Here is a 222,998-nt window from a genome sequence, read left to right as displayed (position 1 = left end):
GGGGGTCGCGCCGGTTTGGGGGTGGGGGGGGGGGGGGGGGGCGGCCCCCCCCCCGGGGGGGGGGGGGGGGGGGGGGGGGCGGGGGGGCCCCCCCCCCACGACGGGGGCCGGTACGGGCCTCCGGTGTCAGACGAAGACCGCGAGGCTCTTGGCCTTGCCCTTCTGCTCCTCGACGAGGACCAGGAACCGTCCGTCGGGCCCGAAGACCGCGACCGGGCCCGGCGGGTATGCCGGCATGTCGAGCCGTACGCCGTTGAGCAGCAGCTTGGCCCGCCTCTCGTCGACGTCCCAGCGGGGGAACGCCGAGTCGGCGGCCTCGGCCACCGGCATCACGACCAGTTCCTCCTGGTGCTGGTCGAGCGTCCGCGCGGCATCGAGGCCGTACGGACCGACGCGGGTGCGCCGCAGTGCCGTCAGATGCCCGCCCACGCCGAGGCCCGCGCCGAGGTCGCGCGCGATGGCCCGGATGTACGTACCGGAGGAGCAGACCACCGAGACGACCAGGTCGACCACCGGAGTGCCGTCCTCGGCGACGGCCTCACGGACGTCGTAGACGCGGAAGGACGAGATGGTCACCGGCCGGGCCGGGATCTCGAACTCCTCGCCGCCGCGCACCCGCGCGTAGGACCGCTTGCCGTCGATCTTGATGGCGCTGACCTTGGACGGCACCTGCATGATGGCGCCGGTCAGGGCGGCGACCCCCGCGTCGATGCCCTCGCGCGTCACCCCGGAGGCGTCGGTGGACGAGGTGATCTCGCCCTCCGCGTCGTCCGTGACGGTGTCCTGGCCGAGCCGGATCGTACCGAGGTACTCCTTCTCGGTCAGCGCGAGGTGGCCGAGGAGCTTGGTGGCCTTCTCGACACCGAGTACGAGTACTCCGGTCGCCATCGGGTCCAGCGTGCCGGCGTGGCCGACCCGGCGGGTCCGGGCGATGCCGCGCATCTTGGCGACGACGTCGTGCGAAGTGAAGCCGGACGGCTTGTCGACGATGACAAGGCCGTCCGGCGTTTTGTTCTGCGTCATGCGGAAGGTGAGTCCTCGTCCTCGTCCTCCGGCTTGCGGTACGGGTCGGCGTCGCCCGCGTACGTGGCGCCCGAGGACGCCTCGCGCACCTTGGCGTCCGAGGCCCGTGCCCGGTCGAGGAGGTCCTCGATCGCCTTGGCGTTCTCGGGCAGCGCGTCCGCCACGAAGGAGAGCGTGGGGGTGAACTTCGTCCCCGCCGCCGAGCCGACGGCGGAGCGCAGGATGCCCTTGGCGCTCTCCAGCCCGGCCGCCGCGCTCGCCCGCTCCTCGTCGTCGCCGTAGACCGTGTAGAAGACCGTGGCCTCCCGCAGGTCACCGGTGACGCGGGTGTCCGTGATGGTCACGTGCGTACCCAGGCGCGGGTCCTTGATTCCGCGCTGCAGTTTCTCGGCGACCACCTCCTGGATGAGGTCCGCCAGCTTCTTAGCCCGCGCGTTGTCGGCCACTGGTCCGTCTCCTTCTCGCTTTGAACGGACCGGGGACCGGGGGCGGCGTCGCCCGCCCCCGGTTCCCGGCCGGTCCTACTCAATCGTCTTCGTCGCTGTGCAGCCGCCGCCGTACGGACAGCAGCTCCACTTCCGGCCGGCCGGCGACCAACCGCTCGCACCGGTCGAGTACGTCTGTGAGGTGCCCGGTCTCCCCGGAGACCACGGCGAGGCCGATCTCGGCCCTGCGATGGAGGTCCTGACCGCCCGTCTCCGCCACGCTCACCGCGTACTTGCGCTGGAGCTCGGCAACGATCGGACGGACTATGGAGCGCTTCTCCTTGAGCGACCGTACGTCGCCGAGAAGCAGATCGAAGGACAGTGTCCCCACATACATGTGTGTCCGGATGTCCCGCCGGTTCGGGTTCGCGCCCCGCCGGTGATTGGCAGGGACACAAGAACCGTACACGGAACGGCCGGGGCCGATCGACGGAAATACGTCCCGTCGACCGGCCCCGACTGTTGAGGTACGGGTCAGCCTCGCGGCTTCTCGCGCATCTCGTACGTCGCGATGACGTCGTCGATCTTGATGTCGTTGAAGTTTCCGAGGTTGATACCGCCCTCGAAGCCTTCGCGGATCTCGGTGACGTCGTCCTTGAAGCGGCGCAGACCGGAGATGTTGAGGTTCTCCGCGATGACCTTGCCATCGCGCAGCAGGCGCGCCTTGGTGTTGCGCTTGACCTCGCCGGACCGGACCAGCACACCGGCGATGTTGCCCAGCTTGGACGAGCGGAAGATCTCGCGGATCTCCGCCGTGCCGAGCTCGACCTCTTCGTACTCCGGCTTGAGCATGCCCTTGAGGGCCGCTTCGATCTCTTCGATCGCCTGGTAGATGACCGAGTAGTACCGGACGTCCACACCTTCGCGGTCGGCCATCTGCGCGGCACGCCCTGCGGCGCGCACGTTGAAGCCGATCACGATGGCGTCGGAGCCGGTCGCCAGGTCGATGTCCGACTCGGTGACCGCACCCACACCGCGGTGCAGGACCCGGATGTCGACCTCTTCACCGACGTCGAGCTGGAGCAGCGAGGACTCGAGAGCCTCCACCGAACCGGACGCGTCGCCCTTGATGATGAGGTTGAGTTCCTGGACCAGACCGGCCTTGAGCGCCTCGTCCAGGTTCTCCAGGGAGAACCGGACACCCTTGCGGGCGAAGTTGGCGTTGCGCTCACGGGCGGCACGCTTCTCGGCGATCTGACGGGCCGTACGGTCCTCGTCGACGACCAGGAAGTTGTCGCCGGCACCCGGGACGTTGGTGAGACCCAGCACGAGGACGGGGGTCGAGGGACCCGCTTCCTCGACGTTCTCGCCCTTGTCGTCGAGCATGGCGCGCACACGGCCGTAGGCGTCGCCCACGACCATCGTGTCGCCGACGCGGAGCGTGCCTCGCTGGACGAGGACGGTCGCGACGGCACCGCGGCCGCGGTCGAGGTGGGACTCGATCGCAATACCCTGCGCGTCCTGCTCCGGGTTGGCCCGCAGGTCGAGCGAGGCGTCGGCGGTGAGGACGACGGCCTCCAGAAGAGCCTCGATGTTGAGGCCCTGCTTGGCGGAGATGTCGACGAACATCGTGTCGCCGCCGTACTCCTCGGCCACCAGACCGAACTCGGTGAGCTGACCGCGCACCTTGGTCGGGTCCGCACCCTCGACGTCGATCTTGTTGACCGCGACCACGATCGGCACGTCGGCCGCCTTGGCGTGGTTCAGCGCCTCGATCGTCTGGGGCATCACACCGTCGTTCGCCGCCACCACGAGGATCGCGATGTCGGTGGACTTCGCACCACGTGCACGCATGGCGGTGAACGCCTCGTGACCCGGGGTGTCGATGAAGGTGATGCGGCGGTCCTCGCCGTTGACCTCGGCGCCGACCTGGTACGCACCGATGTGCTGCGTGATGCCGCCGGCCTCGCCCGCAACGACGTTCGTCTTGCGGATCGCGTCCAGCAGTCGGGTCTTACCGTGGTCGACGTGACCCATGACGGTCACGACCGGCGGACGGGAGACCAGGGCCTCTTCGCCGCCCTCGTCCTCGCCGAACTCGATGTCGAAGGACTCGAGCAGCTCGCGGTCCTCCTCCTCGGGGCTGACGATCTCGAGGACGAAGTTCATCTCGTCCGCGAGGAGCTTCAGCGTCTCGTCGGAGACGGACTGCGTGGCAGTGACCATCTCGCCGAGGTTCATCATCACGCCGACGAGCGACGCCGGGTTGGCGTTGATCTTCTCGGCGAAATCGGTGAGGGAGGCACCGCGCGACAGCCGGACAGCCTGTCCGTTGCCGCGAGGCAGCATGACGCCGCCCACCGACGGGGCCTGCATGGCCTCGTACTCCTGGCGCCTCTGCCGCTTCGACTTGCGACCACGACGCGCGGGACCGCCGGGGCGGCCGAAGGCGCCCTGCGTGCCACCACGGCCACCGGGGCCGCCGGGACGTCCACCGAAACCGGGACGACCGCCGAAGCCGCCGCCACCACCGGGACGGCCTGCGCCGCCACCGCCACCGCCGCCACCGGGACGACCGGCGAAACCGCCGCCGCCGCCACCGGGACCGGCCGGACGGCCTGCGAAGCCGCCGCCACCGGGACGGCCTGCGCCGCCACCGCCGCCGGGACGACCGCCGCCGCCACCGGGACCACGGCCACCGCCGGGGCCACCACCGGGACGCGGGCCGGCAGCGGGACGCTGCGGCATCATGCCCGGGTTCGGACGGTTACCGCCGGCGCCGGGGGCGCCGCCGGGACGAGGGGACTGCGGGCGCGGCATGCCCCCCGGAGACGGACGTGCACCGCCCTGGCTCTGACCCTGCGGGCGCGGGGCGCCGCCGGGGCCGCCCTGCGGACGCGGGGCGCCGGGGCGCTCCGAGCCGCCACCGGGACGCGGGGCGCCACCGGGACGGGGCGACTGCGGACGGGCCATGCCCGTCGAGCCACCGGAGGTGAAGGGGTTGTTGCCCGGACGTGGACCGGCCGGACGGGCGCCGCTGGGGCGCGGGGCGCCCTGGCCCGCGGGGCGTGCGGGGCGCTCGGCGCCACGCTCTCCACCGCGGCCGCCGTCACGCTGACCACCGTCACGGCCACCGTCACGCTGACCGCCGGCCGGAGCCGGACGGGCAGGGCGGGGGCCCGGGGTGGCACCCGCGGGACGCGGGGCCTGCTGCTGCTGCGGCGCTGCCGGCTGGGCCGGAGCCGGAGCCGAGAACTCGGCTGCGGGCACCGGGGTGACCGGAGCGGCCTTCGGCGCGGGCTTGGGGCCCGGACGCGGGCCGGCGGACGGCGCGGAGGGTGCAGCGGGGGTGCTGCTCGCCGGTGCCTCGGCAGCGGCCGGCTTGGGAGCCGGGGCGCCGGGCTTCGGGGCAGCGGGACGTGCCGCAGCGGCCGGGGAGGGCGCTGCGGGCTTCACAGGGGCGGCCTTGCGGGGCGCGCCAGGCTTTGCAGCGGACTTGCCGGCGTTGCCGCCGGGCCCCTGCAGTGCGTCAGTCAACTTGCGTACAACCGGCGCCTCGATCGTCGAGGACGCCGAACGTACGAATTCACCGAGTTCTTGGAGCTTGGCCATGACGACCTTGCTCTCAACCCCGAACTCCTTGGCGAGTTCGTATACCCGGACCTTAGCCACTTCGCTCCTTTTAGGTCCGGGTTACCGCCGGACCGTCGCTACTTCATGGGCGTACTCATCGCGTACTCATCGAGTGCTCATCGCAATCTCGACCTACTTCCAACTCGCGAGGTACCTGACCGCACGGGGACCCGTGCCGTTCAATTTCTTACGGTGTCACCCGCTCGACGAACCGCTGCACCGCAGCGGGGTCGAACGGCCCCTTGGCCTTGAAGGCCCGGGGGAATGCCCGGCGGCGAACCGCCAGGTCCAGACAGTCGGAGACGGGGTGTACGTAGGCACCCCGGCCGGGCAGCGTACCGCGAGGATCAGGGACGCATGCGTCCTCGTCCACCACGATGCGCAGCAGCTCGCTCTTGGCCGCTCGCTCCCGGCATCCCACACAGGTTCGCTCGGGGCAAGCGCGGGCGTGCGTCCGGCCAGACACGTTTAAGTCTACCTCCCCGCACCGACCTCACCCCTTTGGGGCAAAAATCGAACGGATGTTGTCGTGATCTCAGCGGCGTGGCGACGAGATCTATTCCTTGTCATCCCCTCGGACCCCGGTCCGGACCGGGGTCCGTCGGGGCCCGTGGGGCCGTCGTCGGTCAGCGTCGCTCGGAGCGCTCCCGGGCCCGCTCGGCCCGCTCGCGGTCCGCGACGTCCCGCTCGGCGTCGGTCTCGGTGTCCGGGCGGATGTCGATGCGCCAGCCCGTCAGGCGGGCGGCCAGGCGGGCGTTCTGCCCCTCCTTGCCGATCGCCAGCGACAGTTGGTAGTCGGGCACGGTGACCCGGGCGGAGCGCGCGCCGAGGTCAACGACCTCGACTTCACTCACCCGTGCGGGTGACAGCGCGTTGGCGACCATCTCGGCCGGGTCGTCCGACCAGTCCACGATGTCGATCTTCTCGCCGTGCAGCTCGGCCATGACATTGCGCACACGGCCGCCCATCGGGCCGATGCAGGCGCCCTTGGCGTTGAGACCCGAGCGGGTGGAACGGACGGCGATCTTGGAACGGTGACCGGCCTCGCGGGCGATCGCGCAGATCTCGACGGAACCGTCCGCGATCTCCGGGACCTCCAGCGCGAAGAGCTTCTTCACCAGGTTGGGGTGGGTCCGCGACAGCGTCACCGACGGGCCGCGGACGCCCTTGGCGACGCGTACGACGTAGGTGCGCAGCCGCAGGCCGTGGGTGTACTCCTCGCCGGGCACCTGCTCCTGCACCGGCAGGATGGCTTCCAGCTTGCCGATGTCGACCAGGACGTTCTTCGGGTCCTTGCCCTGCTGGACGACGCCGGTCACGACATCGCCCTCGTGGCCCGCGTACTCGCCGAAGGTCCGGTCGTCCTCCGCGTCGCGCAGCCGCTGCAGGATGACCTGCTTGGCGGTGGTCGCGGCGATCCGGCCGAAGCCCGACGGGGTGTCGTCGAACTCCTTGGGCTCCTGGCCCTCCTCGAGGTCGGCCGGGTCCTCCTTGGCCCACACGGTCACGTGGCCGCGCTCGTCCAGCTCCACGCGCGCCCTGCGGTGGCTGCCGTCCGTGCGGTGGTACGCGATGAGGAGGGCCGACTCGATCGCCTCGACGAGCACGTCGAACGGGATCTCCTTGTCCTGCGCCAAGCCCTTCAGAAGCTTCACATCGATGTCCACGGCTACGCCTCCTCTTCCTTCTTGTCCTTGCGGTTGAATTCCAGCTCCACGCGCGCCTTGGCGATCTCGGCGAAGGCGATCCGGCGGGACGTGGGCTTGCGGCCCTTGACGCCCGGCACTTCGAGATCCAGGCCTTCTTCGTCGACCGCGAGGATGCGGGCCACCAGCTCGCCGCCCTCGCCCAACGTCAGCCGGGCCAGCCGGCCCGTGGCACGTACGTAGTGGCGGTGCTCCGTCAGCGGGCGGTCGGCACCGGGAGAGCTGACCTCCAGGACGTACTCGTCCTCGCCCATCACATCGGTCTCGTCGAGCTCGGCGGAGATCGCGCGGCTCAGATCCGCACAGGCGTCCAGCTCCACGCCCTCTTCGGAGTCCACGATGATCCGCAGCACCCGGCGACGGCCGGCCCGGGACACTTCGATCTCTTCCAGATCCAGCTGCTCGGCGCTGACGAGCGGTTCGACCAGCCCGCGCAGCCTCTCGCTCTGGGTGGTGCTCATCCGGGTGACTCCTCGGCCGCGTGTGCTGTTGTGGGGATCGTCGCGTGTCTGGTCAAAGGGTATCCGGTCCCAGAGGGTGTTGCTGTCCGTCGGCCCCCGGGGCGCGGGTACGCTCGCCAACGGTGATCACTTCCGGACAGATCCAGTCAAGACAGGTCCAGGCCCGAAGGAGAACAAGTGCGGCGCACGGGGACGACGCGCAGGGGTGCGCTGACCGCGACGGGAGCGATCGCCATGGGGGCGGTGCTGGCCGGCTGCGGCAGCGGCGACGACGAGAGCGCCGGACGCGAGGGTCCGGCACGGGCGGACGCGCGGACCGCGGCCGACCGGGCGCCGGCCGGGACGTCGCTCCGGCTGAAGGCCCGTGGTGTGAGCACGTCGCTGCTCGCCCAGTACGAGACCGTCGTCCGGACCCATCCGGCGACCGCCGCGGGGCTCACTCCCCTGCGGGACGCCGTCCGCGCCCACATCACCGCACTGGGCCCCGGCGACGCGCTCGGCCTCGTCCGCACACGGCCCGGCACCGGTGGCGCCGCGGCGGCGGTCAGGGAACTGGCCGCCGCCGAACGCCGTGCCGCGGCCTCGCACACGCAGGCGCTGGTGGAGGCCCCGCCGGAGCTCGCACGGCTGCTCGCGTCGGTCGCGGCCGCGTCCTCGGCCCACGCCTATCTGCTGACCGAACTGGCCAAGGAGACGAAGGCATGAGCGACGACGGGACCCTGAAGGCCGCACAGGCGGCGCTGGCCGCCGAACACGCGACCGTGTACGGATACGGGGTAGCGGGCGCCCGTGTCGCCGCCGACCGCCGCGCCGAGGCCACCGCGGCGCACCACGCCCACCGGGCCCGGCGCGACGCGCTGGTACGGACGGTGCACGACCTGGGCGGTGAACCGGTGGCCGCGGCCCCCGCGTACGCTCTGCCGTTCGCGGTACCGGACGCCGCCGCGGCCGTACGCCTCGCCGCCGTGCTGGAGGACCGGGTGGCGGATGTCTACTCCGACCTCGTACGGGCCTCGGAGGGGCCGTTGCGACGGTCGGCGGCGGACGCCCTGCGGGAGGCAGCGGTGCGCGCGGTCCGCTGGCGCGGCAGCGGCGTACCCTTTCCCGGGCTCGCCGAACGGGCCGCGGACGGGTCCCGCACCGACGGGACCGACGGGACCGGCACGGCGGCGAAGGCCGGACGGCCCGAGGCCGGCACCGCGCACTGAGCAAGCTCTGAAAGGGAACACGGCACGTATGGGTTTTGAACCGCCGCAGCGTCTGGTGCGAGCGCTCGGCGAGTCGTACGGGGATACGGCCGCCGGGGACTGGCTCGCGCGCCTTCCCGCACTGACCGAACGGGCGCTGGCCGCGGCCGGGCCGGGGATGACCGTGGAACGGGTCGCCGCCCCGGGCGGGCGCAGCAGCCTGGTCCTGCTGGTACGGGATGCCGGCGGCACCCCGGCGGCGTTGAAGCTCTCCCCCGCCGGGGCGGCCCCGGACCTCGAGAGGGCGGCGCTGGCGCACTGGAACGGCTGGGGCGCGGTGAACCTCATCGCGTCCGCGGAAGAGGCGCCCGCCGTGGGCGAGGCCCTGCTGCTGGAGCGGCTGCACCCCGAGGTGTCGCTGCGTTCGCTGCCGGAGGCGAAGGCCCTGCTGGAGGCGGCCGGGACGGTGCGGCGGCTCTGGGTCGAACCGCCTCCGGAGCACGGCTTCGAGACGGTCGCCGGCCGGACCGGGCTGCGGATCGAGGCGATGCTGGCCTCCGCCGCGGCCGATCCCGCCCTGGAGCCCCTGGTCTCGGCGGCCCTGGCGGCCCGCGAGGAACTGGTCGCCCACTCCCCCGAGGCCGATCTGCTGCTGCACGGCAACTTCCGGCAGAGCAAGGTCCTTTCGGGCGAGCGGGCCCCCTGGCTGACGGTCGGCCCCGAGCCGGTGGTCGGTGAGCGGGCCTACGATCTGGCGCGGCTGGTGCGGGACCGGGTCGAGGACCTGATCGCCTCACCCGGTGGCGCGGTGACCGCCCGGCGCAGGGTCAGGAAGCTCGCGGACGCGCTGGACGTGGACCGCGAGCGGCTGCACGGCTGGACGCTGTTCCGCGCGGTGGAGTCGGGCACCAGGGCACTGGCGGCGGGCCGTCACCAGGAGGGCGAAGTGACGCTGGAGTTCGCGGGCTGGCTCTGAGGGCTGTCCCGTCCGGCTCGCGGCGCCCGGCACGGCACCTCGCCGTGTCGTCGGGATCGCCCGATTACGCCCCGTACGCGGGCGCCCCTCCGCCTTGCGATGCACCGCGCGGACGACGCGAGCCCCGCCCTCACAGGGCAATACACCTCGGTGTTCCATCCACGGCGAAGGGCCCCGGCACGGAGATCCGTGCCGGGGCCCTTCGCCGTCAGCGGTGCGGTCAGCCCTGCTCGGTGAGACGGGCGATGGCCTCGTCGACCGTGAGCTCCTCGCGCTCTCCCGTACGGCGGTCCTTCAGCTCCAGGACGCCCTCGGCCGAACGACGGCCGGCGACCAGGATCTTCGGGACACCGATGAGCTCGGAGTCGGTGAACTTGACGCCGGGCGAGATGCCCGGACGGTCGTCGACCAGGACGCGCAGGCCGGCGGCGCTCAGCTTCTCGGAGACGTCGAGGGCGAGCTCCGTCTGGAGCGCCTTGCCCGCGGCGACCACGTGCACATCGGCGGGGGCGATCTCACGGGGCCAGCACAGGCCCTTGTCGTCGGCGGTCTGCTCGGCCAGAGCGGCCACCGCGCGGGAGACGCCGATGCCGTACGAGCCCATCGTGACGCGGACGGGCTTGCCCTGCTGGCCGAGGACGTCGAGCGAGAAGATGTCGGCGTACTTGCGGCCGAGCTGGAAGATGTGGCCGATCTCGATGGCACGGTCGACCTGGAGGCCGGTGCCGCACTTGGGGCAGGGGTCGCCCGCCTCGACGACGACGACGTCGAGGTAGTCGTCGACCTCGAAGTCACGGCCCGCGACGACGTTCTTCGCGTGCTTGCCCTCCTTGTTGGCACCCGTGATCCAGGCGGTGCCGGCGGCGACGCGCGGGTCGGCGATGTAGCGGACCTTCTCGAGACCCTGCGGGCCCACGTAGCCGCGCACCAGGTCGGGGCGGCCCACGAAGTCCTCGGCGGTGACGAGCTCGACCACGGCGGGTGTGAGGTGCTCACCGAGCTTGCCGAGGTCGACCTCACGGTCGCCGGGCACGCCCACGGCCACGATCTCGCCGTCGACCTTGACGAGGAGGTTCTTCAGGGTGGCGGAGGCCGGGACGCCGAGGTGGGCGGCGAGGGTCTCGATGGTCGGGGTGTCCGGGGTGTCCAGCTCCTCGACGGGGCCGGTCGCCGAGCCGTCGGCCGGGGTGGCGTTGAACGTCACGGCCTCGGTGTTGGCGGCGTAGTCGCAGTGGGGGCAGTCGACGAAGGTGTCCTCGCCGGCCGGGGCGGGCGCGAGGAACTCCTCGGACGCCGAGCCGCCCATGGCGCCGGAGACGGCGGAGACGATGCGGTGGTCGAGGCCGAGCCGCTCGAAGATCCGGATGTAGGCGCCGCGGTGCAGCTGGTACGCCTCGGCGAGACCCTCGTCGGTGGTGTCGAAGGAGTACGAGTCCTTCATCTGGAACTCACGGCCGCGCAGCACACCGGCGCGGGGACGGGCCTCGTCGCGGTACTTCGTCTGGATCTGGTAGAGGATCACGGGCAGGTCCTTGTAGGACGAGCACATGTCCTTGACGACCTGGGTGAAGACCTCTTCGTGCGTCGGGCCGAGGAGGTAGTCGGCCCCCTTGCGGTCCTTGAGCCGGAACAGCAGGTCGCCGTACTCGTCGTACCGGCCGCTCGCCTCGTACGCCTCCTTGGGGAGCAGCGCGGGAAGCAGGACCTCCTGGCCGCCGATGGCGTCCATCTCCTCGCGGACGACGCGGGTGATGTTCTCCAGGACCTTCTTGCCGAGCGGCAGCCAGGACCAGATGCCGGCCGCGGTGCGGCGTACGTAACCGGCGCGGACGAGGAGCTTGTGGTTGAGCGTCTCGGCGTCCGCCGGGTCGTCGCGCAGTGTCTTGATCATCAATCGGGACATGCGCTGGACCTGGGCCATGGTGAACTCCTGCTCGGAAGGGTGATGTGCAGGAGGTTAGCCGGGCGGCGGGGGCGGGCGGAAATCGATTGGTTCCGGACGGCCCCGGAGGTGCCCGCCCCGGAGCAGCGGGAGCGGTGCTCCCATCACCGCGTACGGTGTGGGGGCGCTGGGGAAATGCACCTGCCGGGCCAGGTCCCGGTAGCCGAGCGAGCGGTACAGACCGCGTGCCGGACTCTCCGTGTCGATCGCGGAGAGGATGGAGCGGGGCTGGGCGACGGCGTCCGTGATGGTGGTGATGAGGGTGCGGCCGATGCCGGCGTTCTGGAACTCCGGGTGGACGTGGAGCTCGGTGATCACGAAGGAGTCGTCGAGCCAGCCGGCCGAGCCGGTGGCGCGCAGATAGGGCTCGACGACGGTGGACCACCAGTGGCCGCGTTCGTTGGGCATGCCGTACACGAACCCGACGAGGCCCCCGTCCGGGGTCATGGCACCGAGCGCGCGGGCGCAGGGGTGGTCGAGATGCCTGAGGACGATGTGGCGGCGCACTTCGATCTCTTCGGGGCCGAGCCCGAAGGCGACGGCCTGCACGGCGAGCGCCTCGTCCACGCGCGCGGCAAGATCGATCGGTCCGATCCGGACGCTGGGAGTGTGGGGGCCGTCCCCGGAAGCTGCTGCCATGAGCAGACCCTACTGTCCGTGGCGGGGTACGGGGTACGGGCCGGGGCGGGCCGGCGCGATCAGAACAGCACGCTCATGAACGCGCCGGTCTCACGGAAGCCGATACGGCGGTACGCCTTGCGGGCGGGGGTGTTGTAGTCGTTCACGTACAGGCTGACGATCGGCGCGACGTCGGCCAGCGCGTACTTCAGGACGGCCGCCATGCCGGTCTCGGAGTGGCCCCGGCCACGGAACTCGGGGGCGACCCAGACCCCCTGGATCTGGCAGGCCTGCGCGGTGGTGGCGCCGATCTCCGCCTTGAAGACGACCTTGCCGTCGTCGATCCTGGCGAAGGAGCGGCCGGCGCCTACGAGCTCGGCGACGCGGGCCTGGTAGAGGAGGCCGCCGTCGCCCGCGAGCGGCGAGATGCCGACCTCTTCGGTGAACATGTCGACGCAGGCCGGCATCAGGACGTCGATCTCGTCCTTGCGGACGCGGCGGACCAGCGGGTCGGGGGCCACGTCGGCCGACGGGCTCTCGGTGACCATGAGCGGCTGGTTGGCCCGGACCTCGCGGGCCGGGCCCCAGCCCGGTTCGAGGAGCCGCCACAGCTGTGCGGTGGGCCCGGCCGGGCCCACGATCGAGGAGCAGCGGCGGCCCGCCCTGCGGGCGCGGTCGGCGAAGGCCCGGACGGCCTCGGGGGTGGCGCAGATGGGGACGAGGTTGGCGCCCGAGTAGCAGAGCGAGCGCAGGCGGCCGTCCGCGTACCAGCCCCACATCTCGCCGCCGAGGCGCCAGGGGTCGAGGCCCGCGATCTGGACCCGGGAGGTCACGAAGGCGTTGGCTACGGGTTCGCTCTCCAGCACCGCAAGGGCGGCGCCGAGGTCGCTGGGTTCGAGGACCCGGGTGGTGGTCTGCGTCAACACGAGGGGGCCTCACCATACGGTCTGCTGATTTCCGCACTGTACCCAAAGAGGCTGTGAGGCGCCGCCCGTGGCCGCGAACCGTTTCTGCGGAAGGCGGTGAGCTCGCTCACGGACAGCGCCCCGCGAGGAGTCCTCCTCCGGCGGGGCGCTGTCGTGGGTGTCATGGGATCAGCTGATGGAGACCTCGGGCTCGCCCGAGGCGACGCCGTCCTTCTCCATCTGTTCGGCGATCTTGAGCGCTTCCTCGATGAGGGTCTCGACGATCTTCGACTCGGGCACGGTCTTGATGATCTCGCCCTTGACGAAGATCTGGCCCTTGCCGTTGCCCGAGGCGACGCCCAGGTCGGCCTCGCGCGCCTCGCCGGGCCCGTTGACGACACAGCCCATCACGGCGACCCGCAGCGGGACCTCCATGCCGTCGAGCCCCGCGCTCACCTGGTCGGCGAGCTTGTACACGTCCACCTGCGCACGGCCGCACGACGGGCAGGACACGATCTCCAGCCGCCGCTGCTTCAGGTTCAGCGACTCCAGGATCTGGAGTCCGACCTTGACCTCCTCGGCGGGCGGCGCGGAGAGCGAGACCCGGATCGTGTCACCGATGCCCTCGCTGAGCAGGGCGCCGAAGGCCACGGCCGACTTGATGGTGCCCTGGAACGCCGGACCGGCCTCGGTCACGCCCAGGTGCAGCGGGTAGTCGCACTGCGCGGCGAGCTGCCGGTAGGCGTTGACCATGACGACCGGGTCGTTGTGCTTCACCGAGATCTTGATGTCCCGGAAGCCGTGCTCCTCGAAGAGGGACGCCTCCCACAGCGCCGACTCCACCAGGGCCTCGGGCGTCGCCTTGCCGTACTTCTTCAGCAGCCGCGCGTCCAGCGAGCCCGCGTTCACGCCGATCCGGATCGGCGTGCCGGCGTCGTTCGCCGCCCGCGCGATCTCCTTGACCTTGTCGTCGAACTGCTTGATGTTCCCGGGGTTCACCCGCACCGCCGCGCAGCCGGCGTCGATCGCCGCGAACACGTACTTCGGCTGGAAGTGGATGTCCGCGATCACCGGGATCTGCGACTTCGAGGCGATCGTCGCGAGCGCGTCCGCGTCGTCCTGCGTCGGGCACGCCACGCGCACGATCTGACAGCCCGAGGCCGTCAGCTCCGCGATCTGCTGCAGCGTCGCGCCGATGTCCGACGTACGCGTCGTCGTCATCGACTGCACCGAGACCGGCGCGTCCCCACCGACCGCCACCGATCCGACCTGGATCTTGCGGCTGACCCGCCGTACGGCGAGCTGGGTCGGAACGGTGGGCATTCCGAGAGAAATCGCAGTCATGCGCTGAGCATCCCCAAGGTGTGGATCGAGGTCCCGAAGTCGGCGGGCTCCGGCCTTCGAGGTTACGGCACCGAGCACGGCGTGAAGCACACCGCGTCCGGGAACCCGGGCAAAATATGGGCTCCCGGACGCACCGTGCGCATCCTCCGTCACTCGGGGTACGCATGGCCCCCGGACGGGCCGGTCAGGAGATCTTGACCGGGTTGACGACGTCGGCGACCAGGACGAGCAGGGTGAAGCAGATGAACACCCCGGCGACCACGTACGCGACCGGCATCAGCTTGGCGACGTCGAACGGGCCGGGGTCGGGGCGCTTGAAGAGCCGCGCCGCGTTCCGGCGCAGCGCCTCCCACAGCGCCCCCGCGATGTGCCCGCCGTCGAGCGGCAGCAGGGGCAGCATGTTGAAGAGGAAGAGCGACAGGTTGAAGCCGGCCAGCAGGAACAGCATCATCGCGATCTGGTTCTGCGCCGGTACGTCCAGCGTCATCACCTCGCCGCCGATCCTGGCCGCACCGACGACACCCACCGGGGAGTCCGCCGCGCGCTCGCCGTCGCTGAAGGCCGCGTCCCAGAGGGCGGGGATCTTGGACGGCAGGGCGATGATCGAATCGACGCCGTTCTCGATCATGTCGCCCATGCGGACGACGGAGTCGCCGAAGGAGAGCGGGACGATCTCCGTCTGCGCCGCGAAACCGAGGTAGCCGGCGGAGACGAACTTGCCCGGGACCACCTCGCCGTCGGAGTCCTTCTTCGCCACGGCGTTCTTCTTGAGCACGGCGTGGAGGGTCTTCTCCTGCCCGTCACGCAGAACCGTGATCGTGGCGGGGCCGATCGTGTCGCGGATCTTGTCGGAGAGTGCGGACCACTCGTCGATCTTCTGGCCGTTGAAGGCGACGATCTTGTCGCCCACCTTCAGCCCCGCGGCCTGTGCGGGCGAGACCGGGTCGGACGCCTTGCAGGTCTCCCGCTTCTCGCTCTGGGAGATCACGCACTTCTGGACGCCGGCGACGTCGGTCGTCTGCGTCTGGAATCCGAAGCTCATGGCCACACCGAGGAAGATCGCCACGGCCAGGACCAGGTTCATGAAGGGTCCGGCGAACATGACGATCACACGCTTCCACGGCTTGCGCGTGTAGAAGAGGCGCTTCTCGTCGCCCTCTTCGAGCTCCTCGAACGCGGCGGATCTGGCGTCCTCGATCATGCCGCGCCACGGCGAGGTGGACCGGGCTTCCAGCCGCCCGTCCGGGCCCGGCGGGAACATCCCGATCATGCGGATGTAGCCGCCTGCCGGAATGGCCTTGATCCCGTACTCCGTGTCGCCCTTCTTCCGCGACCAGATGGTCGGCCCGAAGCCGACCATGTACTGGGGGACGCGGATGCCGAAGAGCTTCGCGGTCGACAGGTGGCCCAGCTCGTGCCAGGCGATGGAGAACAGCAGACCGAAGGCGAAGACCGCGATGCCGAGAATGGTCAGCAGGATCGTCGTCATGCTCATGCGCGTGCCTCCGCGGTGGCCTTGGCCGAGAGTTCCCGGGCCCGGGTCCGTGCCCAGGTCTCCGCTTCAAGGACGTCCGCGACCGTGAGGGAAGTTCCCGACGCCGGCGTTCCGTGTTCTTCCACCACCGCCGTGACGGTGTCCATGATGCCGTTGAAGGCCAGCCGCCCGGCCAGGAAGGCGTCCACGCACTCCTCGTTCGCCGCGTTGAACACCGCCGGCGCGGTGCCGCCCAGCGTGCCCACGTGCCGCGCGAGCCCGACGGACGGGAAGGCCTCGGTGTCGAGGGGGTAGAACTCCCAGGTGGAGGCCTTCGTCCAGTCGAAGGCGGGGGCCGCGCCGGGGACGCGCTGCGGCCAGCCGAGGCCGATGGCGATCGGTCCGCGCATGTCGGGCGGGGTGGCCTGGGCGAGGGTGGAGCCGTCGGTGAACTCCACCATGGAGTGGACGTAGGACTGGGGATGGACCACGACCTCGATCCGGTCGAAGGGGATGTCGTAGAGGAGGTGCGCCTCGATGACCTCAAGACCCTTGTTGACCAGGGTGGCCGAATTGACCGTGATGACCGGGCCCATGGCCCAGGTCGGGTGGGCGAGCGCCTGTTCGGGCGTGACGTCCGCGAGCTCGCTCCTGGTACGCCCCCGGAACGGGCCGCCGGACGCGGTGACGACCAGCTTGCGCACATCGGAGCGCTTGCCCGCCGCGAGTGCCTGGAAGAGCGCGGCGTGCTCGGAGTCGACGGGGATGATCTGGCCCGGGGCGGCGAGCGCCTTGACCAGCGGGCCGCCGACGATCAGCGACTCCTTGTTGGCGAGCGCCAGCGTGCGTCCCGCCTTCAGTGCGGCCAGGGTCGGGGCGAGACCGATCGAGCCGGTGATCCCGTTCAGCACGGTGTGGCAGTCGCTGCCGGCCAGCTCCGTCGCGGCGTCGGGTCCGGCGAGGATCTCGGGGGGCTGCTCCCCCGCCCCGTACTCCTCGCGCAGCGCCTCACGCAGCGCCGGCACCGCCTCGGGAGAGGCGACGGCGACCGTGCGCACCCTCAGCCGGCGCGCCTGCTCGGCGAGGAGGGCGACCCGGCCGCCCGCCGCGGAGAGCGCGGTGACCCGGAAGCGGTCGGGGTTGCGCAGCACCAGGTCGATGGCCTGGGTGCCGATGGATCCGGTGGAGCCGAGGATGACGAGATCCCGGCAGCCTTCCACGGCATCGAAGACGAGGTGCGGGTCGGCGAGGGGGGCGGGGCTGTCGCTCATGCCCCCCATTGTTGCCGCATCGGCTGGGTGCGTGGACAGCGCGCCCCTCGCGCCGCGTCGTGGCTGCTCGCTCACCGGGCCCTCAGCCCTTCGCCGCACGGAACTTGGCCCACTGGGCGGCCATGACCTCGGGCGGCACCCCGCCGACGTCCTTCGTGGAGGTGATCTCCGCCCGGAAGGCGAGGGTCGTGGCTCCGGAGCGGACGACGGTGAGGTACTCGTACAGCTTCTCCTTCCCCTTCACGTCGAGGATGGTGAAGCGGTACGCCTTCGACTCGTCGGCCTCGGCGGCGAAGGCGGGGGCCTTGGCGGGTTCGACCTTCAGATACTTCGCGGACGCGACGGCCCGCTCCTCGGTGAATCCGCCGGCGCAGTCCCGGCCCGCCTTGCCCAGGGCCTTCATGACGGTGGCCGCGCCGCCCTTCGCGTAGCTGCGCAGGGTGACGTCGACGGTGAGGCCGAGCATCTCGTCCGGGACGTCGACCTTGCGCTGGACCTGGGCGGCCGGGTCCGGGTCACTGACCTCGCCGGCGAGGCTGACGAGCGGCTGGCAGCCGGCCGGGGCCGCGGTGTACGCGTCACCGAGCGGGCCGTCGAGGACGTACGCGGACGCCGTGTACGTGCCGACCTTCTCGCCGTCGGTGAAGGACGCGGCCGTCAGTCGCGCCGTGTCGGGTGCCCCGGGCGCGGAGGGCGCGGCCGAGGCCTTGCTGTCGTCGGACGCCCCGGCGGAGCCGCCCGCGCCGTCCTCGTCACCGCCGCAGGCGGATACGCCCAGCGCCATCGCGGCCGCGATCCCGATGACCGCCACCCCGCGCCGCCGTCCCCGCACGTTCCTCGCCCCGTACATGCCTGTTCCCATTCCCTGGTCCCCGATTTCGCTTCTGCTTCGCGTGCGTGACCGACGCCCGGTCGTGCGGTGTGCCGCCGCCCGGTCGCCGGTGAGCCGATCGGCTCAGAAATGCGTGGCCACCCCGAACTCCGCGCGCAGCCGGGCCATGTCGTGCAGGTCGGCCGCGCCGGGGTCGTACCCCTGGTGGAAGTCGGCCTGCCGCTCCGCCGAGATGCAGCGCACCCGTGTCCCGCCGATGGTGCCGGTGACGAAGCACTCCGCCGGGTAGCGGAACGGCTTGTCCGGGTCGAACGAGGACTGCGTCGCCGAACCGTCGGGAGCGAACTGCAGGGGATGCAGGTCGATTTCGAGTCCGGACGGGTGGCTGAGGACGAAGCGTACGGGACGCCGGTCGAGCGTTTCCCCATAGCCGGCCGCGGTCAGTGCGGCGACGAGAGCGGGCTCCTGCTCGCGGCGGTGCAGCAGGTCGAGGTCCTGGTGGCTGCGGGTCTCCTCGCCGAGCAGGGCATCGACACCCCAGCCACCGGCGATCACCACGTCCGCCCCGGCCTCGCGCACGACGGACAGCACGGACAGCACATCGGAGGCGGACATCATGCCGCGGAGCCTAGCCGTCCCGCACCGCCTCGTGCCGGGAGATTCCCCGGCCCGTCCTCCTATCCAGTCACGAGCTCCGCGAACCCGGCGAAGGCCTCGTGGAACCGGGGAAACGTCTTGCGTACGCAGCCGGGGTCGTCGTACGTGATGCCGGGAGTCCGCAGACCGGTGACGGCGAACGACATGACGATGCGGTGGTCGCCGTGGGTGGCGATCTCCGTGGGCCGGGGTGTACCCGGCCGGATCTCGATCCAGTCCGGGCCGGTGGCGACCGTGATGCCCATCCGCCGGAGGTTCTCGGCGCACGCCTCCAGCCGGTCGCACTCCTTGACCCGGGTGTTGCCGACGTCCTCGATGCGGACCGGCCCCGAAGCGAACGGGGCGATGGCGGCCAGCGTCGGCATGGTGTCGGAGATGTCGCGCATGTTGACGGTGACCCCGTGGAGCTCGCCGGCGGAGCGGACCGTGGTGGACCCGGCCGTCATGCGCACCTCCGCGCCCATGCGGCGCAGGACGTCGACGAACCGCAGATCTCCCTGAAGGGCGCCCTGTCCGAGGCCGGGAACGGTGACCTCGCCGCCTGTGAGGGCCGCCGCCGCGAAGAAGTAACTGGCGGTGGAGGCGTCCGGCTCGACCGCGTACGTGGTGGCGCGGTAGCCGCCGGGCGGCACCGTGAACACGGCGTCGCCGGGGCCGCCGCGGGCGACCTCGACGCCGAAGCTCCGCATCATCGCCAGGGTGATCTCGATGTACGGCGCCGACACCAGATCGGTGACGGTGATCGTGAGGCCTTCCGAGGTCAGCGGCCCGAGCATGAGCAGCGCGGTGAGGTACTGGCTGGACTGCCCGGCGTCCAGGGTCAGTTCGCCGCCCTTGATGCCGGCGGCCTCGATGCGCAGGGGGTGGTGGCCCTCGGCGGCCTCGTGGCGGAGGTCGACGCCGAGCGTGCGCAGCGCCTCGGTGAGCGGGGCGAGCGGTCGGCGGCGCATCTGGGCGGAGGCGTCGAAGCGGAAGCTGCCGCGGGCGCCTGCCGCGGCGAGCGTGGGCAGGAAGCGGGCGGTGGTCGCGCCGTCCCGGCAGTAGACGTCGGCGTCGGTGGCGCCCGGCCCGGACGGGCGTCCTGTGAGGTGCCAGGCATCCGCCTCCCGCGTCACCTCGTAGCCGAGGGCGGTGAGCCCCGCCGCGAAGCCTTCGGTGTCGTCCGAGCTCAGCGGACGTACGAGCGTGCTGGTGCCGTTCGCGGCGGCGGCCAGGAAGAGGGCGCGCGCGGTGACGGACTTGGAACCGGGGACATGGATGACGGTCACGTGGGCCCATCCTGCCGTGCCGGCCACGCGGCGGCGGGGCGCGTCCATCGAGTGGACGCGCCCCGCCGGTCCGGCGTCAGGGACTCAGCGGATCGGCCGGTGGACGTTGTCCCGGGCCGAGGGGCCCGGAGTGGCGTCGGCGATCCACGGGCCGTCGTCGCTCGGGTCGATGATGCCCTCCTCCAGCCAGGTGTAGGTGCCGGACAGGACGCCGTCGACCACGCGCCGGTCGAGGTCGTCGGTGTTGGACCAGAGCCGGGTGAAGAGTTCCTCGACCCGGATCCGGGACTGGCGGCAGAAGGTGTCGGCGAGCTGGTACGCCTCGCGGCCGTGGTCGTCCTCGGTGCGCAGGAGTTCGGCCCGGACGCAGGCGGCGCTCATGGCGAAGAGTTCCGCGCCGATGTCGACGATCCTGCCGAGGAAGCCCTGCTTGGTCTCCATCCGGCCCTGCCAGCGGGACATGGCGTAGAAGGTGGAGCGGGCCATTTTGCGGGAGGCCCGTTCGACGTAGCGGAGGTGCCCGGACAGGTCGGCGTGGCCGGCCGGGTGGAAGTCCCCGTAGGTGCGCGGGAGCTGTCCCGGTCCGGCGACGAGTTTCGGCAGCCACTTCGCGTAGAACCCGGCGGCGTTCGCACCCGCCCTGGCCTTGGCGGAGAGCGGCTTGTCGGGGTCGATGATGTCGCCGGCCACCTTGAGGTGGGCGTCCACGGCCTCGCGGGCGATCAGCAGATGCATGATCTCCGTCGAGCCCTCGAAGATCCGGTTGATCCGCATGTCCCGGAGCATCTGCTCGGCCGGGACGGCCCGTTCGCCGCGGGCGGCGAGGGAGTCCGCCGTCTCGAAGCCCCGGCCACCGCGGATCTGGACCAGCTCGTCGGCCATGAGGCAGCCCATCTCGGAGCCGTACAGCTTGGCGAGCGCGGCTTCGATCCGGATGTCGTTGCGGTCCTCGTCCGCCATCTGCGAGCACAGGTCGACCACGGCTTCCAGGGCGAAGGTGGTCGCGGCGATGAAGGAGATCTTCGCGCCGACGGCCTCGTGCCGGGCCACGGGGCGGCCCCACTGCTCGCGGACCGCCGACCATTCGCGGGCGATCTTCAGGCACCACTTCCCGGAGCCGACACACATGGCGGGCAGTGAGAGCCGGCCGGTGTTGAGGGTGGTCAGCGCGATCTTGAGCCCCGCGCCCTCGGGCCCGATGCGGTTCGCGGCGGGGACGCGCACCCGGTGGAAGCGGGTGACGCCGTTCTCCAGACCGCGCAGGCCCATGAAGGCATTGCGGTGTTCCACGGTGATGCCCGGGGCGTCGGCCTCGACGACGAAGGCGGTGATGCCGCCCTTGTGCCCTTCCGACTTCGGTACGCGCGCCATGACGACCAGCAGGTCGGCGACGACCCCGTTGGTCGTCCACAGCTTCACCCCGTCGAGGACGTAGTCGTCCCCGTCCCGGACCGCCGTGGTGGCGAGCCGCGCAGGGTCGGAGCCCACGTCCGGTTCGGTGAGGAGGAACGCCGAGATGTCGGTACGGGCCAGCCGCGGCAGGAAGGTGTCCTTCTGCTCCTGGCTGCCGAAGATCTTCAGCGGCTGCGGCACGCCGATGGACTGGTGGGCGGAGAGCAGGGCGCCGATCGCGGGGCTGGCGGAGCCGGCCAGGGCGAGGGCCTTGTTGTAGTAGACCTGCGTCAGTCCGAGGCCGCCGTACTTCACGTCGATCTTCATGCCCAGCGCGCCGAGTTCCTTGAGGCCGTTCACGACCTCGTCGGGGATCTTCGCCTCGCGCTCGATCAGGGCGCCGTCGATCCGGGTCTCGCAGAATTCGCGCAGCCGGGCGAGGAACTCCTCGCCGCGCCGGACGTCCTCGGCGGCGGGCAGCGGATGCGGGTGGATCAGGTCGAGCCGGAAGCGGCCCAGGAAGAGTTCCTTGGCGAAACTGGGTTTGCGCCAGTCCTGCTCGCGCGCTTCCTCGGCCACCTGTCGCGCTTCGCGTTCGGTGACCTTGGGCGGGTGCGGGGGTACGGATGTGCGTGGTTCGGATGGTGCGGACATGAGGAGCTCACCTCGCCGCTTCGTCGGGATGTCCGGCTCCGGCAGGTCCTCGCGGCGCGCGGTCGGCGGCCGCCGTACCTACAGGTTCTCCTCGTCCGTATCTACCCGAATACCGGCGCGGCCACCATCCACGGGGTGGCGTTCGGGTCATCCGCGCCGGAGGCGAGCCGGACGCGCGGCTTCCGCGGACCGGCTCCCTCCGGGCGGCGGGGCTCAGGCCCGTCCGGCCACCTTCCGGAACAGCCGGGTGAGGGCACGGGCACCGCTGCCGGATCCGGTGGCGGCGCTGTCCCGCTGAAGAGCCTTCTCCAGCTGGGCGAAGTGGTCCTTGCGGGTCCGGGCGAGGTAGGCATCCGAGACGAGCGGTTCGGCGATCCGCCACGCGCGCCGGTGGTCACCCTCGTAGTGGGCGACATAGGCCTTGGCGAGTTCGATCACGGCCTTGAACGGGATGCCGCCCGTGTGGTCCCTGTCGAGGACCTCCTGGACGTCCGTCATCAGCGCGAGCTTCTCGTCCGTGCTGAACGAGTCCTCCGCGATGGCCCGCAGCACGTCCTGCGGGATCGGCCTGACCACCTCGAAGGCCAGGGTGGAGCGGATCGGGGGACCCGCGATCTCGATGTACGGCAGCAGCAACCCGGTGCTGTAGTGCAGCCACGGCAGCCGGGGGCTGGCGAAGTCCTGGTGCAGCAGCACGGAGCCCGGCTCCAGCCGGGGCAGGAAACGTTCCGCCACGCAGCGGAAGACCCGCGCGGTCTTGGCGATGTCGACGTGGAGGAACTCGATGGGGCGGCGGTCCTCGGGGTCGGAGGTCTGCCAGATGTCCCCGGGGTGCAGCTCGACGAAGTCGATGAACGGCTTCAGCTTGTCCTTGAAGTCATCGAGGAAGGAGTTGCTGTCGTCGGGTGCGACTCCGGCCGAGAAGAACTTCTCCGAGGCGAAGGTTCCCTTGCCGACCCGGAAGAAGTCGTACGCGTGCAGCCTGTCGGTCTCGGGGTCGAAGGCAGGGTTCTGCCGCAGCCCGAGCGCGAGCGCGTAGGTCGACCCGCCACCGCCGGATCCCAGCTCCACGATCTGGCCGCGGCCGGTGAGCCGGTGACGCCCCAGCAGGAAGAGGAAGCGCAGTTCCCACGTGCTCACCTGGGAGTAGGGAATGGCGTCCGGGAGCTCGACGTCGTCCAGTCGGGAGTAGAACGTGCTGAGGGCTGCCACGGGTACCTCGCGGTCGATCGGATGTACGGACGGCGATGCTAGCTTCGGGCCCCCGTCGTCCGGCAGTGGAATCCGGCGGCGAGCAGGACGTTTGGCCGTACCGTCACGTGCGGGACATGGGGGGTTGGGCGGGTGTTCCCCTTCCGGGAGCGCCGGCGGACCGGCGGGATAGGGTTCGGCCGGGAAGAATCCGATCGGTCCACCCGGGCTCCGCCAGGCCACGCACGGTGGCCGCCCGAGGGAGAGCCGGATGCTGCAGGCACTGGGACTGGGCCCGGCCGAAGAGGCCGTCTACACCGCGCTGCTGGCCCGCCCGGCGGCATCGGCGCAGGAACTCGTCCGGCAGACCGGTCTCGACGAGGCCGAGACGCACCGTGTCCTGATCGACCTGGCGGCACGCGGCCTGGTGGCAGACGCCACGGACGCCGGGCACGGGGCAGCCGACGGTGAACCCGCGCGCTACCGGCTGACACCCCCCTCGGTGGCACTGGCTCCGTTCCTCGTCGAGCAGCGCAACGCACTGCACCGGGCGGAGACCGCGTTCTCGATGCTGACCGAGCAGTACAGCGCCACCGCCGCACACCCTGCGGGCAGCATCGTGGAGGTGGTCGTCGGCGTGGAGCAGGTCGCCCACCGGTTCCACCAGTTGCAGCGGGGCGCTCAGCGGGAACTGCTCGTCTTCCTCGTCGGCGAGACCATCGCGGTGCCGCGGGAGGACGCCGACATGTCGGAGAATTCCGCGCTGGACCGCGGAGTCGACTTCCGGGTCGTGGCCGCACGGGACTACCTCGACGGGCCCGGGCTGGTGACGGACATGAAGACGGCCATCTCGGCCGGCCTCCAGATGCGCCTGGTCGAGTCGTTGCCGCTGAAGATGGTCGTGTCGGACCGGGAACGCGCCATGGTGCCGCTGGACATGACGGACTCCGGCGGTGAGCCGAGCGCCATCGTGGTGCACCGCAGCGGGCTGCTGACGGCCCTGGTCCATCTCTTCGAGAAGGAGTGGGCCCAGGCGCGGCCGCTGCACGCCGTCCCCACGGGTGTCCGGGTGGAGACGACGACCGAGCAGCCGCCGACCGAGGGGGAACTGGAAGTCCTCGCCCTGTTGCTCGCCGGGATCTCCGACCGGCGCGCCGCCTCCCAACTCGGCCTCTCCATACGCACGGTGGAGCGGCGGACCCGCCGTCTGATGGACCTTGCCGGAGCGGACTCGCGCCTGCAGCTGGGGTGGCACGCCGCACGCGCGAACTGGCTCTGACCGCACCCCGGGCGTGAGGGCCACGGGGCATCCGCCTGCCGGCGGTCACCCGCGGCCGGTTCGGCACCCCCGCCATGCGTTCCGGTTGCGCTCCCCGGAGGTGATCGCGGTCCCGCCCGGAACCGCGGCGATCGCTGCGCCGGGGGGCGGTTGAGAGGGCCGGACCCTTCTGCCCCGCCGGGCGCGCGGCACCGGGACGGGGCCGCGTGACGGAAATCCGACATGCGGGAAACCCGTCACGCGCGACATCCCTACGTCATCCGCATGTCTGCCAGGCTGCAGCGGCACTAGGGCATTTCACACAATCAAGTGGGGAAATTCATGCGCTCCATCACGCGTATAGCCTTGGGCACGGCCACCGCCGTCGCCCTGGCCGTCACCGCGGTCACGCCGTCCGGGGCGGCGGATCCTCCGCCCGACGGTGCCGCGGGCAGGAGACCCCTCGTCGGCAGCGCCGCCGCACAGGGCGGCAAGCAGGCGACGGTCACGCTCGTCACCGGCGACAAGGTGCTGGTGACGACGGACCCGTCGGGCCGCAGCTCCGCTGCCGTGCTGCCCCGCGCGGACGGCGAGCAGCCGACGTTCCAGACCCGTCAGATGGGCAAGGACCTCTACGTCTACCCCGAGACCGCCGCCGGGGCGATCGCCGAGGGCAAGGTCGACGAGCAGTTGTTCAACGTCACCGGGCTCATCCGCCAGGGGTACGACGACGCGCACACGGACGCGCTGCCGCTCATCGCCACGTACGACAAGAGCGTGAACGTCGCCGAGAGCGCACCGGCGGCCCCCCGAGGTTCCGAGCGGGGCCTGAGCCTCCCCGCTGTGGACGGCGTCGCGCTCAAGGCGGGCAAGGACACCGCCGCCGACTTCTGGCAGGACGTCACCGGCGCCCGTTCACGTTCCGCCTCGACACTGAAGAAGCTGTGGCTGGACGGCAAGGCCGAGGCCACGCTGGACCGGTCCACCGCGCAGGTGCACGCCCCGGAGGCCTGGGCCGCCGGATACGACGGCAAGGGCACCAAGGTCGCCGTGCTGGACACGGGTGTGGACGCCGGGCACCCGGACCTGGTGGACCGGGTCGCCGCGTCCGAGAACTTCACGGACTCCAAGGACACCGACGACCGGGTGGGTCACGGCACCCACACCGCCTCCACCGTCGGCGGATCCGGAGCGGCCAGTGACGGCCGCAAGAAGGGCGTCGCCCCCGGCGCCTCGCTGCTCGTCGGCAAGGTACTCAACGACCAGGGCTACGGCCTGGACTCCTGGATCATCGCGGGCATGCAGTGGGCCGTCGACCAGAAGGCCGACGTCGTCTCCATGAGCCTCGGCAACCCCACGATCGGCGACTGCGACGACCCGATGGCCCAGGCCACGGCGGAGCTCTCGAAGAACACGCACACGCTGTTCGTCATCGCCGCCGGCAACGCAGGACCGAGCACCCAGACCGTCTCCTCGCCCGGCTGCGTGCCCGGCGTGCTGACCGTCGGAGCCGTCGACCGCGACGACACCACCGCACCGTTCTCCAGCCGCGGCCCCGTGGCCGTCACCCACACTCTCAAGCCCGAGATCGCCGCCCCCGGCGTCGACATCTCGGCGGCCAGTGCGGGCGGCCGCGGTGTCTACGCCTACCGGACGATGTCCGGAACCTCCATGGCCACCCCGCACGTCGCGGGCGCCGCGGCCGTCGTCCGCCAGGCCCACCCGGACTGGTCCGCGCAGCGGATCAAGGCCGCCCTGGTCTCCTCGGCCCGCACCGGCGGGAAGGTCGCCGGTGCCGGCGAGACCGGCGGCGGGGTCCTCGACGTGTTCGGCGCGGTGAACCAGAAGGTGTTCTCCGCACCCGCCGTCCAGGCCGGAAGCTACAACTGGCCGCAGGACTCCTCGGACCGCACCACCGTGCAGGTGCCCTTCACCAACACCACCGGCAGCGACCTCACCCTGAGCGTGAAGGCCGGCGGTGTGCACGGCAACGACGGCAGCGAGATCGGGTCCGGCATCATCGAGCCGGCGTCCGGCAGGCTGAAGGTCCCCGCGGGGGCCACCGCACAGCTTCCGGTACGGATCGACCCCACGGCCCGGCTGCGGGACGGCCAGTACGGTGCGGTCACCGGACGGATCCTGGCCACCGGCGGCGGTGCGCACGTCTCCGTGCCCGTCACGCTCTACGTCGAGCCGGAGACGGTCACGCTCCGGGTCAAGGCCATCGGCCGCGACGGCAAGCCCGCGACGGGCACGTCGTCCCTTGACCTCGTCAGCCTCGACATCAACAGGGGCGAGCGCCGCACCAACGCGGGTGCGGCCGACCAGACGTACCGCGTGCGTCCGGGCGACTACTCCCTCAGCAGCTTCGTGACGACGTACGACGCCGACAAGGCGGCCGAATCGGTCAGCTACCTGGCACGGCCGCAGCTCCGGATCACCCGTGACACCACCGTCGTCCTCGACGCCCGCAGGGCCCACCGGCTGAGCGTGCGCACCGACCGCCCCTCGACGGTGAGCAACACCACGTTCAGCTACGCCCGCACCTGGGACGACACCTGGCAGATATCCGCGTCCCTCTCGGCCGACAGCGCCGTCCACGCGTTCTACGCGGACGTCGACGGACGGGCCGGCGAGGGCACCTTCGAGTTCCGGTCCACCTGGCGTGCGACCGGTTCCGAGGGAGGCTCGCCCTACGTCTACAACCTGTCGTTCCCGACCCGGGGCCCGCTCTCCTCCGACCAGGTCTACCGGACCCGGGACTCCGGCCTGGCCCGGGTCACCGAGACCTGGAAGGCGATGGGCAAGGAGGCCGACTACGTCGACGCGCTGTTCATCCGCCCCGCCGGGGGCAGTGACGCCTACCTCCCGGTGGCCCCGATGGGTACGGTCCACGTGCCCGCCGTCCGCACCGCCTATTACACGACCGGTGACGAGGCCTGGTACCACGGCGCGATGACCAGCTTCCCGTTCGCCGCCTTCATGGGCGACCAGGAGCGCGTCTACCGGGCGGGCGAGCGGCGTAACGAGGAGTGGTACGGCGGCCCTCTGCGGCCGGCCGCACCGCGCGACGCCGACGGCAAGCCGATGCTGGCCGCCGAGCGGCAGGGTGACCTGATCGGCTTCCAGAACGCACTCTGGCTCGACGAGTCGGGCGATCACTGGACCTATGGCGGGTCGTTCGGTGACCTCGGCAAGCTGGTGCTGAAGCGCAACGGCGAGCAGATCGCCACCAGGGTCGATCCGTACGGCGTGTTCACCGTGCCGGACGAGGACTCCGCGTACGAACTCACCCAGATCCTGGAGAAGATTCCGTCCGCGGACAAGAACTGGCTGCGCTCCACCGCCGCCACCACCACGTGGAGCTTCCGCTCCCACCGGGAGCCGGACGTCTACTCCCGCGGCCTGCCGATCCTCGTCCCGAAGTACGACGTGCCGGCCGACGGCATGAACACCCTTCCGGCGAAGAGCGGTATCGGGATCGGCCTGTCGGTCGAGGGTCACGCCGGGTACACCCCGGGTGCGGTCACGGCCGCCTCGCTGTCCTACTCCCTCGACGGCGGCACCACCTGGGTCCAGGCGCCGACCGAGCGGAAGAAGGGCACGTGGACGGCGGTTCTCGACCTCACGGGGTCGACCGGCAAGCAGGTCATGACGAAGACCTCGCTCACCGACGCGAACGGCAACGCGGTCGCTCAGACCATCACCCGCGCCTACGACGTCCGGTAGCCACGCGGTACGGCCGGGCGGTCCGCCGGGCCGTCCCCTGTCCTGCATCGTGACCACCGAGACGCTGCACGTCCCGGTGCAGGACACAGCCCCGGCAAGCGGTTCGCTTGCCGGGGCTGCCGCGCGTTCGTCCCGCGCCGGTCCCCCAGGGCTGTCCGGGCGGGTGAAGGCAGGACTACAGGGCGAGGCCGGTGAGGACCAGGACGCGCTCGTAGGTGTAGTCGTCCATCGCGTAGCGGACGCCCTCGCGGCCGACGCCGGACTGCTTGGCGCCGCCGTACGGCATCTGGTCGGCGCGGTACGAGGGGACGTCGCCGATGATCACGCCGCCGACCTCCAGCGCGCGGTGCGCGCGGAAGGCGGTCTGCAGGTCATGGGTGAACACCCCTGCCTGGAGGCCGTACTTGGAGGAGTTCACGGAGGCGAAGGCCTCGGCCTCGCCGTCCACCTTCTGCACCGAGAGGACCGGCCCGAAGACCTCCTCGTGGGAGAGGGTGACGCCGTCGGGGAGTTCGGCGAGGACGGTCGGCGCGTACGTCGCCCCGTCGCGCTTGCCTCCGGCGAGCAGCTGGGCGCCGGCCTTCACGGCCTCGTCGACCCAGGACTCGACGCGCTGGGCGGCCTTCTCGTCGACGAGCGGGCCGACGTCGGTGGCTGCGTCGGACGGGTCACCGGTGACCTGGGCCTCGACGGCCGCGACGATCTTCGGCAGGAGCCGGTCGTAGACCGCGGCGTCCGCGATGACGCGCTGTACCGAGATGCAGGACTGGCCGCCCTGGTAGTTGGAGAAGGTCGCGATGCGGGTCGCGGCCCAGTCCAGGTCCTTCTCGGAGGCGTAGTCGGCGAGGACGACCGCGGCGCCGTTGCCGCCGAGCTCCAGGGTGCAGTGCTTGCGCGGCACCGAGTCCATGATCGAGTAGCCGACCGGGGCGGACCCGGTGAAGGAGATCACGGGCAGGCGCTCGTCCTGGACGAGGGCGGGCATGCGGTCGTTGGGGACCGTCAGCACGGACCAGGAGCCGGCCGGCAGGTCGGTCTCGGCCAGCAGCTCGCCCAGGATCAGGGACGAGATCGGGGTGGCCGGGGCCGGCTTCAGGATGATCGGAGCGCCGACGGCGATGGCCGGGGCGACCTTGTGCGCGCTCAGGTTCAGCGGGAAGTTGAACGGCGCGATGCCGAGGACCGTGCCGCGCGGGAAGCGGCGGGTCAGGCCGAGACGGCCGGTGCCGCCGGCGTCGGTGTCCAGGCGCTGGGCGTCACCGCTGTTGAAGCGGCGGGCCTCCTCGGAGGCGAAGCGGAACACGGAGACGGCCCGGCCGACCTCGCCGCGCGCCCACTTGATGGGCTTGCCGTTCTCGGCGGAGATCACCTGGGCGATCTCCTCGGTGCGCTCCGTCAGCCGGCGTGCCACGTGGTCGAGCGCGGCGGCGCGGACGTGGGCCGGGGTCGCGGCGAACTCGTCGCGCACGGCGTGTGCGGCGGCGACGGCCTCCTCGACCTGGGCCTCGGTGGGCACGCTGACCGTGCCGACGAGCCGGCCGTCCCAGGAGTTGGTGACGTCGAAGCTTTCCTCGCCGGTGGCCTCGCGGCCGGCCAGCCAGAAGGCGTGGGTGGAGGTCATGGAGGTTCCGGCCCTTCGATGTCGTGGGGTGTTTCCGTCCCCCACCGTAGGGCCGCGGTGTCCGCCTGGCGTTTGTCCGGGGTGGAGCACAGGCGGGCCGGGGTGCGCCGGTTTGTCGCAGGGGAGCGAGGGGCTACGGCGCCATCGGGGGGCTCGCCACCTTGAGGGCCAGCCACAGCTCCATCCGCACGTCCGGGTCGTCCAGCGAACGGCCCAGGATCTCTTCCACGCGTCGCATGCGGTAGCGCAGGGTGTGCCGGTGGACGCCCAGGTCCGCGGCGGCGGCGTCCCACTGGCCGTGGTGGGAGAGCCACGCCCGCAGAGAGGCGACGAGGTCGCCCCGCCCCTTGGCGTCGTGTTCGTACAGGGCACGGAGCATGCCGTCGGCGAAGGCCCTGACCGCGTCGTCGGCGAGCAGCGGCAGTACGGATCCGGCCGCCAGCTCCTCGTGCTCGACCAGGGCCCGGCCGCGGCGGCGGGCCACCGAGAGTGCCTGTTCGGCCTGCTTGTACGCGGCCGAGACGGCGATCGGTCCCGCCGGGGCGGAGAGGCCGACGACCACCTGACCGTCCTCCGCGGCCGGTTCGCGCGGAGGCGCGGCCTCCTGGGCCTCGGCGTAGGCGGCGCAGGCGGCGACCGCGGCCCCGCCGTCGGCGGCGAGCACGACGAGGCGTTCGCCCTCGGGCACCGTGAGCAGCGCCTCCCCGGACCGGGCGGCGGCCGTCTCCATGGCCTCGGTCAGCTGCGCCGTGGTCGAGGGTTCCGCGGCCTCGGCGATGAGCAGCCGGAAGGGCGCGTCCAGCAGCCCGCCGTACAGATCCCCGGCGACGCCGCGGGCGTGGTCGGGCTGGCCTGCCAGGAGCATGCGCAGCACCGCGGCGCCGAGCCGCTGTTCGGCGCCCTGGAGGGAACGGGAGCGGGCCGTGGTGAGGGTGAGCAGGGCGACCGCCGAGTGCACCGCGTAGCGCTCCGCGGTGCCGAGCGCCGCCCCGGTGCCCACGGCCAGTGCGCCGCGGGCCCGCCGGCCGGTGCCCAGGGACTGGAGCTCGACGCGGTCGTCGCTGTCGCCGACGACGACGCTGGCCGGCGCCGGACGCTCCCGCAGGCGTTCCACGTCGGGGGTGAGCCGGGCGGCGCGGCGGGCCGCCCAGTCGGGGGCGGCGGCGACGACGGCCCCGGAGGCGTCGTACAGCGCGGCCCAGCCGTCGACATGAGCGGCGAGCCGGGTGAGGAGTTCCGCGGGGCCGTCGCCCGCGAGGGCCGCCCGGGTGAGTTCCCGCTGTGCCTCGAAGCCCGCGGTGACGGCCCGGTACTGATCGGCGGCGATCTCCGAGGAGACGGCCTTGGCGATGGCGAGGAACGGGGTGCGGCGCGGCACTTCGAGCAGGGGCAGCCCGGCTTCCTCGGCGGCGTCGACCAGGGGCTGCGGTACGTCGTCGTAGGTGACCCCGACCGCGAATCCCAGCCCGACGACTCCGGCCCCCGCCAGCCGTCGTACGTACCGCCGCATCACGTCCGGGTCCTCCGCGTCCAGGTTGGTCGCGGTGACCAGGAGGAGCTCCCCGCCTTCCATGTAGGGGACGGGGTCGGCCAGCTCGCTGGCGTGCGCCCAGCGCACGGGCGTGTCGAGCCGGTCCGCCCCCGCACGCACCGTGAGTTTGAGCGCCGAGTGCTGGACGAGCGAGGCGAGAGTGGGGGGCATGGGGATCGGGGGACCTTTGGGAGGGGACGGGGGCATCGAGCAGGGGCCGCTCCGTGTGCCGGCACGGCTGCCACGCGGGGCGGCATTGGCCGCTGCGTATGAACGGCTCACCCCGATTCTGCCAGGACGGACAGGTCGTCCGCGCTCGGTCAGTCGCGAAGGTCCACCAGGAGCGGCGGCGCGTGCTCGCCCCGGACCGTGGTCAGGGAGAGTACGGCGTGGCCGCTGGGCACGCGGTGCGCCAGATCGGAAGCCGACCAGCGCTCACGTTCGACCTTGCGCACGGTGACCGCGTCGGTCGTCACGGCTTTCCCTGTGGCCAGCTTGCGCAACGCGTGCATGGCACGGGTGAGGGGCTGGTCGGCGAAGACCGTGTGTTTGGCGACCTCCGTGGTCTCCACCCATTCGGTCCCCCACGCCTTCGCGAAGAGCTGTCCGTCCCAGGTCGTCACCCCGGAGAACGTCATATGGCAGCCGACCGAGCCGAGCAGCGCGGTGTGCAGGCTCTCCGGCACGTCGCCGAGCGCGCGCAGCGTGAACAGGACCCCGGCGTTGGAGTTCCGCAGGCGCTGCACGGCCCGTACGGACTCGGACGTGAGGGCGTGGGTGGCGTCGTCCAGAGCCAGGAAGGCGAACAGGGAACGGTCCCTGCGGGCGGCCGCGCCCGAGGTGAACTGTGCGAGCACCAGCCTGGTGATGATGCGCGAGGCCTCGGGGTGGGCCCGCTCCGGCAGGTCGATGCGGACCCGCAGGGGGTGCTCAAGGGTGCGGAGCGAGAAGGGACGGGTCTCACCGGTCGTGTCGAAGAATCCCGCGAAGGCCGGACGGTCCAGGACGGCGATCCGGTCGGCGAGAGTGAGCCCCGGATCGCCCGGCGCTCCCGACTGTCGCGCACGGGCGTCGAGCTCGCGGATGTACGAGTGGTGCGCGTCCGTGTCCAGCCGGGCGCGCAGGTCCGCGGTCGCGGCCGACGACCCGTCGAGCAGCTCACGCAGCACCGGGATCGCCGGGAAACGCCCATGGGCCGCGCGATAGGGCCCGATGAGCTGGGCAAGAGCGGTCGCGGCCCGTTGCACGTCCACCTCGGGCACGTCACCGGCGAGGGCCTCGGCCAGCATGGCCGCCGCCTCGTCGGGGTTGTCGGTGCCGCCGTAGAGGTCGAAGTCGTGGACCGAGGCGGGGTCACCCGGCCTGACGACCACGTCGAAACCGTTGTCGTGGCCCAGCTGGGTTCCCGAGGCGCAGACCGCGACCACAGCCGCCTTGCCGGCGAGGGCCTGGAGAGCGAGTGATTCCACGACGGGCCGCACCACGTGCCGGGTCTTGCCCGAGCCGAAGGGACCGACCGCGAGCAGCGAGGAACCCAGGGAGCGCGGGTCGACGGCGGCGCCCGCGCCCCGGCGGGCCGCCGGGTTGCGTTCGAACTCCGCGTACCGGCCGAGACGCACCTGTGCGGTGAGCAGGTCGTGGGTGGCGGTACGGACCGGGAGGTCCCGGTCGCCGGACGGATGCAGACAGGCGTGTGCGCCCTGGCCGAGCACGGCGTCGGCGAACCGGCCGAGCTTCGAGGCGTCGGCCTGCACGGAGGCCCAGGCGCGCCGGATCCGTACGAAGTCGACGTCGTTCATGCGCCCGGCCCGCTCGTCCGCCATCAGACGATCCGCGACCGCCGTCTGACCGGCGGTGCGGAGCTGGGGCCAGTCGGCGGGGTTCGCGTCAGGCGTCGCCGCCTCCGGCTCCCTCTTCCCTCCGGCGAGGGACCCCCGCACGCAGGTGAGCCAGTCACCCGCCCGGGCGATGGGGAACAGGATCACGGCGGCGCCCACCAGGTGGTAGACGGTGCCGAAATGCTCCAGGCTCGCCGCGTTCTGCTCGTTCGTGCCGCCGAACAGCCACGAACGCGGCGTGAGTCCGAGGACCAGATAGTAGAAGGGCAGCAGATCGTCGGCCTTCACGAAAGCCCAGACGAGTACGGCACCGACCAGTGCGGTGCGCAGCGCCCGGCCGGGCTGGGTGGGGACGACGGCATACCGGCGGAAGACCTCGTACCAGTTGCCCAGCCGGCCGAAGCCGTAGATCACCAGACCGGCGACCAGGCTGTTGTAGATGTAGATGGCGTTCTGGGCCGCCTCAGGCCGTTCGAGACCCCACCAGTCGGTCGGCGTCACCAGCTCAAGGAGGATCCTGCTGTGCGGAATGTACCCATTGCGCCACAGCGACCAGACGAGAACGGCCGCGAGCAGCGCCACGACCGCCCCGCCGATGAGCGCACGGTCGGGCACCCGGTCCGGGTCCTGCTCGGGACGCGGGGTGTGACCCAGTCGCCACAGGCCCGGCTCGGCGGCCGCGCGCGGAGTGCTCAGCCAGTCACGGAGCGAGGGCCCCGAAGCGGGCGCGTACCCCGGACGGGGCGGGAGTCCGGACGGGGGCGGGCCGGCGGGCCTCGGCACCGGAGGGCCGGAGCGGGTACCGCGCGAGTCGTACGTGCCCTCGGTGTCCATGTGCTGTCCCTCGTCCCCTGACCAGCGCCGACCGGTAACTCCGGGCGCACGCACCCGCAGTCAACAATCTAGTGCCCCGCGCCACCCCGCCGGACGCGGTCCGTCAGGGATGTCTTCGGGGCTTGCCGGGGGCGCCACGGCCTCGGCCACGCACCCCCACTATGTCCGCGACGGACAACGCGGTCCGGCCACCACTCCCGATCGGAGCATGCCGGACCCCCGCCCCCACCCCTAGGGTCTGTACCGAGTTGCCCCACGGCGTCACGGGGCTGGGCACGCGCGCTCGCGGCGTTGCCGAAACGCCCTGGTAGCTCCGCTACCAGGGTGCTCCGGCGCCTTGCGATCGCATGCACCCAGCCCCGTTCCTTCGTCCGCGGTACAACTCGGCACAGGCCCTAGCCTGCAGAAAGAGAAGCGTCCGAAACACCCCCAGGAGCCCCGCATGACCGCAATTCCGCAGGAGCGCCGCGTTGTCACTGCCATTCCCGGCCCGAAGTCGGTGGAGCTGCAGGCCCGCCGGCTGGCGACGGTCGCCGCAGGTGTGGGCTCCACTCTGCCGGTGTTCACCGCCCGCGCCGGCGGCGGGATCATCGAGGACGTGGACGGGAACCGTCTGATCGACTTCGGTTCCGGCATCGCCGTGACGTCCGTCGGCGCCTCCGCCGAGGCCGTCGTGCGCCGCGCCTCCGCGCAGCTCGCCGACTTCACCCACACCTGCTTCATGGTCACGCCGTACGAGGGCTACGTCGAGGTCTGCGAGCAACTCGCCGCGCTCACGCCGGGCGACCACGCCAAGAAGTCCGCGCTGTTCAACTCGGGCGCCGAGGCCGTCGAGAACGCGGTGAAGATCGCCCGCGCCTACACCAAGCGCACCGCCGTCGTCGTCTTCGACCACGGCTACCACGGCAGGACCAACCTCACGATGGCGCTGACGGCGAAGAACATGCCGTACAAGCAGGGCTTCGGCCCGTTCGCGCCCGAGGTCTACCGGGTGCCGGTGGCGTACGGCTACCGCTGGCCGACCGGTGCCGAGAACGCCGGCGCGGAGGCCTCCGCCCAGGCCATCGACGAGATCACCAAGCAGATCGGCGCGGACAACGTCGCCGCGATCATCATCGAGCCGGTCCTCGGCGAGGGCGGCTTCATCGAGCCGGCGAAGGGCTTCCTGCCGGCCATCGCGCAGTTCGCGAAGGACAACGGCATCGTCTTCGTCGCCGACGAGATCCAGTCCGGCTTCTGCCGCACCGGTCAGTGGTTCGCCTGCGAGGACGAGGGCATCGTCCCGGACCTGATCACGACCGCCAAGGGCATCGCGGGCGGCCTTCCGCTCTCCGCCGTGACCGGCCGCGCCGAGATCATGGACGCGGCGCACGCCGGCGGCCTCGGCGGTACGTACGGCGGGAACCCCGTCGCCTGCGCGGGAGCGCTCGGCGCCATCGAGACGATGCGCGAGCTGGACCTGAACGGGAAGGCGAAGCGCATCGAGGAGGTCATGAAGGGCCGGCTGGCCGACATGCAGTCGAAGCTGCCCAACGGCGACCTCATCGGGGACATCCGCGGCCGCGGCGCGATGATCGCCATCGAGCTGGTGAAGGCGGGCACGAAGGACCCGAACCCGGAGGTCGCCGCGCAGCTCGCGAAGGCCTGCCACGCCGAGGGCGTTCTCGTCCTCACCTGCGGCACGTACGGAAACGTCCTCCGCTTCCTGCCGCCGCTGGTCATCGGTGAGGACCTGCTGAACGAGGGCCTCGACGTCATCGAGCAGGCGTTCGCCGGAGTCTGATCCCACGGGCGTGGTTTCCGGGGCTCCGCACGGCGTTTTCTCCGGGGATGCCCGGTGCCCAGGTGAGGGCCTGTGAAGAAGGTGTGCGGGGGCGATGGCGGGATACCGTTCGACCTGTCGGTCCCCCCATCGCCTGACGTACGGTTTCCGCAGATGAGAGATACACCCCGCCCGCAGGGGACTGCGGGCGATACCGGGTCGGAGCTTCCCCGGCACCGTCCTGGTTGTGCCTTCGCGCACGCCACTGGAGCCTCCGGCTCCGGAACTCCTCACCGATCGGATGGCCGCCCGTCCCACACCCCCCGGGGCGCGCGGCAAGCCGGTCCCACCGTCCGGCCCGGAACAACCCCCCCTGTTCCGGGCCGGACGGCCCTTTTCTTCTCCCTGGTATCGGGCCTGTCGGCCCTGTTCGCGCTCATCACCTGGCAGATCGAGGCCGACGGGCCGCTGCGCCGCCTGGACGAGCGCGCCGGCCGGGCCCTCGTCGGACACGGCCCGCAGTGGCTCACCGAATGCCTCGCCGATCTCGGCAACATGCAGGTCGCGCTCCCGGTCCTCGGCTGCGCGGTCGTCCTGACCCTGCTGCGCGGCGAGCGCCGGGCCCCCCTCGCCACCGTCCTGGCCATGGTCGCGGTGCCGCTGCTCGTCGTCCCGCTCAAGGACTGGATCGCCCGTCCGGGGCCGCTGACGGATGCCACCGGCTACTACCCCTCGGGCCATGCGGCGACAGCCGCGGTCGCCTACGGCGCCGCGGCGCTCCTGCTGGCCCCGCACGTGCGGCGCTCATGGATGATGCCCGTCGCCGCCGTCCTGATGACGGTGGCGACGGGCATCGGTCTGGTGCTCCGCGGCTACCACTGGCCGCTGGATGTGCTCGGCAGCTGGTGCCTGTGCGGGGTGATGCTGGTGGCGCTGTGGCTGGTCAGCCGCCGAAGTAGGCGTCGAAGTTCTTCGAGAACTCCCAGTTGTTGAAGCGGTCCCAGTTGATGGACCACGTCATCAGTCCGCGCAGACCCGACCACGTCCCGTGCGTGGCGTACGAGCCGCAGTCGGTCTTCTTCGTCAGGCAGTTCAGCGCCTTGGTGACCTCGGCCGGCGAGGTGTGTCCGTTGCCCGCCTGGGTGGAGGCCGGCAGGCCGATGGAGACCTGGTCGGGGCGCAGGCCGGGGAAGACCTTCGTCTGGTCGCCCGCGACGGGGAAGCCGGTCAGCAGCATGTCGGTCATCGCGATGTGGAAGTCGGCGCCGCCCATCGAGTGGTACTGGTTGTCCAGACCCATGATGGAACCCGAGTTGTAGTCCTGGACGTGCAGCAGGGTGAGGTCGTCGCGCAGGGCGTGGATCACCGGGAGGTAGGCCCCGGCGCGCGGGTCCTGACCGCCCCACGGCCCGGAGCCGTAGTACTGGTAGCCGAGCTGCACGAAGAAGGTCTCGGGGGCCATCGTGAGGACGAACTTCTCGCCGTACTTGGCCTTGAGGGTCTTCACCGCGGAGATCAGGTTGACGATGACCGGCGTGGTGGGGCTGCGGAAGTCCGTGTCGCCGGTGTTCAGCGAGAGCGAGTGGCCCTCGAAGTCGATGTCCAGGCCGTCGAGGCCGTATTCGTCGATGATCTTGCTGACCGAGGAGACGAACGTGTCACGGGCAGCGGTGGTGGCGAGCTGCACCTGGCCGTTCTGGCCCCCGATGGAGATCAGCACCTTCTTGCCGGCGGCCTGCTTGGCCTTGATGGCCGCCTTGAACTCGGCCACGGACTCGACGTTCGGGCACTCGGTGACCGGGCAGAGCGAGAAGCGGATGTCTCCGGAGGTGACGGAGGTCGGCTCGCCGAAGGCCAGGTCGATGACGTCCCAGGAGTCGGGCACGTCCGCCATGCGCGTGTAGCCGGAGCCGTTGGCGAAGCTGGAGTGCAGATAGCCGACGAGCGCGTGGGCCGGCAGGTCCGTGCCGCCCCCTCCCCCGGTGCTGCCGGTGGCCGTGGTGGCGGAGACGGCGGCGGACTTCGCGGACTCGCCCGCGGAGTTGGTGGCGCTGACCTGGAAGCTGTACGCGGTCGAGGCGGCCAGACCCGTCACCGTCGCCGAGGTGCCGCTGACCGAGAGGACCTTCGTGCCACCCCGGTAGACGTTGTAGCCGGTGGCACCCGTGGCGGCGGTCCAGGACAGCGGGACCGAGGAGGCGGTGGGCGTGCCGGCCTTGAGGCCTGCGGGGACCGCCGGAAGGGCGACCGGGTCGCCGCCGGGGCCGACGAGGGTGAGGTCGTCGGCGTAGTAGGCGGGGGTGCCGTACCAGCCGTGCGTGTACACGGTGACCGAGGTGGTCGACGGGCCCGTCTTGAACGTGGTGGTGAGCTGCTTCCAGTCCCCGGCGGACTGCGTCCACGTGGACACGTCCGTCGTGCCGGTGCCCTCCGCACCCAGGTAGACGTAGCTGCCCTGCACCCAGGCGCTCAGCGTGTACGTGGAGCCGGGCTTGACCGTCACCGCCTGGGAGCACTTGGCGTTGTCGCTGCCGGCCGGGGTCGCCTTCAGCGCCGAGGTACCCCCGTGTACGGGCGTGCTGACAGCGGCTCCGCTGCCGCCCGTACAGTTCCAGCCGGTCAGGCCGGCTTCGAAGGTGCCGTTGCGCGCCAGATCGGCGTCGGCCGCGGCGGCGCCCGGTGCCGTGGCGGCCAGCCCGCCGACAGCCAGCAGGGCAGCCGAGAAGGCGGCCAGAAGTCCGGTCATGCGGGCGGGGGGTCCCGTGCGTTCCACAACGGCCTCCGTGCAGGGGGGAATTGGGTGTGGCGCACAACATGGTCCAGACCAATCAGGTTGTCAAGACCTCTGGCACCCAGCCCTCTAATCCCTGCTTCCCGCCGCGGCTTCGTGCATCGCCAGTTCCAGCAGCGTGGCGTCGGTGAGTGTGCCGGACCCGTCCGGCGGGATCAGCCAGCGGACCCCGCCGACGGCTGCCCGCCCCGGGTGGGGGACCACGATCCAGGTGCCCCGGCCCGCGCCCCGTACGCCCGTGCCCACCCAGCGGGAGACCGTGCCCGGCGGCACGAAGAAGCCCATGCGGGCGTCACCGAAGTCGGAGAGGACCGGGCCCGGCCGGTCGATGAGGCGGGTGAGCACGTCGAGCGTCGGATAGCCCAGTTTCCCCGGGAGGATCAGCACGTCCCAGCGCCGGCCGGCGGGCAGGAGCGCGATCCCTCGCGGATTGCGCTCCCATTCCCACCGGCAGGCGTCCGGATCCGGCGCCACCGAAGCGAGCCATCCCACTGCTGCCTTGACCTCCGCGCCCGTCATGGCCGGCCTCCATTCCGTGTCGCACCGGCAGGAGTTGCCGGTGCGTTCACCCGGGAGACAGGGGTCGGGCCGATCCATTACGCGGGTTCGGCTACCAATCGGTAGTGAGCTGGGTCACGGAGGCCGCGGCGCTCGCGCCCCGTGACTCAGCTGTCGAAGCCGAGACCCACGCGGTCCATCGTCCGCAGCCACAGATTGCGGTGGCCGCCGTTGTCGTCGGCCCTGGCCAGCGACCGCTTCGTGAGTTCGATCCCGGCCCAGGCGAGCGGCTCCGGCGGGAACGGCATCGGCTTGGTCCGCACCATCTCCAGCGTGGTGCGCTCGGTCCGGGCCCCCGCGAGGAGGTCGAGCATGACATCGGCTCCGAACCGGGTGGCGCCGACGCCGAGGCCGGTGAATCCGGCGGCGTAGGCGACCCTGCCCTGATGGGCCGTACCGAAGAACGCGGAGAACCGGGAACAGGTGTCGATCGCACCTCCCCAGGCATGGCTGAATCGCACGCCGGCCAATTGCGGGAAGCACGCGAAGAACTGTCCGGCGAGTTTCAGGAACGTCTCGGGACGCTGGTCGAGTTCGGCGCTGAGCCGGCCGCCGTACGGATAGATGGCGTCGTATCCGCCCCACAGAATCCGGTTGTCGGCGGAGAGCCGGAAGTAATGGAATTGATTGGCGCTGTCGCCCAGCCCCTGCCGGTTCTTCCAGCCGATGGCGGCGAGCTGGTCCTCGGTCAGCGGTTCGGTCATCAGCGCGTAGTCGTAGACCGGGACCGTGTAGGGGCGGACCCGCTTCACGAGCGACGGGAAGATGTTCGTCCCCAGGGCCACGCGGCGGGCGAGGACCTTTCCGTACGGCGTCCGGACCGCCATTCCGGTTCCGGTTCTGGCCAGTTCCAGCCCGCGGGTGTGCTCGTAGATCCTCACCCCGAGGTCGAGACAGGCCTGCTTCAGCCCCCAGACCAGCTTGGCCGGATGCAGCATCGCGACCCCCCGCCGGTCCCAGAGACCGCCCAGGAATGTCGGTGAGTCGACTTGTTCACGCAGCTCGTCCCGGTCGAGGAACTCGGTTCCGCCGAAGCCGCGCCGCTCGGTCTCCTGATGCCATTCCCGCAGTTCTTCGAGCTGGTGGGGCTGGGTGGCGACATCGATCTCGCCGGTCCGCTCGAACTCGCAGTCGATGGAGTAGCGGGCCACGGCCGCCTCGATGGCGTCGAGGTTGCGCGCGCCCAGTTCCTCCAGCTTCCCGATCTCGTCCGGCCAGCGCTCCAGGCCGTTGGGCAGCCCGTGGGTGAGGGAGGCGGCGCAGAATCCGCCGTTGCGACCCGAGGCGGCCCAGCCCGTCTCGTGCCCCTCGATCAGTACGACATCGCGTTCCGGTTCGCGTTCCTTGGCGAGCAGCGCGGTCCACAGTCCGCTGTAGCCTCCCCCGATGACGAGGAGGTCGCAGTGCTCGTCCCCGGTGAGTGCGGGAAGCGCCTCGGGCCTGCCGGGATCGTCCAGCCAGAACGACACCGGTTTCGCGTCGGCGAGTGAATGTGCGGCAGTACGCATGGCAGCTGGGGCCATGGTTTCCAACTCCTTCGGGACTTTCAGGGTCGTGCGTTCTTCCGCCGGTTGGCGATCAGCTGGCCGGCGAGTACCACCAGTACCGCAATGATGAACATCGCCGTACCGATGACGTTGATCTGCACGGGTGTGCCGCGTTGTGCCGAGCCCCAGACGAACATGGGGAAGGTCACGGTCGAACCCGCGTTGAAATTGGTGATGACGAAATCGTCGAAGGAGAGCGCGAAGGCGAGCAGCGCTCCCGCGGCGATTCCGGGGGCGGCGATCGGCAGGGTCACCCGCACGAAGGTCTGCACCGGTCCGGCGTACAGATCGCGGGCCGCCTCCTCCAGCCTCGGGTCCATCGACATGACGCGCGCCTTGACGGCCGTCACGACGAAACTGAGGCAGAACATGATGTGGGCGATGAGGATCGTCCAGAAGCCCAGCTGCGCGCCCATGTTGAGGAAGAGCGTGAGCAGCGAAGCGGCCATGACGACCTCGGGCATCGCCATCGGCAGGAAGATCAGCGAGTTGATCGCGCCGCGCGCCCGGAACCGGTAGCGGACCAGCGCGAACGCGATCATCGTGCCGAGCACGGTCGCCCCGATGGTGGCCCAGGCGGCGATCTGCAGGGACAGCGAGAGCGAGCCGCACATGTCGGCGACGCCGCAGGGGTCCTTCCAGGCGTCCAGCGAGAAGCGCTGCCAGGAGTAGTTGAAGCGGCCGTTGGGCTTGTTGAAGGAGAACACCATCACGACGATGTTCGGCAGGATCATGTAGGCGAGGGTCAGCAGACCCGCGATGACGATCAGATGGCGTCGCAGCCAGCGCAGTACGGGCATCAGACCAGGTCCTCCGTCCCGGAGCGGCGGATGTAGACGGTGACCATGACCAGGACGACCGCCATGAGGATGAAGGAGAGCGCGGCCGCCGTCGGATAGTCGAGGACGCGCAGGAACTGGGTCTGGATGACGCTGCCGACCATCTTGGTGTCGGTCGATCCCAGCAGTTCCGCGTTGACGTAGTCACCGCTGGCCGGGATGAAGGTCAGCAGGGTCCCGGAGACGACCCCCGGCATGGAGAGCGGGAACGTCACCTTGCGGAAGGTGGTGGCTGGGGTGGCGTACAGGTCCCCGGCCGCCTCGTGCAGCCGCCCGTCGATCCGCTCCAGCGAGGTGTAGAGCGGAAGGATCATGAACGGCAGGAAGTTGTACGTGAGGCCGCAGACCACGGCCATCGGGGTGGCCAGGACCCGGTTGTTCTCGGTCCAGCCGAGCCAGCTGGTGACGTCCAGGACGTGCAGCGTGTTCAGGACGTCGACGACCGCGCCGCCGTCCGCCAGGATCGTCTTCCAGGCGAGCGTACGGATCAGGAAGCTGGTGAAGAACGGGGCGATGACCAGGACCAGCACCAGGTTGCGCCAGCGGCCGGCCTTGAACGCGATGAAGTACGCGAGCGGGTAGCCGAGGAGCAGGCACAGGACCGTCGCGGTGCCGGCGTACAGCAGGGAGCGGATGAACTGCGGGTAGTAGTCGGTCAGCGCGTCCCAGTAGGTCTGGAAGTGCCAGGTGACCTCGAACCCCTTCTCCAGGGATCCCGTCTGTACGGAGGTCGACGCCTGGTAGACGAGCGGCAGCGCGAAGAACACGACGAGCCACAGGATGCCGGGGAGCAGCAGCCAGTAGGGGACGAGGCGCTTACGGGTGGAGGGCTTGCGCAGGACCGGCTCGGTGGCGGGGGCCGGTGGTGCCTCCTTGGTGAGGCTCACGCCGCGTCCTCCACCGTCTCCACGCCGGCGTCGATGTCCTGGGCGGCGTCCAGGCCGAAGGTGTGCGCCGGGTTCCAGTGCAGGACGACCTCGGCGCCGGGGGTGAGGCCGGTGCGGGATTCGACGTTCTGCTCGTAGACGTGCAGCGCCTTGCCCGCCGGGCTCTCGACCACGTACTGCGTGGAGACGCCGATGAAACTGGAGTCCACGATCCGGCCGGTGACCCGGTTGCGCCCGTCCGCTATCGCGTCCGCGTCGTCGGCGTGGACGAGCGATATCTTCTCCGGGCGGATGCCGAGCAGCAGCTTGCCGCCGTTCTCGGTGGGCCCGGCGCACCGGTCGGCCGGCAGCCGCAGCTTCCCGCCGCCGGCCGCCACGACGAGGTCGGCGCCGCCGGAGACGACCTCGCCCTCGATGAGGTTCGAGGTGCCGAGGAAGTTGGCGACGAACGTCGTACACGGGTTCTCGTACAGGTCGGCGGGGGCGCCGAGCTGCTCGACCCGGCCCGCGTTCATCACCGCGACGGTGTCGGCCATGGTCATGGCCTCCTCCTGGTCGTGGGTGACATGGATGAACGTGATGCCGACCTCGGTCTGGATGCGCTTGAGTTCGAGCTGCATCTGACGGCGCAGCTTCAGGTCGAGGGCGCCGAGCGGTTCGTCGAGCAGCAGCACCTGGGGGTGGTTGATCAGGGCGCGGGCCACGGCGACACGCTGCTGCTGGCCACCGGAGAGCTGATGCGGCTTGCGCTTCGCGAAGTCGCCGAGCTGGACGAGCTCCAGCATGTCGTCGACCTGTTTCTTGACCGATTTGATGCCGCGCCGGCGCAGTCCGAAGGCGACGTTCTCCGTGATGTCGAGGTGCGGGAACAGCGCATAGCTCTGGAAGACCGTGTTGACGGGCCGCTTGTACGGGGGGAGGCCGGTGATGTCCCGGCCGCCGAGCGAGATGGTGCCGGTGGTGGCCTCCTCCAGGCCCGCGATCATCCGCAGGGTGGTGGTCTTGCCGCAGCCGGACGCGCCGAGCAGCGCGAAGAAGGAGCCCTGCGGGACGTTCAGATCGAGCGGTTGGACGGCGGCGAACGAGCCGTACGTCTTGCTGATCCCGGTGAGGCGGACGTCGCCGCCTGTCTGCTGCTGTGTCATGGATCGCAGTCCCAGTGGTGTCAGAGGGAGATCAGGGGGAGATCGGAGAAGGGGGCAGGAGGAGGTGCGGGAGGTCAGGCGCCGATGAGCTTGGCGAACTTCTCCTCGTACGCCGTCTCTTCCTCGGAGCTGAGGGAGCGGAAGGCGTGCGACCTGGCGGCCATCGCCTTGTCCGGGAGGATCAGCGTGTTGGCGGCCATCGCCTTGTCGATCCTGGCGAGTTCCTCGCGGACCCCGTCGACTGGGCAGACGTAGTTGATGTACGCGGCGAGCTGGGCGGCGACCGGGGGCTCGTAGTAGTAGTCCATGAGCTTCTCGGCGTTGGTCTTGTGCCGGGCCTTGGCCGGGACCAGCATGTTGTCGCTGGAGGTGATGTATCCGGCGGCCGGGATCGCGAACTTGATGTCCGGGTTTCCGGCCTGGAGCTGGATGATGTCGCCGGCCCAGGCGACGCAGGCGGCGATGTCGCCCTTGTCGAGGTCGGCGGTGTAGTCGTTGCCGGTGAAGCGGCGTATCTGGTTCTTGTCGACGCCCTTCTGGAGCCGGCCTATCGCCGCGTCGTAGTCGGCGTCGGTGAACTTCCCGGGGTCCTTGCCCATGTCGAGCAGGGTCATCCCCACGGAGTCGCGCATCTCGGAGAGGAAACCGACCCGGCCCTTGAGTGTGGGGTCGTCGAGCAGCTGCGTCACGGAGTCGACCTTGCGGCCGTCGGTCGCCTTGGCGTTGTACGCGATGACGGTCGGGATACCGGTCCACGGGTAGGAGTAGGAGCGGCCGGGGTCCCAGTCGGGGGTGCGGAACTGGGGTGAGAGGTTGGCGAACGCGTGCGGCAGGTTCGCGGGGTCGAGCTTCTGGGCCCAGCCGAGCCGGATGATGCGGGCGGCCAGCCAGTCGGTGACGATGATCAGGTCGCGGCCGGTGTCCTGACCGGCCGCGAGCTGCGGTTTGATCTTCCCGAAGAACTCGACGTTGTCGTTGATGTCCTCGGTGTACTTGACCTTGATCCCGGTGCGTTCGGTGAAGGCGTCCAGGGTGGGCCGGTGCTTCTCGTCCTCGCTGACGTCCATGTACTCGGTCCAGTTGGAGAAGTTGATCTGCTTCTCCTTGGCCGAGTGGTCGTCCGAGGCGGCCGCCGCGTCGCCCTCGCGTTTGGCGGGCGGGATGCCGCACGCGCTCAGCGTCCCCAGTCCGCCGATCGCGAGCGCGCCGAGGCCTGAGGCGCGCAGCATCGACCGGCGGGTGAGGGCTCCCCTGCCGTGGGTCAGACTCCGGCGCATCGCGGCCATCTGGGCCGCGGAAAGACGCTCGGGCTCGTAACTCTCCATACGCGTTGCCCTTTCGGGTGGGTGGCGGCCGGACCGGCCGGGTTATCGGTCCCCGAAGATCGTGCGGTGCCAGTCCTTCCGGGCGACCGCGGTGTTGTCGTACATGACGTGCTTGACCTGCGTGTACTCCTCGAAGGAGTACGACGACATGTCCTTGCCGAAGCCGCTGGCCTTGTATCCGCCGTGCGGCATCTCGCTGATGATCGGAATGTGGTCGTTGATCCACACACAGCCCGCCTTGATCTCGCGGGTGGCGCGATTGGCCCGGTACAGGTCGCGGGTCCAGGCGGAGGCCGCGAGTCCGTAGGGGGTGTCGTTGGCCAGGGCGATGCCCTCGTCGTCGGTGTCGAAGGGCAGCACGACCAGGACCGGGCCGAAGATCTCGGCCTGGACGATCTCGCTGTCCTGCGCGGCCCCGGCGACCAGGGTCGGCCGGTAGTACGCGCCGTCCGCGAGGTCGCCGCCCGGGGCCTCGCCGCCGGTGACGACGGTGGCGTAGGCACGGGCGCGCTCGACGAAGGCGGCGACCCGGTCGCGCTGGGCGTGGCTGATCAGCGGGCCGAGGTCGGTCTTCGCGTCGAACGGGTCGCCCAGCCGGACGGTCTCCATCAGTGCGGCGACGCCCTGCACGAACGCGTCGTACAGCGGGCGCTGGACGTAGGCGCGGGTGGCCGCCGTGCAGTCCTGGCCGGTGTTGATGAGGGATCCCGCGACGGCTCCGTTGACCGCGGCTTCCAGGTCCGCGTCGTCGAAGACCACGAAGGGGGCCTTGCCGCCGAGTTCGAGGTGGAGGCGCTTGACGGTGGAGGTGGCGATCTCCGCGACGCGCTTGCCGACGGCCGTGGAGCCGGTGAAGGAGGTCATCACGACGTCGGGGTGACCGACGAGGTGCTCACCCGCGTCCTTGCCCGCGCCGGTGACGATGTTGATCACACCGTCCGGGATGCCCGCCTCGGTGGCCGCCTGCGCGAACATCAGCGAGGTCAGCGGGGTGATCTCGGCGGGCTTGAGCACGATAGTGTTACCGGCCGCGATGGCCGGCAGGACCTTCCAGGCGGCCATCTGGAGCGGGTAGTTCCAGGGGGCGATGGACCCGATGACCCCGATCGCCTCGCGCCGTACGTACGAGGTGTGGTCGCCGTCGTACTCGGCGGCGGACTTGCCTTCCAGGTGCCGGGCGGCGCCGGCGAAGAAGGAGGTGTTGTCGACCGTGCCGGGGACGTCGAACTCGGTGGAGAGCTTGACCGGCTTCCCGCACTGGAGGGACTCCGCGTAGGCGAAGTCGTCGGCCTGCTCGGCGAGGACGGCGGCGAAGCGGTGCATCGCCTCGGACCGTTCGGCGGGGGTGGCGCCCGACCAGCCGGGGAACGCGTCGCGCGCGGCGGCGACGGCCGCGTCGACATCGGCGGCGCCGGCCAGCTCGTACGTGTAGACGGTTTCGCCAGTGGCCGGATTCACCACCTCGTGCCTGCGTCCTGATGTGCCGGACCGCAGCCTTCCGCCGATGTACTGCGCGCCGTCCGCGAAGCGGTCCTGCACCTGGAAGCTGTTGCCCATCACGCTCTCCTCCGCCGCTGCCCCGCAGACCGGGGGCGGCGTAGCTTCTGCTCGAATTGACTGCCGATCCTGACAGAGGGGACCGAGCCCAACAAGTGATTCCGTTGTTGCCTTTTGGTTACGCGACGGAATCTGTCGACCATGTGTCGCGTCGGCACGGAATTCCCCGTACGTAGTGTCAGTGGCGGATGCCAGACTCGCGTGTCATGAAACACATCGGGGAGGTCCGGAATGTCGGCGAGCTCGTGTCGCGGGCCGGCCGGGACGAGGGCGAGCGAGTCAAGTACCTGCTGTTCTGGGGGCACCGGCCGCGCCCGGACGGCCGGATCGGGGCGAGCTGCCTCAGTCAGTGGTGGCCCGCGCCGTTCACCGTCGGCGGGGTGACGTACGCGTCGGCCGAGCACTGGATGATGGCCGCCAAGGCGAAGCTGTTCGGCGACGCGGAGGCCGTGGAGCGGGCGGTGTCGGCGAGGACCCCGGCGGAGGCGAAGAAGGTGGGCCGGCTGGTCCGCGATTTCGACGGGACCGTCTGGGAGCGCGAGCGGTACGGCCTGGTGGTGGCGGGCAGCGTCCACAAGTTCGGCCAGAACCCTGAGCTGGGCGGGTTCCTTCTGGGCACGGGCGACCGGGTACTGGTCGAGGCGAGTCCGATGGACCGGATCTGGGGCATCGGGCTGGCGGCGGACGATCCCCGTGCCGGGGATCCGGCGACGTGGCAGGGCCTGAATCTGCTGGGGTTCGCGCTGATGGAGGCGCGCGCCACGCTGCGGAGCGCATCGGGCGGCATATGAAACGGCCCGCGGGGCGGCGGGGGTCTCCCCTGCCGCCCCGCGGGCCCGGCTCCCCGGCCGCCTGCCGGGCAGGGCCCGGGGACGTCATCGGGTGTCGGCGCCGACCGAAACCGTCATCGCGCCCGCCCGTCGGACAGCGCCCCGCCCGTTCGTCGGGCAGCGCCCCGGCCCGGCGACGTCATCGCACGACACCGACGGCACAAGCCGTCAACGCAGGACACCGACGGCACAGGCCGTCATCGTGCGTCGTCGATGACCAGTGACGTCCCGTAGGTGTCGTCGTCGTAGGTGTCGTCGTTGAACTCGTCCGCATGCGTGGCGAAGAGCCAGATGAGGCCTCCGATGATGATGATGCCGATGGCGATGCCGATGGACCCCAGGATGACCCCGGCCAGCGCCTGGCCGGAGTTGTCGGCCTCGCCGCGGGCGACCCGCTTGCGGCCGATGATGCCGAAGATCAGCGCGAGCGCGCCCAGGACGAGGCTGGGGATGCCGTAGACGCAGAAGAGGCAGATGGCCAGGATCCCCAGCACCATCGCCGCCGTGCCCATGCCGTTGGCGGGCCCGGCTCCCCAGGCGGGCTGGCCGCCGTAACCGGGGTAGCCCGGATACTGCTGGACCGGCGGGGCCGGGTAGCCGTACTGCGCCTGCTGCGGGGCCGGGTAGCCGTACTGGCCGGCGGGCGGCGGGACCGGCTGACCCGGACCGTTCGGTCCGACGGGCGGTGGCGGCACCGCACCGGGGCCCTGCCAGGGTCCGGTGGGCTGTCCCTGGTCGGGTGGGCCGAAACCGGCCGTGGGTATCGGACCCGTCCCGGGGCCCGGCATCGACGTGACCGTCTGCTGGTCGTGCACCGGGGGCGGACCGGGATTCCCGGTGACCTCGTCCTGCTGCGGGCCGGAATCCCCGGTGTTCTTCTCCAGCGGCACCCTGTTGTCCGGCGGAGCCCACGGATCTCGCGGCACGGACCCGTCAGCGGGCCGTTCTGAGCTGTCTGACATGGGCCTCCCCCATCGTAATGCCCGTCATGCTACGGGCCGCGTCGTCCTACGATGACTCCCGTCCCCTGCCCGGGCTCCGGCCATACCGGGCCCCGCGTCACCTCGATGTCCCCGGAGGATCCGATGACCGATCTGCACCCCTTCATCGCGGGGCTGCCCAAGGCCGAGCTCCATGTCCACCATGTCGGCTCGGCCTCGCCCCGCATCGTCGCCGAACTGGCCGCGCACCATCCCGACTCCAAGGTCCCCACCGCCCCCGAGGCGCTGGCCGACTACTTCTCCTTCACCGACTTCGGCCACTTCATCGACGTGTACCTCTCGGTCGTGGATCTGATCCGCACCCCGGAGGACGTCCGACTCCTGACGTTCGAGGTCGCCCGCGACATGGCGCGGCAGAACATCCGTTACGCGGAACTGACCGTCACCCCCTTCTCCTCCACTCGCCGCGGCATTCCCGAGCAGGCGTTCATGGAGGCCATAGAGGATGCCCGCAAGGCCGCGGAGTCCGAGCTCGGGGTCGTCCTGCGCTGGTGCTTCGACATTCCGGGCGAGGCCGGTCTGGAGGCGGCCGAGGAGACCACCCGGCTCGCCGTGGACCTGCGGCCCGAGGGACTCGTCTCCTTCGGTCTCGGCGGCCCCGAAATCGGAGTGGAGCGGCCACAGTTCAAGCCCTACTTCGACCGGGCGATCGCCGAGGGCCTGCACTCCGTACCGCACGCCGGTGAGACCACCGGGCCGCAGACGGTCTGGGATGCGCTGACCTCGCTGCGGGCCGAGCGCATCGGCCACGGCACCAGCTCGGTGCGCGACCCGAAGCTCCTGGACCACCTCGCCGAGCACCGCATCGCGCTGGAGGTGTGCCCCACCTCCAACATCGCGACCCGGGCGGTCGCGGACATCGAGCAGCACCCGGTCAGGGAGATGGTGGAGGCCGGTGTCCTGGTCACCATCAACAGCGACGACCCGCCCATGTTCGGTACGGACCTCAACAGCGAGTACGGCGTGGCGGCCCGCCTCCTCGGCCTCGACGAGCGGGGGCTCGCCGCGCTCGCGAAGAACGCCGTCGAGGCGTCCTTCCTCGACGCGGCCGGCAAGCGCACGCTGGCCGCCGAGATCGACACGTACACGACGGACTGGCTGCAGCACACCGGCCGGTGACCACTCGGTGGTGACAATGGCCCCATGGCCACTGTCACCCCTGTCACCCCTGTCACCGCCGTCGCGCACCGCGGCGATCCGTACCGCGTCCGGGAGAACACCCTCCCCTCGATCCGCTCCGCTCTCGACCGGGGGGCGGACGCGGTCGAGATCGACGTACGCGTCACCCGCGACGGCGTGCCGGTCCTGCTGCACGACGCCACGCTGGAGCGGCTATGGGGGCATGACCTGCGGCTGGACCGGCTCACCCATCAGGAGCTGACCGAGCTGACCGTGGGCGGGGTGCCGACGCTGCGCGAGGCCCTGCTCGCCGCCGGGGCACACCGCCTCATGATCGATCTGCCCGGCGCCTCCGAGGCTTCCGTACGGAAGACCGTCGGTGTGGTCCGGGAGTGCGGGGCCGGTGAACGCGCCTACTACTGCGCGGGACCGGAGGCGATGCTGCGGGTGCGGGCCGCCGACCCGTCCGCCGAGATCGCGATGACCTGGACGACGCTCGCACCGCCCCGGGCGGCACTGCTGGAGGCCGTGCGGCCCCGCTGGCTGAACTACCGTTTCGGGCTCGTGAGCCGGGAGCTGACGGACCGCAACCACCGGGACGGGCTGCTGGTGTCGGTGTGGACGGCGGACACCGGCCGCACCATGCGCCGGCTGATCCGTCAGGGCGTGGACTCCATCACCACCAACCGGATCGACGTCCTGCACAAGGTGATCCTCAACTCCGATAGCGACCGGGCGGCTTGACCGGTCCGGCATCATGGACGGGACCTCACCGTCCCGATGCCGGGCCCGCGCCAAGGAGCCAGACGTGACCGCCCCCCGCAGCAATTCCCTTCCTGCCCGCGTCCGTTCCGACGTCGCCCACAACGCCCGCGTCTGGAACTACTGGCTCGGCGGCAAGGACCACTTCCCGGTGGACCGGGCGGTCGGCGACCAGGTCACCGGCATGTATCCGAGCATCGGCGAAGTGGCCCGGGCGGACCGGGCGTTCCTCGGCCGGGCGGTGCGGCATCTGGCCGGTGACGCGGGCATCGGCCAGTTCCTGGACATAGGCACCGGCCTGCCCACGGCGGACAACACCCATGAGGTGGCCCAGCACACCGCGCCCGACGCCCGCGTCGTCTACGTCGACAACGACCCGATCGTCCTGGCGCACGCCCGCTCGCTGCTCACCAGTTCACCGGAGGGCGCGACCGAGTACATCGACGCGGACGCCCGCCATCCGGAACGGATCCTGCGAGCCGCGCAGCCCACCCTGGACCTGGAGCGCCCCGTGGCGGTCATGCTGCTGGGCATCCTGAACTTCGTGCTCGACACGGACGAGGCGCTGCGGATCGTCCGGCAGCTGATGGCCGCGGTGCCGTCCGGCAGCTACCTGGTCGTCACCCACCCCACGCTGGAGCTGGGCGGCGAGGGCAACGAGGCCGCGATGCGGTTCTGGAACGAGAACGCCACTCCCCCGATCACCGCCCGCGGCCGTTTCGAGTTCGCCGCGTTCCTGGACGGGCTGGACATCGTCGATCCGGGCATCGTCTCGTGCGCGCGCTGGCGCCCCGGTCCCGGCCCGGCCGGGGCCGAGGTCGCCCAGTTCGGCGCGGTGGCCCGGAAGCGCTGACGGCAGCGGTCCGATGCACATACGGGACATCACGGCGCGGGCGCGGCGGGCCGGCCCCCGCACAGTCGACCTCCTCATCGCGCTGCTGGTCCAGGCCGCCATGACGATGCCGTTCGTCGTCCCACGCGCCCCGGAGCTGCCCGAAGCGACGTGGACGGCGTACGGGCTGACCTCCCTGACGGTGCTGCCGCTGGTCGCCCGCCGCCGGGCGCCGGTCGCGGTCCTCGTCGCCGTGCTCGCGGCCTCCGGCCTGTACAAGTTCGCCGTCGACGGTCCGGGCCAGCCGCTCCCGTACACCGGCCTCGTGGCGTGCTACACGGTGGCCGAGCTCTCCTCGCCGCCGAAGCGGATCGGCGTCGCGGTCCTCACGGCGCTGGGGATACTGGTATCGGTCGGCCTCGACGGCGAGGCGCTCAGGGAGCTGCTGTTCTCCCTGTTCGTGTTCGCCGCGGCGTACGCCTTCGGCCGGCTCGCCGTGACGCGCAAGGCCTACCTGCGCGCGGTGGAGGACCGGGCCCGTCAGCTGGAACTCACCCACCGCATCGAGGCGGAACAGGCGGCGGCCCGCGAACGGGCGCGGATCGCCCGGGAGATGCACGACATCCTGTCCCATGCGGTGAGCCTGATGATCGTGCAGGCGGAAGCCGGCCCGGTGGCCGTGCGTACGGCACCGGAGCGTGCCGAGGGCGCCTTCGACGCGATCTCGGCGGCCGGCCGGGACGCGATGGCGCAACTGCGCACCATGCTCGGCGTGCTGCGCGAGAACGAGGGCGCACCGGACGCTCCCCGCGAACCGCAACCCGCGCTGTCCGGACTGCCCGGTCTGGTGGAGCGGGTGCGGGCGACGGGTCCGGCGGTCTCCTACGAGGTCACGGGCCATGCCCGCCCGCCGGGCCTGGCGGTGGAGGCCACCGTCTACCGGATCGTGCAGGAGGCCCTGACGAACGTGGTCAGGCATGCGGACGCGACCGCGGTCCGGGTGCGACTGGATCACGGGCCCGACGCGCTGACGCTCACGGTCACCGACGACGGCCGCGGCCCCGGCGGTGGAGCGGGGCTGGGGCTGACCGGCATCCGGGAGCGCGCCACCGCTCACGGTGGCACGGCCCGCACCGGCCCGGGACCGGACGGCCGGGGCTTCCGGGTCGGGGTGACGATCCCGCGCGCGGCGCCGGAAACGCAGGCAGGACGACGGACAGGAGCAGGGCAGTGACGATCCGCGTAGTGGTGGCCGACGACCAGGAACTGGTGCGCAGCGGCTTCGCGATGATCCTGGACGCGCAGCCGGACATCGAGGTGGTGGCCGAGGTGGGTGACGGCGCCGCTGCGGTCGACGCGGTGCGGCGGCTGGCTCCCGAGGTGGCGCTGCTCGACATCCGCATGCCCGGCACGGACGGCATCGAGGCCTGCCGCGCCATCGCTGCCGGGACCGGCTGCCGGACGGTCATGCTGACGACGTTCGACTCGGACGAGTACGTCTACGAGGCACTGCACGCGGGTGCGAGCGGCTTCCTGCTCAAGGACGTCCGCCGGGACGATCTGGTGCACGCGGTACGGGTGGTGGCGGCCGGGGAGTCGCTGCTGGCGCCCTCGGTGGCCCGTCGGCTGGTCGCCGCGTACACCTCGCGGCCGGCGGATTCGGCGGCCCCGTCGGCGTCGGTGGCGTCGGTGGCGTCGGTGGCGTCGGCGGCCCAGTCGGCGTCGGTGGCGGAGCCTTCCGCGCGCCTGGACGTGCTGACCACACGGGAACACGAGACGCTGCTCCATCTGGCGCGCGGACTGTCGAACGCGGAGATCGCGGCCGCGCTGGTCGTCAGCGAGCACACGGTGAAGACGCATGTCGGCAATGTGCTGTCCAAGCTGGGCCTGCGTGACCGGATCCAGGCGGTGATCTGCGCCTACGAATGCGGTGTCGTCTCTCCCTCCGCGGAGGGAGAGACCGAAGGCTTCTCCCCCGTGCAGGGGAGGAGGTCTCCCTCCCGGAAACCCCCGCACGGGTGATCCGCCGGGCGGTCCGGATCAACAGGATGGATTCCGACAGCAGTTGAGGAATCCACCGGATCCCACGCCCAGGAGGCACCGACATGAACGCCCGTACGTCCCGCACCATCATCGCAGCCGCCCTGCTCCTCGGCCTCGCCGCGGGCCCGGCCGCCTCACCTGCCCTCGCGGCGGCTTCCCCGGCGGCGGGCCCGGCCACCCGGCTGCCATCGCCTGTCGGGGCATCGCACGTCGGGACATCGGACGCGCAGGCGCTGCGGGCCGCGATCAGCGGGCTCCCGTCGGACGACGCCACGGCCGCGCTGGTGCGCGTGTCGGGCAGCCGGGGTGTCTGGCGGGGCAGCGCCGGCGTCCACGACCTGACGTCCGGGCGGCCGGCGGATCCGGCCGGGCGCTTCCGGGCCGGTTCGGTCACCAAGGTCTTCACGGCCGCCGTGGTCCTCCAGTTGGCCGCGGAGGGCAGGATCGGCCTGGACCGCCCGGTCCGGCACTACCTGCCCGACCTGATCCCGGCGACGTACGGGCAGGTCACGGTGCGCCAGCTGCTGAACCACACGAGCGGCCTCCCGTCCGTCGACCCGGACAACGGCGACACGCTGGAGGACTGGTACGAGCACCGATTCGACCTGGTCGACCCGGCGGACGTGGTGCGTGAAACCACCGCACACCGGCCGGATTTCGCGCCCGGCACCCAGCAGCACTACGCCAACATCGGCTACACGGTGGCGGGCCTGCTGATCGAGCGGGTCACGGGCGACACGTACGCCTCCCAGGTGTCGCGCCGCGTGCTGGAGCCACTGCGCCTCGTGGACACCTACTTCCCCGGCACCGACCCGGCGATACGCGGACGGCACAACCACGGCTACCAGATATTCGGTACGCAGGGCGCGCTGCGTGATGTGACGGTGTGGGGGGCGAGCGACGCCTGGGCGGCCGGCGACCTGATATCGACCACCGCCGATCTGGAGAAGTTCACCCGGGCACTTTTCGGCGGGCAGGTGGTGCGCGGACCGCTGCTGGAGGAGATGTTCACGTTGCCCGACGCCTCGGTGCGGGAGTACGGCACGGGCGGGCCCGCCGCGTACAGCGCCGGTCTCTCCGTGATGACACTGGGCGGCCGCCAGGTCTGGGGCAAGACGGGTGGCCGCTGGGGGTACAACACGGCCATCGCCGCCACCCGCGACCTCTCGCGGACTCTCGTCTACAGCGTCAACTCGACGGACGCGAAGGGCTTGGACATGAACGCCACGGCACTGGACGTCGTGGTGGCGGCTTTCGGCGCCCCGTCCGCCGAGTGACTCAGACCGCTGGAACGGACCCGCCCGCGGGCACCGGCTGCGGTGTCCGTTCCATGGCCTCCAATCGCTTGATCATGCGGCGCACGATCAGCAGCGGGATGACCCCGAAGACACCGAAGGACATGTCGATGACCGACCACCAGAAGGGGATGCCGCGGATCGGTCCGCAGATCAGGGCGAGCGGGATGATCCCGGCGCAGGCGATCATGCCGAACTCGACGACCCAGATGTTGCGGACCGGGTCGCGATAGGGGCCGTAGAAGGCGACCGCGATCACCAGATGGGCAAAGGCCAGCCAGTCCGTGCCGTAGAGCACGAAGGGGTACGTGGCATCGGCATCGTCCAGGCCGGCGCGGACGCGGGTGATCCACTCCATCAGGGCCGGGAAGTGTTCGGGGACGGGCGAGGCCGAGGAGCTCAGCAGGTCCTCGGCCCAGCGCAGTTCGTGAACGAGCGGAAACGCGGTGAGCCCGCTCAGAACCAGACAGACGATGAAGACGACCAACCACACGCGTATACGCCTCCGAAGGGCGCGTCGCTCGCTCATGTCCGCAGCGTACGCCCGGGTTTACGAGCTCTTTACGCCCCCCGGGGCTTCACAGGCCGACGATGGAGTTCCACTTCTTGGCGAACTCGGTGCGCTCCTCGGAGGTGATGTCGCGAGCGATGGCGAGCCGCTTGCGCATGGCGTCGTCGGGGAAGATCAGCGGGTCCTCGGCCAGTGCGGCCGTCTCCTCGTCCTTGGAGGAGGCGAGCACCTCCCGTGCGGCCGGCACCGGGCAGACGTAATTGACCCAGGTGGCGAGTTCGGCGGCGACCTCGGGCTCGTAGTAGTAGTCGATCAGCTTCTCCGCGTTGCGCTTGTGGCGGGCGAGGTTGGGAATCATGAGCGATTCCGCCCAGAGCTCGGCGCCTTCCTCGGGCACCACGAACTCGATCTCGGGGTTGTCCGCCTGGAGCTGGATGACGTCGCCGGAGTAGGCCTGGCAGGCGAGCACGTCCCCGGTGGAGAGGTCCTTGATGTAGTCGTTGCCGGTGAAGCGGCGGATGTGCTTCGACTTCACCAGCTTCTCCACCTGGTCGCAGATGTCGTAGAAGTCGTCGCGCTTCCAACGGGTGATGTCGACGCCATTGCCCTGCATCAGCAGCGCGAAGGACTCGTCGAGTCCCGACAGCAGCGTCACCTTGCCGCGCAGATCGTCCGCCCACAGGTCGCTCGTGTGCTTGATCTCCCGGCCCAGCCTCTTGCGGTTGTACGCGATGCCGGTGATCCCGGACTGCCAGGGGACGCTGTGCGTCCGGCCCTTGTCGAAGGCGGGCGAGCGCAGTTGCGGGTCGAGATACTTCGTCACGTTGGGCTGCTTCGCCCGGTCCATCTCCTGGACCCAGCCGAGCCTGACGAACCGCGCGGCCATCCAGTCGCTGATGACGATCAGGTCGCGGCCGGTCTGCTGGTGGTTCATCAGGGCCGGGCTGATCTTGCCGAAGAACTCGTCGTTGTCGTTGATCTCCTCGGTGTACGTGACGGAGATCCCGGTCCGCTTGCTGAACGCGTCGAGGGTGGGCCGCTTCGACTCGTCCTCGTCGTCGGTGTCGATGTAGAGGGGCCAGTTGGCGAAGTGCAGGGTGTGGTCGCCGGCGGAGTAGTCGTGTCCGGCACGGTCGCCCGGCTCCACATAGGCGGCGGGAACTCCGCAGCCGGCCAGCGTGACGCCGGCCGCTCCCGCCCCGAAGGCGCGGAGCAGGGACCGGCGGGACATGGGGTGGTTCGGGATCGCTCGCACCTGCGCAGGATGCCGGTCCGCCGGCGCGGCGGGCAATGGACCAACCGTCCAGCGGTGCCCGCCCGCCGCGCACACCCTGTCGAGGGCGGACGGGCCCCGGCGGTACGGATCCGGCCCCCGGGCACTCGCACAGTGCGCCCGGGGGCCGGATCCGTACCCGTACCTCGACGGTCAGCCGTCGAGCGAGGTCATGACGTGCTTGATGCGGGTGTAGTCCTCGAAACCGTAGGCGGAGAGGTCCTTGCCGTAGCCGGACTTCTTGAACCCGCCGTGCGGCATCTCGGCGACGAGCGGGATGTGGGTGTTGATCCACACGCAGCCGAAGTCGAGGTTCTTGGACATCCGCATGGCACGCGCGTGGTCCTTGGTCCACACGGAGGAGGCCAGCGCGTAATCGACGCCGTTCGCCCATTCCAGGGCCTGGGCCTCGTCCGCGAACGACTGGACGGTGATGACCGGGCCGAAGACCTCGTTCTGGATGATCTCGTCGTCCTGCTTGAGCCCCGAGACGACGGTCGGGGCGTAGAAGTAGCCCTTGTCGCCGACCCGGTGGCCGCCGGCCTCGACCTTGGCGTGCGCGGGGAGCCGCTCGATGAAGCCGCTGACCTGGGCGAGCTGGTTGGCGTTGTTGAGCGGGCCGTAGAGCACGTCCTCGTCGTCCGGCTGCCCGGTCTTCGTGTCCGCGGCGGCCTTGGCCAGCGCGGTGACGAACTCGTCGTGGATCGACTCGTGGACGAGCACGCGGGTCGCGGCGGTGCAGTCCTGGCCGGCGTTGAAGTAGCCCGCGACCGAGATGTCCTCGACGGCCTTCGCCAGGTCGGTGTCCTCGAAGACGACGACGGGCGCCTTGCCGCCGAGCTCCAGGTGGACCCGCTTGACGTCCTTGGCGGCGGACTCGGCGACCTGCATGCCGGCCCGGACCGAACCGGTGATGGAGGCCATCGCCGGGGTCCGGTGCTCGACCATCGCCCGTCCGGTGTCGCGGTCGCCGCAGATGACGTTGAAGACGCCCTTGGGCAGGATCTGCCCGATGATCTCGGCGATCAGCACGGTGGACGCCGGTGTGGTGTCGGACGGCTTGATGACGACGGTGTTGCCCGCGGCGAGGGCCGGGGCGAACTTCCAGACGGCCATCATCATCGGGTAGTTCCACGGCGCGACCTGCGCACAGACACCGACCGGCTCGCGGCGGACGATGGAGGTCAGACCCTCCATGTACTCGCCGGCCGAGCGGCCCTCCAGCAGCCGGGCGGCACCCGCGAAGAAGCGGATCTGGTCCACCATCGGCGGAATCTCTTCGGTGCGGGTGAGCCCGATCGGCTTGCCGGTGTTCTCGGACTCGGCCGCGATGAGGTCCTCGGCGCGCTCCTCGAAGGCGTCCGCGATCTTCAGCAGGGCGCGCTGGCGCTCGGCGGGCGTGGCGTCGCGCCACGCGGGGAAGGCGGCTGCGGCTGCTTCCATGGCGGCATCGACGTCGGCCTCGCCGGACAGCGGGGAGGTCGCGTAGACCTCCTCCGTCACCGGGTTGACCACATCGATGGTCCGCCCGTCGGCGGCGTCCCGGAACTCTCCGTTGATGTAGTTGCGCAGACGGCGCACCTCGGTGGTCACAACCACTCCTCCTGTCGACACGTCCAATGGGTGAGACGTCCAGCCTAGTCGCATGGGTAACGGTTTCGACATACCCAACCGCCGCCAACTTCGGATTCCGCGAGATACGAGCCCCTCAACAACGAATTTCATCGATTGAGGGTTGCGAGACAGACGAGTCCCGGTGCAGAGTGGCTCCGTGGCCAGTCGCAGCGCAGACTCCAGGACAGGGAACGGATCGTCCCCAGCGGTCGATGCCGTGTCCCTCGCAATCATCGAGCAGCTCCAGGAGGACGGGCGCCGTCCGTACGCCGCGATCGGCAAGGCCGTGGGCCTCTCCGAGGCGGCCGTGCGGCAGCGCGTCCAGAAGCTGCTCGACCAGGGCGTGATGCAGATCGTCGCCGTCACCGACCCGCTCACCGTGGGGTTCCGGCGACAGGCCATGGTCGGGATCAATGTCGAGGGCGACCTCGACCCCGTCGCGGAAGCCCTGTCGGCCATGGCCGAGTGCGAGTACGTGGTGATGACCGCGGGCTCCTTCGACCTGATGGTGGAGATCGTCTGCGAGGACGACGACCACCTGCTGGAGACGATCAACAAACGCATCCGGGCCATACCCGGCGTGCGCTCCACCGAGAGCTTCGTCTACCTCAAGCTCAAGAAGCAGACCTATATGTGGGGAACCCGATAGCCGTGAGCAAGGACCTCAGCCGGACCGCGTACGACCACCTGTGGATGCACTTCACCCGCATGTCGGACTACGAGAACGCGCCCGTTCCCACCATCGTGCGTGGCGAGGGCACCTACATCTACGACGACCAGGGCAAGCGCTACCTCGACGGCCTGTCCGGCCTGTTCGTGGTCAACGCCGGCCACGGCCGCCACGAGCTCGCCGAGGCCGCGTACAAGCAGGCCCAGGAGCTCTCCTTCTTCCCGGTGTGGTCCTACGCCCACCCGAAGGCCGTCGAGCTGGCCGAGCGCCTCGCCGACTACGCCCCGGGCGACCTCAACAAGGTCTTCTTCACCACCGGTGGCGGCGAGGCCGTCGAGACCGCCTGGAAGCTGGCCAAGCAGTACTTCAAGCTCCAGGGCAAGCCGACCAAGTACAAGGTCATCTCGCGTGCGGTCGCCTACCACGGCACCCCGCAGGGCGCCCTGTCCATCACCGGTCTGCCGGCCCTCAAGGCCCCCTTCGAGCCGCTGGTCCCCGGCGCGCACAAGGTGCCGAACACCAACATCTACCGCGCCCCGAGCCACGCTCACGCCGACGATCCTGTGGCCTTCGGCCGCTGGGCCGCCGACCAGATCGAGCAGGAGATCCTCTTCGAGGGCGCGGACACCGTCGCCGCCGTCTTCCTGGAGCCCGTACAGAACGCGGGCGGCTGCTTCCCGCCCCCGCCCGGCTACTTCCAGCGCGTCCGCGAGATCTGCGACAAGTACGACGTGCTGCTCGTCTCCGACGAGGTCATCTGCGCCTTCGGCCGCCTCGGCACGATGTTCGCCTGTGACAAGTTCGGCTACGTGCCGGACATGATCACCTGCGCCAAGGGCATGACCTCGGGCTACTCGCCGATCGGCGCCTGCATCGTCTCGGACAAGCTCGCCGCGCCGTTCTACGAGGGCGACAACACCTTCCTGCACGGCTACACCTTCGGCGGTCACCCCGTCTCCGCCGCGGTCGGCCTCGCCAACCTCGACATCTTCGAGCGCGAGGGCCTCAACCAGCACGTCCTCGACAACGAGAACGCCTTCTTCACGACGCTGCAGAAGCTGCACGACCTGCCGATCGTCGGCGACGTCCGCGGCAACGGCTTCTTCTACGGCATCGAGCTGGTGAAGGACAAGGTCACCAAGGAGACCTTCACCGACGAGGAGACCGAGCGCGTCCTGTACGGCTTCCTCTCCAAGGCGCTGTACGAGAACGGCCTGTACTGCCGGGCCGACGACCGCGGCGACCCGGTCGTCCAGCTCGCCCCGCCGCTGATCTCCGACCAGTCCACGTTCGACGAGATCGAGGGCATCCTGCGGTCCGTCCTGACGGAGGCCTGGACGAAGCTCTGACCGATAGCCCGGACGGCCCAGCGGCCGGCACCGGCTTGACCACCGCTTGACCGTCCCACGACGGCCCTCCAGCGGTCATTTCATACGGTCCACGCGGCCCGGATGCGCCCATTCGAGTGGGAAGAAGCGCACCCGGGCCGCGTGCTGTGCGCACACCGCGGTCCGAATCCCTACGGTGCCGAGTGACCGATCGGCCCCGCCTTCGTTCCCCCGTACGGGGGAACGGGATATCTGATCTGAACCGAGGTGTACGCCATGGTGGCCCCGCCGGACAACGACGTGATCTGGGCGCGTTCCCTGCAGCACTCCCACAACGGCTCACCCGCGCTCGGCGGCGTCTCCCTGGGGATCCGCGACGGCGAGATCCTCGCGGTGACCGGCCCGCGCGGCAGCGGCAAGACGACCCTGTTGCACTGCCTCTCCGGCCAGCTCGTGCCCCAGCAGGGCGAGGTGTGGTTCAACAGCGTCCCCGTCCACACCATGGGCCCGCGGCTGCGCGAGCGGCTGCGCCGCGACAAGTTCGGCTGGATCGCCCCGGAACCCCAGCTCGTCCCGGAGCTGAACACCTGGGAGAACACCGCCCTGCCGCTGCTGCTGCGCGGCGCCTCGCACCGCGAGGCCAAGAAGGCCGCCATGGAGTGGCTGGAGCGCCTCGACATCGGCATGTGCGCGCGGAAGCGGCCGCACGCCCTCCAGCAGGCCCAACGGCAGCGGATCGCGGTGGCCCGCGCCCTGGCCGCCGCGCCCTCGGTGATCTTCGCCGACGAGCCGACCGCCACCCTGCACCGCACCGACCGCGCCCACGTCCTGCGCACGCTCACGAGCGCGGCCCGTTCGCACGGCATCACGGTGGTGCTCGCCACGCACGACGTGGAGATCGCCGCGCTCGCCGACCGGGTGGTGCCGCTCCTGGACGGACGCCGGGTCGCCACGGTCGCCCTGCCCGCCGTGACCGACACGGAGGGCCGCGCGGCGTGCTCGCTCTCCGTCTAGCCCGCGGTTCCCATCCACTGGTCCTGATGCGGCGACTGCTCGTCGCGGCCGCATCCGCCGGGGTCGGCTTCCTCCTCCTGTGCACGCTCGGCTACGCCTCGGGGCACCCGGCGCACTCCGCCGGCTCCGTGCTGCGGCTGCTGTGGTGCTTCGTACCGCTGGCCGCCACGGTGCAGTTCGCCGTCGCGGTCGCGCGTACGGACCCGAGCACCCGGCCACGCGCCGGACTGTCGGCCGTGGGTCTCGGCCCGGTGCGGCTCAGCGTGCTCGCCGCGGTCTCCACCGCCGTCTCGTGCACCCTCGGCTCGATGGTGGCGCTGCTCTTCTTCCTCCACCTGCGCGGCGACCTGTCCGGGCTGCCGTTCGACGGGGCCGCTGCCGGGCTGCTCAACGCCGAGGCTCCGCTCCCACCGGCCGCCGTCCTGGTCCTGCTGGCCCTGGTGCCCGCCGCCGCGGCGACGGCCAGCGCGCTGGCGCTGCGCACGCGGCCGGTACGGGCCTCCGGCGCGCCGGAGGACACCGAGGACCTGGTACCCGAGGAGCGCATCCCGGCCCCGGCCGCGCCGCCGACCGGGCTGCCGTGGGGCGTGGCGCTGACGGCCGCCGGTCTGGCGGTCGAGGCGTACGCGAGCCGTGGCGCGCCCGGCAGCCCCTTCCCGCTGCCCGGCAAGCTCGACTCCACGCCGGCCTGGGTCCTCGTGGGATGGACCCTGACCGCGATCGGCCTGGCCACGGCCGGCCCGGGGCTGACGTATCTGTGCGGCCGGCTGCTCCAGATGGCGCGCCCCGGCGCCGTACGCCTCTTGGCGGGGCGGGTCCTGATGGACGAGGCACGCCGGATCGGCCGCCCGCTGGGGGTCGTCTGCGCGGTCCTCTCCGCGGTCATCGCCGTGTTCGCGCTCTACGGGACGGGGCCGCGGCCCTTCGGTCCGCTCACCGCCCTCGGCGCGGTGCTCGTCATCGGCTGCACCACGGCGACGCTCCTGACGTCGGCGCTGGAGGCGAGGCAGGCCCGCGCCGAGACGGCCCGGGCGCTGCTGCGGCTCGGCGCACCGGCCTCGGCGCTGCGCGCGGCGACGGCGCTGCGCGCGGCCGCCCTGCTGCTCGTCTTCGCCCCTCTGACCTGGGCGATCGCCGAGCTGGCCGCACTGCCGCTGACCGCCTGAACGGACCGGCCGGGGGTGTGCCCCGGCCGGTCCGTAGCATGACGGTGTGGAGAATCCGCCAGAGAGCATCCCCGCACCGGGCGCCGAGATCGAGTCGCTCGCCGAATTCGACGCGGTGGTGGCCGCCGGTCCGCTGGCCGGACACCGCGTCCAGTCCGTCGACCTGACGGACCGCAGCGCGGCCCTGCTGGCCACCGACACCTCCGGCGCCGTCTTCCTCGGCTGCCGGATGGAAGCCGGCGCCGCCGAGAAGGCAAGGGCCGAGGGCGCGGTCGTCTTCCCTCCGGTGCCGGGGCTCCCCTTCGACCCGTACCGAGGTCTGCTCTACTCCCCCGACGCGCTCTACGACGGGCTGAGGCGGAGCGGTTACGAGGCCACGCCCGACGCCCGCGCCTACCGCTGGTTCCAGCAGACACGGACGAACGGCGACGCGTTCGCGTCGATGCTGCGCGCGCTCCACGACGACGCGGTCTCCGACGCGCTGGACGAGGTCCTCGTCGGCGCCCGGGTCGTCGGCGTGATGGGCGGCCACGCGACGCCGCGCGGCAGCGCCCCGTACGCTGCCGCCGCCCGTCTCGGCAGGACCCTGGCCCGCAGCGGCCTGACGGTGGCGACCGGCGGCGGACCCGGCGCGATGGAGGCGGCGAACCTCGGCGCCTACGCGGCCCCGCACCCCGACCCGATGCTGGACAAGGCCTGCGAACTCCTCGGCGCGACAGCCTCGTTCACCCCGTCGGTGACCGACTGGGCGCTGGCGGCGTTCGCCGTACGGGAGCAATGGCCGGACGGCGGCGGCTCCGTGTCGATTCCCACCTGGTTCTACGGCCACGAGCCGCCGAACCCGTTCGCCGACCACATCGCCAAGTACTTCGCCAACGCCCTGCGCGAGGACGGCTTGCTGGCCCGCTCGACCGCAGGCGTGATCTTCCTCCCCGGCGCGGCCGGTACCGTCCAGGAGATCTTCGACAGCACCACCCCGAACTACTACGAGTCACGCGGTGAGCCGTCGCCGATGGTGCTGGTGGGGCGGGACCACTGGACGCGGGAGCTGCCCGCGTGGCCGCTGCTCCGCGCCCTCGCCGCGGGCCGGCCGATGGAGTCGCGCATCGCCCTCGTCGACACGGTGGAGGAAGCGGCCGAGGCGCTCGCGGGGCTGTCGGCGAAGTAGGCCGCGGCCGGTCAGAACACGGCGGGCAGCACGACGCTCTGCGCCGCGGCAAAGGTCACACCGACCTGCGCGCCCTCGTCCGGCGTGCCGGTCAGCGGGCACTCCGCGTCCAGGACCGGACCGTGCTCGGGATGCAGCTTCACCGCGACGTGGTTGCCGCGGAAGGTGCGGGCACCCACGGTGCAGCGCAATCCGTCCTGCGGGGCGCCGACCAGCACCCCGGCCGGACGCACCAGCAGATCGCAGGCCCCCTGCGGTGATCCGGCGGGCACGGGCACCTTGCCCCAGTCCGTATCGGCGGCCTCGCCGGTGACCGTCGCCTCCACCACGTTGTCGAAGCCGAGGAATCGGGCGACGAAGGCGGAGGCGGGGCGCTGCCAGACCTCCAGCGGGGTGCCTGCCTGGGCGATGCGTCCGTCGCGCATCACGATGACGCGGTCGGCCAGCGCGAAGGCCTCACCCTGGTCGTGGGTGACGGCGAGCACCGTCGTGCCCAAGCCGGCGAACAGCGTGCGCAGTTCGACGACGAGGCGTTCGCGCAGACTGCGGTCCAGCTGTCCGAGGGGTTCGTCCAGCATCAGCAGCTTGGGCCGGGGCGCGAGCGCGCGTGCCAGGGCGACGCGCTGCTGTTCACCGCCCGAGAGCGCGGCCACGGCGCGGCGTCCCGCGCCGGGGAGCCCCACCAGGTCCAGGAGTTCGGCGACCCTGCGCTGCTGTTCGCTCCGGCTCACGCCGTGCATCCGCAGCCCGAAGGCGACGTTGGCACCGACGTCGCGGTGCGGGAACAGCTGGTGGTCCTGGAACATCAGGCCGAGTCCGCGTCGGTGGACCGGCACTCCGTCCTGGTCCGCGCCGTCGAGCAGGACCCGCCCGCCGTCCAGGTGCTGGAGTCCGGCGACCACCCGCAGCAGTGTCGACTTCCCGCTGCCGCTCGGCCCCAGCACACAGACGATCTCGTGTTCGGCGACCTCCAGGTCCACCTTGTCCAGTGCCGCCCGCTCTCCGAAGCGGACGGTGGCCGATTCGAGTGTCAGCATCCCTAGAACTCCCCGGATCGGTCGGTGCGGATACGTTCGAGCAGCAGCAGCGAGACCGCGCACACGAGCATCAGAATGGTGCTGAGGGCCATCGCCTGGCCGTAGTTGAGCTCCCCGGACCGTCCGAGCAGCCGCGCCACGGCGACCGGGAGCGTCGGGTTGTCGGGCCGTGCGATGAACACCGTGGCGCCGAACTCGCCGAGCGACACGGCGAACGCGAAGCCCGCCGCGACCAGCAGCGCCCGGCGAACCAGCGGCAGGTCCACCTCGCGCCAGGCCCGCAGCGGCGAAGCGCCGAGCACCGCGGCCGCCTCACGCAGCCGGCCGTCGACCGCTCTGAGGACCGGGAGCATGGTGCGTACGACGAAGGGCACCCCGACCAGGGCCTGGGCGAGCGGCACCAGGATCCAGGAGGTCCGCAGATCCAGCGGCGGCCGGTCGAGGGTGATCAGGAAGCCGAAGCCGACGGTGACCGCGGAGACCCCGAGCGGCAGCATCAGCAGAGCGTCGAAACCCCGCACGAGCCGGCCCGCCTTCCGGGTCAGGGCCGCCGCGGCCAGCCCCCCGACCACCAGCGCGATGAGGGTCGCGACCACGGCGTAGCGCAGCGAGTTCCCGATCGCCTCGATGGGCGCGGCCAGGAACGTACCGCTGTTGGCCTCCGTCGATCCGAGCGCACGGTAGAACGCGAAGCCGTGGCCGCCCGGCACATCGAGCGACCGCTCCACCAGGACGGCGAGCGGCAGCAGGATCAGCACCAGCACGGTCAGCAGGACGCCGCCGAGCAGGGCCCACTGGCCCGCGCCACGCGGCCTGCGGGCGGTCTGCGCCGGGTCGACCAGCTTCAGTGCGGTCTCCCTGCGCCGTACGGTCCAGGCGTGCACGGCCAGGATGGCGCCCACCGCGGCGAACTGCACCAGGGTCAGCACGGCGGCCGTGGGCAGGGCCAGCAGCTGCGCGGTCTGCCGGTAGATCTCCACCTCCAGGGTGGAGAAGCCGGGGCCGCCGAGGATCTGCACGACGCCGAAGGACGTGAAGGTGAAGAGGAAGACCATCAGCGCGGCGGCGGCCACGGCGGGTCCGAGCGCGGGGAGTGTGACCCGGCGCCAGGCGGCGAACCGTCCGGCGCCGAGGACCCGTGCGGCCTCCTCCTGCCGGGGGTCGAGCTGCGACCAGAGTCCGCCGACGGTGCGCACGACGACCGCGTAGTTGAAGAAGACATGGGCGAGCAGGATCGCCCACACCGTGGTGTCGAGCCGTACGCCCCACAGCTCGTCGAGGAACCCGCCCCGGCCCAGCAGCGCGAGGAACGCGGTGCCCACGACGACGGTCGGCAGGACGAACGGCACCGTGACGGCAGCCCGCAGCAGTTGCTTGCCGGGAAAGTCGAAGCGGGCGAAGACGTACGCGCCCGGCAGGGCGATCAGCAGGGTCAACACGGTCGAGGCGAGGGCCTGCCAGAGCGTGAACCAGAGGACGTGCTGGATGTCCGGCCGGCTCAGCACCTCGCCGATCCGCCCGAACTGCCAGACGCCGTCGGCCTTGAGCCCGCGTCCGACGATCGCCACGACGGGATAGGCGAAGAACACGGCGAAGAACGCCACGGGCACGGCCATCAGACCGAGCCGCACCGCGCCCCCGCGCAGCGTCCGGGCGCGCGCGGACTTCCCGCGCGCGCCCGGACCGCGTACGGGAGTCTTCGCTACTTCACTACGAGCGAGGACCATGACTGGACCCACTGCTCACGGTTCTTGGCGATCGTGTCCGGGGCGACGGTCGTCGGCTTGTCGACCGTGGCACCGAACTTCGTGAAGAGGTCCGGCACCTTCGCGCCCTCGGTGACCGGGCTGACGAACATGTTGAGCGGCATGTCCTCCTGGAACTTCTTGCTGATCAGGAAGTCCAGCAGGGCCTTGCCGCCGGCCTCGTTCTTCGCGCCGTCGAGCAGGCCCGCGAACTCGATCTGACGGAAGCACGTCCCCGTGGCGACGCCGGTCGGGGCGGTCTTCGGCTGCGGGTCCGCGTACAGCACCTCGACGGGCGGGCTGGAGGCGTAACTGACGACGAGCGGCCGGTCGGCCTTGGCCTTCTTGCCACCCGCGGAGCCGGAGAACTCCTCGTTGTACGCCTGCTCCCAGCCGTCGACGACCTTGACGCCGTTGTCCTTCAGCTTCTTCCAGTAGTCCTGGTAGCCGTCCTCGCCGTAGGTGGCGACGGTACCGAGGAGGAAGCCGAGGCCGGGCGAGGAGGTCGCCGCGTTCTCGGTGACGAGCAGGTTCTTGTACGCGGGCTTCGCCAGGTCGTCGAACGTCTTCGGCGGCGCGAGCTTCTTGTCGGCGAAGTACTTCTTGTCGTAGTTGATGCAGATGTCACCGGTGTCGACGGGGGTCACCCGGTGCTTCTCGGCATCCAGCTGCACGTCGGCGGCGACCTGGTCGATGCCCTTGGCGGCGTACGGCGTGAACAGGCCGTTGTCGAGGGCGCGCGAGAGCAGGGTGTTGTCGACGCCGAAGAACACGTCACCGCGGGGCGAACCCTTGGTGAGGATCTCCTGGTTGAGGGCGGCGCCGGCGTCCCCGCTCTTCAGCACCTTGACGGTGTAGCCGGTCTGCCGGGTGAACTCCTTCAGCACGTCCTTGGACGCGTTGAAGGAGTCATGGCTGACGAGGGTGACGGTCTTGGAGCCTGAGCCCTTGGTACCGCCGCTGCCGGCGGCCGAGTCGTCGGAGCTTCCGCAGCCCGCCAGCGCGGTCGCGCCGAGCGCCGCGGCGACGGCCGTCACCGCGATCTTCTTGGTGGTGCTCATGTGATTCCTCCTGGGGTGACCAGGAAGAGACGCGGCCCTGCCCGCGCCGGTGGAAACCGGAAGCGGGCAGGGCGCAACAGCTTGAGTAAGGTCCGAACTTCCTACCCGGAATGACCCGGGCGAGGTTCAGAGGGTCTGCGGCCAACCTGTCCTCGGTGCCGCACTCTCAGCGCTGTGGCGCTCCCCTGTCGGAATATGAAGTTGATTTCGAGCCCAGGCTACACGCCCGGTTTCGGCCTCACCGCTCGGATGCCGCCAGCTGTCCGCAGGCCCCGTCGATCTCCTGCCCACGGGTGTCCCGGACGGTCACCGGCACCCCGTGGGCGGCGATCGCCTCGACGAACGCCTTCTCGTCCTCGGGCCGCGAGGCGGTCCACTTCGAGCCGGGGGTGGGGTTCAGCGGGATCAGGTTGACGTGGACCCGCTTGCCCTTGAGGAGCCGGCCGAGCCGGTCGCCCCGCCAGGCCTGGTCGTTGATGTCGCGGATCAGCGCGTACTCGATGGAGATGCGGCGGCCGGACTTCTCCGCGTACTCCCACGCGGCGTCCAGCACCTCGCGCACCTTCCACCGGGTGTTGACCGGCACGAGGGTGTCGCGCAGCTCGTCGTCCGGGGCGTGCAGCGAGACAGCGAGACGGCACTTGAAGCCCTCGTCGGCGAAGCGGAGCATCGCGGGGACGAGGCCGACGGTGGAGACCGTGATCCCGCGCTGCGAGAGCCCGAGGCCGTCGGGCTCGGGGTCGGTCAGCCGGCGGATCGCTCCGACCACGCGGTTGTAGTTGGCGAGCGGCTCGCCCATACCCATGAAGACGATGTTGGAGAGCCGGGCCGGGCCGCCCGGGACCTCACCGTCGCGCAGCGCGCGCATGCCGTCCACGATCTGGTGGACGATCTCCGCGGTGGACAGGTTGCGGTCGAGACCGGCCTGCCCGGTGGCGCAGAACGGGCAGTTCATGCCGCAGCCGGCCTGCGAGGAGATACACATCGTGACGCGCTCGGGGTACCGCATCAGGACGGACTCGACCAGCGTCCCGTCGTGCAGCTTCCACAGCGTCTTACGGGTGGTGTCGTCGTCGCAGCTGATATGCCGGACCACGGACATCAGATCGGGGAACAGCGCCTCGGCGAGCTTGTCCCGCGATCCGGCGGGGATGTTGGTCCACTCCGACGGGTCGTGCGCGTACCGCGCGAAGTAGTGCTGCGAGAGCTGCTGCGCGCGGAAGGGCTTCTCGCCCGTCGCGGCGACGGCTTCCTTGCGCTCGGCGGGCGTGAGGTCGGCGAGGTGCCGCGGCGGCTTCTTGGCTCCGCGGGGCGCGACGAAAGTGAGTTCTCCGGGCTTAGGCATGGTTCTTCCAGTGTCGCAGACAGAACAGTGAGGGCCCGCCGCCCTGTGGACAACGGACCCTCACTCGTAAAAATGCAGGTCAGAAGGGGTGACCTGAGAACTTCTCAGCCGGAGCCGACGAAAATCACCATCAGCAGCCAGACGACCGGCGCCGTCGGCAGCAGGGAGTCCAGCCGGTCCATGATTCCGCCGTGCCCGGGCAGCAGCGTGCCCATGTCCTTGATGCCGAGGTCCCGCTTGATCATGGACTCGCCCAGGTCACCCAGGGTGGCGCTGGCGGCGACCGCGAGGCCGAGCAGCAGGCCCTGCCACCACGTGCCGTCGTCGATCAGGAACTGCATGCACAGCGCACCGGCCACCATCGCGAAGGCCACGGCTCCGAAGAGGCCCTCGCGGGTCTTCCCGGGGCTGATGCGCGGTGCAAGCTTGTGCTTGCCGAAGCGCCAGCCGACGGCGTACGCCCCCGTGTCGCTGACCACGGTCAGCAGCAGGAAGGTCAGAACCCGCTGCGGCCCGTCGTCGGCGGTCAGGAGCATGGCCACGAAGGTCGCCAGGAACGGCACGTAGAACGCGGCGAAGACGCCGGCCGTGACGTCCCTGAGGTAGTCCTCCGGTGGCTCGGTCATCCGCCAGACCAGTACCGCCAGAGCGGTCAGGGCCATGGCGATCCAGGCACCCTCCGCACCCCGCGCGTAACCGGCCACGACCATGGCCGCGCCACCGATCGCGAGCGGTACGAGGGGCGCCTTGATGCCCTTGCGCTCCTCCAGCCGGGAGGTGAGCTCCCACAGGCCCACGACGACGGCGACGACGATCACGCCGACGAAGACGGCCTGGACGATGAAGAGCGAGGCGACGACGACGGCACCGAGCCCTACGCCGACCCCTATGGCGGCTCCCAGATCACGGCCCGCACGCTTCTTCTGCGGGGGTGGCGGCGCGGTGGACATGGGCTCCTGCGGCTTCTCGTCGCGGAACAGGGGGCCGCCGCTCAGGCGTCCGGCCCCCTGGTCCCGGTCATCACGGTCGTCAGCGTCTCTACCTGCGTCGGGAACGTCCGGCACGATGGGCATGGGCCGAGTCTGCTGGGCGTCATGCACATCGTGTGCAGGACCCGCCGGAGCGGCCCGCATCTCGGGCGCAGCCCGATGGCCGGCGCCCTGCGGGACGCCCCAGGAAGAGTCGTTCATCAGACTTCGAGCAGCTCGGCTTCCTTGTGCTTCAGCAGCTCGTCCACCTGCGCGACGTACTTCGCGGTGGTGTCGTCGAGCTCCTTCTCGGCGCGGCGGACCTCGTCCTCGCCGGACTCCTTGTCCTTGACCAGCTTGTCGAGCGTCTCCTTGGCCTTGCGGCGGACAGCCCGGATCGAGATCTTGGAGTCCTCGGCCTTGGTCTTCGCGACCTTGATGTAGTCGCGACGGCGCTCTTCGGTGAGGTCGGGGAAGGTCACCCGGATGATGTTTCCGTCGTTGCTCGGGTTGACGCCGAGGTCCGAGTCGCGGATGGCCTGCTCGATGTTGCGCAGCGCGGTCTTGTCGAACGGCGTCACAACCGCCATGCGGGGCTCGGGCACCGAGAACGAAGCCAGCTGGTTGATCGGGGTCAGCGCGCCGTAGTAGTCGGCGACGATCTTGTTGAACATCGCCGGGTGCGCACGGCCGGTGCGGATCGCGGCGAAGTCCTCTTTCGCGACCACGACGGCCTTCTCCATCTTCTCCTCGGCCTCGAGGAGGGTTTCTTCGATCACCACGTGCTCCTGCGTGTCTTGAGTGGGCCCGGCGTGCTCGGGCCCGGCGGGTCCTGCGTCGCGTCCTCACCTGCACGGTGTCCGACCGGCAGGCCGTTGTCCATCTTTCGGGGCCGTCCCGTGGGCCCCCGGGACATCACCGGGTCGCCCCGGCGAAGTCCCCCGGTTGTCAGGCCCGGGTGCCCTGGTCACTCACGAGCGTGCCGATCTTCTCACTCTTGACGGCGCGGGCGATATTGCCCGCGGTCGTCAGCTCGAAGACGAGGATCGGCAGCTGGTTGTCGCGGCAGAGCGTGATGGCGGTGGCGTCGGCGACCTTGAGATCGCGGGCGAGCACCTCGCTGTACTCCAGCGCGTCGAACTTCACGGCACCGGGGTTGGTCTTCGGGTCGGAGTCGTAGACCCCGTCCACGCCGTTCTTCCCCATCAGCAGCGCCTCGGCGTCGATCTCCAGGGCGCGCTGTGCCGCGGTGGTGTCGGTGGAGAAGTACGGCATGCCCATGCCCGCGCCGAAGATGACGACGCGCCCCTTCTCCAGGTGCCGTACGGCACGCAGCGGAATGTACGGCTCCGCGACCTGGCCCATGGTGATGGCCGTCTGGACACGGGAGTCGATGCCCTCCTTCTCCAGGAAGTCCTGGAGCGCGAGGCAGTTCATGACGGTGCCGAGCATGCCCATGTAGTCGGACCGGGCCCGGTCCATGCCGCGCTGCTGGAGCTCGGCACCGCGGAAGAAGTTGCCGCCACCGATGACGATCGCGATTTCCGCCCCGTCGCGGACGACTGCCGCGATCTCGCGGGCGATGGCGTGCACGACGTCGGGGTCGACGCCGAGACCCCCGCCGCCGGCGAACGCCTCTCCGGACAGCTTCAGCATGAAGCGTCCGCGCACCTTGCCGTCGTCGCGCTTGTGGTCACCTGTTGCGGCGTCCGCGCCCTTGTTCATGGAGATTCTCCTCGTGCACATACGAAGAAGGCCATTGCCGGTGGGTCTGGTGTCCCTCAGCGGCAATGGCCTCCTCGTCAGATCTGCGGTCGTACGGCGGTGTGCGGCCGTCGACTGCACCAGACCCTATCGGGGTCCACCGTTTTTCGCGGACGGACTCAGATGCCGACCTTGATGCGCGAGAAGCGCTTCAGGGTGACACCGGCCTCGTCCAGGACCTTCTGGACGGACTTCTTGTTGTCCAGCGCGTACGGCTGGCCGAGGAGGGTGGCCTCCTTGAAGAAGCCGTTGACGCGACCCTCGACGATCTTCGGGAGCGCGGCCTCGGGCTTGCCCTCGGCGCGCGTGGTCTCCTCGGCGACGCGGCGCTCGGCCTCGACGACCTCGGCCGGGACGTCCTCGCGGGACAGGTACTTCGGCGCGAAGGCGGCGATGTGCTGGGCGATGCCCTTCGCCAGGTCGGCGTCGGCCTTGTCCAGCTCGACCAGGACACCGATCTGCGGCGGCAGGTCGGGCATGGTGCGGTGCATGTACACGGAGACGAAGGCACCCTGGAACTGCGCGAAGCGGTCCAGGACGATCTTCTCGCCGAGGTTGGCGTTGGCCTCGTCCACGTACGCCTGGACGGTCTTGCCGGGCTCGATCTCGGAGGCGAGGAGCGCCTCGATGTCGGCCGGGGAAGTCGCGGCGACGTGAGCGGCGAGCGTGTTGGCGACGGCCTGGAACTTGTCACCCTTGGCGACGAAGTCGGTCTCGCACTTCAGCTCGAGCAGGACGCCGGACGTCTTGTCCTCGGAGACGACGGAGACGACCGCGCCGTTCTCGGCAGAACGGCCTTCGCGCTTGGCGACGCCCTTCTGACCCTTGATACGGAGGGCTTCGACAGCTCCGTCGACGTTGCCGTCGGCCTCGTCGAGCGCCTTCTTGCAGTCCATCATGCCGGCGCCGGTGAGCTCACGGAGCTTCTTGACGTCAGCGGCGGTGTAGTTCGCCATGAGTCTGTATTTCTCTCTCGAAGTCTGAAAGATCTACGGGTGAACGGCGGGGGCGGTGCTTGTGGCACCGGCCCCCGCCGTCTTCAGCCGTGACGGGTGTCAGGCCTGCTCGGCGTCCGCGGCCGGAGCCTCGGCAGCGGGGGCCTCGGCAGCAGCCTCGGCGGGGGCCTCAGCGGCCTCGGCGTCCGCGACCTTCTCGGTCTCGGCGGAGGTCTGGACCTCGGCGTCGGCCTTCTTGTCGCCCTCGAGCAGGTCGCGCTCCCACTCGGCGAGCGGCTCGCCGGCGGCCTTCTCGCCCGGCTTCGAGTCGCCGGTCGCGGCGCCGGAGCGGGCGATGAGGCCCTCGGCGACGGCGTCGGCGATCACGCGGGTGAGCAGGGTGACGGAGCGGATCGCGTCGTCGTTGCCCGGGATCTTGTAGTCGACCTCGTCGGGGTCGCAGTTGGTGTCGAGGATCGCGACGACCGGGATGTGGAGCTTGCGCGCCTCACCGACGGCGATGTGCTCCTTCTTGGTGTCGACGATCCAGACGGCGCTCGGCACCTTCTGCATCTCGCGGATACCACCGAGGGTCTTCTCCAGCTTGGCCTTCTCGCGGGAGAGAACCAGGAGCTCCTTCTTGGTGAGGCCGGAGGCGGCCACGTCCTCGAAGTCGATGAGCTCGAGCTCCTTCAGGCGCTGAAGGCGCTTGTACACGGTGGAGAAGTTGGTGAGCATGCCACCGAGCCAACGCTGGTTGACGTACGGCATGCCGACGCGCGTCGCCTGCTCGGCGATGGCCTCCTGGGCCTGCTTCTTCGTACCCACGAACATGATGGAGCCGCCGTGGGCGACGGTCTCCTTGACGAACTCGTAGGCGCGGTCGATGTACGACAGCGACTGGAGCAGGTCGATGATGTAGATGCCGTTGCGCTCGGTGAAGATGAAGCGCTTCATCTTCGGGTTCCAGCGACGGGTCTGGTGACCGAAGTGGACGCCGCTTTCCAGCAGCTCCCGCATCGTGACGACGGCCATGGCCGTACTCCTTGAGGTGCTCGGTTATCGCGACCGCAGGATTGCGGTCACGCCTGACGCCCCGACGCGCCGTGCCACGAAGGACCGAGGAGCGCGGCCACCTTCCCTGAGGGAGGTGGCGGGGCGTGCGAAGTCGACCCGGTGACCCGGATCGCCAAAAGAAGTGTACGGGACCCGCCGGGTGCCGGGTGACGGCGCTGTCCACAACCGGTCGGTAGTCCACAGATCCGGTTCATGATCCCCGCGGATCCGCCGGGCGGGGGACGGTGGCGGCATGCGTTTCACATCTGAACGGGACGGTTCCCGGATCCACTCCACCCGCACGGCCGCCCGTCGCGGCGCGCCGGTCGGAGCGACCGGATGGCGCGCCGGCAGGGCGACGGTGGCTGTCACGGGGTTACTGCTCATGGGGCTGCTCGCGGGTGGATGCGGCGGGCCGTACGCCCTGGCGGCGGAAGGGCCACCTCCGAGCGCGGCCGGGGGTCGGGGCGGGGGTGCGGGTACGGGTACGGGTACGGGTTCCAGTGGGGCTGGGGCTTCGGGTCGGGGTGCAGGTACGGGTGAGGCTGGGGCTGGGGCCGGCGCTTCCGGGACAGGTGGGGCTGGGGCTTCGGGGGCTGCTCGTGGGGCCGGTGAGCCGGGTGCTTCAGCCAGCGCGCCGCCCGATGCGGCGGCCGGCGATCCACCCGGGCCGGCGGTTCCGGGCGGTGAACGGGTCTGGCCGCTGGAAGGGCGGCCCCCGGTCCTGCGGGGGTGGGAGCCTCCGGCCACGGAGTACGGGCGGGGGCATCGCGGGGTGGACCTCGGTGCCGGGCCGGGTGCGCAGGTGCTCGCGGCCGCTGCGGGGCGGGTTTCCTTCGCGGGCGGCGTGGCGGGGCGCGGCGTGGTCGTCATCGAGCTGGCGGGGACGGGCGATCCGCCGCTGCGGACCACCTACGAGCCGGTGCGCCCGCTGGTCGCGAAGGGCGACGAGGTCGCGGCGGGGCAGGTGGTGGCGGTCATGTCGGCCGGGCCGTCCCACTGCGCGTCCGGCTGTCTGCACTGGGGCCTGCGGCGCGCGGATGCGTATCTGGACCCGCTGTCACTGCTGCCGACGTCACTGCTGCGGCGCGGACCCTCACGGCTGCTGCCGGTGTCAGGTGTGCCCGTACCCCGCACCGCTGTTCGTAGCTTCCGGTCGCCACGGCAAGCAGCCGGGCGGGGTGCCTCGCGAGAGGGTCAGCCGTGGTCGCCGCGGATGCCCCGGACGCCGTTCAGCACCATGGCGACGGCGGTGTCCGCGATCACTCCGGGCTCCTCCGCCACGCTCAGCTCGATACGGCGGACCGCCGCGTCCACGGAGCCTTGGAGCAGCATGGCCGCGAGCCGGGGCTGATCGTGCCCGAGGTCACCGAGTGCCTCCACGATCATGGCGATGAGGCCGCCGTGCGCCGCCCGGATCTTCTCGCGGGCTCCCGCGTCCAGCTCGCTCGCCGAGATCGCGACGACGGCTCGGTGCCGGCGGTCGCCGACGAGGTCGAGCTGCCGCCGGACGTACGCCTCGATCTTCTCCTCGGGTGTCCCCGCCCGCTCCATCGCACTCTCGACCTCGGCCGCCCATACGGGGAAGTCGACGGCGCAGAGCTCCTCGACCACGGCGGCACGGGAGCGGAAGTACTCGTAGACGGAGGACCGGGCGAGGCCCGTGCGCTCGGCGAGAGCGGGGAAGGTCAGCGCCTCCGTGCCCCCCTCGGACAGCAGGGAGCGCGCTGCGTCCAGGAGGGCGCCGCGCTGCATGGTCCGGTGCTCGGCCACGGAGGCCGCTCGAATCCTGGGCACGCCACCACTCTACGGCGGCCGGTGTTCACGAGGGGGGCGGGCGGCCGGGTTCGTTGACCGAAGCGCTCCAGCCGGGAGGCTACCCGGGTCCGCCCGGCCTCCCCCGGCCGTCTCAACGTCCGGCGTCGGCCAGCTTCGCGCGCAGTTGCAGCACCGACTTGGTGTGAATCTGGCTGACCCGGCTCTCGGTGACCCCGAGGACGTTGCCGATCTCGGCGAGGGTGAGGCCCTCGTAGTAGTAGAGCGTGACGACCGTCTTCTCGCGGTCCGGGAGGGTGTTGATCGCGCGGGCGAGGAGCCGTCTGAGCTCATGGTCCTCGGCCACCTCCACCGGGTTGTCGGCAGCAGTGTCCTCCAGCGTGTCCATCAGGCTCAGACGGTCGCCCCCCTCACCGCCCACATGGAGCAGCTCCTCCAGCGCGACGACGTTGGCGAGCGACAACTGGCTGAAGACCGCGTGCAGTTCCTCCAGCGCGATGCCCATCTCGGCTGCGACCTCCGTCTCCGAGGGTGTGCGTCGCAGTTGCGCCTCCAGGGTGGCGTAGGCCCGCTCCACCGCCCGCGCCTTCTGGCGCACGGAGCGGGGGATCCAGTCCAGCGCCCGCAGTTCGTCGATCATCGCCCCCCGGATGCGGGTGATCGCGTACGTCTCGAACTTGATGGCGCGCTCGATGTCGAACTTCTCGATCGCGTCGATCAGCCCGAAGACTCCGGAGGAGACGAAGTCCGCCTGCTCGACGTTGGACGGCAGGCCCACACTCACCCGGCCGGCGACGTACTTCACCAGGGGCGAGTAGTGCAGGATCAGCTGTTCCCGCAACCGCCCGTCGCCCGTGGTCTTGTACGAGCGCCACAACTCGTCGAGCGAGGAGGGGGCGGGCGGGCGCACAGTGCCACGCGCAGCCGGTGGCGCTGCCGCGCGGTCAGACCCGGAGGTGTGCTGGGGCATGTGGTGCCTTGAGCCGTTCTGCCGTGAAGTGCTGGGGGACTTGTATCTGGGCCGGAATCCTCGTGAGCGTAGCGTGACTGACGTGTCGCGGTCCGCGCAGGATAAGGGATCGGTGCTGTGCGCTTCCCGGCGAACGGACGTGGAGCGTGACGCGGCGGCGGACACGATTGCGCACCTGAGCGAGGACATGACGGATGTCCGGGGCCGTCGCCTCACGCGTCGGCCCCGGAGGCGTCACTGACGGATCCACCGAGGTCATCGGCATCACCTTTTCACCCGAATGCCCCAGGTCAAGAACCGCCTCGCCGCGCGTCGCCATTGCATGTCGGCCGCTTCGTCAACCTCCATCCATCGCCTTCGCGTTCGACGAACCCCAGTGAGTGCAGTTCGTACAGCTTGCCGAGCGCCTCGTCGGCACTCGTGGCCGCGGCGCGCGCGACCTCTCGTCCGTTGACGCAACCATGGGCCGGCAGGGCGTCGAGCACCCTGCCGCAGACGGGGTCCAGGTGGTCGCGGGGCAGCATCGGCCCGCGCCTCGGCGGAGCCAGATCCCCGATGTCCCCGACCAGTTCGGCCACTTCCGCAGCGTCCGTCACCAGCACCCCTTCGCCGCGCAGGAGTTCGTGCACGCCGGCCGACAGACCGCTGGTGGCGGGGCCCGGTACGCCCATGGTGTAGCGGCCGAGCCGTTGGGCGGAGCGCGCGGTGACGAGGGAACCGCTGCGGTACTCGGCCTCGACGACGACCGTTCCACGCGTCAACGCGGCGTTCTCTGGGGGGTCAGCAGGGGTGGTGTGTCGTTGCGGAGGGCCTCTCGTAGGGTCCTTCTGCAACAGGTCTCAGGGGGTGTGGCTCTGCGGCAGATCGTTGCATCAAGCCGTGGAGGCAAAGTGGAAGTGCGGGCATTTCGTGTGGTGCTGCCGTCGGGCACCCAGTACTGGACCGTGGTTGACGATGATTTCGAGGTGATCAGGGAGGCCGACCAGTTCCTGCGAGAGACCCGCTTGGCCAGGGGACGAGCGGAGACAACCACCAAGGCGTACGCCGAGGGAGTCGTCCTGTATTTCCGCTGGTGCTTGGCCACGGGGCGGGACTGGAGAACCGCAGCCCGGGAGATGGGGCTGTTCATGCTCTGGCTGAAGTGGACGCCAGGCCGCGGCGCCAACGCACCGGTGGTCGTGCCAGGGCCGGGATCGAAGCCTGTCCGGGCCGAGATCCGGGTCAACAAGGTCCTCACCGCGGTGCGGATGTTCCTGCTCTACGCCGTGACGAACAAGCTGGTGGCGGGCTCGGTGCTGGAGCAGATCTACGAGGTTGGCGACACCCGCGATCTGCCCGAGGAGGCCCAGGGCGAGAGCGGTGGCATGCGTTTGCGGCTGCGTGCTCGCCATCGGGTCGATGAGCCGGAGACGGGCATCGACCGCGCCAGCGACGAGGAAGTCGTGGCGATGTTCCTGGCCTGTCGTTCCGCGCGGGACCGGTTGACGCTGCTGCTTCTCTCGCGTGTCGGCCTGCGTCCGGGGCAAGTTGCGGGCCTGCGCCGGAGCGACTCGCATTTGCTGATGGACTCCAGGCCGCTGGGGTGTGACATCGAGGGCGCCCACGTCCACGTCGCCCGCCGGCAGAACGAGAACGGCGCCTGGTCTAAGTCGAAGAAGGCATGGGCGATGCCGGTGGACTTCCTCGTGGTTCAGGCATTCGATCAGTACGCGCTTGAACGCCATGAGAATCTCCCCGCTGGCGACAGTGACTTCCTGCTGGTCAATCTCTTCCGGCCGCCATACGGCAAGCCGGTGAGTACGGACGCGATCGGCGAGCTCTGCGAGTCCTTGTCCCGCCGGGCCAACCTGGGCCGGATGATCACGCCGCGGATGTGTCGCCACGCAATGGCCAGCAACGTCGCGGACGCCGGGGGCAGTCTGGACGAGGTCCAGGCTCTGCTCGGCCAGAAGAATCCTCACTCGCCAAGCCCCTATCTCCACCCGTCCCGCACCCGGCTGCGGGACGCCATCGAGCGGGTCCCCTCTCCTCGCCTGCAGTTCGGGGGCACCGACCGATGAGCACCCTTCGCGCCGTCGCCTCGACCGCCAGCTCCACTACAGATGAGATCGCCAGCCCTCTGCACGAAGCCGTCAACCCCGAGTTTCTGCAGCTCATGAGCTGGGATCCACAGATCAAGTTGCTGATCATCCCTCGCGACCATCCACAGTTCAGCGCGCCGGACTGCTTGGTCACGGGCTGCGACAAGATGGTCTACTACGCGTTTCAGCACGGCCTCTGCGTCGGTTGCATGAGGCGGTGGGAGAAGAGCGGACAGAGCATCGAGGAGTTCACCGGAACCGCAAAGCGGGTCTGGCGGGCCATAGGTGAGGTTCCCTGCAAGGTCCCTGAGTGCGCCCGGCCGAGCAACGGCCTGTCCACTCCCCTCTGCTCCGCTCACCTTCATCAACAGAAGCGGATCTACAAGATCCCGGTCGAAGAGTTCGTACAGCATCCCGATGTCGTCCCTCTGGAGGCTTTCGGCCCCTGTCACGTCGCCGCGTGCTATCGGCAACGTCAGAGTCCGACCGGCTACTGCCCCGCACACGCTCAACGCCGCAGGGCCGCGATCCGCAAGGGAACTCTGGGCGACGAGGACCACTGGCGCCGGACCACGAACGCGGTCTCCGAGCATGGCGTCATCAGCCTGCGTGGACTACCCGACCGAGTGGTCCACGAGGTCCTCTACGGCCTGCAGGAACGTGTCCGCGAGGGCGTGATGCAGAAGGACTACATCCTGCGACCGCTCTGCGATCTGATCCGTTCACAGCAGGTGACAACGCTCACCGAGCTCGACCTGGGCAACGTCAACCACACGACGGCCGGCGCGGCCAAGGGCTTCCTCAAACACCTCGGCCGCTTCGGTCTCACCCCCGAGACCGAGCGGCACAAGGACATCTGGTCCGGCTACGCGTTTGGCCTGGACGGCTACATCCACTTCGACAAGATCAGTCAATTCTGGCTGCGAGAGGCCACGAAGGCCTGGGCCCTGGACGACATTCCGCAACGGCGGGGCAAGGGCCGAACGGTCGTCCAGTCGCACATCAACGCAATCGTCCAGCTCTCGGACAGCCTTCGGCTGAACCGGCCCGACCACGGCGAGGACGTTCGCACTGTCGCACGCGATGACCTGACGATCTTCCTGAACCGCCTGCTGTTCCTGAAAGAGCAAGGCGAGATCAGCGGATACACACACGTCCGCCTGGTCCGGTATGCCCGGCGCCTGCTGAGCCGAATGCGGACCCTGGGCCTGACCAAACGCGATCAGCCCCTGCACGGGATCTGCGAGACCTTCGGCCTGCGGGCCGAGGACGTGCCGGACGACCCCGAGGACAGCGAGGCCGGCCGCGATCTGCCAGCCGAGGTGATGACACAGCTCTGCCAACACCTCGACAGCCTCGAAACCACGGGAGCCCCCGAGATCCGCACGGCCGTGGAATTGGTCATCGACACCGGCCGACGGCCCACGGAGATCTGCCGGCTTCCCTACGACTGCCTTGAGCGCGACGAGGACGGCAAGCTGACGCTGGTCTACGACAACCACAAGGCGGCGCGGAAAGCCCGTCGCCTGCCCATCAGCGGCGAGACAGGCGCCGTGATCACCGCTCAGCAGGAACGAGTACGGGCACGGTTTCCGAACACCCCCACCAGCGAGCTCAAGCTGCTGCCCACCGTCCTGACCAACGCGATGGGCACCAAGCCGATCTCCGCAGAATGGCTGTCCGCCCGCCACCGAACCTGGGTGGATTCACTACCCGAGTTCCTGGTCCCCACCGTGGTCACAGTCAAGGGCCGCCAGGTCACTCAGATGCTGCCGTTCGACAAGGCGAAGATCTTTCCCTACGCCTACCGACACACCTACGCTCAACGGCACGCTGACGCCGGCGTCGCTCCCGATGCCCTGCAGTCACTCATGGACCATCGTCAACTGACGACCACCCAGCAGTACTACCGGGTCGGCGAGAAACGCAAGCGTGAGGCGGTGGAACGGGTCACCGCGATGCAGTTCGACCGGAACGGCAACCGCGTCTGGCGCAAGGCACAGGCCCTGCTCGACTCCGAGCATGCCCGCCGGGCCATCGGGGAGGTCCAGGTGCCTTATGGACTCTGCACCGAACCCACCAACGTGCAGGCCGGTGGACACGACTGCCCCGTCCGATTCCGCTGCGTCGGCTGCGACCACTTCCGCACCGACGTCTCCTACCTTCCCGACCTGGAGGCCTACCTCGCCGATCTCCTCCGCGGCCGCGAACGCCTCGCCGCATTCGCAGCCGATTCCTGGGCGAAGGCCGATGCCATGCCTTCCGACGAGGAGATCACGCGGGTCCGCCGCCTGATCAAACGCGTCCGGGAGGACCTGGACGACCTCACCGAGGAGGACCAGATTCAGATCAAGGAAGCCGTCACTGTGGTCCGCCGCACCCGCCGCGTCGTCTCACTCGGCCTGCCCCGCGTTGGGCCACCCGAAGACCTCCGCCCCGAAAGGCCCACAGGATGACCAACCCCATGATCGACGGAAAGCGCGCGGACTCGACCCGCCGCCGCGAACGCGTCCTCAAAGCCATCGACGCTGCCGCCAAGAACGGCGGAGACATCACCGTCTCGGGTCTCGCCAGAGCCGCCAGAGTCGATCGCACCTTCCTCTATCGCCACCGCGACCTACTCGAACGCGTCCACGCCGCCGCCAACACCCCTGCCGAGGAAGGAAGGGTTGCCGCAGTCAGCCGGGCCTCACTGCAGACCGATCTCGCGAACGCGCTGGAACGCAACAAGCGCCTCACAGCGCGGGTCCGGCAGCTGGAGAACCGCCTGTCCTCCCAGCTCGGCGACGCCGTCTGGGCCGAATCCGGCCTCGGCGCACCCGTCGACATCGACCAACTCCAGCGACGCATCACCCTCCTCGAACAAGAAGTCGCCGCGAAGCAGGACGAGCTCGACGAGCGGACCGAGGAGTTGGAGGCGGCGCGAGCAGCGAACCGGGAACTGACTCGGTCGCTCAACCAACGCGCGTGATCAGCTCTGACCGAGGCAACGTCGACACACGCACGCTCCCAAACCGAGAAGCAGCAAAACCCCAGGTCAGAGGCGCTATGAAGTAACCGAAATCTATTGGCAGTGACGCTCTCGCTGCTATACTGGTGTCGCAGGTGACCAGCGAACCTGGCACCCGTCCAGCCTTAGGCCCCGCCGAGCGCGGGGCCTTCGTGCGTCTACGGAAACCAGGTCCGCACGCTCACGATCTTCGGCTGGATACGTTCGTAGAGTCGTGCGTTGGCCCTCTTCGCCCTCGGATCCTTGTCGTTCCCGGACTCGATCCGGTGGTGGAGGAAAGCGATGAGATCGGCCGCTTGGACCAGCCGCGACGCCTCTGAGGAGGCGAAGTGCATCGTGTCAACGACCGTCGTGATCTTCCTAGGCTTATAGCCCCAGGTTCCCTCGGAGCGATAGCGGCGCAGATCGCGACGATAGTCGTCCTGCCCATCACATTCGTCAGAGATAATCAGGGCCAGCTCGCCGCGAGGCTTCGCATACTCGTCGATACGTTCCAGCAAGTGGGAGAGGACGATCGAGTGCGCCGGCTCCGCGTTGCGGCCATACCGCTGCTTGAGCCGGACGAGATCCACTCCGGAAATGATGACCTTGACGTCATGCTCGGCGATCGCCTGCAAGGCATCGCCATAGACAGCGATGCGTGCCCTGGGCTTGTCGCTCAGCTCTGACCAAGCCTGCTTGCCCTGAAAGATGTCGTATCCGTGAAGCTCGGTCTCGGGCGCGAGCTTCCCATGAGCGCGTCCGGCCTTGAGGATCACCTGATCCAGGGCGTCCGACAGGGAGTTCGCCTCCGTGTCTGGACAGAGCAACGCAACGAGGAAGTACAACCCTCGCGAGTGACTCTCATCAACATAGGTCAAGAACACTCGGCAATATTACGCGCCGTCACCGGACAAGTGGCACCTGAATATGCCCCAGATTTCAACTGCCCCGCGCAGCCCCCTCAACGGCAGGCGCCAGACGCTGCCCGGGCACTCACCACTACGAGCGCTTGCACCACAGGTGTTGCAGTTACTAGTGTCTAATCCACGTGCGCTGAGCTGCGCAAACTGGGTCAACGACGCTCCACCACACGCGCCTCCCCCAGAGAATCGACGATCACCCTGTTCCGCAGAATGAATCTGCTGCGGGTGGGATGCTCGGCCGGTGGCAGTTCACCGAGGACGAGCCCCTGTTCGACCACACGTCCGATCAGCTCGGTATGGCCGCGCGGGTAGGCGACGTCCACCCCGCAGGCCAGTACCGCCATCGTCGCGCCACCGGCCGCCAGGGCGCCGCGATGAGCAGCCCCGTCGACCCCGAAGGTTCTTCCGCTAGTTCAGTCGGCTGGCGGCCCTCTACACCTTCCCCTGGACTCTAGGGGCTGAGCAGGCGAAATCATCGCTGGGCGTTGAGTAAGGAATGCAACAGAGATGTTGCATGGCGTATCCCGCCGAGGATCACGCTTCACCGCCCTTCCGTTCCTTCCGGTCACCGCGCTGACGAGGTGAAGATGCCAGCGAGGTGGAGTCCTGTGAGATAGATGGTGGCGGTCGTGTCGTATCGGGTGCCCCCACCGCCGCTTCAGGGTGAAGCAGCGCCTCCGCGTCGGCGGCCGCGTCACTGACCGCCGGGCGGTGACCGCCTCCACGATGGGATACCGGCTGCTGGGCTGAGCCGCGACATGCACCTGAGGTCGGAGCTATGCCATGCGCGCGCGTTGGGTTCGGATGCGGTTTAGGCGGGGTTGTCAGGGTGTTGGCTGATCCAGTCCAGACCCGTGGGGTCCAGGTGGTGGCGAGCACGTGTTACGGCTACGTATGCCAGGCGAGCCTCTGCCTCGTCGACAGGCCGGGGAACGGGACGGCCCTGGGCATCAACTTCGTCGCTGTCGTTGGGCGGGGTGAAGTCGGATGCGATGCGCACCCGGGACCATTCCCGCCCCTTGGCTTTGTGGGCGGTGGACACGGTGATCTTGGCTGCAGCCTCGGGGACGAGGCGGTCGACGGCCTGGAGGATGGTGTCTGGGCCGTGCTCGTCGATGAGGTTGGCGAAGGGCTGCAGGTCGCTGCCAGCCGGGTCGTGTTCAGCGTAGTCGCGCAGCGCGTTCCAGGTGGTGAAGAGCACGAGCTCGGGATGGTGGGTGGGCCGTCCCTGGATGAGGTCGCGGGCGGCTGATGCCAGAGCGCGCAGTGATTCGCCGCCACCGACCAGTGCGGTGGCGGCACCGGAGGCAATGAGAGTGAGGACCTCGGCCATCGCTCCGATGTTGGTCCGGCATAGGACCACGTCAGGGCGGCCCGTGCGGGATCCGACAGTGGTGAGGATGTCGGGTGTGCCGGAGAGCCGGATGGGGGCGCCTGCGAGGGCGAGCCAGCGGTTGGCCTCGACGGCGAGCGCCGGGCCGAAGCGGAAGGAGCGGGTGAGGGTGAGGTGCTGGCCGGCGAACCGGGCCATCACGTCGCGGGCGCCGCGCCAGCCATAGATGGCCTGCGCCGAGTCGCCGACCATGACGATCTGGGAGCGCTCGCTGTGTGCCAGGACGATCTGCTCGAGGACAGGGTTGGTGTCCTGCGCCTCGTCCAGCAGCAGGAAGTCGCCGGGTAGGGCGGGCTCGGTCAGCGCCCACATCTTGAGGTAGTGGTCGTGTTCGAAACGCACTGTGCCGCCGTGTGGGTCGTGCAGGTCGGCCCACGCCTTGAGTGCGTACGGCAGGATCAGCTCGGCCAGCTCCGCATGATCGTCGGAGTCGTCGATGCCGCGCAGATGCGGAACGTGGTGGTAGGCCAGTTCCGCATCGGCCGACTGGCAGAAACGGGTCACCGTGCGCAGCACCGCGTTGGACAGAGTGGCCGGCATCAGGCCCAGCCGGCCGATCTTGGCCGGGGTGTTCAGGCCCAAGTCCTGGCCGATCCGCCAGCCGGGCCTTCGAGGGCTGTTGAGACGGCCGCGGTAGAGGTGGCCGAGCGCGGCGTAGGCCAGAGAGTGGGCGGTCTTGCACTGCACCGTCGGCGGAAAACGGGCGGCGGCATCCAGGGCGATGGCTCGGTTGAAGGCGACGTAGCGCCCACGACGCTTGGGCATCTGTGCGGCGAGGAATTCGAGGGTGGACGTCTTGCCGGTACCGGCGCCGGCCTGAATGGCGAGATGGCCGCCGCTTCGGAAAGCCTCCAGAGCGGCGGCCTGTTCGTCGGTCGGGGAAAAGGGCATGGGACAGATCTCTCCGGAAGCTCGAGGGCCCACGTCCGCTGCGCACGAGCACCGCGAAATAGGCTGCACCTGGGGCAGGTGCTGGAGGAAACGTGCCAATGAACCCGCCGCTCATCTGCGTACGCGCCGCCCGGTCCCCTCGATACGGTGACGATGGGGAAACGAGAGTGCGAATCCGGCACGGATGAGCGAGAGTGCTGTCCCGTTCGGGTGGCCGCCGGGCGGCTGGGCTCAGCCTTCGGAGCGTGGAGGTTCGTGGCCCTGGCACAGCGGGCCAAGCAGCTCGCCCAGCGGAAGCGAGAAGGCATGGGCGAGCGCATGCCAGGTGGCCAACGTGCCGATCGTGCGGCCCTGTTCAATCTCGATCAGGGTGCGGCGAGACAGGCCGCTGCGGGAGGCGAGCTCGTCGTAGCTCCACCCGTGCTGCGCACGCAGGTACGAGAGGGAGAGCCGTAGTGCCGTCGGATTGGGCTCCGGCGGCGGCAAGATCGTCACCCATCCATCACATGGTGCAGACCCCTGCCCTGGCAGTGCAGACCTCTGCCCTATTTGTGGCGATGCGGAAGCGCCATCGATAGGGCAGAGGTCTGCACTATGGTGGCGGCTCCCGGAGTCGCCCGGAACCAGGGTCGGCGACTGACCGATCACGGTTTGGAGGGACCGATACCCATGGCCCTGTCCGCGCGCGCCTGGACCGTCACGATCAGCAGCCCGGCGGGGCGCCCTACGCTCCTCTGCAGCGGGTGCGCACTCCCCGTCCCCGCGGTGGGGGCTGTCGCAGTCGCGCAGATCCGTCAGCATCTCGCAGGCCACCTCATGGCGTCCCGGCTGCCGCCGCATCTGCGCACCTGCCAGTGCCGCGAGAAGTCCTGCGCGTGGCACCGGCGGCAGGGTTCCTGTTCGGGGCCGCTGCGACTCCTGCTCATCCGGGCGGACTGTGGCCGGACCTGGCACCTCGCCGACGCTTGCACTGCATGCGCCGGTGCCATCCCGCACGCCGCAGCCGTCCCGGAACCCCCCGAGAAAACGGCCGTGCCGCGCAGGCGCGTGCCCGCGGGTGAGACGCCGGTGGATCTCACCCCTGAGCCCGGCGAGTGGGTGGAAGCGCTGTGAAGCGGAGTGACTGTGCCGCTGGCCGGTCGGCGGCCGTCGCCAGCGCTCCCTCACCGACGCCGCACGCGGTCAGAGGGTTGGGCTGCAGGCGACCGGATCGCACGTGTCGGCCGACCAGGACGCGATTAGGTCAGATCCCCCGTTGCCACCGCCCCTGTCAGACCCACCCCATAGCCTTGGCCGCTGATCATCACACCGCCGCCGGGGGCCATCCTCGGGGGGGCGGCAGGGAAGGGGAGCACTGCCATGGACGGGGGACGCGGAGCGGCGCGGGGGTATCACTACCAATACCTGCGCACACTGGAGCAGCTGGTCGCGCTGATCGACGAGCCGGAGGTCGCCTGCGTGCGGGTCGAAGGCCCGCCGGCCGGCGACGGATCGGTGGACAAGGTCGACTTCGACGTGGTGGACATGGACGGCTCCGTGCGCACCGCCGTTCAGGTCAAGAGCCGGGTCGCTGGTGGATCCATGAGCGGCGCCATGGCACTGGGCGTCCTGCTGGGAATGCTCAACAGCGGCCAGGAGGCAGAGAGTTACTGGCTGCTGACCAACGCCCGGCCCGGCGTCAAGGGGGACCGGCTCGACGAAGTCCTGTCCGCCGACATCGAGCCGCAGGTCCTTCGCGACACCCTGATGGAACTCTTCCATGACGCACCGCAACGCCGCGACCAGTTGCAGAGCCTGGACGCCGACGGTCTCGCCCGGCTGGCCCGCTGCCACATCGCGTTCGATGCGCGCGATGACGACGAAATCCGCGAAGAGCTCCGCAACTCCCTGCGCGTCATCCGAAATCGAACCAATCAAGGCCTCGGTCACCAGTCTGCAGGGCTCCTCACCGGATACCTCCTCGCCGAGATCCTGGACCGCGCCGCCGATGTGAGCGGCGGTCGGGCCGCCTTCTCCCTGGACGAGCTGCGCAAGCTCGTCCTTGTCGATGCGCAGACGCTGGCACAGTCGATTGGAACTCGCGACTGGGGCACCATCGCGGGACAGCTCCCGGCCGTCCCCGACGTACGCCGACCAGGGCTCATCGATCCGCTCCTGGCCGCCTTCCCCGCCACCAAGGCCCGCCAGACACGCCGGGCCACCCTCGTTGGCCCCTCCGGCATCGGGAAGTCCAGCACCGCGGCTCTCTACATCGCGGAGCGGGCTGACGCTTACGACTTCATCGGGTGGATCGACTGCGAGACGCCATCCTCAACCCTTGCGTCGTTCCTCCGGGTGCTGGACGCACTGGATCCGAACGCCACCAGCGGCCAAGAAGCCCGGCCCGACCAGACGCAACAGGCAGTGCAGCGGCTCCTCGGCCAGCTGTCCGGCCGCTGGCTGATCATCTTCGATAATGTCGCCGCGACACGGCAGGCAGAGCCCTGGGTACCCAAGGCGGGCCGCGGCGATGTCATCCTCACCACCCTGAACGCTGCCACCCACCTGGGCACCGGCGAGGTGGTGCAGGTCTCCGCGATGGAGCGCAACGAATCCGTCCAGCTGCTGACCCGGCGCCTTCACCTCAGCGATCCGGAGGAGGCGTCCTGGACTCACGCACTGGACCGGCTGGCCAGCGAACTCGGCGACTGGCCCTTGGCTTTGGAGCTCGGAGCCGGCTACCTCTACACCTGCGGAATGGGACTCGACCAAGTCGACCACTACCTGAGCGCGCTGAAACTCCGGTCCCTCTCCGATGAGGAGATGGTGCCGCATGGCTATCCCTGCACGCTCATAGCCGCCCACAGCATGTGCATCGACAAACTCCAGGAGCGGATCCATCCGGGCACCGACCTCGACGTCGCCAATGTCGGACTGCATATGTTCTACGCGGCCGCCTACCTGGCCTCCCACCAGATACCCGCGCATCTCCTGCTCGCCGCGGCGATCAGCCGGGTCGAGGACCTCGATCCCGAGCATCGCGGCCCGGTGCTCATTCCCCCGGACGTCGTCAACATCGGGGAGGCGCTGCGCGAGCTGGCCCGCTTCTCGCTGATCAAGAACGATCTGCCGCTGCCCCCTACGCACGGGGAGACACTGCCCGGGGCGGACCGCTCCCTGTCCATCAACACGGTCAGCCAGGAACTGATGCGCGAACGCCTCGCCAGATACTCGGCATCTGCGACGGCGATCGACCAGCTGGCCGGGCATGTGGAGCGTTGGCTCACCGGGCCGTCGCAGCTCGGCGAGCTGGAGCGCGTGCGGATCATGCAGTCGCACGCCGAGATGCTCCTGGCGCACATCGAAGCCATGGACCTGCCCAGTGAGCGGGCCGCCCTCATCTGCGGCAATCTCGCCGCCCCGTACTACTCGCAGGGCGACGTCGTACGGGCCGAGGAGCTCTACCTGCGCGAGCTCGACTACCTGGCGCGAGCCGACGCGGACAACGAAGCCCTCGTCGTCCAGACACGCTTCGCCCTGGCCGCGATACACATCCAGGTACAAGAACTCGGCAGCGAACGGCGGCCGACGCTGAGGACCACCCTGGATGAGGCGGTAGGCCATCTGGAATTCGTGCTCAGCCAGGCGAGGTCATGGGTGTTCGACTACCCCAAGGCCGCCATGAAACTGGCCGTCGACTCGCGCATCCTGATCCAGGGATCACATATCCCGGGGGACACGTCGAAAAGGCTTGCGCTGCTCGCCGACGCCTTCACCGACCTGCAGTCGCGAATCGAGCCGACCACCTACGCCGCGAACTACAGACTCCTGGAGCAGGCCGAGGACTGCCTGCGCACTCACCGATACGCCGAGGCGGAAACGCACTGCCGGGCACTGCTGGACCAAGGGGTATCCGGACCGCTCGAAGCGGAAACCCGCCGCCGCCTCGTCGAAGCCCTGGCCGGGCAGGCGAAGTGGGACGCGGCCATCGAAGAAGTCAACTACTGGCAAGCCGATCCGGCAGCCCCACGCCTCTTCCGGCACGCCATCGTCGACCTGATCCGCAACGTCTGCGTCAGCTGCGCCGCTGCGCTCACCGAAGGCGACGCCGGCTCACTGCGACTATTGGATCAAGTCGTCGACTGGCCCGACCTTGATGAGTTCATCGCGATGGGCACCGATGACGACCAGGCCGCGATCACCAGCGCCCGCGCGCTGCGCGAGGTGATCCAAAAGGCACGGCGGAGATAAGCCGACCGCGGCGCCCCTGGCCATGGTGGTCCGGGGCGCTTAGGGCGGGCCGTCGCTTGCACCGGTGGTGCGGTGCCGCTGGCATCGGCCCGCACGGCGCCAGCCCCGCGCTAGCTCGGACCTCCCCCAACGTCGCCGCCAGGCGGCCTTCAGTTGGTGAACCGCTTGAGCTGGAGGTGGATCTCGGGTCCTTCGCCAGCTGGTGGGGCTTACTGGCGTACTTTTCGACCGTGTCGAGCAGATCGCGGTCCCGCCGGCCGGTGAGCTTGTTCTCGATCAGCGCGATCAGTTCGCTCCACTGCTGCTGGGGAAGCTCTTACTGCAGCTTGCTACTCGGCGGCCACGCAACGCATCGCAGAGCGTTCAGGCGACTTGGACGCTCTCGAAGCCCAGCTCCCCAGGCGGGCCACAATGGCCGAATGCTCGCCCGCGTTGGCATCTCGTAGGCCGACCTCGGGCTGAGCGAACAGGACGGCATCTTCGGCGAAGAACTTCGCCGAGGCATGGAGTAAGACGGCGCCGTGAACCCTGCTCGGCAACGGAGGCGGCCTGGGGCATGCGCCCCGTTTGGTGACCAGATGATTCCAACGCCCAGCCGTTGAACGGGAAATGGAGCATCCGAGTCACCGCCCAGCACCGTAGTGTTCTCACCTCACGAGCGAGGAGCGAGCGGTGGCATACGCAGCGAAGCCGGACTTCGAACAGAATCTCGCAGATTTCGGATCGGCAAGGTTCACTGAGCTTCGGCCTGGTCAGCGCCAAGTCCTAGCGACATACGCGGAGCAGCACCTCGACACTAGAGACCTGGCCATTGAAATGCCCACCGGCGAGGGCAAGACACTGCTGGCGTTGCTGGTCGCCGATCATGCCCTCTCACGCGGGTGGTCAGTGGCCTACCTGACCGGCACCCGTCAACTCGCCGAGCGGGTTGAAGAGGAAGCCGAAGTACTGGGACTGGATGTCGTCCGCTTTGCCTCAAGGGATTACGGCGGCGCCAAACTCGACGACTACCACCAGGCCCAGGCCGTCGGCGTGATGAACTACTGGGTCTACTTCAACAGCAGCCCCATCCCGAAGCCCGCTGACCTGGTCATCTTCGATGACGCCCATCTCGCCGAACAGCCCCTCAGCGGGCTGCAGACCTTGCGCATCCCCGACAAGCTTGGTCCCGCTCGCCAGCTCTACCAGACGATCTGCGAGCTGGTGGTGGCGCACACCGACGCATATCCCGGCCTGCGGGCGATGCTCGACGGCACTGCCCAGCCCGGCACTCCACCCGAACTGCTGTCCTTCCGGGACTGGGACGCGATCGCAGGTCCGACACGTGACGCAATTGAGGCATCACCACTCGTCACGGAACACGAGCGCAAGGACGAGGTGCGGTACGTCTGGCCCACCGTCCGCGACCACCTCACCCAATGCGGCATCCTCATCGGCCCCTCTGGCATCGAGATCCGCCCGTACCATCCTCCGACTGCCCTCAACGCCCAGTACAGCCGGGCCAAGCAGCGCATCTACCTGTCGGCCACGCTTGGCTCGATGGACGACCTCCAACGGCGAGTCGGTGGCGAGCCGATCACCCGCCTGACTACCGCTACGCCGCTGCCGTCTGGCGCGACGGGCGAGCGACTGTTGGTACTCAACCCAAGCGCCGAGCACCCCTTCAGCCCGAACGTCCTCGGCTGGGCCCTCGCCCAAGCCCATGCGGCCGACGGCCGAGCAGCCTGGTTGTGTGCCAGCCACGCGGAGGCCGACACCCTTCAGGAGACCCTCAGCGCCTCCGGGCAGCAGGTCTACCGGCTTCGTCCCGGCGATGACTCGATGGTCGAGACCTGGAGCGGCGTCGCAAGCGGCCACCTGATCACTGCAGGCCGGTACGACGGGCTCGACCTCGCGGGCGACCTCTGCAGGTTGGTCATCATCACCACGGTCCCGCAGGCCAGCAGCGAGTTCGAACGGTTTGTCGTTGCCTACCTTGGCGACGCCAGCTTCATGCGCCACCGCGTCGGCCAACGAGTCACCCAGGCACTGGGCCGCGCCAACCGCGACCAGACTGACCGCTCCCTCTACCTCGGACTGGACCCGAGCTTCGCCCAGATGCTTGCCGACCCGGCAGTCCGTAAGTCGATTCCCGCAGGCACCGAACCCACCGTCCGCGCTGCCCTGGAGATCTATGATCAAGGCTGGGAGGGCTCCCTGCGGGCCTGCGCCAGCTTCTGGCAACCAGCAGCCCAGCCCTCCGCAGTTGGCGAAGCCGCCGCCCAAACGGGTCCTCGTCGCAGGCCCCGGCCTGGCCGTAACGCCGGCGGGAACAGCGACGTCTCCAGCGCCGACGCCGAGGTCTCCGCAGCGACCGACCTCTGGCTCGGCGACCACGCGAGAGCGGCCCAGAAAGCGGGCGAAGCAGCCACCCAACTCGCCATCGCCGGAGAAACCGAGCACGCAGCGTTCTGGCGCTACGTGGAGGCCCACGCCCACTTCGACCGAGGACGCCCCCAAGACCGAGTCGCCGCGCGCAAAGCTCTGGAGGACGCCATCGCCGGTGGACCCCGGACCACCTGGTTCCGCCGCCTGGCACGCACCGTCGCCGACCTTGAAGGCTACAAACACACTGCTGATGACACCGACCGGTTCTTCCTCGTGTGGGACGAGTGGCGGCGTGAAGCAGGTGTTCGACTCGACCGTGTCCTGACCGAAGGGCGCGCCCTGCTCAACGGTAGCCATGATCAGCAATGCGAAGGATTGACCAGACTTGCCCGCCTCGTAGGTGCCATCGGCGAACGCCCTCCGAGGAAGGAACAGAGTGCTACGGACTGTCGCTGGACATGGTCCACGGTCAAGCGGGCCGAGCGCCGCGTTTGGGAGGTCAAGACCGCCCCAGAGGGTGAGCCCCATCCGCTCAACCGCGGCGACGTGAACCAGCTGCTCGGGCAAATCGAGGTCGAGACCAGGCGCTCTGCGAAGACCCGCATCTTCGGCTGCTTGCTCACCCCGGCGACCACCACCCAGGTCGACGCAGCCGAAGCGGCCCACGACAAGATCGTGCTGGTCAACCACGGCGCGGCGGTGAGACTCTACGATGTGCTGGCCGACCGGCTCCGCCAGTACGACGCACTCTGCGGTGGCAACGACGCTGAAGCGCGTGGTGCAGCCCGTACGAAGATCGAATCGCTCTTGCCGCAAGAAGACCGCTGGCTGGGCAAGCTGCTCGCTCCCTCGCGTGGGCGCCTCATCACTGCAGATGACGTAGGCGCCCTCTTCCCGTCGACGTGAAGTTCTCCCCGCGAGTCGGACAGCGGGTGTTTACGCTGCCGGGCGAGGTTCTGCCTGAGCAAGGATCTCGTTTCGAGCGGGGTGACATATCCGTGGTCGGGGTGCCGGCGGAGCCGGCTGCGGTTGCATTCGACCTCGATATACCAGAAGACGTCGGCCCGGGCGGCCTGGCGGGTCTCCCAGACGGTCGTCCCGATCTCCGCCTTGAACAGAACGAACCAGCTTTCCGCGTCGGCATTATCGTAACAAGAACCGACACGTCCCATCGATTGCCGCATCCCTGACCGGTGTATCTCAGTGCGGAATGCGTCACTCGTGCACGCGGGGGCCGCCCTCGCGGCCCGCTTCCGTGGGGGGAGATGCAGCGCGGCCGACGATCCTCTTCCAATCCCGGTTAGCCGGGAGGTACTCACCCCACCAATGAGCGGGGGAGATCGGGCCGTCGACCGCGAGTTCAGGCTCCCGGCCTTCCCGGATCGCATCCGAGTAGGGCAGGAGGTAGTAAGCCTCGTCGTCGAGGGTGGGGCCGTGGCCACCGACTCGGCGTTCAGCCGAGGGGCGAGCGCCGCCGTTACTGCCGAGGTTCGCTACCGGGGTTTTCAGGGGTCGGGATACAGAACCACCGGTCACGGAGGTGAGGCATCACCTTCCGACGGCGCCCGAAGGGAGACGGCGAACCGAGACAGCGTCGAAGGAGCAGAGCCGCCCGGAGATCGGCACAGAAGGCTTCCGGGAAGACGTACAGACGTACTTCGCCTGGCGAGCGCGGGCGATGTCGGCTGATTGCCTGACAGGTGGGGGGATGCGTCCGGTAGATGTGTTGGCGTGACTGACTCCACGCCCGAGGACGACGAGCCCACCTCCTTCGGTCAGAAGACGAAGAACTGGTACGAGAAGAACAGGCCGACGATCCGCGCCGTGGGTGGCGCAGTCGGCGCCGTGGCCGCATTCTTCGCAGTCGCAGTCGTCGCGTACACCACTAGCCCGGACGACGCCGAGGACACCGGCTCGGCCGCTGACGCTGCGGACGAAAGTGAGCTGCGGAACTCGCCCGTCAGGCACACCGTCACTCCGCACACGAGGCGGCTCTCTGACGGCCGCGAGATCGATGTGTCGGGGTACGAGCGGGGCGGCTCCTCGGAAGATGAGGACGAAGACCCCGGCGAAGCCGCAGCCTGAGCGCCTCGCATTCCTGAGCAGTGCCGGCGGATGCTCTGCCGAACGCAGTCAAGGCCGACTGTCAGCGCCCCTCCTTACGATGTCGTCGAACTGTGCGACAAAGGGGTGGATGTGGCAGTAGCCAAGCAGGAAGTGCTGAGTAGGGACAGGGGGAACCAGCCGCTCTGGGTGTGGATCATGGTTCTAACCGCCCATGGTGGTCACTGCGTGTACTGCGCCGAGAGGCCATCGCAAACCCTGGAGCACGAGGCACCGCTGGCGAGCGGAGCAGGACGAGACATCTGGTGGAACCTTGTCCCCGCCTGTGACCGGTGCAACGGCTGGAAGCACAAGAAGAGTGCAACCGAGTGGGCGTTCGACATGAAGATGCATCACGCCCATCCGAAGGCCGGCTTCGCCCGCAACGCACTTCCGCTTCACGTCGTCGAAGGGATCAAGGAACGCATAGTCCAGGTACAGCGCGAGATACAGGACGCCGCTCGACGTAAGTGGTTCGAGCGCCACTACGGCGACAAAAAGACACCGCGGCTTCGATCCGAGAAGCATGAGGAAGTCGAGCGCTGCACGAAGGTACTGGCGCGCTACCCTTACCCGCCGTGGGAGTCGACGGAGGCCGGGGCGTCAGAGACGGTCTGTATGCGCATCCTTTGCTGCGGATACCACCAGAAGGACTCCAACGTGGAGTTCGTTACGTTGCCCAAGGCTGATCGCGAGGACCTGAAGCGGATGGCATACGCGAGAGGGCTATGGACCGGAGACCTGATCGGCGCTCTCCTGAAGCCGGCGCTCGAAAAGTGGCGCCAGTCTCAACCGGCCGATGATGGCAAAGCTGCCTAGCCTCGCGCTTTCGCGATAGCAGACGGCCGGTTGACGGGGGATCATCAGTCTACCGAAGTTCGAGGGTAGAGACTGTGAGTCACAGGGGGCGAGGATGGGCAGCTTTCCGCAACAGGGGCAGTCACCGGCGCGGCGTAGAGGGAATCGGCCGGACCTTGAGTTCCGGCCCGTCCGCAACGGGATGGACTACCTCCTCAGCGCAGTACAGCACCTGACGGAGGGGCAGCAGCCTCCCGCCGACCGGGACCTGAAGTACGCGGTCCTGCACTTGCACGCTGCGACCGAGGTGCTACTCAAAGCACGCCTCGTCCGTGACCACTGGAGTCTTGTGATCACCGACCTGCGCAAAGCGACCGAGGCGAAGTTCCATGCGGGTGACTTCGGCAGCGTGACCGTGGAAGCGGCCATGGACCGACTTCGTGACATCGTTGGGCTCGACATCGGCCAGGCAAACCGCACGGCCATCAAAAACCTGACCGGGACGCGAAACGCGTTGACTCACTACGGGCACACGGCGCCGGCATACGCAGTCGAGACCCAGATCACGCGGGTGCTCAGCTTCCTCCTCGATTTCATCCCGGCGCACCTCTACGACCCACAGTCGACCAGCCAGTTCGGAACCGAGTACCTCACCACCATGGGAGCGATCCGGGAAAGGCTGGGCCGCATCGACTCGTTGGTCAAGGATCGGATGGGTGACGTTCGGGCCGCACTTAAGGGCATGGAGAGGAACACCGTTCTGTGCCCGCACTGCCAGCAGTACGCCGTTACCATCCCGCCAGACGGCCAGAAGCTAGGTGAGTGGGGTCTTATCCCTGAGGTTGAGCTGAACTGTCGATTCTGCACTGCGCGGTGGCCAGCAGCGGAACTGGCGGATTTGTACCTGCGCGAGCACGAGCTCGCCGGGTACCTGACTCAGTGCCCGTGTAGTGACTCAGCGACCTCGTTGTTCCACACCAACACGGTGGTGCTGGGTGCTTCAACCCTCGCAGAGCCGGAAGCCTCCATGAGCATCTGCTTCCGGTGCGGAGCCAGGGCGTACGCCTCTCTACCGACGGGCCCTTGCGGTTTGTAGGCCTGGAGCCCGGCCGCCCGTACTGGAACGTCGCCCAGATCTATCCACGAGCATCCAGGATCACGCGGTCGTGGCCTTGTCCCAGCAGGTGCCGCAAGGATCCGTCCGAACCGCAGATGGTGTCGCATGCACAAAGTGACGTGTAGTGCCCCGCCAATGATGATCCTTTTCCGGTCTTGCCCCCGAAGGCTGGCCTGGATCGATCAGCACGCCGACAACCCTACGAGGCATTGCCCATGAGGACACCGATCCCCATGGCCCGCGCTGCCGCGGCCGGCGCGGGGATGTGCTCGTCAGGGAACGATGGATAGGCTGCGCGTCGCAGTGGCTGTAGCCTGCCGACCCTCGCCTTCGAAGGTCGTGAGGGTGAGTCCGAACATGAGTCGGTTCATCTCTTCACTGGTGAGCCCGAGGTCGGCCGCAACAGATCCAGGGCGAACGTGCTTCGAACGCAGGGCGGTGAAGACCTTCGTCAACACCTGCGACGTTTCTCGCTGGCTCATGCCCTGGGGCTCGCCAGAGCGGTATCCCAACCGGCTTAGCTCGGCGCAGGTAGAGCGGTATTGCCAGTCGGAGAGCAGCCCCAGGTCGTGCATACGGTAGGTCAGAGCCATGGCCGAGACGTTCCAGATCCGCTTGCCGCGAAGGATCTGATCGACGTGTGCGCCTGAGGGCATGTGTCCCAGAACGCTGGCCCGAGGCATCAGGAACGCGGAGGCAAAGTCGTTCGCTTGCCGTTCGGCCTCGGGGCCTGAGCAGGCGTGCTCGCTACCGTGCATGACGAGGTGCCCCAGTTCATGGGCCGCGTCGAAGCGCCCTCGCTCGGCGGACTTCAGTGTGTTGAGGAATACGAACGGAACGCCGTCGCGCCACACCGCGAAGGCGTCGACCTCTGCGTGGTCGGGATCGAGTGAGAACACCCGAACTCCGTGTGCTTCCAGAAGGTGCACCATGTTGGGCGCTGGCGCTTCCGCTAGACCCCAGCGGGTGCGAACCATGCCAGCAGCTGTTTCCGGGTCAGGTTTGCCCAGTGAAGGCACATTCGCTGCCGGTAGGCGGAACCTTTCGTCGATCCACTCGTACAGCATCGCGCCCAGCGTGCCTGCGGCTCGCGCGGCTTCGAGGACCCTGGCCGATGTCTTGCTGCGCGCCCGCCACGAGATGCCCTCGGCAGGGAGTTCGTCCAGCGCAGGGCCTTCGAAGAAGGCAGTAGGAAAGTCGAGTGCTGAGGCGATCTTGGCGATAGTGTCGGGGCGAGGTGCAGTGCGTCCTGTTTCGTAGTTTGACAGGCTTTGCAGTGACACCCCAGCCCGGTCCGACAGCTCGGCAAGAGTAAGGCCCCTGCGCTTGCGGGCCAGTGTGATGCGGGACGGGGTCACCATGGGGGCTGCCTCAGTTATTGGTGGTGCACGGTGGGACGCCTGACTTCGCCGCCCCACCAACGGCCTCAGCGGAAATCGACGGCGATGTCGATCTCTTCAGGCCCATCATCGTTCGTAAGTTCGATTCCGTCCATCGCGAGGGCTGGAAGCGGAATCCGCTCACCCCATTCGCTCACGAAGCCGTCCCGGAAGCCCTTCGGCTGCGACAGCTCGCAGTCGATCCTCACCGTGTCACCGATCTTGGTGCGACAGGACAGCAGAAACCACGTCTTCAGGGCGAAGGCCTCTTCTTCGCTCAACGCAACCCCCTGAGGGCCGGCGCCAGCCACGAACAGAGCTGTCTGCACGGACGAGGTGGCATCGCCGGCATTGGCACGAGTGACCATTTCAGTGGCGGCTCCGCGGCGCCGTGCGTTCTTCGGGAACAGGCTTGCCTGCCCTGTGGCGGCGTTGCCCGCCATCACGCCCATCGCAACCGATCGATCCGGATTGCAGACAAGTTCGAGCCGACCGTGGACGAGCCGCGCCCACCTCTCCTTCTCGATGTGCAGCTCGCGGATGGTCCGCACATGCGCCTCATAGGCCCGTCGGCCCGCCGTTCCCGTCGGATCGTTGCGGACAGCGGTGCGCCTTGCAACCTCGCCCGCGCGCAACACTCCGTGCAAGAGCTCCAGCCTGGTCCCCACGCCACCCAACTTGACCCGAACCTCATCAGGTTCAGGGGAAGGCTTCACAAGGGACAGGGTCAAGGGAACCTCCGGGAGTCGACAGTAGGCTTATAAAGACTCTACCTCAAATGAGGGTCGAGTTTTATAAGGATCGCCAACGTGGGTGTACTGCTTCCTGGTCGCGAACACCCGGCGCTCGCATGCGCGTGCTGCACGCGCTGGGGCCTTCATCCTTACGCCGCTGCCGGTACGGGGCCCGCCAACCCAGCGGGCCCGATCCGCAAGGTGACGGAGCCCCCAGCCAGGGGGCGGGACGGGTCCGCCGGGACGGATGCAGGGGTCAGTGCTCGGTGAGGTCCCGGACGTCCCAGCCTGCGTCGATCATGGCCGCCGCGTACCGCTTGCCGCGGGCGCGGTGGGCGGCCAGCACCAGGAGGTGGGTGGGGCGCGTCGCTCCGACGAAAACGAGCTGCACAGCGGCCTGGACGCTCTTCAGCTCCCGCTGGGGGTCTCTTTCCTCAGCGATCATGCGGAGCGCCTCGGTCACGTCGAACTTCTTGCCGTTCTTCTCAAGGCATTCCAGGATCAGCGTCGCCGCATGGGTTTCGCCCTTGGCGCTTTGGATGGTCCCGGGTACGGCCCGCACCGCTGGAATTGCGGCGGAGGGCCTGGTGACGCCGCCCGCTGCTGCGGCCGGTCCGGCTGCGGGGGTGAACTCCAGGCCGACGGCCTTCAGCGGCCGCTCGGCGAGCAGTTTCATCTGGAGGGTCAGCTGCTCGGTGATCATGCGCCAGCCCGCCTCGTCGAACCCGACTCCGTGGACGAGGAGTTCGCGCAGCAGGATCCGCACCCTGCCGCCGGGGGTCCCCGCAGACCTCTCCAGGCGGCCGAGCGCCGGCAGCCCGTCGCCGGTCAGGGGCGTGAAGGACGCGCGCAGGGCGTTCCACAACTCGGTGGCCGCTTCGTGGCTGTCCGCGCCGGACCTCCACTGGGTCGCTGCCGCGCGGGCCGCGTCGATCAGGGCGAGATGGGCCGTCGGGCGGCCGGGTGGGGTGTAGCCGGGCACGTAGCAGGAGATCGACTGCGGGTAGGCCTGGGAGCCTCCCCGGCCCTGCCGCGCGCCCAGCACCCGCGGCGGACGACTGAGGAGGATGTCCTCGGGGACGATCGCGGCGGCCATGCGTTCGAAGGTCGGCACGACGTCGGTCGCTGTGGCCTCGTCGAACAGCAGGACCGCCACCTGGCCGTCCGGACCGGCTCCATGGACCTGCTGGGGGCGCCGGACGGCCAGGCGGCTGGCCACTGCTGCGATCTGCGGTCCGAAGCGGCGGCTGACCGGCAGCTCTGCGGCGCCGGCCAGCGGGAACGCCGACGCAAGCCCGTCCACGGTGCTGGCGTCACTGTAGATGCCCTGGTTGGTGTCACCCACCCGCTGCACCACGGTGGGCGAGGAGGCGAAGACGAGGTCCAGCAGTTCGTGCTGGGTGGCGCTGGTGTCCTGCATCTCGTCGAGGAGAACGAACGGGAAACGCGCGGAGACAGCCGGGACGATGCCGGGACGCTCAGCAAGGTACTGCTGGGCGATGGCGTACATGTCCTGGTAGCGGAAGACACCGCGGCGGGCCAGAGTCCGCTTGAGGCTGGACAACTGTTTGCCGCTGGTCGTCTCGGCGCGAAAGGGGAGTTCTCTGGTCGCTCCGGTGACCACGAGTCCGCCGTCCCTGTAGGCGAACGTCGCCTTGGTGACGATGCTGGTGCCGTCGCGCTGGCGTTCCACGAAGCTGCGCAGGGTGAAGTAGTCGGGGTGTTGCAGGAGCCGGATCGCTGCGGTCTCGAAGGCAGCATCGTCGACGGACCGGACCTCGACGCCCTTGGCCCGTACGGCCGGCAGCGCGAGGAAGGTGTGCACGAAGGACTGGATGGTGCCGATGAAGTGCGGGTAGCGCAGCAGGTTCCGCCCCGCGGCGAGGGACGCCACCCGATCGGTGATCTCGTTCTTGGCGGTGTTGGTGTGGGACAGCACGCACACCCCACGTGTCATGGAGGTCCATGCGTCGGCCATGAGCGTGAGCTTGAGCCCGATCAGGGTGGTCTTGCCCGACCCCGGGGCGGCCTGGAGGTCCTGTGTGGTCTCGCTCTGCAGGAAGTCCCACTGCTCGGCGTCGAGCGGGTCGAGTCCCAGGAGCTTCACCATGGCCTCCACTTTGTGCGTGGCGAAGGCATCGGGCAGGTGGGTGCCGGTCACGGGGCCACCTCGCCACACAGGTGCTTGAAGGCGTCGAGCAGGTAGGGCGGGACGTCGCTCTCCGTCAGCGGGGTGGAGGTGAGGAGTTGGGCGGCGAACTGCGCAGTGATCGACTTGCTGGCGCTGTTGAGTTTGAGCGGTCTGTAGATATTCAGGGCAGCCTGTTCCAGAGCGAGGTCCTGGCCCTCCCACTCGTCGACATCCTTGTCGGCCCGGGCGATGACCTGCTCGGTCTTGGCAGCGTCCGGCCAGGACCGTTCTGCAACGGATGCCAGCTTGACCGCGCGGTGCATCAGCCTGGCCATGGTCCAGGAGGTGGCGGCGAGGTCGTACTCCAGCGTCCACCAGGTCGACACGAAGGTCTTCACCGGCCCGTCGTCGCCGCTGCCGAGGTCCGTGACGTGCGTGGCGATTTGCTGCTCCGTCATCTCGTCCCAGCACTTCAGTTCGCCGCGCATCTTCTCCGGGGTGCCGACGGGGACGAGATCGCGGTCGCGGATGCAGGCGACGGGTACGGGTATCTGCTCGCCGGAGCGCTGGAAGACGCGGCTGTAGCGGAACAGGCCGACGTGGCCGACGTTGACTACGCTGACGCCGCGCTCGTTGAAGGGCATGTCCAGGGCGGCGGCGAGGGCGGGCAGGAAGATTGCCTCGGCGTCGCCCTCGACCATCGCCAGGCCCCGGGCGAAGAACATATTGGCCTTGGTGACGTCCAGAAACCGGGTCAGGAACGCGTAGTCCTCGCCGGTCAGACGCGTGATGCCGCGCCGCAGCGGGAAGGTGCGGCCCTTGACGACAAGGGTCAGGCACTCGACGGGCGTCGACGAAGCGAGTTGGGGGCTGTGGGTGGTCAGGATGACCTGGACCGGGGCCCTGCCGCCCTCCTGCGGCCCTTGGGCCTTGTCGCGGAGCAGGTCCATGATCCGGGTCTGGAGCTGGGGGTGGAGGTGCGCCTCGGGCTCCTCGATCAGCAGCAGGGGTGCCAGTTCGCTCTTGCCCAGCAGGAGGAGCTCCGCGGCCATGAACAAGGCGTTGTTGTAGCCGAGCCCGCGGCGCGTCCAATCGTCAGACTCAGCGAAGAGATTCAGTTCGAGCCGCTCCAAAGCGCGGGCCAGCGTCGCGTCGGTGGCGACGCTGATCTTGGCGCGTAGGACGTCGTCTCCGATGGCGAACCGCTGCAGGTAAGCCGAGTTGATGTCCTGACTCACATCAGAGACGGCATCGTTACTGCGGATGTCGTGCTCGGCGCGGCGCAGGATCCCCACCAGTGTGGACGGAGGGTCGTCCCCCTCTGGGTCGTAGTCATCGACACCCTGGTCCTTCATCGCCGGGTAGCCTGCGAGAATCTGCGACAGCCGTGATCCGCGGCCCGAGCGCAGTTCCGCCTCCGCGTCGCGCAGGGGGCGCAGGTAGGTGGCGCGCAGGAGTTCGCGTGCGGCGCCGTCCAGAGCGGGGCCGTTGCCGTCCGGTCCGGTCCGAGTGGTGACCGAGACCCGGTTCCGGACCGGGTCCATCCGCTGGGCCTTGAACGTCACGCAGAGCCAGGCAGCGCCGCCGCGGTCGTGGGTCAGCAGTTCCAGGAAGACCGCCTGCTCCTCGGTCGACAGGGCGGTGAACCCGCACACGATGGTGAAGGTCTCCGCCCGCCCGTCATGCCCGAGGTGGAAGTCGTCCTGCGAGACCCGGTAGTAGTCCGTCGCCGCGGTCTGCAGGCACAGTCGGATCGCATCGATGATGGCTGTCTTCCCGCTGTCGTTCTCACCGACGAGCACGTTCGTCCCGGCCGTGAACGACAGGTCCAGCGACGCGTCCGTCTCGCCTTCGCTCTGAGCCGCGGCTCCGAAGACCCGGAAATTCTCGACCCGAAGTTGCGCCAAGTACACAGATTCCCCCGCCGACGGGGCCGCGGTGCCCTTTTCTCCGGGAAGGAGTCCCCCGGGCTGCACGGCCCATGATCGATATTTTCGGAATCTTATGCTCTCCGGAGTCGCCGCCCGGGGGAATTCGGCAGATTGCGGGAGACAAGGGTCCCGGGCGCCTCGTCGGCCCGGACGGCCGTACTCCTGCGGGCCCTTCTGCTTGCGTCGAGCAGGCCCTCAAGCATCCGTGGCATGCGGCAGTATGCACTGACGCGAGTGGCGGCCCGCGACCGTCAGTACGGATCTTCCTAAGGGCTGTCCCGCAATTCCTGGCGGGCGCACGACGACAGCTACGGCACCTCGCCGCGTTGTCGAAACACCCGAATACATCCAGTATGCGGGCGCCTCTCCGCCTTGCGATGCACCGCATCTGACGCCGTGCGCTGATCCACCAGGAATTGCGGGACAGCCCTTAGGGCTGTGAAACAGAGGCGTTCGGACGATCAAGGACTGGACAGACGTCTCCGCGGCAGCGTCCGAATCTTGGCAGCGTCGGCATCGCGTCCCGACATAGCTGCATGTTCCAGCGCGAGCTGGTTGAGGGCCGTCGCGTAGATCTGCAGGCGGCTCTCAAGATGACGGCAGTGCTGGCGGAGCTCAGCGTTCTCCCGCTTCAGTTTCTCTAGGTCGTCTCCAGTCTGGGCAGATTTCGTGCGCTTGGCTTCCTCCTGGGCGGCCTCTGCCTGGAACCGGTCCTTGAGGTCGGTGTGCTGGTGAGTGAGATACCAGCGCTTGACGTCGGCCTCGACTGCCAGCTGAGTGACGTTGAGACGACCATTCGACCGGTGTGGGGTGCCGGCGAGCAGACGGTTGATGGCGGCGATGATGTCGCGGCGGACGGGGTCCTGCTCGCCGTCGAGCGGGAGGACAGTCATGGTCGGGATTTGGGCTGGTGGTGCTCAATGATCGCGAGGAGCCGGTTCAGTTCTCGCTTCTCGCGCGCGTGACGGATCGGTGGGGCGAGGGTGTCGTTGACGATTCCGGCGAGTTCAGCGGCGCGCACTTTGTTGATCTCGATATCCCGGTCGGTGTGGACGAGGCACTGGCAGTTGGGGCGGCAGTCGTCGGTGTCCGGAGTGACCATGGGATCGTCAACCGAGCCTCGTAGTTGGCAGGCCGCGAGGGCTGGGGTGAGGACACAGGTCATGCCCTCGCCGTGGTGGATCTGCAGGAGCGGGTTGCCGAGCACGTCCCGGGCATGACGCTCACTGTTCAGGACACGGCCAGCGAACTCGCGGCCGGCCGCTTGGACGCGGTAACGGTAGGCGTCTGCGGCGGGCCCGCTCACGTGCTCGCCTGCGAGAAGACGGCGTTCGTCCTCGGCGATGCCCTCGATGCGGAAGAGCCAGTCCTCGAACGCGTAATCGTCCAGGAATCCGGCCTCGTAGGAGCCCGCATACCCCTGAAGCATTTGTGTGTGTGCATGTCCATATTGGATAGAAGCGGCAATCAATCCACGAGGCTTGCGCCTGATAAACCAGGCCAGCGTGCGCCGGAAGCGGCTGGGGGCGATAGATCCGCCAGCGTCGACGGGGATGTGGTCCTTGCGCCCCAGTTGCCGGCAACGCTCGTTGACCCAGCCGATGAACTTGGTGATGTCGTCAGCGATGATTTGATCGGCGCGGGCCTCACCACGGCGTTTCGTCTCCATGCCGGGCGTCGTCTTGATCGGCTTGAGCCTGTTCGGGAAGAGCAGGTGGCTGTCGTGCAGCTGCTCCAGCATGGCAACCGCCTTGGCTGCGATATCGATGATCACCCAGGGGTCTTCGCGGACTGTGCCTTCGGGGATCTTGTTGCCTTCTTCGTCCTCGGCGCCTTTGAAGTAGAGCCCCTCCATCAACCACAGCCCCAGGACCTTGTCGTGGCTGACGCATCCGCGCCGCAGGTTGAGAATCTCGCCGACGCGGGCGCCCGAGAGGTAGGCGACGATGATGAAGCAGGCCGTGCTCAGCAGGCGGGCAAGCCGCGGGGCCTCGTGGAACGGGATCCGCGGATGCCAGGGTTGACCATCCAGGTCCGCGGTGACCGGGGTGTCGAGGTAGCAGTCATCAGCGACGGGCAGGCCCGATTCCAAGATCAGACGACCCGACCCGGTGTTCTCGATCGAGGCCGAGCAGTTCAGGAGCGACGCGATATGGCGCCATGCCGGCCCTAGCGTGCCGTCATTGCGCCGACTGCCCGGCAGCCCCTCGCCCCGGCTGCGGAGTTCGCTGAGAAAGGCCGTGATGTCGGCCTGCAGCTCTCCGGATTTCCGCCCGCGCCGCTGGCCCCGACGGTGTTCCGGACGCCGGGACTGCAGCATCCTGTACTCATCCCAGGCTGCCACGATGTCCTCGCTGAGATCCTCCAGGAAACGGATAGCCCACCGCAGCAGGGGCTGCATCGACTGCTCACTAATTCGCTTGGTGCGGTTCTCCCGGCCACCGCGGGTAGTCTCCAGCAGATCCTTGGTGTCTTCGCCGTCCCAGGGAGGTGCCTCGGGAAGCCGCAGAAAGAACGGCAGAATGTCGCGGTGGATCCACAGCCGTCGCACTTCGGTGATGCGGCGATAGCGTTTGTGGATGGCGACGCCGTCCTCGTCGAGTGCGTCCAGGAAGTCCCAGAGCATGTCGTTCGTGACCTGGCAGAACTCGCTGATCCCCCGGCCTGCGAACCACTTCAGGACGGGCTGCAGAGAGCCGTAGAAGAAGATTTCGACCGTGTGCAGGGCCACCCGGTTCGTCGCCGAGCGCCGCAGGGTGCGGGCTTTGGGGTGGTTGATGAGCTGCCAGATGTAGAACTTCGTGGCCAGTCTCAGCGGCTCGGGGATGATCTCGAAGTTCAGGGTCTGGGACCGTGCGTGTCCCTCGAAGATCCCGGGGTTGAGGTCCCAGCGGTCGTCCGTGAAGCGGGACAGCCGGGCGGGGTCAGTGTCGCTCCTGATCTGCCGGTTCATCAGCACGATCGTGTCCGGGCCCGGCCAGACGGTGCCGTCCGGTAGCCCGTCGGGACGTGTGTCCGGCTCGTCGAGAAGGATCGGGGCGGGTGAGGTCATCGGATATCGAGCTCCCTGTTCAGCAGGCGGTCCGCGAGTTTGCGTTCGTCCGGCCCGGCAGCCTTGCGGACGTCCTCAACGGCTGCCTCGTCGGCCTGGTCGAGCAGGTCGGCCAGCTGGGCGTGCGGGCCGGCGAAGCGTTCGGCCCACTCAAGTGAGCCCATCTGTTCGTGGCGCTCGGCGAGCCGGTCGTGGACGGCGACCTGCACTGGAAGGTGCCGGGGCAGCGCTCTGGCGCATTCGCAGCTCAGGCAGAGCAGGAACGAGGCCCTGCAGGGCTCCCCCGGGTTGTAGGACCCGTTGTTGTTGTCGGTGCAGGCCCCGAGCACCGTGTCGAGTTCTCCCGCGATCATCCGCTTGAGGACGGCCGACTCCAGGCCCATCTCGGCGGCGACCTCGTCGACATTCTCCTGGGCATAAGCCACCTGTTCGGCTGTCATCGTGGTGATCTTCGAGCGGGCCCGCGCCTTGGAGACCTCGGCGGTCAGTGCCTGAGCGACGACCGTCCGGTATTCGTTGATGTTGCCGCGGTTGCGGACCAGATAGCGGGTGGCCGTCCGACGGGTATGGGCGACAGGCTTCTGGTGCAGTTCGATGTAGGTCATCCGCAGCGTCTCCAACCGCAGCGGCCGCAGCGGCAGCGAATTGCCCTTCTTATCTGTCTCGTCCGAGGGTAAGTTCCAGTCCCGGCCCACCTTGCTGATCAGGGCTCCGTCCGTCCGCATCGGGCGCCATCCCCTGCCTTTGGCGGTGCCGGGGCCACCTCCGCTGGCCATGTAAGTGACCAGGAGACGGTTGCCGCCGGCAAGCTGCCGGGCCCGGGCGGTCAGTTCGTGGACCAGGACGTAGAGGCCGAAGGGTGTGTGCAGGATGTCCCGGGTTGCCATCTGATCGGGTTGGTCCGGGATACTGATCCAGTCCGGGACCTCCGACAACGCCAGATCCATGTAGGCCCGGCTCTGGCGGCGTGGTTTGCACAGGCCGACGATGGCTGTGCCGGGGCCGACGCCGCCGTCCGCCCGGTGGTGAGCCGCGGTCATCTTCACGATCGGCTCCGGGTTCTGCCCGGTCATCACGCCGAACAGCACCGCCGCGGCGGCGATCTCCTCCGGCGTCAGGTAGAGCCATCCGACGACCTCCCTGACCTTGCCCCTCGACGTCACCCAGGTCTCGGGGGCGTTCTGCATCAGTCCCGCGGTGTTGCGCATCCGGCGCGGAACGTCACCGGCGCGGTCCAGGTGATCGAGGATCTGCAGGCGGCGCCGCAGATCCGTATCGCGACTGGCATCGATCTCCCCGGCCCGGAACTTCTCCAGCAACTCACGGTTGGAACGGATGCGTTTCTCTGCAGTTCGTAACATCGTCCGCGCGGCCTGCGCGATCCTCTTCAGCTCGTTGCGGCTATAGCTGTGCGCGGGCTCGCCCTCAGGCCGGGCTGGCAGGGCCCCGGCGAGCCGGCCCGCAAGAGCATCGTTGAGGCCCTTCGCCAAGATCAACACCAACCGCAGATCGGCCAGTTCATTCGACGCGGTCTTAATGCCGGCGGCCTTGCGGTGCTTGTAAAACTCGTCGAAATGGTCCGGAGTGAGCTCGGATGCGCTCTGCGGAACGATGTCCAGGCCCGTGAGGTAGCGGGTGAAGTTCACCAGTGCCCGGTAGGCCTTGTTCATCGTCTCCACCGAGGTCAGCCCCTTGCCGGGCGTGGTACGAAGGACCAAGGCCGCGGTCAGCGACGCGTGCAGGGCCTCGGGCAGTGCCAGTACCGACACGTCCAGATCGACGCGATCCTCGCCGTCCTGGCTGTAGCACCGGACGATCTGGCGGCCGCCCTCTGTGGTCATCAGCCCGTGCCGCGTCCGACGCCCGGCGGGCAGCGCCGCCGGCCGTCCCCGGCTCACCGCGCCACCGCCAGCGGGTCGGTACGGACCCAGGGATGCTCAGCGAACACATCGGCCATAAACGACGCGACCGGGAAGCCGTCGGCATGCGCCAGCAGAGCTTCCACCTCCAGTGTGAGGAAGGGCTCCAGGTAGACGCTCTTGGTCGTCTCGACGCTCCGGTGTCCGAGCATCGTCTGGACTAGGTGCCAGGTGTCGCCGATCTCTTCGCGGAAGTCGCGCTGTTCGTCGTCCGTCAGATGCCCCAACCGCGAGTACTTGATCAGCTTGCCGACCGCGTACCACCTCAGCGCGAAGCTGTGCCGCAGCATGTGAGCGGTGCAGGTGAAGTTCTCCAGCCCGAGCGAGGCGATCCGCTCGTTGGCGACGTCGAAGGTGTGCTCCCAGCCGCCAGTGTCGCGCGGCAGGCCGTCCTCGTTCAACCACAAGGCCACCGGCTCCAGGCCCTGGGCGGTCTGGCGGAACAGCAGCATCCGGATCTGCGGCCCGATGTCGTTCCACTCCTCCTTCTGCGAGCTGCCATCGGCCTTCGACATGGTCACCGAGTGCGTCCCGTGCGTGGCCAGCACGATGCGCCGGCCACTGATCCGCTCGTAGCGGCCAGCGGCCTGAGCTCGCCGGACCGCGGCCGCCCGGGCACCTTCGATGTAGGCCAGCACCCCACGTAGGGCCGACCTGGGCGTCCAGTACTTGTGGCCGTAGCCGCCCTTCGCGCAGGCGTCGGCAAGCACGCAGGTGAAGAATCCCCGCCGCCGGTCATAGGAGGGCAGCTCAGGCAGCACCACACTGGCCCACTCCGAAACCCGCAGGCCATTGCCGTAGAGACCGTCGCAGAATGCTCGGTCGCGCTGGTCGTTGCGACCCTTCCACCACGGATCCGGCCGACCGTGGAGATCAAAGCCCCGAATCCCGAGGTCTACCCATCGGGCGTATCCGCCGGGATCGAGCCACTTGACGTCCGCGTGCCGAACGATGGCAGGGGGGTCCATATCAGCGAACGGGTCGGCGATTCCGAAGCGCGCGGCCAGCGAGTAGAACTTCTTCAACCCGGCAAAGTCCCCGGCGAACGTCCCCGCCTCCACCGAGCCCTCGTTCTCGGGGTCCGTGACGCGCCAGAACAGAAAGTCCGACGCCACATCGTCGTCGGCCTCCCACCAGTTCACACCGATCGTGAGCAGGTAGTTCAGCCACACCATGAGCGAACACGCGTAGTCACGCTGCGTACGCCATGCCAGCCCCCGCCACTTCGGCGACCCCAGGCAGTAGTTCACCCGCAGATCGGGCCGACCGTCAGGCCCGAGGACAAACCGTTGCCCGGCGTGTAAGCCACCGAGCTCCGCACGCGCCGTGCGGCCCTGCAGGACCTCCCCGAGCAACTCGGCCACGGCATCCGCCGTACGGCTCGGCGCGTGCCGATGCATTTGCCAACACTGTGCGCTCAACTCCACCACACGAGTGACAACGAACCCCACCAACAACGGTTACTGGACAAAGAACCGCCGCCGCACCCGATACGACCACCCACCCCCGCTCCGCGAGACCGGCGCCGAGCGCTGTCGCCATGTGGGCCCCGTACGGTGTGCAGGCACGGGCTCCCACCACAGCGACCGAGCGCAGCGCCCAGAGCCGCAGATCAGGCTTTCCCCTCACCCAGAGCCCTGTCGGCCTGGCGTCGCCCAGGTCATCGAGCTGACTCGGCCATTCCCGGTCACCGGGGCAGACGAAGCGCCCGCCCGCCGAGGCCACCGCCGCCAGATCCCGCTCGGGCTCCACGGTCCGGGCCCGCAGCCGGTAGCCGGCCAGACGCTTCGCTGTCATCCCGCTCAGCTGCTCGGCGGATCCGTCCCGGGTGGTGATCCGCCGCATGAGCTCCGCGCCACCGTGCTCGCGCAGCCAGCGCCCGCCTCGCATGTCCCCCGGCTCCATGACCCGGGTCAGTGCCGCCCGCGCCAGCCGCTCCCGGTCACTCACCCCACCGGAAGGGCCGGTCCCGCCGTGCGAGCCAATCCCGCCGGGGTCGTCTGTCCCGCCGGAGGAGCCGGTCCCACCGGGTGTCCGCCGCTCGTCGGCCGCCTGCCCGTACGACGCGACCGTCCGCCCCGCTCCCCCGGCTGCGTCCGCGCAGTCCTCGGTCCGCTGCCCGGTCATGACGCCCCCGCCGTCATCGAGACCCCACGCGGAATCCCGGTCCGCAGCTCCAGGGCCACCCCGATGTCCGAGGCGTCCGGACGGTCGGCCCCGCGCAGATCGGCGACCGTCCACGCCACCCTCAGCACCCGGTCCAGTCCGCGCGCCGTGAGCATGCCCCGCTCCATGTCCCGCTCGGCCGCCATCAGCGCTCCCGGTGCCGCGACCAGCCGGGTCCGCAGCTCATGCCCGGGCACCTCGCTGTTGGTCGTCCACGGGGTCCCCAGCAGCCTCTCCGCGGCCCGCGCCCTCGCCCGGAGCACCCGGGCGGCCACCGTCTCGGTCGACTCGCCCCGGCCGCCCCCGCCCATCAGGTCCTCACGCCTGACGGGGTCCACGGTCACCCGCAGGTCCACCCGGTCGAGCAGCGGCCCGGAAAGCCTGGCCTGGTACCGGCGGACAGCCGAGGGCGGGCAGTCGCACCCCGCCCCGCTCAGGGTGTGCCGCCCGCAGGGACAAGGGTTGGCGGCGAGCATCATCAGGAAGCGGGCAGGCAGCCGCACCACTCCGGCGCTGCGTGCCACCACCACATGCCCCGACTCCAGCGGCTGGCGCAGCGCGTCCAGCGCCCGTACGGAGAATTCCGGAGCCTCGTCCAGAAAAAGAATCCCGCGATGCGCCAGCGAGACCGCGCCGGGCCGGGGCAGCCCGTTTCCCCCGCCGACCAGCGACTGCATGGTCGCGGAGTGGTGCGGTGCGCAGTAGGGCGGGCGGGAGACCAGGGGTTCGCCCGGCGGCAGGATGCCCGCCACCGAGTGCACCGCGGTCACCTCGAGGGATTCCTGCCTGGTGAGCGGCGGCAGGATGGCGGGCAGCCGTTCGGCCAGCATGGTCTTGCCCGCGCCCGGCGGTCCTGACAGCAGGAGGTGGTGTCCGCCCGCCGCCGCGACCTCCAGGGCCTTGCGCGGCCGCTCCTGACCTGCGACGTCCGCCAGGTCCGGCCGGTTGCCCTCGCCCTGCGCCGCACCCCTGGCGAGCCCGGTGCCCATACCGGCACCGGGCATCATCAGCCCGGCCAGCATGGTGTCGGGGCGCCCCTGGTCATGGGCCTCAGCCTCGTCGGGCACCGGCTCGTCGCACAGTACGGCGATCAGCTGCCGCAGGCTCCGGACCCCGAGCACGGAGATCCCGGGCACCAGAGCCGCCTCACCCGCGGTCTGCTCGGGTACCACGACCTGCCGGTACCCGGCCTCCGCCGCGGCCAGGACGGCGGGCAGAACCCCCCGCACCGGCCGGACCCTGCCGTCCAGCCCCAGCTCCCCGATCATCACCACGTCGGCGATCGAAGCGGGATCGATCCGCTCGGCCGCGCCGAGCACGGCACAGGCGACGGCCAGATCGAATCCCGACCCGCCCTTGGGCACCGAGGCCGGGGACAGCCCCACGGTGAGCTTCTTCTGCGGCCACTCCGCCCCGGAATTGACCACGGCGGCCCTGACCCGGTCCCGGCTCTCCACCAGGCTCTTGTCCGGCAGACCGACCAGGGTGAACGCGGCGACCCCGGCTTCCAGGTCCGCCTGGACCTCCACCACCACGCCCTCGACCCCGACCAGGGCCACCGCACAGGCACGCGCGAACGCCATCAGGCCACCCCCCGCGCATGCTCGGCCAGGGGCGCGCCACGTCGGGGCAGCACCACACCGATCAGGTCGATCCGCACCCCGCCGGGCGGCGAACCGCCGTGGCCGGCCAGCCAGAGCCCGGCCAGCCGGCGCAGACGGTCCGCCTTGGCCGGGGTGACCCCGGCCATCGGGTGCTCGAAAGCCCCCGCCCTGCGGGTCTTCACCTCGCAGATGACGAGAGCGTCACCGTCCTTCGCGACGATGTCGATCTCGCCGGCGCGACAGCGCCAGTTCCGTTCGAGTACGGACATGCCGGCATCGGTCAGCAGCCGTGCCGCCAGATCCTCGCCGTACCGCCCGAGTGCCCCCCGTGCGTTCATATCGGCACCACCTCCGGCACCGACTGTGACGCGTCCGCCCCCAACTAGTGGATCTTGGTGGACAACTCAGCCGTTGTGGACAACTCAGCCACCCGGAAGTTCGAGATCGCTCTTGTTGAGCTCCTCGATGTTGACGTCCTTGAACGTCAGAACCCGTACCTGCTTGACGAACCGTGCGGGCCGGTACATGTCCCAGACCCAGGCATCCGCCATGGACACCTCGAAGAAAACCTCGCCCTGGACCGAGTGCACCTGCATCTCGTAGTCGTTGGTGAGGTAGAAGCGCCGTTCGGTCTCGATCACATATTTGAACAGACCGACGACATCGCGGTACTCCCGGTAGAGCTTCAGCTCCATCTCGGTCTCGTACTTCTCGAGGTCCTCGGCGCTCATTGGCATGTTCCCCTTCAGCCGTGCGTTCCCCCATTGTGCGCCAGGGCCCGGCTCCTTGGTCGCTCAGGCGATTTCGGGGGCGAGAACCAGCGGCGTACGCGGAGGACCGTCGTCGAGCAGCGTGCGCAGCAGCTCGGCGAGTCTGGTCGGGTACACCGTCTCACGCGCCGCCGACAGTTCGGCGGAGGTCCACCACCTCAGACCCGCGACACTGCGGCGTTCCAGCCCGGTCTGCCCACTGGTGTCCGTCGTGGTCTGCGCCGTGCGGGCCAGGAAGTACCACTCGTCCTGGTCCCAGCGCCGGCCGTCGAACGGAAAGGAGCACATCCGCTGCCAGAGGAGCGGGCCCAGCTCGACGTCCGTGATCCCGGTTTCCTCGGCCAGCTCCCGCAGGGCGGCCTGCTCCCGGGTCTCGTCGCCCTCGAGTCCGCCGCCGGGGGTGAACCACCAGGTGCTCGCGGGGTCCTCCGGTTCGAACCCGTGCATCAGCAGAATGCGGTCGTCCGGATCGAGGAGCACCAGGCGGGCAACCTTGCGCGTCTCAGCGGGCACCGGCGGTCGCCTTCTCCTGCTTGTTCCGCTTCGACCGGGCGGACCGCGCCGCGACCGGCCCGTACACAGCACCGCCCAGGATGAGCACCACCCCTGCGGCCAGGGCGGTGAGCTGAAGCTTCAGCGGCCCCTGGGACGACACCCCGCCGGGCAGTGCGGCAAAGGCCTGCGGACGTCCGATCATGCCGCCCAGCGGCCAGGCGACGGCGTCCACCCGGGCCTGCACGGCGCTGCGCGGCACCGAACCCTGCCCGCCCTCCTCCAGATGGACCCGGGAGTCCAGCGAGACCCTGCGGTCGTCTCCCAGGAGGAAGAGCTTGCCCTTCGGTACCTCGGCCGTGAAATCGACCGCCGAGGCCGGATCGCCCGCCTGGAGATACGTTTCCGCCACGGGTATGCCGTTGACCGTGAGCCGGCCGTCCTTCTCGCAGCAGGCGACCTTGTCGCCGCCGATGCCGACGACCCGCTTCACCATCGGCATGTCACCCCACGTCTGATCGGTGAACACCACCACGTCGCCCCGGCGGACCTCGCTGCCGTCCACCCGCTGCGCGAGGACCCGGTCGCCCGCGTTCACCGTCGGGGTCATCGACTCGGTCGGCACGGTGTACGGCCGGTACACCACGGCCGCCCACGCGAAGCCGCCGAGGAAGAGCACACAGCCGACGGCCACGGCCAGCCCCGACAGCATGCTGCCGAGCCGGCCGTTGCCGTCACCCGTACGTCCTGTTGCACTCATCGCAGCGTCCCCCATCGGAGATCGACAATCGCTGATCCGAGTCGGCACCCTACCCGGCGGTACGCCCGCTGGTCAGCCTCCTGCGGCGCCACAGCACGAGAGGCAGCGCGCCCGCGACTCCCAATGCCCCCGGGGCGAGCCCCGCCGCCGCGTTGATCCCCGGCTGGTCGAAGGTGTCCGGGACCGACAGCAGCGCCCAGCGATTGATCGGCCACGCCACCACCACGGCCCGTCCCACGACGTCCTTGACGGGCACGAAACCCTTGGTCGCTTCCTCGGTGTGATAGCGCGAGTCCCAGGAGTTCTGCCGGTGGTCGCCCATCACCCAGATCTTCCCGTCGGGCACGGTGAACGGCCCGAAGGGCTTGTCGTCGCACGCCGAGTCGCCGGGGAAGATGTACGGCTCGTCGAGCGCCTTCCCGTTGACCTTGACGGGACCGCCCTTCGCGCATTCCACGGTGTCACCGCCGACCGCGATCGTCCGCTTGATCAGGTCCTTCTCCTGGGCCGAGGGCATCAGGCCGATGAAGCTCAGGAAGTCCTGCACCACGTTCGACTGTGGGGTCGGTTCCCCGGCCAGCCAGTTGTCCGGGTCGTGGAACACCACCACCTCACCGCGCTCGGGCTCGGAGCCGAACCACGGCGTCAGCTTGTCCACCAGCACCCGGTCGCCCCGCTGCAGCGTGTCCTGCATCGAGTCCGAGGGAATCGAGAACGCCTGCACCAGGAACGTCTTGATCAGCAACGCGAGAACGAGCGCGACGCCGATGAGGAGGGGCAGCTCCTTCCAGAAGGGACGCGGCTTCCGCGCCTTCTTCCCCTCCCCGGCCCCGTCCTCGCCGCCGTCCCCGGCACCGGACCCATCCGCAGCGCCCGTCTCCGCACGGGGGTCCGGAACGGGAGTCTCGGCAGGGGCGTCCTGAACGGACCTCTCGGCGGGGACGTCCTGAACCGATGTCCTGGCCGGCGCGTCCGCAACCGGAGTCTCCTCAGGTGGATCGGAGGAAGCGTCGGCGGGCTGGTCACGCAACTTCGCGGGATCGCCATGTCCAGGTCGTGCACCAGCAGCCATGTCACTCACGTTCCAGTCCTCACTCTGCGGCCCACACCTGCTCCAGGGGTCACTGTCCGAGCCCACTGCCACGGACAACGAACGGGAGTTCCGCAGGGACAGCATGTCCCCGGCCGCCCTGTCGTCAGCGGGCCACCGGGCACCCCACCACCGAAAACCGCCCTCAGGCTGCTCAACATGCTCGCAGAGCAGCCTGAGGGCGGTTCAACCGTGCTGTCCGATGCCAGCCCACAGCGCGGGCATCGGCGTCCTTCCTCACACACCGTACGGCCTCGGCCGTGCGGTCCGGCTCCGGCCGACGGAGACCTGTCAGGTCGCTGCACACACGCCGGCGCGACGGAGAAACCGTCCGGCATGTCCCTGAGATACGGCGTTCCGAGAAATATGTGCCGGGTCTTCCCGCTGCGCAGGTGTGCGACGTCGGTCGACATGACGTACGAAGAACGCTCGGCGGCCGGCCGGTATGTACTCGGTCTTGCCGATGCCTTGATCGCAACGACATCTCGGCGTCCCGACGAACCGGCACACTTCAGTGGATCATGACGAGTCACCCACTACGACCGACCGGAATCACGTCCGGCCCGCCTGCGTCGCCAGAGGACGAGCGGCACGGCGCCGGCGATGCCGATCGCACCGGGCGCCGCACCCATCGCGGCGTTCAGCCCCGGCTGGTCGAAGGTCTTCGGCACCGGCAGGGTCGCCCAACGGTTGACCGGCCATGCGATGACCACGGCCCGGCCGACCACCTCGTCGGTGGAGACGGTGCCGCCGCCCGGCAGCTCCTGGTGGTAGCGCGAGTCGAGGGAGTCCTGGCGGTGGTCGCCCATCACCCAGATACGGTCCTTGGGGATCTTGATCGGCCCGAACGGCTTGTCGTTGCAGGGAGTGTTGCCCTCGAAGATGAACGACTTGTCGTCCAGCGCCTTGCCGTTGACCGTGACGGGCCCGTCCTTCTTGCACTCCACCGTGTCACCGCCGATGGCGATGACACGCTTGATCAGGTCCTTCTCCTCGGCCGACGGCATCAGACCGATGAAGCTCAGGAACTTCTGCACCACGTTCGGGTCGGGTGCCGCCGTGTCCTCCAGCCAGCCGCCCGGGTCGTGGAAGACGACCACCTCACCGCGCTCGGGCTCGGAGCCGAACCACGGCGTCAGCTTGTCCACCAGCACCCGGTCGCCCCGCTGCAGCGTGTTCTGCATCGAGTCCGAGGGAATCGAGAAGGCCTGCACCAGGAACGTCTTGATCAGCAACGCGAGAATGAGCGCGATGCCGATGAGGAGGGGCAGCTCCTTCCAGAAGGAGCGGGGCTTCTTCTGTGCCGTGCTGCCACTGCTCGGGGTGTCTCCGTCACTCCCCGTCGAGTCCGCCGTCGCCTCGGCGTTCCCCGGATTGTCCGGCCGGTCCTCGGGTTCGTCGTGTCCGGATCGTGCGCCGACCGCCAAATCCCCCACATCCACTCCTTATTCCGTGCCACCGCCTGCGCCCTAGCCGGTGCAGGCCCACCACTCCCATAACGAGCGGGAGTTCCGCAGGGGTCGGGAGCCGGATCAATCCGTTGGGATCCGGGGACACACTATTCGACGGTCCGGGGGCAGCCGCGGTCCCGGCACGCGCGTCCGGGACCGAGGAGAACGTCGAACGTTCCTCCAGTTCGTGCCAGTGCCCGAAGGGCCAGGCGATCACCACGGCCCGCCCCACGACCGCGTCCTCGGAAACCGTGCCGTTGCCCGTCTTGTCCAGGTGGAAGCGTGAGTCGGCCGAATTGGAGCGGTGGTCCCCCATCACGAAGATTCTTCCGGCTGGAACCTTTACCTCGAATTTGATCGTGGAGGGCGAATCACCGGGATAGATGTAGGGCTCGTCGACCGCTGTCCCGTTGACGGTGAGCCTGCCGTCCTTGTCGCAGCACTTCACCGTGTCGCCGCCGACGGCGACCACCCGCTTGATCAGATCCTGCTCGTCGTCGGAGGGCAGCAGACCGATGAAGGTCAGTACCTGCTTCACCTGTTTGATGACGACGGGCGACTCCTTGGACTCTCCCACCGGGTTCGGCGGTGGCCAGTCCGAAGGGTTCTTGAACACGACGACGTCGCCGCGCTGCGGCTTGGACCCGAACCAGGGCGTGAGCTTGTCCACGAGCACCCGGTCACCGATCCGGATGGTCTGTTCCATCGACCCCGACGGGATGACGAAGGCCTGCACCAGAAAGGTCTTGAGGACCAGCGCGATCAGCAGGGCGACGGTGATGAGGAGGGGTATCTCCTTCACCGCCGATCTGCGCCGCTTCCGCTTCACCTTGCGGGCCAGCTTGCGCCGCTCCGCGCGCGTGGGCAACGGGCGCGCGGCCGTCGGCCGGGTGCCGGTGGGCAGCGGGGTCTCCGGATCCGCGGCGCCGTGCCTCCGACCGCGGTTACCCATGCGCCGAACCCGGCGCCGGCACCGCGTCGAAGGCGGTGGTGTCCGGAACGGATCCCAGCCGGCCCAGCGGCCAGCCGAACCAGTCGGCCCGGCCGATCACCTTATCGACCGGCACCATGCCACCGCCGGGTTCACCCAGGTGGTCGCGGGAGTCGCGGGAATTGCTCCGGTGGTCGCCCATCATCCACAGCGTGCCGTCAGGCACGACGATGTCGAAGGGCACCCGGGACGGCACATCACCCGCGAACAGGTAGTCCTCGTCCACGGCCCGGCCGTTCACCTCGACCCTTCCCCGCTTGTCGCAGCAGACCACCCGGTCACCCCCCACACCCACCACTCGCTTCACGAAGTCGGTCTCGGCGGGCTCCGCGAACCCGAGGGAAGCCGCCGCGCCGCGCAGCAGCCCGGTCACGGGGTTCTCCGGCGACGTCTCCCGGACGAAGGAACCGGTGCCGTCAAAGACCACCACGTCGCCGCGCTGGGGTACGGAGCCGAAACGGTACGCCAGTTTGTTGACGAGCACCCGGTCCCCGACCTGCAGCGTGGACTCCATCGAGCCGCTCGGGATCAGGAAGGGCTGCACCACGAAGTTGCTGAAGAGCAGCACGCCGACCGAGCAGACAGCACCGAGCGCGAGGGTGCGCCGCCATGACATCGAGGTGGCCCACCGGCTCGGGATACGCGAGAAGCGCGACCCCTCCTCCGATCCCGTTGCGGGTGCGGAGGAGCGGTCGCGCTCCTGGGGCTTTGCTTCCGTGTCCATCGGGGCCAGAGCTTATCCGGCCGTCCTGTGGACCAGGGAGTCAGCTCAGCGGTCGCGCTTCTCCTTGATCTTCGCGGCCTTGCCGCGCAGCTCACGGAGGAAGTACAGCTTGGCGCGACGGACGTCACCGCGGGTGATCAGCTCGATCTTCTCGAAGATCGGGCTGTGCACCGGGAAGGTGCGCTCGACGCCGACCTGGAAGGAGACCTTGCGGACCGTGAAGGTCTCGCTGACGCCCGCGCCCTGGCGGCGGATGACGATGCCCTTGAACTGCTGGATACGGGAGCGGTTGCCCTCGATCACGCGCACGTGGACGTTGACGGTGTCGCCGGGGCGGAACGCCGGGACGTCGGTGCGCACCGAAGCGGCGTTGACGTCATCGAGCAGGGAAGCCATGGTGTCTGCTTTCTTCGCCGATGCCACAGGTCATCGACGGGAGAGTGGTGAGTTCAGGGTGCTGATCGCGTCGGACGGGCGTCGGGACCATCCCCTGCGAGGGGGAACAGACTGGCCGCTTTCCCCCTGTGGCAGGGGCGCACGCGGACGTACAGCAGCGGCCTATTCTTCCACGGCTTGGGGCCTGCGCCAAAATCGGCCGCCGGGGTCCGGTGACCAGCCGAGGATGGAGAGCATCTCGCGGTCCTTCTTGTCGAAGGCCGTCGCCTCGCAGCGCTCGATCAGATCGGGCCGGTTGAGTGCGGTGCGGCGGAAGGCCTCGTCCCGGCGCCAGCGCGCGATCCGCCCGTGGTGGCCGCTGAGCAGCACGTCCGGGATCTCCCGGCCACGCCACTCGGGCGGCTTGGTGTAGACGGGCCCCTCCAGCAGGTTCGCCATCGCTCCGGGCGCGAAGGAGTCGTCCCGGTGCGACTCGGCGTTGCCGAGCACGCCGGGCAGCAGCCGGGCCACCGCCTCCGTGATCACCAGCACCGCGGCTTCGCCGCCGGCCAGTACGTAGTCGCCGATGGACACCTCGACGACCGGGATCCGGGTGGCGTACTCCTCCGTCACCCGCCGGTCGATGCCCTCGTAGCGGGCCGGGGTGAAGATCAGCCACGGCCGCTCGGAGAGCTCGACGGCCAGCTCCTGGGTGAAGGGCCGGCCGCTCGGCGTGGGCACCACCAGCACCGGGGACCGCGCCCCCGCCTCGTACCCGTCCGCCAGGGTCTCGTCCAGCGCTTCGCCCCACGGCTCGGTCTTCATGACCATGCCGGGGCCGCCGCCGTACGGGGTGTCGTCGACCGTGTTGTGGCGGTCGTACGTCCACTCCCGCAGATCATGCACATGCACGTCGAGGCGCCCGCGTGTGCGGGCCTTGCCGACGAGCGAGACGTTCAGCGGTTCCAGGTACTCGGGGAAGATCGTGACGACGTCGAGGCGCATCAGGCGTCTTTCCCGGGTTCGGCGGAATCCTTGTCGGAAGCCCCGGCCGCGGACTCGGCCGCCGTCTCCTCGTCGCGCGTGGACACGACGATCGCCTCGCTGTCGTCGATCAGACCGGGCGGCGGCGTGATCACCGCACGCTGCTCCTCCAGGTCGATCTCGGCGACGATCTCCTCGACGAACGGGATCATCACCTCGGTGCCGTCGGGACGCTCCACGATGAAGAGGTCCTGGGACGGCAGGTGCGTGATCTCGGTGATCCGGCCGATCTCGGTACCGTCGGCGAGGACCACGTCCAGGTCCATCAGCTGATGGTCGTAGAACTCCTCGGGGTCCTCCGGGAGCTCCGCCGGGTCGACGTCGGCGATCAGCAGCGTGTTACGCAGCGCCTCGGCGGCCGTACGGTCCCGTACGCCCTCGAAGCGCAGCAGCAGCCTGCCGCTGTGCACCCGGCCGGTCTCGATCGTCAGCGGCCCCGTCGAGGCCGGCTCGGTGGCCAGTACGGCGCCGGGCCCGAGCCGGAGCTCCGGCTCGTCCGTGCGCACCTCGACGGTGACCTCGCCCTTGATCCCGTGGGCGCGACCGATCCGTGCGACTACCAACTGCACCTTGTGTCTCTCCTGTCGTACGACGACGGGCCGGGGTGGGCGCATGGCCCTCCCCGGCCCGTGCCGGTGTTCAACTCTGTCAGCGAACCTGATCCACATCGACGAGGTCGACGCGGATACCACGGCCGCCGATGGCGCCCACGACGGTACGCAGCGCGCGTGCGGTGCGGCCGTTGCGGCCGATCACCTTACCGAGGTCATCGGGATGAACCCGAACCTCGAGCACACGTCCACGGCGCAGATCACGCGAGGCGACCTGCACGTCGTCGGGGTTGTCAACGATGCCTTTCACGAGGTGCTCGAGAGCCTCCTCGAGCATGCTCAGGCCTCGGTCGACTCGGCGGGCGCAGCTGCGTCAGCAGCGTCGTCCGCCTTCTTGTCGGCCTTCTTCGCCTTCTGCGTGATGGCCTCGCCCTTGGACTCCTCGCCGGCGTCCTTGGTGAGGGCCTCGAACAGGGCGCGCTTGTCAGCCTTGGGCTCCGGCTGCAGCAGCGGCGCGGGGGCCGGGAGGCCCTTGTGCGCCTGCCAGTCACCGGTGAGCTTCAGGATCGCGAGAACCGGCTCGGTCGGCTGGGCGCCGACGGACAGCCAGTACTGCGCGCGCTCTGCGTTGACCTCGATGCGCGAGGGGTTCTGCACCGGGTGGTACAGGCCGATCTCCTCGATGGCCCGGCCATCACGGCGGGTACGGGAGTCGGCGACGACGATGCGGTAGTGAGGCGAACGGATCTTGCCCAGACGCTTCAGCTTGATCTTGACTGCCACGGAAGTGGTGTCTCCTGGTCTATGACGTGGTTGGGCACAACAAGATGCCACGTGGGGTTGCGGTACTCGGAGTGCCCGATGGACGCGTCAGCCGGAGGAGAGAGGGGTCCTATGCGACTGTCGAGTACAGCTAGCCATTGTGCCACACCACATCGCCTCACCCCACCGCGACCACTGCTTCCGGGATCCGGAACGGCTTTCCGCAGCCGCCGCAGACGATCGGGGCCTGCGCGAGGACCGACGGAACGACGCGCACGTTGCGACCGCAGTCACAGACGGCCTTGACCCGCACGCCTCCTCCGGAGGAACCGTGCCGGGCCGCGGGGCCGCGGAAGGAGCGCTTGGTGTCGGCGGCGGTGGCGACGGTGTGCGCCTTGAGGGCGCGTTGCAGCCGTTCCATCGTCGGCCGGTACCGGCGCTTGGCCTCGGGGTTGAGCGTGACCAGCGAGAAGCCACTGCTGGGGTGGGGTTCCTCGGCGTGATCGAGGCCCAGCTCCTCGGCGATCGCGAGGAATCGACGGTTGTGGTAACGGCCGGCGCGGGAGGTGTCACGGACACCTCTGGCGGCGGCAATGCCATGGACTGCCTCATGGAGCAGTCGCTCGAAGGAGAGCTCGGCGCCACAGGCGGACGAGGACTCTCCGATCAGGGACTCGGGCGCGGCTAGATCGGGCAGCTCGGGGTGGTACCGCTGAATGTCGGCCCACGCCTGTGCCAGCTCTGCGGCAAGTACAGGTGGTGTCGTGCTCACGTCGTGACCAACGAGCGCGGGGCCCTCGGTGTTCCGATTCCGGGCCATCCCAAATATTTTGCACGTACCAGTCAGTTGCCGTTCATGCGTCCTGACGAGGGCGGGTGCGCTGATCTGCGGAGAAGTCTCACAGCTCACACCAAGGTGGTACGTAGCGCCGCGTACGCCCGGGCGCGTAGACGGAGCGTACGCCCGCCCGCCGATCATGCGGGCGCGGGGGGCGGAACCCGACATTACCCGCCCCACCGGCCGCCCCCGCGACCCCTCCCCGAGCAGCCCGGCGGCCCTGCGCCCGTCGACGCACGGAGCGCTCGACGTGCCCGCCCCCGCGCGCCGGGTGAGACTGGGACCGCGGCGCGGGAAAGCACAACCCCCGGGCACCCATGTCCTGCGGGTGCACCGGTCCCGGGCGCCTCGTCGGCCGTCGCCGCGGGGAACCCCGGCCCGCAGACCCCTGGACGCGGAGGCGGATGCGCAGTTCTCTGGCATACGGGGGAAGCGCGGACGTACGGCCACGGGGAGATCGTTCCTTCAGGCACGACCCATCGGCATGACCGGCATCTCGGCGGATTGGGGCGCATTCCATGACACCAACGCTCGTCCGGCACCACACGCAGGCGGAGCCTTCCGCGCCCGTGGACACCGGTTCCCGTGCCCGTGACTGGGCCGAGATCCAGGAGCGGATGCTCGCACCGCTCTACGACGCGGTGTACACGCGGCTCGAAGTCGGACCCGCCACGCGCATGCTCTCACTCGGCTGCGGCTCCGGGCTGGCCCTGCTGATCGCGGCCGGCCGCGGGGCACGCGTCACAGGCGTCGACCCCGACCTCGAACGCCTGGCACTCGCCCGGATCCGGCTGCTGCCGGGCCCGGAGGCCGAGCGCGGCCCCGGAGCCGCCGAACCGCAGCTGCTGGAGTCCCCGCCGGCCGCGGCCGACGGCCACGAGCCCTACAACCTGATCACGGCGTTCACCCCGATCGGCTGCTCCCCCGGCGACGGGGAGGAGCTGGTGCGGACCCTCGGCGCCGCGGCGCCCTCGGCCGGGCGGCGCAGCACCGTCGTCCTGACCGGCTGGGGGCCGCCCGAGCGGTGCGCCACCGACGCCGTGCTGCGCGTGGCGTCCCGGCTCGCGGAGGGCCCGGACGCGGCACGGTCCGCGCGCGGGCGTGGCGCACGGCGGGACGACCTGGAGAACGTGGCGTTCCGGTCCGGGCTTAAGCCGGACGGCTCGGGGCGGGTGGCGTGCCCGTTCGGCTACGCGGACGTGGACAGCGCCGTACGGGGCCTGTTGTCGACGCGGCTCTTCGACGCCGCGGTGGAGGCGACGGACCGGTCCCAGGTGGAGAAGGAGGTCGCGGAGGCGCTGCATCCGCATCTGCGCCGGGACGGCACGGTGTGGATGCCGAACGTGTTCCGCTACCTCGTCTGCACCACGTAGGACCTCGCGGTGCCGGCCCGTGTGCGGGCCGGCCGCCCGGGGTGCTACTTCGCGAGCCGGGTGATCCCGGCCGCCCGGTAGGCGTCCGCCTCGTCCAGCGTCTCGTTCGCCAGCAGCGCCGCGGCCAGCGAGTCGAGCCGGTCCCGGTTCTCGCGCAGCAGCCGGCGGGCCTCCTCGTAGCACTCGTCGACGATGCGCCGCATCTCGCCGTCCACCGCGTCCAGCGTCGCGGGTGCCGCCGACAGTCCGTAGGCCTGCTGGGCATCGCCCGGGATCGCCGTCAGCCGGCCCACCTTGTGGCTCATGCCCCAGCGGCCCGCCATGCCCCGGGCCAGGTTGGTGACCTGTTCCAGGTCGCTCTCGGCGCCGGTGGTGATGACGTCGAACACCACCTGCTCGGCGGCCATGCCGCCGAGCGCGCCGATGATCCGGCCGCGCAGGTACTCCTCGGTGTACGCGTACTTGTCGGCGTCCGGCGTCGAGAGCGTGACGCCCAGCGCGCGCCCCCGCGGCACGATGGTGACCTTGCGGACCGGGTCGGCGCCGGGCTGGAGCATCCCCAGCAGCGCGTGCCCGCTCTCGTGGTACGCCGTCCGGCGGCGCTCCTCGTCCGACATGACGAGCGAGCGTTCCGCCCCGAGCTGCACCTTCTCCAGCGCATCCGAGAAATCGGCGCCGTTCACCTCCGGCTGTCCCCGCTTCACGGCGAGGAGCGCGGCCTCGTTGGCGAGGTTGGCGAGATCGGCGCCGGTCATCCCCGGGGTCGTACGGGCCACCTGGGCCAGGTCCACGTCCCCGCCCATCGGGATCTGCCGGGTGTGGATCTCCAGGATCGCCTCCCGGCCCGTCCTGTCCGGCGGGCTGACCTGGACGACCCGGTCGAAGCGGCCGGGCCTGGTGAGTGCCGGGTCGAGCACGTCCGCACGGTTGGTCGCCGCGAGCACGACCACGCCCTCCGAGCCGGAGAAGCCGTCCATCTCCGTGAGGATCTGGTTGAGCGTCTGCTCGCGCTCGTCGTGCCCGCCCATGCCCGAGCCGCCCCCGCGGGCCCGTCCGATGGTGTCGATCTCGTCGATGAACACGATGGCGGGCGCGACCTTGCGCGCCTCGGCGAACAGCTCCCGGACCCGGCCCGCGCCGACGCCCACGATCATCTCGATGAACTCCGAGGCCGAGGCCGAGAAGAACGGCACCCCCGCCTCCCCCGCGACCGCCCTCGCCAGCAGCGTCTTGCCCGTGCCGGGAGGGCCCGCGAGCAGCACTCCCCCGGGCATCCGGGCGCCCATCTTCCGGTAGGCGTCCGGGTTCTTCAGGAAGTCGACGACATCGTTGAGCTCGCCCTCGACCTCGTCGATGCCCGCCACGTCCTTGAACGTCGTACGCCGGTCTCCCTCCAGCTCCACCGGTTTCGGCGGGGCCTTGCGGCCGAAGCCGCCCATGCCGCCGCCCATCCCGCCGCGCGACATCCGGCGGGCGATGAACACCCACAGCAGGACGAGCAACAGCATCGGGGCCAGCGAGATCAGCAGGTTCGCGAGGAAGCTGCGTTCCCTGACGACGGGTTCGGCGGTGACCGTGACGTCGTCCTTGACGAGCTCCGACCAGAGGTTGTCGTCGGCGAAGGCGGGCCGCTGCGTGACGAACTTGGTGTACTTGTCGTCCTTGCCCGGGACCTTCGCCTCCTTCTTGAGCTGCCCCTGGATGGCGTCGCCCTTGGAGTAGATCTTGGAGACGTTGCCCGAGGTGACCTGCTTGCTGAACTCCGTGTACGCGATCGTCGGCTCGTCCTCGCCGTTGAAGAAGGAGAGCACCAGATTGGCGATCAGATAGACGGCCAGCGCGGTCAGCAGGAGCCCGCCCCAGCCTCCCGGCATCTTCCGGCCGGGAGGCGGGGGCTTCGGGGCACCCTCGGAGCGCCAGGGCTGGTCGGTGCGGTCGCGGGGAGGTACGGGGTTGGTCACGCGGTCTCCTCTGCCGACAGCCGTTGAGCCGACATTAAGGGAGAAATGCGGGTGAAGCCCTCGGAGCAGCGGTCGGCTGGGCCCATGGGGGGACCCCGGCATCCCGCCGTACACGCCCGAGGGGGCGCCCGCCGTGAGGCGGGCGCCCCCTCGGGGACGTGACAGCCGGGTCGTCAATCGGCAGGGTGCTCAGCCCATGAACTTCTTGAACTCGTCCGGCAGCTCGAAGTTCTTGTCGGCCTGACCGGCCGGCAGACCCAGCGCGCCGCCCTGGGCCGCCTGCTCGCGGCGGGCCGCCTCGGCCTGCTCCTCGGCCTTGCGCTTCATCGGGTTGCCGCTCTTGCGCTTGCCCTTGGCCTGCTTGACCTGCTTCTTCTGACGACCGGGACCGCCACCCATGCCCGGCATCCCGGGCATCCCCGGCATGCCGCCGCCCTGCGCCATCTTCGACATCATCTTGCGGGCCTCGAAGAACCGCTCGACCAGGTTCTTCACGGCGCTGACCTCGACACCGGAGCCCTTGGCGATACGGGCCCGCCGCGAGCCGTTGATGATCGTCGGCTCGGCGCGCTCCTTCGGGGTCATCGACTTGATGATCGCGGCGGTGCGGTCGACATCGCGCTCGTCGATGTTGTTGATCTGGTCCTTGATCTGCCCCATGCCGGGCAGCATCCCGAGCAGCTTGGAGATGGAGCCCATCTTCCGGACCTGCTCCATCTGGGCCAGGAAGTCATCGAGCGTGAAGTCCTTCCCGCCCTTGCTGGACGCCAGCTTGGAGGCCATTTGAGCGGCCTCTTCCTGGCTGAAGGTCTTCTCCGCCTGCTCGATCAGGGTGAGCAGGTCACCCATGTCGAGGATGCGGGACGCCATGCGGTCGGGGTGGAAGGCGTCGAAGTCCTCGAGCTTCTCACCGTTCGACGCGAACATGATCTGCTTGCCCGTGACGTGGGCGATCGACAGCGCGGCACCACCGCGGGCGTCACCGTCGAGCTTGGAGAGGACCACACCGTCGAAGCCGACGCCGTCGCGGAAGGCCTCGGCGGTGTTGACCGCGTCCTGGCCGATCATCGCGTCGACGACGAACAGGATCTCGTCGGGGCTGACGGCGTCGCGGATGTCCGCGGCCTGCTGCATCAGCTCCTGGTCGATGCCGAGGCGGCCGGCGGTGTCGACGACGACGACGTCGAACTGCTTGGTCCGGGCGTACTCGATCGAGTCCTTGGCGACCTGGACCGGGTCACCGACGCCGTTGCCCGGCTCCGGCGCGTACACCGCGACGCCGGCGCGGTCGGCGACGACGCTCAGCTGGTTGACGGCGTTGGGGCGCTGGAGGTCACAGGCCACGAGCAGCGGGGAGTGGCCCTGGCCCTTGAGCCAGACGCCGAGCTTTCCGGCGAGGGTCGTCTTACCCGCACCCTGAAGACCGGCCAGCATGATGACGGTGGGCGCGGTCTTCGCGAACCGCAGGCGCCGGGTCTCGCCACCGAGGATGGAGACGAGCTCCTCGTTGACGATCTTGACGACCTGCTGGGCCGGATTCAGCGCCTGGGAGACCTCGACGCCACGCGCCCGCTCCTTCACGTTGGCGATGAAGGCCCGGACGACGGGCAGCGCGACATCCGCTTCCAGCAGGGCGATACGGATCTCGCGAGCCGTGGCGTCGATGTCCGCCTCGGACAAGCGGCCCTTGCCCCTGAGGTTCTTGAAAGTCGCGGCAAGGCGGTCGGAGAGAGTATCGAACACGGCGCTCGTCGGTCCTCAGGGTCGGGGGCGGGGTCAGGCAGTCGTCCCCCAGGGTATCCGGACGCCGGAGAACGCAAAGCCCTCGCCCGGTTCTCGTGACGGACGAGGGCGTGCGGGGGGGCTCAGCCGAGCGCCTTCTCGATCTCCCGGGCCAGCTCCGCGGCCCGTTCCGCGGACAGCGGCTCACCCTCCGCGTCCGTCACGTAGACCGTGTCCACCGCGTTCGCCCCCAGCGTCGACACATGCGCGCTGCGCACCCGTACCGCGCTCTGCTCCAGCGCCCGGCCGATCCGGTGCAGCAGACCGGGGGCGTCCTGGGCGCGCACCTCGATCACCGTGGCCAGCTGCGAACCCGCCGCCGCGACCGTCACCCTCGGCGGCGGGGCCTTCACCCCGCGGCGCCGCGGATAGGCGGCCTCCCGCTCGGCAAGGCGGGCCCGGATGTCCAGGGAGCCGTCCAGGGCGCGGACGAGGTCGGCGCGCAGCCGGGCCGCCTGGGGCAGGGAGCCGTACTCGGCCGCCACGCGCCAGCTGAGCAGCAGCAGGTCCGCCCGCTCGCCGAGTTCGGTGGGAAGTTCCACGGCGCGCAGGTCGGCGGCGCGGACGGTCAGACGGTGCAGGGCGAGGACCCCTGCGGCGGCGGGGAGGACGCCGGGGCGGTCGGGGAGCGCGATGAGGAGTTCGACGCCGACGGGTTCGGGGCCGCCGTCCTCCTGCGGGGTCTCCGCCTGGGCGTGCAGGGCGAGGACCGGCTCGCCGGTGCGCAGGGCCTCGATGGCCAGGCGTTCCTGCTCGGCGCTGGGCGCCGCTTCCTCGGGCTCCTCGGGAGCCTCGCCGGCGAGGACGGCGGCGACGCGTTTGACGAGGTCGGCGACGAGTGAGGCGCGCCAGGTGGACCAGGCGGCGGGTCCGGTGGCGAGCGCGTCGGACTCGGTGAGCGCGTGCAGGAGCTCCAGGGTGGCGGCGCTCCCCACGGCGGTGGCGACGGAGCGGACGGTGGCCGGGTCGTCGAGGTCGCGGCGGGTGGCGGTCTCGATGAGCAGCAGATGGTGGCGTACGAGGGTGGCGATGACGCCCACGTCGTGCTGGTCGAAGCCGATCCGCGCGGCCATGTCGCGGGCGATGACCTCACCGGCGACGGAGTGGTCGCCGGGCCAGCCCTTGCCGATGTCGTGGAGCAGCGCGGCGACGAGCAGGAGGTCGGGGCGGCCGACGCGGCGGGTGAGGGAGGAGGCGCGGACGGCCGCCTCGACGAGGTGGCGGTCGACGGTCCAGGTGTGGACGGGGTTGCGCTGGGGCCGGCAGTGCACCCGCTCCCAGTCGGGCAGGAGCCGGGTGATCAGGCCCTCGGCTTCCAGGGCCTCCCAGACGGGGACGGTGGCTTCGCCCGCGCCGAGGAGTGTGACGAGTTCCTCCCGGGCCTCGGCCGGCCACGGCACGGGCAGCGGCTTGGCGGACGCGGCGAGGTGGCGCACGACATGGCGGGAGAGCGGCAGCTCGGACTGGGCCGCCGCCGCGGCGGCGCGCAGGACGAGGACCGGGTCGCGCTCGGGGCGGGCGGTGCGGGCGAGGACGACCTCGCCGTCGGCCTCGACGACGCCGTCGGCGAGCGGGGTGCGGTCGACGGCCGGGGCCCTGCCACCGCCCAGCATGGCGCGGAGCCGGGGGCGGACCGAGCGGGCGCGCAGCACCCGGTTGACCTCGCGCCAGGTGACGTCGGTGGCGTACGAGACGGTGCGGGCTGCCTCGTACACCTGGCGCAGCAGGGCGTCGGCGTCGAGGAGGCCGAGGGCGGCGGCGACCTGGTCCTGTTCCTGGAGGGCGAGGCGGTCGGTGGCGCGGCCGGTGGTGAGGTGGAGGGCGTCGCGGGCGTCGAGGAGGACGCGGCGGGCCTCGGCGAGGCCTTCACGGGGGGCGTCGGCGACCCAGGAGGCGGCGACGGCGCGCAGGGCGGTGGCGTCGCGCAGTCCGCCGCGGGCCTCCTTGAGATCGGGCTCCAGGAGGAACTGGAGCTCGCCCTGGCGCTCGGCCCGCTCGCGGCAGAGCTCGTCCAGGGCGGGCAGCCGCTTGGGGGCCTGGTTCCGCCAGTCGGCGAGGATCGCGGTGCGCAGGGAGGCGACGAGGCCGAGGTCCCCGGCGACGGGTCGTGCGTCGAGCAGGCCGAGCTGGACCTTGAGGTCCTCGCCGGCGGTCTTGCGGGCTTCGGCGGGGGTGCGTACGGAGTGGTCGAGGGCGAGGCCCAGGTCCCAGACGGGGTACCAAACGCGGTCGGCGAGGGCCGCGACGGCTGCGGCGTCGGCGGTGCCGTCGTGCAGGAGCAGGAGGTCGAGGTCGCTGCGCGGGGAGAGTTCGCCGCGGCCGTAGCCGCCGACGGCGACGAGGGCGGCGCCCCGGACTCCCGCGTGCTCGGCTGCCGTGGTGAAGAGGCCGGTCAGCCACGTGTCGGTGAGCGTGGCGAGGGCCGCACGGCGCGGCGGCCCGGACCGCTCCTTCTCCTGGAGAAGGCGCAGCCGGGCCGCCGCGTAGCCGCTGGGTCCCGATTCCTCGGATTCGGTGGTCACTTCGGTGCTCGTCACCCAGCTGCCTTTCCGTAAGCGGAACAGTCGGTCAGAGTGCGTCCGGGCCGCGTTCGCCGGTGCGGACCCTGATCGCGGTCTCGACGGGGACGCTCCAGACCTTGCCGTCACCGATCTTGCCGGTCCTGGCGGCCTTCACGACGACGTCGATGAGCTGTTCGGAGTCCTCGTCCTCGACGAGGACCTCGATGCGGATCTTCGGTACGAGGTCGACGGTGTACTCGGCGCCCCGGTAGACCTCGGTGTGGCCGCGCTGACGCCCGTAGCCGCTGGCTTCCGTGACCGTGAGGCCCTGGACGCCGAAGGCCTGGAGGGCCTCCTTGATCTCGTCAAGCCGGTGGGGCTTCACGACTGCGGTGATGAGCTTCATGCGTCCACCTTCTTGGTCGTCGGGGCTGCCGTGGTGCCGGGCGCGGGGGGCGTGGGGCGCGAGGAAGAACCGCCGCCCGCACCGCTGAAGTCGTACGCCGTCTCGGCGTGTTCGACCTGGTCGATGCCGGAGACCTCGTCGTCCTCCTCGACCCGCATCCCGATGGTCTTGTCCAGCAGGAAGGCGAGGATCGCGGAGACGACCAGAGAGTACGCCAGGACCGCGAAGACACCGACGGCCTGCTTGCCGAGCTGGTCGAGTCCGCCGCCGTAGAAGAGGCCCTTGGCGTCGGACTGGACACCGCCGGTGGCGAAGAAGCCGATGAGGAGGGATCCGGCGACACCGCCGACGAGGTGGACGCCGACGACGTCCAGGGAGTCGTCGTAGCCGAACTTGTACTTGAGGCCGACGGCCATGGCGCACAGCACACCGGCGATGGCGCCGACCGCGATGGCGCCGAGCGGGCTGACCGCACCGCCGGCCGGGGTGATGGCGACGAGTCCGGCGACGGCGCCGGAGGCGGCACCGAGGGTGGTGAAGGAGCCGTGGCGGAGCTTCTCGTAGCCGAGCCAGGCGAGCATCGCGGCGGCGGTGGCGACCTGCGTGTTGACGAACATGACCGCGCCGACGCCGTCGTCGTTGCCGAGCCACGAGCCGGCGTTGAAGCCGAACCAGCCGAACCACAGCAGCCCGGCACCGAGCATGACGAGGGGCAGGCTGTGCGGCCGCATCGGGTCCTTCTTGAACCCGACGCGCTTGCCGATGACGAGGATCACGCCGAGGGCCGCGGCACCCGCGTTGATGTGGACGGCCGTACCACCTGCGAAGTCGATGACGCCCAGCTCGAAGAGCCAGCCGCCCGCGCCCCAGACCCAGTGCGCGACCGGGAAGTAGACGACGGTGACCCAGAGGGTGATGAAGAGCGCCCACGAGGTGAACTTGACCCGGTCGGCGAGGGCACCGCTTATCAGGGCCGGGGTGATGATGGCGAACATCAGCTGGAACACGGCGAAGACGTACACCGGGATGGTGTAGCCGTCCCAGAGTTCGGTGATGCCGATCCCGCTGAGGCCGACGTAGTCCGAGCTCCAGCCGATGATCGATCCCGAGTCGGTGCCGAAGGCGAGGCTGAATCCGTACAGCACCCACAGGATCGTGACGATCCCGAGGCTGATGAAGCTCATCATCAGCATGTTGAGGGTGCTCTTGACGCGGACCATGCCTCCGTAGAAGAAGGCCAGGGCCGGGGTCATGAGCATCACCAGGGCCGAGCAGATGAGCATGAACCCGGTGTTGGCGGCAGACAGCGTCGGGGCGTCTGCTGCAAGCGTCGTGATGCCTGGGGGCATCGGCGTCTCCTCGTCGTCGGTGCGGCCGCGTGCGGGGGCGGTGGGGACGTATCCACGTGCGGGACCACTGGGGAAAAGGTGCGGGCCGGTTATGGCCATGAGATTCGCCCAGCGCCGTTTCCGCCGATGCCACACGATGTTTCGCCGCAGTGACTAAGAGGACTGCCGTGTTACGTCCCCATGAACCACCCGTGCCGTACCCGCGCTCGGGCCTACTCTGCGGCCGGAGCCGCATACGGTGCGGTTACGACGCTCCGACAGGGGAACGACCACACGAACCGGCCACGACAACCACCCACTGACCAGGCAATCGGGGGAGCCGAAGTCGGTCGGTGCGGGGTGGCTGTCGTGGCCGGGGCAGGTGGGACCTTCAGAACACGCTTCAGACCGCTTCGGCGGTCTCGGGCAGCTGTGCGCTGAGGAGGTCGGTGAGCCGGGCGACCTCGGGAATGTCCCCGAAGTCCCTGGCCGCGGTGTCGACGGTCTTGCGCAGCCGGGTGTTGACGCGCTCCGAGCGGACCTTCTTGGCGACGCGCAGCGCCTTCTCGGCCAGCACGGTGGACTGCTCGGGCTCGCGCTTGAGGAGATGGACGGTGGCGAGACCGACCAGGTTCAGTGCGTACGAACGCTGGTGCTCGTCGTCCTCGCCGAAGAGTTCGACCGCCCGCTGCATGACGGGTTCGGCGAGCGAGGCGTACGTGGGGCTGCGGCCGGCCACATAGGCCAGGTCACGGTAGGAGTGCGAGTTCTCCCCGTTGAGCTCGGCCTCGGAGAAGAAGCGGATCCAGTCGGGCTCGGGCTCGCCGTCGATCCCCGCGTCGAGGAAGGTGTCCTCGGCCATCCGGACGGCGCGCTTGCACTTGCTGGGCTGGCCCATGTTGGCGTAGGCGCGGGCCTCCATCGCATACAGCATGGCCTGGGTCCGCGCGGTGGCGCAGTCGCGGCTGCCGTACTGCGCGAGGTGGATGAGCTCGAGGGCGTCGTCGGGGCGGCCGAGGTGGATCATCTGGCGGCTCATGCTGGACAGGACGTACGAGCCCAGCGGCTTGTCGCCGGCCTCCTTGGAGGCGTGCAGGGCGAGCACGAAGTACTTCTGGGCGGTGGGCTGGAGGCCGACGTCGTAACTCATCCAGCCCGCCAGCTCGGCCAGTTCGGCGGCGCAGCGGAAGAGGCGTTTCGCCGTGGCGGCCGGCTGCGGCTCCTGGAGCAGGTCGGTGACCTCGTGGAGCTGGCCGACGACGGCCTTGCGGCGCAGTCCTCCGCCGCACTGGGCGTCCCACTGGCGGAACATCGCGGTGGTGGATTCCAGCAGGTCGAGCTCGGGTCCGGAGAGCCGGGAGGGGCGACGGGCGGCGGCGGCCGACTCCGGCTCGACGGATCCGCCGGACGCGACGGGCACCAGCCAGCGCTGCATGGGTTCGATGAGAGCGGGTCCGGCGGCGAGCGCGAGTGAGCTGCCGAGGAATCCGCGGCGGGCGAGCATCAGGTCGCTGCGGGAGAACTCGCTGAGCAGCGCCACGGTCTGGGGTCCGGCCCAGGGCAGATCGACGCCGGCCACGGAGGGCGCCTGGTGGGCGGCGCGCAGCCCCAGATCCTCGACGGCGACGACGGAACCGAAGCGCTCGGAGAACAGCTCGGACAGGATGCGCGGGATCGGCTCGCGCGGCTGCTCACCGTCGAGCCAGCGCCGCACCCGGGAGGTGTCGGTGCTGATGTGGTGGGCACCCATCTGGCGCGCTCGGCGGTTCACCTGCCGGGCCAGCTCGCCTTTCGACCAGCCGCTGCGCACAAACCATGATCCCAATTGCCCGTTGGGGCGCTTACCGGCATTCGAATCGCCTGCGCCGCTGCCACTCACTGGAACGCCCCCATCCGCCGAATACTGTCGCGCGAACCTCTATCAGAATGCCGCGAACCGACGCTGCCCGTATGCAGGTTGCCCATCATCGAACAGAAAATCGGGTTGCCTCCGGCATACCCACGGGCGCACATACTTCCATGGTTCGTGTACCGACGGTAATCCTACGATCACCCGCCCGGCGAGGGTGTTTGCAGAAACGCCACCATTCGCCACCCCTTCGAATGAACGCCACCACGGCCGGGCGCGATTCACTTGACAGACAGCGATCAGCGAGGGGCGCAGAGGCGCACTCAAGGGCGCGCGCAGGGTCTCGCACTCCCGGGGCGCGCCCCGCTCACGCCGATCGCCCGGAACGACGGAGTGTCGCGAAGGCACTCCGCTTCGTAACCACCGGCGCGTCGGACCCGTTGGAGGGGGCATGGGCTTCACGATCGGCGGCATCCGCGAGATGCGGTCCGGCACACGGCGCCGCGGCCGTGCGGCCGGGAGCACCGCGGTGGCCGAGTACACGGGGCTGTGGGGCTGGGCGGTCGTGCCGGGCGCCCGCGCCGCGGACGGCGACTGCTCGTGCGGGGATGCCGAGTGCCCCTCCCCCGGGGCGCATCCGCTGGCGTTCGCGCGGGAGGTTCCCGCCGGGGCGACGCTCGACACGGCGGCGCGCGCGTGGGCCGAGGTGCCCGGCGCGGCAATGCTGCTGCCGGTGGGCCGCACCTTCGACGTGCTCGACGTCGCGGAGCCGGCCGGGCGCCGGGCGCTGGTGCGGATGGAGCGGATGGGGCTGCCGCTGGGTCCGGTGGCGGTGACCCCGGCCGGCCGCGCGCAGTTCTTCGTCGCCCCCGGAGCGGCCGCCGGACTTCCCCGGCTGCTGTACCGGATGGGCTGGGACGACGCGGGCCTCGACCTGCGGGCGTTCGGCTCCGGCTCCCACATCACCGCGCCGCCGTCGGACCAGGGCGGCCTCGGCCCGGTCCGCTGGCTGCGCCCTCCGGCCCTGGACACCGCGGCCGCACCCCCGGAGGCCCGGCTGCTGCTGGGCACGCTGGCGTACATCTGCCACCGACTGGCCGCCTGCGGCTGAGCCGCCACAGCGAGGAGCCCGGCCGCGCGGTGCGTGCGGCCGGGCTCCTCGCTGTGCGGAGGGGGTTCAGTCCCCGATCAGGGCGTCCACGAACGCCTCGGGCTCGAACGGAGCCAGATCGTCCGGCCCCTCGCCGAGTCCGACCAGCTTCACCGGTACGCCCAGCTCGCGCTGGACGGCGATGACGATGCCGCCCTTGGCGGTGCCGTCGAGCTTGGTGAGGACGATGCCGGTGATGTCGACGACCTCGGCGAACACCCGCGCCTGCACCAGGCCGTTCTGCCCGGTGGTGGCGTCGAGGACGAGCAGGATCTCGTCGAGCGGTCCGTGCTTCTCGACGACCCGCTTGACCTTGCCGAGCTCGTCCATCAGCCCGGTCTTGGTGTGCAGCCGGCCCGCCGTGTCGATGAGCACGACGTCGGCGCCCTCGGCGATACCCTCCTTCACGGCGTCGAAGGCGATCGACGCCGGGTCGCCGCCCTCGGGTCCGCGCACGGTGCGGGCGCCGACGCGCTCGCCCCAGGTCTGGAGCTGATCGGCGGCGGCGGCGCGGAAGGTGTCGGCCGCGCCGAGCACCACGCTGCGGCCGTCGGCCACCAGCACCCGGGCCAGCTTGCCGGTGGTGGTGGTCTTGCCGGTGCCGTTGACGCCGACGACCATCACGACGCCGGGGGTCTCGGCGCCGCCCTCCGTCCTGACCGCGCGGTCGAAGTCGGTGCCGAGCAGCGTGAGGAGCTCCTCGCGCAGCAGCGTGCGCAGCTCTTCGGGGGTACGCGTACCGAGGACGCGGACGCGTTCCCGGAGCCGTTCGACCAGTTCCTGGGTGGGAGCGACGCCGACATCGGCGGTGAGGAGGGTGTCCTCGATCTCCTCCCAGGTGTCCTCGTCGAGGTTGTCCCTGGACAGGAGCGTGAGCAGCCCCTTGCCGAGGGAGTTCTGCGAGCGGGCGAGCCTGGCCCGGAGCCGTACGAGACGGCCGGCGGTGGGCTCGGGAACGTCCAGCGGGGGGGCTGCGGGCGCCTCCGGCTCGACGGTTTCGGGGGCCTCCTCGGGCGGAAGGCCGACCTCCTCGATGGTGCGGCGCGAGGCGTCGCGCGGCGTTTCGGCCTCCTCGCCGACATGGGGTTCGGCGGGAGGAGTGATGGTCGGCGTGCTCGACGGTGCCGGGGGCAGCTGCTTCTTCTTGCGGCTGCTGACCACGAGCCCGCTGATCACGCCGACCGCGACCAGGGCGATGACTACAGCAAGGATGACGAATTCCATAACCCACCCAGTATCGGTCACGTGCGGCACCGCGCGAGGGATGCCCGGCACCTGGGGGGCCGGGCGTGTGCGACCGGCCCCTGAGCCGTGAGGTCAGTACTCGCAGCCGAGCGTGACCTCCGCCCCGGGTGCCAGTCGCAGCCCGGCCCGGGCGAGGAAGTCGTCGAGCTCGATCTCCCCCGCACGGTGTCGTCGTCCCATTCCGCCGCTCCGGGCGGCGTCCGCCGCCCGGAGCCGGGCCAGTGTGCCAGCGGGGGATGTCCGGCGCCCTTGCCGCGGGCCGCACCCCTACACTTCTGACGCTGCGTCAGCTATGGTCCGGCCTCGCCCAGCCCGTCAGCCAGGCCCCAGGGGGACGCGTCATGGCCTTCACAGTCGTCCGGTTCAACCTCGTCGATCCGGCAGCCACGCCGGACTCCCTCTCGGCCCGCTACCGCGCGGCGCTGGACATGGCCGCGTACGCCGACGGGAACGGCGTCGACACGGTGCAGACCGAGGAACACCACGGGGCCGCCAACTCCTGGCTGCCGTCCCCCTTCGCCTTCGCCGGTGCCGTGTTCGGGGCCACCCGCCGGATCGCGGTGACGGTCTCCGCGGTCATCGGACCGCTGCACGATCCATTGCGGCTGGCCGAGGACATCGCGGTGCTCGATCTGCTGAGCGCGGGCCGGCTGGTCACGGTGGCGGGGATCGGCTACCGGCCCGAGGAGTACGAACGGGCGGGCGTCGAGTGGGGCAGGAGGGGCCGGCTCCAGGACGAGCTGCTGGAGACGCTGCTGAAGGCGTGGACCGGGGAGCCGTTCGAGTTCCGCGGCCGTACGGTCACGGTCACCCCGCGGCCGTTCACCCGCCCGCATCCGCTGCTGCTGGTGGGCGGCAGCTCGCGGGCGGCGGCGCGGCGGGCGGCCCGGCTGGGTCTGCCGCTGTTCCCGAGCGCGCACCTGCCGGAGCTGGAGGCGTACTACCACGAGCATCGCGCGGAGCACGGCACGGAGGGGTTCTGCATGATGCCCTCGGCCGAGACGCCATTGCTGCACGTGTCCGAGGATCCGGACCGGACGTGGGCCGAGTACGGGGAGCACTTCCTGCACGAGGCGCGCACGTACGCCTCCTGGCAGTCCAAGGACATCCGCTCGGCGGTCCGCTCGGGGGCGACGACGGTGGCGGAGCTCCGGGACGAGGGCGTCTACCGGATCGTCACACCGGAGCAGTGCGCGGGCCTCGCCGGGGAGCTGGACAGCCTGGTGCTGCACCCGCTGTGCGGCGGGATGCCGGTCGAGGAGGGGTGGCGCAGCCTGCGGTTGTTCTGCGGGGCCATCGGGGGGTGAGACGCGCGTACGGCCCCGGTGCGCGGACGCGAGCCGGGGCCGTACGGTTGCGCGGAGAGGGGCAGCGGGGATCAGCCCATCTCCTCCAGCGCCTTGCCCTTGGTCTCCTTCACGAACTTGATGACGAAGGGGATCGAGAGCGTGGCGAAGCAGGCGTAGATGATGTACGTGCCCGACAGGTTCCAGTCGGCGAGGCTCGGGAAGCTCGCGGTGATCGCCCAGTTGGCGATCCACTGTGCGGAGGCGGCGACGCCGAGTGCGGCGGCGCGGATCCGGTTCGGGAACATCTCGCCGAGGAAGACCCAGACCACGACGCCCCACGAGAGGGCGAAGAAGAGTACGAAGACATGGGCGGCGACGAGCGCGACCACACCCTGGGTGGTGGGGAGTTTGCCGTCGACCAGGTCGGCGGAGAACGCCCACGCCTCGAAGGCGAGCGCGATGGCCATACCGCAGGAGCCGACGAGGGCCAGCGGGCGGCGGCCCACCCGGTCCACCAGGACCATCGCGATCACCGTACCGATGATGTTGATGATCGAGGTCGTGAACGAGTAGAAGAACGAGTCGGTCGGGTCGATGCCGACCGACTGCCACAGCGTCGCCGAGTAGTAGAACGCCACGTTGATGCCGACGAGCTGCTGGAACACCGACAGGCCGATGCCGACCCAGACGATGGGCAGGAAGCCGAAGCGGCTGCCGAGCAGGTCCTTGAAGCTCGACTTGTGCTCGCGGTGCATCGCGGTCTCGATCTCGGTGACGCGTGCGTCGAGGTCGATGTTCTTGCCCTCGACCTCTTCGAGGATCTGCCGGGCCCGGTCCTTCTTGCCGACGGAGATCAGGAAGCGCGGCGACTCGGGGATCGCGAACGAGAGCAGTCCGTAGAGGATCGCGGGCACGACCATCACGCCGAGCATCCACTGCCAGGCTTCCAGCCCGCCGATCTTGCCGCGCTGGTCACCGTCGGCGATCTGCAGGATGCCGTAGTTGACCAGCTGGGAGATGGCGATACCGATGACGATCGCCGCCTGCTGGAAGGACCCGAGCCGGCCGCGGTAGGCGGGCGGGGAGACCTCGGCGATGTACGCCGGGCCGATCACCGATGCCATGCCGATGGCGAAGCCGCCGATGATGCGCCACATCGCCAGGTCCCACAGCGCGAAGGGAAGCGCGGAGCCCACGGCGCTGATGGTGAAGAGCACCGAGGCGATCTGCATGCAGCGGATGCGGCCGATGCGGTCGGCGATCCGGCCGGCCGTGGCGGCGCCGATCGCACAGCCGATCAGCGCGATGGCGATGACCTGGGCGAGCGTGCCGGAGCCGATGTCGTACCGGCTGCGGATCGCTTCGACCGCGCCGTTGATCACGGAACTGTCGTAGCCGAAGAGGAAGCCACCCATGGCGGCCGCGGCGGTGATGAAGATGACATGGCCGATGTGGTCCGGATGAGCCGACCGGGCTCCGGACTCCGGTCCCTGCGAGGTGCTGGTCACATGAACTCCTGGGGCCTGGCCGCAACGTCAGGCGTGGGGGGTGAGCTCTTCTCAGTGGCGCACAACTTGGACCCTGCCACCACTTGAAGACAAAAACGACGTTGCAGAGACTATGCGTTCAAGTTTTGAAGTCAATATTGCAGTGCGGCCTGACATCTACCCAGGAGTACGCAAAAGGTACGTCGAAGTCCTGAAGATTAGGTAAAGGTTCAGCGCAGCCGCTGGCTGATCACCTTGGACACACCGTCGCCCTGCATCGAGACGCCGTACAGCGCGTCGGCGACCTCCATCGTCCGCTTCTGGTGCGTGATCACGATGAGCTGCGAGCTCTCCTGGAGCTCCTCCATGATCCGGATCAGGCGCTGCAGATTGGTGTCGTCGAGCGCCGCCTCGACCTCGTCCATCACATAGAACGGACTCGGCCTGGCTTTGAAGATCGAGACCAGCAACGCCACTGCCGTCAGCGACCTTTCCCCGCCGGACAGCAGGGAGAGCCGCTTGACCTTCTTGCCCGGCGGCCGGGCCTCGACGTCCACACCGGTCGCCAGCATGTTGTCCGGATCGGTCAGGATGAGCCGCCCCTCACCGCCCGGGAAGAGGCGCGAGAAGACGCCCTCGAACTCCCTGGCCGTGTCCCGGTACGCCTCGGTGAAGACCTGCTCGACCCGCTCGTCGACCTCCTTGATGACCTGCATCAGATCGGCCCGGGTCTTCTTCAGGTCCTCCAGCTGCTCGGAGAGGAACTTGTGCCGCTCCTCCAGCGCCGAGAACTCCTCCAGAGCGAGCGGATTCACCTTCCCGAGTTGCTGATACGCCCGTTCGGCCGACTTCAGCCGCTTCTCCTGTTCGGCCCGGACGAACGGCTTCGGCTGGTTGCGCGGGTGCTCCGGATCCTCCGGCAGCTCCTCGCCCTCAGCCGCCGGCGACGGCGGCACGAGCTGGTCCGGCCCGTACTCGGCGGCCAGACCGGCCGGCTCCACGCCCAGCTCCTCCAGGGCCTTCGTCTCCAGCTGCTCTATGCGCAGCCGCTTCTCGGCGCCGAGCACCTCGCCCCGGTGGACCGAGTCCGTCAGCTTGTCGAGCTCGCCCTTGAGCTCGCGGCCCCGGTGGCGTTCGGCCGCCAGCTCCCGCTCCCGCTCCGCCTTCGACGCCTCGGCAGCCGCCCGCTCCTCCTCCGCCCGCACGACCGACACCTCGACGTGGGCGAGCAGCTGACGGGCGCCGGACGCGACGGCCGAGGCCACCGCGGCCTCATGGCGCAGCCGGGCGCGGCGCTGCTCGACGCGGGCGCGGGCCTCGCGCTCCGCACGAGCGCCCCGGTCCAGGGAGTCGGCGCGGCCGGCGAGGGCCTTGACCCGTTCCTCGTGCGTACGGACCTGGAGCCGGGCCTCCATCTCGGTCTGCCGGGCGTTGGCACCGTCGGCCGCCAGCCGGTCGCGAACGGCGGTGTCCGGCTCCTCGTCCGCGCCGTCCTCTGCCGCCTCCTCGGCCACCAGCAGCCGTTCGGCCAGTTCCTCGGCCTCCTCGGTCGCCCGCTCCAGGGCCTCCTGCGCGCGGGCGGCGGACGAGGCCGTCCGCTCGGCCTCACCCGCCGCCCCGCGGGCCTGGCCCGCCAGCCGGCCGAGCTGCTGGGCCACTTGGGACTTCTCCCGGTCCGCGGCCCGTCGGCGCTCCGACAGCTCCTCGACGAGTGCCGCACACTCCGCCCGCCGCTGGGCCGCGCTCCGCTGCGTCCCGGCCAGCTCCGCGCACCGCACGGCGAGCTCGGCCAGCTCCGCCGCCGCCTCGTCCACGGACACCTGGACCTCCAGGAGGCTGGGTGCCCCCGCCGAGCCGCCGTGGGCGAAGTGCGCCGAGAGCACGTCCCCCTCACCGGTCACCGCCGTCAGCTCCGGGCGGGCGGCAACCAGGTCCTCGGCGTCCTCCAGCGTTCCGACGACCACCATGTCCCGCAGCAGCCTGCGGACCGCGGCCATCAGTCCGACGGGACCGCTGACGAGATCGGCGACGGCCGGGGTGTCCAGGCCGCCGGCCAGGACCAGGGCCGTCACCTGCCCGGCCTGCTCGGTTTCGGCTTCCGCACTGCGGGGTGCCGGGGGCGAGGTGTGGTCCGACGCCACCGGTGCGGCCTCCACGGACTGTCCCGGAACATGGGCCACCGCGGCGCGCGGCGCGGGGTGCGCCTCCGGGCTCTGCCCGGGTACGTGTCCCACCGCATCCGATCCGCCGCCGCCCACGCCGCCCAGCAACAGCGAGGCGCGTCCCGCGTCCTGCTTGCGCAGCAGCCGGATCGCCTCCGCCGCGGTCGCCGGGTCCGTCACGGCCACCGCGTCCGCCGCCGCGCCCAGCGCCGCCGCCACCGCGATCTCGTGGCCCGGGGCCACGGTGAGCAGTTCCGCGGCCGGTCCGAGCAGGCCCGCCGGCCGGTCCCGCGCGCCGAGCAGCACCCCGGTCCCGTCCTTCCGGCGCAGCCCGAGGGCGAGCGCGTCATGACGGGCGGCGACCGCCGCGCGTTCGCGTTCGGCGGCGGTGAGCTCCTCCCGGGCCGTGGAGAGGGCCCCCTCCGCCTCCTTGAGTTCACGCCGGGCGGCCTCGTGCCGCTCGCCGAGTTCCGTGTCCCCCGCGTCCAGGCCGTCGACTTCGGCCTTCAGCTGCTCGTACTCCTCCTGGGCGGCGACGGCGCGTTCCTGCGCCTCGTCGCGCGAGGCGGCCAGCCGGTCGATCTCCGCCTGCGCCGAACCGGCCCGGCTGCGAGCGGCGTTGACCTGGCCGTTCAGCCGGGCGAGCCCTTCGCGGCGGTCCGCGAGCGCCCGGGCCGCGTCCTTGAGCCTGCGTTCCTCGGACGCCAGCTCCCGTTCCAGTTCGGCCCGGTGGGACGCGGTGTCCTCCAGCGCGTGCTCCGCCGCCTCCAGCGCGGCGGTCAGTTCCGCCTCCTGCTCGCGGATCCGGGCCGCCTCGCGCTCCATGTCCTCGGGATCGCGCCCCCGCCGCTCCTCCTCGGGCGGGGCGGTGGCGCTCTTCACCCGGGCGTCGGCGAGGGAGATGGTGCCGCGGACCCGTTCGGCCAGCTGCGACAGTTCGTACCAGGTCTGCTGGGCGCGCTGGAGCCGCGGTGTCAGCCGCCGTACCTCGCCCTCCAGTTCGGCCTCGTGCGCGAGAGCCGTCTTCAGTTCCGCCTCGGCCGCCTCGCGGCGCTGCTTCAGCGCCGCCTCGTCGGCGATCTCGCCGCGCAGCGCGGTGTGCAGCCGCACCAGGTCGTCGGCGAGGAGGCGGAGCCGGGCGTCACGCAGATCGGCCTGGATGACGGCGGCCCGGCGGGCCACCGCCGCCTGCCGGCCGAGCGGCTTCAGCTGGCGTCTCAGTTCGTCGGTGAGGTCCTGCACGCGGGCCAGGTTCGCCCCCATCGCGTCCAGCTTCCGCAGCGCCTTCTCCTTGCGCTTGCGGTGCTTGAGGACGCCCGCCGCCTCCTCGATGAACGCGCGGCGTCCCATCGGGTCCGCGTGGAGCACCGAATCCAACTGGCCCTGGCCGACGATGACGTGCATCTCCCGGCCGATACCGGAGTCCGAGAGGAGTTCCTGGATGTCCAGCAGCCGGCAGGTGTCGCCATTGATCTGGTACTCGCTGCCGCCGTTGCGGAACATGATCCGAGTGATCGTCACTTCGGCGTACTCGATGGGCAGCGCGCCGTCGGAATTGTCGATGGTCAGCGATACTTCAGCCCGTCCGAGCGGCGGCCGCCCGGTGGTACCGGCGAAGATCACGTCTTCCATCTTGCCGCCGCGCAGGGATTTCGCGCCCTGCTCCCCCATGACCCAGGAGAGAGCGTCCACCACATTGGACTTGCCCGACCCATTGGGACCGACCACGCAGGTGATCCCGGGTTCGAACCGCAGGGTGGTGGCGGAGGCGAACGATTTGAAACCACGCAGGGTCAGGGCCTTGAGGTGCACGCCGCCGGACTCTACCTTTCGCTCTCGGTTTCGCTGATGAAGGTGCAGGGCACATCAGACGGTAAGGGAAGGGGTGTACGTCCGGGGCGGGACGGGCGCAGGTCGGAGGGGAAAAGAAAGAAGGGACGCCGAAGCGTCCCCTGTAAATCTTGTGCAATGCTGCGTCGACGGATCCGTCGCCTCCGTGAAGGCGCGCGTGCCCGGACCAGTGACGAGGCATAGGCAGATCAAGAGCGATTGATCTTCAATGATCCGGTGACGATCCGGCGATGATCCCTTGCGGCTGACGCGTACAGCCCGACCGGCCCCTGGGGGCCGGAGATCAGGTCAGCGCCGGCTCCGCCTGAGGTACGTCGATGTCGATGCTGTCGAGCAGCGACTCTTGGTGCTGGGCGGCGGCGTTGAGCGCGTCGTTCTCGTCCTGAATCCGTACGAGCTCGGACTCAAGATCCTGGACGCGCTGCTGAAGCCGTCGCATCTCGGCGAGGAGTCGCGGATCGGAACCGCCGACGTAACCGAGAAGCGCCTTTGCCATGATGAGTGGTCCTCCACACTGAGTGACCGACCGATGCGGTGTGGGTCGTGAGGGAATCGCACCCGCGGTGCTCGGCAGTGCTCTGTGTTCACTGCTGTTCTGCTGCCAAACAGCTCTGCCGAACAGCTGAGGTGCGCGGGGATTTCAGCGTCTCACCAAAAAGTTTGACGGTCAACACGATCACACCCTGTAAAGGCGGGCGTCCCGGGGGCGCGCGGCTTGACGATCATGCGGCGCGACTCTCCTACGGGGCCCTCAGGGGCGCGGAGATCATCCTTACTGCGGCAGCCTGGCACGGCAACCGAATCTTGGCAACCACCAGCTTATTCCGCAGGTCATTTCATGTGTACGCATGACCGGACCCTTCGCCGTCACCCCCCGCCGCCCCTCGAACACGGCCCGAACACGGGCCGCGTTCCTCCCCTGCGCGAGCACCGGATCAGCGGATCGCGAATCCCTCATATCCGCCCCGCGGCGTGTCCCAGATCTCAGTGACTCCGTCAACGCGGCCGGGTGTGTCGTCCGAGCGCAGCCAATCCAGCAGACGGTGGCAATTCTCACGCGGCCCCTCAGCCACGACCTGCACTCTGCCGTCGTCGAGATTGAGGGCGAATCCGGTGAGTCCGCCGATCTCCAAAGCGTTTGCCCTGGTGAACCAGCGGAACCCTACTTGCTGTACTCGGCCGCGTACCCAAGCGGTGAGACGTACATCTTCGTTCATGCCCGAACGCTAACCGGCCAATTGCTCTCGGAGCACTTCTCGTGGAATCGCCATGGCGTACAGTCCCCTCGCAATAGCTTCACTCGATCGGGTGAGCCAAGGTGCGCCGACAACGGCGTCCAGATCGTCAGAAGGGCACAGCAGATGGGACGCCATCGACGCTCCGCCGCAGCTCCCGCCGCTGAACAGCACGCGGAGGGGACCGCAGGCCACACCCCGGGCACGCGCCGCAGGAAGCGGTCCGGCCTACCCGTGCGTACGGGACTGCTCGGCGTCTCCGCGGCCCTCGCCGTCGGTGCCGTGGCGGTCGCCTCCGGGCTGCTGCCCGGTGGCGACAACTACAACGTGAGTGGCGGTCCGGCCGCCGACCAGGTGCGCTCCGACGCGGCACCCGACCTCCTGACCCAGGGCGGCTCCACGACCGCGCCGGCCGACCGCGGATCCGCGTCGGCCACGGCCAGCCGCGGCACCGAGCGCGCCAAGGGGCCCACGAAGTCGGGCTCGCCCGAGGCCGGCACGCCGTCCGCGTCCCCCTCGAAGACCTCCGAGCCGACGAGGACGAAGGCGGCTAAGGAGACGGCCGCCAAGGCCAAGGAGCAGACGAAGCGCTCCACCGCCCCGAAGGCCTCCGCCGCCGGCACCACGAAGAGTTCGGCACCGGCCCCCGCGTCGAGTCCGGCCGCGCCCAGTACCTCCGCAGCCGCGCCGGCCCCCCGCACGACCGCCGCACCGGCCGCCGCCACCTCGGCCCAGGCCGCCGTGCTCGCCCTCGTCAACCAGGAGCGGGCCAAGGTCGGCTGCAGCGCGGTGACCGCGAGTTCGTCACTGACCTCGCTCGCCCAGAACTTCAGCGACGACATGGCCGCCCGCGGATTCTTCGACCACACCGACCCCGACGGGCAGACCCCGTGGGACCGTGCCGCGGCGGTCGGCGTCTCGGGTCTCGGCGGTGAGAACATCGCCCGCGGCCAGGCCGACGCCGAGGCCGTGATGGAGTCCTGGATGAACAGCGACGGCCACCGCGCAAACATTCTCAATTGCGACTACAAGACGCTGGGCGTCGGTGTCCACTTCGGAGCCGGCGGTCCCTGGTGGACGCAGGACTTCGGCTTCTGAGGCGGGCGGAGCTCTCCTGAGCCCCGCCCGCCCCGCACCACCACCCGCTCCGACCTCGTACGCCCCACAGCTCACCCATGGAGTGCGCAATCCCATGGAGAGCGCTGTGCGGGCGTACGCTGTTTTCCATGGACAGGAACGGCGACAGCGCACGGGACGAGGGCTGCCCGCACGACACGCTCGCCTTCGACGTGTTCTCCAAGGAGTGCCTTTCGCGCAGCACCCTGGAGCACATCACCGGCCGGTGGGGCAGTCTGACGCTCGGCGCCCTGCACGAGGGCAGCCTCCGGTTCAACGCGCTGCGCCGCCGGGTCGACGGGGTGAGCGAGAAGATGCTCTCCCAGACACTGCACGCCCTGGAGCGCGACGGGCTGGTGCTCCGCGAGGCCCAGCCGACCAATCCCCCCCGCGTCGACTACGAGCTCACGGCTCTGGGCCGTCAGGTCGCCGAACAGCTGCTCGGTCTCATTCACCTCGTCGAGGGCCGGATGTCCGAGGTCCTCGTGGCGCACGAGCGGTACGACGAGGCCCACAAGGTCCGCTGACGACTGGTGGGCGAGAGCGAGCCGGCTCGTTTCGCCCAGCAGGTCGTCAGGGCACTGTCCCGTCAGCCCCGGCGGGTACGGGACGGCAGCCCTCAGGCGCGCGGCGGACGCTGGCAGCGGGGGCAGAAGTAGCTCGACCGGTTCATCCAGGCGCGGCGCCGCATCGGCGTACCGCAGCGGTGGCACGGCTCGTCCTCGCGTCCGTAGGCGTCGAGCGAGCGGTCGAAGTAGCCCGACTCCCCGTTCACGTTCACGTAGAGGCTGTCGAAGCTCGTGCCGCCCTGCGCCAGCGCCGCGTTCATCACGTCACGGACGTGGCCGAGCAGCTCGGCCGACTTGGGGCGGGTCAGGGTCGCGGTCGGCCGGTCGTAGTGCAGCTTGGCCCGCCAGAGCGCCTCGTCCGCGTAGATGTTGCCGACGCCGCTGATCAGCGACTGGTCCAGCAGGGCGCGCTTGACCGTCGTACGCCGCAGCCGCAGCGCGGTGTGGAACGCGGCGTCGTCGAAGGCCGGGTCCAGCGGGTCGCGGGCGATGTGGGCGATGGTGTCGGGCAGTCCCTCGGCGGTGTTCTCGTGGAGGGAGAGCCCGCCGAAGGTGCGCTGGTCGACGAAGCGCAGCTCGGTGCCGACGGCGTCGTCGAAGCGGACCCTGATCCGCAGATGCTTCTCGTCGACCGCGCCCTCGGGCTGTACGAGCAGCTGACCGCTCATGCCCAGATGACCGAGGAGCGAGGTCGCCGCGTCATCGAGCGGCACCCACAGGTATTTGCCGCGCCGCATCGCCGGGCCCAGCCGGACGCCGGTGAGCCGGGCCGCGAAGTCCGCGCCGCCCGCGAGGTGCCGGCGGACGGCACGCGGATGCAGGACCTCGACCTCGCCGACCGTGCGCCCGGTGACCCAGCGCTCCAGCCCTCGCCGGACGACTTCGACCTCGGGCAGCTCGGGCACGGTGTCGCTCCTGAAGGTGGTCCGAAAGGCCCGGAGGACGGTTCGGAAGAGGGTCGGAAAGGGTTCGGGACAGAGAGAACCCCCCGGCGCACTGGGCACCGGGGGGTTCTCGGGGTCAGGCAGGAGCAACGTCCGTGGACGACGGGTCGGCAGGGGTGTCGGCGGCCCCTCCGTCGGCAGCGGACTTCGCCGCGGCCTCCCGTGCTTCCGCGGCGGCGCTGATCTCACGCCAGGCGGACTCGGCCGCCTGCTGCTCCGCTTCCTTCTTGCTACGGCCGGTGCCGGTGCCGTACGAGACACCACCGACGCGAGCAGCAGCAGTAAAGGTCTTCTCGTGGTCCGGGCCGGTCTCCGTGACGAGGTACTCGGGGACTCCGAGGCTCTCGCTCGCGGTGAGCTCCTGGAGACTGGTCTTCCAGTCCAGGCCGGCACCGAGGTTCGAGGACCTGTCGATCAACGGGTCGAAGAGCCGGTGGACCAACTCCGAGGCCACGTCGAGGCCCTGATCGAGATAGACCGCACCGATCACCGCTTCAAGGGTGTCGGCGAGGATGGACGCCTTGTCCCGGCCACCCGTGCCCTCTTCACCGCGGCCGAGCCGGATGAAGGAGCCGAGTTCGAGGCCGCGGCCCACTTCCGCAAGCGCACGCGAGTTGACCACCGCGGCCCGCAATTTGGCCAGCTGGCCTTCAGGCAGGTCGGGGTGAGTGCGGTACAGCGTGTCCGTGACCACCAGGCCGAGCACCGAATCCCCGAGGAATTCGAGCCGCTCGTTGGTGGGCAGACCGCCGTTCTCGTACGCGTACGAACGATGGGTCAGCGCACGCACCAGAAGGGCGGACTCGAGGTGGTACCCGAGCCGCCCTTCCAGAAGCGTGTGGGACGAGGCTGTGTTGACGTTGTCTGCCTGCTTCTTGGCGTGGGACAACTCAGACATCGGGCCTCTCACCAGCCGCTCAGACCTCGAGGACCTGGCGCTTGTTGTACGTGCCGCAGCTGGGGCACGCGATGTGCTGCAGCTTCGGCTCCTGGCAACGCTCGCACGAAACCAGGGTGGGGACCGCAGCCTTCCACTGCGACCGGCGGTGGCGCGTGTTGCTGCGCGACATCTTCCGCTTCGGAACAGCCACGGCTACTTCTCCTGCTTCTCGTCGACGCCAGGTTCGGCGCCGCCCATGTTGTCCTTCTCGCCGTCCTGAACGGTCTCGGCGAGTCCTTGCAGTGCCGCCCAACGAATGTCGACGGCATCGTGATGATGGCCCGGATTCTCGTCCAGCCTGATTCCGCACTCGGAACACAGACCGGCACAGGTCTCCTTGCACACCGGCTGCATCGGCAGTGCGAGCACCACCGCATCACGCAGCACCGACTCGAGGTCGAACAGGCCGTCCTCGAGGAAGTACCTGTCCTCGTCGTCCTCGGCGTCGTCGACCGGGTCCGCGGTCTTGCTGCGGTTCCGGTCATCGGCGTCAGGGTACGAGAACATTTCCTGGAAGTCCGCCTTGACCTCAAGGCTCAGCGGCTCCAGACACCTTACGCACTCCCCCTCGGCGGATGCACGGGCGGTGCCTGTGACAAGCACACCTTCCATGACCGATTCGAGGCGGACGTCCAGCTGCACGGGCGCGCCTTCCGGCACACCGATGACCCCGTCGATACCGAAGTCCTTGGGGGCGTCCGCCGAGCGGGTCAGCCGCTTGAGGGCACCGGGACGCCGGCCCAGCTCGTGCGTATCGAACACGAGAGGGTTTCGGTGGTCGAGGTGGCCGTTCAGGGCTTTTCCTGCTTTCGAATCGTGCGCATCACGCATGGTGGGGGTGGGCCGACCGGTTCGGAGTCGAAGCGGGCAGCCGGGATCGCGGACATACGCGCGACCGAAGAGCCAGGATACTGGACACATCGCCCAGCTCCCAATCCGGCCCTGATCCGCCCCCCGGCCCGCGCCCCGGAGAGATCCCCGGTCCGGCAGCGGGAGCGGGGACCCGGTGCGGTCAGCGCTCCTGTTCGTACCGGCGGAGCTGATCCAGGTCGATCATGCTGGTGTCGAACAGGCTGGTCTCGTCCAGGGCGCCCTCTCCGTGCTGCTGGAGGGGCTGCTGCGGGGCCTGCACCGGCTGCTGCCAGGCGTCGTAGCCCTGCACCGGGACCTGGGCCTGGTTCGGGTCGTAGCCCTGCGCGGGAAGCTGGGCGCCGTTCGGGTCGTAGCCCTGCTGCTGGTAGCCGGCGTAGGGGTCGGGCTGCTGCTGGTACCCGGCGTACGGGTCGGACTGCTGCGCCTGGGATCCGTAGGCGTCCTGCGGCTGCTCCTGGTACGCGTAGGTCTGCGCGTACTGCGGTTCCGGCTGCGCCGGGTACTGCGGCTCGCCGTGCTGCTGGGGCACCTGGAGCGGTTCCGGGGTGGCGAGCTCGGCCAGACCGGCCCAGTGGTCCTCGTCACTGGTGTGGACCTGATTGCCCGCGGCGTCCTGGGCGGCCATGTGCGCACCGAGGTCGTCGGTGGCGACGCGGCCGTGCAGCTTCTGCCTGCCGCGGCCGACGGCTTCCAGGGTCTTGGCGAGCACCGCCTCGAAGGCGCCGAGCTTGGTGTCCACGTACTCGTCGGCCCGGCGCTGGAGCGTGGCCGGGTCGGCGCTGCGCTCGGGAGCCTCGGCGAAGTCCGGGTCCTCGTAGCCCTGCTCGTCGAAGCCCTGGCCACGGCCGAGGAGCTTCTCGCGGCCCCGGTCGACCGAGCCGATCGTCTTGGTGAGGACGACCTCGAAGTTGGCGAGCTTGCTGTCGACGTATTCGTCGGCCTCCGCGCGCACCTCTTCGGCGTCCTTGCGGGCCTCGCCGAGGATCCGGTCGGCCTCGGCCTGGGCCTGCCGGGCGATCTCCGTGCCGGAGATGAGCGAGCCGCGCTCGGCGTGGGCGGTCTCGATGATCCGGCCGGCCTCCTGGCGGGCCTGCTCGACGAGCTGCTCGTGGCCGCCGATGACCTCCGCGGCCTGCGCGAGCGAGCCGGGCAGGGCCTCGCGTACCTCTTCCAGCATCGAGAGCAGCTCGGCGCGGTTGACCACGCAGGATGCCGACATGGGCATGGACCGGGCGTTCCCGACCGCCTCGACGATCTCGTCGAGCTTCTTCTGCACGTCCACCGTGTGCTCGCCACTCTCTACTGCCGATTGGAGACGGACGGGACGACTGTACGGCCAGTCGGCACCCGCCCGACACCTATGGGGCCCCGGGAAGGCCCTGGTGACGGACTGTCAGCGTCTCACTGCTGAGCGAGGCGCTCGGTCAGGGCCTCGTGGACCATCGGAGGCAGCAGGTGCGAGACGTCTCCGCCCCAGGTCGCCACCTCCTTGACCAGCGAGGACGACAGGAAGCTGTAGGTGGGGTTGGTCGGCACGAAGAGCGTTTCGACGCCCGAGAGCCCGTTGTTCATCTGGGCCATCTGGAGCTCGTAGTCGAAGTCGCTGACCGCTCGCAGGCCCTTCACGATGGCCGGGATGTCGCGCTGCTTGCAGAAGTCGACCAGCAGCCCGTGGAAGGCCTCGACCTGGACGTTGCCGAAGTCCGCGGTGACCTGGCGGATCAGATCGATCCGCTCGTCGACCGTGAACAGGCCCTTCTTGGACTGGTTGATCATCACCGCGACATGTACGACGTCGTACAGCTTCGAGGCGCGGCCGATGATGTCGAGATGTCCGTTGGTGATGGGGTCGAACGACCCCGGGCAGACGGCGCGGCGCAACTTGATTCCCTCGCTCTCCGGTCCGGTCATCGTGCGTCTTCGCACGTAGCGGCGGCGCGACCGTACCAAAGCGTTCCCTCGCCGTAGCGACGGGCCCGCAATGGCTCGAATCCCTTGGGCCAGCTGAATTCTCCGCCTCTGGTGCTGCGTTCTACCGTGACGAGCGCATCGGCTGTGAGCCACCCCTGGGCACGGAGTGTGAGCAGGATCTCGCCAAGATCGTCGTCGGTGACGGCGTACGGGGGGTCGAGGAAGACCACGTCGTACGGATCCTCGGGCGCCGGGCCTGTCACGATCTGTTCGGCTTTGCCGGCCCGGACCTCGGCGCCGGGCAGGCCGAGGGTGCGGACGTTGTCCCGGACCGTGCGGACGGCCTTGGCGTCGGCCTCGACGAGCAGGGCGTGGACCGCTCCGCGGGAGAGCGCTTCGAGGCCGACGGCTCCCGAGCCCGCGTAGAGGTCGGCGATCCGGATGCCGTCGAGCGTGCCGAGGAGCGCCTGCCAGGTGGAGAACAGGCCCTCGCGCGCGCGGTCGGAGGTGGGGCGGGTGCCGGTGCCGGGCGGGACGGCCAGGCGGCGTCCGCCGGCCACGCCTGCGATCACGCGGGTCATGGGTGTCTGATCCTCGGGTCGGGGCGGCGCGCAGGGTGCTGCGGGCGCCGTGCCACCCACGATATGGCGTCGGGGCGGCCGGGGCTCCCCCGGCCGCCCGCCCCTCCCCGTCCCGTGACCTCGCGCGTCACCCCTTGTCGAGGTACTCCTCGCGGTCCTTGTCGAGCAGGGCGTCCAGGGCGAGGCGCAGCTCGGGCAGGTGCTCCAGGTCCGGGTCGGCGGCCACGGCCGTGACGGCCTCCTGGCGGGCGGCGGCGATGACCTCCTCGTCGTCGATGACGCTCAGGACCCGGAGCGAGGAGCGGACCCCGGACTGGGCCTGTCCGAGGACGTCGCCCTCGCGCCGCTGCTCCAGGTCGATCCGGGAGAGCTCGAAGCCGTCGAGGGTGGCGGCGACGGCGGAGAGACGCGCGCGGGCGGGGCTCGCCTCGTGGGCCTCGCTGACCAGCAGGCAGAGACCGGGAGCGGATCCACGGCCCACCCGGCCGCGCAGCTGGTGGAGCTGGGAGACGCCGAACCGGTCGGCGTCCATGATCACCATCGCGGTGGCGTTGGGGACGTTGACCCCGACCTCGATGACGGTGGTGGCGACCAGGACGTCGACCTCCCCCGCGGCGAAGCGGCGCATCACGTCGTCCTTGTCGTCGGGATGCATCCTGCCGTGCAGCACCTCGATGCGCAGACCGGTCAGCGGGCCCTTGGCGAGCTGCTCGGCGATCTCCAGGACGGCGAGCGGCGGGCGCTTGTCCCCCTCCTCCTTCTCCTCGGCGGCCTTCTTCTTCCCCTTCTTCTTGGCGGCGTCGTCCTCGTCGTCGCCGATGCGGGGGCAGACCACGTACGCCTGGTGGCCGTTCTCCGCCTCTTCGCGGACCCGTTCCCAGGCGCGGCTGAGGAAGTGGGGCTTGTCCTTGGCGGGGACGACGTGGCTGGCGATCGGCGAGCGGCCGGCCGGGAGCTGGTCCAGGACGGAGGTCTCCAGGTCGCCGAAGACGGTCATGGCGACCGTGCGGGGAATGGGGGTGGCGGTCATGACGAGCAGATGCGGCGGCTGCTTCCCCTTGGAACGCAGGGCGTCGCGCTGTTCCACCCCGAAGCGGTGCTGCTCGTCGACGACGACCAGGCCCAGGTCGTGGAACTGCACCTTGTCCTCGATCAGCGCATGCGTTCCGATGACGATCCCGGCCTCGCCGGTGACCAGGTCGAGAAGGGCCTGACGGCGGGCGGCCATGCCCATGGAGCCGGTGAGCAGGACGACCTTCGTGCCCTGGTCCGATCCGCCCAGCATGCCGCCCTCGGCGAGCTCCCCCATCATCTCGGTGATGGACCGGTGGTGCTGCTGGGCGAGGACCTCGGTGGGCGCGAGCATGGCGGCCTGTCCGCCGGCGTCGACGGTGCCCAGCATGGCGCGCAGCGCGACCATCGTCTTCCCTGAGCCGACCTCTCCCTGGAGCAGCCGGTGCATCGGGTGCTCGGTCGCCAGGTCGTCGAAGATCTCCTTGGAGACCTTGACCTGGCCGTCGGTGAGGGTGAACGGCAGTCTGGCGTCGAAGGCGTCGAGGAGTCCGCCGGGGAACGGTTTGCGGGCGACGGCGGGCAGCTGGGTGTCCGCGTATCTGCGGCGGGCCAGGGCCACCTGGAGGACGAAGGCCTCGTCCCACTTCAGGCGGTCCCTGGCCGCGGCGACGTCCGCCTTGGTCTGCGGCCGGTGGATCTTCAGGAGGGCCTCGGGCAGCGCCGTGAAGCCGCGGCCCTCGCGCAGTGCGGGCGGCAGCGGGTCGACGGCCTCCTGAGCGCTGGGCAGTACGGCGTCGACCGCCTTGGCGATGCGCCAGGAGTCGAGCTGCTTGCAGGCGGGGTAGATCGGGAGCAGCTTGCCGGCGAAGGCGTCGACGGCCTCGGTCGCCCCGGCCTCGTCGTCGGCCTCCGCGTCGAGCAGCTGGTACGTGGGGTGGGCCAGCTGCATCTTCCGGTTGAAGACGGAGACCTTGCCGGCGAACATGGCGCGCCGGCCCGGCAGCAGCTCCTTGTGCGGTTTGTGGACGCCGTGGCCGAAGAAGACCAGCTGGAGCCGGCCGTGGCCGTCGGTGAGGGTCACTTCGAGGCGCTTGCCCCGGCCGCCGTTGAACATCATCACGCGGGCGTCCTGGACCTGGGCGACGACCGTCACGTGCTCCTCGAGCGGGAGGTCGGTCAGCGCCGTGAGCCGGCCGCGCTCCTCGTACCGCCGCGGGTAGTGATGCAGGAGATCACCGACCGTGTGCAGGTCGAGGTGCTCGGCCATCACCTTCGCGGTGGCGCCGCCGAGCAGCTTCTTGAGGGGTTCATCGAACGCAGACACGCGATCCATTGCACACCACGGCACTGACAGTTGTCCGCCGGGCACCGCCGTGGCCCCAGGAACTCCTGGTCACCATCGCGCCCGCGCCCCTAGGATCGGCTCCCACGCTTCTCGTTCGCGATCACCTCACCAGGGATCGCCCGACCCGCGCTGTCGCAAGTCCCCCCACCGGCGCTGCGACGATGACATCTGAGACCTCAGCGAATTCCGCGTCCACCGAGTCCGCCACCGGCCAGCAGCCGCACACCTTCCAGGTGGATCTGCGCGGACTGGTCGACCTTCTCTCCCATCACCTCTACTCCTCGCCCCGTGTCTATCTGCGCGAGCTGCTGCAGAACGCCGTGGACGCCATCACGGCCCGGCGTGCCGAGCAGCCGGACGCGCCCGCTCTGGTGCGGCTGCACGCCGAGGACGGCCGGCTGCGCGTCGAGGACAGTGGCATCGGTCTGACCGAGACGGATGTGCACAGCCTGCTCGCCACGATCGGCCGCAGCTCCAAGCGCGACGGGGCGGAGGGGCTGGCCTCGGCGCGGGCGGACTTCCTCGGGCAGTTCGGTATCGGACTGCTGGCCTGCTTCGTCGTCGCGGCGGAGATCCGGGTGGTGAGCCGCTCCGCGCGGACTCCCGGCGCCCCGCCGGTGGAGTGGTGCGCCCGTGACGACGGTTCGTACACCGTCGTCACGCTCCCCGACAGCGCGCGTCCCGAGCCCGGCACCACCGTGCACCTGACGGCCCGGCCCGGCAGCGCCCAGTGGCTCACCGGGGAACGGGTGCTCGCGCTGGCCCGGGACTTCGGTTCGCTGCTGCCCTACGACGTACGGGTCGGCGAGGCGGCCGTCACCGATCTGCCGGCGCCGTGGGACCGGGCGTACCCGAGCCCGGCGGGCCGGCGGGTGGCGCTGGCGCGCCACTGCCACGAGCTCTTCGGCTTCACGCCGCTCGACACGATCGATCTCGATCTGCCGCTCGCCGGGATCCGCGGGGTCGCCCATGTCCTGCCGTCCGCCGTCAGTCCGGCGCCGCGCGCCGGACACCGGGTGCATCTCAAGGGCATGCTGCTGACGGACCGGGCGGACGAGCTGCTGCCCGAGTGGGCGTTCTTCGTGCGGTGCGTCATCGACACGGACAGCCTGCGGCCCACCGCCTCGCGGGAGGCGCTGTACGCGGACGAGACCCTCGCCGCGGTCCGGGACGCGCTGGGCGAGCGGATCAGGGACTGGCTCACGGGCCTGGCGGCGGGCGATCCGGAGCGGCTGGCGCAGTTCCTCTCCGTGCACCACCTGGGCGTGAAGTCGCTCGCCCGGCACGACGGCGCCATGCTGCGCACGATGCTGCCGTGGCTGCCGTTCGAGACGACGGACGGCCGGCTGTCGCTGGAGGAGTTCGCCCGGCGGCATCCGGTGGTGCACTTCACCCGGACCGTGGAGGAGTTCCGGCAGGTCGCGCCGATCGCCTCCGCGCAGGGCATCGGAGTGGTCAACGGTGGTTACACGTACGACACCGAGCTGGTCGAGCGACTGCCCTCGGCCCGGCCGGGCACGGTGGTCGCGGAGCTGGACGCCGACACGGTCACCGCGCACCTGGACTCCGTCGATCCGGAGGAGGAGCTGGCGCTCGGCGCGTTCCTCACGGCGGCGCGCGCCAGGCTGGACCCGCTGGGCTGCGACGTGGCGTTGCGCGCCTTCCATCCGCTGACGGTGCCGGCGCTGCACCTGGACGACCGTTCGGCCCGCCACGAGCAGGCGCGTGCCGAGGCGGAGGAGCAGGCGGACGAGTTGTGGGCGGGCATTCTGGGCTCGCTGCGCGGCAGTGCGCCGCGCGCCCGGCTCGTGCTGAACCATCTCAATCCGCTGATCCGCCGGATCAGTTCGCTGGACAGCCCCGAGCTGGCGGTGACCGCGACGGAGGCGCTGTACGGGCAGGCGCTGCTGATGGCCCAGCGGCCGCTGCGGCCGGCCGACTCGGCGCTGCTGAACCGGGCGTTCCTCGGCCTGCTGGAGTGGGCCACGCATCCCGCCGCCCCGGGGCACTCCCCCGTGAACCCTCAGGAGGACGGCCGATGAGCGCCGATGCCACGACGATCCGCCAGGCACTGCGGGACAACCAGGAGGAGCCGGAGGGGCCCGCGCGCAACGCCCGTGCGGAGCGGCTGCTGGCCGAGGCGGAGCAGAGCGGGGACGCGGCGCTGCTGGTCGAGGCGCTCGTCCATCAGCTGCAGGTCTACAACTACAGCTCCGAGAAGGACAAGATGTTCGTCCCGTTCGCGCGGCTGCTGCGGCTGTGGGACGAACGGCCGGGCGACTTCGACCCGGTCATGACCCACCATCTCTTCTGGATGTTCAAGTGGGTCTCCAGCTCCATGGTCGACCAGCCGCACATCCCCCTCGCCTCCATCGAGAAGTGGCAGGGCGAGATGAAGCACCGCTACCGGCTGGCGGGGCATTCCGAACGGGCGGTGCGCCAGGGCGAGCTGGAGATCGCCCGGCATCTGGGCGATCTGGAGCGGGCCGGGCGGGCGTACACCGCCTGGCAGGCGGCGGACCGGGACCGGATGGCCAACTGCCACGCCTGCGAGCTTCACGAGCAGGGCAGCTGGCAGGCCCTGCGAGGGCTGGACGAGGAGGCACTCGCGGCCTGGGCGCCGGTGCTGGAGGGGGAGCACGTCTGCGCGCACGAACCGCACGCGGTGCTGGCCGCCTCGCTTCTCCCGCTGCTGCGGACGGGGCGTGCGGAACAGGCCCGCGCGCATCATCTGCGCGGGTACCGGATGGTCCGGCCGATGGAGAGCATGCGCTACTCGGTCGCGCTGCACGTCGAGTTCTGCACGCTGACCGGCAACGAGCCCCGCGCGCTGGAGATCCTGGCGGACCGGCCCGCGTACTTCACCGACAGCGGTAACCCCGGCAGCCTGGCGGACTACCTGACCGTCACCACCGTGCTGATGGACCGGCTCACCGAGCTGGGGCACGGCGCGCAGTCCGTACCCGGCCCGGCCGGTGCGGACTGGACCGCCGCGTCGCTGGCCGTCGAGGCCAGGACCCAGGCGCTCGCCCTCGCGGCCCGCTTCGACGCCCGCAACGGCAACGGGTACGTGGGCGAGCAGATGCGGGAACGTCTGGCGCGCCGCCCGCTGCTGGACCGGCTGCCTCTGGGCGTACGGGCCGTGCGGCTCACGGCGCCGTCCGCCGCGCCGGCCTCCGCGGTGGCGCCCGCCGCGGCAAAGGCCCCGCAGGACCTGACCGGGCTGCTGGCCGAGGCGCACCGGCTCTCGGAGGCCCAGCACCCGGACGCCGGGGCCGCCTGGCGGGCGGTCGCGGAGCGGGCGGGGCAGCCCGGGGAGGCCGACGCACTGACCGCCCGCGACCGGGCGAACGTGGAGGACCATCGCGCGATGGACGGTTCGCTGCCGCCCGCCGAGGCGGCTGAGGCCTTCCGGACGGCTGCCCGGCTGTACGAGGCGGCCGGTGACCGGGGCGAGGCCGTCGCGGCGGACGCCAGGGGCGCCTTCCTCCGCTCGACGCGGGACGGCGCGGCGGACGAGGCGGCGGCGGAGATCGCCCCGCTCGTGGAGCGGGCGCTCGCCCTGCACGCGGAGGGCGCCGCCACGGGCCGGCAAGCGGGCGGTGTGCTGGTCTCCCGGGCGCGGATCCTCCAGCAGCGCATGTTCCTGGCCGCGGACGAGGAGGCCGCGGACGCGGCCGTCGCCGCTCTCGGGGAGGCGGCACAGGAGGTGCTCGCGTTCGCCGAGCCCCTGCGTGAGCGGGACACGGTGGCCACCCGCGTCTCCGAGGCGCTGGGCTTCCTCGCGGACGTCGCGGCCTACCACGGCGATGTCCGGGCGGCGGCGGAGCTGTACGAGCGAGCGGCCGCCGAGGTCCACGCGGCGGAACTTCCCTGGTACGCCGTCGAGTACGAGTCCCGGACCGCACGGCTCGCCGCGCGGCTCGACGACCACGAGACGGCGGTGCGGGCCGCGCGGGCGGCGCTGGAGCACGGCGGGACGTCGCTGCGGGCCGCCGGGCGGGCCCGGCTCCATCTCCAGCTGGCCGAAGCGCTCGGCGCCACGGGGCAGTTCGTGGAGGCGACGGAGCACGCCCTCGACGCGGCGCACTGGGCGGACGAGGCGGACGAGAGCGAATCGCTGGGGGTCTACGCCCGGCACCAGCTCGGCGGCTGGCTGCTCCGGCTGGGGCGCGCGGCGGAGGCCGCGGCGGTACTGGAGGCCGTACTGCCCGACATCTCGGCCGAGGACCACGGGGACGGCATGGTCGTCCAGACGCTGTGGTGGCTCGGCGACGGGCTGTCCACGCTCGGTGAGCCGAGGGCGGCGGCGGAGTACTGGCTGCGGGCGGCGGACATCGCGCGCGGCTGGCCGGAGCAGCACGACCACGCGATGCTGGCCCAGCTCGCCGGGCAGGCGCTGTACCGGGCCGAGCTGAACCCCGAGGCCGAGCGGGCGTACGAGCGGGCCGGGGAGCTGTGGCGAGCGCTGGGTGACGTTCCCGCGCTCGTGCGGACCTTGCGGGTCCGGGCCTGGATCGCGGTCCGGGAGGGGCAGCCGGGACTCGAAGCGGCGCGGGCGTTCATGGCCGCGGCGGAGCGGGAGTGCGCGGACCCGCAGCTGCGGACGGAGCTCGCGGACACCTACCGCCAGACCGCCGAACTGCTCGCGCACGCGTGCGAGGGCGAGCCGGGCGAGGCCGCGGACGATCCGGCGCGGCTCGCGTACGAGGAGGCGCTCGGGTACGTCGAGCGGGCATCGGCGGCCTTCCACGAGGCCGGCCCCGACCACCTCGACCGGCGCACGGCGGCCGATCTGATGGCCGCCTGGCTGGAGGCTGACCTGGGCCGCGCGGACGCGGCGCTGCGGCGGGCCGCGGAGGTCCGCGCGGCGTACAAGGGGGTGCCGGAGGGCACGGACGGGACGGTGGACGAGCGGCGGTCGGAGGTGGAGTCGCTCCGGGCGTATGTGGCGGGGGCGGAGGCGTAGCCCCGGGGTCGTCCGGCGCGGCGCCCCGGCCCGGGGCGCCGGGCGGGACCGGGCCCTTCCGGCGCTCCGGGGCACCCTGCGGCAGGTGCTACTCCACGCCGATCAGCAGCGGAGCGCACTGGTGGCCACCGCGGTAGACCACCGTGTCCACCGCCAGGTAGCCCTCGCGGACGTGTTCCTCCAGCGCGTCCGCCAGGGCTGCGGGGACGTCCTCGCCGAGGACCAGGGTGACGAGTTCGCCGCCCGCCGCCAGCATCCGGTCCAGCACCTTCCGGGCCGTTTCGGGGACGTCCTCGCCGATGACGGCCACATCGCCGTCGATCAGGCCGAGGATGTCGCCGGCCTGGCAGATGCCCGCCATGGTCCAGGACTGCCGTTCGGCGACGGCCAGTTCGGCGTAGCGGGTGGCGCCGGCCGCCGCGGTCATCGCGACGACGTCCTCGTCGAAGCTGCGGTCCGGTTCGTGGACGGCCAGGGCCGCGATGCCCTGGACCGCGGCCCGGGTGGGGATGAGCGCGACCCGGATGCCCTCCGTCCTGGCCTGTTCGGCGGCGGCCGCCGCGGTGTGGCGCAGGTCCCCGTCGTTGGGCAGGAGCACCACCTCGCGGGCGTGCGCGCGGCGGATGGCGTCGACGAGTTCGCCGCTGGCGGGGGGTTCCCCGGGCCGCGCGAGCACCGTCGTCGCCCCGGCCTCCGCGCACAGGCCGCCGAGGCCGTCGCCCGGGACGACCACGACGACCGCGCGCTGGGCGGGTTCGGGGCGGGCGTGCATCCGGTCCGCGGCGAAGTGGGTGATCCGGATGCGGTACGGGCGCCCGGCCTCGACACCGGCCTCCACCGCCGCTCCCGCGTCGTCGACGTGCACATGGACGTTCCACAGCCCGTCGCCGCCGACCACCACGAGGGAGTCGCCCAGCCCGTCCAGCCGGGCGCGCAGCCGCTCCACGGCTTCGTCACCGGCCTCCAGCAGGTAGATGACCTCGAAGGCCGGTCCGTCCTGCGGGTCGTCGCCCGCGGGACAGTCCACGGCGGCTGCGGCTGCCGGAGCCGGTGCCTCGTAGGCCCGTTCCGGGGCCCGGCCCGAGAGCGCCTCGACCAGTGCGCCGAGGACCGCCACCAGACCGCGTCCGCCGGCGTCGACCACTCCGGCGCGGCCGAGGACGGCGAGCTGTCCAGGGGTCGCGTCCAGGGCCGTCCGCGCCCCTTCGTACGCCGCCTGCGCCACCGTGGGCGCTCCGGAGCCGTCCGGCACCCGCCCCGCGGCCCGGGCGGCCTCGGTGGCCACGGTCAGGACCGTGCCCTCGACGGGGTGGGCGACCGCCTCGCGGGCCGAGGCCGCGGCCCTGGCCAGCGCGGTACGGAGCGAACCGGCGCCGGCTTCTTCGGCCAGGACCCCGGCCATGCCGCGCAGCAGCTGGGCCAGGATCGTGCCGGAGTTCCCGCGGGCTCCGATCAGCGCCCCGTGCGCCATGGCGCGTACCGCGTCGGCGGTGGAGGGCACCGAGGTGCCGGTCTCATGGGCGGCGAAGACGGCCTCGACGGCCGCCGCCGCGGATTCCACGGTCAGATAGAGATTGGTTCCGGTGTCGCCGTCGGCGACGGGATACACGTTGATCGCGTCGATGGCCTCGCGCTCCCGGCCCAGTGCGTCCAGCGCCAGTGAGCACCAGGTACGCACCGCGACGGCGTCCAGGTCGTCGGCGGTCTGCGGCACCTGATGGTCCTCCTCGAAACGCGTACCGGGACGGCGGGCTGCACCGCAGACTAGTGCCTCGGCCGGTGGCGGAGGCGGGTCCAGGGGCGGGGCGAGCGGCTGTGGACCCATGGTAGTTTCGTATCTCCGACGCAGCCGTTGTATGCTGCTTCGGTTGCCCGACGAGAGTCGGGAACATCCCCCGGTACCGCCACTTCAGTCAATGAATCCGGCGTGCCGGAATTCACTGTAAGTGCATCTGAAGTTTTGGAGTGACCCGTGGCTGCCAACTGCGACGTTTGCGGCAAGGGGCCGAGCTTCGGCAACAGCATTTCGCACTCGCACCGCCGTACGTCCCGTCGCTGGAATCCCAACATCCAGCGCGTGCGTGCCGTGGTCGGGCGGACGCCGAAGCGGCTCAACGTCTGCACCTCGTGCATCAAGGCCGGCAAGGTCGCGCGCTGACGTTCCCGTCGTAGCGCAGCCCTACCGGTTGCCCAAAAAGCCGGTCCACCTCGGTGGACCGGCTTTTTGCTGTGCTCGGGCGGCCGGAGCGGCGCCCCGGCGGCGGGCCGGACCCGCTCAGCGGGCGCCGCGCAGCCGCCACCCGTGGTCGACCGGTCCGATCCCCGACCCCAGCGGGAAGCCCGCCGCGATCGCGCCGGTGACGTAGGCCTTCGCGTCCCGTACCGCCGTGGGCACGTCCTGGCCCAGGGCCAGTCCGCAGGCGATGGCGGAGGCGAGGGTGCAGCCCGTGCCGTGGGTATGGCGGTTGTCGTGGCGGGGGGCGCGCAGCCAGTGCTCCTGGGAACCGTCCGTGAGCAGGTCGACGGGTTCACCCGGCAGATGCCCGCCCTTGACGACCACCCAGCGGGGGCCGTATCCGAGCAGCGCGGCCGCGGCCTGCCGCATCCCGGCCTCGTCGGTGACCGTGATGCCGGTGAGTTGCGCCACTTCGTCGAGGTTCGGGGTCGCCACGGTCGCGACGGGCAGCAGCTTCGTACGGACCGAGTCGAGCGCCTCGGCGGCCAGGAGCGGGTCCCCGTGCTTGGAGACGCCGACCGGGTCGACGACGACGGGGGCGTCCGTCCCGGCGAGGAGTGCGGCGACGGTCTCGACGAGCAGCGCCGACGCCAGCATCCCGGTCTTGACCGCGTTCACCCCGATGTCGTCCACGACGCTGCGGTACTGGGCGCGTACGGCCTCCGCGGGCAGCTCCCAGGCACCCTGCACGCCCAGCGAGTTCTGCGCGGTGACGGCGGTCAGCACGCTCATGCCGTGCGCGCCGAACGCCAGCATCGTCTTCAGGTCGGCCTGGATGCCCGCACCGCCGCCGGAATCGGATCCGGCGACGGTGAGCACACGGGGCGGTACGGCGGAAGGTATCGGCATACGCCGCAATCTACTGGGCGTCCTCGATGTCGCCGAAATGGTCCCAGCCGCTCTTGGCCGTCCAGGGCGCCCCGTCGACCGTCACCTGCGGCAGCGCCGAGGGGTTGAGGACCTCGCCGATCACCTTCCAGCGGGCCGGCAGCTTCACGTCGGGCGGGAACGTCGCGACGATCGCGTGGTCCTCGCCGCCGGTGAGCACCCACTGGAGCGGGTCCACGCCGACGGCCTGCCCGATGTCGGACATCTGCGACGGGATGTCGATGAGCCCGGAGCGCAGGTCGATGCGGACCTTGCTGGCCTCGGCGATGTGGCCGAGGTCGGCGACGAGTCCGTCGCTGACGTCGGTCATCGCGGTGGCGCCGAGCCCGGCCGCCGCGGGGCCCGCGTGGTACGGCGGTTCGGGGCGGCGGTGGGCCTCCACGAAGGCGCGGGGCGAGCGGAAACCGCGCGAGAGCACGGCGTACCCGGCGGCGGACCAGCCGAGCCAGCCGGTGACGGCGACGACGTCGCCGGGCTGGGCGCCCGCCCTGGTGACGGGTTCGTGGTTGCGCAGATCGCCGAGTGCGGTGATCGCGACGGTGATGGTGTCACCGCGCACCACGTCGCCGCCGACCACGGCCGCCCCCGCGACCTGGCACTCGTCGCGGATGCCGTCCATCAGCTCCCCGGCCCAGGTGACCGGGAGTTCGGCGGGGACGACGAGGCCGAGGAGCAGTGCGGTGGGCACGGCGCCCATGGCCGCGATGTCGGCGAGGTTCTGCGCGGCGGCCTTGCGGCCGACGTCGTACGCCGTCGACCAGTCACGCCGGAAGTGCCGTCCCTCCAGCAGGATGTCCGTGCTCGCCACGACCCTGCGGTCGGGGGCGGTGATGACCGCGGCGTCGTCGCCGGGCCCCAGCCGTACCGCCGGAGTGGTGGTGAGCCGGGAGGTCAGTTCCCTGATGAGCCCGAACTCCCCCAACTCGCCCACGGTTCCCTTCACCGAGTCTCACCTCTCATCTATGGGGCCGGACGGTCGTCCGGCCTGCTGCATCGGCCGGGCGCCCGAACCGGCCGTGGAGCGCGGCCCGCCGACGAGGGCGGCGGTCCGTCGTGCTGGTCACGGGCATGTGTGTCCCCCGTCCGCGCCGCTGAGCTTGCGGTCGCGGGCCGTCACTGCTGTCGGTACTGTCAAGAGATACGTCAACTTGTGTGTTCTGTACGCCACGCTGTGGGTGCCATCCGGCCCGCAGGTCTCCCCGCGGCCCGTGGCAACGCGATAACGTGGCGTCCCTTTCCCCCACATGATCCTCGTGGCCGCCCTGGAGGTTCCGTGGTACAGGCGTACATCCTTATCCAGACCGAGGTGGGCAAGGCGTCGACCGTCGCCGAGACCATCGCCAAGATTCCGGGAGTGATCCAGGCAGAGGACGTCACCGGCCCCTACGACGTGATCGTGCGGGCCCAGGCCGACACGGTCGATGAGCTCGGCCGCATGGTGGTCGCCAAGGTCCAGCAGGTGGACGGCATCACCCGAACCCTGACCTGTCCGGTCGTTCACCTGTAGCCCCCGTCTACGCTGGGCCGGTGACATCTTCCTGCCGCCGGTTCCTCCACCCCGTGCTCCTCGGTCCGTCCGCCGCCCTGGTGCTCCTGGCTGCGGCGGGCTGCACTTCCACGGGCTCCTCGGCATCGGTCACGGTGCCCAGGCCCTCCTCGGAAGCCGCAGCCTACTGCCGTGCGCTGCACAAGGAGCTGCCGAGTTCCGTCGCCGGTCTGGAGCGCAGTGACCCCGCGCCGCGTTCGGACCTGACCGCCGGGTGGGGGGACGGGGCGATCGTACTGCGCTGCGGTGTCGCGCGCCCCGCGAAGATGGACGACGCCCAGTCGAAGGCCGCCGACGCGAACGGCGTCAACTGGCTGCTGGAGCAACGGGAGGACGACGGGCCGCGCTTCACGACCACTCTGCGCAAGGCGTACGTCGAGGTCACGCTCTCGGAGGCGTACGCGCATGACGCGACCCCGCTGGCGGCCTTCGCACCGGCGGTCAAGAAGACGGTCCCCAGCAGCCTGTAGGGAGTGCGCTCCGGGCGGAGCGCACTCCCTGTGCTGTGCCGGCGGCGCTCAGCGCAGGCCGGTCGGCCGGTCCAGCGCCGCCTGGATGAGCCGGTCGACCAGCTCCTGGTAGCTGACGCCGCTCTCCTGCCACATGCGCGGGTACATGGAGATGGGGGTGAATCCCGGCAGGGTGTTGATCTCGTTGATGACGAAGCCGCCGTCCTCGGTGAGGAAGAAGTCGGCGCGCACCAGGCCCTCGCAGGACGTGGCCTCGAACGCCTCGACGGCGAGCCGCTGGACCTCGGCCGTCTCCTCGTCGGTGAGCGGGGCGGGCACGATCCCGGACGCCGCGTCGATGTACTTGGCCTCGAAGTCGTAGAAGTCGTGCGAGGTGACCGGCGGGATCTCGGCGGGCACGCTGGCGCGCGGGCCGTCCTCGAACTCCAGCACCCCGCACTCGATCTCGCGGCCCCGCAGCAGCGACTCCACGAGGAACTTGGGGTCGTGGCGGCGGGCCTCCTCGATCGCCTCGTCGAGGCCGGAGGCGTCCTCGACCTTGGTGATGCCGATGGACGAGCCGGCCCGGGCAGGCTTGATGAAGAGCGGCCAGCCGTGCTCGCCCGCGAAGTCCGTGATGCGCCCGCGGGCGCCCGCGGGGTCGTTGTCCCACTCGCGGGGACGCACGACCAGGTACGGCCCGACGGGGAGCCCGAAGGAGGTGAAGACGCGCTTCATGTACTCCTTGTCCTGGCCGACCGCCGAGGCGAGGACGCCTGCGCCGACGTACGGCACACCGGAGAGCTCCAGGAGGCCCTGGAGCGTGCCGTCCTCGCCGTAGGGACCGTGCAGGACGGGGAAGACGACGTCGACCTCGCCGAGCGCCTTGGGGACGCATCCGGGCTCGCTGTAGACCACTTCACGGCTGCCGGGATCGACGGAGAGCACCACGCCGCCCTCGTCGGACTCGGCCAGTTGTGCCACGTCGGGCATCTTCCGGTCCGTGATGGCCATGCGTTCGGGTTCGTCGGCGGTGAGCGCCCAGCGGCCGTCCGTCGTGATGCCGATCGGCAGGACGTCGTACTTCGTCCGGTCGATCGCGTTCAGGACCGCACCGGCCGTGACCACCGAAATGCCGTGTTCGGAGCTGCGGCCGCCGAACACGACGGCCACACGCGGCTTGCGGAGCTGCTGCTCCGTGCTCTGGGGGAGGTTCTCGCTGCTCATATCGCGATGAGCGTACCTTCTGGTAGGGGCCACGTCAGCGCGGCCGGGGCCGCCCGGGGGTGAACCCGCTCCGGGAGCGGCGCCCGGCCGCCGGTCGCCCGGCGGCCTCTCAGTGCCGCTCGGCCTTGGCGCTGCGGGACATCAGTTCCTTGAGCGCGACCATCGGCGGCTTGCCCTCGTGGACGATGCCCACGACCGTCTCGGTGAGGGGCATCTCGACACCGTGGCGACGGGCCAGGTCGAGCACGGATTCGCACGACTTGACGCCCTCGGCGGTCTGCTTGGTGACCGCGATGGTCTCCTGGAGCGTCATGCCGCGCCCGAGGTTGACCCCGAAGGTGTGGTTGCGCGAGAGCGGCGACGAACAGGTCGCCACCAGGTCGCCGAGGCCCGCGAGCCCGGAGAAGGTCAGCGGGTCGGCGCCCATGGCGACGCCCAGCCGGATGGTCTCGGCGAGGCCGCGTGTGATGAGCGAGCCCTTGGTGTTGTCGCCGAGTCCCATGCCGTCCGCGATGCCCACGGCCAGCCCGATGACGTTCTTGACGGCGCCCCCGAGCTCGCATCCGACCACGTCGGTGCTGGTGTACGGGCGGAAGTACGGGGTGTGGCAGGCGGCCTGGAGGCGGCGAGCGACGGACTCGTCCCGGCAGGCGACGACGGCGGCCGCGGGCCGGCGTTCGGCGATCTCCTTGGCGAGGTTGGGTCCGGTGATGACGGCGACGCGGTCGGCGGAGACGTGGGTGACGTCCTCGATGACCTCGCTCATCCGCTTCGCGGTGCCGAGTTCGACGCCCTTCATCAGCGAGACGAGGACCGTCCGCGGCTCCAGGTGCGGGGCCCAGTCGGCGAGGTTGGCGCGCAGCGTCTGGGACGGCACGACGAGCACGGCGAAGTCGGCACCGCGCAGCGCCTCGGCGGCGTCCGTGGTGGCCCGCACCGACGCGGGGAGTTCGATGCCCGGCAGGTACTCGGGGTTGGTACGGGTCGTGTTGACGGCCTCGGCGACATCGGCCCGGCGCCCCCAGAGGGTGACCTCACAGCCCGCGTCCGCGAGGACCATGGCGAAGGCCGTACCCCATGAGCCGGTTCCGAAGACGGCTGCCTTTACGGGGTGCGTCACTTGGGTCCCTCTCCTTCGGCCTTGCGCCGCTGTTCCGCGCGGGCCTTGCGGTGGTCGTAGAGCTCGGCGGGCGCCTTCTCGCCGCGCACCTGCGCCAGCTGCGCGGTGACCGCGACCATGATGGCCTCGGTCGCCTCGCGCAGCACGTCGGGCGTCGGTTCCTTGCCGTAGAACCGGGAGAGGTCGACGGGCGGCCCCGCCTGGACCTGGAGGGTCTTGCGGGGGAAGAGCCGCACCTTCTTCTCCGCGGCGTAGGGCGGCACCGCCAGGTTGGCGCCCCACTGCGCGACGGGGATGACCGGGGCCCTGGTCATCAACGCGACGCGGGCCGCGCCGGTCTTGGCGGCCATCGGCCACATCTCGGGGTCCCGGGTGAGCGTGCCCTCGGGGTAGAAGGCGACGCACTCGCCGCGCGCGATGGCGTCGACGGCGGCCCGGAAGGCGTCCAGCGCGTTCGTCGTCTCGCGGTACACGGGGATCTGGCCGGTGCCGCGCAGCATCATTCCGACGAAGGGGGTCTTGAAGAGCCCCGCCTTGGCGAGGAACCGCGGCACCCGGCCGGTGTTGTACTGGAAGTGCCCGTACGAAAGAGGGTCCAGGTACGAGTTGTGATTGACCGCGGTGATGAATCCGCCGTCGGCCGGAATGTGTTCCATTCCCCGCCAGTCGCGCTTGAACAGAATCACCAGCGGCGGTTTCGCGATGACCGCCGCCAGGCGGTACCAGAAGCCGATTCTGCGGCGGGACACTCGGACACCTTCCTCTAAGACCTGACTGTGGAGCTCACTGCTGGCTGACTACCGACGGTCAAGTCTCGCCCCAGGCCCCTGCTCTGTCGAGAACACCGTACGCCTCACCTCCGGGACCGACCCTCCGGGTTGTCGTACCGGCAGGCGAGAATAGGCGGCCATGCGCATCGAGGGGGAGACCGCCACGAACACCGACCCGACCGGCCCCTGGTCACTGGTTGTCCCGTTGAAGCCCCTGGCGCGGGCCAAGAGCAGGCTGGCGCCCGCTTCCGGCGCGCTGCTGCGGCCCAGGCTCGCCCTGGCCTTCGCCCGGGACACCGTGTCCGCCGCGCTTTCCTGCCCGGAGGTCGCCGATGTGGTGGTCGTCACGGACGACACGGCGGCCGCGGCGGCACTGGCGGCTCTCGGGGCCCGGATCGTGGCCGACACCCCGGGCGCCGGGCTCAACGCCGCACTCGCGCACGGTGAGCGCGCGGTGCGGTCGGCCCGGCCGCGGGCGGCCCTCGCCGCGCTCAACGCCGACCTGCCGGCGTTGCGTCCGGCGGAATTGTCCCGCGTACTCGAATTCTCCGCCGCTTTTCCCCGCGCATTTGTGACCGATGCCGCGGGAATCGGAACAACTTTTCTCTCCGCTGGGCCAGGAGTGGAATTGCGCCCCGCTTTCGGCGGTCCGTCCAGGGTCCGGCATCTCGCTTCGGGGGCTGCCGAGATCACACTGTCCGGGATCGATTCCGTGCGCCAGGACGTGGACACGGGCGAGGATCTGCGGGCCGCACTGGCCCTGGGCGTGGGCCCGTACACGGCGGGGCGCTGGGCCGCGGGGGTCAGGTCGGCGGACCGATAGGCTGCCGCCCATGCAGGCGACCTCGTACACGTACGACCCCGAGACCCGCACCGGCAGCGTGCTGCTCGACGACGGCACACCGGTGGACTTCGACGCCCCGGCCTTCGACGCCGGCGGCCTGCGGCTGCTGCGTCCGGGGCAACGGGTGCGGATCGAGGGCCGGGGCGAAGGCGCCGGGCTGCACATCACCCTGGTGACGCTGCAGACCTTCTGAGACAGGCCCGGACAGCCCGCGGGCCGGGCTCCCCGAGGGGAGCCCGGCCCGGCGCGTGTGAGAAGCCCTGTGGAGCCGGTTCTCACTTCTTGCGTGCAGTGGCCTTCTTGGCCGTGGTCTTGCGCGCGGTGGTCTTCTTCGCGGGCGCCTTCTTCGCCGTGGTCTTCTTGGCGGGCGCGGTCTTGCTCGCGACGGCCTTCTTGGCTGCCGTCGTCGTCTTCTTCGCCGCCGGGGTCGCCTTCTTCGCGGCCGCCGTGGTCTTCTTCGCCGCCGCGGAGGTCTTCTTCGCGGTGGTCTTCTTGGCCGCGGCGGTCGTCTTCGCCGCTGCCACGGTCTTCTTGGCGGTGGCCTTCTTCGCCACGGCCTTCTTGGCGGTCGCCTTCTTCGCGGCGGCCTTGGCCGTCGTACGGGTGGAAGAACCGCCCGAGAGGCTGCCCTTGGGGGCCTTCTTCACGGCCACGTCGTTCTTGGGGAGCTTCTTCGAGCCGCTCACCAGGTCCTTGAAGCCCTGTCCCGCACGGAAGCGGGGCACCGAGGTCTTCTTGACCCGTACGCGCTCACCCGTCTGCGGGTTGCGGGCGTAACGGGCGGGGCGGTCGACCTTCTCGAACGAGCCGAAGCCGGTGACCGAAACCCGGTCACCTGCGACAACCGCACGAACGATCGCGTCGAGCACCGCGTCGACGGCGTCCGCGGCCTGCTGACGGCCGCCGACCTTGTCGGCAATCGCTTCTACGAGCTGCGCCTTGTTCACGTCTTCCCCTTCGGAGACATCGCCCGAACGAAACTGTTCAGGCTTTTTCGCACGTTAGGCAGATATATACCGCAAATCAAACACGAAACGGGCTAATCACCCTAGTGCCGCAACGAAGTCGACCGCTGCGCAGTTCCGCAGAGTCAGTCACCTTCGGGGAATCGGCCCTCATCGAGGTCCTTCATCAACCGGTCCAGACGCCTTGCTGCATCTGGGAGATCGTGCTTTGCCGAGGCCGTGACGACCAGCAGCTTCCGGTTCAGCGCCATCCGTACGCCCTCCGGGACTTGCAGTGCACGCACTCGTGAGTGCGCTTCCTTCAATTGGTCGGCGACTTGGCCGTAAAGCTTGAGTTGGCTGTCGCGTTCCATGCACCGATTGTGCCATCTGGGGCGAGTTGTCGCCCGACGGGGGCTCAACAAGCGACTGCGCCCCCTACCAGAAGGCAGGGGGCGCAGTACTGGAAACGTGCTGCTCAGGCGTGAATTGTACGGGGCTTGTGGGCCGGCCTGGCCGCCTCGTAGGCCGCGATGTCCGCTTCGTTCTGCAGGGTGAGGCTGATGTCGTCCAGCCCGTTCAGCAGCCTCCAGCGGGCGTTCTCGTCGAGCTCGAAGTCGGCGGTGATGCCCTCGGCGAGGACCTGCCGCTTCTCCAGGTCGACGGTGACCTCGGCGGTCGGGTCGGCGTCGGTCAGGTCCCACAGGGCGTCGACGACCTGCTGGTCCAGGACCACGGTCAACAGACCGTTCTTCAGCGAGTTACCACGGAAGATGTCGGCGAACCGGGAGGAGATGACGGTCTTGAAGCCGTAGTTCTGGAGCGCCCAGACGGCGTGCTCGCGGGACGAGCCGGTGCCGAAGTCGGGGCCGGCCACCAGGACCGAGGCACCCTTGCGCTCCGGGCGGTTGAGGACGAAGTTCTCGTCCTTGCGCCAGGCCTCGAAGAGTCCGTCCTCGAAGCCGTCCCGGGTGACCTTCTTCAGCCAGTGGGCGGGGATGATCTGGTCGGTGTCGACGTTGCTGCGGCGCAGCGGGACGGCCCGGCCGGTGTGTGCGGTGAAAGCTTCCATGATTCTCAGACTCCGGCGGGCGTACGGGCGTCGGACAGGTCGGCCGGCGAGGCCAGATGGCCCAGCACGGCGGTCGCGGCGGCGACCTGCGGGGAGACCAGGTGCGTACGGCCGCCCTTGCCCTGCCGGCCCTCGAAGTTGCGGTTCGAGGTCGAGGCGGAGCGCTCGCCGGGGGCCAGCTGGTCGGGGTTCATACCGAGGCACATCGAGCAACCCGCGTGCCGCCATTCGGCGCCGGCGGCGGTGAAGACCTTGTCCAGGCCCTCCTCGACAGCCTGCAGGGCGACCCGGACGGAGCCCGGGACGACCAGCATGCGTACGCCGTCGGCGACTTTGCGGCCTTCCAGGAGCGCGGCCGCGTTCCGCAGGTCCTCGATGCGGCCGTTGGTGCAGGAGCCTACGAAGACGGTGTCGACCTTGATCTCGCGCAGCGGCTGGCCGGCGGTCAACCCCATGTACTCCAGGGCCTTTTCGGCGGCGTTGCGCTCCGAGGCGTCCTCGTACGAAGCAGGATCGGGGACGTTGGCCGACAGCGGCGCGCCCTGGCCGGGGTTGGTGCCCCAGGTGACGAACGGCGCCAGCTCGGCGGCCTCGATGACCACCTCGGCGTCGAAGACCGCGTCGTCGTCCGTGCGCAGCGTCTTCCAGTACGCGACGGCCGCGTCCCAGTCCTCGCCCTGCGGGGCGTGGTCCCGGCCCTGCAGGTAGTCGAAGGTGGTCTTGTCGGGGGCGATCATGCCCGCCCGCGCACCGGCCTCGATCGACATGTTGCAGATGGTCATCCGGGCCTCCATCGAGAGCTTCTCGATGGCGGAGCCGCGGTATTCGAGGATGTAGCCCTGGCCGCCGCCGGTGCCGATCCGCGCGATGATCGCGAGGATCAGGTCCTTGGCCGTGACGCTGTCGGGCAGTTCGCCGTCGACGGTGATGGCCATCGTCTTCGGGCGGGCCAGCGGCAGCGTCTGGGTGGCCAGCACGTGCTCGACCTGGCTGGTGCCGATACCGAACGCCAGCGCGCCGAACGCGCCGTGCGTGGAGGTGTGGGAATCCCCACAGACGACCGTGGTGCCGGGCTGGGTCAGTCCCAGCTGCGGGCCGACCACGTGCACGACGCCCTGCTCGACGTCGCCCAGCGGGTGCAGCCGGACGCCGAACTCCGCGCAGTTCTTGCGCAGGGTCTCCAGCTGTGCGCGGGAGACCGGGTCGGCGATCGGCTTGTCGATGTCGAGGGTCGGGGTGTTGTGGTCCTCGGTGGCGATGGTGAGGTCGAGACGCCGCACCGGGCGTCCCGCCTGCCGCAGACCGTCGAAGGCCTGCGGGCTGGTCACCTCGTGCAGCAGGTGCAGATCGATGTACAGGAGGTCGGGCTCACCTTCGGCGCGCCGGACGACATGGTCGTCCCAAACCTTCTCCGCGAGTGTCCTACCCATCGCTTTCCCTCCGACCGGCGTCGTCGCCGGCCCAACTAGAGATTCGGTGCGCCCCCGTCCGGACCCCCGTGCGGGGCGGTGGCTACGGGCCGTTGTGGGGCCGCCCGTACAGGTTCGCAACTTCGCCGGAAAATTGAACTTGCGTTTCACAGAGTGAGACGCGAGTATCGTCGTATGGACAACTCTAGCGGCGTCGGCGTTCTCGACAAGGCAGCTCTGGTATTGAGCGCCCTGGAGTCCGGGCCGGCCACCCTCGCCGGGCTGGTCGCGGCGACCGGGCTCGCACGACCCACGGCTCACCGACTGGCCGTGGCACTGGAACACCACCGCATGGTGGCAAGGGACATGCAGGGCCGCTTCATTCTCGGCCCCCGCCTCTCCGAGCTCGCCGCGGCGGCGGGCGAGGACCGGCTGCTCGCCACGGCGGGACCGGTGCTCACCCATCTCCGCGACATCACCGGCGAGAGCGCCCAGCTCTATCGCCGGCAGGGCGACATGCGCATCTGCGTGGCGGCGGCGGAGCGGCTGTCCGGTCTGCGGGACACCGTGCCGGTCGGCTCCACGCTCACCATGAAGGCGGGGTCCTCCGCCCAGATCCTGATGGCCTGGGAGGAGCCCGAGCGCCTCCACCGCGGCCTCCAGGGCGCCCGGTTCACCGCGACGGCGCTCTCCGGCGTACGGCGCCGGGGCTGGGCCCAGTCGATCGGCGAGCGCGAACCGGGCGTCGCCTCGGTCTCCGCTCCCGTGCGCGGCCCTTCGAACCGGGTGGTCGCGGCGGTCTCGGTCTCCGGACCGATCGAGCGGCTGACCCGTCACCCGGGCCGGATGCACGCCCAGGCCGTCATCGACTCGGCGGCCCGGCTGAGTGAGGCGCTCCGCCGCACCGGCTGAACCGACCGCCCTCCCCCTTCACCCGAGGCCGCCCCAGTGTCGTGGCGGCCCCCTCCCAGATCTCGCGCCACAGCCCCTCGCGCGGCCGGGACTTCTCCATGGATTCACCGCCACCCCTTGCAGGGGCCGGCGCGTCCGGGCCGAACGGGCCCGCGTACATAAGCAGAAGACCCCTCACCGGAGTGAAGGGCCTTCATCTGTCGTGCTCTTGTACCCCCGACCGGATTTGAACCGGCGCTACTGCCGTGAGAGGGCAGCGTGCTAGGCCGCTACACAACGGGGGCTTGGATACTGCGACTTGCTTGTCTTGCGCTGGGCTACCAGGACTCGAACCTAGAATGACGGTACCAGAAACCGTAGTGTTGCCAATTACACCATAGCCCATGGTGTTACAAGTACCCCCGACCGGATTCGAACCGGCGCTACTGCCGTGAGAGGGCAGCGTGCTAGGCCGCTACACAACGGGGGCCCTAGCGATCCTGCATCAAGAACGTGGGTGCGACCCAGATGTTCTCGCGGGAAGGATCTGTACCCCCGACCGGATTCGAACCGGCGCTACTGCCGTGAGAGGGCAGCGTGCTAGGCCGCTACACAACGGGGGCTTGTTCCTGCAACTTGCTTGTCTTGCTGTCTTGCGCTGGGCTACCAGGACTCGAACCTAGAATGACGGTACCAGAAACCGTAGTGTTGCCAATTACACCATAGCCCACTGAAACGCAACCCCTAGGGGGCGTTGTTTCTGTCTACGCTTCCCGTCCGGATCTTTCGTCCCGCTCGGGCGGCGCAGAAAGAACATTACCCGAAGGTGTCCGGCGCTCCAAAACGGGTATGTGCCGCAAGCAGGCCGGGAAGCTGGTCGAGGCCCGTGATCCTGACGAGTTCGGGCCGCCCGCCCCGGCCGTTCCGGTCCAGCCAGACGCCCCCGAGGCCGGCGGCCACCGCCCCGCGGGCGTCGATGTCGGGCTCGTCCCCCACGTAGACGACTTCCTCCGGCGGCAGTGCCAGCGCCTCGCAGGCGGCGAGGAAGGCTCCGGGGGCGGGCTTGGAGACGCCCAGCTCCGCGGCACACAGCACGGACTCGAATCGGTCCCGCACACCGAGCACGGTCAGCTTGTGGTGCTGCTGTTCCAGGGCGGAGTTCGACAGCACGGCGTGCCGGTACGCCCCGGCCAGCGCGTCGAGTGCGGGCACGGTGTCCGGGAACAGCGCCCAGGCGGCCTCGTAGTGGGCGATGTGACGGTCGAACCAGGCATCGGCCGCGGCATCGTCCAGCGGGCGTGCGAGAAAGTCCCTGGCCCGGTCGCGGCGCTGGCCCTGCCAGTCGGTCTCCCCGTCGGAGAACCGCTGCCAGTGGAGCCGGGTGAGCCGCCCCCAGGTGTCGAGGGCCTCGTCGGCCGTGGCGTAGCGCTCCGGCAGCCCCTCGGCCGCGAGGTGCCGGGACATGCCGGTGGCGGCGGCCGTCGTGTAGTCGAAGAGGGTGTCGTCCACGTCCCAGAGGACGGCTCTGATCGGCATGCTCCGACTCTACGCGCGCACCGGGACGCAACGACGGGCCCGGCGGCCGCTGTGCGCGGTTGCCGGGCCCGTCCGTGTCCTGTCCCTCGTTACGCGGCCAGCTTCGCCAGCGCCGCGTCGATGCGGGCGATCGTGCGCTCGCGGCCCAGGATCTCCAGGGACTCGAAGAGCGGCAGGCCGATCGTGCGGCCGGTGACGGCGACGCGGACCGGGGCCTGCGCCTTGCCGAGCTTCAGGCCGTGCTGCTCACCGGCGGCGAGGACGGCGGCCTTCAGTGCCTCCGCGTTCCACTCGGCGGCGATCAGCTCGGCGCGGGCGGTCACGAGAAGGGCGTCGGAGCCCTCCTTCATGGCCTTGGCCCAGGACGCCTCGTCGGTCGCCGGCTCGTCGAGGAAGAGGAAGTCGACGTTGGCCGTGATCTCGGAGAGCACCGTGACCCGGGTCTGGGCGTGCGGGGCGATCTCCGCGAACACCTCCGCGTCGAAGGCCTCCGGGGCCCAGGGGGCGAACGGGGCCGTGAGCCAGGGGCCACAGGCCTCGGTGAAGGTCTTCACGTCGAGCCGCCGGATGTGCTCGGCGTTGACGTGCTCGCACTTCTTGAGGTCGAAGCGGGCCGGGTTGGCGTTGACGTCCTTGATGTCGAACGCCGCGACCATCTCGTCGATGTCGAAGATGTCCCGGTCCTCGGCGATCGACCAGCCGAGCAGCGAGAGGTAGTTGAGCAGCCCCTCGCGCAGGAAGCCGCGCTCGCGGTAGAGGTTGAGCGAGGACTGCGGGTCGCGCTTGGAGAGCTTCTTGTTGCCCTCGCCCATGACGTACGGCAGGTGGCCGAACTCCGGGGTCTGCTTGGCGATGCCCAGCTCGATGAGCGCCGCGTACAGGGCGATCTGGCGCGGGGTGGAGGAGAGCAGGTCCTCGCCGCGCAGGACGTGCGTGATGTCCATCAGCGCGTCGTCGACCGGGTTGACGAGCGTGTAGAGCGGGGCTCCGTTGGCGCGGACGATGCCGTAGTCCGGCACGTTCTCCGGCTGGACGGTGATGTCGCCGCGGACCAGGTCGGTGAAGGTGAGGGCCTCGTCGGGCATCCGGAACCGGACGATGGACGCGCGGCCCTCGGCCTCGTACGCGGCCTTCTGCTCGGCGCTCAGGTCGCGGCAGTGGCCGTCGTAGCCGGACGGCTTGCCGGCGGCGCGGGCGGCGTCGCGGCGGGCGTCGAGCTCCTCGGTGGTGCAGTAGCAGTGGTACGCGTGGCCGGCGGCGAGGAGCTTCTCGGCGACGTCCGCGTAGATGTCCATGCGCTGCGACTGGCGGTACGGGGCGTGCGGGCCGCCGACCTCGGGGCCCTCGTCCCAGTCGAGGCCGAGCCAGCGCATCGCGTCGAGGAGCTGGTCGTACGACTCCTCGGAGTCGCGCGCCGCGTCGGTGTCCTCGATGCGGAAGACCAGGGTGCCCTGGTGGTGCCGGGCGAAGGCCCAGTTGAAGAGAGCCGTCCGGACCAGGCCCACGTGGGGGTTGCCGGTCGGGGAGGGACAGAAACGTACGCGGACAGGTCCGTTAACCACGCTTGATCACCTTGTTGGTGAGAGTGCCGATGCCTTCGATGGTGACGGCGACCTCGTCGCCGACATGGAGGGGTCCGACCCCTGCGGGAGTCCCGGTGAGAATCACATCGCCCGGGAGCAGCGTCATGGCTTCCGTGATGTGGACGACCAGGTCCTCGATGCTCCGGATCATTTCGCTCGTCCGGCCGAGCTGGCGTTGCTCGCCGTTGACCGTGGCCTGGATGGCGAGATCGCTGGGGTCGAGGTCGGTCTCCACCCAGGGACCCAGCGGGCAGGAGGTGTCGAAGCCCTTCGCCCGGGCCCACTGCTTCTCGCGCTTCTGGGCGTCACGGGCGGTCACGTCGTTCGCGCAGGTGTAGCCGAAGATGACGTCCTTGACCCGCTCCCGCGGTACTTCGCGGCACATCCGGCCGATGACCACGGCCAGCTCGGCCTCGTGGTGCACCTCTTCGGAGAAGGAGGGGTACTCGATGGCGTCGCCGGTGCCGATCACCGAGGTGGTGGGCTTGAAGAAGGCGACGGGGACGTCGGGGACCTCGTTGCCGAGCTCCGCGGCGTGCTCCGCGTAGTTGCGGCCGATGGCCACGACCTTGTTGGGGAGCACGGGCGGCAGCAGCCGGACCTTGCTCAGCGGGACCTTGGTCCCGGAGAGCTCGAAGTCGGTGTACGGGATGCCCTTGATGATGTCGAGGACGAGACCGTCGGGACCGTCGCCCTCGACGGCGCCGAAGGCGACATTGCCGTCGATGGAGAACCTGGCGATGCGCACGGGAAGCTGTCGCCCCTCACTTGCTGGGTAGCTGCTGAAGACTGAAGCTCCAGGCTATCGCCTCGCCCGGCGGCACCGGCGCGGGTGAGGGGCGTGCTGCGCGGTGTTACTCCGCGGCGGCCGTGGTGGCCGCGGGGGCGGTCATCAGGATCGTGCGGCGCGGGTTGGCCGTCTGCGTGGGCAGGTCGAGGGCGTGCTCCGGCTGCTCCGGCGTCTGCAGCGCTTCGGCGTCCTTGAGGTGCGCCAGCGTGGTGCGCCGGGGGTTGGCAATGTTGCGGAACATCATCGTCGTCTTCATCTGCCGTACGGATCCTGTCGCTGAGGGAGCCACCCGCGGGGGCGCCGGTTGTCGGTTTTGCCATCCCTGTAAAGCGCCAGGCTAAACATCCGATTCCCTCCGGAGGCCCGGATGAGACGGCGATCATCCTGTGAGTTTGCTCACGAAGCAGCCGACAATTACGCCAATTCGGGCGGCCGGTACGGCCGAAGGAAACGGACATTGCACCACTGAATGAATCATTCCGCTCCTGATCATGTCGACTGGGACACCCGCGACCCTCACCTGCTTCACCCGCAATGGTCCGTTATGTCACTGATCGGCCTCCACGACTTGTTACCCCCTCATCACAACGTGTCACCCAGGTCACAGCCCGGTACCTGGCCCTTGTTGGAGATCCGTCACTGTGCTGGAATTCCACGCACCGCCGCGGTTTCAAGCCGGCGCGCAGGGGCGCAACGCAGCGCCGAGTGGCGGCGGGAAGGGGAAGAGCGCCGGTCACTCACGACCACCATGGGGCGGTACAACGCCCCACGACGCCGACACCGTTCCTTCCGTTCATGACGGAAGAACGCCTGGTCCAGAGGTTGCGACGCTAGTGCAGGGACGTTTCAAGAGGGATGGCAGCGCTGCGGCGGAACAGGAGCCGCGCGGCGGGACCGACCGCGGTTCCTCGCCCCAGCACGCCCAGAACCCCGGACCGGCCGCGGCCGGCGACACCAACGACCGCGCCCAGCGCTCCGGCGGGGCGGCGGGCGCCGGATCCGATCCGGTCTCCGCGCTCAAGCCGCGGGGCCCGGTCAACACGGGATCACGAGTAGCTCTTCGCAACTGGCGCATCAGTACGCGTCTGGTTTCCCTGCTCGCCCTCCCCGTGGTCGCCGCGACCACGCTGGGTGGTCTCCGAATCAACGACTCCATGAACGACATCCAGCAGCTGGAGCACATGCAGCTGCTGACGAAGATGACGAAGCAGGCGACCTCGCTGGCCCAGGCGCTCCAGGAGGAGCGCGACCGGTCGGCGGGACCGCTGTCCAACGGGGTGCCCGCGGACGACTTCAAGGTCACGGAGCCGCGGAAGAAGACCGACCGGGCGAAGAAGTCGTTCCTCGCCGCGACGAGCGACCTCGGCGACACCACCGGTGACGAGGCCCTGGAGAGCATCCACTCCAGCGTCCAGCAGATCGCCTCGCAGCTCGGCTCCATCCGCGACATCCGCAAGCAGGCGTACGCCAAGAACAGTCCGAGTCTCCAGACCGTCGACGCCTACAGCCAGCTGATCACCTCGCTGCTGAGCCTCTCGCAGGACATGGCGCAGGCGACCAGCAGCCCCGAGATGATCAAGCGGACCCGCGCCCTGGCGGCCTTCTCCTCCGCCAAGGAGTACGCGTCGGTCCAGCGCGCGATCATCGCCGCGGCGCTGCCGGGCGGCAACGACAAGGAACCGCACCTCGACCGCAACGACCAGCAGTTCGGTCTGGCCGCCCAGCGCAAGGAGGACGCGGCCCGCCGCTCCTTCGAGGCCATCTACACGACCACGGGCAAGAGCGCCGACGAGCTGACCTCCACGCTCGACGAGGGCCAGCCCGAGATCAAGGCCGCCGACACCTACGCCAAGAAGGTGCTCGACAACGCGAACGGCATGAGCGGCCCGGGCGTGCGCCGTTCGTACATGGACTGGTACGACCAGGACTCCACCAAGATCCAGGCCATGAAGCAGATCGAGGAGACGCTCCTCAGCGACATGGAGGGCAAGGCGCGCGAGCTGCGCGACGAGTCCCAGCGCGAAGCGATCATCTCCGGTGCGCTCATCCTGCTCGTGCTCGGTGTCTCGCTGGTCGGCGCCTTCGTCGTCGCCCGGTCCATGATCCGCTCGCTGCGCCGGCTGCAGGACACCGCGACGCGCGTCGCCCAGGACCGGCTGCCCGAGCTCGTCAAGCAGCTCTCCGAGGCCGACCCGCAGGACGTCGACACCTCGGTCGAGTCGGTCGGTGTGCACTCCCGGGACGAGATCGGCAAGGTGGCCGCGGCCTTCGACGACGTGCACCGCGAGGCCGTCCGCCTCGCCGCCGAGCAGGCCCTCCTCCGGGGCAACGTCAACGCGATGTTCACCAACCTCTCGCGCCGTTCGCAGGGCCTCATCCAGCGTCAGCTCTCGCTCATCTCCGAGCTGGAGTCGCGCGAGGCCGACCCGGACCAGCTGTCCTCCCTCTTCAAGCTCGACCACCTCGCGACCCGTATGCGCCGTAACGGCGAGAACCTCCTCGTCCTCGCGGGCGAGGAGCCGGGCCGCCGGTGGACCCGCCCCGTGCCGCTGGTCGACGTGCTCCGTGCCGCCGCCTCCGAGGTGGAGCAGTACGAGCGCATCGAACTGGCCGCGGTGCCCGCCACCGAGGTCGCCGGCCGGGTCGTCAACGACCTCGTGCACCTCCTCGCCGAGCTGCTGGAGAACGCCACGTCGTTCTCCTCGCCGCAGACGAAGGTCCGCGTCACCGGTCACGCGCTGCCCGACGGCCGGGTGCTCGTCGAGATCCACGACACGGGTATCGGCCTCTCCCCCGAAGACCTCGCGGCGATCAACGAGCGGCTCGCCTCGCCGCCCACCGTGGACGTCTCGGTCTCCCGCCGCATGGGTCTGTTCGTGGTCGGCCGTCTGTCGCTGCGTCACGGCATCCGCATCCAGCTGCGGCCCTCCGACTCCGGTGGTACGACCGCGCTGGTCATGCTTCCGGTGGACGTCGCGCACGGCAACAAGCAGCCGGCCCCGAAGCAGGCCCCGGGCCAGCAGTCCGCCCCCGGCGGGCTTCTCGCCGGCGGCAACGCGCCCCGTAGCGGCCTCGACAGCGCTCCGTCGGCCCCCGGCGGGCGGCTGCCCGCCGGTCCCGGTGCCACGCGTGGCCAGGTCGGCGCGGGCTCCGGTCCGCGCGCGGCCCTGCCGGCCCGCGACGGCGGCCCGGGCCGTCCCCAGAACCAGCAGGGTCAGCCGGGCCAGCCCGGTCAGCCCGGCCAGCCCGGAAACCAGCAGAACTCCGGCTTCCAGAGCGCCGGGTTCCCGGGCACCGGCCCGCAGGGCCGGCAGCCGGACGCCTCGCGCCAGGAGCTGCCGCGTCAGGGCGGCGGGCTCTCCGGTGCCTTCGGTGGCGGTGCCCGCCTCGGCGCCCGCGGCCAGGGCGACGGCGCCGGCCGTACCGACTCGGGCCAGCCCAGTCTGTTCGACCAGAAGCGTCCGGAGCAGAACGGTCCCGGACGCCAGGCCCCGCAGCCCCAGCAGGCCCGGCAGAACCAGGGCGGCTTCCAGCAGCCCGGGGGGCCCGGCCAGAACGACCGTCAGCTGCCTCCGGTCGGCGGTCCGCGTGCGGAGCTGCCGGGTGGCAACCCCCAGCCGCAGCGTCCTCAGACCACCAGCTGGGGCAGCAACGAGGAGCCGTCCGCACCGCGGCGCTCCCCGCTCGACGCGCCCCGCAGTCACGAGGAGCCCGACTCCACCGGCCAGTTCCAGCGGCCGCTGAACCCGCCGCCGCTCAGCCCGCGTCCGCCGATGGACAGCCGCCAGGGCCCCGGCGCGACCGCCGAGTTCGCCCGGCCCGACTTCTCGGCACCGGCTCCGCAGCAGCGGCCCGCGCCGCAGATGCCGGACCCGGCGGGCACCGCGCAGTTCGCCCGTCCGGACTTCGGCCAGCCGCCCGTCCAGGGACAGGCCCCGGGCCAGCAGCCCGCTCCGCGTCAGCGTGACCGGGACAACGGGGACTTCGGTGCCCCGCGTCCGCCGGTCGCGCCGGCTCCGGGTGGGGAGTACCGCCCGGTCCTGCCGCAGCAGTCGCAGCCCGAGGCACTGCCGCCCGCCGGTCCCGGCGACGGCCGTACCCCGCTGTACGACACGCTGGAGACGAACTGGTTCCACGGTCCGCAGCAGGGCGGCCAGCAGCCGCCCGCCGCGCCGCAGGCGCCCGGGTTCCCCCAGCAGCAGCCCGCCGAGGAGCGTCCCGCTCCCGCCGCACCGCGCCGCGGTGCCGGCGATGCCAACGGCGCCACAAGCTCCTGGCGCGCCTCGCCGAACGACGAACTCGTCCGGCAGGCGGAGCGGGTGAAGAAGCCCGCGGCAGGCGGAATTACCACGTCCGGTCTGCCCCGCCGGGTCCCGCGTGCCAATCTGGTGCCGGGTACCGCCCAGCAGCAGAACCATCAGTCCGGTCCCCAGGTGTCGCGTGCGCCCGATGATGTGCGCGGGCGGCTGACCAATCTCCGCCGGGGCATCCAGCAGGGACGTCAGGCCAACAACGGCCCGTCGACCGGCAGTTTCCCACTCGGCCCCACTCACCAGCAGGAGCGTTAGTTGAGCCCGATGAGTCAGGCCGCGCAGAATCTGAACTGGTTGATCACCAACTTCGTGGACAACACCCCAGGGGTGTCGCACACGGTGGTGGTCTCCGCAGACGGCCTGCTGCTGGCGATGTCCGAAGGATTCCCCCGCGACCGTGCGGACCAGCTGGCGGCTGTCGCCTCCGGTCTGACCTCGCTGACCGCGGGTGCCTCCCGGATCTTCGAGGGCGGCGCCGTCAGCCAGACCGTGGTGGAGATGGAACGCGGGTTCCTCTTCCTGATGTCCATCTCGGACGGTTCCTCACTGGCCGTGCTGGCACATCCGGACGCCGACATCGGTCTGGTCGGCTACGAAATGGCTCTGCTGGTGGACCGGGCGGGAACTGTTCTGACCCCGGACCTCCGCGCCGAGCTCCAGGGCAGCCTGCTCCACTAGGCGGCCGTGAACCGGTGACACAGACGATTAGCCCAGGAACCGCACTCATCACTCGCCCGTCCGGCCGCTTACAGCCCCCCACCGGCCCCTTCAGACGGCAAGCCGACACCCTGCTGTCACGCCCGGAGGATTCATGACCCCGCCCCCCGCCTCACCCGATCCGTACGGCGCGTTGAACCACGCGTCGTACGAAGGTGAAGGCGACCAGCCGCTGGTCCGCCCGTACGCCATGACCGGCGGACGGACCCGACCGCGCTACCAGCTAGCGATAGAGGCGCTGGTCAGCACCACGGCCGACCCGGCGCACCTGGGGACGCTGCTCCCCGAGCACCAGCGGATCTGCCACCTGTGCCGTGAGGTCAAGTCGGTGGCCGAGGTGTCGGCCCTGCTGTCGATGCCGCTCGGTGTGGCCCGGATCCTCGTGGCCGACCTGGCGGAAGCCGGCATGGTGGCCATCCACCAGCCGGGCAACGGAGAGGCCGGCGGCGCGCCGGATGTGACACTGCTCGAAAGGGTGCTCAGTGGACTTCGCAAGCTCTAGTGGCGGTGCAGCCCGGGCCACCACCTCGGCGAAGATCGTGGTGGCGGGCGGATTCGGCGTGGGCAAGACCACGTTTGTCGGTGCCGTTTCGGAGATCAATCCGCTGCGCACCGAAGCCGTGATGACGTCCGCGTCCGCGGGCATCGACGACCTCACGCACACCGGTGGCAAGACCACCACGACGGTGGCCATGGACTTCGGCCGCATCACCCTGGACCAGGACCTGATCCTGTACCTCTTCGGTACACCCGGACAGGACCGCTTCTGGTTCATGTGGGACGACCTCGTACGCGGCGCCATCGGCGCCGTCGTCCTCGTCGACACCCGCCGCCTCGCCGACTGCTTCCCCGCCGTCGACTACTTCGAGAACAGCGGCCTCCCCTTCGTCATCGCCCTCAACGGCTTCGACGGACACCAGCCCTACACCCCCGACGAGGTCCGCGAAGCCCTCCAGATCGGACCCGACACCCCGATCATCACGACCGACGCACGGCACCGCGGTGACGCCAAGAGCGGTCTGATCACGCTGGTGGAGCACGCGCTGATGGCGCGACTCAAGTAGGCACAAGTCGGTATTGCCGTACGACAATTACGGTAGTCGCACGGGGGTGGACTGTGTCCTTTGACACGATCCACCCCTGTGTTCATAACGTTTCGAAAGAGAATTACCCCACAGTCAATACCCGATGCACACGATCGGTATCACTGTGCTCACATGAGCCCCGCCTTTTGGCGGGGCTCGTTCTTTATGCCCGTTTTATCTGCGGTCTCGACCACTCGGAATCGCACATTCCGACTGTTTGGAACGCGACCGGTAGGCGTGCTGCAATTCGATGAAACTCCCGAGTAGTACGGCCCTGAACGAAACACGGCACAACGTAGGTGCCGACGCCGAGAGGTTGTTGGTCGAGTGAGGCGTAACAACGAGGGCGCAACGGCGCAGGCGGAGCGGGGCAACTTCACCCCTCCGTCCCACACCGTGACGCCGTCCGCCGATGTGTCAGAAGGGATACCGGCCGGTGGCAGCACCAGCCGTCTCTCCCCGCGCAACTGGCGGGTGCCCACCCGGCTGAACGCGATCCTCCTGATCCCGGTGCTGGTCGGCCTGATCATGGGCGGCTTCCAGGTGAAGGGCTCGCTCGACACCTGGCAGGAGGCCCAGGACGCCGAGAAGACCGCGCTGATCGTGCGCGCGTCGTCCGAGTACGGGCAGGCGCTGCTCAACGAGCGTGACCTCACCGCTCAGCCGCTGCTGTCCAACCAGCGCGACGCCGAGAGCGTCACCCAGGCCCGGGCCACCACCGACGCGGCCGCGAAGAAGTTCGACACGGCCGTCCAGGACATGCCCGGGAAGCAGGGCCTGGAGCGCCGTCTCAAGCTGTTCAAGCTGGAGGAGCCCAAGCTCCCGGAGCTGCGCAAGGTCGCGTACACCGCCGCCATGGACCCGGTGAAGACCGAAGAGGGTTACACCCAGGTCCAGCACTCGCTCATGGAGTTCTGCAACGAGCTCGGCCTCGGCACCGGGAACATCACCAGCTACGGCCGTACCGTGTACGCGATCGAGCTGGCCAAGGCTGCAGAATCGCTTCAGCGCTCCATCGGAACGCACCTTCTGGTGCGTCCCAGCCAGGAGAGCGGCAAGTTCAACGACCAGGTCAAGGCCTTCGGCTCGTACAACTACCTGGAGCAGATCGCCCTCGGTGAGTTCGTCTCCGGTGGTACGGAGGCCGACGCCGCCCGGCTGAAGACGGTCATGGCCGGCAAGGCCGCCGAGGGCGCCGCCACGCTCAAGTCCGCCAAGGAGAAGGCCGACGCGGCCGGCGTGCCGTTCGTGACGCCGCCGACCATCGACGGCTCGGTCTACGACGGCATGGCCCAGGAGATCGGCCTGGGCAAGGACCCCAAGCAGCTCAAGGCGAAGGGGATCACCCCCGAGACCTGGATGGCGGCCGCCACGGCGAAGTTCGACGGATACACCACGGTCGAGGACGAGCTCGTCGACAAGGCCGTGACCGAGGCCGCCGACATCTCGTCCAGCGCCCGGACCGACGCCATCGTCAACGCCGCGATCGTGATCGTCGCCCTGCTGGCCGCCTTCCTCCTGGCCGGGCTCATGGCCCGCCAGATGAGCCGCTCGATGCGGCAGCTGCGCACGGCCGCCTTCTCGATCGCCGAGCAGCGGCTGCCCTCGCTCGTCGACCAGCTCTCCCGGACCGATCCGGGCCGGGTGGACACCCGCGTCCAGCCGATCCCGATCACCAGCCAGGACGAGATCGGCGAGGTCGCCCGCGCCTTCGACCAGGTGCACCGCGAGGCGGTCCGCCTCGCGGCCGAGCAGGCCATGCTGCGGGGCAACGTCAACGCGATCTTCACCAACCTCTCGCGCCGCAACCAGTCGCTCATCGAGGGCCAGCTGACCCTCATCACCGACCTGGAGAACAACGAGGCCGACCCGGACCAGCTGGAGAGCCTGTTCCGGCTGGACCACCTCGCGACCCGTATGCGCCGCAACGGCGAGAACCTCCTGGTCCTCGCCGGCGAGGAGCCCGGCCGCCGCTGGAACCAGCCGGTCCCGCTGGTGGACGTCCTGCGGGCCGCCTCCTCCGAGGTGGAGTCCTACGAGCGCATCGAGCTCTCCGGCGTGCCGGAGACCGAGATCCACGGCCAGTCCGTCACCGACCTCGTGCACCTGCTGGCCGAGCTGCTGGAGAACGCCACCACGTTCTCCTCGCCGCAGACCAAGGTGCGGGTCACCGCGACCCGGCTGCCCGACAGCCGCGTGATGATCGAGATCCACGACAAGGGCATCGGCCTCACCGCCGAGGACTTCGCCGACATCAACCACAAGCTGGCCAACCCGCCGACGGTGGACGCCGCGGTCTCCCAGCGCATGGGCCTGTTCGTGGTCGGCCGCCTCGCCGACCGGCACGGCATCCGGGTCCAGCTGCGCCCCTCGGGCGAGCAGGCCGGTACCACCTCGCTGGTCATGCTGCCGGACGCGATCACCCACGGCGGCGGCGGCGACGGCGCCCCCGCACAGGACGACTTCACGGTCTCCTCGATCATTCCGCAGCAGCAGGCCTTCGACGCGCCGCAGCTGCAGCCGCAGCTGCGCACGGCGGCGGAGCTCGGCTTCGACGATTCGCGCTACGAGGAGCCCTCCGCGGACTCCGCGCAGCTCGACCCGGTGGGCCGCTCGCTCATGCGCGAGGAGCGCCGTGCGGCGCTGGAGGCGCAGACCGGCGACGAGCACCCGCCGTTCCCGCAGCAGCAGGAACAGCAGCAGCCTCAGCAGCCGTACTCCGAGGCCGCGTACGGCGAGGCGCCCTACGCCGCGGCCCCGTACGCCCAGGAGCCGCAGGCGGGCGGACAGCAGGAGCAGCAGCAGTACGAACAGCAGTCGTACGAAGGCGCCTACGACCCGTACCGGGGTGACAACGGCTTTGCCGAGCAGTCCGGTTACGGCGCCCAGGGCGGCTACCAGGAGACGGCCTACCCGGCTCCGCAGGCGCCGCAGCCCTCCTACGGCGAGCAGTACACCGCGCAGCCCCAGCAGGAGGAGTGGGCTGATCAGGGCACGTACCAGGGTGCGTACGGGCCGGTGGCGCAGGCCGAGGCGGAATCTGCGTCGAGCGCTCCCGCGTCCTCGCCCGACCGCGTAGGCTTCGACCCTTCGGGCCCCGTCCCGAACTCCGGCCACGAGCTGACCAATGCCGGCCTGCCGCGCCGCGGCGGCCAGCAGCACTGGCAGCCCACCGGCCGGGGCAACGGCCAGCCGGCCGCCGGGCAGCAGCCGCAGCAGCAGGAGCACGAGGAACTGCCGCAGCAGCCGTCGCCCGCGCAGACGGACGGAGCCGGTACCGAGGACTGGCGCTCGGCGAACGACGAGCGCTGGGAGCGGGCCGAGAAGCTCAAGGAGCCGAAGGCGGGCGGGATCACCCCGTCCGGTCTTCCCCGGCGCGTGCCCAAGGCCAATCTGGTCGAGGGAACGGCCGAACAGACTCAGCAGGGCGGCCCCCAGGTCTCCCGCGCCCCGGAGGACGTGCGGGGCAGGTTGAGCAACCTGCGCCGTGGCGTGCTGCGGGGACGTAACGCGGGTTCGGACACCAGTAATACCTACAACCAGGAGCGTTAGTGTGAGCCCGATGAGCCAGGCGGCGCAGAATCTGAACTGGTTGATCACCAACTTCGTGGACAACACCCCAGGGGTGTCGCACACGGTGGTGGTCTCCGCAGACGGACTCCTGCTGGCGATGTCCGAAGGATTCCCCCGCGACCGTGCGGACCAGCTGGCGGCTGTCGCCTCCGGTCTGACCTCGCTGACCGCGGGTGCCTCCCGGATCTTCGAGGGCGGCGCGGTCAATCAGACAGTTGTGGAGATGGAGCGAGGGTTCCTCTTCATCATGTCCGTTTCCGATGGATCTTCGTTGGCCGTTCTTGCACACCCGGACGCCGATATCGGTCTGGTTGGGTACGAAATGGCCCTTCTGGTCGACCGTGCCGGCAGCGTCCTCACCCCGGACCTCCGTGCCGAGCTTCAGGGAAGTCTTCTTAACTAGTAGACAGACAGTGCGTTTCGCGTCACCGCGCCATAGGGTGCGGTGGCGCGGACCCACTGGGATCGGGACCGGCAGGCGGAGGAGGAATCGTGAGTACACCCCCAGGCGGGCACCAGTTCAACGGTGGCCAGCAGGTACCGGGTGAGCACGGGGACAATGGTTTCGGCTTCCCCTCCACACCCGGCAGACAGGGCGCGCAGCAGCCTTATCAGCCCTATCGGCAGCCGCAGCAGCAGCCGCAGCACGTTCAGGGCCAGGAGTGGCCGCAGCAGCCCCACCGGCCGCAGCGTCCGCACCGGTACGACCCCCCGCAGCAGCCCCGCATTCAGCCGGTGCAGCCGCGGCGGGCCCCCGAGCCGGCGGCACCCGCGGCACACAATCCGCTCGTGCGTCCGTACGCCATGACAGGCGGACGGACCCGACCGCGCTACCAACTCGCCATTGAGGCGTTGGTCAGTACGACGGCCGATCCGTCCCGGCTGCAAGGGCAGTTGCCCGAGCACCAGCGGATCTGCCGGCTGTGCATCGAGATCAAGTCGGTGGCCGAGATTTCGGCCTTGCTCTCGATCCCTCTCGGCGTTGCCCGGATCCTCGTAGCCGACCTGGCTGAGGCCGGACTCGTCGCTATCCACCAGCCCGGCGGCGACGAGTCCGCCGGCGGCCAGCCAGATGTGACACTGCTCGAAAGGGTGCTCAGTGGACTTCGCAAGCTCTAGCGGCGGAGCGGCCCGCTCCACTACCTCGGCGAAGATCGTGGTGGCAGGGGGCTTCGGCGTGGGTAAGACCACGTTTGTCGGTGCCGTTTCGGAGATCAATCCGCTGCGCACCGAAGCCGTGATGACGTCCGCGTCCGCGGGCATCGACGACCTCACACACACCGGGGACAAGACCACCACGACGGTGGCCATGGACTTCGGCCGCATCACCCTGGACCAGGACCTGATCCTGTACCTCTTCGGTACACCCGGACAGGACCGCTTCTGGTTCATGTGGGACGACCTCGTACGCGGCGCCATCGGCGCCGTCGTCCTCGTCGACACCCGCCGCCTCGCCGACTGCTTCCCCGCCGTCGACTACTTCGAGAACAGCGGCCTCCCCTTCGTCATCGCCCTCAACGGCTTCGACGGACACCAGCCCTACACCCCCGACGAGGTCCGCGAAGCCCTCCAGATCGGACCCGACACCCCGATTCTGACGACGGACGCACGGCACCGTGCGGATGCGAAGAGCGCGCTGATCACCTTGGTGGAGCACGCCCTCATGGCCCGCCTGCGCTAGGGCCCCGGATGTACGAAGGGCCCCGCACTCCTCACGGAGTGCGGGGCCCTTCGTCGTGTCCGGGCTCGGAGATCAGCCCTGCCAGCTGTGCGGGGCGCGGAAGCCGGGGGTGCGCTCCAGACGGCGCCAGCCCGCGGTGTCGCGGCCACGGCGGACGGGGGCGTCGGCGGGCTGGGCAGCGGCGCGGGCGAGCAGCACCGCGGTTATCGCGGCCAGCTCCTCGGGGTCGGCCAGACCCTTCTCGACGCGCAGCACGGACTCGGTGGCAGTGCTCATGGATGTCTCTCCGTCTTCTCGGCAGGTCTTCGCGGGGGCCTTGCAGGGTTGCTGCGGGGCCGCGGACTACTGCGGGGGGTTGCCGTGCTTGCGGGACGGCAGGTCGGCGTGCTTGGAGCGGAGCATCGCCAGCGAGGCGATCAGGACCTCGCGGGTCTCGGCCGGGTCGATGACGTCGTCGACCAGGCCGCGCTCGGCGGCGTAGTACGGGTGCATCAGTTCGGCCTTGTACTCCTTGACCATGCGGGTCCGCATGGCTTCCGGGTCCTCGGCGTCGGCGATCTGCCGACGGAAGATGACGTTGGCGGCACCTTCGGCGCCCATCACCGCGATCTCGTTGGTCGGCCAGGCGTAGGTGAGGTCCGCACCGATGGACTGGCTGTCCATGACGATGTAGGCACCGCCGTAGGCCTTGCGCAGGATCAGCGAGATCCTCGGCACGGTCGCGTTGCAGTACGCGTAGAGCAGCTTCGCTCCGTGCCGGATGATTCCACCGTGCTCCTGATCGACGCCGGGGAGGAAGCCGGGGACGTCCAGAAGAGTGACGATGGGAATGTTGAAGGCGTCACACATCTGGACGAACCGGGCGGCCTTCTCGCTCGCCTCGATGTCCAGGACGCCGGCCAGGGCCTGCGGCTGATTGGCGACGATGCCGACGACCTGGCCGTCCAGGCGGGCCAGCGCGCAGATGATGTTGCGGGCCCAGCGCTCGTGGATCTCCAGGAAGTCGCCGTCGTCGACGAGCTCCTCGATGACCTTGTGCATGTCGTACGGACGGTTGCCGTCGGCCGGGACGAGGTCCAGCAGGACGTCGCCGCGCCGGTCGGCCGGGTCGTCGCTCGCCACCGTGGGCGGGTTCTCCCGGTTGTTCGAGGGCAGCATCCCGATGAGGTAGCGGACCTCGGCGATGCAGGTCTCCTCGTCGTCGTACGCGAAGTGCGCGACGCCCGAGGTCTCGGCGTGCACGTCGGCACCGCCGAGGCCGTTCTGCGTGATCTCCTCGCCGGTGACCGCCTTGACGACGTCCGGTCCGGTGATGAACATCTGCGACGTCTCGCGGACCATGAAGACGAAGTCCGTGAGGGCCGGGCTGTAGGCCGCGCCGCCCGCGCACGGGCCGAGCATCACGCTGATCTGCGGGATGACACCGGAGGCCCGGGTGTTGCGCTGGAAGATGCCGCCGTAGCCGGCGAGCGCCGAGACGCCCTCCTGGATACGGGCGCCGGCGCCGTCGTTGAGCGAGACCAGCGGGGCACCGGCCGAGATGGCCATGTCCATGATCTTGTGGATCTTCGTGGCGTGGGCCTCGCCCAGCGCGCCGCCGAAGATCCGGAAGTCGTGTGCGTAGACGAAGACCGTGCGGCCGTCGACCGTGCCCCAGCCGGTGATGACGCCGTCGGTGTACGGCTTCTTCTCCTCCAGGCCGAACCCGGTGGCCCGGTGCCGGCGCAGCTGCTCGACCTCCTTGAACGAACCCGGGTCCACGAGCAGCTCGATGCGCTCGCGCGCGGTCAGCTTGCCCTTGGCGTGCTGGGCCTCGGTCGCCCGGTCACTCGGTCCGCGCCGGGCCTGCTCGCGCAGTGCCAGCAGTTCCGCCACACGGCCACGGGTGTCGCTCGGCTCGCCCTGGGTTTCGTCCACAACGGTCATGTACTGACCCTACGAACCCCACCCAGAAAATCCTGCCGTCGACTCTGTACAGTCTCCTGGCCGGTTTCCTGGCGGAGCCTGACAGAACTCATGCTCCATGCAGGCGAAGTACCAGCCGGTACCCGTCTTCGTTTGTATATGTTCGACAAAGGTTCACTGTGGCCTGCCGCACACCCCCGTCAGCCGGGGGGTGTCCTCGGGCTGGGCGTCCTGGACCTTCTGCACGTCGTCCAGCCGCTCCCCCACCGGCTCACCGGGGTGGGCCATCGTGAGCAGCACCGCCTCGTAGAACGCGTCCCGCACCGCCGCCGGCATGACGTCCGACGCGTCCAGGCACAACGGCACCCGCTGGTCCGTGAAGCGGCGGCTCACTTCCTTGTCGACCGCGCCGTCCTTGGGCGGGACCGCGGCGTTCGGCGAGAACACCCCGCCCTTGCGGCCCCAGTCCTCCTGGGCGTCCCGGGAGGCGAGCCGCCGGATCAGGTCCCGGGCCGCGCCGCCCCCACCGAAGAGCGCGGCGAAGTCGGCCGAGACCTCGTGGGCCTTCACCGTATAGGGACCGCCGGGCAGCAGGGGCGCCGAGTCCGCGAAGGCGGCCCGGCCGCTGCGGTCCCCGTAGAAGGCGCGGGCGAAGGAGCCCTGGTGTTCCAGGTCGCAGCCACCGCCGAAGAGCAGCCCGTGTCCCCCGGCCGGACCGCGGTGGTCGGCCAGCAGCATGCGGCCGGCCGCGTCGGGGTCCTGGGCGAGCATCCGGGCCCAGGTGGTCCAGGCGTCCCGCACCGGGCCGTCGGCCCACGGCATGTCCCCGGTCGCCCAGCGCGCGTACAGCACCGGGCCCGCGCGCTGGAGGATGAGGTCCTCGATCCAGTCGCTGCCGGGCCAGCCGGACGCGCCGTCGTCGCCCATGCCGACGCACCAGGCGGCCAGCGGGGCGGGCCGGGGGCGGGGCGCCTCGCCCGTGCGGTACCAGACGATGGACTTGAGATCGGCCTTCAGCGGCACCCACAGGTCGTCGGCGACGCCCTCCGCCGCGGGCCGCCAGGGGTTCCCGTACTCCTCGGGGTCGTACAGTCCGTCCAGCGAGTGCAGCCGCCCCTCGCTCGCGTACTCGACGAGCTCGCCGACGCCCGGCAGGATCGCGATGTCGGGCGGGTTGCCCGCCTGCACCTCGGCGAGCAGCACCTCGCGGGTGGCGGCGGTGCCCTGGTAGGTGTACGGGATCCCGAATCCGTTCAGGACCTCCTTGAACCGGACCTCCTGCTCGTCGGTCCACGGGCCGAGAATCGTCACCTTCGGGTCCGCGTCGCTGCCGCCGGGGGCGGCGAGTCCGCAGCCGGCCGCGGTCACGCACAGGGCCAGGAGGAGCAGGAGCACACGGACGCCCCGGGTCATCCGGCCCTCCAGTAGTCGGCGTTGAGGCGGCGGACCATGCCGACGGCCGGCAGCAGGACGATCAGCGCGCCGCCGCCCAGGGCCCCGTAGTACGTCCAGCTCTGCCAGCTCCGGGCGGCCAGCCGGTCGCGCTGGCTCGTGGAGTGCGTGATGACGTACTGCTGGGAGACGGCCAGGTCGTCGTAGTCGTGGGCCTTCTGATTGATCCTCGTCAGGTCGTGGCGGGCGGTGTCCAGCCGGGTCTGGGTACCGATGGTCGCCCGCAGCGGGACGACCGCCAGGGCGACGGTCACCAGCAGCGCCGCGAGCAGCCAGGGGTCGTGGCTGCGGCCGCAGCGGCTGCGCAGCACCCACAGCGCGCTCAGGCAGGTCAGGGCCAGGACCAGCAGGCCCAGTTCGGCGGCCGCCCAGCCGGTGCGCTGGAGGGGGCCCAGGGAGCTGACCCGGTCCACGCGGGCCATCTGGTGCTTCTGGAGGACGTCCAGGCGCGGTACGACGCCGGTACCGGGGCGGCGCAGGAGTCTGCGCGCCTCCTGGAACTTCTCCCGCTGCATGAGTTCGTCCTCGTCCCTCACGTACTTGACGGCGCCGGGTGTGATGGAGCTGCTGTACGAGGTCAGCACGCCGGTGACCGTTTTGAGCACGCCCCGGCCGCGTTCGCCGTCGAGCTGTACGTCGGAGAGGCGGGACAGGCCCTGGCTGGCGGCGGACAGCTGGTTCTCGTACCGCGCGCCGGCGCCGACCACCGTGTCGATCTCCTCCTTCACCGACAACTGCGCCTCCTCGTGGGCGCGCAGCAGAGCCAGCTGGGTGGCCGCGACGTCCTGGACGGCGGGTGCGCCGCGGGTGCGCATCTCGCCGGCGGCGTTCTGCACCTCCCGGTAGGAGACGATCAGGACCGTCATCGAGACGAGCGCGGTCACCACCATGACGACCAGGTGCCTCTCCAGGAGCCGTCTGGTACGTGAGCCGGTCCTGCGGCGATTCCGCAACGCGCGCGTCCACCCGTTCGTCGAGGGCATCACAGACTCTTTCCGCAGGAGATGCAGTACGGGGCGCCGGGTCCGGCGAGGTGACCGCAGTGCGGGCACGGCACCGGCTTCCCGGCGGCGTGGACGGGCAGTTTCAGCGGGTGCCCGGAGGCCGTCTTCAGCCGGCCCACGCGCAGGTTGACGTGGTCGACGGTCGGGCCCACCCGGACCACTCCGCCGGCGCGGTCGACGATGTCGGCCACCTTGCCCACGTCCTGAAGGACCCAGGCGGCGTCGATCTCGGTGGCGAGCCGGACCGCGAGGCCGAGCTGGCGCTCGGCCTCGTCGCGGATCAGCGGGTCGAGCGCGGCGTATCCGCGGATGAGGGCGGTCCGCATCCGGGTGGCGGCGTTCACCGTCTGGAGCAGGTGGCCCCCGCTGCCGGCCGCCGCCGCTCCCACGGCGACTCCGGGCGGCTGCCAGCGCACCAGCAGCGCGGCGACGGCGTCCCCGACCCGGACGGTGGCCAGTTGCAGCAGCACGCCGAGCGGATCGGCGCTCGCGTCCGCGTGCACGGTGAGGCGGTAGTTCCGGTCGCCCGGCTCCCACTGATAAGTGGGGAACTCGGTCAGCCGCGGGTCGTCCTCCCGGAACTCGGGTTCGAGCCGCTGCTCCCGTGGGGCGATCTCGGTCAGTTCCACCGCGCGCACGGCCCCACGCGCCCACACGACGACGGGCAGTTCGGGGCTGCGGACCCGGCGCAGCCGCCGTACCGCCCCGGTGACGGCGGGGCCGAACCGGTCGGGGGCGGGCTCGGCGGTGCCGTGCAGGCTCTCGACGACGGCGAGCAGCGGCGCGGGGTCCCAGCCGCCGCCGACCGCCAGCACGTCCGCGGTGAACGCACCTTCGCAGGAGGTGAGTTCGGTCCGCAGCGCGCCGGTGCCCGCTCCGCCCGGCCCCGTGGGGTCCGCCGGGTCCCGGCCGCTGCCGTCGGTGATCAGCAGCAGGTGGCGTACCGGCAGCGGGCGTTCGGCGAACAGCGTGCGGGCGGCGGCGAGCCAGGCCGGGTATCCGGGTGGCGGACGGTCGCCCGCGGCCGGGGCGATCCGGCCCGCGCTGAACGCGGCACGGCGCTTCTCCATCGTGTCGGCCAGTGCCCACCGGCTGCGCAGCGGGTAGCAGAGGGCCGGTTCCCCGCTCGCGTCGGCGCCGCCCAGGACGGTGAAGGAGACTCCGTCGGGCAGGGCGCGCAGCGCGGCGGCGAGGGCGGCGGCCGCGGCCTCCCGGCGGGCGGCGGCGACGTCCAGCGCGATGACGACGGCGAGTTCGACGGCGGGCACCTCGTCGCGGGGACCGATGCCGACGGCCTCGACCCGCAGGAGGGCGTCGATCCGGGCGTCGTGGTGCGGCTGCTGGTCGCGCCGGACGTCGAGCGACACCGTGAACTCCAGCCCGGGCGTGGGGGCGGTGGCTCCCATGGGACTGCCTCCAGGGTTTACGGAACGGGGTGCGGCTGCCGGGTGAGCGGGCCCACGGGGCGTTCCCCGCCGGCCGGTAGCGGGTCCACGGGGCCGTGTGCGGAAGGGGGTCTGCGGGCGTCGCCCGCCGACAGCGGGTCCGTGGGCGTCGTCCGTCAGAAGCGGGTCTGCGGGCGGACCGCGTGGGAGAGGTCGATCAGCCGCTCGTACTCGGCCGGTGCCTGCCGTTGCCGGGCCAGCCAGCGGTAGCACTGCTCCAGGTCCTCCCGTACCGCCCGTTCCCCGGACACCGCCGGGGGCGGGAGCCCGATCCGCAACAGGCCGCCCCGGGGCCGCGGCACCGTCCGGGCCGCCGCCCGGACGGCGTCGAGCTTCCACTCGTACAGCTCGGTCCGCAGCAGCCAGGCCGCCTCGTCGCCCGTGACCACCGGGGCGGGCAGGCGGGGGCCCGGCGCGAGGGCGGTGAGACACGCGTCGATCTCCGCCTCCGCGGGCAGCGGCCGCTCCCCCGTCGCGAGCCGGGCCGCCCGGATGCGCAGGGCGGCGATCCGGGCGACGGTGTGGTCCCGCGACTCGTCCGGCACCAGGTCGAGGACCTCGGTCGCCGAGGCCCGGTCGCCGCGCGCCAGGGCGATCCTGGCCAGTCCCAGCGCCGCCCCGACGTGCGAGGGGTTGCGGGCGTGGACGGCCCGGAAGAGTTCGTACGCCGAGGGGCCCGCCGCGGCGGGCCGGTCGTCGCCGAGCTGTTCCGCGCAGTACGCCAGGGCCAGCTTGGCCGCGTACTCGCCGGGCAGCGCCCGGTGCACGGACGCGAAGTGCTCCAGGGCCGCTTCGAGCATCGGCTGCCGGTCGTTCTGTACGTCGGCGCTGCGCAGCGCGACGAGCCCCCAGTGCCAGCTGAGCCGCCACTGCCGGACCGGCCCGGGGCCCGGTATGGCGGCGGCGGCCTGTACCTGCTCCCGGGCCGCCGTCAGCGCCTCCTCGCCGTCCTGGCCGAGCAGCAGCCGGGCGTTGTGCAGGCAGATCTCCACCGACTGTTCGCCCTGGTCCGGCTGGGTCAGCGGCTGGGCCGGGTCGTAGCTGCTGACCCCGAACCGGGCGGCCTGCGGGTCCCGCGGGTAGGGGCGGGGCACCGGCAGCCTGCGGGCGATCTCGGTCGGGGTGGGCCGTCCGGAGTCCAGGGCGGGCGCCTGGGGCGTGTTCCGGCGGCCGTACAGCGGGCGGCGCAGCCAGTGCGCGTAGTCGGGCACCGAGCCCAGGCGCGAGCCGAGCAGTTCGGTGGACGGGGTGAAGTACGCGGAGGGTTCGGGCTGGTCGCGCTTGCCGCGCAGGGCCCGGATCTCGCGCAGCACCCCGCGCAGCTGGCCGGCCATGTCGTCGGCGGATCCGAACCGGCGCTCCGGGTCGTGGGCCGTCGCCCGCTCCACGACCAGCCGGAACGAACTGATGCCGAGCCCGGGCACGTCGTCGCCGACGGCCCAGCCCGCCAGCTCGGCCAGGGTGACCCCGACCGTGTGCACGTCGTGCGCGACGGTGAGCGGCCCCCCTCCCTCCGTCTCGGGGGCGGCGAACCCCGGTGTGATCACCGGCGGCGGGTCGGTGGCCCCCTCCTTGCGGACCCCGCCGAGGTCGATGACCTTGATGCCGTCGCGGTGGTGGATGACGTTGGACGGCTTCATGTCCCCGTACAGGAACCCCATGCCGTGCAGATGGGCGAGGGCTTCCAGGATCTGGCAGCCGTAGGTGATGACGTGCTCGATGTCGAGGACGAAGGCGCCCTGCCGGGTCGACTCGACGACGGCGGACAGTGTCCGGTCGCCGACGTCCTCCATCACGATGTAGCCGCCGGAGACGGTGCCGTCGGTGTTGCGGGTGCTGACGAAGTCGCGGATCTGGACGATGCGTTCGTGCCGGATGGCGACCAGGGTGCGGCGCTCCTCACCGGCCTGGGCGGCGCCGCGTTCCGCGTAGCGGTTGAGGAGTCCCTTGACCGCGACGAAGTCCTCCAGGTGGGTGTCCTCCGCCAGATAGACCCAGCCCTGGCCGCCGTGGGCGATGGGGCCCCGGATCCGGTACTGGTCCTGGAGCGGCGGCTCGTCCTTCGTCAGCTCGGGGCGGTAGGAGTACGGGGCCCGGCACTGGGGGCAGAACCCCGTGTCCGGGGGCGGAGCGGCCGTGAGCGGGGGGACGAACGCGGTACGGCACGCCTCGGCCGAGCATGTCATCACGATGCGTACCGGCTGCTCGGCGGCGGCCAGGCGCTCGGCCGGGCTGCCCGGTTCCAGCAGCGGCAGTTCGAGCAGTCCCGCGGGGCCGTGCAGCTCGGGGGCTGCGGGCAGCGGCGGCAGTCCGTGCGCGGTCTCCCCGCGTCCGCAGGTGTCGCAGTAGCCGGTCGTCAAGACGGCGCCGCCGCAGGGGGCGCCGGTGAAGCGGCGGTGGGGGCACGGAATCCTCATCGGCGCTCCGCCGGGCCGCGCCCGGTCCGCTGTCCGGGCAGACCGTCGTGCCCGGGTCCGTGCGACCGGGCGAGGTCGTCACGTAACTCCCGTAACAGACGCTTCAGTTCCGTCAGCTGGTCCTGCGGGTCGGCCAGCAGCTTCAGTTCACGCAGCCGTTGGCGGCGGGCAGCCGAGCCGACCGGGGGCCGCGGGGCCAGGGAGGACGAGGACACCATGCCCCGCAAGCCGGCCCACTCCCGCTCGACGCGCTCGACCCGGCGCACCAGCTCCTCGGCGCGCTCCTCCAGGGCGGGCAGCAGCAACTGCCGCGCCACCTCGGTGAGCCCGGCGCCCTCGCTGCTGCGGAAGACGACCAGGAGCCGGAAACCGAGGACGCGGACGCGCGCCAGCAGCGAGACCAGGGCGCGCGGGTCCCTGGCCTCGTCCAGGCCGACCACGGCGAGGACGGGGCCCGATCCGGCGGGCAGGCCGCCGCCCGTGCGTTCCGGAGGGGTGCCGCCCTCCAGCAGCCAGTCGCGGTAGGCGTTGCGCTGGTACTGCGGTGGCCGCAGCTGCGCCACCAAGGTCTCGACGAGCTCCTCCGGCCGGGTGCTCGCGCCCTTGAAGACGAGGTGGGCGCGGTGCAGCTGGTGCTGGAGGACCCGGTCGCGGCCGGTGCCGCCCGCGATGACCCCGAAGCGCACGGCGGGCTCCTCGCCGCCGTCGAACCAGTGCCGAAGCCGCCGCTCCAGCCCCCGGTCCCAGCCGTCCGGACCGCTCAGTTCGGCGACCAGCGGCACGAGTGCGGCGATGCGGTCGACGGGGATCATGTAGGAGAACGCCAGGCCGTTCCCGCTGGGCGTGATCAGTTCCGGATCGCCGCGCCAGCTGACGACCAGGCCGACGACCTCCTCCGTCCCCGGCCGCTCGCCCGGGGCCTGGACGGCGGCGCCGCTGAACCCGGGGCGCACCACCTCGGCACCGGTCCTGGCGGCGAGCTGCACCCAGTCCCCGTGCAGTCCGCTGATCCGGCCGCTCAGCCACATCCCGTCGTCGAAGTTCTGTGCGTAGCCGCAGATCCAGACGTCGCGGCCGCGTTCCAGCGCCCGGCCCAGCGGTGCGGGCGCCGCCTGCGGGCGGGGGCTGTCGAGGGCGAGCACGGCGATGTCCTCGCGGTCGCCCCCGTCGAGGCCGGGCAGCCAGCCGTCCCGTGCGACCCGGGCACCGACCGGCGGGATGCCGGGGTTCTCGGCGAACTCGACCCACATCCGGGCATCCGGGTCACCGACGACATGGGCACACGTCAGCATCCGGTCCTGGGTGAGCAGTACCCCGGCCCCGCACACGGCCCCGCCCGCTCCGCCGCGGCGTAACCGGAGCCGCCAGTCCGCTCTCAACTCCCCCATAGCCACCGAGAGTACGCGCGCACGGGCCACCATTCCCAGATCCAGGCACACTCCGGCCCCGGCGGGTCACGGCCCGGTGCACGCGTGCGGGCCGGGCCGTCACCGGACGTCGCACCGCAGGGTGGTCCCCGCCGTTCCCGGGTCCACGCCCAGCACGAGCCGCCGGCCGGTGGCACGGACCTCGATGCCCGGGTCCGCCGAGACGACCTCGCGCACCGGGCGGTCCCAGACCACTTCGAACGGTGCGCCGCTCCGGTCGGGCCCGCTGACCCGGACGGCCGTCGTGCTCCGGCCCTCGCGTACGAGCACACTGGCCGGCCCGGTCGAGGAGAGCCGTCCGGCGGTGCCCGGCTGCCAGAAGTTGGCGGCGGTCAGCCCGAGCGAGCGCACGGCGACGCCCTGGACGGCGGCGGTGTTGGCGAGCACGGTCAGCCAGTGCCGGTCGGCCGCGCGGGCGGCGACGGTGCGCCGGGAGGCGCCGGGCATCAGGAGGTAGAGGTAGGCGGCGTCGGCGGGGTCGGTGCCGTGGTCGAGCCAGAGGGTCTGCCAGTGGCGGGTCTGCTGTTCGTCCGAGCTGGTGGTGTTGATGTCGGACCAGGCTCCGGTCCTGGCCTCTCGCAGGGTGCGCAGCGCGGCGCCGCCGGGCAGCACCCAGCCGCCGTGTCCCTCCAGGTGGGCCCAGCGGGGGTGTGCGCGGTCGTCGACGGTGAGGGCCTGGCCGCCGTCCGGGCCGAGGTTGCGGTTGTCGACGACCGTTTCGACGGGGACCCCGTCGGCGGCGGTGATACCGGCGCCGAGGCAGATGACCGCATCCGCCGCGCAGAACCAGGACTTGCGTGCCTCCAGGGTGGAGCCGAGTCCCTTCACATGCTGCCCGACCGCCGCGAACTCGCCGTCGTGGGCGCCGCCGACCCACTGCACGGCCGGGCGGGGCTCGCCCCATTCGCCGCCGGCCCGGTCGGCGAGGCGCTTGGTGGAGACGGTGGTGCCGGGCAGCCGGTACCAGTCGACGGTGGGCCAGAACCAGTCGGTGTACTGGGCGCCGCCCGCCGGTCCGGCCCACCAGTAGAGCATTCCGGCCCCGGTGTGCCAGCCGCGCGGGTTCTCGCCGTTGCCGCATTCGTACGAGCTGATCCGCTCCGAGGACATGGACAGGTTCGCGGCCCAGCCGGGGCGGCGGTGCACGGCCCGGTCCATCGCGGGGAACAGGGTGTGCCCGACGGGTTCGGGCGCGGCCGGGACGGGGGCGTCGGCCGCCGCCTGCAGCCGGGACAGGTCGGCGACGCCGAACTGCGGGGCGGCGAGGACCGGGCTGACGGTGTCCCGTTCGATCCAGCCCTTGACCATGCCGTTCCACCGGTCGCGTTCGGCGGCGGAAGCCCCGCCCGCGAGCAGCGCGACGGCCGCGATCAGCCCCTGGCCGTGGAAGTGGTCGCTGCGCATGATCCGGAGCTCGTCGCTCTTGAGGAGGCCCCGGCTGATGGCACGGCCGTTGACGCTGTCCATCATCAGGCCGTCGTGGATGAGCGGGGCGTAGGCGTGCTCGACGCTGTCGAGGATGATCTGCCGGCCCGGGTCGGTGACCGCCCAGGTGGATCCGGCCAGCAGGGCGAAGAGGCGGCCGAGGCCGTCGAGCATGACCTGGCCGTACGTACCCGAGTAGGCGACCCAGGTGTGCTGGACGAACGAGCCGTCGGCGTAGAGGCCGTCGCCCTTCGTCACGTACGGGAAGACGGGCGAGAGGGCGTCGCGCGCGAGCGCGGTCTTGGCCGCGTCCCGGCCGAGGATGCCACGCAGCGCGACGGAGCGGCACAGGTCGACCCGGTTGGCGCCGGTCGAGGTGCCGCTGTAGTCGCCGAGCACGCTGTCGGGGATGAAGTGGTCGACGGCGGCGCAGGCGGCCGCGACGCGCTCCTCGCCGAGGTGGGGACGCAGGGCGGCAACGATGTCCATGAGCAGGCGCGGGCTGCCGATCTGCCACTCCCACCAGTTCCCGTACCGGCCCGTGGTCGCGTTGTAGACGGTCGCGGAGAGGTGGTCGAGGCCGCGGAGGATGTCGGCGAGGAGGCCCGCGTCTCCGGTGTGGCCGGTGCCCTGCTGGGCGTACGCCTGGGTCATCGTCCACAGCCGGCCGTAGCTCCAGGTGATGCCGGACGGCGGGTCGTAGGTGTGTCCGGCCCAGAGGGAGTCCGCGGCGGGGGCCATCGTCGAGCGGAACTCCGCGGCGAGCTCGCCGGTCTCGGCCAGTTTGGAGGCGTAGGGCTCGGTGGCGGGGTCGTAGCCGGTGCCGAGCGAGAGGTCGTTCCAGCGCAGCCGGAGCGTCTCGAACTCGTCCTGCGCCGCGCGGGCCGTCGGGGCGAGCGCCATACCGAGTGCGGTGGCACTGCCGGTGACGAGGAAGGCGCGGCGGGACCAGGCGGGCAGGAGTGACACGGGACTACCTCCGGTGGGCAAGTGGTTTAGACCGGTCGATGGTTGGTCTAGCACGCGCTTACTACGACGGGGAAGGGGCGGGCGATGGCGGCCCGCCCGATGGGGAGGAAGGCGGACCGGTGTCGGCCCGCCACGCCCGACAGGGAAGGGAGCGGACCCAGGCTGGCCCGCTCCCTTCCCTCATGGAGCCGTTCAGCTTCCGCAGTGGAAGCGGGCGCTGCCCCAGTCGGCGTGGTCGTTGCCGTTGCCGTCGCCGCCGTCTCCGGCGATCAGCTCGACGTACTTCGCGCCGGTGACGTCCGCCGTCAGCGACCAGGCGGAGTCGGCGGCCCTGAGGACCGGCGACTTCACCTTCTCGGTGCCGTCGGCCGTCAAGGAGAACTGCACGCTGCCCGCGCTCTTCTGCACGTCGTCCACGCCCACCTCGGCGGTGAAGGAGGTGCACTTGCCGCCCAGGTAGTAGCGGACCTTCGCCGGGGCGTGGCTGCCGATCCCCTTCGCGTACACCACGCCGCCGATGGTCAGCGCGGTGCCGTCGCCGGTGCCGGTCTCGCCGTTGGAGAGGTCGCGCTCGACCGGGCCCCAGCCGTTCTCGGAGGCCGTCCAGTCGAGGTCGCTGGCCCAGCTGTCCGTGGTGGGCGGCGGCGGCAGGGTCCGTACGGACGTCTGCGCGCCGAGCGTCCGCCGCGCGCCGCCGACCGTGTACGCCGCCTCGGAGGTCAGCGCGTACGTCCGGTACTCGGCGTCCACCGGCGGGGTGACCTGCCAGCTCGCGGTGACCTTGGCGCCGGCGGCCACCGAGTCGAAGGTGACGGCGCCCGCGGGCTCGGCCTGCCAGCCCTCGGGGAGCGTGAGGTTCACCGAGACCGCGGTGGCGGCGGTGGCCTCGTAGTTGGTGAAGCTCGCCTTCACGGTGTTGGCAGTGCCCGGCTCCAGGGTCTCCGCGGCCGGTGCGACGGTGAGCGTGCCGCAGGCGGCCTGCTCACCGTCGGGTGCCGCGCCGAGGTCGGTCACGGTGAAGCCGTCGAGGACGAAGTCGGCGCCCTCGGGGGCGTCGCCGCGCTTGCGCAGCCCGGTCCAGGTGTCGCCGCAGCCCGCGGTGACGGTCTCGCTGAAGTGCGCGGTGGTGTGCTGCGCACCGATCGCCGTGGTCCGGGTCTCGACCGAGTCCGGTGCGCCGTCCGCGGTGATCCGGTCGTATCCGTCGACCCATTCGTAGGCCCCGGCGTGGCTGGACTGGTAGTCGTACTCGACCTTGTAGCGGTGGCCGTCCGTCATCGGGACGGTCCAGGGGGCGGTCCGGTAGACGAGTCCGGTGTTCTCCTCGTGGGCCTTGAGGGATTCCTTGCCGCCGAGCACGTCGTCGACGAGCTTCCCGTTCCAGCCGGCCTGGGTGTACGGGGCGTGCAGCTGGGAGATGCTGGTGCGGGGGTCGGTGGAGCCGCCCGCGTCGCCCTTGAGGAAGGGGCCCCAGCCCTGGTCGACGTCCTCGAAGTCCTCGTGGACGACGGTGTTCTCCATGGTCGCCGGGGCGTTGGCGACGATGCGTACGTCATCGGCGCGGACGGTCGCCGCGCTGCCTGCGGCGGCCTCGACGCGCAGGGTGGTGCGCCCGTTGGCCGGGGCGGTGAAGTTCACCTTCGCGCGCTGGAAGTACGTGCCGTGCCAGTCGGACGCGGCGACGTAGTCCTTCGCGGTGGAGCGGTCCACGGCGACGGACTTCCCGCCGGCCGACAGGGTGGTGTGCCGGGTCTTGCCGGGCTGGACCTCGATGAGGGCGGACGCGGTGTAGCGCGCGCCGGGCTTCAGTCCGTCGATGCGCTGGGAGAGTGCGGCGGTGCCGGTGCCGGAGAGCTTCGCGCTGTTGCGGCCCTGGCCGTCGGTGTCGCGGGCGGCGGTGCCGGTCTTCGACCAGGCGGACAGCCCGCTGTCGTTGAAGCCGGGGTCGTCGACCGGGGTGCCCTCGCCCCACTGGGCGTCGGCGGCCTTCGGCGCCTTGTGCGGGTAGAGGACGTACGGCTGCCCCGCCTGCGCCTTCAGCGTGATCTTCCCGTCGACGGGACGGACCGTGCCGGTCTTCACCCGGCCGTTGTCCGTGAGCTCGTAGACCGTGTACGAGGCCGTGGAGGGAACGGCCCAGGTGCTCGTACCGCCGGACTTGCTGTAGTGGTACAGCTTCTTGCCGCCGTCCCACGGGAGCAGGTAGTCGGTGCCGCTGAGCACCTTGCGGCCGTGGTCGTAGAACGTCCGCTTCCCGTCCTCGACGGTGCCGCTCACCCCGCCGGTGAAGGTGATGTCGTTGCCGTCCCAGCGAGTGATCTCCTGCTGCTGGAGGTACTTCGCGGGCAGGTTGCGCTGCCAGATGTTGTCGTAGAAGGCGTTCCAGTCGGTCTCGCCGGTCCAGCCCTCGAACTCGTCGATGGCGCTCTGGCCGAGGACCGGGTCGTTGTTCCAGACGTCCTTCTCGCCGTTGCGGATGAACCGGATGATCTGCGAGTTGAGACCCTTGTTGGTGGCACCGCCGTAGTCCAGGTCGTTGGCCCAGTGCGACCAGAGCGAGCCCCGCTCGAACTTGTCGGCCCATTCGCTGGAGACGTTCCAGCCCTGCTTCTGGAGGGACTGGAGGGTCTTGTCGGCGATCCAGCCGTGCGTGTAGTAGACGTCGATGTACAGCATGCTGAGGTTGCTGTTCGTCTCGTCCCGCAGCTGCTGGAAGCGCTTGGCCAGGTCACCACTGTTGATGTCGCGGCGCTGGTCGATGTAGTAACTCTGGTTGAGCCAGTTCCAGCCCGGCTTCGACTTGTCGACGAGGTTCTCGTCGAAGGCGTTCGCCTCCGGGTACGCCTCGGTGGCGTTGACGTGGACGCCGAAGGTGACGCCCCACTTCTTGCCGTCCTTCAGGAGCTCGTTGAGGTCCTTGAGGCCGCCGGCGCGCTTGTTGTAGTTGCCGCCGTAGTCGGGGTGCGCGGAGTCGTGGCCCTCGGAGGCGTACCCCTTGAGCAGCGCGAGCTGGCCGAGGCCGTCCGTGGACAGCGAGATCCGCTTGACGTCGTCCAGGGTGCGCAGGAAGGGGTGGGTGGCCTGGCTGGCGAAGTTGAACGGAATGTGGGTGACGACCCGGTCCGCGGTGTCCTCGCTCCCCGGGGCGACCACGCCGATGGAGCGGAAAGCGACGGCGCCGTCCTGCCAGTCGACGGTCTTGTCGCCGTTGGCGTCGGGCGTGACGACGACCTTCGCCCAGGGCAGGTTGTCGCCGCTTTCCGGCTTCGGCGCGCCGTCGCCGCGGTACGTCCACTGGCCGGACCAGACGCCGACCCGGGTGGACCCGTCGTCGGCCTTGCGGGCCTGGTGCCAGAAGCGGGCGTCGTCGCCGCCGGTCGCGCCGGAGGGCTTGTCGTACGAGGAGTTGGACTCGACGGCGGCCGCGAGCGCATCGGTGTTGACGATCGCGTAGGTGCCGCCGACCGGTGCCGCGTCGGCCTTGGTGGCGTCGGTGACCTTCGCGAAGACGTCGGCGGTCTTCGTCGAGTCGGGGTCGAGCTTCGTGAAGGCGGTCGCGGCCCCGGCGTCGGTGCTCGCGACGGAGACGAGGTCATGGCCGGGGATGTCGATGGTGCCGACCCGGAACGCCTCGGTGTCGCGGACGGCGGTCACCTTGAAGGTGGTGGCGCGTCCGGAGACGGAGAGCGAGGCGTCGATCTCGACGCCGGGCAGATCGGCGAAGACGAGCGTGTAGCGGGCGGCCGCCCCGGTGACCACCGGGGCGGCCTTGAGCCGCACCGGGTGCGCGGTGCCGTTGAGGGTGACGGCGGTGACCGGCCGCGTGCTGCCGGACAGCTGGGCCCCGGTGGCACGGTCGGTGTACGCGAGGACGCGCGGGAAGTCGTCGGCGACGGCGACGGCGAGCTGCGCCGATCCGATGACGGGCGCGTCCGCCGGGACGGCGGATTCGGCCGCGGCGGAGGCGGGGGCGGCGGCTGAGGCGGGGAGGGCGGTCCCCACCAGAGCCAGGACGGCTGCTGAGGCGGCGGCTGCGGCGCCCACCGAAGTAAATCTTGGCGACATGTGCTCTGCGTAGTCGCCGTGTCGTGACACCGTCAACGACGTACGGCCCCGAGGGCCTCTCCAGTCCAACAACCGCGCTGCGTAAGTCCAAGTGGGGAGTGCGCAGGTCATCGCGGTCGCGCGTTCAGTTCCTGATCGCGGGAACTCGGGGTGTTCGCCCACAGCCCCAGCAAATACCGCTCACGTGCGTCGAGTTGTGAAGACTTCCTTCTTTTGAGAGCGCTCTCAGTCGCAAGTCTTGACGGCCGTCGTGGCCGTCGCGAGAGTGGTGCGCACCGCGGACGCCCCAGTTCCACCTCCCCGCACGACCACCCCGTCCGCGGCCCCCCACACACACTCGGAGTCGCCCCATGATTTCGCGCCGCATGTTCCTCTCCGGCGGCGTCGCCGCCTCCGCGACGGCCCTCACCTACCCCCTCTGGGGAAGCGCGCTGAGCCCGAGCGCGTCTGCGTCCGCCGCGACCTGCGAACTGGCCCTGGAGAACAAGTCCCTGCCCGGCCGGGTCAACGCCTACGTCACCGGTCATGAGCAGGGCACCGACCGCTGGGTCCTGCTGCGGCCGGACGGCAGCGTCTACCGCCCCGACTCCCCCGCGGCGCCGCAGACCCCGCTGCCGGTCGACTGCGCCATCCCGCTGAACGCGGCCGGCGGCGCCCCGGTCGTGCTGACACTTCCTCAGATGTACGGCGCCCGGGTCTACTTCGTCCGCGACGACACCCTGGACTTCTACCTCAACCCGGGCCCCTCCCTGGTGGAGCCGGCGTTCGCCACGTCCACGGACGCGAACTACGGGCGCACCTGGTCGTTCTGCGAGTTCACCTTCAATCCGCAGCAGCTGTACGCGAACATCAGCTACGTCGATCTGGTGACCGCCCTGCCGATCGGCCTGAAGCTGGAGGGCGACACCACCCACACGGTGGCCCCGCTCCCCGACGGCGCGGTGCAGCGGATCGCCGACGGTCTCACCGCCCAGGCGGCGGCCGACGGGCAGCCGTGGGACAAGCTGGTCACGCGCGGCTCGGACGGCAGTGTGCTGCGGGTCATCTCCCCGCAGAACCTGATGGCCCCGTTCTTCGACCGCCCGGACCAGATGCCGTTCCGCGATCTGTTCACCGCGCAGATCGACGAGGTGTGGGAGAAGTACCGCTCGACCGATCTGCGGATCGATCTCCAGGGCGGACGCGGCGTCTTCACCGGGCGGGTCAGCGGCGACACCCTGACGTTCAACGGCGGGCACACCTTCACCAAGCCCGTCTCCAAGGACATCTTCACCTGCAACCACGGGCCGTTCACCAACAACCCGGCGGACTCCGACGACAAGAAGGGCCTACTGGCCCGGCTCGCGGCCGGCTTCAACCGCTCGATCATGCTCAGCCACCCCGACCAGCCCAACGGCACCACGGTGGCCGACTACTACCAGGGCGCGGTGACCAACCACTGGTCGCGCATCGTCCACGCCAACAGCCCGATCGGCTACGCCTTCCCGTACGACGACGTACGCCCCGACGGGGAGCCGGACGTCTCGGGCGCCGCCAACGACGGCAACCCGCGCCGCTTCACGGTGACCGTGGGGTCCTGACGCCGGTCGGCGCCGGGTGACCGGGGGCCCTGATCCCTTCCTGCCTGAGGTGACCGGGGCCCCGGCGCCCGGCCCCGCACACGGTGGCCACAAGGCCCTGCCCCGGGCCGCGCAGCGCTGTGCCCCCGTCCCTGGGTTCCAGGACGGGGGCACACGCGTTCCGGGGACCGGACGACAACGGACGGCACGCAACGGTACCGAACGGCACCGGACAGCACCGGAAGAGGCAGCCCGGAGCCGGAGCGGGGGCTCGGCGCCTCTCCCCGCTCCGGGCGGTATCAGACCGGGGAACCCACCGCGAGTTCCCGCCGCGCCCGTGCCGCGGCACCGACCGGTACGGCGTCGGCGCCCAGGCCGGACCTGACCAGCCGCACGGGGTGACCGCTCACCGGCGGTTCCGCGTCCAGCGACGCGAGAACGATCGGGCTCAGCAGCGGCCAGGCGTGGCTGACCCCGCCGCCCACGACCACCGTCGTGATGTCGACGACGCCCGCCGTCATCACGATCGCCCGCGCGATGCCGGCGCCGGCGGCCCGGTACACCGCGAGGGCGTCCTCGTCACCGCGCTCGGCCGCCCCCGCGACCTCGCGGGCGGTCAGCCGCCGGCCGGTGCGCTCCGCGTAGCGGGCACCGATGGAGCGGCCGGAGGCCAGCGTCTCCAGGTGTCCCCGCCCGCCGCACGAGCAGAGCAGGTCACCGAAGCCGGGGATGTGCCCGATCTCGCCGGCCGCGCCGTGCGGGCCGGTGAACAGGGCGCCACCGCTCCACAGCGCGCCACCGACCCCGGTGCCCAGGGTGATCCCGAGGACGTCCGGCTCGTCCCGGACCGCGCCGCCCGACGTCTCCCCGTACAGGAAGGCGTTGACGTCGTTGTCCAGGAAGGCCGGGACGCCCAGCGCCTCCTCGACGGCCCCCGTCACCCCGAAGCCGGCCCAGCCGGTGAAGGAGTCGCTGGCCACCAGGATGTGACCGGTGGCTGAGTCCACGACGCCGGCGGCGCCGACCCCGCACCCGGCGAGCCGGCCGGGGGTTCGCTCCAGCAGCGGGGCGAGGGCGTCCAGGGCCGCGCGGATCATGGCCGGGCCGCCGTGGGCCGCCGGGGTCGCCGTCCCGGCACGGTCCAGGACGGTCAGGCCGTCGTCGCACAGCACCACCTGCGTGGTGGTCCCGCCGATGTCCACGCCGGCGAAGAGCCTGCGGTCGTACGCGTTCATGCCTGGGCCTCCGTCCGGCCGGCCGTGAGGGCGGCCAGGCGCTCGGCCCTGCGGCCTCGCTGGATCACCGGGTCCGGCACCGGTACGGCTGCCAGCAGCCCGCGCGTGTAGTCGGTCTCCGGGTGCAGGAGGGTCGCCCCGGTGGGGCCCTGCTCCTGGATCCGGCCGCCCCGCAGCACCACGACGCGCTGCGCGAAGTGCTGGACGACGGCCAGGTCGTGGGAGACGAAGAGGCAGGCGAAGCCCAACTCGTCCTGGAGCTCGGAGATCACTTCCAGTACCGCCTGCTGCACGCTCACGTCGAGCGCGCTGGTGGGTTCGTCGGCGACCAGCAGCCGGGGCTCCAGGACCAGCGCTCGGGCGAGGCTCACCCGCTGGCGCTGGCCGCCGGACAGCTCCCGGGGTGCCCGGTCGGCGAGTTCGCGCGGCAGCCGGACGCGGTCGAGGATGGCGGCCACCTTGCTGCGGCGGTCCTTGGCGGTCAGGCCCCGGCGGTGGACCCTGAGCGGCTCGGCGACGCACTCGCCGACCGTCATCCGGGCGTCGAGCGAGGCGACCGGGTCCTGGAGGACCACGCCGATGCCGGCCCGCAGGGAGCGGCGGGCCCGGGACCGTACGCGTGCGAGGTCGGTGCCGAACAGGGAGACCGTGCCGGAACTGGGCGCGATCAGACCGAGCGCGACCCGGGACGCGGTGGACTTGCCGGAACCCGACTCGCCCACCAGCCCCAGGGTCTGGCCGGCGTGCACGGCGAGGGAGACACCGTCCAGGGCCCGCACGGCGTTCCTCCCGCGGCCGAAGACCACGGAGACGTCGCGGAGTTCGGCCACCGGCTCGGTGTCCTGGTCCACGGCACAGGCGGCCGGGGCCGCCTGGCCCGCCTCGGCCACCGACAGCCGGGGCACGGCGGCCAGCAGCCGTCGGGTGTAGTCGTGGGACGGGCGCAGGAGCACGTCCTCGACCGGTCCGGTCTCCACGATCTCGCCGCGGTACATCACGGCGACCCGGTCGGCGAAGTCGGCGACGACGCCCATGTTGTGGGTGACCAGCAGGACCCCGGTACCGGTCTCGGCGGCGAGCCGGCGCAACAGGTCGAGGATCTCGGCCTGCACCGTGACGTCCAGTGCGGTGGTCGGCTCGTCGGCGATCAGCAGGGCGGGGTCGTTGGCGATGGCCATCGCGATGACCACGCGCTGGCGCTGCCCGCCGGAGAGCTGGAAGGGGTAGGCCGTGGCCCGCTTCTCCGGTTCGGGTATGCCGACCTTGCGCAGGAGTCCGACGGCCTCGGCGGCGGCGTCCTTGGCGGATATCTCGCGGTGGTTGCGGATCACCTCGGCGATCTGTCTGCCGACCCGGGTCAGCGGATCGAGCGCGGTGGCCGGCTCCTGGAACACCATGGAGGCGGTCCGGCCGCGCAGCGACGCGAGGTCGCTCTCGCGGGCGCCGACCACCTGGGTGCCCGCGATGAGGGCGCTGCCGGTGGCACGGGCGTTGCCGGTCAGCAGGCCCATCGCGGCCAGCGCGATGGTGGACTTGCCGGAGCCCGACTCGCCGACGAGGGCGAGCGTCTCGCCGGGTTCGACGTGCAGGGAGACACCCCGGACGGCCGGTACCTCACCGGTCTCGGTGGTGAAGACGACGCCGAGGTCGTCGAGTTCGAGAATCGGCCCGGCCTGCGGTGCGGCGGGGCTCTTGGTGACGGTCATCCGCGTCCCCTCACGTCGAATGCGTCGCGGAGCCCGTCCCCGATCGCGTTGAACGCCCACACCACCAGGATGATGGCCAGGCCGGGCGGAATGATGAGCCACCAGTAGCCGGAGTAGGCGGCGGTGAGGCCGGCCGACAGCATCCCGCCCCAGTCGGTGGCCGGCGGCTGGACGCCCAGGCCCAGGTAGGAGACGTAGGCGACGAGCAGGATGGCGTCGGCGATCTGGAAGGTGGCGGCGACGATGATGGTCGAGACCGAGTTCGGCAGGATGTGCCGGACGATCGCCCGGCCGTGCGTCCCGCCGATCGCCCGGAGCGTCAGCACGTAGTCGCGGTTCTTCAGGCTCAGCGTCTCCGCCCTGATCAGCCGCGACGGCACCAGCCAGGAGACGAAGCCCAGGATGACGATCAGTCCCGTCAGGTCCGGGGTGGTGATGGCCGAGACCACCAGCAGGATGAAGAGCGCCGGGATGGCGATCCCCGCGTCCACGATCCGCATCATCACCGCGTCGACCCAGCCGCCCGCGTAACCGGCGACGGCGCCCCACAGGGTGCCGATGACGGTGGCCAGGACGCCTGCGGCGAGGCCGACGATCAGCGACACCTTGCCGCCGTACATGAGCCGGCCCAGTACGTCGCGGCCGACGGCGTCGGTGCCCAGCCAGTGCGAACCGCTGGGCGAGAGGTTGACCTGCTGGAGCATCGTGTGGGTCTGGTCGGTGGAGTACACCAGCGGACCGACGAAGCAGAAGAGGAAGAAGACGGCCACGACACCGAGCCCGACGACGGCGAGCCTGTTGCGGGCGAAGCGCCGGACGGCGAGGCGGGAGCCGGACGCCGCGGGGGCGGTGGCCGTGGCGGGCACCTGGCCCGGCTGGATGACGGCGCTCATGCCCGGCCTGCCTTCACTCGGGGGTCGATGACGCGCTGGACGATGTCGGCGAGGAGCGTGCCGGTCACCGTGGCGACCGCGATGACGAGCACGCAGCCCAGGAGCACCGGGTAGTCGGAGGACTGTGCGGCGGTCCAGAAGAGCAGGCCCATGCCGGGGTAGTTGAAGAGCTGTTCGACCACCAGCGCACCGCCGAACAGCACGGGCACGTAGTACCCGAGCATGGCGACGACCGGCGTCAGCGAGTTGCGGAACACATGCCGCCACAGGATGGCGCGGGAGCGGGAACCGCCGGCCCGTGCCGTCCTGACGTAGTCCTCGGAGAGGTTCTCCAGGGTGGCCGCCCGCATGTAGCGGCTGAACACCGCGATCATCGAGGCGGCGCCCGCGACCACCGGCAGGACCAGTGCCTGCGGTTCGGAGAACACCTGGGCGAGCGTGTCGCCCTGCGGTGCCTGGGAGGGGAACCACGGCAGTACCTGGCTGAACACCAGCACCAGGATCAGCCCGAGGAAGTACACGGGCGTGGAGTAGGCGATGAAGCTCAGCGTGGTGATGACGTAGTCCGCCGGCTTGTTGCGCCGCATGGCCTGCCACATGCCCAGCGGGATCGCCAGCACCAGGCCGACGATCGCCGACAGGATGGTGAGCAGCAGCGTCTTCGGCAGCCGTTCGGTGATGAGCTGGGACACCGGCTCGTTGAGGGTGTACGAGGTCCCGAGGTCACCGTGCAACAGCTGGTTCAGGTAGTAGAGGTACTGCACGGGCAGCGGCTTGTCGAGGCCCTGTTCGTGGTTGAAGGACGTGATCTGCTGCGCGGTGGCCTGCGGGCCGAGGATCCCGCGTGCGGGACCCCCGGGCAGGGCGTGCAGCAGACCGAAGACCACGATCGTCACGATGACGATCACCACGACGGCCTGGAGGACCCGCCTGATGAGGTACGAGGAAGTGCTCATGTGTTTTCCGGTCGCTTCGGCTCAGTGATGCGCGTGGTCGGCGACCGGGCTCACTTGTTGGTCCACTTCCACATGGCGGGGTGGAAGTTGGCGAGCGAGTCCTGGGCGAAGCCGCCGAGGCCGCTCCTGACCACGGAGACCTGGTAGTCGGGTTCCGGCAGCCAGATCACCGGGAGGTCCTCGGCCAGGGCCGCGCTGTACTTCTGCATGGCGGCGGAGGAGGAGTCGGTGGTGGTCTCGCTGATCAGCTTGTCCACGGCGGTGTTGGAGTAGCTGCCGAAGTTGGATCCGCCGCCGGTGGCGAAGAGCGAGTCACCGCTCGGGTAGGCGGGGAAGTACCAGCTGCCCGCGCTGCCGAAGAAGGACAGCTGCCACTTGCAGCCCGAGTCGCCGGACTTGCACTGACCGGCCTGCGAGAGAACCGAGTTGACCGGTGCGGTCTTGATGCCGAAGCCGATGCCGGACTTGGCGAAGGACGACTGGAGCGCGCTCATCAGGTTGTCGGTCACGGTCGAGCCCGACTGCGACAGCACCTGCATCTGGAACTTCGTGCCCTTGTCCACCCCGGCGCCGCACTGGTTGTCGCCGCTGCCCGGGTCGGTGCAGACCATGGTGCCGTTCTGCTCGGTCCAGCCGTGGCCGGTGAGCAGCTTCTTCGCCTTGGCGGTGGAGAAGGGGTACGGGTTGTTCTTCTGCTTCGCGGAGACGAAGGAGGAGGTCTGGCCCTGCGGGACGGGTCCGTAGGTGGAGACGGCGGTCCCGTTGAAGATCACCTTGGAGAGGGTCGCCTGGTCCACCGACATCTGGATCGCCTGGCGGGCGTAGAGCTGCTTGAAGACGGGGCCCATGGTGGGGTTGTTGAAGTTGTAGGGCATGTACGTGATCGCCCAGCCGGCCCACGGCTTGAGGGTGTAGCCCTTGGCGGTGAAGGACGCTTCCTGGCTGAGGTTGGTGGCGTTGATGTAGCCGTAGTCGACCGTGCCGGCCCGGAGCGCGTTCTCCTCGGCGTCCGCGGTGGTGAACGGCAGCAGGTTCACCGTCTTGATGTTGGCCTTGCCGCCGCCGTCGTACTTGGCGTTGGCCGACAGCTGCACCTTGCCGGCCGTCGAGAACGACTTGATGGTGTACGGGCCGCTGACCGTCTTCCAGAGCGGGTCGGTGGCGTAACCCGAGATCTTCTTGGCGGACGTGTTGAGGTACGTCCAGACCTTCTTGGCGCCCTCCGGGGTGAGGTCGAGGTCCGACACCTTGCCCGCGTCACTGGTCTTGTCCCAGACGTGCTGCGGCATGGGGCGGATCATGCTCAGCTCGTTGGCGAGCATCCACTGCGTGTTGTACGCCTTGTCGAACGTGATCGTGAAGTGCGTGTCGTCCACGATCTTCAGGGAGGTCCAGTTGTCCGGCGCCTTGCCCGGGCTGTAGCTGGCCCAGTCCTCCTTGTTCGCCTTGACCAGGTTGAACCAGAACTGCACGTCGCGCGAGGTGATCTGCTCGCCGTCGCTCCAGTGCCGGTCGCCGAGGGTGATCGTGACGCTCTTGCTGTCCTTCGCGAAGTCGGCGCCCGTGGCCAGCGAGTTGTCCTTGTTCCAGCCGACCTTGCCGGTGGAGCCGTCGTACGCGATCAGCGGCTCCCAGAGGGACTGGGATATGGAGGAGTTGTTGGTGTTCAGGTGAGCGGCAGTGCCGACCGGGAGGATCCAGTTCGGCGTGAAGTTCGCCGGCAGCGCGTAGTTGATGCTGTCCGACGAGCCGGAGCCGGACGAGGTCGTGCCGCCGCCGGAACAGCCGGACAGCAGAACGGCCGCCGTGGTGGCGACGCCCGCGGCGAGGGCCCAGCGGCGGCTGGTCGCCGTGCGGGTAAGGATCATGACTCTCCTCGGATTGAAAGGGCCCGCAGCCGCTCAGGGGGGTCGGCGCTGCGTTCACGACAGCTAACGCCGCTGTTGTCGAAGAAACAAACAAGAATTAATAACAAGTAAGTTACTGCACTTTCGACGAAAGCCCCCTTGCCCCATTTCTCCCGACCACTTGGGATAGTTAGGGCGGATATAGGGGATTTTACGGGTGGCGCACTTCCTTCATGACACTGTTCCCCTGTGCGAAGTGCGGGCGTATCGTCTGCGCCACATACCCCGTTGCGGAAGTAACTTTGTACATGACTGGAATAAGTGCGTGGGACCGCAAGGCCACGAAAGGGACCCCCTCCCTCGCCGTGCGCGTCCTGGAACTCATCGCATCGGGCCAGGCGACGTCACGTGCCGAACTCGCCGAGCGCCTCGGGGCGGCCGCCTCCACGATCTCCCTCGCCGTGGGGCATCTCGTGGAGCGCGGTCTGGTCGCCGAGGAGGGCACCCAGTCCTCCACCGGCGGGCGTCCCCGCAAGGCGCTGAGGATCGGGAGCCGTGACGAGTTCGCCGTCGCCGCCGACCTCGGCGGCCGGCACGCCAGGATCGGCGTGGTCCTTCCCGGCGGCGGCCTGACCGACGTCAGAACCGTCCCCTTCCTGATCGCCGACGGTCCCGAGGCGGCCCTGCCCCGGCTGGCCGAAGCCCTGGAAGCGCTGGCGGAACAGCGCGGACCCGGCAGCCTGCGCGGGGTCGGGCTCTCACTGCCCGGCCCCGTGGACATCGTCTCGGGGTCGGTCGTCCGTCCGTCGCGGATGCCCGGCTGGAACCGCTTCCCGGTCGCCGCCTGGCTGGAGGAGCGCTTCGGAGTCCCGGCGGCCGTGGACAACGACGCCAACTGCATGGCGGTCGGCGAACACACCGTCCGGCTCGACGGGCACGCCCAGACGATCATGGTGAAGATCGGATCCGCGATCGGCGCGGGCGTGATGGCCGAGGGGCGCCTCTACCGGGGCGCGACCGGCGCCGCCGGGGACATCACCCACATCCGGATCGACGCCGGAGCCGGTATCCCCTGCTCCTGCGGCAACACCGGCTGCCTGGAGACCGTGGCGTCCGGTGCCGCGCTGGTCCGCATCCTGCGCGAGCGCGGGGCCGATGTGAGCAGCACGGAGGACGTGGCCCGACTGGCCCTCGACGGCGATCCGCTGGCCACCCGCACGGTCCGCAGGGCCGGCGACTACCTGGGCCAGGTGCTGGCAGCCAACGTCAACTTCTTCAACCCGGACGCCGTCTACCTCGGCGGCATCCTCTCCACCCTGGAGCAGTTCGTCGCCGCGGTGCGCAGCCGGCTCTACGAGAGCTGCCACCCGCTCGTCACCGAGCACCTGACCATCGAGCGGACCAGGCTCGGCGCCGACGCCGGACTGGTCGGCGCCGGGCAGTTCGCCCTCCAGCGCGCCCTGGCGCACGCCCTGCACGAGGTGGGCGGAGCCGACCGGTTCGGCACTCTCGCCCCCCGTCACCTCTGACGCCCGACCCCTACGAGGAGCCATGTCGCAATCCCGCACCGCAGCATCCCGCCCGGTCATCGCCATCGCAGGGCTCGGCATCGAGTCCTCCACCTTCTCCCCCGCCCGGACCGGGGCCGCCGCCTTCCACCCCTCGCGCGGCGCCGAGGTGCTGGACCGCTACCCCTTCCTGGCCCCCGGTGAGGAACTGCGCGAGGCGGCCGACTGGCACGGCGCCCTGGTCGGCAAGTCGCTGCCGGGCGGCACCGTCACCGCCGCCGCCTGGCAGGAGCTGAGCGACGAGCTGATCGAACGGCTCGCGGCGCTCCCCCGCCCGGACGGCCTCTGGTACGACATCCACGGCGCGATGACCGTCGAGGGCGTCGACGACGCCGAGGCCGTCCTGCTGGACCGCATCCGCGCCACCGTCGGCCCGGACGTGATCATCTCCACCTCGATGGACCTGCACGGCAACGTCTCCCGCGAACTCGTCCACGGCAGCGACCTGATCACCTGTTACCGGATGGCCCCCCACGAGGACCACATGGAGACCAAGGAGCGGGCCGTCCGCAACCTGGTGGAGCTCCTCGCCTCGGGGGCGCCCCGTCCCGTCAAGGCCTGGGTGCCGGTACCGGTGCTGCTGGCCGGCGAGCAGACCTCCACCCGGATCGAGCCCGCCAGGAGCGTGTACGCGGCGGTGGACGACGTCGAGGCCATGGAGGGCGTGACCGACGCAGCCATCTGGGTCGGCTACGCCTGGGCCGACGAACCCCGCAACCGTGCCGCCGTGGTGGTCACCGGCACCGACCGGGCCGCCGTGTCGGCCGGTGCGGAGCGCCTGGCCGAGGGCTTCTGGAAGGCCCGCGACGACTTCGACTTCGTCGCCCCGACCGGCACCTTCGACGGCATCCTGGACGAGGCCCTGGCCTCCGACCAGCTTCCGTACTTCATCAGCGACACCGGGGACAACCCGACCGCGGGCGGTTCCGGTGACATGACCTGGGGGCTGACCCGGCTGCTGGCCCGCCCGGAGTTCAGGGAGGACGACGGCCCGGCCGTCATCTACGCCTCGGTGCCCGGTCCGGCCGCCGTCGCGACGGCCGTAGCCGCCGGTGTCGGCGCCACGGTCACGGTCACCGCCGGGGCCGAGGTGGACGACCGGCACGCGGGGCCGGTCACCCTGACCGGCACGGTGCACTCCGTCCGGCACGGCGACCGCGACGCCAGGACCGAGGTCGTGATCCGGGTGGGCAGTGTGTACGCGATCCTCACGGAGCTCCGCAAGCCGTACCACCACGAACACGACTTCACCGACCTCGGCCTCGACCCGCGGGGCGCCCACATCGTGATCGTGAAGATCGGCTACCTGGAGCCCGAACTCTTCGACATGTCGGCGGGCTGGAAGATGGCGCTCACCCCCGGCGGCGTGGACCAGGACCTGGTGCGTCTGGGCCACCACCGCATCCGCCGCCCGATGTTCCCGTTCGACCGCGAGATGGCCGACCCGGACCTGTCGGCCCGCGTCATCCCCGCCTCCGACCAGCCGCTGACCGGGGACGACGAGTGACCGCGCGTCCCGCCCTGGAGATCGCCGTCACGTCACCGGCGGGCGCCCGCACCGCCAGGGAGAACGGCGCCGACCGGGTCGAGCTGTGCTCCGCGCTGGAGCTGGGCGGCCTGACCCCGTCGGCCGCTCTCGTCGAGGCGGTCGCGGCGGAAGGACTGCCGGTCCAGGTGCTGGTCAGGTGCCGGCCCGGCGACTTCGTCCACGGCGCGGAGGAGATCGCGCTCATGGCCGCCGAAGTGCGGTCGGTCATCGCCTCCGGCGCCGCCGGAGTGGTCATCGGCGCGCTCACCGCCGACGGCGCGCTGGACTCCGCCGCGGTCGCCCGCCTCGCCGACGCGGCCCGCGGCGCGGGCCGCCCGGTGGAGGTCACGCTGCACCGCGCCGTCGACCAGTCCGCAGACCCGGTGGCCACCGCCGCCCTTCTGCCCTCCCTCGGTCTGACCCGGGTCCTCACCTCCGGCGGCGCTCCCGCCGCTGCCGACGGGCTGGCGGCGATCGCCGCGATGGTCACGGCCGCGCCGGGAGTGCAGGTGATGGCCGGCGGCGGCGTGCGTCTCGCCGACATCCCTGCGCTGCTCTCGGCCGGCGTCGCCTCCGTCCACCTGTCCGCCAAGACCCGCGCGCCGCGCCGTCCGGGCGGCACCTGGATCCCGCTCGGCGCGGGTGGCGCGTCGGCCGAGCAGGACACCCATTTCGTCACCGACCCCGAGGTCGTCGCCCGGGCGCGACGCGCGCTGGAGACGGTGGGCTGACGAACGCCCCGCGCGCTTGACGGCGCCCCCGCCCAAGTCCCGGGCGGGGGCGCCGTCGTGCGCGGGGCGGGAGAGCGGTCAGCAGCCGCCGCAGTTGTAGTACGTCACGTCCCAGTGGCTGCCCTCGTCCGCGTAGACGTTGCCGGAGCCGGACTTGTACTGGGGCGCGCCGTCACCGCGCAGGCCGATGTAACTGAACACGCCGTGCACGTAGTTGGTGAGACAGGTGGTCTTGCCGAAGTCGAGCTTGTAGCCGTTCCAGTGCGAGTACGTGCCACTGGCGTGCCCGGTCTCGGTGCCGCCGGTGATGTTGAGCGCGCACCCCGTGGCGCTCTTGAGGGTCTGGGCCCCCTGGGCGGTCGGCAGGTTGAGCTGGTCGAACGAGGTGCAGGTGGAGACGTTGCGGTTGGAGCAGCCGCCGGACGACGACCAGGTGACGCCGGACGAGCTGAATCTGGCGGTCGCCTGGCTGTGGGTGAGCTTGGTGACGGCGTAGGCGTCCGTCGTACCGGTGACGACACCGATTCCGGGGGCGAAGAGCACGCCCAGGACGAGGGCGAGGGCGATCAGGACGGGGCGCAGCGTCATACGGGACACCATGGGGGGACTCCTCCTGTGCATGACAATGGGGCAGGAAGGATATTGCCTCAGTTCTACGCGCGTCCGCCAGAGGGCCTGCGGTGACGGTCACGTGAACACACTCCCCCACCGGACCCCCGCCGCGCCCCGCTCCGTAACAGTCGGGGCTCTAGATGTTGAACTTTGAACAAGATAGGTCTACAGTGAATCTCGTTGAAGGTTAAACAATACTTCGAGCCCCGCTCGATCACGTCCCCGAGGAGGAGCCATGGCTCTGTTCAACCGCAAGAACAACGACGCCCCCGCCACCACGGTCGCCGTCGACCCGGCACTGGCCGCCCTCACCGGCGACTACGCGATCGACCCGGCCCACAGCAGCATCGGCTTCACCGTCCGTCACGCGATGGTCACCAATGTGCGCGGCTCCTTCGGTGAGCACGAGGGCAGCCTGAAGCTGGACGGCAGCGACCCGGCCAACTCCGCCGCCTCGATCGACGTCAAGATCGCCAGCGTGGACACCGGCATCGCCGACCGCGACGGCCACCTGGTCAGCGGCGACTTCTTCGACGCCGAGAAGTTCCCCCTCATGACGTTCCGCTCGACGGCCGCCGAGCAGCTGGGCGGCGACAAGTACCGCGTCACCGGCGACCTCACCATCAAGGACGTCACCCGCCCGCTCGCCATCGACCTGGAGTTCAACGGCTCCGCGACCGATGTGTACGGCAACGAGCGCGTCGGCTTCGAGGGCAGCGCGGACATCCTGCGCTCCGACTGGGGCCTGACGTGGAACGCGGCGCTGGAGACCGGCGGCGTGATGGTCAGTGACAAGGTCAAGCTGAACTTCGACATCTCCGCGATCAAGGCTGCCCCGCAGGCCTGATCCCGGGGAACACCCCCGCACCGAGCGCGCCCGCCGTCCGCCCTTTCAGGGCCGGCGGGCGGGCGCGCGGTGTCGGCGCGGACCCGTCGGCGGTTCGGGCCGGCGGGGCGCCAGGATCACAGCAGGTCACCGAGGTACACGGGAGCATGCGCGGCCTGTCCGGTGCCCAGTGCGGTGAGCGGCACCACCAACCCGAGCGGAAGCAGGACCAACTCGCCGAGCCTGGAAAGGGGATGCCAGACGACGGCCGACTGAGTGCGGTCCGGCGCCGTCGCCGGTGACGCGGCGCCGGAGTCCAGCCGGGCTTCGAAGTACAGCTGGAGCTGCTGCAACCGGGTGCGGTGGTAAGGGTTTCCGGCATGCCGCTCCGGCACGTACTCCCGGACCCAGAGCAGTTCACCGACGCTGACCCGCAGCCCGGTCTCCTCCCGCACCTCGCGACCGGCCGCCTCGGCAGCCGTCTCACCGGGCTCGACACGTCCACCGGGCAGCACGTGGAATTCCCGGCCGTCGTCGCGGTGCCGGATCAGCAGGACCCGGCCGGCCCGATCCACCACGACGGCGCGAGCACTGACCCGCGGTTCGGCGGCCCGTGGGGGTGGCTCGGCACCGGGGGGTGGCAGCGCCTGTTCGCCCATCCGCGCAGTCTAGGGGGCCTCACGCCGCCGAGGCCACGAGGGAACCGGGAGCCGTCGCCGCGCCGGTCCCGGTGCAGCCCGCCCCGGTGAACGCGGCGGGCCGCACCCCTGTGGCGGCCCGCCGTCGCGGCGTTCTCGGCGCTCTGCGGTTCGCCGCCCGGCCGTCAGCCCATGCTCTTCGCGCCGTCGATCGACTCCCGGATGATGTCGGCGTGTCCGGCGTGCTGAGCGGTCTCGGTGGCGATGTGCATCAGCACCTGGCGGACCGACCACTGCTTGCCGGGCTCGTTCCACGGGGCCTCCGGCAGGGGCCAGATACGGGAGAGGTCGGGCACGGTCGCGACCAGTTCATCGGTCCGGCGGGCCGCTTCGGCGTAGTCGGCGAGCACGCCGGCCAGCGTCTCGCCGGGCAGCAGCTTGAACTCGTCGGCCCTCCGGGCGAAGTCGGCCTCGGTCATGGCGGTGAAGTCCGGCATCGCCGACGGGCCGTTCACGATGAAGCCCGCCCAGCTCCGCTCGACCGAGGTGACGTGCTTGACCAGACCTCCCAGACACAGTTCACCGGCGGTGCTCCGCAGTCGCGCCTGGTCGTCGGTGAGGTCGCGGGTGGTGAAGCGCAGGAAGTACCGCTGCTTGGCCAGCATCTCCAGCAGATCGGCGCGCTCACCGGTGACGGCCGGGGCAGCGGGGGCTTCGCGGATGTCCAGCTCGTCGACGTTCATGGTCTCCACCTTCGGTCGTTCCTGTTCCCTCGGACAAGAACCACAGTAGGAGCCATATAGGTCAGCCTATGACCTGTACGAGCGGGGGTGACGGGACGGGCGTGTCCCGTCACCCCGGCTCAGCCGCCGCGCATGACCTGGCGTCAGCGGCGGCGCACCTTCAGCGCGTTGTCGGTACGGGTGGTCGGGTTCCCGTCCGGGTCGTTCTGTACGCGCTCGTGTTCCGCACTGACCAGCACGTCCCATTCCCCCTCGGCAAGGTCGAGGGAGGCGAGCACCTCGTCCGTGGTGGGAAGCTCCATGTCCGCGTGGTCGTGCTCCCAGGACGGGAAGCCGGCGTGGCCGACGATCAGGAGCACCCCGCCGGGGGCCACCGCCTCGGCGGCGCGGCGCAGGATCCGCTCGCGCGGCAGGTCGCCCATGGAGTGCAGGAACTGCGCGGAGACCAGGTCGTACTCCCCCTCGGGGAAGGAGACCCCGAGGTCGTGGAACTGCCAGTCGACACGGTCGGCGACCCCTGCCTCGGCCCCATGCTCGGCGGCCCGGTCCAGGGCGACGCGGGAGATGTCGGTGGCGGTGACCTGCCAGCCCCGGCGGGCCAGCCAGACCGCGTCGGCCCCCTCGCCGCAGCCGAGGTCCAGGGCGCGCCCGGGGGCCAGCCCCTCCACCTCGCGGACGAGTGCGGCGTTGGGGTTGCCGCTCCAGATGCGGCGGCTCTCGCGGTACCGCTCGTCCCAGAGCTCGGCGTCGGACACCTCGGCCGCGTCGGGCACTGTGCTGTCGGTTGTCATCGTGTCTCCTGCAGTCCGTGACGGCGGTTTCCGAGGGTCTTCTCGCAGACCTGGCGCTCGGCCTCGGCCGAGAAGGGCGCGCGGCGGGCCTCGACCGCGCGGCGGGTGTCTTCGGCGACGAGGTCGGCGTTGATGGCGGCACCGGCCTTCAGCCCCGCCGCGGCGGCGCCGATGACCTGGTCCATCAGACTCGCGACGTTACCGGCCACCCACACACCCGGCACCTCCGTCGCCCCGGTCGGATCGGCGGCGATGTACGTACCGAGAGTGTGGCCGCCCATCTCCAGCGGCGTGGCGTGCAGCCCGAGGCCGTCGAGCACCCCGGACCGCGCCGTGAACCGAGGCTGGACCACGACGGCCTCGCGCGGTACGACCCGGCCACCGGCCAGCCGCACCCCGGTGAGACGGTCGTCGCTCACCTCCAGCCCGGTCACCTCACCGTCGGCCACGGCGATGTTCCGCGCGGCGAGCTGCTCGTACTCCTCGTCGCTCGGCTCGGGCGCGTTGTGGAGGAAGAGGGTGACGTCGGCGCTCCACTGCCGCCAGAGCAGTGCCTGGTGCACGGCCATCGGTGTCAGCGCCACGATGCCGATCGCCGCGTCCCGGACCTCCCAGCCGTGGCAGTACGGGCAGTGCAGGACGTCCTGGCCCCAGCGCTCGGCCAGACCGGGGATCGACGGGAGCTCGTCGACGAGCCCGGTGGTGACGAGGAGGCGTCGCGCGGTGACGACGGTCCCGTCCCCCCGCACGACGCGGAACCCGGCCCCGCCGGGCAGCCTCTCGGCGGACGTCACCTCGCCCTCGACGATCTCGGCCCCGTATCCGGCCGCTTCCTTACGGCCGACGGCCACGAGTTCGGCGGGCGGGGTGCCCTCGCGGCCGAGGTAGTTGTGCACGTGGGACGCGGGGGCGTTGCGCGGGCTGCCCGCGTCGATCACCAGCACCGACCGCCGGGCCCGCCCCAGGGACAGCGCCCCGGCCAGCCCGGCCGCACCGCCGCCGATCACCACCACGTCGTACGTCTGCGTCGTCATGTCGCTCATGCGAAACACCTCCATCTACGGAAGATGGTGCGCGCCGGGCTCACATTCGGCAAAGATCCTTGCCGAAGCGGCAAACTCGCACCAGACGACCTTGCCGGGACTGCGTTCCCCCACACCCCACGCATCGGCGAGTGCCGAGACCAGCAGCAGACCGCGCCCGCCCTCCGCGTCGGGCGCGGGATGACCGGCGGCCGGCACCTCGCCGTCGCCGCTGTCGTGCATCTCGACACGGAGCCTGCCGCCGCCCCGCTCCCATAAGAGGTGGATACGGAACCCCCGGCCCGGCGGAACCCCGTGGACGAGCGCGTTGGTCGCGAGCTCGCTCACGCAGAGCAGCACGTCCTCCGTGTCCACCCCGCACGCCCAGTCGGCCAGCGCCTCACGCACGAACCTCCGTACGAGCGGGATCGACCTGCGTTCACGCCGGTAGAACGCCTCGCGGAAGCAGGGCAGTCGAGTTGTCTCATTCATGAGGCGAAGGTCACACACGGTCACTACGGTTGATCAGTGCGTCAGGTCGTACAGCGCGGCTGTACGACCTCTGACGGGTCGTCCGGGGTCCGTTACGGGGAGAGGCACTGCATGCAGTCGGCCAAAAGGAACAAGCGCGTCACGTCCTGGCACGTGATCGGCGCCCAGCTCGCCACCTTCCGCAAGGCGGCCCGGATGACCCAGTCGGCGCTCGCGGAGCAGTTCTGCGTGGGCGAGGACACGATCGCGTCGATCGAGCAGGGGCGGCGGCCCCTTCAGGCGGACTTCGCCTGCCGGCTGGACGAACTGCTGGGCACGAAGGGGGTGTTGCAGGTCGCGGTGGCGAAGGTGCCACAGAAGGAGCGTTTTCCTGCCTTCGTACAGGACTTCGTGGACTACGAACAGAAGGCGGTGAGCCTCCACTGGTACGAGACCCAGGTGGTACCGGGATTACTCCAGACCGAGGAGTACGCCCGGTTCGTCTTTTCCTGCCTCTTCCCACCCATTGATGCGGCAGAGCAAGAAGAGTGGGTAACCGCCCGGCTCGACCGACAGAAGCTGCTTACGCGCAAGCCGCCGCCCATTCTGCATTTCCTGATGGAGGAGAGCATTCTGCGCGGCAGAATCGGCAGCGCCCAAGTGCTGCACGACCAGGTCCGCCACCTGCGCCAGTGCGTTGAACTACCTTTCCTCAACGTGCAGATCGTACCGATGGCCCTCCCCAAGCACGCTGGCCTCGCGGGTCCGATGGTTCTGCTGGAGACGCCCGATCACGATCACCTTGGATACGTCGAGGGCCAGCTGACAAGTGTCCTCCACGATGACCCGGATGATGTCAGCGTGCTCCAGTTGAAGTATGGGATGCTGCGTTCGCAGGCGCTTCCGATCGAGAACAGCGTGCGCCTACTGGACGAACTGCTTGGAGAGACATGACTCGCGCGGCACGTGGAGCAGGCCTCAGCTGGTTCAAATCCAGCTACAGCAGCGACCAGGGCGGGGCTTGCCTCGAAGTCGCCTACGACTGGCACAAGTCCAGTTTCAGCGCCAGTGAAGGCGGAAACTGCGTAGACGTCTCCGCCCACGCCGCCGCCGTGCACATCCGCGACTCCAAGGTCACCGACGGTCCCTTCCTCACCGTTCCCCCGCACGCCTGGTCCGCTTTTCTCAGCGCGGCGCTGTGAGGGCCTCGCGGGTGGCCGCCAGGTAGATGCGGCGTGTCGGGATCTCGTCGCCGTACGCCTCACGCACCGTGCAGGCGTCGATCCGGAACCCGGCGGCCCCGGCCGCGGCGCGGAGCCCGTACTCCGTGAACTCCGCCCAGTACACGCGCAGACCGCTCCCCAGCGGATCGTCGATCACGCCGTCGCCGGTCCCTTCCTTCGCTACGATCAGCAGCTGACCGCCCGGCCGTAGAGCCGCGGCCCACGAGGTCAGTGTGGCGGGGAGGCCGCTCCTGGGCTGGTCGTGGAGCGAGTAGTACGAGACCAGCCCGTCCAGCCGCTCCCCCGCGATGTCCCGCTGGTCCATGACCGCGAACCGGCAGCCGGGCTTCTCCCGCCTCGCAAGGGCGACGCAGCGCGGTGACAGGTCGATGCCGAGCACGTCGAGGCCGTGGGCGGCGAGGAGTTCCGTGACATGGCCGCAAGGGCCGCAACCGGCGTCGTACACCCGGCCGCCCCCGGTGACTCGCCCGGCGAACGCGTCGAGAACCTCGCGGTCGAAGGGCTTGCCGTCCAACTCGTCGCGGAAGAGCCGGAGATAGAGGTCGGCGCGAGCGTCCCAGGCGCGGACGACATCGGCGGCGCTCCCGGGCAGGGGCATGGGCAGGGCGTCGGCGGCCCTCCCCGGCATCAGCTTTCCCGGGGCTCGCCCGGACCGGCCGGCCGGGCGCGCGCGTCCCTGCGTGCCGAGAGCAGGAAGAGGACCGCGGCGGCGGCGGTGAACCCGAAGCCGGCGTTCGTGAAGGCCATGACCGTCCCGAACGAGGCGTCGGCGATGCGGGGGATGACGTTGACGAGCATGAGCGCGTAGATGCACATGGTGCCGTAGGCGCGAAGCCGCGTCCCGGCCTGCCGGTGTCGCGTCCACGGCGGCGTCCACCCCGCCAGTACCGACACCGCGATCGGCAGTATGAGCACCGTGCACACGCTCAGCACGATCCAGTAGTACAGCGGATTGCCGTTCATCCCGCCCCCCCTTCGTAGGTGATCACCAGCCTACGGAGGGGCGGCGGGTGGGTCCATCCCTGACCGCGCGCATCCGGCGGACTCCCCGGGCGCGGAGCACCGGCGCGCTCGGGGCAGCGCGCGGCCGGGAGGGGCGGGTGCGCCCGTTACAGCCCGGCGCGGAGAGCGGCCACGCGTGCGGCGGCGGCGTCGAAGGCCGCACCGTCGAGCCGGCCCGAGGTCAGGGCGTCGCTCAGGGCGGTCACCGCCTCGTCGCCCTGGGAGACGCTGCGGGACGAGCAGAGCACCAGGTCCATTCCCGCGGAGGCGGCCGCGACGGCGCGCTGCGACGTACTGCCGAAGGACTGGAGCGCACCGGCCTCCAGGGCGTCGGTGATCGTGACTCCGGTGTAGCCGAGCCGGTTGCGCAGTTCACCGACGACCGTCGGGGACAGGCCGGCGGGGCGGGCGGCGTCCAGGGCGGTGTAGACGGCCCAGGACAGCATGACGAGCTTGGTGCCGGCGGCGATGGCGTCCCGGTACGGTGCCTCGTCCACGCTGCGGAGGGTGGCCGCGGAGGTGGTGATCGTGACGGGGCGGAGGTCCGTGTTCTGGCTCGCGGACGCGGGGCCGAGACCGGGGAAGTGCTTGGCGGTCGCGGCGACGCCGACGCCCTGCTGGGCGCTGATGAAGGCCGAACCGCAACTGGCGACGGCGGCGGCGGACTTGCTGTAGGACCGCTCGTACTGGTCGGTGAAGTCGCCGTTCTGGCGGTAGACGTCGAGAACCGGCGCGAGGTTGACGTTCATGCCGATGCCCGCGAGGTTCATCCCCGCGCCGCTGCCGGTGAAGTCGGCCCACTGGTGCGGGTCGGCGGAGGCGCCGACGTCCTTGGCCGACATGACGGGCTCACCGGGCAGACGGCGGATCATGCCGCCTTCCTGGTCGGTCATCAGGAGCAGCGGGGTCTTCACGGGGGACGAGGCGTGGGCCGCGTTCATCGACTGGATGACGCTCTCGACCTGGCTCAGGTTCTGGATGTTCTCCCCGAAGAAGATCACGCCCGCCGTGCGGCCCTCCTTGATGGCGTTCATCAGGGAGGCGGGGGGCGTGAGGCCGGGGTAGGAGTGGATGACGCACTGCCCGGCGCGCTGCTGGGGGGAGAGCGCGGCCGTGCGGGAGAGCGCGCCCTCGGGGGGCCGTACGGCCGCTTCCGCGCCGGCCGTCAGTCCCAGCCCGCCGGCCAGGGCGGCGGTTCCGGCGATCAGGGCGCCCCGCCTGCTGAGGGGTGGTGTCGAGCGCATGACGTACTCCTTCGCGAACTGTCGTGGACCGGGCGGGCTCCCGGCCGGGTGGCCAGGGGGCCGGGAGGTCGGGCGGCCCCCTGAGAAGGAACGCGAGGGCCGGAGCGGCCGCCGATGGCCGCTCCGGCCCTCGTACCCCTCACGCGGAGGCCACGCCCGGCAGGAGGCAGTGGGTTCCGGCGGCCACCGTCACGGGGTGTTGTTGGCCAGAGCCAGCAGGCGGGAGCGGTCACCGCTGAAGCGGTCGCGGTCGACGTTGCCCGAGACACCGCTCACCGAGCCGGTGGAGCTGTACTGCCAGACCGTCCAGTACGGGAAGCCCGACGGGATGCTGGGGCTGCCCGCGGAGGTCCAGTGGGCGACCCACAGCGGGCTGAGGGCGGACATGCCGCTCCAGCCGCCGGTGCACGAGTTCCACCAGCTCGGGCTGGTGTAGATCACGACGTCGCGGCCCGTGCGGGCCTTGTACTTGTTGTAGAAGTCGAGGACCCACTGCCGCATGCCGGCCTGGGAGTAGCCGTAGCAGGTGCCCTCGATGTCCAGCACGCCGGGAAGCGTGAGGTTGTCGCGGGACCATGCGCCGCCGTTGCTCGCGAAGAAGTCGGCCTGGGCCGCGCCGCCGGAGACGTCCGGGCGCGCGTAGTGGTAGGCGCCGCGGATCACCCCCGCGTTGTAGGCGTTCAGGTAGTTGGCGCTGAACGTCGGGTCCTTGTACGTCAGGCCCTCGGTCGCCTTCATCCAGGCGAACTCGATTCCCGCCCCGCGGACCGAACTCCAGTTGATGCCCCCCTGCCAGCTGGAGACGTCGACGCCCACGGGGTTCGCCTTGAGGTTGGCGTCCGCCTCGGCGCCGAGGTGCAGTTGGCGGGTGTCCGGCTTGAAGTCCTTGCTGTCCTGGAGGTAGCCGACGCCCATGTACCCCTTGCCGTAGGGCACGGAGCTGTCGGGCACGGGAGCCGCCGACGCGGCGCCGGACATCAGGCTGAGCAGCAGCGCGGCGCTGGTGCCGACGACACCGGCCACGGTGAGTCTCTTCTGGGTGGGCTTGGGGGAAACGCTCCGGGAAAACATGGCGGCCTCCTGCGTGGTGGGGGGGGAGTGCGCTTCTGTGACTGACCCGATCCGGCCGCGCGCGTCCTTGATGGTCTACGCGCGTCTACTTGTCGCGAACACGACATAGTCAGCCACAGAAGCACACGTGCGGTAAATAGCCTCCCTCTTCCAATAGTGGTCTAGACCAACCCCTGTCTCGCTGAGCTGCGCAAAGGGCGGGCCCCCGGCAGAAGTTTTCCGAACTGACGCCCACCCCCGCGCACTCGATCGGGTGGACGTTTTCGCTCAAGGACGTGGTTACCCGGATAAATGCCCTCGTGGGACGCGATCATGCGGCGGTGATCTCTACCGATCGGACGGCACGCCGTCCCAAGTCCCCCGCCCTGGCCAGGTTCGGCGGCGCGCTCGCCGTGCTGACCCTGCTCCCGACAGCGCCGGCCGCCGCCGCCGCTCCGGCGAGCGACGCCTCACCGCGCGCCGCCGGGTACGTGTCGCCCCGCGCCGTGACACCGGCCGAGCGCAGGACCGCCGCCTACCTCGACTCCCTGGGCGACAGGCCCGAGCGGCTGAGGGCCTTCTTCAAGGACCTGCCCAAGGGAGGCGACCTCCACAACCACCTGTCGGGTGCGGCCACCACCGAGTACCTGATCAAGCTGGCGATCGACAAGGGCCTGTGCATCGACGCGACGATGACGGCCGTGGCCCCGCCCTGTGGCACGGGCACACGGCCCGCCGCCGACGCGCGGACGGACGCCGCCTTCCGGCAGCAGATCATCCGGGCCTGGTCGATGCAGGACTTCCCGGCCGACGAGTCCGGGCACGACCACTTCTTCGACACGTTCGGCAAGTTCGGCCTGGCGACCTGGGACCGCGGCAAGCTCCTGGCCAACGTGGCCAACTCCGTGGTGAGGCAGAATCAGTTCTATCTGGAGACCATGGTCACACCCGCATCGGACAGCGCCAGGGCGCTCGCGGACAAGGTGGGTTACGACCCCGATCCGGCCGCCTTCCACCGCAAGCTCCTGGCCGGCGGGCAGCTCGACCGGGTCGTGGACGAGGCGGTCAAGGAGGCCGACGACGGCGACGCCGACTTCCGGGCGACCGCGCACTGCGACACCCCGCGCCCCGACCCGGGCTGCCGGCTGCCCGTCAGGTGGATCTCCCAGGTCTCCCGCGGCGGTTCCCTGCAGCGCGTGTTCACCCAGATGGCGGTCGGGATGCGGCTGGCGGAGCGCGACCCGAGGTTCGTCGCGGTCAACCTCGTCCAGCCCGAGGACTGGGACAGCTCGCTGGCCAACTACAGCACCCAGATGCGGATGCTGAAGTACCTGCGGGGCCAGTACCCGGGCGCCCACCTCACCCTGCACGCCGGTGAGCTGGCCCCCGGCCTGGTCAAGCCCGAGGACCTGACCTTCCACATCAACGAGGCCGTGCGCGTCGCCGGCGCCGAACGCATCGGCCACGGCGTCGACCTGGTCCACGAGGACGACTGGCGGCAGCTGGCCCGGACCATGGCACGGCGCAACGTCGCGGCCGAGGTGC

At 70.3% G+C, this 222,998-nt stretch carries 183 protein-coding genes, 5 tRNA genes, 4 pseudogenes and 1 riboswitch (1 of these 193 cut by a window edge); of the genes and pseudogenes, 57 read left to right on the top strand and 135 right to left on the bottom strand.

Annotated elements, in window-relative coordinates:
- Positions 1–126: 126 nt before the first annotated feature.
- From truB to rimP, 7 genes are all read right to left on the bottom strand, one after another.
- Positions 127–1,023 (bottom strand): tRNA pseudouridine(55) synthase TruB, encoded by an 897-nt coding sequence (truB, locus tag ACGFZA_RS06730; RefSeq protein ID WP_385281702.1) that lies wholly within the window; start codon positions 1,021–1,023, stop codon positions 127–129.
- Positions 1,020–1,469 (bottom strand): 30S ribosome-binding factor RbfA, encoded by a 450-nt coding sequence (rbfA, locus tag ACGFZA_RS06725; protein WP_326739191.1) that lies wholly within the window; start codon positions 1,467–1,469, stop codon positions 1,020–1,022. The genes truB and rbfA overlap by 4 nt, the downstream gene beginning before the upstream one ends.
- Before the next feature lie 79 nt (positions 1,470–1,548).
- Positions 1,549–1,845, bottom strand: a complete 297-nt coding sequence (locus ACGFZA_RS06720) for a DUF503 domain-containing protein (protein WP_136329549.1) — start codon at positions 1,843–1,845, stop codon at positions 1,549–1,551.
- 137 nt (positions 1,846–1,982) lie between these two features.
- Positions 1,983–5,120 carry a translation initiation factor IF-2 gene (gene infB, locus ACGFZA_RS06715; RefSeq protein WP_393677564.1) on the bottom strand — a complete coding sequence of 1,046 codons (3,138 nt, stop codon included), beginning with the start codon at positions 5,118–5,120 and terminating at the stop codon, positions 1,983–1,985.
- Positions 5,121–5,268: 148 nt separating this feature from the next.
- Complete coding sequence (locus ACGFZA_RS06710) at positions 5,269–5,547, bottom strand: YlxR family protein (RefSeq protein ID WP_393677561.1); 279 nt, start codon at positions 5,545–5,547, stop codon at positions 5,269–5,271.
- 160 nt (positions 5,548–5,707) lie between these two features.
- Entirely contained in the window at positions 5,708–6,748 is a 1,041-nt protein-coding gene (gene nusA / locus ACGFZA_RS06705; RefSeq protein WP_219571906.1) for a transcription termination factor NusA, read from the bottom strand.
- A 2-nt stretch (positions 6,749–6,750) separates the two neighbouring features.
- Positions 6,751–7,248 carry a ribosome maturation factor RimP gene (gene rimP / locus ACGFZA_RS06700; RefSeq protein ID WP_385281690.1) on the bottom strand — a complete coding sequence of 166 codons (498 nt, stop codon included), beginning with the start codon at positions 7,246–7,248 and terminating at the stop codon, positions 6,751–6,753.
- A 177-nt stretch (positions 7,249–7,425) separates the two neighbouring features.
- Here rimP and ACGFZA_RS06695 point away from each other — a divergent pair, with 177 nt between their 5' ends.
- Genes ACGFZA_RS06695 through ACGFZA_RS06685 form a run of 3 tightly spaced genes read left to right on the top strand, consistent with a single transcriptional unit; the run spans position 7,426 to position 9,411 of the window.
- Positions 7,426–7,953: a hypothetical protein gene (locus tag ACGFZA_RS06695; RefSeq protein ID WP_393677558.1), complete on the top strand. Its 528-nt coding sequence runs from the start codon at positions 7,426–7,428 to the stop codon at positions 7,951–7,953.
- Positions 7,950–8,456, top strand: a complete 507-nt coding sequence (locus ACGFZA_RS06690) for a ferritin-like domain-containing protein (RefSeq protein WP_393677556.1) — start codon at positions 7,950–7,952, stop codon at positions 8,454–8,456. Before ACGFZA_RS06695 ends, ACGFZA_RS06690 begins: the two co-directional genes overlap by 4 nt.
- Positions 8,457–8,484: 28 nt before the next feature.
- The gene (locus ACGFZA_RS06685; RefSeq protein WP_393677554.1) at positions 8,485–9,411 is read left to right on the top strand and encodes an aminoglycoside phosphotransferase family protein; all 927 of its coding nucleotides are present in this window, start codon (positions 8,485–8,487) and stop codon (positions 9,409–9,411) included.
- A 220-nt stretch (positions 9,412–9,631) separates the two neighbouring features.
- On the opposite strand, the gene ACGFZA_RS06680 is transcribed toward ACGFZA_RS06685, so the two are convergent.
- From ACGFZA_RS06680 to ACGFZA_RS06630, 11 genes are all read right to left on the bottom strand, one after another.
- A complete protein-coding gene (locus ACGFZA_RS06680) occupies positions 9,632–11,332 on the bottom strand; it encodes a proline--tRNA ligase (protein WP_393677552.1) in 1,701 nt (566 codons plus the stop codon).
- 36 nt (positions 11,333–11,368) lie between these two features.
- The gene (locus ACGFZA_RS06675; protein ID WP_385281678.1) at positions 11,369–11,992 is read right to left on the bottom strand and encodes a GNAT family N-acetyltransferase; all 624 of its coding nucleotides are present in this window, start codon (positions 11,990–11,992) and stop codon (positions 11,369–11,371) included.
- 59 nt (positions 11,993–12,051) lie between these two features.
- Positions 12,052–12,894 carry a GNAT family N-acetyltransferase gene (locus ACGFZA_RS06670; protein WP_385281780.1) on the bottom strand — a complete coding sequence of 281 codons (843 nt, stop codon included), beginning with the start codon at positions 12,892–12,894 and terminating at the stop codon, positions 12,052–12,054.
- Positions 12,895–13,065: 171 nt separating this feature from the next.
- Positions 13,066–14,220: a flavodoxin-dependent (E)-4-hydroxy-3-methylbut-2-enyl-diphosphate synthase gene (gene ispG, locus ACGFZA_RS06665; protein ID WP_266783521.1), complete on the bottom strand. Its 1,155-nt coding sequence runs from the start codon at positions 14,218–14,220 to the stop codon at positions 13,066–13,068.
- 184 nt (positions 14,221–14,404) lie between these two features.
- Entirely contained in the window at positions 14,405–15,715 is a 1,311-nt protein-coding gene (locus tag ACGFZA_RS06660; RefSeq protein WP_385281674.1) for a M50 family metallopeptidase, read from the bottom strand.
- On the bottom strand, positions 15,712–16,965 hold the full coding sequence (gene dxr, locus ACGFZA_RS06655) for a 1-deoxy-D-xylulose-5-phosphate reductoisomerase (protein WP_393677548.1): 1,254 nt from the start codon (positions 16,963–16,965) through the stop codon (positions 15,712–15,714). The genes ACGFZA_RS06660 and dxr overlap by 4 nt, the downstream gene beginning before the upstream one ends.
- Positions 16,966–17,047: 82 nt before the next feature.
- Positions 17,048–17,827, bottom strand: a complete 780-nt coding sequence (locus ACGFZA_RS06650; RefSeq protein WP_393677546.1) for a hypothetical protein — start codon at positions 17,825–17,827, stop codon at positions 17,048–17,050.
- Positions 17,828–17,920: 93 nt separating this feature from the next.
- Positions 17,921–18,415, bottom strand: a complete 495-nt coding sequence (locus ACGFZA_RS06645; protein ID WP_393677544.1) for a nucleotidyltransferase domain-containing protein — start codon at positions 18,413–18,415, stop codon at positions 17,921–17,923.
- Between the two features lie 59 nt (positions 18,416–18,474).
- On the bottom strand, positions 18,475–19,722 hold the full coding sequence (gene aroA / locus ACGFZA_RS06640; RefSeq protein WP_385281663.1) for a 3-phosphoshikimate 1-carboxyvinyltransferase: 1,248 nt from the start codon (positions 19,720–19,722) through the stop codon (positions 18,475–18,477).
- Between the two features lie 84 nt (positions 19,723–19,806).
- Positions 19,807–21,768, bottom strand: a complete 1,962-nt coding sequence (locus ACGFZA_RS06635) for an acyl-CoA dehydrogenase family protein (protein WP_385281660.1) — start codon at positions 21,766–21,768, stop codon at positions 19,807–19,809.
- 213 nt (positions 21,769–21,981) lie between these two features.
- Positions 21,982–22,980, bottom strand: coding sequence for a class I SAM-dependent methyltransferase (locus tag ACGFZA_RS06630; RefSeq protein ID WP_393677541.1), 999 nt, complete (start codon positions 22,978–22,980; stop codon positions 21,982–21,984).
- Positions 22,981–23,230: 250 nt separating this feature from the next.
- Here ACGFZA_RS06630 and ACGFZA_RS06625 point away from each other — a divergent pair, with 250 nt between their 5' ends.
- Positions 23,231–24,238, top strand: coding sequence for a TrmB family transcriptional regulator (locus ACGFZA_RS06625; RefSeq protein ID WP_385281655.1), 1,008 nt, complete (start codon positions 23,231–23,233; stop codon positions 24,236–24,238).
- A gap of 321 nt (positions 24,239–24,559) precedes the next feature.
- Positions 24,560–27,946, top strand: coding sequence for a S8 family serine peptidase (locus tag ACGFZA_RS06620; protein WP_393677538.1), 3,387 nt, complete (start codon positions 24,560–24,562; stop codon positions 27,944–27,946).
- A gap of 175 nt (positions 27,947–28,121) precedes the next feature.
- On the opposite strand, the gene ACGFZA_RS06615 is transcribed toward ACGFZA_RS06620, so the two are convergent.
- The 3 genes from ACGFZA_RS06615 to ACGFZA_RS06605 all read right to left on the bottom strand — a co-directional run bounded on the left by ACGFZA_RS06615 (position 28,122) and on the right by ACGFZA_RS06605 (position 33,770).
- Positions 28,122–29,567 carry an aldehyde dehydrogenase family protein gene (locus ACGFZA_RS06615; protein WP_385281649.1) on the bottom strand — a complete coding sequence of 482 codons (1,446 nt, stop codon included), beginning with the start codon at positions 29,565–29,567 and terminating at the stop codon, positions 28,122–28,124.
- Positions 29,568–29,700: 133 nt separating this feature from the next.
- Positions 29,701–31,269, bottom strand: coding sequence for a PucR family transcriptional regulator (locus ACGFZA_RS06610; protein ID WP_385281646.1), 1,569 nt, complete (start codon positions 31,267–31,269; stop codon positions 29,701–29,703).
- 149 nt (positions 31,270–31,418) lie between these two features.
- Positions 31,419–33,770 (bottom strand): ATP/GTP-binding protein, encoded by a 2,352-nt coding sequence (locus ACGFZA_RS06605; protein WP_393677535.1) that lies wholly within the window; start codon positions 33,768–33,770, stop codon positions 31,419–31,421.
- A 442-nt stretch (positions 33,771–34,212) separates the two neighbouring features.
- Between ACGFZA_RS06605 and gabT the strand changes: the two genes are divergently transcribed.
- Together gabT and ACGFZA_RS06595 are read left to right on the top strand one after the other, a co-directional pair.
- Positions 34,213–35,553 (top strand): 4-aminobutyrate--2-oxoglutarate transaminase, encoded by a 1,341-nt coding sequence (gene gabT, locus ACGFZA_RS06600; protein ID WP_385281640.1) that lies wholly within the window; start codon positions 34,213–34,215, stop codon positions 35,551–35,553.
- Between the two features lie 153 nt (positions 35,554–35,706).
- Positions 35,707–36,525, top strand: coding sequence for a phosphatase PAP2 family protein (locus tag ACGFZA_RS06595; RefSeq protein ID WP_393677532.1), 819 nt, complete (start codon positions 35,707–35,709; stop codon positions 36,523–36,525).
- Here the strand turns inward: ACGFZA_RS06595 and ACGFZA_RS06590 are convergent.
- From ACGFZA_RS06590 to ACGFZA_RS06555, 8 genes are all read right to left on the bottom strand, one after another.
- Positions 36,476–38,305 carry a chitinase gene (locus tag ACGFZA_RS06590; protein WP_385281634.1) on the bottom strand — a complete coding sequence of 610 codons (1,830 nt, stop codon included), beginning with the start codon at positions 38,303–38,305 and terminating at the stop codon, positions 36,476–36,478. The two genes, ACGFZA_RS06595 and ACGFZA_RS06590, sit on opposite strands and share 50 nt — an antisense overlap.
- 87 nt (positions 38,306–38,392) lie before the next feature.
- Complete coding sequence (locus ACGFZA_RS06585) at positions 38,393–38,842, bottom strand: hypothetical protein (protein ID WP_393677529.1); 450 nt, start codon at positions 38,840–38,842, stop codon at positions 38,393–38,395.
- A 146-nt stretch (positions 38,843–38,988) separates the two neighbouring features.
- Positions 38,989–40,404 carry an NAD(P)/FAD-dependent oxidoreductase gene (locus tag ACGFZA_RS06580; protein WP_393677527.1) on the bottom strand — a complete coding sequence of 472 codons (1,416 nt, stop codon included), beginning with the start codon at positions 40,402–40,404 and terminating at the stop codon, positions 38,989–38,991.
- Between the two features lie 23 nt (positions 40,405–40,427).
- On the bottom strand, positions 40,428–41,228 hold the full coding sequence (locus tag ACGFZA_RS06575; RefSeq protein WP_393677525.1) for an ABC transporter permease: 801 nt from the start codon (positions 41,226–41,228) through the stop codon (positions 40,428–40,430).
- Positions 41,228–42,154 carry an ABC transporter permease gene (locus tag ACGFZA_RS06570; protein WP_385281625.1) on the bottom strand — a complete coding sequence of 309 codons (927 nt, stop codon included), beginning with the start codon at positions 42,152–42,154 and terminating at the stop codon, positions 41,228–41,230. Before ACGFZA_RS06570 ends, ACGFZA_RS06575 begins: the two co-directional genes overlap by 1 nt.
- Positions 42,151–43,299, bottom strand: coding sequence for an ABC transporter ATP-binding protein (locus ACGFZA_RS06565; RefSeq protein WP_385281623.1), 1,149 nt, complete (start codon positions 43,297–43,299; stop codon positions 42,151–42,153). Before ACGFZA_RS06565 ends, ACGFZA_RS06570 begins: the two co-directional genes overlap by 4 nt.
- Before the next feature lie 74 nt (positions 43,300–43,373).
- Positions 43,374–44,624, bottom strand: a complete 1,251-nt coding sequence (locus ACGFZA_RS06560) for a spermidine/putrescine ABC transporter substrate-binding protein (RefSeq protein WP_385281619.1) — start codon at positions 44,622–44,624, stop codon at positions 43,374–43,376.
- Positions 44,625–44,666: 42 nt separating this feature from the next.
- Entirely contained in the window at positions 44,667–46,181 is a 1,515-nt protein-coding gene (locus ACGFZA_RS06555) for a gamma-aminobutyraldehyde dehydrogenase (RefSeq protein WP_393677521.1), read from the bottom strand.
- Between the two features lie 206 nt (positions 46,182–46,387).
- On the opposite strand from ACGFZA_RS06555, the gene ACGFZA_RS06550 reads away from it, so the two are divergent.
- Positions 46,388–46,972, top strand: coding sequence for an NADAR family protein (locus ACGFZA_RS06550; protein WP_393677519.1), 585 nt, complete (start codon positions 46,388–46,390; stop codon positions 46,970–46,972).
- A 236-nt stretch (positions 46,973–47,208) separates the two neighbouring features.
- Here ACGFZA_RS06550 and ACGFZA_RS06545 read toward each other — a convergent pair whose 3' ends face one another.
- On the bottom strand, positions 47,209–47,973 hold the full coding sequence (locus tag ACGFZA_RS06545) for a DUF4190 domain-containing protein (protein WP_393677517.1): 765 nt from the start codon (positions 47,971–47,973) through the stop codon (positions 47,209–47,211).
- A gap of 123 nt (positions 47,974–48,096) precedes the next feature.
- Between ACGFZA_RS06545 and ACGFZA_RS06540 the strand changes: the two genes are divergently transcribed.
- From ACGFZA_RS06540 to ACGFZA_RS06515, 6 genes are all read left to right on the top strand, one after another.
- Positions 48,097–49,131: an adenosine deaminase gene (locus tag ACGFZA_RS06540; RefSeq protein WP_385281607.1), complete on the top strand. Its 1,035-nt coding sequence runs from the start codon at positions 48,097–48,099 to the stop codon at positions 49,129–49,131.
- 24 nt (positions 49,132–49,155) lie between these two features.
- Positions 49,156–49,875, top strand: coding sequence for a glycerophosphodiester phosphodiesterase (locus ACGFZA_RS06535; protein ID WP_393677514.1), 720 nt, complete (start codon positions 49,156–49,158; stop codon positions 49,873–49,875).
- A 64-nt stretch (positions 49,876–49,939) separates the two neighbouring features.
- Positions 49,940–50,746, top strand: coding sequence for an SAM-dependent methyltransferase (locus ACGFZA_RS06530; protein WP_385281601.1), 807 nt, complete (start codon positions 49,940–49,942; stop codon positions 50,744–50,746).
- 13 nt (positions 50,747–50,759) lie between these two features.
- Positions 50,760–51,959, top strand: a complete 1,200-nt coding sequence (locus ACGFZA_RS06525; RefSeq protein ID WP_393677511.1) for a sensor histidine kinase — start codon at positions 50,760–50,762, stop codon at positions 51,957–51,959.
- Positions 51,956–52,747: a response regulator gene (locus ACGFZA_RS06520; protein ID WP_393677508.1), complete on the top strand. Its 792-nt coding sequence runs from the start codon at positions 51,956–51,958 to the stop codon at positions 52,745–52,747. The genes ACGFZA_RS06525 and ACGFZA_RS06520 overlap by 4 nt, the downstream gene beginning before the upstream one ends.
- 83 nt (positions 52,748–52,830) lie before the next feature.
- Positions 52,831–54,045, top strand: a complete 1,215-nt coding sequence (locus ACGFZA_RS06515) for a serine hydrolase domain-containing protein (RefSeq protein WP_393677506.1) — start codon at positions 52,831–52,833, stop codon at positions 54,043–54,045.
- Position 54,046: 1 nt separating this feature from the next.
- Here the strand turns inward: ACGFZA_RS06515 and ACGFZA_RS06510 are convergent, their stop codons facing one another.
- The 3 genes from ACGFZA_RS06510 to ACGFZA_RS06500 all read right to left on the bottom strand — a co-directional run bounded on the left by ACGFZA_RS06510 (position 54,047) and on the right by ACGFZA_RS06500 (position 57,440).
- Positions 54,047–54,592, bottom strand: a complete 546-nt coding sequence (locus tag ACGFZA_RS06510; protein ID WP_393677504.1) for a hypothetical protein — start codon at positions 54,590–54,592, stop codon at positions 54,047–54,049.
- A 49-nt stretch (positions 54,593–54,641) separates the two neighbouring features.
- Positions 54,642–55,805, bottom strand: a complete 1,164-nt coding sequence (locus tag ACGFZA_RS06505) for a PotD/PotF family extracellular solute-binding protein (RefSeq protein ID WP_385281777.1) — start codon at positions 55,803–55,805, stop codon at positions 54,642–54,644.
- A gap of 195 nt (positions 55,806–56,000) precedes the next feature.
- Positions 56,001–57,440 (bottom strand): gamma-aminobutyraldehyde dehydrogenase, encoded by a 1,440-nt coding sequence (locus ACGFZA_RS06500; RefSeq protein WP_385286750.1) that lies wholly within the window; start codon positions 57,438–57,440, stop codon positions 56,001–56,003.
- A gap of 178 nt (positions 57,441–57,618) precedes the next feature.
- Between ACGFZA_RS06500 and ACGFZA_RS06495 the strand changes: the two genes are divergently transcribed.
- From ACGFZA_RS06495 to ACGFZA_RS06475, 5 genes are all read left to right on the top strand, one after another.
- Positions 57,619–58,110, top strand: coding sequence for an Lrp/AsnC family transcriptional regulator (locus ACGFZA_RS06495; RefSeq protein ID WP_030928325.1), 492 nt, complete (start codon positions 57,619–57,621; stop codon positions 58,108–58,110).
- A complete protein-coding gene (locus ACGFZA_RS06490) occupies positions 58,095–59,480 on the top strand; it encodes an aspartate aminotransferase family protein (protein WP_393677500.1) in 1,386 nt (461 codons plus the stop codon). Before ACGFZA_RS06495 ends, ACGFZA_RS06490 begins: the two co-directional genes overlap by 16 nt.
- Positions 59,481–59,735: 255 nt before the next feature.
- Complete coding sequence (locus ACGFZA_RS06485) at positions 59,736–60,473, top strand: ABC transporter ATP-binding protein (RefSeq protein WP_385286754.1); 738 nt, start codon at positions 59,736–59,738, stop codon at positions 60,471–60,473.
- Positions 60,455–61,639 carry a hypothetical protein gene (locus ACGFZA_RS06480; RefSeq protein WP_393677498.1) on the top strand — a complete coding sequence of 395 codons (1,185 nt, stop codon included), beginning with the start codon at positions 60,455–60,457 and terminating at the stop codon, positions 61,637–61,639. Before ACGFZA_RS06485 ends, ACGFZA_RS06480 begins: the two co-directional genes overlap by 19 nt.
- 46 nt (positions 61,640–61,685) lie before the next feature.
- Positions 61,686–62,807, top strand: coding sequence for an LOG family protein (locus tag ACGFZA_RS06475; protein WP_393677495.1), 1,122 nt, complete (start codon positions 61,686–61,688; stop codon positions 62,805–62,807).
- 11 nt (positions 62,808–62,818) lie between these two features.
- Here the strand turns inward: ACGFZA_RS06475 and ACGFZA_RS06470 are convergent, their stop codons facing one another.
- The 9 genes from ACGFZA_RS06470 to rpsB all read right to left on the bottom strand — a co-directional run bounded on the left by ACGFZA_RS06470 (position 62,819) and on the right by rpsB (position 72,697).
- Positions 62,819–63,844 carry an ABC transporter ATP-binding protein gene (locus ACGFZA_RS06470; RefSeq protein ID WP_385286760.1) on the bottom strand — a complete coding sequence of 342 codons (1,026 nt, stop codon included), beginning with the start codon at positions 63,842–63,844 and terminating at the stop codon, positions 62,819–62,821.
- A gap of 2 nt (positions 63,845–63,846) precedes the next feature.
- Positions 63,847–65,460, bottom strand: a complete 1,614-nt coding sequence (locus ACGFZA_RS06465) for an ABC transporter permease (protein WP_393677662.1) — start codon at positions 65,458–65,460, stop codon at positions 63,847–63,849.
- Between the two features lie 86 nt (positions 65,461–65,546).
- Positions 65,547–66,650 (bottom strand): thiamine ABC transporter substrate binding subunit, encoded by a 1,104-nt coding sequence (locus ACGFZA_RS06460; protein ID WP_385286762.1) that lies wholly within the window; start codon positions 66,648–66,650, stop codon positions 65,547–65,549.
- 80 nt (positions 66,651–66,730) lie between these two features.
- Positions 66,731–66,847: riboswitch (TPP riboswitch) on the bottom strand.
- Between the two features lie 41 nt (positions 66,848–66,888).
- Positions 66,889–67,995: a 23S rRNA (adenine(2503)-C(2))-methyltransferase RlmN gene (gene rlmN, locus ACGFZA_RS06455; protein WP_148021189.1), complete on the bottom strand. Its 1,107-nt coding sequence runs from the start codon at positions 67,993–67,995 to the stop codon at positions 66,889–66,891.
- A gap of 104 nt (positions 67,996–68,099) precedes the next feature.
- Positions 68,100–69,185, bottom strand: a complete 1,086-nt coding sequence (locus tag ACGFZA_RS06450) for a phosphatidate cytidylyltransferase (RefSeq protein ID WP_393677491.1) — start codon at positions 69,183–69,185, stop codon at positions 68,100–68,102.
- Positions 69,185–69,742 (bottom strand): ribosome recycling factor, encoded by a 558-nt coding sequence (gene frr, locus ACGFZA_RS06445; protein ID WP_037690170.1) that lies wholly within the window; start codon positions 69,740–69,742, stop codon positions 69,185–69,187. Before frr ends, ACGFZA_RS06450 begins: the two co-directional genes overlap by 1 nt.
- A gap of 169 nt (positions 69,743–69,911) precedes the next feature.
- Entirely contained in the window at positions 69,912–70,688 is a 777-nt protein-coding gene (pyrH, locus tag ACGFZA_RS06440; RefSeq protein WP_148021169.1) for a UMP kinase, read from the bottom strand.
- A gap of 158 nt (positions 70,689–70,846) precedes the next feature.
- Positions 70,847–71,683 carry a translation elongation factor Ts gene (gene tsf / locus ACGFZA_RS06435; RefSeq protein ID WP_148021168.1) on the bottom strand — a complete coding sequence of 279 codons (837 nt, stop codon included), beginning with the start codon at positions 71,681–71,683 and terminating at the stop codon, positions 70,847–70,849.
- A 99-nt stretch (positions 71,684–71,782) separates the two neighbouring features.
- Entirely contained in the window at positions 71,783–72,697 is a 915-nt protein-coding gene (gene rpsB, locus ACGFZA_RS06430; RefSeq protein WP_385286769.1) for a 30S ribosomal protein S2, read from the bottom strand.
- 274 nt (positions 72,698–72,971) lie between these two features.
- Between rpsB and ACGFZA_RS06425 the strand changes: the two are divergent.
- Positions 72,972–73,715: pseudogene (locus ACGFZA_RS06425) on the top strand (peptidoglycan DD-metalloendopeptidase family protein); the annotation flags it as partial.
- A gap of 200 nt (positions 73,716–73,915) precedes the next feature.
- Here the strand turns inward: ACGFZA_RS06425 and ACGFZA_RS06420 are convergent.
- The 3 genes and pseudogenes from ACGFZA_RS06420 to ACGFZA_RS06410 form a co-directional block, all read right to left on the bottom strand.
- Entirely contained in the window at positions 73,916–74,491 is a 576-nt protein-coding gene (locus ACGFZA_RS06420; protein ID WP_385286811.1) for a TetR/AcrR family transcriptional regulator, read from the bottom strand.
- Positions 74,492–74,627: 136 nt separating this feature from the next.
- Complete coding sequence (whiG, locus tag ACGFZA_RS06415) at positions 74,628–75,464, bottom strand: RNA polymerase sigma factor WhiG (RefSeq protein ID WP_326739059.1); 837 nt, start codon at positions 75,462–75,464, stop codon at positions 74,628–74,630.
- Between the two features lie 290 nt (positions 75,465–75,754).
- A pseudogene (locus tag ACGFZA_RS06410) lies at positions 75,755–76,231 on the bottom strand (DNA-processing protein DprA); the annotation flags it as partial.
- Between the two features lie 123 nt (positions 76,232–76,354).
- Here ACGFZA_RS06410 and ACGFZA_RS06405 point away from each other — a divergent pair.
- Genes ACGFZA_RS06405 through ACGFZA_RS06395 form a run of 3 tightly spaced genes read left to right on the top strand, consistent with a single transcriptional unit; the run spans position 76,355 to position 80,516 of the window.
- Positions 76,355–77,524 (top strand): tyrosine-type recombinase/integrase, encoded by a 1,170-nt coding sequence (locus ACGFZA_RS06405; protein ID WP_393677486.1) that lies wholly within the window; start codon positions 76,355–76,357, stop codon positions 77,522–77,524.
- Complete coding sequence (locus tag ACGFZA_RS06400) at positions 77,521–80,001, top strand: tyrosine-type recombinase/integrase (RefSeq protein WP_393677483.1); 2,481 nt, start codon at positions 77,521–77,523, stop codon at positions 79,999–80,001. The genes ACGFZA_RS06405 and ACGFZA_RS06400 overlap by 4 nt, the downstream gene beginning before the upstream one ends.
- A complete protein-coding gene (locus ACGFZA_RS06395; RefSeq protein WP_393677481.1) occupies positions 79,998–80,516 on the top strand; it encodes a DUF6262 family protein in 519 nt (172 codons plus the stop codon). Before ACGFZA_RS06400 ends, ACGFZA_RS06395 begins: the two co-directional genes overlap by 4 nt.
- 197 nt (positions 80,517–80,713) lie before the next feature.
- Here ACGFZA_RS06395 and ACGFZA_RS06390 read toward each other — a convergent pair whose 3' ends face one another.
- The 4 genes and pseudogenes from ACGFZA_RS06390 to ACGFZA_RS06375 form a co-directional block, all read right to left on the bottom strand.
- Complete coding sequence (locus ACGFZA_RS06390) at positions 80,714–81,421, bottom strand: DUF3800 domain-containing protein (RefSeq protein ID WP_393677479.1); 708 nt, start codon at positions 81,419–81,421, stop codon at positions 80,714–80,716.
- Between the two features lie 197 nt (positions 81,422–81,618).
- Positions 81,619–81,870 (bottom strand): annotated as a pseudogene (locus ACGFZA_RS06385) (DNA-processing protein DprA); the annotation flags it as partial.
- A 401-nt stretch (positions 81,871–82,271) separates the two neighbouring features.
- Positions 82,272–83,744 carry a UvrD-helicase domain-containing protein gene (locus ACGFZA_RS06380; RefSeq protein WP_393677477.1) on the bottom strand — a complete coding sequence of 491 codons (1,473 nt, stop codon included), beginning with the start codon at positions 83,742–83,744 and terminating at the stop codon, positions 82,272–82,274.
- A gap of 231 nt (positions 83,745–83,975) precedes the next feature.
- Entirely contained in the window at positions 83,976–84,239 is a 264-nt protein-coding gene (locus ACGFZA_RS06375; RefSeq protein WP_393677475.1) for a helix-turn-helix transcriptional regulator, read from the bottom strand.
- A gap of 864 nt (positions 84,240–85,103) precedes the next feature.
- On the opposite strand from ACGFZA_RS06375, the gene ACGFZA_RS06370 reads away from it, so the two are divergent.
- The 5 genes from ACGFZA_RS06370 to ACGFZA_RS06350 all read left to right on the top strand — a co-directional run bounded on the left by ACGFZA_RS06370 (position 85,104) and on the right by ACGFZA_RS06350 (position 94,338).
- Positions 85,104–87,974, top strand: a complete 2,871-nt coding sequence (locus tag ACGFZA_RS06370; RefSeq protein ID WP_393677473.1) for a hypothetical protein — start codon at positions 85,104–85,106, stop codon at positions 87,972–87,974.
- Between the two features lie 672 nt (positions 87,975–88,646).
- On the top strand, positions 88,647–91,247 hold the full coding sequence (locus tag ACGFZA_RS06365; RefSeq protein WP_393677470.1) for a DEAD/DEAH box helicase family protein: 2,601 nt from the start codon (positions 88,647–88,649) through the stop codon (positions 91,245–91,247).
- A gap of 825 nt (positions 91,248–92,072) precedes the next feature.
- Positions 92,073–92,426, top strand: a complete 354-nt coding sequence (locus tag ACGFZA_RS06360; RefSeq protein WP_393677468.1) for a hypothetical protein — start codon at positions 92,073–92,075, stop codon at positions 92,424–92,426.
- 111 nt (positions 92,427–92,537) lie between these two features.
- Positions 92,538–93,263, top strand: coding sequence for an HNH endonuclease (locus ACGFZA_RS06355; protein ID WP_393677466.1), 726 nt, complete (start codon positions 92,538–92,540; stop codon positions 93,261–93,263).
- Positions 93,264–93,444: 181 nt separating this feature from the next.
- A complete protein-coding gene (locus tag ACGFZA_RS06350; protein WP_393677464.1) occupies positions 93,445–94,338 on the top strand; it encodes a hypothetical protein in 894 nt (297 codons plus the stop codon).
- 293 nt (positions 94,339–94,631) lie between these two features.
- Here the strand turns inward: ACGFZA_RS06350 and ACGFZA_RS06345 are convergent, their stop codons facing one another.
- From ACGFZA_RS06345 to ACGFZA_RS06230, 24 genes and pseudogenes are all read right to left on the bottom strand, one after another.
- Entirely contained in the window at positions 94,632–95,720 is a 1,089-nt protein-coding gene (locus tag ACGFZA_RS06345) for a helix-turn-helix domain-containing protein (protein WP_393677462.1), read from the bottom strand.
- Between the two features lie 65 nt (positions 95,721–95,785).
- On the bottom strand, positions 95,786–96,469 hold the full coding sequence (locus tag ACGFZA_RS06340; RefSeq protein ID WP_393677460.1) for a hypothetical protein: 684 nt from the start codon (positions 96,467–96,469) through the stop codon (positions 95,786–95,788).
- A 259-nt stretch (positions 96,470–96,728) separates the two neighbouring features.
- Positions 96,729–98,633 carry a UvrD-helicase domain-containing protein gene (locus ACGFZA_RS06335; RefSeq protein ID WP_393677458.1) on the bottom strand — a complete coding sequence of 635 codons (1,905 nt, stop codon included), beginning with the start codon at positions 98,631–98,633 and terminating at the stop codon, positions 96,729–96,731.
- Positions 98,630–100,510 (bottom strand): ATP-dependent endonuclease, encoded by a 1,881-nt coding sequence (locus tag ACGFZA_RS06330; RefSeq protein ID WP_393677457.1) that lies wholly within the window; start codon positions 100,508–100,510, stop codon positions 98,630–98,632. The genes ACGFZA_RS06335 and ACGFZA_RS06330 overlap by 4 nt, the downstream gene beginning before the upstream one ends.
- Positions 100,511–100,995: 485 nt before the next feature.
- Positions 100,996–101,427: a hypothetical protein gene (locus ACGFZA_RS06325; RefSeq protein ID WP_393677455.1), complete on the bottom strand. Its 432-nt coding sequence runs from the start codon at positions 101,425–101,427 to the stop codon at positions 100,996–100,998.
- Complete coding sequence (locus tag ACGFZA_RS06320) at positions 101,424–103,586, bottom strand: hypothetical protein (protein WP_393677453.1); 2,163 nt, start codon at positions 103,584–103,586, stop codon at positions 101,424–101,426. The genes ACGFZA_RS06325 and ACGFZA_RS06320 overlap by 4 nt, the downstream gene beginning before the upstream one ends.
- Positions 103,583–105,427 carry a phage integrase N-terminal domain-containing protein gene (locus tag ACGFZA_RS06315; RefSeq protein ID WP_393677451.1) on the bottom strand — a complete coding sequence of 615 codons (1,845 nt, stop codon included), beginning with the start codon at positions 105,425–105,427 and terminating at the stop codon, positions 103,583–103,585. The genes ACGFZA_RS06320 and ACGFZA_RS06315 overlap by 4 nt, the downstream gene beginning before the upstream one ends.
- Before the next feature lie 53 nt (positions 105,428–105,480).
- A complete protein-coding gene (locus ACGFZA_RS06310; protein ID WP_393677449.1) occupies positions 105,481–106,869 on the bottom strand; it encodes a hypothetical protein in 1,389 nt (462 codons plus the stop codon).
- Positions 106,847–107,410, bottom strand: a pseudogene (locus ACGFZA_RS06305) (DNA-processing protein DprA); the annotation flags it as partial. The pseudogene ACGFZA_RS06305 and the gene ACGFZA_RS06310, both read right to left, overlap by 23 nt.
- 218 nt (positions 107,411–107,628) lie before the next feature.
- A complete protein-coding gene (locus tag ACGFZA_RS06300; RefSeq protein WP_385286775.1) occupies positions 107,629–109,254 on the bottom strand; it encodes a YifB family Mg chelatase-like AAA ATPase in 1,626 nt (541 codons plus the stop codon).
- On the bottom strand, positions 109,254–109,613 hold the full coding sequence (locus tag ACGFZA_RS06295) for a YraN family protein (RefSeq protein WP_385286777.1): 360 nt from the start codon (positions 109,611–109,613) through the stop codon (positions 109,254–109,256). The genes ACGFZA_RS06300 and ACGFZA_RS06295 overlap by 1 nt, the downstream gene beginning before the upstream one ends.
- 84 nt (positions 109,614–109,697) lie before the next feature.
- On the bottom strand, positions 109,698–110,006 hold the full coding sequence (locus ACGFZA_RS06290; RefSeq protein WP_003965949.1) for a DUF2469 domain-containing protein: 309 nt from the start codon (positions 110,004–110,006) through the stop codon (positions 109,698–109,700).
- Between the two features lie 63 nt (positions 110,007–110,069).
- Entirely contained in the window at positions 110,070–110,558 is a 489-nt protein-coding gene (locus ACGFZA_RS06285; RefSeq protein ID WP_385286779.1) for an NUDIX hydrolase, read from the bottom strand.
- The gene (lepB, locus tag ACGFZA_RS06280) at positions 110,548–111,297 is read right to left on the bottom strand and encodes a signal peptidase I (protein ID WP_385286781.1); all 750 of its coding nucleotides are present in this window, start codon (positions 111,295–111,297) and stop codon (positions 110,548–110,550) included. Before lepB (ACGFZA_RS06280) ends, ACGFZA_RS06285 begins: the two co-directional genes overlap by 11 nt.
- A 49-nt stretch (positions 111,298–111,346) precedes the next feature.
- Positions 111,347–112,369, bottom strand: coding sequence for a signal peptidase I (gene lepB / locus ACGFZA_RS06275; RefSeq protein WP_393677445.1), 1,023 nt, complete (start codon positions 112,367–112,369; stop codon positions 111,347–111,349).
- Between the two features lie 554 nt (positions 112,370–112,923).
- On the bottom strand, positions 112,924–113,814 hold the full coding sequence (gene lepB, locus ACGFZA_RS06270) for a signal peptidase I (protein ID WP_385286813.1): 891 nt from the start codon (positions 113,812–113,814) through the stop codon (positions 112,924–112,926).
- Positions 113,720–114,790, bottom strand: coding sequence for a signal peptidase I (gene lepB, locus ACGFZA_RS06265; RefSeq protein WP_385286785.1), 1,071 nt, complete (start codon positions 114,788–114,790; stop codon positions 113,720–113,722). Before lepB (ACGFZA_RS06265) ends, lepB (ACGFZA_RS06270) begins: the two co-directional genes overlap by 95 nt.
- Positions 114,783–115,553, bottom strand: a complete 771-nt coding sequence (gene lepB, locus ACGFZA_RS06260; protein WP_393677442.1) for a signal peptidase I — start codon at positions 115,551–115,553, stop codon at positions 114,783–114,785. The genes lepB (ACGFZA_RS06265) and lepB (ACGFZA_RS06260) overlap by 8 nt, the downstream gene beginning before the upstream one ends.
- 45 nt (positions 115,554–115,598) lie before the next feature.
- Positions 115,599–115,949: a 50S ribosomal protein L19 gene (rplS, locus tag ACGFZA_RS06255; RefSeq protein ID WP_385286788.1), complete on the bottom strand. Its 351-nt coding sequence runs from the start codon at positions 115,947–115,949 to the stop codon at positions 115,599–115,601.
- Positions 115,950–116,111: 162 nt separating this feature from the next.
- Positions 116,112–116,933 (bottom strand): tRNA (guanosine(37)-N1)-methyltransferase TrmD, encoded by an 822-nt coding sequence (gene trmD, locus ACGFZA_RS06250; protein WP_393677440.1) that lies wholly within the window; start codon positions 116,931–116,933, stop codon positions 116,112–116,114.
- Positions 116,933–117,541 carry a ribosome maturation factor RimM gene (gene rimM / locus ACGFZA_RS06245; protein WP_393677438.1) on the bottom strand — a complete coding sequence of 203 codons (609 nt, stop codon included), beginning with the start codon at positions 117,539–117,541 and terminating at the stop codon, positions 116,933–116,935. Before rimM ends, trmD begins: the two co-directional genes overlap by 1 nt.
- Before the next feature lie 79 nt (positions 117,542–117,620).
- Positions 117,621–117,860 carry an RNA-binding protein gene (locus tag ACGFZA_RS06240; protein ID WP_014153811.1) on the bottom strand — a complete coding sequence of 80 codons (240 nt, stop codon included), beginning with the start codon at positions 117,858–117,860 and terminating at the stop codon, positions 117,621–117,623.
- A 2-nt stretch (positions 117,861–117,862) separates the two neighbouring features.
- A complete protein-coding gene (gene rpsP, locus ACGFZA_RS06235) occupies positions 117,863–118,306 on the bottom strand; it encodes a 30S ribosomal protein S16 (protein WP_266783406.1) in 444 nt (147 codons plus the stop codon).
- Positions 118,307–118,463: 157 nt separating this feature from the next.
- Positions 118,464–119,057: a hypothetical protein gene (locus tag ACGFZA_RS06230; protein ID WP_073739095.1), complete on the bottom strand. Its 594-nt coding sequence runs from the start codon at positions 119,055–119,057 to the stop codon at positions 118,464–118,466.
- 584 nt (positions 119,058–119,641) lie between these two features.
- Here ACGFZA_RS06230 and ACGFZA_RS06225 point away from each other — a divergent pair.
- The gene (locus ACGFZA_RS06225) at positions 119,642–120,496 is read left to right on the top strand and encodes a class I SAM-dependent methyltransferase (RefSeq protein WP_385286795.1); all 855 of its coding nucleotides are present in this window, start codon (positions 119,642–119,644) and stop codon (positions 120,494–120,496) included.
- A 44-nt stretch (positions 120,497–120,540) separates the two neighbouring features.
- Here the strand turns inward: ACGFZA_RS06225 and ftsH are convergent, their stop codons facing one another.
- The 6 genes from ftsH to ACGFZA_RS06195 all read right to left on the bottom strand — a co-directional run bounded on the left by ftsH (position 120,541) and on the right by ACGFZA_RS06195 (position 130,353).
- On the bottom strand, positions 120,541–122,457 hold the full coding sequence (ftsH, locus tag ACGFZA_RS06220) for an ATP-dependent zinc metalloprotease FtsH (RefSeq protein ID WP_393677434.1): 1,917 nt from the start codon (positions 122,455–122,457) through the stop codon (positions 120,541–120,543).
- Positions 122,458–122,646: 189 nt separating this feature from the next.
- Positions 122,647–124,200, bottom strand: a complete 1,554-nt coding sequence (ffh, locus tag ACGFZA_RS06215; protein WP_385286799.1) for a signal recognition particle protein — start codon at positions 124,198–124,200, stop codon at positions 122,647–122,649.
- Between the two features lie 122 nt (positions 124,201–124,322).
- Positions 124,323–126,776, bottom strand: a complete 2,454-nt coding sequence (locus ACGFZA_RS06210) for a [protein-PII] uridylyltransferase (RefSeq protein ID WP_393677431.1) — start codon at positions 126,774–126,776, stop codon at positions 124,323–124,325.
- Between the two features lie 31 nt (positions 126,777–126,807).
- On the bottom strand, positions 126,808–127,146 hold the full coding sequence (locus tag ACGFZA_RS06205) for a P-II family nitrogen regulator (protein ID WP_136330688.1): 339 nt from the start codon (positions 127,144–127,146) through the stop codon (positions 126,808–126,810).
- Positions 127,143–128,495: an ammonium transporter gene (locus ACGFZA_RS06200; RefSeq protein WP_385286803.1), complete on the bottom strand. Its 1,353-nt coding sequence runs from the start codon at positions 128,493–128,495 to the stop codon at positions 127,143–127,145. The genes ACGFZA_RS06205 and ACGFZA_RS06200 overlap by 4 nt, the downstream gene beginning before the upstream one ends.
- A gap of 382 nt (positions 128,496–128,877) precedes the next feature.
- Positions 128,878–130,353, bottom strand: a complete 1,476-nt coding sequence (locus tag ACGFZA_RS06195; protein WP_385286805.1) for a hypothetical protein — start codon at positions 130,351–130,353, stop codon at positions 128,878–128,880.
- 421 nt (positions 130,354–130,774) lie between these two features.
- Between ACGFZA_RS06195 and ACGFZA_RS06190 the strand changes: the two genes are divergently transcribed.
- Positions 130,775–131,434 (top strand): bifunctional DNA primase/polymerase, encoded by a 660-nt coding sequence (locus ACGFZA_RS06190; protein ID WP_385286807.1) that lies wholly within the window; start codon positions 130,775–130,777, stop codon positions 131,432–131,434.
- Positions 131,435–131,500: 66 nt separating this feature from the next.
- Here the strand turns inward: ACGFZA_RS06190 and ftsY are convergent, their stop codons facing one another.
- Positions 131,501–132,697 (bottom strand): signal recognition particle-docking protein FtsY, encoded by a 1,197-nt coding sequence (gene ftsY, locus ACGFZA_RS06185; RefSeq protein WP_385288682.1) that lies wholly within the window; start codon positions 132,695–132,697, stop codon positions 131,501–131,503.
- A 362-nt stretch (positions 132,698–133,059) separates the two neighbouring features.
- On the opposite strand from ftsY, the gene ACGFZA_RS06180 reads away from it, so the two are divergent.
- Entirely contained in the window at positions 133,060–134,025 is a 966-nt protein-coding gene (locus ACGFZA_RS06180; protein WP_393677427.1) for an LLM class flavin-dependent oxidoreductase, read from the top strand.
- 71 nt (positions 134,026–134,096) lie between these two features.
- Here the strand turns inward: ACGFZA_RS06180 and ACGFZA_RS06175 are convergent, their stop codons facing one another.
- From ACGFZA_RS06175 to ACGFZA_RS06160, 4 genes are all read right to left on the bottom strand, one after another.
- Entirely contained in the window at positions 134,097–135,515 is a 1,419-nt protein-coding gene (locus ACGFZA_RS06175) for a sugar porter family MFS transporter (RefSeq protein WP_393677425.1), read from the bottom strand.
- 209 nt (positions 135,516–135,724) lie between these two features.
- On the bottom strand, positions 135,725–139,468 hold the full coding sequence (locus tag ACGFZA_RS06170) for an AAA family ATPase (protein ID WP_393677423.1): 3,744 nt from the start codon (positions 139,466–139,468) through the stop codon (positions 135,725–135,727).
- Between the two features lie 322 nt (positions 139,469–139,790).
- The gene (locus ACGFZA_RS06165; RefSeq protein ID WP_018551753.1) at positions 139,791–140,003 is read right to left on the bottom strand and encodes a hypothetical protein; all 213 of its coding nucleotides are present in this window, start codon (positions 140,001–140,003) and stop codon (positions 139,791–139,793) included.
- A gap of 439 nt (positions 140,004–140,442) precedes the next feature.
- Positions 140,443–140,724, bottom strand: a complete 282-nt coding sequence (locus tag ACGFZA_RS06160) for an acylphosphatase (protein ID WP_148021059.1) — start codon at positions 140,722–140,724, stop codon at positions 140,443–140,445.
- Between the two features lie 144 nt (positions 140,725–140,868).
- Here ACGFZA_RS06160 and ACGFZA_RS06155 point away from each other — a divergent pair, with 144 nt between their 5' ends.
- Complete coding sequence (locus ACGFZA_RS06155) at positions 140,869–141,840, top strand: CAP domain-containing protein (protein WP_385288670.1); 972 nt, start codon at positions 140,869–140,871, stop codon at positions 141,838–141,840.
- A gap of 128 nt (positions 141,841–141,968) precedes the next feature.
- Positions 141,969–142,385, top strand: coding sequence for a winged helix-turn-helix transcriptional regulator (locus ACGFZA_RS06150; protein ID WP_393677419.1), 417 nt, complete (start codon positions 141,969–141,971; stop codon positions 142,383–142,385).
- A gap of 92 nt (positions 142,386–142,477) precedes the next feature.
- Here ACGFZA_RS06150 and mutM read toward each other — a convergent pair whose 3' ends face one another.
- The 8 genes from mutM to recG form a co-directional block, all read right to left on the bottom strand.
- Positions 142,478–143,332 carry a bifunctional DNA-formamidopyrimidine glycosylase/DNA-(apurinic or apyrimidinic site) lyase gene (gene mutM / locus ACGFZA_RS06145; RefSeq protein ID WP_393677417.1) on the bottom strand — a complete coding sequence of 285 codons (855 nt, stop codon included), beginning with the start codon at positions 143,330–143,332 and terminating at the stop codon, positions 142,478–142,480.
- Between the two features lie 115 nt (positions 143,333–143,447).
- Complete coding sequence (gene rnc, locus ACGFZA_RS06140) at positions 143,448–144,269, bottom strand: ribonuclease III (RefSeq protein WP_385288661.1); 822 nt, start codon at positions 144,267–144,269, stop codon at positions 143,448–143,450.
- Positions 144,270–144,288: 19 nt separating this feature from the next.
- Positions 144,289–144,462, bottom strand: coding sequence for a 50S ribosomal protein L32 (rpmF, locus tag ACGFZA_RS06135; protein WP_003965982.1), 174 nt, complete (start codon positions 144,460–144,462; stop codon positions 144,289–144,291).
- 2 nt (positions 144,463–144,464) lie between these two features.
- Positions 144,465–145,142 (bottom strand): YceD family protein, encoded by a 678-nt coding sequence (locus tag ACGFZA_RS06130; RefSeq protein WP_385288659.1) that lies wholly within the window; start codon positions 145,140–145,142, stop codon positions 144,465–144,467.
- Between the two features lie 181 nt (positions 145,143–145,323).
- Positions 145,324–146,466 carry a cell division initiation protein gene (locus tag ACGFZA_RS06125; RefSeq protein WP_393677414.1) on the bottom strand — a complete coding sequence of 381 codons (1,143 nt, stop codon included), beginning with the start codon at positions 146,464–146,466 and terminating at the stop codon, positions 145,324–145,326.
- A 119-nt stretch (positions 146,467–146,585) separates the two neighbouring features.
- Positions 146,586–147,065, bottom strand: coding sequence for a pantetheine-phosphate adenylyltransferase (gene coaD / locus ACGFZA_RS06120; RefSeq protein WP_385288685.1), 480 nt, complete (start codon positions 147,063–147,065; stop codon positions 146,586–146,588).
- Positions 147,066–147,091: 26 nt separating this feature from the next.
- Positions 147,092–147,676, bottom strand: a complete 585-nt coding sequence (gene rsmD / locus ACGFZA_RS06115; protein ID WP_385288653.1) for a 16S rRNA (guanine(966)-N(2))-methyltransferase RsmD — start codon at positions 147,674–147,676, stop codon at positions 147,092–147,094.
- Positions 147,677–147,803: 127 nt separating this feature from the next.
- Entirely contained in the window at positions 147,804–150,023 is a 2,220-nt protein-coding gene (recG, locus tag ACGFZA_RS06110; protein ID WP_393677411.1) for an ATP-dependent DNA helicase RecG, read from the bottom strand.
- Between the two features lie 173 nt (positions 150,024–150,196).
- Between recG and ACGFZA_RS06105 the strand changes: the two genes are divergently transcribed.
- Positions 150,197–152,077, top strand: coding sequence for an HSP90 family protein (locus tag ACGFZA_RS06105; protein ID WP_393677409.1), 1,881 nt, complete (start codon positions 150,197–150,199; stop codon positions 152,075–152,077).
- On the top strand, positions 152,074–155,004 hold the full coding sequence (locus tag ACGFZA_RS06100; RefSeq protein ID WP_393677407.1) for a tetratricopeptide repeat protein: 2,931 nt from the start codon (positions 152,074–152,076) through the stop codon (positions 155,002–155,004). The genes ACGFZA_RS06105 and ACGFZA_RS06100 overlap by 4 nt, the downstream gene beginning before the upstream one ends.
- An 88-nt stretch (positions 155,005–155,092) precedes the next feature.
- Here ACGFZA_RS06100 and ACGFZA_RS06095 read toward each other — a convergent pair whose 3' ends face one another.
- Entirely contained in the window at positions 155,093–156,718 is a 1,626-nt protein-coding gene (locus ACGFZA_RS06095; protein WP_393677405.1) for a DAK2 domain-containing protein, read from the bottom strand.
- 258 nt (positions 156,719–156,976) lie between these two features.
- Between ACGFZA_RS06095 and rpmB the strand changes: the two genes are divergently transcribed.
- Positions 156,977–157,162, top strand: a complete 186-nt coding sequence (gene rpmB, locus ACGFZA_RS06090; RefSeq protein ID WP_003965989.1) for a 50S ribosomal protein L28 — start codon at positions 156,977–156,979, stop codon at positions 157,160–157,162.
- Between the two features lie 117 nt (positions 157,163–157,279).
- Here rpmB and thiD read toward each other — a convergent pair whose 3' ends face one another.
- Positions 157,280–158,089, bottom strand: a complete 810-nt coding sequence (gene thiD, locus ACGFZA_RS06085) for a bifunctional hydroxymethylpyrimidine kinase/phosphomethylpyrimidine kinase (RefSeq protein WP_393677403.1) — start codon at positions 158,087–158,089, stop codon at positions 157,280–157,282.
- 10 nt (positions 158,090–158,099) lie between these two features.
- A complete protein-coding gene (locus tag ACGFZA_RS06080) occupies positions 158,100–159,071 on the bottom strand; it encodes a thiamine-phosphate kinase (protein ID WP_385284769.1) in 972 nt (323 codons plus the stop codon).
- Between the two features lie 330 nt (positions 159,072–159,401).
- Between ACGFZA_RS06080 and ACGFZA_RS06075 the strand changes: the two genes are divergently transcribed.
- Both ACGFZA_RS06075 and ACGFZA_RS06070 read left to right on the top strand, forming a co-directional pair.
- Positions 159,402–159,635 carry an Lrp/AsnC family transcriptional regulator gene (locus ACGFZA_RS06075; RefSeq protein WP_064070330.1) on the top strand — a complete coding sequence of 78 codons (234 nt, stop codon included), beginning with the start codon at positions 159,402–159,404 and terminating at the stop codon, positions 159,633–159,635.
- A 20-nt stretch (positions 159,636–159,655) separates the two neighbouring features.
- Complete coding sequence (locus ACGFZA_RS06070; protein WP_385284767.1) at positions 159,656–160,144, top strand: DUF3515 domain-containing protein; 489 nt, start codon at positions 159,656–159,658, stop codon at positions 160,142–160,144.
- Between the two features lie 48 nt (positions 160,145–160,192).
- Here the strand turns inward: ACGFZA_RS06070 and ACGFZA_RS06065 are convergent, their stop codons facing one another.
- The 3 genes from ACGFZA_RS06065 to ACGFZA_RS06055 form a co-directional block, all read right to left on the bottom strand.
- A complete protein-coding gene (locus ACGFZA_RS06065; protein WP_385284765.1) occupies positions 160,193–161,350 on the bottom strand; it encodes a D-alanine--D-alanine ligase family protein in 1,158 nt (385 codons plus the stop codon).
- A gap of 109 nt (positions 161,351–161,459) precedes the next feature.
- On the bottom strand, positions 161,460–162,470 hold the full coding sequence (locus tag ACGFZA_RS06060) for an NAD(P)H-dependent glycerol-3-phosphate dehydrogenase (RefSeq protein WP_385284763.1): 1,011 nt from the start codon (positions 162,468–162,470) through the stop codon (positions 161,460–161,462).
- Entirely contained in the window at positions 162,467–163,219 is a 753-nt protein-coding gene (locus ACGFZA_RS06055; protein ID WP_385284761.1) for a lysophospholipid acyltransferase family protein, read from the bottom strand. Before ACGFZA_RS06055 ends, ACGFZA_RS06060 begins: the two co-directional genes overlap by 4 nt.
- 160 nt (positions 163,220–163,379) lie before the next feature.
- On the opposite strand from ACGFZA_RS06055, the gene cofC reads away from it, so the two are divergent.
- Positions 163,380–164,063: a 2-phospho-L-lactate guanylyltransferase gene (cofC, locus tag ACGFZA_RS06050; protein WP_385284759.1), complete on the top strand. Its 684-nt coding sequence runs from the start codon at positions 163,380–163,382 to the stop codon at positions 164,061–164,063.
- 10 nt (positions 164,064–164,073) lie between these two features.
- On the top strand, positions 164,074–164,277 hold the full coding sequence (locus ACGFZA_RS06045; protein ID WP_326739002.1) for a hypothetical protein: 204 nt from the start codon (positions 164,074–164,076) through the stop codon (positions 164,275–164,277).
- An 82-nt stretch (positions 164,278–164,359) separates the two neighbouring features.
- Here ACGFZA_RS06045 and ACGFZA_RS06040 read toward each other — a convergent pair whose 3' ends face one another.
- The 4 genes from ACGFZA_RS06040 to leuC all read right to left on the bottom strand — a co-directional run bounded on the left by ACGFZA_RS06040 (position 164,360) and on the right by leuC (position 167,530).
- A complete protein-coding gene (locus tag ACGFZA_RS06040) occupies positions 164,360–165,031 on the bottom strand; it encodes an HU family DNA-binding protein (protein ID WP_385284757.1) in 672 nt (223 codons plus the stop codon).
- 143 nt (positions 165,032–165,174) lie between these two features.
- Positions 165,175–165,402, bottom strand: a complete 228-nt coding sequence (locus ACGFZA_RS06035) for a hypothetical protein (protein ID WP_385284756.1) — start codon at positions 165,400–165,402, stop codon at positions 165,175–165,177.
- 104 nt (positions 165,403–165,506) lie between these two features.
- A complete protein-coding gene (gene leuD, locus ACGFZA_RS06030) occupies positions 165,507–166,100 on the bottom strand; it encodes a 3-isopropylmalate dehydratase small subunit (RefSeq protein ID WP_385284754.1) in 594 nt (197 codons plus the stop codon).
- A gap of 5 nt (positions 166,101–166,105) precedes the next feature.
- Positions 166,106–167,530, bottom strand: a complete 1,425-nt coding sequence (gene leuC, locus ACGFZA_RS06025; protein WP_385284752.1) for a 3-isopropylmalate dehydratase large subunit — start codon at positions 167,528–167,530, stop codon at positions 166,106–166,108.
- A gap of 174 nt (positions 167,531–167,704) precedes the next feature.
- Here leuC and ndgR point away from each other — a divergent pair, with 174 nt between their 5' ends.
- Complete coding sequence (gene ndgR / locus ACGFZA_RS06020) at positions 167,705–168,421, top strand: IclR family transcriptional regulator NdgR (protein ID WP_003966003.1); 717 nt, start codon at positions 167,705–167,707, stop codon at positions 168,419–168,421.
- A 211-nt stretch (positions 168,422–168,632) separates the two neighbouring features.
- Here the strand turns inward: ndgR and ACGFZA_RS06015 are convergent.
- The 9 genes from ACGFZA_RS06015 to ACGFZA_RS05975 all read right to left on the bottom strand — a co-directional run bounded on the left by ACGFZA_RS06015 (position 168,633) and on the right by ACGFZA_RS05975 (position 172,565).
- Positions 168,633–168,705 (bottom strand) — tRNA-Glu (locus ACGFZA_RS06015).
- Positions 168,706–168,733: 28 nt separating this feature from the next.
- Positions 168,734–168,805, bottom strand: a tRNA-Gln gene (locus tag ACGFZA_RS06010).
- 12 nt (positions 168,806–168,817) lie between these two features.
- Positions 168,818–168,890: transfer RNA gene (locus ACGFZA_RS06005), tRNA-Glu, on the bottom strand.
- 60 nt (positions 168,891–168,950) lie between these two features.
- Positions 168,951–169,023 (bottom strand) — tRNA-Glu (locus tag ACGFZA_RS06000).
- Positions 169,024–169,058: 35 nt separating this feature from the next.
- Positions 169,059–169,130, bottom strand: a tRNA-Gln gene (locus ACGFZA_RS05995).
- Between the two features lie 86 nt (positions 169,131–169,216).
- Entirely contained in the window at positions 169,217–169,936 is a 720-nt protein-coding gene (locus tag ACGFZA_RS05990) for an HAD family hydrolase (protein WP_385284750.1), read from the bottom strand.
- An 89-nt stretch (positions 169,937–170,025) separates the two neighbouring features.
- Entirely contained in the window at positions 170,026–171,498 is a 1,473-nt protein-coding gene (gene gltX, locus ACGFZA_RS05985; protein WP_385284748.1) for a glutamate--tRNA ligase, read from the bottom strand.
- Positions 171,491–172,267, bottom strand: a complete 777-nt coding sequence (locus ACGFZA_RS05980; protein WP_385284746.1) for a fumarylacetoacetate hydrolase family protein — start codon at positions 172,265–172,267, stop codon at positions 171,491–171,493. Before ACGFZA_RS05980 ends, gltX begins: the two co-directional genes overlap by 8 nt.
- 106 nt (positions 172,268–172,373) lie before the next feature.
- The gene (locus tag ACGFZA_RS05975) at positions 172,374–172,565 is read right to left on the bottom strand and encodes a hypothetical protein (protein ID WP_385284745.1); all 192 of its coding nucleotides are present in this window, start codon (positions 172,563–172,565) and stop codon (positions 172,374–172,376) included.
- A 577-nt stretch (positions 172,566–173,142) separates the two neighbouring features.
- Between ACGFZA_RS05975 and ACGFZA_RS05970 the strand changes: the two genes are divergently transcribed.
- From ACGFZA_RS05970 to ACGFZA_RS05935, 8 genes are all read left to right on the top strand, one after another.
- Positions 173,143–176,877: a nitrate- and nitrite sensing domain-containing protein gene (locus tag ACGFZA_RS05970; protein ID WP_393677393.1), complete on the top strand. Its 3,735-nt coding sequence runs from the start codon at positions 173,143–173,145 to the stop codon at positions 176,875–176,877.
- Positions 176,878–176,886: 9 nt separating this feature from the next.
- Positions 176,887–177,300 carry a roadblock/LC7 domain-containing protein gene (locus ACGFZA_RS05965; protein ID WP_006127850.1) on the top strand — a complete coding sequence of 138 codons (414 nt, stop codon included), beginning with the start codon at positions 176,887–176,889 and terminating at the stop codon, positions 177,298–177,300.
- Positions 177,301–177,433: 133 nt separating this feature from the next.
- Positions 177,434–177,841, top strand: a complete 408-nt coding sequence (locus tag ACGFZA_RS05960; protein ID WP_073738726.1) for a DUF742 domain-containing protein — start codon at positions 177,434–177,436, stop codon at positions 177,839–177,841.
- Positions 177,822–178,403 carry an ATP/GTP-binding protein gene (locus ACGFZA_RS05955; protein WP_073738725.1) on the top strand — a complete coding sequence of 194 codons (582 nt, stop codon included), beginning with the start codon at positions 177,822–177,824 and terminating at the stop codon, positions 178,401–178,403. The genes ACGFZA_RS05960 and ACGFZA_RS05955 overlap by 20 nt, the downstream gene beginning before the upstream one ends.
- Before the next feature lie 348 nt (positions 178,404–178,751).
- On the top strand, positions 178,752–181,976 hold the full coding sequence (locus ACGFZA_RS05950) for a nitrate- and nitrite sensing domain-containing protein (RefSeq protein WP_393677390.1): 3,225 nt from the start codon (positions 178,752–178,754) through the stop codon (positions 181,974–181,976).
- 10 nt (positions 181,977–181,986) lie between these two features.
- Positions 181,987–182,400 (top strand): roadblock/LC7 domain-containing protein, encoded by a 414-nt coding sequence (locus tag ACGFZA_RS05945; RefSeq protein ID WP_018551717.1) that lies wholly within the window; start codon positions 181,987–181,989, stop codon positions 182,398–182,400.
- Between the two features lie 89 nt (positions 182,401–182,489).
- Positions 182,490–183,116, top strand: a complete 627-nt coding sequence (locus tag ACGFZA_RS05940; protein WP_393677388.1) for a DUF742 domain-containing protein — start codon at positions 182,490–182,492, stop codon at positions 183,114–183,116.
- Positions 183,097–183,678: an ATP/GTP-binding protein gene (locus ACGFZA_RS05935; RefSeq protein ID WP_014048542.1), complete on the top strand. Its 582-nt coding sequence runs from the start codon at positions 183,097–183,099 to the stop codon at positions 183,676–183,678. The genes ACGFZA_RS05940 and ACGFZA_RS05935 overlap by 20 nt, the downstream gene beginning before the upstream one ends.
- Before the next feature lie 72 nt (positions 183,679–183,750).
- On the opposite strand, the gene ACGFZA_RS05930 is transcribed toward ACGFZA_RS05935, so the two are convergent.
- From ACGFZA_RS05930 to ACGFZA_RS05890, 9 genes are all read right to left on the bottom strand, one after another.
- Complete coding sequence (locus ACGFZA_RS05930; RefSeq protein ID WP_385284736.1) at positions 183,751–183,954, bottom strand: acyl-CoA carboxylase subunit epsilon; 204 nt, start codon at positions 183,952–183,954, stop codon at positions 183,751–183,753.
- Between the two features lie 66 nt (positions 183,955–184,020).
- A complete protein-coding gene (locus ACGFZA_RS05925) occupies positions 184,021–185,604 on the bottom strand; it encodes an acyl-CoA carboxylase subunit beta (protein ID WP_326738982.1) in 1,584 nt (527 codons plus the stop codon).
- Between the two features lie 153 nt (positions 185,605–185,757).
- On the bottom strand, positions 185,758–186,996 hold the full coding sequence (locus ACGFZA_RS05920; protein WP_393677385.1) for a carbohydrate ABC transporter substrate-binding protein: 1,239 nt from the start codon (positions 186,994–186,996) through the stop codon (positions 185,758–185,760).
- Positions 186,993–188,018, bottom strand: coding sequence for a hypothetical protein (locus ACGFZA_RS05915; RefSeq protein ID WP_385284730.1), 1,026 nt, complete (start codon positions 188,016–188,018; stop codon positions 186,993–186,995). The genes ACGFZA_RS05920 and ACGFZA_RS05915 overlap by 4 nt, the downstream gene beginning before the upstream one ends.
- Complete coding sequence (locus tag ACGFZA_RS05910) at positions 188,018–189,445, bottom strand: hypothetical protein (RefSeq protein ID WP_393677383.1); 1,428 nt, start codon at positions 189,443–189,445, stop codon at positions 188,018–188,020. Before ACGFZA_RS05910 ends, ACGFZA_RS05915 begins: the two co-directional genes overlap by 1 nt.
- Before the next feature lie 155 nt (positions 189,446–189,600).
- Positions 189,601–191,901 carry a tetratricopeptide repeat protein gene (locus ACGFZA_RS05905; protein ID WP_393677381.1) on the bottom strand — a complete coding sequence of 767 codons (2,301 nt, stop codon included), beginning with the start codon at positions 191,899–191,901 and terminating at the stop codon, positions 189,601–189,603.
- Positions 191,898–193,289, bottom strand: coding sequence for a serine protease (locus ACGFZA_RS05900; protein ID WP_393677379.1), 1,392 nt, complete (start codon positions 193,287–193,289; stop codon positions 191,898–191,900). The genes ACGFZA_RS05905 and ACGFZA_RS05900 overlap by 4 nt, the downstream gene beginning before the upstream one ends.
- Before the next feature lie 99 nt (positions 193,290–193,388).
- Positions 193,389–195,656 carry a polysaccharide lyase 8 family protein gene (locus ACGFZA_RS05895; RefSeq protein WP_393677658.1) on the bottom strand — a complete coding sequence of 756 codons (2,268 nt, stop codon included), beginning with the start codon at positions 195,654–195,656 and terminating at the stop codon, positions 193,389–193,391.
- A 258-nt stretch (positions 195,657–195,914) separates the two neighbouring features.
- Positions 195,915–199,787, bottom strand: a complete 3,873-nt coding sequence (locus tag ACGFZA_RS05890) for an endo-alpha-N-acetylgalactosaminidase family protein (protein ID WP_393677377.1) — start codon at positions 199,785–199,787, stop codon at positions 195,915–195,917.
- Between the two features lie 350 nt (positions 199,788–200,137).
- Here ACGFZA_RS05890 and ACGFZA_RS05885 point away from each other — a divergent pair, with 350 nt between their 5' ends.
- On the top strand, positions 200,138–201,367 hold the full coding sequence (locus ACGFZA_RS05885) for a glycoside hydrolase family 64 protein (RefSeq protein ID WP_385284720.1): 1,230 nt from the start codon (positions 200,138–200,140) through the stop codon (positions 201,365–201,367).
- A 278-nt stretch (positions 201,368–201,645) separates the two neighbouring features.
- On the opposite strand, the gene ACGFZA_RS05880 is transcribed toward ACGFZA_RS05885, so the two are convergent.
- From ACGFZA_RS05880 to ACGFZA_RS05860, 5 genes are read right to left on the bottom strand one after another with little or no spacing between them, the layout of a single operon-like run.
- Positions 201,646–202,581, bottom strand: coding sequence for an ROK family protein (locus ACGFZA_RS05880; RefSeq protein ID WP_385284719.1), 936 nt, complete (start codon positions 202,579–202,581; stop codon positions 201,646–201,648).
- On the bottom strand, positions 202,578–204,287 hold the full coding sequence (locus ACGFZA_RS05875) for a dipeptide ABC transporter ATP-binding protein (protein ID WP_393677374.1): 1,710 nt from the start codon (positions 204,285–204,287) through the stop codon (positions 202,578–202,580). The genes ACGFZA_RS05880 and ACGFZA_RS05875 overlap by 4 nt, the downstream gene beginning before the upstream one ends.
- A complete protein-coding gene (locus ACGFZA_RS05870) occupies positions 204,284–205,180 on the bottom strand; it encodes an ABC transporter permease (RefSeq protein ID WP_393677372.1) in 897 nt (298 codons plus the stop codon). The genes ACGFZA_RS05875 and ACGFZA_RS05870 overlap by 4 nt, the downstream gene beginning before the upstream one ends.
- Entirely contained in the window at positions 205,177–206,136 is a 960-nt protein-coding gene (locus ACGFZA_RS05865) for an ABC transporter permease (RefSeq protein ID WP_393677370.1), read from the bottom strand. The genes ACGFZA_RS05870 and ACGFZA_RS05865 overlap by 4 nt, the downstream gene beginning before the upstream one ends.
- 50 nt (positions 206,137–206,186) lie before the next feature.
- Positions 206,187–208,004: a peptide ABC transporter substrate-binding protein gene (locus ACGFZA_RS05860; protein WP_393677368.1), complete on the bottom strand. Its 1,818-nt coding sequence runs from the start codon at positions 208,002–208,004 to the stop codon at positions 206,187–206,189.
- 287 nt (positions 208,005–208,291) lie between these two features.
- Between ACGFZA_RS05860 and ACGFZA_RS05855 the strand changes: the two genes are divergently transcribed.
- From ACGFZA_RS05855 to ACGFZA_RS05845, 3 genes are read left to right on the top strand one after another with little or no spacing between them, the layout of a single operon-like run.
- Positions 208,292–209,512: an ROK family protein gene (locus ACGFZA_RS05855; RefSeq protein ID WP_385284705.1), complete on the top strand. Its 1,221-nt coding sequence runs from the start codon at positions 208,292–208,294 to the stop codon at positions 209,510–209,512.
- Positions 209,513–209,534: 22 nt separating this feature from the next.
- Complete coding sequence (locus ACGFZA_RS05850) at positions 209,535–211,058, top strand: M81 family metallopeptidase (RefSeq protein ID WP_393677366.1); 1,524 nt, start codon at positions 209,535–209,537, stop codon at positions 211,056–211,058.
- Positions 211,055–211,810: a copper homeostasis protein CutC gene (locus ACGFZA_RS05845; protein ID WP_393677364.1), complete on the top strand. Its 756-nt coding sequence runs from the start codon at positions 211,055–211,057 to the stop codon at positions 211,808–211,810. The genes ACGFZA_RS05850 and ACGFZA_RS05845 overlap by 4 nt, the downstream gene beginning before the upstream one ends.
- Positions 211,811–211,888: 78 nt before the next feature.
- On the opposite strand, the gene ACGFZA_RS05840 is transcribed toward ACGFZA_RS05845, so the two are convergent.
- Positions 211,889–212,410, bottom strand: a complete 522-nt coding sequence (locus ACGFZA_RS05840; RefSeq protein ID WP_385284696.1) for a hypothetical protein — start codon at positions 212,408–212,410, stop codon at positions 211,889–211,891.
- A 247-nt stretch (positions 212,411–212,657) separates the two neighbouring features.
- On the opposite strand from ACGFZA_RS05840, the gene ACGFZA_RS05835 reads away from it, so the two are divergent.
- Positions 212,658–213,269 (top strand): YceI family protein, encoded by a 612-nt coding sequence (locus tag ACGFZA_RS05835; protein ID WP_385284693.1) that lies wholly within the window; start codon positions 212,658–212,660, stop codon positions 213,267–213,269.
- Between the two features lie 116 nt (positions 213,270–213,385).
- Here the strand turns inward: ACGFZA_RS05835 and ACGFZA_RS05830 are convergent, their stop codons facing one another.
- From ACGFZA_RS05830 to ACGFZA_RS05810, 5 genes are all read right to left on the bottom strand, one after another.
- Positions 213,386–213,907, bottom strand: a complete 522-nt coding sequence (locus ACGFZA_RS05830) for an NUDIX domain-containing protein (RefSeq protein ID WP_393677361.1) — start codon at positions 213,905–213,907, stop codon at positions 213,386–213,388.
- A gap of 164 nt (positions 213,908–214,071) precedes the next feature.
- Positions 214,072–214,629, bottom strand: a complete 558-nt coding sequence (locus ACGFZA_RS05825) for a DinB family protein (protein ID WP_393677359.1) — start codon at positions 214,627–214,629, stop codon at positions 214,072–214,074.
- Between the two features lie 143 nt (positions 214,630–214,772).
- Positions 214,773–215,420, bottom strand: a complete 648-nt coding sequence (locus ACGFZA_RS05820; protein ID WP_385284685.1) for an SAM-dependent methyltransferase — start codon at positions 215,418–215,420, stop codon at positions 214,773–214,775.
- Positions 215,417–216,454 carry an NAD(P)/FAD-dependent oxidoreductase gene (locus ACGFZA_RS05815; RefSeq protein WP_393677656.1) on the bottom strand — a complete coding sequence of 346 codons (1,038 nt, stop codon included), beginning with the start codon at positions 216,452–216,454 and terminating at the stop codon, positions 215,417–215,419. The genes ACGFZA_RS05820 and ACGFZA_RS05815 overlap by 4 nt, the downstream gene beginning before the upstream one ends.
- 24 nt (positions 216,455–216,478) lie before the next feature.
- Positions 216,479–216,934: an ATP-binding protein gene (locus ACGFZA_RS05810; protein ID WP_385284683.1), complete on the bottom strand. Its 456-nt coding sequence runs from the start codon at positions 216,932–216,934 to the stop codon at positions 216,479–216,481.
- 111 nt (positions 216,935–217,045) lie between these two features.
- On the opposite strand from ACGFZA_RS05810, the gene ACGFZA_RS05805 reads away from it, so the two are divergent.
- Complete coding sequence (locus ACGFZA_RS05805; RefSeq protein WP_385284680.1) at positions 217,046–217,867, top strand: helix-turn-helix domain-containing protein; 822 nt, start codon at positions 217,046–217,048, stop codon at positions 217,865–217,867.
- Positions 217,864–218,115, top strand: a complete 252-nt coding sequence (locus ACGFZA_RS05800) for a DUF397 domain-containing protein (RefSeq protein ID WP_385284677.1) — start codon at positions 217,864–217,866, stop codon at positions 218,113–218,115. The genes ACGFZA_RS05805 and ACGFZA_RS05800 overlap by 4 nt, the downstream gene beginning before the upstream one ends.
- Here the strand turns inward: ACGFZA_RS05800 and ACGFZA_RS05795 are convergent.
- The 4 genes from ACGFZA_RS05795 to ACGFZA_RS05780 all read right to left on the bottom strand — a co-directional run bounded on the left by ACGFZA_RS05795 (position 218,099) and on the right by ACGFZA_RS05780 (position 221,474).
- A complete protein-coding gene (locus ACGFZA_RS05795) occupies positions 218,099–218,785 on the bottom strand; it encodes a class I SAM-dependent methyltransferase (RefSeq protein WP_393677354.1) in 687 nt (228 codons plus the stop codon). The genes ACGFZA_RS05800 and ACGFZA_RS05795 overlap by 17 nt on opposite strands.
- Positions 218,785–219,120, bottom strand: coding sequence for a hypothetical protein (locus ACGFZA_RS05790; protein WP_385284671.1), 336 nt, complete (start codon positions 219,118–219,120; stop codon positions 218,785–218,787). The genes ACGFZA_RS05795 and ACGFZA_RS05790 overlap by 1 nt, the downstream gene beginning before the upstream one ends.
- A 146-nt stretch (positions 219,121–219,266) precedes the next feature.
- Positions 219,267–220,403 carry a glycoside hydrolase family 3 N-terminal domain-containing protein gene (locus ACGFZA_RS05785; RefSeq protein WP_393677351.1) on the bottom strand — a complete coding sequence of 379 codons (1,137 nt, stop codon included), beginning with the start codon at positions 220,401–220,403 and terminating at the stop codon, positions 219,267–219,269.
- 189 nt (positions 220,404–220,592) lie between these two features.
- The gene (locus ACGFZA_RS05780; RefSeq protein WP_385283999.1) at positions 220,593–221,474 is read right to left on the bottom strand and encodes a GH25 family lysozyme; all 882 of its coding nucleotides are present in this window, start codon (positions 221,472–221,474) and stop codon (positions 220,593–220,595) included.
- Positions 221,475–221,794: 320 nt separating this feature from the next.
- Here ACGFZA_RS05780 and ACGFZA_RS05775 point away from each other — a divergent pair, with 320 nt between their 5' ends.
- A protein-coding gene (locus tag ACGFZA_RS05775; RefSeq protein WP_393677348.1) for an adenosine deaminase crosses the window boundary here: on the top strand, positions 221,795–222,998 show its 5' portion. The gene runs 419 nt beyond the window's last position; 1,204 of the gene's 1,623 nt are visible here — the first part of the coding sequence; it begins with the start codon at positions 221,795–221,797; its stop codon lies beyond the right edge, outside the window.

The organism is Streptomyces sp. NPDC048211 (assembly GCF_043202315.1).
GTDB lineage: Bacteria > Actinomycetota > Actinomycetes > Streptomycetales > Streptomycetaceae > Streptomyces.
This window is presented reverse-complemented; position numbering and strand designations above follow the sequence as displayed.

Excerpts from the sequence above, each read along its gene's own strand:
- ACGFZA_RS06545 (WP_393677517.1), bottom strand. The coding sequence starts at position 47,973 with ATGTCAGACAGCTCAGAACGGCCCGCTGACGGGTCCGTGCCGCGAGAT.
- ACGFZA_RS06155 (WP_385288670.1), top strand. The coding sequence starts at position 140,869 with ATGGGACGCCATCGACGCTCCGCCGCAGCTCCCGCCGCTGAACAGCAC.
- ACGFZA_RS06525 (WP_393677511.1), top strand. The coding sequence starts at position 50,760 with ATGCACATACGGGACATCACGGCGCGGGCGCGGCGGGCCGGCCCCCGC.
- lepB (WP_393677445.1), bottom strand. The coding sequence starts at position 112,369 with ATGGCTGCTGGTGCACGACCTGGACATGGCGATCCCGCGAAGTTGCGT.
- ACGFZA_RS06535 (WP_393677514.1), top strand. The coding sequence starts at position 49,156 with ATGGCCACTGTCACCCCTGTCACCCCTGTCACCGCCGTCGCGCACCGC.
- ACGFZA_RS05880 (WP_385284719.1), bottom strand. The coding sequence starts at position 202,581 with ATGAACGCGTACGACCGCAGGCTCTTCGCCGGCGTGGACATCGGCGGG.
- ACGFZA_RS05850 (WP_393677366.1), top strand. The coding sequence starts at position 209,535 with ATGTCGCAATCCCGCACCGCAGCATCCCGCCCGGTCATCGCCATCGCA.
- ACGFZA_RS05990 (WP_385284750.1), bottom strand. The coding sequence starts at position 169,936 with ATGCCGATCAGAGCCGTCCTCTGGGACGTGGACGACACCCTCTTCGAC.
- ACGFZA_RS06560 (WP_385281619.1), bottom strand. The coding sequence starts at position 44,624 with ATGGAGAGTTACGAGCCCGAGCGTCTTTCCGCGGCCCAGATGGCCGCG.
- ACGFZA_RS05900 (WP_393677379.1), bottom strand. The coding sequence starts at position 193,289 with ATGGGGGAGTTGAGAGCGGACTGGCGGCTCCGGTTACGCCGCGGCGGA.
- ACGFZA_RS05835 (WP_385284693.1), top strand. The coding sequence starts at position 212,658 with ATGGCTCTGTTCAACCGCAAGAACAACGACGCCCCCGCCACCACGGTC.
- ACGFZA_RS06605 (WP_393677535.1), bottom strand. The coding sequence starts at position 33,770 with ATGGACACCGAGGGCACGTACGACTCGCGCGGTACCCGCTCCGGCCCT.
- ACGFZA_RS05785 (WP_393677351.1), bottom strand. The coding sequence starts at position 220,403 with ATGCGCTCGACACCACCCCTCAGCAGGCGGGGCGCCCTGATCGCCGGA.
- ACGFZA_RS05960 (WP_073738726.1), top strand. The coding sequence starts at position 177,434 with ATGACCCCGCCCCCCGCCTCACCCGATCCGTACGGCGCGTTGAACCAC.
- ACGFZA_RS06550 (WP_393677519.1), top strand. The coding sequence starts at position 46,388 with ATGAAACACATCGGGGAGGTCCGGAATGTCGGCGAGCTCGTGTCGCGG.
- ACGFZA_RS06380 (WP_393677477.1), bottom strand. The coding sequence starts at position 83,744 with ATGCCCTTTTCCCCGACCGACGAACAGGCCGCCGCTCTGGAGGCTTTC.
- ACGFZA_RS05795 (WP_393677354.1), bottom strand. The coding sequence starts at position 218,785 with ATGCCGGGGAGGGCCGCCGACGCCCTGCCCATGCCCCTGCCCGGGAGC.
- ACGFZA_RS05885 (WP_385284720.1), top strand. The coding sequence starts at position 200,138 with ATGATTTCGCGCCGCATGTTCCTCTCCGGCGGCGTCGCCGCCTCCGCG.
- ACGFZA_RS06100 (WP_393677407.1), top strand. The coding sequence starts at position 152,074 with ATGAGCGCCGATGCCACGACGATCCGCCAGGCACTGCGGGACAACCAG.
- ACGFZA_RS06295 (WP_385286777.1), bottom strand. The coding sequence starts at position 109,613 with ATGAACGCACGGGGGGCACTCGGGCGGTACGGCGAGGATCTGGCGGCA.
- ACGFZA_RS06505 (WP_385281777.1), bottom strand. The coding sequence starts at position 55,805 with ATGTCCCGCCGGTCCCTGCTCCGCGCCTTCGGGGCGGGAGCGGCCGGC.
- ACGFZA_RS06510 (WP_393677504.1), bottom strand. The coding sequence starts at position 54,592 with ATGAGCGAGCGACGCGCCCTTCGGAGGCGTATACGCGTGTGGTTGGTC.
- ispG (WP_266783521.1), bottom strand. The coding sequence starts at position 14,220 with ATGACTGCGATTTCTCTCGGAATGCCCACCGTTCCGACCCAGCTCGCC.
- rimP (WP_385281690.1), bottom strand. The coding sequence starts at position 7,248 with ATGAGCACCACCCAGAGCGAGAGGCTGCGCGGGCTGGTCGAACCGCTC.
- ACGFZA_RS06620 (WP_393677538.1), top strand. The coding sequence starts at position 24,560 with ATGCGCTCCATCACGCGTATAGCCTTGGGCACGGCCACCGCCGTCGCC.
- ACGFZA_RS05965 (WP_006127850.1), top strand. The coding sequence starts at position 176,887 with ATGAGTCAGGCCGCGCAGAATCTGAACTGGTTGATCACCAACTTCGTG.
- ACGFZA_RS06645 (WP_393677544.1), bottom strand. The coding sequence starts at position 18,415 with ATGATGTCCGCCTCCGATGTGCTGTCCGTGCTGTCCGTCGTGCGCGAG.
- ACGFZA_RS05870 (WP_393677372.1), bottom strand. The coding sequence starts at position 205,180 with ATGAGCGCCGTCATCCAGCCGGGCCAGGTGCCCGCCACGGCCACCGCC.
- ACGFZA_RS06610 (WP_385281646.1), bottom strand. The coding sequence starts at position 31,269 with ATGCCCCCCACTCTCGCCTCGCTCGTCCAGCACTCGGCGCTCAAACTC.
- ACGFZA_RS06555 (WP_393677521.1), bottom strand. The coding sequence starts at position 46,181 with ATGGGCAACAGCTTCCAGGTGCAGGACCGCTTCGCGGACGGCGCGCAG.
- rpsB (WP_385286769.1), bottom strand. The coding sequence starts at position 72,697 with ATGGCCGTCGTCACGATGCGGGAGCTGCTGGAAAGCGGCGTCCACTTC.
- rsmD (WP_385288653.1), bottom strand. The coding sequence starts at position 147,676 with ATGACCCGCGTGATCGCAGGCGTGGCCGGCGGACGCCGCCTGGCCGTC.
- ACGFZA_RS06690 (WP_393677556.1), top strand. The coding sequence starts at position 7,950 with ATGAGCGACGACGGGACCCTGAAGGCCGCACAGGCGGCGCTGGCCGCC.
- ACGFZA_RS05810 (WP_385284683.1), bottom strand. The coding sequence starts at position 216,934 with ATGAATGAGACAACTCGACTGCCCTGCTTCCGCGAGGCGTTCTACCGG.
- ACGFZA_RS06150 (WP_393677419.1), top strand. The coding sequence starts at position 141,969 with ATGGACAGGAACGGCGACAGCGCACGGGACGAGGGCTGCCCGCACGAC.
- ACGFZA_RS06575 (WP_393677525.1), bottom strand. The coding sequence starts at position 41,228 with ATGCCCGTACTGCGCTGGCTGCGACGCCATCTGATCGTCATCGCGGGT.
- ACGFZA_RS06350 (WP_393677464.1), top strand. The coding sequence starts at position 93,445 with ATGGACTACCTCCTCAGCGCAGTACAGCACCTGACGGAGGGGCAGCAG.
- ACGFZA_RS06485 (WP_385286754.1), top strand. The coding sequence starts at position 59,736 with ATGGTGGCCCCGCCGGACAACGACGTGATCTGGGCGCGTTCCCTGCAG.
- ACGFZA_RS06720 (WP_136329549.1), bottom strand. The coding sequence starts at position 1,845 with ATGTATGTGGGGACACTGTCCTTCGATCTGCTTCTCGGCGACGTACGG.
- ACGFZA_RS06650 (WP_393677546.1), bottom strand. The coding sequence starts at position 17,827 with ATGGGAACAGGCATGTACGGGGCGAGGAACGTGCGGGGACGGCGGCGC.
- ACGFZA_RS06465 (WP_393677662.1), bottom strand. The coding sequence starts at position 65,460 with ATGGCCGTGCCCGTGGCGTTCTTCGCCGTGTTCTTCGCCTATCCCGTC.
- ACGFZA_RS06400 (WP_393677483.1), top strand. The coding sequence starts at position 77,521 with ATGAGCACCCTTCGCGCCGTCGCCTCGACCGCCAGCTCCACTACAGAT.
- trmD (WP_393677440.1), bottom strand. The coding sequence starts at position 116,933 with ATGCGCCTCGACGTCGTCACGATCTTCCCCGAGTACCTGGAACCGCTG.
- lepB (WP_393677442.1), bottom strand. The coding sequence starts at position 115,553 with ATGGACACGGAAGCAAAGCCCCAGGAGCGCGACCGCTCCTCCGCACCC.
- ACGFZA_RS06180 (WP_393677427.1), top strand. The coding sequence starts at position 133,060 with ATGGCCTTCACAGTCGTCCGGTTCAACCTCGTCGATCCGGCAGCCACG.
- ACGFZA_RS06615 (WP_385281649.1), bottom strand. The coding sequence starts at position 29,567 with ATGACCTCCACCCACGCCTTCTGGCTGGCCGGCCGCGAGGCCACCGGC.
- ACGFZA_RS06160 (WP_148021059.1), bottom strand. The coding sequence starts at position 140,724 with ATGAACGAAGATGTACGTCTCACCGCTTGGGTACGCGGCCGAGTACAG.
- lepB (WP_385286785.1), bottom strand. The coding sequence starts at position 114,790 with ATGGGTAACCGCGGTCGGAGGCACGGCGCCGCGGATCCGGAGACCCCG.
- ACGFZA_RS06105 (WP_393677409.1), top strand. The coding sequence starts at position 150,197 with ATGACATCTGAGACCTCAGCGAATTCCGCGTCCACCGAGTCCGCCACC.
- ACGFZA_RS06035 (WP_385284756.1), bottom strand. The coding sequence starts at position 165,402 with ATGGAACGCGACAGCCAACTCAAGCTTTACGGCCAAGTCGCCGACCAA.
- ACGFZA_RS06065 (WP_385284765.1), bottom strand. The coding sequence starts at position 161,350 with ATGAGCAGCGAGAACCTCCCCCAGAGCACGGAGCAGCAGCTCCGCAAG.
- ACGFZA_RS05895 (WP_393677658.1), bottom strand. The coding sequence starts at position 195,656 with ATGGCGCTCGCCCCGACGGCCCGCGCGGCGCAGGACGAGTTCGAGACG.
- ndgR (WP_003966003.1), top strand. The coding sequence starts at position 167,705 with ATGGACAACTCTAGCGGCGTCGGCGTTCTCGACAAGGCAGCTCTGGTA.
- ACGFZA_RS06585 (WP_393677529.1), bottom strand. The coding sequence starts at position 38,842 with ATGACGGGCGCGGAGGTCAAGGCAGCAGTGGGATGGCTCGCTTCGGTG.
- ACGFZA_RS05790 (WP_385284671.1), bottom strand. The coding sequence starts at position 219,120 with ATGAACGGCAATCCGCTGTACTACTGGATCGTGCTGAGCGTGTGCACG.
- ACGFZA_RS06165 (WP_018551753.1), bottom strand. The coding sequence starts at position 140,003 with ATGGCAAAGGCGCTTCTCGGTTACGTCGGCGGTTCCGATCCGCGACTC.
- ACGFZA_RS06680 (WP_393677552.1), bottom strand. The coding sequence starts at position 11,332 with ATGGCCCAGGTCCAGCGCATGTCCCGATTGATGATCAAGACACTGCGC.
- ACGFZA_RS06625 (WP_385281655.1), top strand. The coding sequence starts at position 23,231 with ATGCTGCAGGCACTGGGACTGGGCCCGGCCGAAGAGGCCGTCTACACC.
- ACGFZA_RS05780 (WP_385283999.1), bottom strand. The coding sequence starts at position 221,474 with ATGTTTTCCCGGAGCGTTTCCCCCAAGCCCACCCAGAAGAGACTCACC.
- ACGFZA_RS06325 (WP_393677455.1), bottom strand. The coding sequence starts at position 101,427 with ATGACTGTCCTCCCGCTCGACGGCGAGCAGGACCCCGTCCGCCGCGAC.
- ACGFZA_RS06200 (WP_385286803.1), bottom strand. The coding sequence starts at position 128,495 with ATGCCCCCAGGCATCACGACGCTTGCAGCAGACGCCCCGACGCTGTCT.
- ACGFZA_RS05975 (WP_385284745.1), bottom strand. The coding sequence starts at position 172,565 with ATGAAGACGACGATGATGTTCCGCAACATTGCCAACCCCCGGCGCACC.
- ACGFZA_RS06395 (WP_393677481.1), top strand. The coding sequence starts at position 79,998 with ATGACCAACCCCATGATCGACGGAAAGCGCGCGGACTCGACCCGCCGC.
- ACGFZA_RS06580 (WP_393677527.1), bottom strand. The coding sequence starts at position 40,404 with ATGGCCCCAGCTGCCATGCGTACTGCCGCACATTCACTCGCCGACGCG.
- ACGFZA_RS06565 (WP_385281623.1), bottom strand. The coding sequence starts at position 43,299 with ATGACACAGCAGCAGACAGGCGGCGACGTCCGCCTCACCGGGATCAGC.
- ACGFZA_RS06370 (WP_393677473.1), top strand. The coding sequence starts at position 85,104 with ATGGACGGGGGACGCGGAGCGGCGCGGGGGTATCACTACCAATACCTG.
- ACGFZA_RS05805 (WP_385284680.1), top strand. The coding sequence starts at position 217,046 with ATGCAGTCGGCCAAAAGGAACAAGCGCGTCACGTCCTGGCACGTGATC.
- rlmN (WP_148021189.1), bottom strand. The coding sequence starts at position 67,995 with ATGCCTAAGCCCGGAGAACTCACTTTCGTCGCGCCCCGCGGAGCCAAG.
- ACGFZA_RS05830 (WP_393677361.1), bottom strand. The coding sequence starts at position 213,907 with ATGGGCGAACAGGCGCTGCCACCCCCCGGTGCCGAGCCACCCCCACGG.
- ACGFZA_RS05930 (WP_385284736.1), bottom strand. The coding sequence starts at position 183,954 with ATGAGCACTGCCACCGAGTCCGTGCTGCGCGTCGAGAAGGGTCTGGCC.
- thiD (WP_393677403.1), bottom strand. The coding sequence starts at position 158,089 with ATGCCGATACCTTCCGCCGTACCGCCCCGTGTGCTCACCGTCGCCGGA.
- ACGFZA_RS05800 (WP_385284677.1), top strand. The coding sequence starts at position 217,864 with ATGACTCGCGCGGCACGTGGAGCAGGCCTCAGCTGGTTCAAATCCAGC.
- ACGFZA_RS06190 (WP_385286807.1), top strand. The coding sequence starts at position 130,775 with ATGGGCTTCACGATCGGCGGCATCCGCGAGATGCGGTCCGGCACACGG.
- ftsY (WP_385288682.1), bottom strand. The coding sequence starts at position 132,697 with ATGGAATTCGTCATCCTTGCTGTAGTCATCGCCCTGGTCGCGGTCGGC.
- leuC (WP_385284752.1), bottom strand. The coding sequence starts at position 167,530 with ATGGGTAGGACACTCGCGGAGAAGGTTTGGGACGACCATGTCGTCCGG.
- ACGFZA_RS05875 (WP_393677374.1), bottom strand. The coding sequence starts at position 204,287 with ATGACCGTCACCAAGAGCCCCGCCGCACCGCAGGCCGGGCCGATTCTC.
- ACGFZA_RS06595 (WP_393677532.1), top strand. The coding sequence starts at position 35,707 with ATGAGAGATACACCCCGCCCGCAGGGGACTGCGGGCGATACCGGGTCG.
- whiG (WP_326739059.1), bottom strand. The coding sequence starts at position 75,464 with ATGCCCCAGCACACCTCCGGGTCTGACCGCGCGGCAGCGCCACCGGCT.
- ACGFZA_RS06540 (WP_385281607.1), top strand. The coding sequence starts at position 48,097 with ATGACCGATCTGCACCCCTTCATCGCGGGGCTGCCCAAGGCCGAGCTC.
- lepB (WP_385286781.1), bottom strand. The coding sequence starts at position 111,297 with ATGAGTGCAACAGGACGTACGGGTGACGGCAACGGCCGGCTCGGCAGC.
- ACGFZA_RS05925 (WP_326738982.1), bottom strand. The coding sequence starts at position 185,604 with ATGACCGTTGTGGACGAAACCCAGGGCGAGCCGAGCGACACCCGTGGC.
- ACGFZA_RS06045 (WP_326739002.1), top strand. The coding sequence starts at position 164,074 with ATGCAGGCGACCTCGTACACGTACGACCCCGAGACCCGCACCGGCAGC.
- ACGFZA_RS06300 (WP_385286775.1), bottom strand. The coding sequence starts at position 109,254 with ATGGCGTTCGCGCGTGCCTGTGCGGTGGCCCTGGTCGGGGTCGAGGGC.
- ACGFZA_RS06315 (WP_393677451.1), bottom strand. The coding sequence starts at position 105,427 with ATGACCACAGAGGGCGGCCGCCAGATCGTCCGGTGCTACAGCCAGGAC.
- ACGFZA_RS05905 (WP_393677381.1), bottom strand. The coding sequence starts at position 191,901 with ATGAGGATTCCGTGCCCCCACCGCCGCTTCACCGGCGCCCCCTGCGGC.
- ACGFZA_RS05865 (WP_393677370.1), bottom strand. The coding sequence starts at position 206,136 with ATGAGCACTTCCTCGTACCTCATCAGGCGGGTCCTCCAGGCCGTCGTG.
- dxr (WP_393677548.1), bottom strand. The coding sequence starts at position 16,965 with ATGAGCGACAGCCCCGCCCCCCTCGCCGACCCGCACCTCGTCTTCGAT.
- ACGFZA_RS05920 (WP_393677385.1), bottom strand. The coding sequence starts at position 186,996 with ATGACCCGGGGCGTCCGTGTGCTCCTGCTCCTCCTGGCCCTGTGCGTG.
- ACGFZA_RS05855 (WP_385284705.1), top strand. The coding sequence starts at position 208,292 with ATGACTGGAATAAGTGCGTGGGACCGCAAGGCCACGAAAGGGACCCCC.
- ACGFZA_RS06345 (WP_393677462.1), bottom strand. The coding sequence starts at position 95,720 with ATGGTGACCCCGTCCCGCATCACACTGGCCCGCAAGCGCAGGGGCCTT.
- recG (WP_393677411.1), bottom strand. The coding sequence starts at position 150,023 with ATGGATCGCGTGTCTGCGTTCGATGAACCCCTCAAGAAGCTGCTCGGC.
- ACGFZA_RS06290 (WP_003965949.1), bottom strand. The coding sequence starts at position 110,006 with ATGAGCGCCGAGGACCTCGAGAAGTACGAGACCGAGATGGAGCTGAAG.
- ACGFZA_RS05890 (WP_393677377.1), bottom strand. The coding sequence starts at position 199,787 with ATGTCGCCAAGATTTACTTCGGTGGGCGCCGCAGCCGCCGCCTCAGCA.
- rplS (WP_385286788.1), bottom strand. The coding sequence starts at position 115,949 with ATGGCTTCCCTGCTCGATGACGTCAACGCCGCTTCGGTGCGCACCGAC.
- ACGFZA_RS05910 (WP_393677383.1), bottom strand. The coding sequence starts at position 189,445 with ATGGGAGCCACCGCCCCCACGCCCGGGCTGGAGTTCACGGTGTCGCTC.
- ACGFZA_RS05945 (WP_018551717.1), top strand. The coding sequence starts at position 181,987 with ATGAGCCAGGCGGCGCAGAATCTGAACTGGTTGATCACCAACTTCGTG.
- ACGFZA_RS06205 (WP_136330688.1), bottom strand. The coding sequence starts at position 127,146 with ATGAAGCTCATCACCGCAGTCGTGAAGCCCCACCGGCTTGACGAGATC.
- ACGFZA_RS05815 (WP_393677656.1), bottom strand. The coding sequence starts at position 216,454 with ATGACGACGCAGACGTACGACGTGGTGGTGATCGGCGGCGGTGCGGCC.
- truB (WP_385281702.1), bottom strand. The coding sequence starts at position 1,023 with ATGACGCAGAACAAAACGCCGGACGGCCTTGTCATCGTCGACAAGCCG.
- ACGFZA_RS06130 (WP_385288659.1), bottom strand. The coding sequence starts at position 145,142 with ATGCGTGATGCGCACGATTCGAAAGCAGGAAAAGCCCTGAACGGCCAC.
- ACGFZA_RS06320 (WP_393677453.1), bottom strand. The coding sequence starts at position 103,586 with ATGACCTCACCCGCCCCGATCCTTCTCGACGAGCCGGACACACGTCCC.
- cofC (WP_385284759.1), top strand. The coding sequence starts at position 163,380 with ATGCGCATCGAGGGGGAGACCGCCACGAACACCGACCCGACCGGCCCC.
- ACGFZA_RS06460 (WP_385286762.1), bottom strand. The coding sequence starts at position 66,650 with ATGAGCACCACCAAGAAGATCGCGGTGACGGCCGTCGCCGCGGCGCTC.
- ACGFZA_RS06675 (WP_385281678.1), bottom strand. The coding sequence starts at position 11,992 with ATGGCAGCAGCTTCCGGGGACGGCCCCCACACTCCCAGCGTCCGGATC.
- pyrH (WP_148021169.1), bottom strand. The coding sequence starts at position 70,688 with ATGAACAAGGGCGCGGACGCCGCAACAGGTGACCACAAGCGCGACGAC.
- leuD (WP_385284754.1), bottom strand. The coding sequence starts at position 166,100 with ATGGAAGCTTTCACCGCACACACCGGCCGGGCCGTCCCGCTGCGCCGC.
- ACGFZA_RS05840 (WP_385284696.1), bottom strand. The coding sequence starts at position 212,410 with ATGGTGTCCCGTATGACGCTGCGCCCCGTCCTGATCGCCCTCGCCCTC.
- rnc (WP_385288661.1), bottom strand. The coding sequence starts at position 144,269 with ATGTCTGAGTTGTCCCACGCCAAGAAGCAGGCAGACAACGTCAACACA.
- ACGFZA_RS06635 (WP_385281660.1), bottom strand. The coding sequence starts at position 21,768 with ATGTCCGCACCATCCGAACCACGCACATCCGTACCCCCGCACCCGCCC.
- ACGFZA_RS06515 (WP_393677506.1), top strand. The coding sequence starts at position 52,831 with ATGAACGCCCGTACGTCCCGCACCATCATCGCAGCCGCCCTGCTCCTC.
- ACGFZA_RS06225 (WP_385286795.1), top strand. The coding sequence starts at position 119,642 with ATGACACCAACGCTCGTCCGGCACCACACGCAGGCGGAGCCTTCCGCG.
- ACGFZA_RS05825 (WP_393677359.1), bottom strand. The coding sequence starts at position 214,629 with ATGAACGTCGACGAGCTGGACATCCGCGAAGCCCCCGCTGCCCCGGCC.
- ACGFZA_RS06660 (WP_385281674.1), bottom strand. The coding sequence starts at position 15,715 with ATGAGCATGACGACGATCCTGCTGACCATTCTCGGCATCGCGGTCTTC.
- ACGFZA_RS06450 (WP_393677491.1), bottom strand. The coding sequence starts at position 69,185 with ATGAACGACTCTTCCTGGGGCGTCCCGCAGGGCGCCGGCCATCGGGCT.
- ACGFZA_RS06685 (WP_393677554.1), top strand. The coding sequence starts at position 8,485 with ATGGGTTTTGAACCGCCGCAGCGTCTGGTGCGAGCGCTCGGCGAGTCG.
- ACGFZA_RS06240 (WP_014153811.1), bottom strand. The coding sequence starts at position 117,860 with ATGCTCGAGGAGGCTCTCGAGCACCTCGTGAAAGGCATCGTTGACAAC.
- ACGFZA_RS05820 (WP_385284685.1), bottom strand. The coding sequence starts at position 215,420 with ATGACAACCGACAGCACAGTGCCCGACGCGGCCGAGGTGTCCGACGCC.
- ACGFZA_RS05860 (WP_393677368.1), bottom strand. The coding sequence starts at position 208,004 with ATGATCCTTACCCGCACGGCGACCAGCCGCCGCTGGGCCCTCGCCGCG.
- gabT (WP_385281640.1), top strand. The coding sequence starts at position 34,213 with ATGACCGCAATTCCGCAGGAGCGCCGCGTTGTCACTGCCATTCCCGGC.
- ACGFZA_RS06470 (WP_385286760.1), bottom strand. The coding sequence starts at position 63,844 with ATGCTGACACTCGAATCGGCCACCGTCCGCTTCGGAGAGCGGGCGGCA.
- tsf (WP_148021168.1), bottom strand. The coding sequence starts at position 71,683 with ATGGCGAACTACACCGCCGCTGACGTCAAGAAGCTCCGTGAGCTCACC.
- ACGFZA_RS05915 (WP_385284730.1), bottom strand. The coding sequence starts at position 188,018 with ATGCCCTCGACGAACGGGTGGACGCGCGCGTTGCGGAATCGCCGCAGG.